The sequence below is a fragment of the Bradyrhizobium sp. Y36 genome (genome assembly GCF_002531575.1).
GTDB lineage: Bacteria > Pseudomonadota > Alphaproteobacteria > Rhizobiales > Xanthobacteraceae > Bradyrhizobium.
The window spans coordinates 1-223,068 of record NZ_NWTI01000007.1; the positions used below are offsets into that span (position 1 = coordinate 1).

A 223,068-nucleotide genomic window follows, 5' to 3' on the forward strand; every position below is an offset into this window, starting at 1 on the left:
GTGTCGCAATAGGAATCACACAAAGTGCCGATTCGGGAATCCCCCCGGCAACTTCCTGCCAAACCAGATGTGTGCATGCCCTAGTGCGAACGCAGGGACCCATTACCCCGGTCAGCGCTTGTAGCGCCAGCTGATCACTACGGGTCTTCACCAAGCCACGTCCTGTGGTTATGGGTTTCCTGCGTTCGCAGGGACGACAGCGGAGTGTTTTGAGGCGGATTGCCCTACTGCCGGGGCGCGCGCCGCTTCTTCGTCGACTGCGTTGGTACCTCCGCCGGATCGTCTTTCAGTGCCCCGATCTTGCGCAAGGCGGCGTCCGCGGCGCGCTCGCCGCTTTCCCAGGCGCCATCGACGGTGCCCCACAGCGTCTCGTGGGTGGCCTCGCCGGCGACGAACACATTGCCGATCGGCTCTGTCAGGATCTTTCGTGACAATTGGCCGCCCGGGGAGGCCGCCGACATCGCGCCCATCACGTAAGGTGACGCATTCCACCGCGTCGCGCTGGTCTTCTGCACGGCGGACGCGGCTTCGCTGCCGAACAGCTTTGTGATCCATTCCTGCGCGAAGGCGGCCATCGCCTTCTCGCCCTGCTCGGAAAGATCGCGGCCGAACGCGCCGCCGACGTCGATCGAGCAGAGCGAGGAACCACCGATATTTGCGAACATCATGGCCGTGCGCGTCGAATTGCTCTGCTCTACGAGAATATCGTCGCGCGACAGGCCAAGCGGATTGCCCGGCAATTGCAGCGCGATGCGATCGTAGCTGCCGAGGCCGAGCTTTGATGCCGCGTCTAGCGTGCGTTTGGGAATATCGGGCGTGAACTTGATCATGCCCGATGTCAGCACGTTGGTTGAGACCGTGACGATGACGGCGCGCGCGACGATCTTGCCGGCTTGCGTCTCGACGCTGACGTCGCGGTTGCTCCAGGCGATGCGGCTCGCCGGCGTCGACAACGCCACCGGCGCCTGCTCGCCGAGCTTGGTGATTAGCGTGCCCAGGCCCTGACGACACGCAATCGCCGCGTTGCGATCCTGCGCACGCCCCTTGTCGATCGCGGACAGCTCCTTCAGGTCCTTGCCGGCAAAGCCCGCGCCCAGCATGAACTCGGCGGCGCCCGCCCAATCGCCGAGATCCTTCGGCAGCACGGAGGCGCAGGAGGTGTCGAGCTTGGCCCGCGAGGCCTCGTCGATGGCGCGGTTGGCACGTACCAGCGCCGCCAAGAACTGCTCGGTTTCGCCCGCGCGCGCGTTGCGACGGCCGATGCGCATCTTCTGGCCCGTGGGGGCCGGCAACACATCCAGCCCGACACTGCGCGCAAGCCGGATCATCGGATTGGTGTCGGGATTGTGCATCCAGCGCGCGCCACGCTCGAACGGCACCTCGAAGGTCGTGCTGTCGGTGATACAGCGGCCACCGATCTGGGCGCCCGCTTCCACCACGATGACCTTGCGGCCTGTTGCCATGATGCGCCGCGCTGCGGCGATACCGGCCGCCCCCGCGCCGATCACGACGATGTCAGCCTCGCGCGGCAGGGGCGCGGCGCTTGCGCGCAGGATCGGCATCGCGGCACCAGCCGCCGATGCGACAAGGAAACCGCGGCGCGTGATTGTCATGTCATGGTTTCCGAGGACTTGCGGCTGACGGGAACAGTCAGCGAACCTTGCCGCATCTGATGTTGCACGGCAACCATCATGGTGAATCAATCGTGCTTGACCTCAAGGACTGATGAACCGAATTGCAAGACGTTTCGACCATGATAGAGAAGGGAAAAAGACGGCCGGAAAAGGCCGTGTGGGGAGCTTGAAATGGGGACGGTCCTAGATTCAGTCGGCAAGCTGATTGCCGCGTACCTCTCCAAGGAGGTGCCCGGCTACGAGCCGTTCACGCCGAGCGATCCGGAGCACCTGCGCGGCGTCATCGAACCCGGCGACGTGCTGCTGGTCGAGGGCAACAACCGCATCTCCGGCATCATCAAATATCTGACGCAGTCGACCTGGTCGCATGCCGCGCTCTATGTCGGCCCGGTCGAGGGCGCCGCGGAGCCCGATGGCGAGCCGCATGTGCTGATCGAGGCCAATATCGGCGAAGGCGTCACCTCGGCGCCGCTGTCGAAGTATTTCCCGTATCACACCCGCGTCTGCCGCCCGGTCGGGCTGTCCTATGAGGACCGCACCACGGTCTGCCGCTATGCGATCAATCGCATCGGCTTCGGCTACGACACCAAGAACATCGTCGATCTCATGCGCTTCCTGTTTCCGCTGCCGGTACCGCAGCGCTGGCGACGACGCATGATCGCGATCGGCTCGGGCGATCCGACCAAGATCATCTGCTCGGCGCTGATCGCGCAGGCCTTCGACGCGGTGCGCTATCCGATCCTGCCGAAGATCACCAAGGCCGGGAGCCGCGCCGCCCGCCGCGAGATCCTGCACATCCGCGATTCCTCGCTCTACATGCCCCGCGACTTCGACATCTCGCCCTATTTCGAAGTCGTCAAGCCCACCATCGTGCACGGGTTCGACTACACCGCCCTGCACTGGGCCGACAAGCAGAAGCCGCTCGAGGAGGTAGCGGGCACATTCAGTGTGTTTCCAGAAACGATCAGTGCGCCGCCGCTCGTTCCTGAAGCGATTGACGAAGAGGCGCCGAATGAGATTCCGGCTGAGCAAGTGAGTGCGCAGCCCGCGGAGATGGTCGACCGCGTCCCCGTCTCCGAACACGTCCCGCTGCTGAAGAAGCTCGCAATGTATCGCCCGAGGCGGCGCAGCCCGGCCCGCGAAAGGGCGGCGTAGCCCCGCTGTCGTCGCTGCGAACGCAAGGACGACGGCAGTGAGCATGGCGAGATCTCGCCTCCACAGCCGTCATCGCGAGGGTAGCGAAGCAATCCAGAATTCCTCCGCTGAGACACTCTGGATTGCTTCGCCGCTACGATCCCCTCACTGCGGAATACGGTCCTACCGCTCCGCCCGTCCGATCACCGCCATCAGCTCCGCGATCTTCGAACGTTGGTCGGCCTTGTCGCCGCTGGCGATCGCGTGCTCGACGCAATGGGCGACGTGGTCCTTCAGGATCTCTTCCTCTACCCGGCGCAGGGCGGCACGCACCGCCGAGATCTGCGTCACGATGTCGATGCAGTAGCGGTCTTCCTCTACCATTTTCGAGAGGCCGCGAACCTGACCCTCGATCCGGCCAAGCCGTTTTCCGACAGATGCCTTGATGTCCTTGCGCATGGGGTCTATATACCCCTACCGGGTATGGGTTGCAAGACCCAGCCAAGACCTGGGTAAGGCCGGAGCAAGGCAATGAACGACGCGAAACACGGGCATCATCACGATGCAGACGCTCACGCCGAATGCGGTTGTTCAAGCAAGGCGGCGGCACAGGCCGCCAAGCCGGCGACATCCTCATGCTGTGGCGGGCACGGCAATCATTCCGGCCACGCGCATGACCATGGCGACGGCGCGACCAAGGTCCTCGATCCCGTCTGCGGCATGACGGTAGATCCCGCGACCTCGAAGCACCGCTTCGAGCATCACGGCGAGACCTTCCATTTCTGCTCGGCCGGTTGCCGCACCAAGTTCGCGGCCGATCCCGCCAAATATCTCGCCAAGCAGAAGGCACCCGAGCCCGAAATGCCCGCGGGCACGATCTACACCTGCCCGATGCATCCGGAGATTCGCCAGGTCGGACCCGGCAGCTGCCCGATCTGCGGCATGGCGCTGGAGCCGGAGGTGGCGAGCCTGGAGACCGGGCCCAATCCGGAGCTCGCCGATATGACGCGGCGCTTCTGGATCGGCGGCGCGCTGGCGCTGCCGGCGGTGATATTGGAAATGGGCGGCCACCTCGCCGGCCCGCACAACTGGATCGACCCGACGCTGTCGAACTGGATCCAGCTCGTCTTCGCCACGCCCGTGGTGCTGTGGGCCGGCTGGCCGTTTTTCGTTCGCGGCTGGCAGTCGCTACTGACGCGCAATCTCAACATGTTCACACTGATCGCGATGGGCACCGGGGTTGCCTATGTCTACAGCCTCGCCGGCACGCTCGTGCCGCAGCTCTTCCCCGCCACGTTCCGCGGCCATGAAGGCGCGGTCGCGGTCTATTTCGAGGCCGCCGCCGTCATCACCGTGCTGGTGCTGCTCGGCCAGGTGCTGGAGCTGCGGGCGCGCGACGCGACCTCCGGCGCGATCAAGGCGCTCTTGCAGCTTGCACCGAGGACGGCGCGGCGCGTCGATGCCGATGGCAGCGAGCATGAGGTCGAGATCGACACGCTCCATGCCGGGGATTCCTTGCGGGTACGCCCCGGCGAGAAGGTGCCGGTCGATGGCGTCATCCTGGAGGGGCGCTCTTCGCTCGACGAATCCCTCGTCACGGGCGAATCCATGCCTGTCACCAAGGAAATTGGCGCAAAGGTCATCGCCGGCACGCTGAACCAGTCGGGCAGCTTCATCATGCGCGCCGAAAAAGTTGGACGCGAGACGTTGCTGTCGCAGATCGTGCAGATGGTCGCAGATGCGCAGCGCTCGCGCGCGCCAATCCAGCGTCTGGCCGATCAGGTCGCGGGCTGGTTCGTGCCGACCGTCATCGCCGTCGCCGTGGTTGCTTTTGCCGCCTGGGCCTGGTTCGGACCTGAGCCACGGCTGGCCTTCGGCCTCGTCGCCGCCGTCAGCGTGCTGATCATCGCCTGCCCCTGCGCGCTGGGACTGGCGACCCCGATGTCGATCATGGTCGGCGTCGGCCGCGGCGCGCAGGGCGGCGTGCTGATCAAGAACGCCGAGGCGCTGGAGCGGATGGAGAAGATCGACACGCTGGTGGTCGACAAAACAGGTACGCTGACCGAGGGAAAGCCCAAGGTGGTCGCGATCGTGCCCGCGTCCGGTTTTGCGGAAGATGACATCCTCCGGCTTGCAGCCAGCGTCGAACGCGCCAGCGAGCATCCCCTGGCCGACGCGATCGTGCGGGCCGCCAAGGAGAAGCAGCTCATTCTCGGTCAGGTCGAGCAATTCGATTCGCCGACCGGCAAGGGGGTGATCGGCAAGGCCGAGGGCAAGACGATCGTGCTCGGCAACGCAAAATATCTGACGTCCATCGGCGTCGATACCAATGCGCTCGACACCGAAGCCGAACGGCTGCGCGGCGACGGCGCCACTGTGATCAACATGGCCGTCGATGGCCGGCTGGCCGGCCTGTTCGCGATCGCCGATCCGGTCAAGGCCTCGACCCCGGAGGCGCTGAAGGCGTTGGCTGCCGAGGGCATCAAGGTGATCATGCTGACCGGCGACAACCGCACCACGGCGGAGGCCGTCGCGCGCCGGCTCGGCATCGCCGATGTCGAAGCCGAGGTGCTGCCGGACCAGAAGAGCGCGGTGGTGACCAAGCTGCAGAAGGCCGGCCGGATCGTCGCGATGGCCGGCGACGGCGTCAACGATGCGCCGGCGCTGGCCGCCGCCGAAGTCGGCATCGCCATGGGCACCGGCACCGATGTCGCGATGGAGAGCGCCGGCGTGACCCTGCTCAAGGGCGATCTCATCGGCATCGTCCGCGCGCGAAAACTGTCGCAGGCGACCATGAGCAACATCCGCCAGAATCTGTTCTTCGCCTTCATCTACAACGCCGCCGGCATTCCGATCGCGGCCGGCATCCTCTATCCCACATTCGGCGTTCTGCTCTCGCCGATCATCGCGGCGGCGGCGATGGCGCTGTCGTCGGTGAGCGTGGTCGGGAATGCGTTGCGCCTGCGTGCGACTCAGCTGTGAGAGGGACCAAATCCGTGTAAAACAGCCTTCGGCGGTAGGCGCGGAGAGGACCCGATGCAGCGAATTACGATCACGATCGAGGACGATCTCCTGGCGGAGATCGACGCGGCGGCGGAAGCACGCGGCTACCAGAACCGCTCCGAGATCATTCGCGACCTCGCTCGCGCCGGGCTTCAGCAGTCCGCCGAGGACACCGCGCAGACCGGGCAATGCGTCGCCGGCCTCGTCTATGTCTACGATCACGCCGCGCGCGATCTGTCGAAGCGGCTGGTGCAGGAATTCCACGGCCACCATGATCTCGCGCTGGCGACTCTTCACGTCCATCTCGACGACGACAATTGCATGGAGATGACGGCGCTGCGCGGCTCGGCCGACGAGGTCAAGCATTTCGCCGACCACATCATCGCAGAGCGCGGCGTGCGCTACGGGCGTGTGGTGATGATCCCGACGGGGGACGGCAAGCCGACGAAGGCGCGAAAGCACGGGCACCGGCACGAGTAGGGCATGAGATGACCGCGCAGGCAGCTCATACCCCTCTCCCCTTGCCGAAGCCGCATTGGGTGTCTACCTCTCGCAGGTCGTTTACCTGAGAGGGTCCCCCATGCTGGATGCCGCCATCAAGGCGCTGTCGCAAATGATCTCACCGCCGATGCGCTCGATCCTGTGGCGATCGATCGGGCTCGCGCTCGTGCTGATCACCGTGCTGGCGATCGGCTTGCAGCGGTTGCTGAGCTGGTTTGCGACCTCCGGCGAGGTGTGGCTGGAAGGCCTGCTTGGCCCCGGCTGGCACTCCTCGCTCGACGTCTTGTCCTGGATCGTCTCGATCGCGGCGGGCCTCGGCGTCGTATTCGGCGGCATCTTCCTGATGCCGGCAATCACCTCGCTGGTGGCAAGCCTGTTCGTGGACGACGTCGCCGACATCGTCGAGCGCGAGCACTACCCCGCCGAGCGGCCGGGCGTTGCGCTGCCGTTCAACCGGGCGATCTTCGAGGGCATCAAGACCGCGCTTCTGACGATCCTGGTCTATCTGATCGCGCTGCCGCTGGTGCTTTTTGCCGGCGCCGGCTTCCTGATCTTCTTTCTCGCCGCTGCCTGGCTGCTGGGCCGCGAATATTTCGAGCTCGCCGCGATGCGCTTCCGCCCGCCGGAGGAAGCCAAGGCGATGCGGCGCGACAATGCTGCGACCATCTTCACCGCCGGCCTCTTCATCGCGGCCTTCGTCTCGATCCCGATCGTCAACCTGGCGACGCCGATCTTCGGCATGGCCTTCATGGTTCACATGCACAAGCGGCTGTCAGGCCCGCGACCCGAGCTGATCGAGCCGGCGCGGCAGATGCGGTAACGCGCTCTACGTCACCTGCACGCCGCACTTCCGCAGCACCGTCTTCGCGACGCCGAACGGCGCCGGCGTGAACGGGCCGGGCGGGGCGCGGGTGATCAGTGCGACCACGCCGAGGGCGGCCACCGCGAGCCAGAAGCACAGCCAGAAGCCGTCGATATAGGCGAGCACATTGGCCTCGCGCTGCACGAAGCCAGCGAGCGTGCCGACCGCGCGCGCCTGCGCCGATCCCGTGCCATGCGCAGCGAAATGATCGGCGAGCTGCTTCAGGATGCGGACCACATCGATATCGCCAACGCCGAGGTTCTGGCCGAGATAGAAGGAATGGACCTGCTCGCGGACACGCAGCCACGTGCCCATCAGTGCCACGCCGATCTCGGCGCCGCCGAGCCGCATGATTTGGATATAGGCCGCGAACGACGTCGCGCGGCTCGGATCGGAATTCGACAGCAGCGTGATGATGAGCGGCAGCAAGGTCAGCGACTGTCCGATCGCCTGCAGCAGCACGATGCCGGTGAAATCCTCGCGCGCCCACTCGTGGGTAAGCTGCGTGCCCCAGAGATTGGCCGCGGCAAAGCAGGCAAAGCCCACAACCACCACGGTGCGCGTATCGAAGTGCCTGAGCAGCCAGATCGAGAGCGGCACCAGCACGAACATCGGCAGCGCGCCATAGACGAGCAGCAGCAGACCACTCTGCTCCGGCCTGAGCAGCGCGATGGTCGCGAGGAAGTTCGGCACCAGCGACGCGTTGGACAGGCTGGTCAGCGTGTAGAGCAGGATCAGGACCAGCCCCAGGCCGATGTTGCGCGAGAACAGCACGTTGACATGCGCCCAGGGCTGCGGGACGAGCGACTCGTTGACGAGGAACGCTGCGAACAGCACCGCGCCGGCGACGAGCAGCGCCATCACGGTGCCGGAGCCGAGCCAGTCCAGCCGGTTGCCCTGGTCGAGACCGGCATAGATCATCGAGACGGCGGCGCCGAGCAGCAGCATGCCGCCCCAGTCGGCCTCGCGCAGCAGCGCGCGGTTCACCGGCTCGTTCGGTGTGCCCCAATAGACCATCAGCCCCATCAGCGGCGCGATCACGACGCCCTGCCAGTACAGCCATTGCCAACCGAGATGATCCACATAGAAGCCGACCAGCGAGGTCGAGCTGTCCAGCGCGAAGCCGACGCGGATCGCGTAGATCGAGATCGCCGGCAGCCACCAGCGGATCGGCAGATTGCGAAACACGATCATCAGTGTCGCCGGCACGAAGGTGCCGAGCAGCAGGCCGTGCACGACGCTGAAGACCAGCAAGGTCGGATAATCGTGCACGAACGGAATGATCAGCGAGATCAGCGCGTAGACGAGGCTCGGAATCCCGAGCACGCGCCGCAGCCCGAACACGGTCGCGAGCCATGCCACCGCGGGCGCGATGAAGATCTGCGAGCCAATGCCGGCGGTGGAGAGCCAGGCGCCTTCGTCGAACGAGAGCGAGAACGCGCCGCGCAGATCGGGCAGACCGACCGTGGCCAGCCGGCTGTCGAAATTGGCGAGGAACGAGCCGAGTAGAACGGCGGCCACGGCGAACAGCGGATGCGGCGCGACACCGCCGCGCGAGACCGGTCCGCGATCGCCGTCGTCACTTTCCGCCATTGCCGGCCCTGGTGTCGATGCGGGTGACGACCGACATGCCCGGCACGAGGCGGGCCAGCAGCGGCTGGCCTTCGTCGAGCTGGATCCGGACGGGAATGCGCTGCACCACCTTGGTGAAATTGCCGGTGGCGTTGTCGGGCGGCAGCAACGCGACCTGAGCGCCCGTCGCCGGCGCGATCCGCTCGACCTTGCCGCGCAGCGTCTCGCGCGGAAAACTGTCGACGGTGATCTCGACCGGCTGGCCCGGCGCCACGTGGGTGAGCTGGGTCTCCTTGTAGTTCGCGATCACGTAGACCTTCGGCAGCGGCACCACGTTGATGAGATTGGTGCCGATATTGACGTAGTCGCCGGGCTGCACCTGGCGCTCGCCGACGACGCCATCGAACGGCGCCGTGATCTTCGTGTAACCCAGTTTGAGCTTGGCACCCGCCTGCGTTGCCTTGGCCGCCGCGACGTCGGCGGCGCGCTGCTTCCTGGTGCCTTGCAGGACCTCGAGCTGGTGCTGCTGGGCCGCGATCACGGCGCGGCTGGCGCGCACGTCGGCCTGCGCCTTGGCGTAGGCCGCCACGGCCTGCTCGAATCGCTGCCGCGTGCCGGATTCGGTCTGCGACAGCGATTGCTGGCGCTCCTGCTCCTGCCGCGCCTCGACCTCCAGCGCTTCGGCCGAGAGCCGCGCGGCCTGTGCCTGTGCGATCGTCGCATATTGCAGCTCGATCTGGTTGGCGAGATTGTCGAGTGCAGCCTGCGCGGCGGCGACGTTGGCTTCGGCTTGCGCGACTTGCGCCTCGTAATCGGCAGGATCGATCTGGATCAGGAGATCGCCTGCCTTGACGCGCTGGAAGTCGGTCACGGCGACGGTCAGCACCTCGCCCGCGACACGGCTCGATAGCCGCGTCAGCTCGGCGCGCACATAGGCGTCATTGGTGGTCTGGACCGTCGCGTTGCCGACCCATTCGTCGAAGCGCAGTGTCGCCAGCGCGACGAAGCCGAGCGCGACGATCACGGCGAATAGCGGGATCGCGAACCGGCTCCACAGCGAAGCGGCCGGCCGCTGTGTCGGCCTGGGCGGCGGAGCCGGGGTGGCGGCAGGCGGCGATGACGGAACTTGTTCCTGCTGGCTCACGAGAACACCCCAAACTGCTGCGCGGTCGGCGCGGGACGATCAAGCGCCCGCACCGACCCGGTCGTAGCTCAGACCGTCTTCTCCGGCCACCGGCAGAGATCGTTGATCAGGCATACCTCGCAGCGTGGCTTGCGCGCGAGGCAAGTATAGCGGCCGTGCAGGATCAGCCAATGATGGGCATGCAGCATGAACTCGGCCGGGATCACCTTTTCGAGGCCGAGCTCGACCTCGAGCGGCGTCTTGCCGGGCGCAAGCCCGGTGCGGTTGCCGACGCGGAAGACATGCGTGTCCACCGCCATCGTATGCTCGCCGAAAGCCATGTTGAGCACGACATTGGCGGTCTTGCGCCCTGCTCCCGGCAGCGACTCGATCTCGGCGCGGGTGCGCGGAACCTCGCCGCCGAACTCGCTGAGCACCTTGGCCGACAGCGCAATCACGTTCTTCGCCTTGGTGCGGTAGAGGCCGATGGTCTTGATGTAGTCGCGCAGACGCTCTTCGCCGAGGTCGAGCATCTTTTGCGGGGTGTCGGCGATCTCGAACAGGGCGCGTGTCGCCTTGTTGACGCCGGCATCGGTGGCCTGCGCCGACAGCACCACGGCGACCAGCAGCGTGAACGGATTGACGTGCTCGAGCTCGCCCTTCGGCTCCGGATTGGCCTTGCGGAAACGGCTGAAGACCTCGTGAACCTCGGCTGGCGTCCAGGGCTTTTGGAAATTGGGCTTTGTCGCCTTGAGCGATCTTTTCGCCGGCGCCGGTTTTCGAGCAGGCTTGGGCTTCGCAACAGCCGGCTGTGCCTTGTTCTTCGGCACAGGCGCTTTGCGCGGAGCCGGCTTGCGGGTGATTTTCGCCATGATCGGGATATACTGAGGGACGATGAGCCCAGGCAACGAAATTGAGCACGAGCATTTTGAAGATCTGCGCGAGCAGCAGATCTTCTCCGCGCGGCTGACGCCGCATCGCTCGCTCAACCGCACCGGCTTCCTCGCGGTGATGCTGTTCCTGAGCGTCGTCAGCTTCGCCACCGGCCTCGTCTTCCTGATGAAGGGCGCCTGGCCGGTGCTCGGCTTCTTCGGCCTCGACGTGCTCGTGGTCTGGTGGGCCTTCAGGGCCAATTTCCGCACCGCACGGGCGCGCGAGGAAATCACGGTCACGACGTCCGAGCTGCGGGTGCGGCGCGTCAGCCACCGCGGCCAGGTCGCCGAATGGACCTTCAACCCGCTCTGGGTCCGCCTCGACATGGAGGTCGACGAGGACTTCGGCATCGAGCATCTCTACCTGATCTCGCGTGGCCACCAGATCCGGATCGCGCGATTCCTCGGCCCAGAGGAAAAGGCAAGTTTTTACAAGGGCTTGGTTGAAGCGCTCAACGCCGCCAAGCGCGGCCCGACCTACAATCCGATCAGCTGATCGCCGGGTCGGAAATCGGGTGGTTTCGTATCCGCCTGACGCCTACATTTCCTGGCATGATGACACTCGCCATACATGACCAGCGCTTGACCAAGCCGGGTCCCCAGAACGCCGCGCTCCGTGACTATGATTCGGTGCGCCGGGCAATCGCTTTCATCTCGGAAAACTGGCGCGCGCAACCGACCATCGAGGCGATGGCGGATGCGGCCGGCGTCACGCCGGATGAGCTGCACCATCTGTTCCGCCGTTGGGCCTCGATCACGCCGAAGGCTTTCATGCAGGCGCTCACACTCGACCATGCCAAGGGCCTGCTCAGGGACTCCGCAAGCATCCTCGACGCGGCGCTCGACTCAGGTCTCTCGGGCCCAGGCCGGCTGCACGATCTCTTCGTCACGCATGAAGCAATGTCGCCGGGCGAATGGAAGAACGGCGGCGCCGGCCTCACCTTGCGCTACGGCTTCCACCCCTCGCCGTTCGGCACCGCGATCGTGATCGCGACCGATCGTGGCCTGTCGGGGCTCGCCTTCGCCGACCATGGCGAGGAGAAGGTCGCGCTCGCCGACATGACGCGGCGCTGGCCGAACGCCACCTATGTCGAAGATCACGACGGCACCGCTCCGCTCGCCGCGCGCATCTTCGACACCAGACTGTGGCGACCGGACCAGCCCCTGCGCGTGGTGATGATCGGCACCGATTTCGAGGTGCGGGTGTGGGAGACGCTTCTGAAGATTCCGATGGGGCGCGCGGTGTCGTATTCGGACATTGCCTGCAACATCAACAGCCCGAAGGCATCGCGCGCCGTGGGCGCTGCCGTCGGCAAGAACCCGGTCTCGTTCGTCGTGCCGTGCCATCGCGCCCTCGGCAAGAGCGGCACGCTCACCGGCTATCATTGGGGCATCACGCGCAAGCAGGCGATGCTGGGCTGGGAAGCCGGGCAGCTGGGGATCGAGTGAGCTTTACGCGAAAGACGAAGAACCGAAACTAGCTCACCGTGTCGTTCAAGAAATTCCGTGATCTGCCAAGCGTTTCCTCGCGGCCTCTACAACTTCCGGCGTGAATTCGCTTGAATACTTGATAACCAGTGCCTCCGCGGACAGCTCCTTGGCCATTCCAAACTCTACCAGCTTCAAGAAGCCCGTCGAAGGCGTCGGTTTCATTGCTAAGTCGGCCAACGTTTGCCTTACACCAACTCGGTTCAACTTCTGACGAGTCCTGCTCAGACGCTTTGTTGTACCACTCTCTTCCGACAAAGCCTCTTCCAGGGCGCGCATCACGACCGCAAATTCAGACTCCAGCGGATCATCGATATTGCGCCCTTCAATTCGGCAGAGTTGGCGGAAAGCCGCATGATAAACATCATCACGCTTTTGGCGCTTGGCGTTCGCCATCCAGTTGCGCAGCTTTTCTTTGTCCCATTCATTTGACAGATCAGGAAGCGGCGCGGCCATTTCCTACCCCGCCAGATCCAGCTTCGACGCCACGGTCGAATCCGCATTGAGCCGGTAGATGATCGGCACGCCGGTCGCGAGCTCGCGCTTCAGGATGCCTTCGGGCGACAGCTTTTCCAGCACCATGATCAGCGCGCGCAGCGAATTGCCGTGGGCGGCGACCAGCGTGCGCTTGCCGTTGAGCACGCCGGGCAGGATCTCCTGCACGTAATAGGGCAAAGCGCGCGCGAGCGTGTCCTTCAGGCTTTCGCCGCCGGGCGGCGGCACGTCGTAGGAGCGGCGCCAGATCAGCACCTGGTCCTCGCCCCATTTCTTGCGCGCATCGTCCTTGTTGAGGCCGGAGAGGTCACCATAGTCGCGCTCGTTCAGCGCGAGGTTCTTGGTGGTCGGCAGCCCCTTCTGGCCGAGCTCTCCGAGGATGAGATCGAGCGTGTGCTGCGCGCGCGTGAGCACCGAGGTGTAGGCGACGTCGAACACGAGGCCCTGCGCCTTCAACTTGCGGCCGGCTTCCGTGGCTTCCTTGACGCCGAGCTCGGTGAGGTCGGGGTCCTTCCACCCCGTGAACAGGTTCTTCAGATTCCATTCGCTCTGGCCGTGGCGCACGAGCACGAGAAGACGTTCGCTCATTGACTGCTTTCCGTTTCGTTCAGATGTCAGACAGGCCGAGCACGTCGGCCATGGAGTAGTGTCCCGGCTTCTTGCCATGCGCCCAGAGCGCCGCCTTCAGCGCGCCATGAGCGAACAGCATGCGGTCCTCGGCCTGATGCGACAGCGTCAGGCGCTCGAACGGGCCGAGGAAGGTCACGCTGTGGTCGCCGGCGACGGTGCCGCCGCGCAAGGAGGCGAAACCGATATTGCCCGGCCTGCGCGCGCCGGTGATGCCGTCGCGGCCCCGCTCGGAATGGTCGTCGAGGGTCACGCCGCGACCGCTGGCTGCGGCCTGGCCGAGCATCAGCGCGGTGCCCGAGGGCGCATCAACCTTCATGCGGTGATGGGTTTCGACGACCTCGATATCGAAGCTCTCGTCGAGCGCCTTGGCGACGCGCTTGACCACGGCGGCGAGCAGATTGACGCCGAGGCTCATATTGCCGGATTGCACCACGACCGCGCGGTCGGTAACGCTCTTGATCACGGCGTTGTCGGAGCCGGACAGGCCGGTGGTGCCGACCACATGGACGATGCCCCGCTCGGCGGCGATTGCGACATTGGCGATGGTCGCGGCCGGTACGGTAAAATCGAGGATGCCGTCGGCCTCCTTCGACATCGCCCAGAGATCGGCCGAGAGCTTGATGCCGTTGGCGGGAAGCCCTGCGAGCACCCCGGCATCCTTGCCAAGTAGCTCCGAGCCCGGTGCCTCCAGCGCGCCTGCCAGCACGGCGCCTTTGGTGTCGGCGATCGCCCGCACCAGCGCACGGCCCATCCGGCCGCCGGCTCCTGCAACAATCAAGCGCATGTCGGACATGGTGTGATCCTCTCAGGGGCGTTGTAGCGGGGGGAGGCAGTTCCGGCAACCGAGAGGGATCAAGCGCCACCGTCATTCCGGGGCGCCGAAGGCGAACCCGGAAGCTCGAGATTCCGGGTCTGGTCCTTTGGACCATCCCGGAATGACAACGCGCCTCAGCCGTCTGCCGGCTGCGGGCCGTCATAGCCCTCGATGATGATGAGGTCGGCGATCGAGTGCGGCTGGCGCACCTTGATGTTGGCCTGGTATTCCGGCGAGTTGTAGCAGGCGATCGCGGTCTCGTAGTCCGGGAATTCGATCACGACGTTGCGGGTGCGGCTGGCACCTTCGACGGTGGTGAACTTGCCGCCGCGGACGACGAAGCGGCCGCCCCATTTCTTGAAGATCGGACCGTTGGCAACGGCGTAGGGCTTGTAGCCCTCGTCGTTGCTTACGTCGACGCGACCGATCCAGTAGCCCTTCGCCATTGTTCTTCTCCCTGCTTGTTGTTCTAGAGCCTCTTCCGTTCCGATGGAATCGGAACGGGGCTCTAGACTCTGGTCTTGACGCGTTTCTTGACGCGAACCGGTACCCACTTCGCTCGAAAACGCTCTAGCCGAGCGCTTGCGCGATCTCGGCCTGGATTGCGTCGGCCGCGGCCTTCGGATCAGCGGCTTCAAGGATCGGCCGGCCGACGACGAGATAGTCGGCACCTGCGGCGATCGCACGCCCCGGTGTCATGATGCGCTTCTGGTCGCCGCTCGGTGCGCCCGCGGGACGGATGCCCGGCGTCACCAGGCTCATCTGATGGCCGACGATCTTGCGCAAGGCGCCCACTTCTTCCGGCGAGCAGACGAGACCGTCGACGCCGAGCACCTGCGCCTGCTGCGCGCGCGCCTCGACCAGCTCGGAGACGCCGAGCCGATATCCGGCCGCGTGCAGATCGTCGTCATTGTAGGAGGTCAGCACGGTGACCGCGAGAATCTTCAAGCCCGATCCGCCGCGCCCCTCGACCGCGGCCTTCATGGTCTGCGGATAAGCGTGCACGGTGAGAAAGGTCGCGCCCAGCTTGGCGACGCTTTCGACACCGCGCGCGACGGTGTTGCCGATGTCGTGCATCTTGAGATCGGCGAACACCTTCTTGCCTCTGTCGGCAAGCTTGCCGATCAGCGGCAGGCCGCCGGCATAAGCGAGCTGATAGCCGATCTTGTAGAAGGTGACGCTGTCGCCGAGCCCAGCGATCATCGCCTCCGCAGCTTCAACGCTCGGCAGGTCGAGCGGCACGATCAGGCGATCCTTCGGGGCGATCTCGGCTGGCGTCATGTCACCTCACATCATGCGTTGGGAAATGTCGATCAACTGCGCGACCAGCTCCTTCAACGCGGCGATATCGCCCTCGTTCTTGAGCTTGTCCATATCGTCATAGGCCTGGTCGGCAAAGGCGAGCGTGAGCTGGCTCGCAATCACATTGGCGTGGCAGGAGGTCAGGATCAGCCTGAGCGCCTGCAGCGCACGGGCGGCACCTAACCGGCTCTGCGAGGCGCCAGCGAGCGCGAAGGCACGGTTGCGGAACACCTCGCCGCGCGCCTCGTGCGGATCCTGCACGCGGCTGACCCAGTCGATCGCGTTCTTGAGCAGCGGCGGCACCGAGGCGTTGTATTCGGGCGAGACGAACAGCACGCCGTGATGCGTGCCGATCATGCGCTTGAGATTGACGGCGTGCTTGGGGACGCCGGACTTGGCCTGGAGATCGCCGTCGTAGATCGGCAGCGGAAAATCGGCGAGCGAAATGCGGGTGACGTCGACGCCAGCCTGGGCGAATTCATAGGCGACCGCTGCCGCCAGCTTCGCATTGTGCGAGCCGGTGCGCAGCGAGCCGGGAATGACCAGGATTTTGGGTGCGGGCATCCACGTCCAAGCGTTCGGCGAAACGAGCCCGCCGTGCAGAGGAGGAAGCCGGCGGAATTAGTCCTTGCGATACACCCAGACGCGGGCCGGCGGAAGGTTCATCCAGATCCGTTCCGAGGCCTCTGTGGACACGCCGGGCAGCGATTTCGGGATCGGCGGCACCACCGCATAGGTGAACTGGACAAAGGGCGCGCCGGGCGCGAGCGCCGTGAAGGCATCGCGGATCAGCCGCAGCCGGGTCAGCATCGGTTTCGTCACCAGCGGCAGGCCGGAGACGACCGCGCTCGCCGGCGCGCTCAGCACGTTCCAGAGCGTGTCACGCAGGCGATAGGCATCGCCCTGCACCACCTTGGCCTGCGGATAGCGGTCGCGCAGCAAGGCGCAGAAGCCGGGATTGTATTCGACAAGGACGAGACGCTTCTGATCGACCCCGCGCTCGACCAGCGCGGAGGTGATGGCGCCGGTGCCGGGCCCGAGCTCGACCACCGGTGCGTCCGAATCGACATCGACGTAATGGGCCATGGTCCGCGCGAGCAGCTTGCCCGACGGCATCACCGCGCCCATGTGCAGCGGCTTTTCGATCCACGATCTGAGAAAACGCACCTCGTCATCGAGACGAGGCTTCTTCAACGCACGCGCGGACGATGGCAATGGCATGTCAGGACCGGACGGGACCGCGGGACCGCGGCGTGTCAGAAAATGGTCATAAAGACGTATAGGCCGAAGTCGATACGGTCAAGCCGAGTCAACTCGCCCGATTACCGAAGAAATCCTTGACCTTGGCGAAGAAGCCCTCGGATTCCGGCTGGGTGTTGCCGCTTGACAGCTTTTCGAACTCGGCCAGCAATTCCTGCTGCTTCTTGGTGAGATTTTGCGGGGTCTCGACCACGACCTGGACGTACATGTCGCCCATCTGGCGCGACCGCAGCACCGGCATGCCTTTTGATGCAATGCGGAATCGGCGGTTGGACTGGGTTCCGGGCGGCACCTTCACCTTGGCCTTGCCCTTTTCGATGGTCGGCACCTCGAATTCGCCGCCGAGGGCGGCCGTCACCATCGAGATCGGCACACGGCAATGCAGATCGGCGCCGTCGCGCTGGAAGAACTGGTGCTGGGCCAGCGACAGGAAGATGTAGAGGTCACCGGGCGGGCCGCCGCGGACCCCGGCCTCGCCCTCGCCGGCGAGCCTGATCCTGGTGCCGTCCTCGACGCCCTGGGGAATGTTGACGGACAGCGTGCGCTCGCGGGTGACGCGGCCCTGTCCCGCGCAGGACGGGCAGGCATCCTCGATCATCTGGCCGCGGCCCTGGCAGCCCGGACAGGTACGCTCCAGCGTGAAGAAGCCCTGCGACTGCCGCACGCGGCCAGCGCCGCCACAGGTCGAACAGGTCTTCGGCTTGGTGCCGGCCTTGGCGCCGATGCCCGAGCAGGCCTCGCAGGTAACCGAGACCGGAATCTCGATCTGCGCGGTCTTGCCGCCAAAAGCTTCCTCGAGCGTGATTTCCATGTTGTAGCGCAGGTCGGCACCGCGCTCGCGGCCGCCGCGGCCACGCTGCCCGGCCATGCCGAACAGGTCTTCGAAAATGTCGGAGAAGGAGGACGCGAAGCCCGCGCCGAAGCCGGCACCGCCGCCACCCTGCTCGAAAGCGGCATGGCCATAGCGGTCATAGGCGGCGCGCTTGTCCTTGTCCTTGAGGACCTCGTAGGCCTCGTTGATTTCCTTGAACTTGACTTCGCTGGTGTCGTCCCCGGGATTGCGGTCGGGGTGAAACTTCATCGCAAGCTTGCGGAACGACGATTTCAGCTTGCCTTCGTCGGCATCGCGTTCGACTTCGAGGGTCTCGTAGTAGCAGCGCTTGGTGGACGTGGACATGTTGAGCTCGGTCTATCCAATCGCGATTCAAGTCGGAGTGAAACGACGTCGCCACGCGACGATATCAGCAGCCTTCCGCCTCGCGGCGGAGGACGGCATGGCGGCGTTCAGCATAACGGCTGGAAATTGATCGATCGTAACGGGCGCCTGTCCCGCTCGTCCCGACACGTCGGCCTCCCCCGAAGGGGAGGAGGCCGGTCGCGCGTGTGGGGTCCAAGCCGTCCGCATGTCACCCTCTCGGGGCTCAGGCGGACTTCTTGTTGTTCTTGTCGTCGTCGACCTCGGTGAACTCCGCGTCGACGACGTCGTCCTTGGCCGCGTCCTTCTTGGCGTCGGCCTCGGCCTGCTGCTTGTACATGGCCTCGCCGAGCTTCATCGAAGCCTGGGCCAGCGTCTGGGTCTTGGCCTTGATCGCCTCGGCATCGTCGCCCTTCAGCGCTTCCTTGAGGTCGCTGACGGCATCCTCGATGGCGCGGCGCTCGGTTTCGGCAACTTTCGAGCCGTGCTCGGCCAGGGCCTTCTCGGTCGAATGCACCAGGCCATCCGCCTCGTTCTTGGCGGTGACGGCCTCGCGGCGCTTCTTGTCCGCCTCGGCATTGGCCTCGGCGTCCTTGACCATCTTCTCGATGTCGGCTTCCGACAGGCCGCCGGAGGCCTGGATGCGGATCTGCTGCTCCTTGCCCGTGGCCTTGTCCTTGGCCGAGACGTTGACGATGCCGTTGGCGTCGATGTCGAAGGTCACCTCGATCTGCGGCATGCCGCGCGGGGCCGGCGGAATGCCCATCAGGTCGAACTGGCCGAGCATCTTGTTGTCGGCCGCCATTTCACGCTCGCCCTGGAAGACGCGGATGGTGACGGCATTCTGATTGTCTTCAGCCGTCGAGAACACCTGGCTCTTCTTGGTCGGGATCGTGGTGTTGCGCTCGATGATGCGGGTGAACACGCCACCCAGCGTCTCGATGCCCAGCGACAGCGGGGTCACGTCGAGCAGCAGCACGTCCTTGACGTCGCCCTGGAGCACGCCGGCCTGGATCGCGGCGCCGATCGCCACGACTTCGTCCGGGTTGACGCCCTTGTGCGGCTCCTTGCCGAACAGCTGCTTCACGACTTCCTGGACCTTCGGCATGCGCGACATGCCGCCGACCAGGACGACTTCGCCGATCTCACCGGCGGTGACGCCGGCATCCTTCAGCGCCTTGCGGCAGGGCTCGACGGTCTTCTGCACGAGGTCGTCGACCAGCGCCTCGAACTTGGCGCGGGTGAGCTTCATCGTCAGATGCTTCGGGCCGGTCTGGTCCGCGGTGATGAAGGGCAGGTTGATCTCGGTCTGCGTCGTCGACGACAGCTCGATCTTGGCCTTTTCAGCGGCTTCCTTCAGGCGCTGCAACGCGAGCTTGTCGTTGCGCAGGTTGATGCCCTGCTCCTTCTGGAACTCATCGGCGAGGTAGCCGACGAGCCGCATGTCGAAATCTTCGCCGCCGAGGAAGGTGTCGCCGTTGGTCGACTTCACCTCGAACACGCCGTCACCGATTTCGAGAATGGAGATATCGAAGGTGCCGCCGCCGAGGTCGTACACGGCGATCGTGCCGGTCTTGGTCTTGTCGAGGCCATAGGCAAGCGCAGCCGCGGTCGGCTCGTTGATGATGCGCAGCACTTCGAGGCCGGCGATCTTGCCGGCGTCCTTGGTCGCCTGGCGCTGGGCGTCGTTGAAGTAGGCGGGAACGGTGATGACGGCCTGGTCGACCTTCTGGCCGAGATGGGCTTCCGCGGTCTCCTTCATCTTCTGAAGGATGAAAGCCGAGACCTGCGAGGGCGAATAGGTCTGGCCGTCGGCCTCGACCCAGGCGTCGCCGTTGGAAGCCTTCACGATCTTGTAGGGGACGAGCTTCTTGTCCTTCTCGACCATCGGGTCGTCGTAGCGGCGGCCGATGAGGCGCTTCACTGCGAAGAAGGTGCGCTCGGGATTGGTGACGGCCTGGCGCTTGGCCGGCTGGCCGACGAGGCGTTCACCGTCGTCCGTGACGGCGACGATCGAAGGCGTCGTGCGCATGCCTTCGGAATTCTCGATGACTTTGGCGTTTTTGCCATCCATCACGGCGACGCACGAATTCGTGGTGCCGAGGTCGATCCCAATGACCTTTCCCATGGTCCTGATATCCTTCTTTTTGCGGCAGGTTGGCTGGGCCCAGAAGGCACCCGAACCGAAACCCCCTAAGATCAAACATTCGCGATATTGCGATGGTTGACGCTCATATAGGAGGGGGGGAGGGGCCCGCAAGGACCGCAGCTAGGTTTCTGCCGCGAAAACATCGGGTTTTGGAAGACGATATCCGGGCTTCACCGCACTTGCGGGTGAGGAATTATTAACAGGTTCAGGCGTCAGCAAGCCCCCGCTACCGCAAGCCGACCCGCCCTGTTGCCGCAAGCCCAAACCCGGTAAAAGGCGGACCGGCCGGGGCAGCCACCAGAGCTGCTACGCGCGACAAAGCGGCCCGGTGGACCACCATCGAACGGCCTCAATGTGAACCAATCAGGGTGCCCATGAAGCTGATCCGTCCCCTCGCCGCGCTCGCCCTTCTCGTTGGCTCCGCGCTTCCGGCCCTCGCCGCCGACGCCGTGTTTCCGCCTGGCCTGCGCCTCGGCATGGTGCCGCTGGTCGGCCTCAACACGGCCAAGACCTTTCCGGGCTTCGAAAGCGAGGACGGCAGCGTCAAGGTGCTGATCACCGAGCTGCCGCCGGCGGCCTATGGCGAGGTCGTCAGCGCGTTCAATTCCAATCCGGGCGGCGCCAATGGCGTCAAGCAGGACAAGATCGAGACCCCCGCGGGCCTTGCCTATTTCACCACCGAGAGCGGCAAGGCCGGCGAAACCGCGGTGAAGCGCTATTCGATGATCGTGCCGGGCGCCGGCTTCTCCGGCTATGTCGCGGTGCAGATCCCGGAGAATGCGACCAAGATCTACACGGACGAGGCCGTGCGGCAGATGTTTGCCAGCGCCGCCACCCGCAAACAGGTCTCGGCCGAAGAGCAGATCGCGCTGATGCCGTTCAAGATCACCGATCTCGCCGACTTCAAGGACATCCGCACGCTGGCGCCGGGCTCCAGCATCATCCTCGCCGACGGTGACGAGAGCACCGGTTATGAATCGAAGCCGTTCATGATCCTCGGCCTGATCGGCGCGACGCCGCAAGCCGCCGACGACCGCGCCCGCTTCGCCCAGGAAGCCGCGCTGCAGATCCCCGGCGTGCGCGAATCCCGCGTCACCATGTCCGAGCCGATCCGCATCAACGGCCAGCAGGGCTTCGAGACCCGGATCGACGGAATCAGCGGCAAGGACAAGACCCCTGTTACCGTGGTGCAGTGGATCCGGTTCTCCAGCGGCGGCGCCTCGCTGCGCATCATCGCCAGCGCCCCGCGGGACCAGTGGCTCGCCGCCTTCACCCGCTTCCGCGCGGTGCGCGACGGGATTCAGCCGAAGGGCTAGGGCCGCGAAGGCGGCGCAACACATTCGGTGTCATCCCTGCGAACGCGGGGATCCATACCGCGTGATCTCGCGGTTGCACGCGGTCGCAGTGCCCATCAAGAGTCTTCGCCAAATTGCTCCCTGGGGGTATAGGTCCCGGATCTGCGCTTCGCTTGTCCGGGACGACAATGATGTCGGGGCTGACAGCCCAACCCATCACCAAGACCGGCCGCATTTTCGGGCTTCTGTTCGTGTACGAACGGAATTAGGCTTCGCTTCCGTTGGATCATCTCAAGAGGAGGCGGACGATGCTGGATCGGCGACAGATATTGACGGCGCTTGGGACGACGGCGCTGGTGGCGCTCGCGCCAACCGCGCTTCTCGCGGCCGCATCGATCAAGCCGGACGAAAGCTCTGCGCTGCTCGTGATCGACGTGCAAAACTGCTTCCTGCCGGGCGGCAGCCTCGCCGTGAAGGAAGGCGAGCAGGTCGTGCCGGTCATCAACAAGATCTCGAAGGCGTTTGCGAACGTGGTGATGACGCAGGACTGGCACACGCCGGGCCACGTCTCGTTCGCGTCGGTCCATTCCGGCAAGAAGCCGTTCGAGACCGTGGACCTTCCCTACGGCAAGCAAGTGCTGTGGCCGGACCATTGCGTGCAGGGCACTGACGGCGCTTCGCTGTCGAAGGACCTGTCGATCCCTCACGCCGAGCTCATCATCCGCAAGGGCTTTCACAAGGACGTCGACAGCTATTCGGCCTTCCTCGAAGCCGACGGCAAGACCTCGACGGGCCTTGCGGGATATTTGAAGGGCCGCAAGATCAAGCGTGTCTTCGTCGCCGGGCTCGCGACGGACTTCTGCGTCGCCTGGACCGCGCTGGACGCGCGCAAGGCCGGTTTCGAGGTCTATGTGGTGGAAGACGCCTGCCGCGGCATCGACACGCAGGGCTCGCTGGCGAAGGCCTGGGCCGACATGGCCAAGGCCGGTGTGAAGCGGATTCAGTCGGGCGATATTGCGGTGAGTGCGTAATCGGCGCCAACAACTGCAAGACCCTCATCCTGAGGAGCGCGCTTCATCGCGCGCGTCTCGAAGGATGAAGGCCCCGCTGCGGCAGCTTGACCTGAATGGTTCGAGACGGCGCTAACGCGCCTCCTCACCATGAGGTCGATCAATTCGGCGCGCCGCTCGACTCGTTGCTGTTCGCGGCCGGCGCGGGCTTTGCCCCGCCCTTGGCGACGCCGACCAGGGCCGGGCGCAGCACGCGCTCGCCGATGGTGTAGCCGGCCTGCATGATCTGCACCACGGTGCCCGACGGCACCGACGCATCGGGCACTTCGTACATCGCCTGGTGAAAGTTCGGGTCGAACCTCTGGCCCTGCGGGTCGAGCTTCTTCACACCGTGCTTCTCCAGCGCGTTGAGCAGCGCGCGCTCGGTGAGCTCGACGCCCTCGATCAGCGAGGTCAGTCCAGGATCGGCGGCGGCGCGCGCCTCGGCCGGAACGGCATCGAGCGCACGCTGGAGATTGTCGGCGATGTCGAGCACGTCACGGGCAAAGCCGGTGATGCCGTAGAGGCGGGCGTCGGCGACTTCCTTGGTGGTGCGCTTGCGCAGATTCTCCATCTCGGCCAGCGTCCGCAGCACACGGTCGCGCGCCTCGGCGACTTCCTTCTGCAGGGTCTCGACCGAGCCGGGCTCGGGATCGTCGGGCATGATGTAAGGCTTCGACACCACGGGCTCGCCAGTCGGCGCAGCCGCGTCTTCGGGTTGCCGGTCTCGATCGGTCATCGGCTGTAATCTCGAACTCGTTTCCAGGGATTGTTGGGCCGGATATCGTGCTTCGGGCGCCGAAAATCAAGCGCCCGTGATCAGATCAAACGCCGGTCAGCCCCCCAGCAGGCGACTGACGATGCGGGCGGCGTAGTCCACGGTCGGGATCACGCGGGCATAATTCAGCCGGGTCGGACCGATCACGCCGAGAACGCCGACGATGTGGCCGGCGGCATCCCGATAGGGTGAGATGATGGTGGAGGAGCCCGACAGGGAAAACAGTTTGTTCTCCGAACCGATAAAGATGCGCACGCCCTCGGCGGTCTCGGCACGGCCGAGCAGGTCGATCACGCCCCGCTTGGTCTCGAGATCGTCGAACAACAGGCGCACCCGCTCCAGATCCTCCAGCGCGTGCAGATCTTCCAGCAGATTGGCATGGCCGCGGACGATGAGCTGGCGGTCCTCGTTCTCGCCGCCCGACCAGCTGGCGATGCCGGCCGAAATCACCTTCTGCGTCAGCTGATCGAACTCGGCGCGGGCCTCGCCAAGCGCTGTCTCGAGTTCGAGCCGCGCCTCGGCCAGGGTCCGGCCGCGAATGCGCGCATTGAGGAAATTGCCGGCTTCGGTGATTGCCGACGAGGGAACCCCAGGGGGCAGCGTCAACACGCGGTTCTCGACCTGGCCGTCCTCGCTGACCAGGATCACCAGGGCCTTTTCAGGTTCCAGGCGTACGAATTCGATGTGCTTCAGCCGTGCATTGGATTTGGGCGTCAACACCACGGCCGCCGCCCGCGTCAGTCCGGACAGCCGCGTCAGCGCCTGGTCCAGCGCGGCCTCGACCGAGTGCGCCTGACCGACGGAGGTGAGCTGGCTCTGGATCGACTCCCGTTCGGCCTCGTTGAGGTCGCCGACCTGCATCAGAGCATCGACGAAGAAGCGCAGACCGAGTTCCGTCGGCAACCGGCCGGCGGACGTGTGGGGTGCGTAGATCAAGCCGAGCTGTTCCAGATCGGCCATGACGTTGCGGACCGAGGCCGGCGACAGCGGCATGGCGATCAGGCGGGAAATGTTGCGGGAGCCCACCGGCTCACCGGTCGCGAGATAACTTTCGACAATTTGACGAAAGATGTCGCGGGAACGCTCGTTGAGCTGGGCAAGGCCTGCGCGCGGCGCGATCAGATGGATCGGATCGTGATGGGCCACAGACGGTAACTCCTCTCAGATCCTTGTAATTTGTCTATCCCCGAGGGTTCTGACAAGCGCCGCGTTCGCAGACCCGAAAACAGGGGTGAAAAGACCTTGCCGCGCAACCCCACCCCACCTACAAGCACCGCCAACAGCCTTTCCCGTGAGTTTTGGAGGATTTCCCATGCGGCCAAGCCGCCGTGCGCCCGACGAATTGCGCCCCGTGACCCTGGAGCGCGGCGTGGTCAAATATGCGGAAGGCTCGTGCCTGGTGAAATTCGGCGACACCCATGTGCTGGTCACCGCCACGCTGGAAGACCGCCTGCCGCCGTGGCTGAAGGGCCAGGGCCGCGGCTGGGTCACCGCCGAATACGGCATGCTGCCGCGCGCGACCTCCGAACGCACCCGCCGCGAGGCCGCCGCCGGCAAGCAAAGCGGCCGCACCGTCGAGATCCAGCGCCTGATCGGCCGCTCGCTTCGCACCATCGTCGACCTCGAAGCGCTCGGCGAGCGCCAGATCACGGTCGATTGCGACGTGCTCCAGGCCGACGGCGGCACCCGCACGGCCTCGATCACCGGCGCCTGGGTCGCGCTTGCCGATTGCATCAACTGGATGAAGGCGCGCAACATGATCAAGGCCAACGTGATGCGCGACAACGTCGCCGCGATCTCGTGCGGCATCTACAACGGCACGCCCGTGCTCGATCTCGACTATGCCGAGGATTCGGAAGCCCAAACCGATGCCAATTTCGTCATGACCGGCGATGGCCGCATCATCGAGGTGCAGGGCACCGCGGAACGCGAGCCGTTCACACAGGACGAGTTCCTGAAGCTGATCGCCCTGGCGCAGAAGGGTATTGCGCGGCTGGTGGACTTGCAGAAGCTGGCCGTGGCGTAGTCAATAAGCCATGCACCGCCGAATCACCGGAAAGCTCGTCATCGCCACTCACAATCCCGGCAAGCTCGCCGAGATGAAGGAGTTGCTCGCGCCGTACGGGATCGAAGCGGTGTCCGCCGGCGAGCTCGGCCTCGCCGAACCCGACGAGACCGGCAACGACTTCCGCAGCAACGCCGCGATCAAGGCGATCGCGGCGGCGCAGGCGACCAGGCTTCCGTCCTTCGCCGACGATTCCGGCATCGTGGTCGATGCGCTCGACGGCGCGCCCGGAATCTACAGCGCGCGCTGGGCCGGTCCGTCCAAGGATTTCAACGCGGCGATGGCGCAGATCGAGCGCCTACTGCAGGAACGCGGTGCCACCACGCCTGCAAAGCGCACCGCGCATTTCGTCTCCGCGCTCTGCGTCGCCTGGCCCGACGATCATCTCGAAGAGGTCGAGGCCCGCGTCGACGGCACGCTGGTGTGGCCGCCGCGCGGCACCGCCGGTTTTGGGTACGATCCGATGTTTTTGCCGAACGGCCATGCGCGCACTTTCGGCGAGATGACCAGCATCGAGAAGCATGGCCTGCCGCCGCTCGGCCTCGGCCTGTCGCACCGCGCGCGCGCTTTCCGGAAACTGGCGGAGATCTGCCTTGAGCCGCGCTAACCAAGCTTTCGGCGTCTACGTGCACTGGCCGTTCTGCCTGTCGAAGTGCCCCTATTGCGACTTCAACAGCCATGTCCGCCACGCCGCGATCGACGAGGCGCGCTTTGCGTCCGCCTTCGCGCGCGAGATCGCGACGACCGCCGAACGCGCGCCCGGCCGCGAGGTCACCTCGATCTTCCTGGGCGGCGGCACACCGTCGCTGATGCAGCCCGCAACGGTCGGCGCGGTGCTTGACGCCATCGGCAAGCACTGGACCGTTGCGAAGGACGCCGAAGTCACGCTGGAAGCAAACCCGACCAGCGTCGAGGCCACGCGCTTTGCCGGCTATCGCGCAGCCGGCGTCAACCGCGTCTCGCTCGGCGTGCAGGCGCTCGACGATGCCTCGCTCAAAGCGCTGGGCCGTCTGCACAGCGCGCGCGAAGCCCTCGATGCCGTCGCGATCGCGCGCCGCTCGTTCGACCGCTATTCGTTCGACCTGATCTACGCCCGCCCCGACCAGACGCCGGCGATGTGGGCCGACGAGCTTCGGCTCGCGGTGAGCGAGGCCGCCGAGCACCTGTCGCTCTATCAATTGACGATCGAGGAAGGCACGCCGTTCTTCGGCCTGCACCAGGCCGGCAAATTGAAGACGCCGGATGAGGCGGTCGCGCGCGCGCTCTACGACGTCACGCAGGAGACCTGCGACAAGCTCGGCCTGCCCGCCTACGAGATCTCCAATCACGCGCGCCGCGGCGCCGAGTGCCGGCACAATCTGGTCTATTGGCGCGGCGAGGAATATGCCGGCATCGGTCCGGGCGCCCACGGCCGTCTCGACATCGACGGTATCAGGCACGCCACCGCCACCGAGAAGCGTCCGGAGGCCTGGCTGATGCGGGTCGAGACCAACGGCCATGGCGTCGTCACCGACGATCTCCTCAACAGCGAAGAACGCGCCGACGAATTTTTGCTGATGGGATTGCGCCTCGCCGAAGGCATCGACCCCGAGCGCTACAAGGCACTCTCGGGCCGCCCGCTCGACCCCAAGCGCATCGCGCTTCTGCGCGAGGAAGGCGCGATCACGGTCGATGCGACCGGACGTCTGCGCGTGACGAGCAGCGGCTTCCCGGTGCTGGACGCGGTGGTTGCGGACCTCGCGGCGTAGCGAGATCTCGTTCTGGGCTACGCCCCAAAACTCTTCGGCGAGCCCGCAACCGCAACGCCGCCGCCCTGCGTCACCTTCATCACCGCAAGTCCGCGTTCGTTGGTGCCATCGGCGCGGAAACGGAACAGGCCGTCGATGCCGGCGAAGCCGGAAGGGTTGGTCAGCACGTCGGGCGAGAAGCGCGTGGTGCCTTGCGTGCGCGCGAGCGCGGCAACGAGCGCGACCGCATCATAGGCGAGCGTCGCGGTGCGGATCGGCTCGGCGCCATATTTGGTGCGATAACGGCCTGAGAACGCGCGGAAGCCGGCCGGGTCGGGCGCGGCGTAGAGGCCGCCCTGAAGCGCCGGGCTCGCATAGACGCGCGGATTATCCCACAGACCGGTGCCGAGCAGCTGGATGTTGCGCAGGTTCGCGCCCGCCGCGGTCATCGCATCGGCCACGGTTACCACGGCATCGCCGTCATCGGCGATGAACAGCGCATCCGCACTGCCGAGCTGCTGCGCCACCGTGCGTGCCGGCGTGGCACGATCGGCGCCGTATTTCTCAAAGGCGACGATGCGCCCGCCACGGCGCGGCACCGCCACCTTCACCGCGGCTTCGACGACATTGCCATAGGCATTGTCGGGCACCAGCACGGCGACCGAGCGCTTTCCGATGCTGGCGGAATATTCGACGATGCGGTTGACGTCGGACTCCGGCAGGAAGGACAGCAGATAGACGCCGCGGCCGGCGATGCTGGAGTCGGTCGAGAACGCGATGACGGAAATGCCGCGCGTGCGCGCGACCTGCGCCACGGCCGGCACCGATTGCGCGAACAACGGTCCCAGAATGATTTCGGCGCCCTCGTCGACGGCCTGCTGCGCGCCGGCCTGTGCGCCTTGCGGGCTGCCATTGTCGTCCTTGATCAGGAGCTGGATGTTCGGATTCTGGAACTCAGCCAACGCCATCTCGGCCGCATTGCGCATGGATTGCGCGGCAAGGCCGGCATTGCCTGCTGCCGAGAGCGGCAGGATCACCGCGACCTTGACTCCGCCGGTGCCGGCGGTCGTCGCCTGTTGCGGGGGACCCGCGGGCTGGGCCGGAGGCGGTGAGCCCGAGAACGGGTTGGAGAACTGGCTGAGACTCTGCTGCACACCGGCGCAGGCCGAGAGCAGGGGTGTGCCAAGCAGCAGGCCGAGTGCGCTCCGCCGGGTCGCCCCTGATATCCGGGAACCCTGAACGGGAGACTTCAAATCGCGCGGGCCCACCATGGCAGCTTCTCTTCTGACCAGCGATCGCCAGCCGGTCACAACACTTGTCCCGCGACACAAGCCGCGGATTCAGGCATAATGTCGGCAAATAGTTAACTAAAACAAAAGGATAATAACCGCTTAACGCGGCCGCACCTCAAATCCTGGCTAGCTGTCCACCGTCCGTCACCCAGCATCAAGGCGGCCTTTCCGCCGTGAATATGACGCAGGTGCTTCATTCCCTCGGGAATGTGAGGCCTGCCGGATCACATTCCAGTCGTTCCCTCGCCCCTTGCCTCGGCACGATCTTTTTCGAACAGTCGGTTCCCAGCCCTCCGGATCGTGCCTAAGTTGACTTCATTATGCGCGCAAAGCCGGCCCCGATAAATACGCCTGAAGGCCCAGACGCCGCCCCGCGCGGCTTCTCCATCGACGCCCATCGGCTGCCGGCCCCGAAGGCGGCGCCGGGCCTCTATCTGGTCGCCACCCCGATCGGCAATCTCGGCGACATCACGCTGCGGGCGCTGCAGACCCTGGCCGGCGTCGACATCATCGCCTGCGAGGACACCCGCATCACGCGGCGCCTGACCGAGCGCTACGCCATTACCGCGCAGCTGAAGCAATATCACGAGCACAACGCCGAAGCCGCGCGCCCGAAGATTCTGGAAGCGCTTGCTGCCGGCGGCTCGTTGGCACTGGTCTCGGATGCCGGCACGCCGCTGATCTCCGACCCGGGCTTCAAGCTGGTGCGCGAGGTCTGCGCCGCCGGCCATGCGGTCTATGCCCTGCCCGGCCCGTCCTCGGTGCTCGCCGCACTGTCGGTCGCGGCACTGCCGACCGACCGGTTCTTCTTCGAAGGCTTCCTGCCGGCGAAATCGGGCGCACGGCGCACGCGCCTCACCGAGCTCGCCCGCATTGACGCGACGCTGGTGATGTTCGAGTCGGGCAACCGCGTGCAGGACACGCTGGCCGAGCTCGCCGAGATCATGGGCCCGCGCGAGGCCGCGATCTGCCGCGAGCTGACCAAGCTGCACGAGGAGATTTCGCGCGCGACGCTGGCGGAGCTGGCGCGCGAGGCCGATGGGCTGGAGACGCGCGGCGAATTCGTGCTGGTGATCGCTCCGCCAGCGGCCGACGCCGAGGTGCTGGCATCGGATGCCCTCGACGATCTCCTGCGCGCGCAGCTTGCCGCGCACAGCGTCAAGGACGCCGTGGCGCATGCCGTCGCGCTCTCGGGCCGGCCCCGCCGCGAGGTCTATGCCCGCGCGCTCGAGCTCGCAAAGGATTTGCGGGGCGGTGATGGCGAAGACTGAGACCCCTGCGGAACCCAAGATCGCCTCGCCCGAGCGCGTCGCCGCGTTCCGCACCGGCATCTCGGCCGAGAGCCGCGCCGCCGCCTATCTCATGGCCAAGGGCTATCGCATCCTCGCCAAGCGCTTTCGTACGCCGCATGGCGAGATCGACCTTGTGGCGCGCCGGCGCAATCTGATCGCCTTCGTCGAGGTCAAGGCCCGCGCCAGCCTCGATGACGCCGCCTATGCCGTGACCCCGCGCCAGCAGCAGCGCATCATCAATGCCGCGCAAGGCTGGCTCGTGGCGCATCCCGAGCATGCCGAATTCGAATTGCGATTCGACGCCATGCTGATTGCGCCGCGCTCGCTTCCGCGCCATGTGTTGGCGGCATTCGACGCCTCGACCTGAAAGGCAGACCATGAAACTGAACGTCGCCGTCCAGATGGACCCCATCGCCCGCATCAACATCAAGGGCGATTCCACCTTCGCGCTGCTGCTGGAGGCGCAGAAGCGCGGCCATGGCCTGTCCTATTACACGCCGGACAAGCTCTCGATGGTCGGCGAGGAGATCGTCGCGCCGGTTCAGCTGCTGACCGTGCGCGACGAGCCGGGCAACCATTTCACGCTTGGCGAGCCGAAGCGCGAGGCGCTGAACGGCTTCGACGTGGTGCTGCTGCGCCAGGATCCGCCGTTCGATCTCGCCTACATCACCTCGACGCACCTCCTGGAGCGCATCCATCCGAAGACGCTGGTCGTCAACGATCCGGCCTCGGTGCGCAACGCGCCGGAAAAGCTGTTCGTGATGAATTTTCCGCAGCTGATGCCGCCGACGCTGATCTCACGCGATCTCGACGAGATCAACGCATTCCGCGACAAGCACGGCGCCGTCGTGATGAAGCCGCTGCACGGCCATGGCGGCGCGGCGGTGTTCCGCGTGATGCCGCAGGACATGAACTTCGGCTCGCTCTACGACATGTTTTCAGTGACGTTCAGGGAGCCCTGGGTGATCCAGCAATTCATCCCTGAGGTGAGGCGCGGCGACAAGCGCATCATCCTCGTCAACGGCGAGTTCGCCGGCGCGGTGAACCGCGTGCCGGCCGCCGACGATCTCCGCTCCAACATGGTGCGCGGCGGCGCGGCGCAGGAGACCGAGCTTACCCCGCGCGAGCGCGAGATCTGCGCCACCGTCGGACCTGCGCTGCGCGAGCGCGGCCTGTTGTTCGTCGGCATCGACGTCATCAACGGCAACCTCACCGAGATCAACGTGACCTCGCCGACCGGCATCCGCGCCATCGCGCGGCTCGGCGGCCCTGACGTCGCGGCGAAGGTGTGGGACGTGATCGAAGAGAAGCGGAAGAAGTAGCGATCGGCGACTGCGTGGGAGAGACCGCAATCTCTCCCCATCGTCGTCCCCGCGCACGCGGGGACCCATACCGCGGAATCCATCAGTGGCGGACGGTCGAAGTACCGACCGACCAGTCTTCGCCAAGATTCTCCCGGGGTTATGGGTCCCTGCGTTCGCAGGGACGACAGCAATGTTGTGCGCGCTGCACGGTCTCACGCGCATCGTCGTGGGACCATCACTAACCACCCGTTCACCATGACGTCCCGCATCTCGTGCGAACGCACGAGCCGCCTTACGTGAATCTACCGGGCCGCTGGCCGACCCAATAACGCCGCGTTCACCATCTGCCGAGAACCCGCAGCGTGACGGGCCGGCGCGTCCGGCCTCGCAACACCCCTTATACTTTTACTCCCTACTCATCGACATGGGGGAACCCGCCACGTGCGGTCCGAGTGCCCCGCGTATGAGTAAGAGCGTATGAACACCGCACGCATTGTCGTCCTCGTCATCGCGCTGGCCGCCGGCGGCGTCGCTGCGTATCTGGCGAGCGGCTATCAGAATGCCCCCGCGCCCATTGCGCCCGTCGCCGAGAAGCTGCCGACGGTCGAAGTGCTCATCGCCAAGAACGACATCCAGCTCGGCCAGGCGCTCAAGCCCGACGATCTGCAATGGCAGACCTGGCCCGCGGCGACGGCGAGCAATGCCTTCATTCGCCGTGACAGCAGGCCCGAGGCCCAGACCCAGATCGCCGGCTCGATCGCACGCGTCCCCCTGATGCAGGGCGAGCCAATCCGCGAGCAGAAGCTGGTCAGGGCCGAAGGCTCCGGCTTCATGGCCGCGATCCTGCCCTCGGGCATGCGCGCCGTTTCCACCGAGATTTCAGCCGAGACCGGCGCGGGCGGCTTCATCCTGCCGAACGACCGCGTCGACATCGTCCTGACCCGCCGCCTGAAGAATCCCGACGCCAATGGCGCCCTGGCCGGCAACGACCTCATTCTATCCGAGGTGATCCTGACCAATATCCGCGTGCTCGCGATCGACCAGGCGCCGAAGGAAAAGGACGGCCAGACCGCCGTCGTCGGCAAGACCGTCACGCTCGAGCTCAAGCCCGACCAGGTCGCGACGCTGTCGGCGGCGCGCCAGGGCGGCACGCTCCAGCTCGCGCTGCGCAGCATCGTCGATGCCAACGCGGTGGAAGGCACGATCGAGGACAAGGCGGCCAAGGTCACCGATGGCGTCAACGTCATCCGCTTCGGCGTACCAGCGCGGCAACTAACGTCACAGAAGTGATGGGGATATCATGAACTACAGGGATGATCGGGCGGGGCTGCGCATTCGGGGGAAGCGCGCAGGCTCGTCCTTTGTGGGGACGCTGCTGATGCTGGGGCTCCTCGCAGCCCCGGACTGCCTCAGTGCTGCGGACGCGCCGGTCGGCGATCAGGCGCCGATGCAGGCGCCGGATCTCGGCGTGTCGCCGGTCGCGACGATCGCGTCGAGGACGCGTTCTCTTTCGCTCGGCGTCGGCAAATCCGTCGTCATCGACCTGCCGCGCGAGGTCAAGGACGTGCTGGTGGCCGATCCCAAGATCGCCAATGCGGTCATCCGCTCGGCCCAGCGCGCCTATATCATCGGCGGCCAGGTCGGCCAGACCAACGTCGTGTTCTTCACCGCCGACGGCCAGCAGGTCGCCTCCTACGACATCGCGGTGAAGCGCGACCTCAACGGCATGCGTACGGCCTTGCGCCAGTCGCTGCCGGGCGTGCAGATCGAAGGCGTCGGCGATAGCGTGATGCTCACCGGCTCGGTATCGAGCCCGGTCGAGGCGCAACAGGCCGGCGACGTCGCAGCAAAGCTGGTCGGCGGCTCCGACAAGGTCGTCAACAACATCGTCGTGCGCGGCCGCGACCAGGTGATGCTCAAGGTCGTCGTCGGCGAAGTCCGCCGCGACATCGTCAAGCAGCTCGGTGTCGATCTCAGCGCCAGCCTGAACGCCGGCACCGCGGTGGTGAATTTCAACAATTCCAACCCGTTCTCGGTCTCGGGCGGCCCGCTCGTCAGCAGCAACGGGCTCGGTGTTACCGGACTTGCAAAAGGCGTGGCCACCGTCAACGCCACGATGCGGGCGATGGAAAGCGCCGGCGTGATGCGGACGCTGGCCGAGCCGAGCCTGACGGCGATCTCCGGCGAGTCCGCCACTTTCATCGCGGGCGGCGAATTCCCGATCCCTGCGGGTTATTCCTGCGATCCGGTCACCCACGTCTGCACCACCCAGATCACCTACAAGAAGTTCGGCATCTCCCTCAACTTCACGCCGGTCGTGCTCAGCGAGGGACGTATCAGCCTGCGCGTGATGACCGAAGTCTCGGAGCTGTCGAATCAGAACGCCATCTCCGTGACGCAGGCGGTGTCCGCCGGCCAGACCAGCTCGATCACCATCCCCTCGATCCAGACCCGCCGCGCCGAGACCACGCTCGAAATTCCCTCGGGCGGCTCGATGGCGATGGCCGGCCTGATCCAGCAGCAGACCAAGCAGGCGATCAACGGCCTGCCCGGTGTCGACCAGGTGCCGATCATCGGTGCGCTGTTCCGCAGCCAGGACTTCGTCAACAACGAGACCGAGCTGATGGTGATCGTGACGCCCTATGTGGTGCGCGCGGTCGCCCAGAAGGAATTGTCTCGGCCCGACGACGGCTTCGCGCCGGCCTCGGACGCACAGACGGCGCTGCTCGGCCGCATGAACCGTCTCTATGGCGTCGCGCGCCGCGTCGATCCGATCAACGGCGCGCCGGGCGATTTCGGCTTCATCATCGACTGATGACGGACGGTTTGGGGACCGGGCAAGACACGGGGCAAGAGGGGACCAGGCGATGACGACAACATCAGCCGATCGACGTCGCAGCTTGAGAATCGCGCTGGCATTGACGGGCCTCTCCGTCATGCTGGGCTCCTGCAACACCACCGGCGAGATCGTCACCCAGACGGTGCCGACCGACTATCGCCAGCGCCACCCGATCGCCGTGCAGGAAGGCAAGAAGTCGATCGTCATCTTCGTCGGCAAGGCGCGCGGCGGCCTCTCGGCCGCGCAGCACTCGGACATCGCGGGCATCGCGCGGGACTGGGTGCGGGAGGGCACCGGCTCCGTCGTCGTCGACGTCCCCGTCGACACCGCGAACTCGCGCGCGGCGGCCGCGACTTATCGGGACATCCGCGCCGTGCTCGCATCCGGCGGCGTGCCGCCCCGCGCCATCGTGCAGCATCCCTATCGCCCCGAGGATCCCGGACTGCTGCCCACCATCCGCTTGAGCTATTCCCGGATCGCCGCGGTGGCCGGCCCCTGCGGGCTGTGGCCGGAAGACATCGGGCCCAACATCCTCGATCCCGGCTACAACGAGAACCGGCCCTATTTCAATCTGGGCTGTGCCAGCCAGCGCAATCTCGCGGCGATGATCGACAACCCCGCCGATCTCGAGCAGCCGCGATCCGAGGCGCCCGCTTATACCGCCCGACGCGACATCGCCTTCGAGCGTTACCGCAAGGGTACGGCGATCTCGACTCCCTCACCCGAGACCGACAAGGCCAAACTCAGCGATATCGGCAAATGACAGCGCTTCACGAAGACGACGCGGACGATCCGCGGCACCCCGAGGAACATATCGCGCCGGTCCCCCGCATCTCGGTGCAGGCCTTTTGCGAGACCGAGAAGACACTCGCCGCGGTGACCGCGGCGGGGCAGGACCGACGGCTTGCCAAGGCGCACCTCACCGCCAAGGACGGCGGCCTTGCAGCGGCGATCGAAGTCTACGAATCGATGCCGACGCCGAACGTGATCGTGATCGAATCCGACGGCACCCGCGACATCCTCGAAGGGCTCGACGACCTCGCCGGCGTCTGCGATCCCGGCACCCGCGTGGTCGTGATCGGCAATCCCAACGACACCGCGCCCTATCGCGAGCTGGTGCGCCGCGGCGTCAACGACTACGTCGTCGGCCCGGTCGAAACCCTCGACGTCGTCCGCTCGATCTGCAGCCTGTTCTCCGCCTCCGAGGCCATCATCACCGGCCGCGTCATCGCGGTGGTCGGCGCCAAGGGCGGCGTCGGCGCGTCTACGGTCGCGCACAATGTGGCCTGGACCATCGCCCGCGACCTTTCGCTCGATTCGGTCGTGATCGATCTCGACCTCGCCTTCGGCACCGCGAGCCTCGACTACAACCAGGACCCGGTGCAGGGCATCGCCAACGCGGTGCTGTCGCAGGACCGCCCGGACACGGCGCTGATGGAACGCCTGCTCGCCAAATGCACCGAGCGCCTCAGCCTGCTCGCGGCGCCTGCCACGCTCGACCGCGTCTACGATTTCGGCGCCGAAGCCTTCGACGCCGTGTTCGACACGCTGCGCATGACCACGCCCTGCATCGTGCTCGACGTCCCCCACCAATGGTCCGGCTGGACGCGGCGCGCGCTGGTGAACGCCGACGACATCGTGATCGTCGCCGAGCCCGACCTCGCGAACTTGCGCAACACCAAGAACATGCTGAGCGTGCTGAAGGCGGCACGGCCGAACGACCGGCCGCCGCTTTACTGCATCAACCAGGTCGGCATGCACAAGCGCGCGGAGATCGAGGTCAAGGCGTTCGCCAAGACCATGGAAAGCCAGCCGATCGCGGTGATCCCGTTCGATTCGAAACTGTTCTCGACCGCGGCCAACAACGGCCAGATGATCGCCGAGGTCTCCAAGAACCACCGCACCACCGAGCTGTTTCAGAACATGGCGAACCGCCTCGCCGGCCGCGGCGAGGTGAAGAAGCCGAAGCGCTCGCTGCTCGAGCCGCTGCTGAGGAAGCTGAAGGGCCGGCCGGGACGTGGATCCGCCCCGCATCGCAAGGCGTCGTAGGCGTCCGCCAAAAGCGGCGGACTACTTGTCCGCCCGCTGCTGCTTCTTCGCCAGCAGCTGCCGCAACGCCGTGACCTTGGCCGCGGCCTGGTCCGGCGGCAAATCGGCCTTCACGAGGATTTCCGCCTCGGCCTCGCGGCCCTGCAATCCCAGCACGAGTGCCAGATTGGCGCGGACCCGCACATCGTTCTGATTGCGCTGATAAGCGCGGCCAAGCACCTGTTCGGCCCTCGGCAGATTGTTTTGCAGCATGTAGGACAGGCCGAGATTGGACAGCACGGTCGGCTCGTCCGGCACGATCTTCAATGCCGCGGCGTAATATTGCTGCGCTTCCTCGTTGCGGCCGAGTTGATCGAGCGCGGCGCCCTGTGCCGACAGGATGCGCCAGTCGGGATCCTCAGGGCTATGCGCACGGCCGAGGACGTCGAAGGCCTGCTGGAAATTGCCGTTGTCGGCGAGGGCGCGGCCGTAGCCGGCGAGAAGCGCCTTGTTGCCGGGATGGGCGAGCACGGCCTGCTCGAGCACCGCGACCGCCTGAGCGCGCTGGCCGCCATCGCGCAGCGCCTTGCCGTATTCGATGGCAATTGCGGGATCGCCGGGCTTGGCCCGGTAACGCTCGCGCAAGGCGTCCATGTCCGGCCTGCCGGTGGCCTTGTCATTGGTCTTATCACTGTTCTTGGCGGCGGATTCCTGCTTGCCGCCGAGCGCGCCGGTGACGTCCTCGATGCCGGTGGTCTGACAGCCGCCGAGGGCAAGGATCAGAACGGCGGAGCACAGATATCTCGCCGGGGGAAAGGCGAGGGACAAACGCTTGGACATACTCTGATCACTCGGCAACTGATCAGAGATGCTTGCCGATTAACGCTAAAGTCCCGTTAAGGACACAGGCCCTCGCGTCTCAATCGACGAATTCGGCACCGAATTCGCAGCCGATGCGCCAGCGCAGGCGGCACTGCCGGGAATAGTCCGGCGCGAAGATGATGGTGAATTGCGGCGGCACTTCCAGAAATTCCGCAACGACCTTCACGCCGCCATCCGAGATATCGGTGATGGTGCAGTCCCGCGGCAGCGAGCCCGCGCCAAAATGGATCTTGGCGAGCCGGCTGCACACCCGACGTTCGCTTCTCCGGCGATTTGCAAGCATTTGAACTGTTCACCCGTTAGACCACGGCCCATCCCGCAGGCCTAGGAGTAGCGGACATTCGTTGGAATGTGCTGAGGACGGAGAGTGGCATTCGAGGCGTAGTGTCCGTGCCTTGTTAACGACGGGTTAGGACTTGCGGCCGCTCCCAGACCGTTCCCGTATTGTTCTTGCGGACTGCGCCCGGCTCTGCTACCCCTAATTGTGCGAGAGGGCAGGCTGGTTTGAGCATGGTTCAGCGGGTTTCCACCGTCGCCTTTGAGGGGATCGAGGCCCGTGCGGTCGACGTGCAGGTGCAGGTTGCCCCGGGCCTGCCTGCCTTCGCCATCGTCGGCCTTCCGGACAAGGCGGTGTCGGAGGCGCGCGAACGGGTGCGCTCGGCGCTGATCGCCTCAGGGCTGGCGCTGCCGGCGCGCCGGATCATCGTCAATCTGGCGCCGGCCGACCTGCCGAAGGAGGGCAGCCATTACGACCTGCCGATCGCGCTCGGGCTGATGGCGGCGATCGGAGCGATCCCGCCGGACGCGCTGACGGGCTTCACCGTGCTCGGCGAGCTCGGCCTCGACGGCTCGATCGCGCCCGTGGCCGGCGTTCTTCCTGCCGCGATCGGCGCCAATATGCGCGAGGAAGGGCTGATCTGTCCGGCCTCCTGCGGCTCCGAAGCCGCCTGGGCGAGCCCGGACATCCAGATCATTGCCGCACACTCGCTGATCCAGATCGCCAACCATTTCAAGGGCACGCAGGTGCTGTCGCGACCCTCGCCGAAGGTCCACGAAGCTGCGGCGTCCACGCTCGACCTGCGCGACATCAAGGGCCAGGAAAGCGCCAAGCGGGCGCTGGAGATCGCGGCTGCCGGCGGGCACCATTTGCTGATGATCGGCGCGCCCGGCGCCGGCAAGTCGATGCTGGCGGCACGCCTGCCCTCGATCCTGCCGCCGCTCTCGCCGGGCGAGCTGCTCGAGGTTTCGATGATCGCCTCCGTCGCCGGCGAGATCGAAGGCGGCGCGCTGACGGCGCGGCGACCGTTCCGCTCGCCGCATCATTCCGCAAGCATGGCAGCCCTCACCGGCGGTGGCATGCGCGCCAAGCCCGGCGAGATCTCGCTGGCGCATCAGGGCGTGCTGTTCCTCGACGAGCTGCCGGAGTTTGATCCACGCGTGCTGGATTCGCTGCGGCAACCGCTGGAGAACGGCGAGGTCGCGGTGTCGCGCGCCAATCACCGTGTCACCTACCCTGCCCGCTTCATGCTGGTCGCGGCGATGAATCCGTGCCGCTGCGGCAATGCGTTCGAGCCCGGCTATGCCTGCAAGCGCGGCCGCATCGACCGCTGCACCGGCGATTACCAGGCGCGCATCTCGGGCCCGCTGATGGACCGCATCGATTTGCGCATCGAGGTGCCGGCGGTGACCGCAGCCGATCTGATCCTGCCGCCGCCGGCGGAAGGATCGGCCGAGGTTGCCGCGCGCGTGGCGGCAGCGCGCGACATCCAGCTCGCGCGTTACGCCGATGCCGGCCTGCCAAAAGTCCGCACCAATGCCGAGGCGCCCGCTTCCGTGCTCGAGGAGATCGCAAAGCCCGATGCGCAGGGACAGAAACTGCTGCGCGAGGCCGCCGAGACGATGCGGCTGTCGGCGCGCGGCTATCACCGCGTGCTGCGGGTGGCGCGCACGCTGGCCGATCTGGATTCCGCCGACAAGATCGGCCGGCTCCATCTGGCTGAAGCGCTGTCCTACCGCGCACTCGCGGAGGATGTGCGGCAGCTGGCTTGATCATCTAGGCGCATCAACCCGGCGGTAACGAGTTTCCTTTACGCTCTGCAAACCATAAGGCCCGCTCATCTGCGTTCAGAGTTCCCGGGGCCTGGCGAGTAGAGTGTCATGTTGCGTTTCAAGATCCTGGCCTCGGTGGTTCCCCTGTTGGCGGCTGCGGTCTTCGCCCGCGCGGAGATCGGATCGGTCTCGCATCCCTGCATCGCCCTCGGCGACACCTCGGTCGAGCTCACGTCGCTGTTCTGGACCGCCGGCGTGCATGTCGCCTTCACCGAAGATCCCTCCCGGGCCACGGTGCGGGTTCAGATCACCGACGATGCGGAAGCTGCGGACTTCACCGTGGTCGATGACGGCCTCGGATCCGAACCCGAATCCTGTCAGGCCAGCCCCTCGACGCGCCTTGTCTCGATTGCCGCTCAGCCCGTCGATGGCGGCCAGGTGATCTATCTTTCCACCGAAGGGCCGGCGGATTACCGCATCTATGTGCGCTCGAAGTCGTTCTCGCAGCGCGAGGCGGCGGCGCTGATCGTCGGCGCTCGTGGCGGTCACCGCCACCTCCAGGCTGCCTCGCTCTGAAGCATTAACACCTCGTCAACCCTGTTTGGAGGCAACCCCAACGCCTCAAACTGTTCGCAAGGTCGACGGGCCATCGTCGCACGCGGCAGTGGTGGGGTTTCGGACAACAGTCGGGGTGGCGATGGGTCGGACGTTCCGGATCAAGGTGCGCATGCGCCGCTTCAGGCGAAAGCACCCCCGCATCGCCTTTGCGATCCGCTCCTTCGTGATCTTCTCGGCGACGTTCGGCGGCGCCTATGGTTTCGTCACGGGCAGCCGGTCCGAGACCTCCGGCTACGATCCTCACGCCTTTGCGATCGGCGCCAGCTTCCTGTTTGCGCTCGCCTGTCTCGGCCTTGCGACGCTGAGCATGCGTCTGCGTTTCGTCAACAAGCGGATGCGTACGCTCGCCGCCCACAATGAGGCGCTGATCGACCGCAATTGGGAGCTGAAGGAGGCCGAAGAACGCGCCCGCAGCCTGTTCGAGCAGCAGGGCGACCTCATCGTGCTGCGCGCTACCGATGGCCGCATCACCTTCGCCAACGAGGCCTATTGCGCGCTGGCAGGACAGGCGCGTAGCGCTTTGGTCGGCACGCGTTTCGACTTCGACGTGCTGGAGCAGGGCGACAGCGCGCGCGAGAGCAACGGCACGCGCGTCCACGACCAGAAGATCGCAACTCCGCTCGGCGCGCGCTGGATCGCCTGGCGCGAAGGCTATGTCCGCCTCGATGCCGGGCAACCCGCCGAATTGCAAAGCGTGGGACGCGACGTCACCGACCGCACCGAGACCGAACGCGCTCTGTCCGATGCACGCGACCAGGCCGACGCCGCCAACCGCGCCAAATCGCGCTTCCTCGCCATGGCCTCGCACGAGATCCGCACGCCACTCAACGGCATCATCGGCATGGGCGGGCTGTTGCTCGACACCAATCTGACGCCGGAGCAGGCGACCTATGCCAAGGCGGTGAAGACCTCGGGCGAAGCCTTGATGGCGCTGATCGAGGAATTGCTCGACTATTCCAAGATCGAGGCCGGCAAGCTCGACCTCGAGCAGCGCCCCTTCGCGCTCTCGACCCTGATCGAGGAGATCACCGAGCTGCTGGCGCCGCGCGCGCAGGCCAAGACGCTCGAGATCGCCGCCTATGTCGACGAGCGTCTGCCGCTCGAGGTCGTCGGCGACGCCGCGCGGCTGCGCCAGGTGCTACTCAATCTCGCCGGCAACGCCATCAAGTTCACCGGCAAGGGCGGCGTGGCGCTGATCGTCGAGCCCGGCATCTGGCCGAACGAGATCAGCTTCCTGGTTCGCGACACCGGCATCGGCATCGCAGCCGAAGCCCAGCAACGCATCTTCCGCGAATTCGAGCAGGCCGACGAGCGCGTCGCCCGCACCTATGGCGGCACCGGGCTCGGCCTCGCCATCAGCGAGCGCATCGTCAAGCGCATGGGCGGCCGGATCACGCTCACGAGCGAGCCGGGGAAGGGCTCGACCTTCGAGATCGCGGTGCCGCTTCCGCCGTCACAAGCGAGCGCAGGACAGACCGCCTTTCCGAGCCCCGATCTCACCGGCAAGTCGATCCTCCTCGTCGCCGACGGCATCGAGGCCTCGCTGATCGCGCGACGCCTGGAGCGCTGGGGCGGCCAGACCTGCCTGGTTGCGGACGCCGCGGTCGCCGAAGCGCTGCTGCCGGAACGCTCATGGCATGCGGTGCTGGTCGATCGTGCGATCGGCCCTGGCATCACCGATCAGCTGGGCGAAATCGCCCGCGCACATGCGCTGCAGCGCCTCGTGCTGCTGACGTCGAGCTCGCGCCACGAGACGCTGTCGCCGGCCTTCACCGGCTTTCTGGTGAAGCCGCTGCGAGCGGCCTCGCTCGCCGCGCGGCTCGCGCTGACGCCGGAGGTCGCCTCGCCCGATCTCGCGCCGGAGCCGACCGCTGAAGCGGCCGGCACGCCAGCCGCAAAGGGCCTGTCGATCCTCGTCGCCGAGGACAACGAGATCAACGCGCTGCTGATGCGCTCGCTGCTGACGAAGCTCGGCCATCGCGTCGTCATCGCCGTCCACGGCGAGGCCGCGCTGGAGTCCTGGCTTGCGGCGTCATCGGCCGGCACACCCTATGATCTCGTGCTGATGGACATCCAGATGCCGCAGCTCGACGGTATCGAGGCGACGAAGCGCATCCGTGCGCATGAGGCGGCCACGGGCGGTCAGCACACACCGATCCTCGCGCTCACTGCCAATACGCTGGTGGAGGATCGCTATGCCTGCTTCGAAGCGGGCATGAACGGATTCCTGATCAAGCCGCTCGATCGCGACAAGCTCGATGAAGCGCTGGCAGGGCTCGCAGCATCGCGGCGGCTGGCCGTCTGATCGGGCTTCTCGCGGAATCCTGTCCCCTCAGGCAATCGATAATTGAATTCGGCCGCGATGCGCGTCACCATCCTCCGGGGCATTTGCCGGAGGATTTCGCACATGACTGTGCTGTGCCGCCTCGTATTCATTGTCCTTCTCGCCGGCTTCTCTCGATCCGCCGCGGCCGATACACCGGAGCTCATCGCCTCGCTCAGGCAAGGCGGCTACGTGCTGATCTTTCGGCACACCGCGACCGACGACAGCCAAAAGGACATCTACCCCTTCAAGTTCGACGACATGAGCGCCCAGCGTCAGCTCAGCGAGAAGGGCAGGGACGCGGCGCGCCGGATCGGGGCGGCGATCAAGGAGCTCGCGATCCCGATCGGCGATGTCTACACCAGCCGGCTGAACCGCGCGATCGAGGCCGGCGAGCTGATCTCCGGCCGCAAGGTCAAGCCGGTCGATGCCTTGACGGACAGCAGCAACGCCAGCGCGTCTGGAATGGCAAACCCGGCCGGCGCCAATGCGAAGGCTGGCCAGGCCGTGCGTCAGCTCGTCGATGCGCCGCCGAAGGCAGGCTTCAACACGTTCCTCGTCACCCACAAGACGAACATCGCCGATGCCTTCGGCAAGGATGCCGGCGACGTCCAGGAGGGCGAGGCCTTCGTCTACAAGACCAGCAGTTCCGGTCCCGCCACCTTTGCGGGGCGCATCAAGATCGCCGACTGGACTGCCAAGACCGGCAAGTGATCGACCGCATGCAATCTTGTCGCCGGCGCGAGGGAGGCAGGGCGTGACTTGCCGCTCCGGCACGGTCCTGTGCTACCAACGTCCCGTAAGGTGCGACTGGAGGACCGGCGGCACGTGAAAACATCGGAAGACCGCTCATTTCTCGTCTGGCTTGGCGTGATTTCCCTCGCCTTCGGCTGGCTGCTTTGGCCATTCTCTGGCGCCCTGTTGTGGGCCGCCCTGCTGGCGATCATCTTCGCGCCTTTCTATCGACGCTGCCTGGAACCGTTTCCGGAATGGCGCAACGTTGCCGCACTTTCCACCGTCATCGTCGTGGTCGTCATGGTCCTGATCCCCGTCGGGGTCGTGATTGCTTCGCTCGTCGACCAGGGAGGCGAGCTCTATCAGCGCGTCCAGACTGGCGAGATCAATCTGGCTCATCCCCTGCAGCGACTGAAGGCGGCACTGCCGGACTGGGCCGCGTCCTTGTCGGACCGGCTGGCCGGCATCGATCTGACGGCCCTGAAAGAACGCTTATCGAGCCTGGTCGTCCCGGCCGGCCAGCAGCTGGCCGGGCACGCGATCAACATCGGTCAGCTGACGCTGGAGTTCGTCGCGAGCCTGCTCGTGATGCTGTACTTGCTGTTCTTCTTCCTGCGCGACGGTGACGAGCTGAGCTTGCGTATCCGCGATGCGCTGCCGCTGCGAGCGAGCCACACCGCCAGGATCCTCGATGCGTTCACGCTTGCGGTTCGCGGCACGATCAAGGGGATCATACTGGTTGCCATGATCCAGGGCGCACTCGGCGGCCTGATCTTCTGGCTGCTCGGCCTGACTGCGCCGCTGCTGGCCGGCGCTGTCATGGCGCTGCTTTCGCTTCTGCCGGTGGTTGGCTCCGCCCTGGTCTGGGTTCCGGCCGGCCTCTATTTGCTGTTGTCGGGCGCCGTCACGAAGGGAATCATCCTTCTCGCTTTCGGGACCTTCGTGATCGGCCTTGCCGATAATTTTCTGCGCCCAATTCTGGTCGGACAGTCGATCCGGATGCCGAGCTATGTCGTGCTGCTCGCCACCCTGGGTGGCCTTGCGACCTTCGGCGCGAACGGCTTCGTCATCGGCCCGCTCGTCGCTGCAATGTTCCTGACGGCGTGGCAGATCTTCGTCGGCTCCAAAGAGCGACAAGAGGTTCGCAAGTGACGGGTCAGGCGGCGTAAGCCATGAAGCGCGGCGCGGACAGCTTGTCAGGCGACCTCTGAGTCCCCTTGAAGAGGGTGTCCGCCTGCGCGGTCCGCTTGCAATGCGGGCAGACGAACAGATGCGCGATGATTGGAACCGGCTCGTCGGCGAGCAGTTCCGAGCGAAACCACCTCATCTCAAGGTGGCAGTCCGGGCAGGTCGGCGCTTCAAGCTGCTCGGCAGCACTTCTGAGACGATCAACCATGGAACCTCCGCATTTTGAAGGTCATAGCCGAATACCTGCTGGTGGTCTGCAACAAAAGGCACCTTGTCCGAACAGACCCGCGCCTTCTCGACCGGCGCGATCACAGACGTCTGAGCGCGACGCTCTCCACCGCGTGATCCGCGCCCTTCTTCAGGATCAGGGTCGCGCGGGGTCGCGTCGGCAGGATGTTGTCCTCGAGATTGGCGAGGTTGGTGCGCTCCCAGATCGCGGTGGCAGTGGCGGTGGCTTCTTCGTCCGACAGCAGCGCATAGCGGTTGAAGTAGGATTTCGGGTTGGTGAACGCGGTGTCGCGCAGCGCCAGAAAGCGCTTGATGTACCACCGCCGCAGCGCCGCCTCGTCGGCGTCGATATAGACCGAGAAATCGAAGAAGTCGGAGACCACGGGCACCGCTTTGCCGTCACGCGGCAGCTTGCCGGTCTGCAGCACATTGACGCCCTCGACGATCAGGATGTCGGGCTGGTCGATCTCGGCCCATTCGTTCGGTACGATGTCGTAGGTCAGATGCGAATAGACCGGCGAGCGCACATGGCGGCGTCCGGACTTGATATCGGAGAGGAAGCTCAGCAGCAGCGGCAGGTCGTAGCTCTCCGGAAAGCCCTTTTTCTGGAGGATGCCCTGCTGTTCGAGCAGGGCCTTCGGGTAGAGAAACCCGTCGGTGGTGATCAGTTCGACCTTCGGGCGCGGCGACCAGCGCGCCAGCAAGGCCTGGAGCACGCGGGCCGTGGTGGATTTCCCGACGGCGACCGAACCGGCGACCCCGATGATGTAGGGCACCTTGCGGTCACGGATGTTCAGAAACTGGCGCTCCGCGTAATACAGGCGCTGCATCGCATCGACATAGATCGAGAGCAAGCGCGACAACGGAAGATAGATATCCTCGACTTCCTTGAGATCGAGGCGGTCGTGCAGCGAGCGCAGCCGGTCGAACTCGCCCGGCTCCAGCGTCATCGGCGTGTCGTCGCGCAGCCGCGCCCACTCTTCGCGCGTGTAAACGCGGTACGGATTATACTGCTGCTCGGGTGCGCGGATATCCATGACGCGACCTTTCCGTTAAGAGCTCGATTAGCTGCCGCTCTTGCGAGACGCTTTCTCTTCCAACCCTGACATATTCGTCCGCTTGTCCAGCGCCGCCTCGACCTCTTCCAGCTTTACGCCGCGGGACTTGAGCAGGACAAGGAAATGATAGAGCAGGTCCGCGCTTTCGGCGATCAGATGCGCGCGGTCGTTTTCGACTGCTGCGATTACGGTTTCGACTGCTTCCTCGCCGAACTTTTTGGCGCAATGCTCGGCGCCCTTGTCCAGAAGCTTGCGGGTATAGGAGGCCTCGCCGCCGGCGGCGGCGCGGGCGTCGATGGTCTCGGCCAAATCGTGGATGGTAAAACGCGGCATCGGACTTACTCGGAAACACGTGAGGCCATGGAGGCCATTCCCCGCCGGCCTGTGTAGCATTTTTGCGATCTGGAGTCGTCAGGCATCGAGGCGCATCGCCAGCCCGCGCCGGGCCATATGCTCCTTGGCTTCACGGATGGTGAATTCCCCGAAATGGAAGATCGAGGCCGCCAGAACGGCGGTGGCGTGTCCGTCGCGGATACCGTCGACGAGATGATCGAGATTGCCGACGCCGCCCGAGGCGATCACGGGAACGGGAACGCTGTCGGCGATGGCCCGGGTCAGCGGGATGTCGAAGCCCTGCCGGGTGCCGTCGCGGTCCATCGAGGTGAGCAGGATTTCGCCGGCCCCGAGCGAGACCACTTCCTGGGCGTATTCGATGGCGTCGATGCCGGTCGAGTTGCGGCCGCCATGGGTGAAGATCTCCCAGCGGTCGCCGCCCGGGCGCTTGACGCGCTTGGCGTCGATCGCAACCACGACGCACTGCTCGCCGAATTTCTCGGCCGCTTCCTTGACGAACTCGCGCCGCGACACGGCCGCGCTGTTGATCGAGACCTTGTCGGCGCCGGCGCGCAGCAGCGTCTTGATGTCGTTGACCTCACGCACGCCGCCGCCGACGGTGACAGGCATGAAGCAGGCTTCCGCGGTACGGCGGACGACATCCAGCATGATGCCGCGGTTCTCATGGGTCGCGGTGATGTCGAGGAAGGTGAGCTCGTCGGCGCCCGCCGCGTCATAGGCGATCGCGGCTTCGACGGGGTCGCCGGCATCCCTGAGATCGACGAAGTTCACACCCTTGACGACTCGGCCGTCCTTGACGTCGAGGCAGGGGATCACGCGCACCTTGAACATCAGATGTCTCCTAGGCGGCGCGCGCGTTGCGGATCAAGGTGAGGGCCGCGGTCGGATCGAGCCGGCCGTCATAGAGCGCACGGCCGGCGATCGCGCCGGCGAGCTTCTTGGCGCGCGGCGTCAGCATCGCCTTGACGTCCTCGATCGAGGCGAGGCCGCCGGAAGCGATCACGGGAATGGAGATCGCATCTGCCAGCGCGATGGTCGCATCGAGGTTCAAGCCCTTGAGCAAGCCGTCGCGCGCGATGTCGGTGAAGATGATGGCGGCGACGCCGGCATCCTCGAACCGCTTTGCGATCTCGAGCACCGTGACCTGCGAGGTCTCGGCCCAGCCTTCGACCGCGACCTTGCCGTCACGCGCATCCAGCCCGACCGCAACGCGGCCGGGGAATTTCTTCGCAGCCGCCTTCACCAGCTCGGGGTCCCGCACCGCGGCGGTGCCGATGATGACACGGGTGATGCCCTTGTCGAGCCAGGCTTCGACGGTCTTGAGATCGCGAATGCCGCCGCCAAGCTGCACCGGGATCTTGATCGTCTTCAGCATGGCCTCGACGGCCTCGGCATTCACCGGCTTGCCGGCAAAGGCACCGTCGAGATCGACGACGTGGAGATACTCAAAACCCTGCTCGACGAAGCTCTGCGCCTGCGCGGCCGGGTTGAGGTTGAACACGGTCGCGCGCGCCATGTCGCCTTGCTCGAGGCGCACGCATTGGCCGTTCTTGAGGTCGATCGCGGGAAAGAGAATCACGGTTTCCATCGCAAGAAGTTCGAGATCAAAGCAAGACCGAAGCGCTGGCTCTTCTCGGGGTGAAACTGCGTGCCGATGGCGGTATCCTTGCCGACGATCGCGGTGACGGGACCGCCGTAATCGGCGCGCGCGAGCACGTCCGCCTCGTTGGCGGCGTTGAGGTGATAGGAGTGCACGAAATAAGCGTGCTGGCCCTTGGGACCGAGCGGCAGCTTGTTCAGCACCGGATGCTCCTGCAGCAGGTCGAGCGTATTCCAGCCCATGTGCGGGATCTTCAGGCTCTCGTCACGCGGCGTGATTTTCTCGACGTCGCCACCGATCCAGTTCAGGCCTTCGGTGATGACGTGCTCCTTGCCGCGGCTGGCCATCAACTGCATGCCGACACAGATTCCGAAGAACGGCCGCGCCTTGACGCGCACCGCTTCGGTGATCGCGTCGACCATGCCGTTGACGGCATCAAGGCCGCGCCGGCAATCGGCGAAGGCGCCGACGCCCGGCAGCACCAGACGGTCAGCCTCGTAGGCCTGATCGGGATCGCTGGTGACGAAGACCTTTTGCGGATGCTCCAGGCTGCGCGCGGCACGCTCGAATGCCTTTGCGGCGGAATGCAGATTGCCGGAACCGTAATCGATGATGGCGACGCTCATCTTGACCCTCCCGGTTCTGGAAACAATCCAATGATGCCGCCGGCCGGAATCGGCGGCGGGTTCGAGAATTGCTGACCCGGCGTATGGCGGGTCGGCGGCGGGCCGCCGCGATCGACGGCCCATTGATCGTTGACGATGCCGTGCTGCTTCTGGCTCCAGCGCTCGAAGAAGCGGCGCTCGGCCGTGTCCTCGTCGTCGGCAATCACCACATCGAGCTGCCGCCACTTGCCGCGCGACAGCGTCCAGCGGCGCAGGCTTGCGGCTTCGAGACCCATCAGCAGGGCAACGACGAGATCGGCGCAGAAGATCGACGAGCGTCCGACACCAAGGCTCGACAGCCCCGTGTTGAACGCGGCCACGAAGATCAGATAGCCGATCAGGGCCAGCCACAGCCGGTTCCAAAGCAGCCAGAGCGGTCCGAAGACCATCGCCCAGAAATGAAAGCCGTCGCGCACGAACACGAACTTGTCGGTCGCGCGCAGATCGGCTCCGGCAGGCGAGGGAGCATGAACTGTGTAGACAGGCATGGTGATGCCCCGTTCCCAAAAATTCAGTGGTACCGCAAGCGGCGCGCCCGCCGCTGGCCGAAGACGTCAGCCGCCGAGCGAGCCCTTGGTGGACGGGATTTCGCCCGCCGCCTTCGGATCGATCGCGACCGCGGTGCGCAGCGCCCGCGCCAGACCCTTGAAGCAGGACTCGGCGATATGATGGCTGTTATCGCCATATAGGGTCTCGACGTGGAGAGTCACGCCGGCGTTCATGGCGAAAGCCTGGAACCACTCGCGCACCAGCTCGGTGTCGAACTCGCCGATCTTGTCGCGTGGGAATTCGGCCTTGAACACCAGGAACGGGCGGCCCGAGATGTCGACGACCACGCGCGACAGCGTCTCGTCCATGGGCATGTGCACGCCGGCATAGCGGGTGATGCCCGCCATGTTGCCGAGCGCCTGCCTGACCGCCTGGCCGAGCGCGATGCCGGTGTCTTCGGTGGTATGGTGATAGTCGATGTGCAGGTCGCCCACCGCCTTCACCGTGAGGTCGATGCGGGAATGGCGGGCGAGGAGATCGAGCATATGGTCGAAAAAGCCGATGCCGGTCGCGATATTGGCCACGCCGGTGCCGTCGAGGTTCACGGAGACCTCGATGTCGGTTTCCTTGGTCTTGCGCTTGATCGTCGCGGTGCGCATTGAAACTAGCTCTCATCCTGGCTCGGGGCCGAAAACGCCGGTCTTTTAACAGCCAAATGACGCCTTCGCTACCGCGGGATCGCCTTGGCTGGGCGGCACTTCCACCTATGGTGACCGAAATTGGGGCCGGAGCGGCCCGTTGTGCCCTTAGCTCCGACCGCCTAAATCAGGCCGGACAACGAGGATCATTCATGCAGGCTTCCCAGAACAGCTCGCCGGGCTGGCACGGCACGACGATTTTGACGGTCCGCAAGGGCGGCAAGGTGGTGGTCGGCGGCGACGGCCAGGTCTCGATCGGCCAGACCGTGATCAAGTCCAACGCCAAGAAGGTCCGGAAACTGGGCAAGGGTGACGTGATCGGCGGCTTTGCCGGCGCCACCGCCGACGCCTTCACCCTGTTCGAGCGGCTGGAGGCCAAGCTCGAGCAATATCCGGGGCAGCTGACCCGGGCCGCGGTCGAGCTCGCCAAGGATTGGCGTACCGACCGCTATCTGCGGCGGCTGGAGGCGATGATGATCGTGGCCGACAAGGACGTCTCCCTGGTGCTGACCGGCACCGGCGACGTATTGGAGCCCGAGGCCGGCGTGATGGCGATCGGCTCCGGCGGCAATTACGCGCTGGCGGCGGCCCGGGCCCTGCTCGACACCGACAAGGACGCCGAGACCATCGTCCGCCGCTCCCTCGACATCGCCGCGGATATTTGCGTCTACACCAACCGGAATTTGACCATCGAGAGCCTGGCAACGGGGTAGGCGATGGCGCCCGCCTACGCCTTCCGGGCGATGACCACGGCCGACCTGCCGCTGATCCGGCGGTGGCTGGGCGAGGCGCATGTGCGGGACTGGTGGGGCGATCCGGACGAGCAGTTTGCGCTGGTCAGTGGCGATCTCGACGAACCCGCCATGGACCAGTTCATCGTGTTGGCCGGCCAGCAGCCGCTGGGCTATCTTCAATGTTATCGGCTGACCGCCTGGAATACCGGGTTCGGGCCGCAACCGGAGGGCACGCGTGGGATCGACCAGTTCATCGGCGAGAGCGGCATGATCGAACGCGGTCACGGCTCGGCCTTCATCCGTCAATTTGCCGATGAGCAGTTTCGCAGCGGCCTGCCCCGCATGGTCACCGATCCTGATCCGCTCAACGCGCGCGCTTTGCGCGCCTATGAGAAAGCGGGTTTCATCCGCGACCGCATGGTCGAGACGCCGGACGGGCCAGCGCTGCTGATGGTGCGCGAGCCGTGACGCTGACGAGCACGCACGAAAGCAAGGTCGCGGTCCCGCCGTTCGCCTGGGCCGGCATCGCGCTGTTGCTGCTGGCGCTGCAGGCCGCGATCCTGTTCGCGATGGGGCGGGTGCCGATCTGCACCTGCGGCTATGTCAAGCTGTGGCACGGCGTGGTGAACAGCTCGGAGAACTCGCAGCACATCGCCGACTGGTACACCTTCTCGCACATCCTGCACGGCTTCCTGTTCTACGGCCTGACCTGGCTTCTGTTCGTGCGCATGCCGTTCCTGTCCTTGTCTTGGCCGGCGCGGTTGATCATCGCCATGCTGATCGAAGGCGCCTGGGAGATCGTCGAGAACTCGCCGTTCATCATCGAGCGCTACCGCGCCGGCACGATCTCGCTGGATTATTTCGGCGACAGCATCGTCAATTCGGTCTCCGACAATCTGGCCATGATGCTCGGGTTCGTCGTCGCGCGCGTGCTGCCGGTATCAGCGACGATCCTGATCGGCCTCGCCTTCGAGCTCATGCTGGCGCTTCACATTCGCGACAATCTGACGCTCAACATCCTGATGCTGATCCATCCGATCGAAGCCGTGAAGCAGTGGCAGTCGGGTCCGCCCATCATCTGACCGAAAAAGCGACTTGTCCTTGGCCGCCTCCCGCCCTAGCTAGACAGACATGACAGACTTCTCTCCCCGCGAAATCGTTTCCGAACTCGACCGTTTCATCGTCGGCCAGGCCGATGCCAAGCGCGCCGTCTCGATCGCGCTGCGCAACCGCTGGCGGCGGCAGCAGCTCACCGGCTCCCTGCGCGAAGAGGTGCTGCCGAAGAACATTTTGATGATCGGCCCGACCGGAGTCGGCAAAACCGAGATCGCGCGGCGGCTCGCCAAGCTGGCGAATGCGCCGTTCCTGAAGGTGGAGGCCACGAAATTCACCGAGGTCGGCTATGTCGGCCGCGACGTCGAGCAGATCGTGCGTGATCTCGTCGAGGTCGCGATCGCCCAGGTGCGCGAGAAGAAGCGCAAGGACGTGCAGGCCCGCGCCCAGCTCGCCGCCGAGGAGCGCGTGCTCGACGCACTGGTCGGCGCCAATGCCTCGTCCACGACGCGTGAGTCTTTCCGCAAGAAACTGCGCGCCGGCGAATTGAACGACAAGGAAATCGAGATCGAGACGCAAGGCGGCGGCAGCGGCATGCCGATGTTCGAGATCCCGGGCATGCCGGGCGCGCAGATGGGCGCGATCTCGATCGGCGACATCTTCGGCAAGCTGGGCGGCCGCAGCAAGACGCGGCGGCTGACAGTCGAGGGCTCGCACGAGATCCTCATCAACGAGGAATCCGACAAATTGCTGGATACCGATCAGCTGACGCTGGAGGCGATCAGCGCGGTCGAGAACAACGGTATCGTGTTCCTCGACGAGATCGACAAGATCTGCGCGCGTGACGGCCGCGTCGGCGGCGACGTCTCGCGCGAAGGCGTGCAGCGCGATCTGCTGCCGCTGATCGAGGGCACCACGGTCTCGACCAAGCACGGCGCGGTGAAGACCGACCACATCCTGTTCATCGCCTCCGGCGCCTTCCACGTCGCAAAGCCGTCAGACCTGTTGCCGGAATTGCAGGGCCGCCTGCCGATCCGCGTCGAATTGCAGGCGCTGACCCGCGACGACATGCGCCGCATCCTGACCGAGCCCGAGGCCTCGCTGATCAAGCAGTATGTCGCCTTGATGCAGACCGAGGGCGTGACGCTCGACATCACCGACAGCGCCATCGACGCGCTCGCCGACGTCGCGGTCGCCGTCAACTCCACCGTCGAGAATATCGGTGCGCGGCGGCTGCAGACGGTGATGGAGCGGGTGCTGGACGAGATCTCCTTCACCGCCCCAGACCGCAACGGCGAGACCGTCCAGGTCGATGCCGATTTCGTGCAAAAGCACGTCGGCGATCTCGCCAAGAACACGGATCTGAGCCGGTTCATTTTGTGAATCGGCCGCATTCGGCTATCTATCCGCTGTCGTCCCCGCGAACGCGGAGACCCATCATCACCAGCGGTCCTTGTTGAAACAGATGGCGGCCCCGATCCCGGCTCAAACAACGTCCCGTGGTTTTGGGTCCCGAATCTGCGCTCGCTTGTCCGGGATGACGGCGGTGATAGATGTCGCCATTCCAGGTGCGGCGTGATCGCTCGGATCCGGCAAAACCCCTGGCGTCTGCTGCTCGCGATCAACGCGGTGGTGGTCGTCGGCGTGTTCGTTCACAAGATCCAGTTGCCGCCTTACGTCCCCTACATTCACCTTCTGGTCGATTACCATTTCGGCTTCATCAAGCGCGCGCTGATCGGCGCGGTCGTCGCTCTGTTCACGGCAAAGGTGCCAGTCTGGCTGGTGTTCGCGATTGGCGGCGCGACCTGGCTGGTGACGCTTGGCCTTTATGCAAGACTGTTTCAAAAAACGTTCGGCTTCACCGTGAAGACGCTGCCGCTGTTCGTGTTCATCGCGGGCTCGCCGTTCTTCCTGAAGAACTTCATGCACACGCTCGGCCATTTCGACATCTATGGCTGCGCGCTGGCGATCGTCCTGCTGCTGATGCCGGCGGGTTCGCTGCTGTTTGTTGCCACGGCCGCGCTGTTCTCGGTCATTCTCGTGCTGATCCACCATATCCATCTGCTGATGTATGTGCCGACGATCGTCACCATCGTCGTGGTCAGGCACTATCTCGCCTTTGACTGCAATCGCAGCAACGTCGCCTTCGGCATCGTTGCCCTCGGCCTTGTCTCCGTGCTGTTCTTCGCCGCGCAATTCTTGGGAACAATGCCGATCCCGGAGGCGGATTTCGTCGCGTATCTAGAGGCGCGGATGGCCGACCCCGCGCGTACCGACCTCCTGCAGTTCGCCTACATCTGGTACCAGCCGCTGGCAAAGGAGATTTCGGACACCTGGGGCCGCCTGCCGCACAACATCCTCGGCGTACCTGTATTCGCGTTGCTGATCTGGCTGCACACGCCGCTGTGGCGTTTCTTCGCGAGCCTGATCGGCGCACTCGCAAGCGAGACGCACCGCCGCCTCGTCATCGCGGCGCTGATCGGCGTCAGCCTCGCCTATCTCGTGATGTTCGCGATGGTGTTCGACTATTCGCGCTGGATCTCGAACTGGGCGGTCTGCATGTTCCTGGTCCTGCATGTGGTGAAGATGCTGCCGGCCGCGCGGGACGCTGCGTTGATTCCGGCGGAGGATCAGAAGACAAATATCTTCGGCCTGATCCTGACCCTGATCCCGCGCGTCGGCATTGTCCGGCCGTTCTAGACCCTCGCCCGTCTGATCCGGACATATAGCGCGCCCTCGCCGCCGTGGCCGATATGCGCGGTCTCGAAGCCGACGACGAAGGCACGGAACTCCGGCAGGCTCAGCCATTCCGGCACCAGACGGCGCAGCACGCCGCTTTCGCCGCCGCTGCGGCCCTTGCCGGTGATGACGAGCACGAAGGTGAGGCCGTCATGATGGGCGCGATGCAGGAAGCCGGAGAGGGCGCGATGGGCGCGCGTCTGGGTCATGCCGTGCAGATCGAGCCGCGCCTCGATCTCGCTGCGGCCGCGCGACAATTTTGCGCGCTCCCGCTTGCCGAGCGGCGCCAAGGGCGGGACTGGTGGTTTCGCGACCCGCGGCGCCGGTGCAGCAGCAACCGGCCTTGCCGGAGGCGACGGCCGGGCGACCTGAGCCAAGTGTGAAGGCGCGGCGGGCGGCGCGGCATGTGCCTTGGTCACGCGATGCTTCCTGAGCGGCTTGACCTGTTTGGCGACCATATCCCACAGCGCGCGCTCCTCCTCGCTCAGCGCGCGGCGGCGCGGCGAGGGGCGAGGCTCCAGCACGGGCGGACGGGACGATCGCTTCATTGCTGCCGATGGGGACGATTCTTCACCGGTCGACGCGGCTCAGGGGCAGGGTCGATCGCGGGGCGCGGCACCGGTAGCGGAACGGGGCCGGCGGTGGCAACCGTTTCGTTCCTGTCTTGCGCCGCGGCGGCAGCAGGTGCGTCGGCCTTTGCCGGGGGGGTCTGCGGAAACAGCTTTGCGATCTTCTCGGACGGCCGCGGGTCCGGAACCGGCAGCCGCGCAGCGCGCGCGCTGGGATCGAGGCCCTTCGGCACCAGCATCACGAAATGCATGGGATGGCGCAGCCGCCCGGAGATGCGGCCGGCCTCATGGCCCGCACCGAAAAACAGATCGGCGCGCGCGGGGCCGATGATGGCCGAGCCGGTGTCCTGCGCGATCATCAACCGGTGGAACGGCGTCTTCGCGCGCTCGGACTCGATGGGCAGCTCGCCCTCGATGAAGAACGGCGTGCCGTAGACATGCAGGGACTTGTCGACCGCGATCGAACGTCCCGCCGTCAGCGGAATGCCCTGCGCGCCCACCGCCTCGTCCTTGTCGGAAAGGTTGACCTCGCGAAAGAAGATGTAGGCGCGGTTCGCGCGGCGCAGCTCCTTGGCGCCGTCAGGGTTCTGCGCCATCCATTCCCGGATCTTCTGCATCGACATCTCTTCCTTCGGAATGATGCCGCGCTCGATCAGGATGCGCCCGACGGCGGTGTAGGGATAGCCGTTATAGGCATCGTAGTTGAGCCGGACCGACGTGCCGTCGTCGAACTTGATCCGCGCCGAACCCTGGATCTGCGCGAACAACAGATCGGTCGGATCCTTCAGCCAGGCGATCTCCAGCCCGCGGCCGGCGATCTTGCCGTCCTCGATCTCGCCACGGTCGTAATAGGGCACCAGCTTGCGGCGGCCGATCTTGCGATAGACCGGCCCCTTGTTGGGCAGGCTCACCGAATCCTGCTTGTAGCCGCGCACGAACAAATTCGAGGGTCGGCGGTAGACCGGAACATTGTAGACGTCGGTCGGCGTGCGCGATCCCTCCAGCACCGGCTCGTAGTAGCCGGTGATGAAACCGTCGGGCTCGCCGAGACGCGAGATGCGCAGCGGCGCGAAATTTTCCTCGAAGAAGGTTTTGGCTTTGGCGTCGTCGATCAGCTCGAGCGATCTTGCCGCCCGGCAAGGTTCGTTCAGCGAACCTGCCAGCGCCTTGGGTTCGGCCGCGCCGGTCTGCGCGTTGATCGTCTTGCAGCTGGCGCGAAACGTCTTGAACGCCGCGAGATGATCGTCATCGCCCCAGCCTTTCACGTCCGCCCAGGCCAGCGGCAGATATTGCGCGCCTGAGATTTCGAAGGGCAGTGGCAGCTGCGGATAGGGCAAGGCCCGCGGCGGAGCAGCAGGCAGCGCCGGAGCATGATGGTGATGGCTGCGATAGTGGCGCCGCGCCGCCTCGGCGCCGAGCGAAAACGATGACAGCACGACGACGCCTGCGCAAAGCGCCGTCGCGCTGTTCTTCAGAAAAACCTTAATTCGCGCTTCCGGTGCCAACCAGCTTCCAGTTCGGATCGCGAGAGGTGATGTCGCGGGCGAAAGTCCAGATGTCGGTGATGTCGGCGACCGTGTCGGCACTGCCGTCGACGATGTTGCCGGCCTTGTCGCGGGTGGCCGAGATCATCTGCGAGACGAAGCGGATCGTGAGCTGGGCGGTACGGTCGCGCAGCTCGGCACCGACGAGCTCGGCCTTGTCGATCGAGACGAAGCGGGTCTCGGTCTTCTGTTCGTTCTTCTCGCGCTCCTTGATCGCGGCGTCGAAGCTATCATAGACGTCTGACGACAGCAGGTCGCGCAGCGCGCGGCGGTCGCCATTGGCAAAAGCCAGCACGATCATCTCGTAGGCACCGCGGGCGCCCGAGATGAAATGGCGCGGATCGAACGTGGAATCCTTGTCGACGATGGCATCCAGGCCCTGCGCCAGCGCGGTGCCGGGTTCGGTGAGGCCTTTCCAGCGGTCGGAGGGCGGGGTCGGCTCGGCGGTCGGCGCCAACGGGGCCTGGTCGATCACCTTGCCCGGCATGGTCACGACGTTGTTGTCCTGGGCACCCCCCAGCGCATTGCGGGCCGCAGTCCGGTCGAACGGCGGCCGTTCGTTGCCGGTCCGCTGACCGAGCACGCTGCGCAGCCGCAGAAAGATGAAGACCGCCAGCGCCAGGAAGATGATGGTGTAGATGTCCACGTCGTATTCGCTTTCTGGTCTTCTCAAGAAGTGGCCGACTAGAAGGGGCTCGTTGCCGGGAAAATCAATCCGGCCAGTAGACCGTTCCATACTGGAACGGCAAGTCTACATCACCATTTTAGGTCCGCGTCAGGTCCGTGGGATGTAGGCACGAAATCTTGCCCGGCCAATGGCGCCTTTTGGCACAGCACCGAGTGTAGCGCGTTTTATCGTTAAGGGGAAATCCGATCCTGCCCGGAAATCGCGCATCTTCAATCGTTTAAGGCGCTATTTGGCGGAAAAGGCAGGATGAGCGTCATAGTTGTGAGCGTGGGCCCGATCCTCCCTCCGGGACCGTTCGTCCTTGTGGAACGAGGCGGGCCTATGTTAGCCAACCGCCGCGAAATTCAGCCCAAATCGGGTAAGGAGAGACTCTCATGACCAACGGTAACGGCACCCCTCCCGAGGCGGCCCAGGCGCCCCAGCTCAACGTGTTGGCGCAATATACCAAGGACCTGTCGTTCGAAAATCCGAACGCGCCCAGCTCGCTCCAGCAGCAGAGCCAGCCGCCCCAGATCAACATCCAGATCAATGTCAGCGCCAACAACCTCAGCGAACAGGAGTTCGAGGTGACGCTGTCGGTCGAGGGCAAGGCCGAGACCGCGGGCAAGATCATGTTCTCGTTCGAGCTGGCCTATGCCGGCGTGTTCCGCATCGCCAACGTGCCGAAGGAGAATCTGCACCCGCTGGTCATGATCGAGTGCCCGCGCCTCTTGTTCCCGTTCGCGCGTGAGATCATCGCCACCGCGGTGCGCGATGGCGGGTTCCCGCCCCTGATGCTGGATCCGGTCGACTTCGTCGGTCTCTATCGCCAGAACATGGAGCGGCAAATGGCCGCTCAGGGCGGTCAAGCCGGTCAGGCCTAACCAGCCGGTGGGGCGACTGGGGCGGCGAGATACTCGTTCCAGATCGCCTTTTCACCCATCGTTGCGATGAAGGCCCGGTGGGCCTCTCGCTCGGCATCTGAGACCCGCGGCGCGAGCGGCACCAAGCGCTGCCGCCGCGGTGCATCGCCGGCCGCATTGACGCGGATCTCCTGAGCTTCCGAAGCCAGGAGCAGTTGCGACTGCCGCGCCCCCACCAGATCGACATAGACCTCGGCCAGCAGCTCGGCGTCGAGCAGCGCGCCGTGCTTGGTGCGGTGTGAATTGTCGATCGAATAACGCGAGCAGAGATCATCGAGCCGGTTCGACACGCCGGGATGCTTGCGGCGCGCCAGCAGCAACGTATCGACCAGCCGCTCGCGCGGGACCGGCGGGCGCTTGATCCGGTCGAGCTCGGCATTGATGAAGCCGATATCGAACGAGGCGTTGTGGATCACCAGCGGCGCATCGCCGATGAACTCCAGAAACCCATCGGCGACTTCGTGAAACAGAGGCTTGGTCGAGAGGAACTCGGCCGAGAGCCCGTGCACCGCAAAGGCTTCCGCCGGCATGTCCCGTTCGGGGTTGATGTAGACGTGATACGTCTGTCCCGTCGGCATGCGGTTGAAGATCTCCACGCAGCCGATTTCGACCAGCCGATCGCCGCGGAGCGGATCGAGGCCGGTGGTTTCGGTATCGAGAACGATTTCGCGCATGATTTGGGGACGCCGTATGAGGGCGGCGAATCAGGCTCGCCGCTGCGGCATCTTAACGACCTCGGCCAGGATGTGCGCGATTTGGGCCCGTACCGGCTCAAGTCCGTGTGACGTATCCACCACGAAATCGGCGCGCTTGCGCTTTTCCGCGTCGGGCATCTGCTTGGCGATGATGGCGTCGAGCTTGGCTTCATCCATCGTGCCGCGCGCCAGCACCCGTTCGCGCTGCAGTTCCGGCGAGGTCGAGACCACGACCACGGCATCCATTCGCGTCTCGCCGCCGGTCTCGAACAGCAAAGGAATGTCCAGAACCACGACGGGTGCACCGGCAGCCTCCGCATCCGCGAAGAATTTTCGCCTGGACTCGCCGAGCATCGGATGGACGATCTGCTCGAGCTGCTTGATGGCGGCGGGGTCGTGCACAACGCGCGCCGACAGTTTGGGACGATCGACCTTGCCTTTCACGGTGGTGCCGGGGAAGGCGGCCTCGATCGCCGGCGCCGCTTCGCCCTCGTAGAGCTGGTGCACGGCGGCATCGGCGTCGTAGACGGGGACGCCCGCCTCCGCGAACAGTTTCGCGGTGGTGGATTTTCCCATCCCGATCGAGCCGGTCAGTCCCAATACCCGCATCAGCGCCCAGCCATCTCTCATCTACAGCGCAACTAGCCGTTCGCGCCGCAGGAACGCAAGCAGCGGCAGCAGCGGCAGGCCGAGGATGGTGAAATGATCGCCCTCGATGCGCTCGAACAGGTGGATGCCGAGGCCTTCGAGCTGATAGGCGCCGACGCTGGTGGTGACGGCATCGCCGGCGGCATCGAGATAGGCCGACAGCTCCGCCTCGGTCATCTCCCGCATCGTCATGCGAGCCACCGAAACATCCTCGAAGACGATCCTGCCGTCATGCGCCACGGCGACCGCGGAATTCAGCTCGTGGCTGCTGCCGGCGAGGTCACGCAATTGCGCCATTGCCTGGTCGCGGCCGGCAGGCTTGTTGAAGAGACGGCTGCCAAGAGCCAGCGTCTGGTCGGCCCCGATCACGTGGCTGCCCGGGTAATGCGCGGAGACGGCTTTGGCCTTTTCGCGCGCAAGCAACAGGCCGATCTCGCGCGGGCTCGATAGATTCGAGGTCGCCTGAATGCCGCGCTCGTCGATGTCAGCGGTCACAGCCTTGAATTCCAGCCCCGCATTGGCCAGCAGCATTTTTCGTGCGCTGCTCTGCGAGGCCAGGATCAACGGAGATTTGCCGAGCCACAGACCCATCGCGAAAAACTATTCCGTGGGCCGGTTACGCTGGCGATCGCTGTAGAGCTTCATGATCGCCGCGGCGGTTTCCTCGATCGAGCGCCGCGTCACATCGAGCAGCGGCCAATCGTGCTTGGCACTCAGCTTGCGCGCGAACGCGACCTCCTCGGTCACCGACTGCTTGTCGGTGTAGGTGTCGCTGCCGGATTCGGCGCCCATGGAGAGCAGGCGATTCTGGCGGATCTGGATCAGGCGCTCCGGCGTCGCGTGCAGGCTGACGACCAATGGCCGCGTCAGCGTCTCCAATTGCGAGGGCACCGGAATGCCCGGAACCAGCGGCACGTTGGCGGTGCGGATGCCGCGATTGGCGAGATAGATCGACGTCGGCGTCTTGGAGGTGCGGGACACGCCGACCAGCACCACGTCGGCATCGTCGAGGCCTTCGACATGCTGACCGTCGTCGTGGATCATCGTGTAGTTCAATGCGTCGATGCGCTTGAAATATTCCGCGTTGAGGACGTGCTGAGCGCCGACGCGCCCTGTGGTCGCGGCGCCGAGATAGGCTTCGAACAGCTGCATCACCGGACCGATGATCGACAGGCTCGGAACGTTGATCCCTTTGCACTTGTCCTCGAGCCTGGAGACCAGATCCTTCTCCAGCAGCGTGAACAGCACGATCCCCGGCGCTTCCTCGATCTCGTCGAGCACGCGATCAAGCTGCTTCTGGCTGCGCACCAGCGGGTAGACGTGCTCGACGGGGGTCACGTTCGCGTATTGCGCGGCAACCGCGCGCGCCACGGTGATCAGCGTCTCGCCGGTGGAGTCGGAGACGAGGTGCAGATGGAAATAATTGTTCGAGGTGGGCACAAAATCTCTTTGTATGGAGTCGGTGTGGTTTGTGGATTTCTGTGGAGCTTAACCCCTCGGAAAGGGTTGCGCGACACCGGGGGCGGGACAAGTGCCAATTTTCTTCACACCGCTGCCCGTCAGAACAAGTCCAGCAGCCTGCCGAGATGGAAACGGGATTGCGTGGACAACCCGCTTGATAAGCTGCTGATCAATACGCGCAAGCCTTTGGGCCCGGCTGACTTATCGGAAATCGTCGCACCAGTCCTGGATATGTGGAAGGATGTGAACAAGCGCGCGCGAACCCGTGCATGGAATTGCATGAGTCCAATCCACCGTCACTAAGACTCAAACCTTTAAGAATCTAAGATTCTAGATTTGAGGAAGGCGCTACGGACGGATATGTGTGCAGGCTAGACCTTAACGAGTTCTTACTATCCCCAGCGTTCCCTTCGCTGGATGGAAATCCGGACCCGAGAAAATGTTCGAAGACGTCTATCTCTGGATCAAGGCGCTGCATGTGATCGCCGTCATCGCCTGGATGGCAGGCATGCTCTATCTGCCGCGGCTGTTCGTCTATCATTCCGAGGCCGAAATCGGCTCGAAGCAGTCGGAAACGTTCAAGGTCATGGAACGCCGGCTGCTCAAGGCCATCATCAACCCCGCCATGATCGTCACCTGGCTCGCCGGGCTCTATCTGGCCTGGTCCGGCCACTGGTTCTCGTTCGGCTGGCTGCACGTAAAATTGGCACTGGTCCTGGCGATGTCCGCGGTCCACGGCTTTTTTTCCCGCTGGCTGAAGGATTTCGCCGCCGACCGGCGCCCGCGGACCCAGAAATTCTATCGGATTATCAATGAGGTGCCGACCGTTCTGATTATTTTCATCGTCATCATGGTGATCGTGAAGCCGTTCTAGGCGAGGCTTGCGACCAATCCGCCTCGCGCTTCGGCTTGCGGAGTGGGAAGCGATTTTCTATATTGCCGACATCCCACCTAACGCAGGCGGATGTGGTTGTGTCTGAGCTTTCCAGAGGCCGGACACCGCATCAGGTTTGAAGCCTCATTCGGCACTTAACCTTGCCAGACCTGCGGACCTTACCTTCTCACGTCCGCATTTCAGAGCCTCCTCGCACCCCCCTCCCAAGGCTACCCCACAGGACCACCCCAATGCGGGAAATTAAACTCGAAGACCTCAAGTCCAAAACGCCGGCCGAGCTCGTCTCGTTCGCGGAGGAGAATGGGGTCGAGAATGCCAGCACCATGCGCAAGCAGGAGCTGTTGTTCGCCATCCTCAAGCAGCTCGCGCTCGCCGAGACCGACATCGTCGGCCAGGGCGTCGTCGAGGTTCTCTCCGACGGCTTCGGCTTTCTCCGTTCACCCGATGCGAACTATCTGCCGGGCCCCGATGACATCTACGTCTCGCCGTCGCAGATCCGCCGTTTCGGTCTGCGCACCGGCGACACCATCGAAGGTCACATCCGCAGCCCGAAAGAGGGCGAGCGCTATTTCGCGCTGCTGAAGGTCAACACGCTCAATTTCGAGGACCCGGAAAAGGCCAAGCACAAGGTCAATTTCGACAACCTCACGCCGCTGTTCCCGAATCAGCGTTTCCGCATGGAGATCGACGATCCGACGCGAAAAGACCTTTCTGCAAGGGTGATCGACATCGTCGCGCCGATCGGCAAGGGCCAGCGCGCGCTGATCGTCGCGCCGCCGCGCACGGGTAAGACCGTGCTGATGCAGAACATCGCGCATTCGATCACGCACAACCATCCCGAATGCTATCTGATCGTGCTGCTGATCGACGAGCGTCCGGAAGAAGTCACGGACATGCAGCGCTCGGTGAAGGGGGAGGTGGTGTCCTCGACCTTCGACGAACCGGCGGTGCGTCACGTTCAGGTCGCCGAGATGGTGATCGAAAAAGCAAAACGCCTGGTCGAGCATGGCCGCGACGTCGTGATCCTGCTCGATTCGATCACCCGCCTCGGCCGCGCCTACAACACCGTGGTGCCGTCATCCGGCAAGGTGCTGACCGGCGGTGTGGACGCCAACGCGCTGCAGCGGCCGAAGCGCTTCTTCGGTGCCGCCCGCAACATCGAGGAGGGCGGCTCGCTGACCATCATCGCGACCGCGCTGGTCGATACCGGCAGCCGCATGGACGAAGTCATCTTCGAAGAGTTCAAGGGCACCGGTAACTCGGAACTGATCTTGGACCGCAAGGTCTCGGACAAGCGCACCTTCCCGGCGATCGACATCTCCCGTTCCGGCACCCGCAAGGAGGAGCTCATCACCGATCCGCAGGTGCTCAAGAAGATGTACGTGCTCCGACGCATCCTCAATCCGATGGGGACGATGGACGCGATCGACTTCCTGCTCGACAAGCTGCGCTCGACCAAGAGCAATTCGGAGTTCTTCGACTCCATGAACACCTGAGTGCAGTGCAGCAAAGAATCAAAGGGCGCCTTCGGGCGCCCTTTTTGTTTTGCGGCCTTGCTGCGGCCGACATGCAGCATGAATCGCGGCCGCGCCTCGGTCACCGATGCCAAGGCAATCCTTTGATATATTAGATAAATACTTGAATTTTGATCGCCCGGAATTCGTGCGCGCTTTGATTTCCTGCGGCAAAACGTCCAAGTATATTGCAGTGCAATATGAGAAATTGCTGCGGAATTTCATGCAGCAAAATCTGGCCGTTGGCTGGTCGTGAAACCGATATTTGCCTTTTCGTTGGCGGCCGCACAAATAGGCCATGCATCCGCGAGACCAGACCATCTTCGCGTTATCGACCGGCCGTGCACCCAGCGCGATTGCCGTGGTGCGGGTATCGGGGCCGCAGGCGAGGCTGGTGCTGACAACCCTGGCCGGCAAGCTGCCGGCGCCGAGGCAGGCCAGTCGCCGGCTGCTTCGGGACAATTCTGACCAGCCGATCGACGATTCGGTCGTTCTCTGGTTTCCGGGGCCGGGAAGCGCGACCGGCGAGGATGTCGCCGAATTTCACGTTCATGGCGGCCGCGCGGTGCTGGCCGCGCTCTTTGCCTCAATTTCCGCAATTCCGAATTCTCGCGTAGCCGAACCGGGTGAGTTCACGCAACGGGCGTTCGAGAATGGCAAGCTCGACCTCACCGAAGCCGAGGGCCTCGACGATCTCATCCATGCCGACACCGACCGTCAACGCCGTCAGGCGCTGCGCCAGTTGCAGGGTCTGCTCGGCGATCGCGCACGCGACTGGCGCGAGCGCATCATCGAAGCCTCGGCGCTGATCGAGGCCGGCATCGATTTTTCAGATGAAGGCGATGTGCCGGCGGAGCTGAGGGCGCCGGCGCTTGAGGCGATCAAAAGGCTTCACGACGAAATTGCAGAAGCCCTTGCGGCACAAGGACATTCTGAACGCCTGCGCGAGGGCCTCGTGGTTGCGATCGCCGGCGAGCCAAACGTTGGCAAGTCGACGTTGATCAATCAACTCTCGCGTCGCGACGTTGCGATCGTCTCGCCGTACGCCGGCACGACGCGCGACGTGATCGAGGTGCAGCTCGATCTCGACGGCTACCCGGTCACCGTCATCGACACCGCCGGTATTCGAGAGACCGACGATCCCGTCGAGCAGGAAGGTGTGCGCCGGGCACGCGCGCGGGCCGAGGACGCCGACCTCGTGCTGTGGCTGGTGGAGGGCGGGCGCGCCGTCGATCCCGATGCAGGGCCGCCGCTGTTGACGTCCGGTGGCGCGGTCTGGATCCTGCGCAACAAGATCGACCTCAACGAGGGCGGCGGCGCACCAGCGGGTGGGTTCGGGATCTCGGGAAGCAGGGGTGACGGCATTCCCGAGCTGGTCGAGGCTCTCGTGAAATTCGCGGCCGATTTCTTCGGGACGACCGAGGGCGCCTTGGTGACCCGGGCTCGCCAACGCGATCTGCTGCGCCAGGCGTCTGATAGCTTGCGCCGAAGTCTGGACCTTGTAGAAGAGGGCGAAGAGCTAGCGGCCGAAGAGCTGCGCGCCGCCGCTTATGCCCTGGGTCGCCTGTTGGGCCGGGTGGACGTTGAAGACGTCCTCGGGGCCATCTTCCAAAAATTCTGTATCGGAAAGTAGCGCTAGTTCTTCATTGTAAAACTAGGGCTTGTTCCACTTCTTGTGTTTCACGTGAAACCCCGGTGTCTCAGACTATCTCCGAAAACGGCGTTGGATTGCCTTGCCGTCCCGCAATGACGGGCTCCGTCGTTTATACCTCTCCCGAGGCCCGAGAGAGCGGAGGTCTAACCGCTGCAATCTCGGCCGTCTTAGACTCCGTCATGTTTCACGTGAAACAAGAAGCCGGAACAATACCCCGTCTACTGTGCATGGGGTTGTTTTCGCGAAAACGATTCCGGTCGTTCGAAGTGGTTCCGTTTCACGTGAAACAGCCGCCTCGCCCAGTTTCCACTTCCTGCTTTCCTGCCTCTGAGCTAGAAGTCCGCTCATGCGAACAGAGCGAGAGAGCTTCGACGTCATCGTGATTGGCGGCGGCCATGCCGGCTGTGAAGCCGCAGCTGCGTCTGCCCGGATGGGGGCGACGACGGCTCTGGTGACCCACCGTTTCTCGACCATTGGAGCAATGTCCTGCAATCCCGCGATCGGCGGTCTCGGCAAGGGGCATTTGGTCCGCGAAGTTGATGCGCTCGATGGTCTGATGGGGCGCGTGGGCGATGCCGGCGGCATCCAGTTTCGCGTGCTCAATCGCCGCAAGGGCCCAGCTGTGCGCGGTCCGCGGGCTCAGGCTGACCGGAAGCTCTATGCCGCGGCGATGCAGGCCGCGATCCGGGAAACCGACGGTCTCTCTGTCATCGAAGGCGAGGCCGATGAGCTGATCGTAGTCGACGGCCGGGTTACGGGACTGCGTCTGGCTGACAGCCGGGAGATCCAGGCAGGGGCCGTTGTCGTCACCACGGGCACCTTCCTACGTGGTCTGATCCATCTCGGCGAGAAGAATTGGCCTGCCGGACGGGTCGGTGAGGCCCCCGCGATGGGTCTTTCCAGCTCCTTCGAGCGTGCTGGTTTCACCCTTGGGCGCCTCAAGACTGGTACGCCACCACGTCTGGATGGCGCCACGATCGACTGGTCCGCCGTCGAGATGCAGCCCGGAGACGAGCCGCCGGAGCCGTTCTCGGTGATGACCGGGCGGATCACGACCCCGCAGATCCAGTGTGGGATCACCAGGACCACCACCGCGACCCACGAGGTGATCCGCGCGAACGTCCATCGCTCGCCAATGTACTCTGGCCAGATCAAAAGCTCTGGCCCGCGCTACTGTCCCTCGATCGAGGACAAGATCGTCCGCTTCGGCGACCGCGATGGCCACCAGATCTTCCTGGAGCCGGAAGGCCTCGACGATACGACTGTTTATCCCAATGGCATCTCGACCTCGCTGCCCGAGGAGGTCCAACTCGCGATCCTCGCCAGCATTCCTGGCCTGGAGCAGGTGAAGATGGTCCGCCCGGGCTATGCCATCGAATACGACCATGTTGACCCGCGCGAACTCGATCCGACCCTGCAGACCAAGCGTCTGCGTGGCCTGTTTCTGGCCGGGCAGATCAACGGCACCACAGGATATGAAGAGGCCGCCGGGCAGGGAATCGTGGCCGGCCTGAACGCTGCGCTTGCCGCCAGCGGCGCCGCACTGACGGTGTTCGACCGCGCCGACGGCTATCTCGGTGTGATGATCGACGACCTCGTCACCCGCGGCATCAGCGAGCCCTATCGGATGTTCACCTCGCGCGCCGAGTACCGGCTGACACTGCGGGCGGACAACGCCGATCAGCGTCTGACCGAGAAGGGGATCGCCTTGGGGTGTGTCGGGAGTTCCCGGACGCAGCATCACCGTACCAAGATGGACGCCCTCAATGCGGCGAGGGCGCTGTCCAAGTCGCTGACCATCACCCCGAACGGGGCGATCAAGCACGGCCTGTCCCTGAACCGGGACGGCCAGCGCCGGTCGGCCTTCGAGCTGATGGCCTATCCTGATATCGGCTGGAGCCAGGTCCGGGCAATCTGGCCGGAGCTGTCCGCCATCGATCCCGTGATCGCCACCCACCTTGAGATCGACGCCAAATACGATGTCTATCTCGAGCGCCAGAGCGCCGACGTCGAAGCCTTTCGGCGCGACGAGGGGATGGTGCTGTCGGAGGTCGATTACCAGCAGGTGCCGGGCCTCTCCAACGAGGTCCGCGCCAAGCTGGAGAAGGCGCGTCCGTTCACTGTCGGTCAGGCCGGCCGGATCGACGGCATGACACCGGCGGCGCTCGGCATCCTTGCGGCCTATCTGCGGCGCGAGGCACGGAAGACCTCCAAGGCAATCGCATAGGCGTTTCACGTGAAACAGCGCGGACCGGGCGGGGATAGACCGTTATCGCGACGACCCGCAGCGGGTGAGGGCCCAGGACGCCAGTCCGAGCCGACGCCGGCCAGGCCAAAGATCGACAAGGCCAGCGCCAACGATCAGACACTCGACTCCGTCATTGCTGCCGACAAGCGCGCCGCGCTGAAGCTCGCGCCCGTTTCACATGAAACGGAGGCGCGGCTCGATCGCTATATCGCGCTGCTCCGGGAGTGGCAGGCCAAGACCAACCTGGTCGCGCCTTCGACGCTGCCGCACCTCTGGACCAGGCACATCGCGGACTCGCTTCAGCTCGTCGATCTCGCGCCGACGGCAAAGCGCTGGGCCGACCTCGGCAGCGGCGGCGGATTTCCCGGCGTCGTCCTCGCCTGCGCCATGGCCGGGACGCCGGATGCCCGCGTCCATCTGGTCGAGCGAATCGCCAAGAAGGCCGCGTTTTTGCGCGAAGCCATCCGCGTCACCACATCTCCGGGAGTCGTACATCTCGCTGAGATCGGGGATAATGTGGATAGAATCACCGGCCCCGTCGATTGCGTCACCGCGCGCGCGCTGGCTCCGCTACATCAACTCATCGGCTTCGCGGAGCCGCTGATGCGCCAGGGCGCAAAGGCATTATTTCCGAAGGGTCAAGATGTAGAGGCTGAATTGACCGAGGCCGCTAAATATTGGAATATTCAGCCGCAGCTCCACCGCAGCCGCACAGGCGATGGCTGGATCGTCGAGCTGACATCAGTTGAACGGCGCGGGTGAGGCGTTCAGGGGTTGAGTGGGGAATTTCGATGACCGTGATTGACGAGCCGCAGCAAGAACAGACCGCAGAGGTCCCGCATGGCCATCCGCGCATCCTGGCGCTGGCGAATCAGAAGGGCGGTGTGGGAAAAACAACCACAGCGATTAACCTCGGCACGGCGCTCGCGGCGATTGGCGAGCGCGTCCTGATCGTCGATCTCGATCCGCAGGGCAACGCCTCGACCGGCCTCGGTATCGATCGCCGCAATCGCTCCTGCTCGACCTACGACGTGCTGATCGGGGAAGCGCCGCTGCGCGAGGCGGTGGTCTCGACCGCGGTGCCGCGGCTGCACATCGCGCCCTCGACCATGGACCTCTCCGGCCTCGAGCTGGAGCTCGGCACCACGCCCGGCCGCGCCTTCAAGCTGCGCGATGCGATCGGTGCGCTCAACAACAACGTCTCGCCGGACGCCGACTACACCTATGTGCTGATCGACTGCCCGCCCTCGCTCAACCTGCTCACGGTGAATGCGATGGCGGCGTCGGACGCGATCCTGGTGCCGTTGCAGTGCGAGTTCTTCGCGCTCGAAGGTCTGTCGCAACTGTTGCAGACGGTGGAGCAGGTGCGCTCGACGCTGAATCCGAACCTGTCGATCCACGGCATCGTTCTGACCATGTTCGACTCGCGCAACAACCTCTCCAACCAGGTCGTCGCCGACGTCCGGCAGTTCATGGGCGAGAAGGTCTACAAGACCATGATCCCGCGCAACGTGCGCATCTCGGAGGCGCCGTCCTACGGCAAGCCGGTGCTGGTCTACGATCTCAAATGCGTCGGCAGCGAAGCTTACTTGCGGCTCGCCACCGAAGTGATCCAGCGCGAGCGCGAGCTGCGCGTCACGCATTGAAGATGCCGTAGGGTGGACAAAGGCGTCTTCGCCGTGCCCACCATCTTCCAAAACCACAATCGGTGGGCACGCTTCGCTTTGCCCACCCTACGAGAATTCAGTTCTGGAGTGCTGTAGCGTGAATCCAAGGGAGCTGGCGATGGCCGACGAAGCGCGTTCGCGACTGGGCCGGGGTCTTGCAAGTCTGATCGGTGACGTCGGCGGCGAGGCCCAGCATGTCGATCGGCCGCGCGCGCAGCGCAAGGTGCCGATCGAGTTCATCAAGGCCAACCCGCGCAATCCGCGTCGCACCTTTCTGGATGCCGAGCTGAAGGAGCTCTCTGAGTCCATCAAGCAGCACGGCGTGATCCAGCCGATCGTGGTGCGCCCGGTGAAGGGCGCGCAGGATCGCTTCGAGATCATCGCCGGCGAGCGGCGCTGGCGCGCCTCGCAGATGGCCGGCCTGCACGAAGTGCCGATCGTCCCCGTCGACATCAGCGACAGCGATGCGCTGGAGTTCGCGATCGTCGAGAACGTACAGCGCGAGGACCTCAACCCGATGGAAGAGGCGCAGGGCTATCACGCGCTCGCCAACGAGTTCAAACGCAGCCAGGAGGACATCGCGAAGGTCGTCGGCAAGAGCCGCAGCCATGTCGCCAACATGATGCGGCTCACCAAGCTGCCGGCCGAGGTGCAGGCCTTCATCGCGACCGGCGAGCTGACCGCCGGCCACGCCCGCGCGCTGATCGGCGTGCCGGATCCGCTCGCTGCCGCCAAGCGCATCGTCGAGGAGGGCCTCAACGTCCGCCAGGCCGAAGCGCTCGCGCATGAAGAAGGCGTGCCGGAGCGCAAGCCACAGAAGGCGCGCAGCACGGGGGCAAAGGAAAAGGACCCCGACACGATCGATCTCGAAAAGCGCGTCAGCGATGCGCTCGGCCTCAAGGTCACCGTGAATCACCGCGATCCCGGCGGCTCAGTCCAGATCAACTACCGCAACCTCGATCAGCTCGACGAAGTGATGAAGCGGCTGGCGAAGGGCGCGCTGTAACCACACCGGCTCTCCAACATCGTCACCCTGACTGCTTCTTCAGCGGCCCTCGAAGGGTGACAGCCCGCCTGCATTGGCGGCCGTCCATCCTTCGATGGTTCTTCGCACGTCGCATTGCGCCGCGCGGCTCGCATCTCAGGACGACGGATTTGGTGCTTGGCTCAGTCATTGCGGGCGCAACCGTCTCCACATCGTCATTGCGAGCGAAGCGAAGCAATCCAGATCTCTCTGCGGAGGGAGTCTGGATTGCTTCGTCGCACATGCTCCTCGCAATGACGGGGAGAGAGCTGAGGCCTAGCCCCGCCGCCTCGCATTCGCTGCGATCGCCATCAGCGTGCGCTGGGCGATGGCGGCGGCGAGGGTCGATTGCTTGCGGGTGTCGAGCGCGGCGGTTGCGAGCTGCTCGATGACAGCGGCAAGCCTTGCCGGGTTGAAATTGCGCAGCGCGGTCTCGACTGCGGGCTTCCGTGAAAAATGCAGCCGCGGATAGCCGCCATCGAGGACGGCGGAGGCAGGCTGGCCGTCGGCGATGGCGAGCGCGGATTTGTGCAGCCACGCGGCCTGGCGCTGCGCGGCGGAGATGATCACCCCGGGATAGGTGCCGGCGATCATGGCCTTCGCGAACTCGGTCTCGACGATGTCGGGCCGGCCGGCAAAGGCGCCGTCGACGATCGGATCGAGCTTCAGCTCCGAGGCATCCGCCACCACCGCCATCACGTCATCCAGCGTAACCTCGCCCTTGCCGTGGGCGTAGAGCGTCAGCTTGCGCAGCTCGTTGCGCGAGGCCTGACGGTCGCCGCCGAGGAACGACATCAGCGCCGCGCGGGCATCCTGTGCGATGCGCAAATTCGCGATGCGCAGTTCGTCATCCATGAGCTTGGCGAGATCGCGCTCGGTGTCGGGATAACAACCGATCGCGACCGCCGTCTTGGCCTTCTCGCAAGCCTTGCGCAGCGGCGATTCCGGGCGCAGCTCTCCGGCCTCGATCACGATGCGGCAATCCTTCACGCTCATCTCGGCCAGCGTGTCGATGCCGCTGGCGAAGCTGCGCGAGCCGGCGCGAATGCGGATGGCGCGGCGGCCGCCGAACAGCGGCACCGTCATGGCCTCGTCGACGAGGCGCGAGGGTTCGGCGGAGAGCTCGTCGCCGTCGAGCTTGACCAGCGAGAAGGGGTCGTTGGGATCATCGACGCTGGAAGCGATCAGCGCATCGGCGCGCTCGCGCACAAGGCCGGCATCGGGTCCGTAGAGCAGGATGATCGGACGGCCCGCATCGGGGCGGGCGAGGAAGGCATCGATCTCTTTTCCACGCAGCGCAACCATTGGCCAGGACGTCATTCCGGGGCGCGTTTAGCGCGAACTACGGTGCGCAACTGCGCACCCGAGAATCCAGAGATTGTTGATCGAGATTCCGGGTTCGCCCTTCGGGCGCTCCGGTATGACAGAATCGAATCAGGTGCCGGCGGTGAAGAACGAGGCGAGCCGGGTCGTGATGTTCTCGGCGATCTCGTTGGCGGCGCGATCCTCGGCATCGCGCACGGCACGGTTGCGGGAGAAGCGCTGATAGGAGCCCGGCATGTCGTAGGACACGCGCGAGAACGTCGAGCCGGACATGACGGACTTGCCGGTCGCAACCTCGACCAGATTGTACTGGGCGTCGATGCCGAGATTTTCGCTGGTCGGCAGTCCCGTCGTGGCGCTGACGATCAGCGACGAACGACTGGTGGTGAAGCGGATGTCCAGCTTGTGGGTCGGCGGCATGCCCGTCGCGCTACCGTAAAGCTTGAAGGCCAGCGCGTTGCGGATTTCGACGCCGACGCGGGCCTCGCGGGAGGCATTGGGCTTGCTGATCGGGGGCAGCTCGATGCCCATCAGCTTCTCGCGCAGGCCGGGGGTACCGTCGCTCCGCTCGGCATACATCGGCTGGAAGCAGCCGGCCGTCAGCGCGGCCAAGGCGGCGACCGCCAGCAAGCGGGCTGCGATGCGGATCCTAGCCGACAACATTTACGATCCTCTTGGGGACGATGATCACCTTGCGGACGGGCTTGCCGTCCAGGGCCAGCTTTACCGCATCGAGGGCCAAAACGGCAGCCTCGATTTCCGGATTCTGGGCCGCTGTTGCAACTATGACCTCACCCCGCTTCTTGCCGTTGACCTGGACCACCAGGGTCACGCTGTCTTCAACCAGCAAATCGCGTTCGATTTGGGGCCAATTGGCCTCGGAAACCAGCCCGCTGTGGCCCAAAGCCTGCCAGCACTCCTCGGCGAGGTGCGGCATCATCGGGGAGAACAGCTGGACCAGGATCTGGCTGGCTTCCCGGATCGCCCAAGCCAAATCTGGCGCGAGATCGGCCGGCGACTGGCTGGGGCGCTGCAGGATCTCCGAGAAAGCGTTGGCGAATTCACGGATGTGGGCGAGGCAGACGTTGAAGTGCAGCCGCTCGATCCCGGTGGTGACCTTGTCCAGTGCACCATGAGCGGCCTTGCGCAGGGCGGTGGCATCCGGGCCGAAGCTGGCAGGCCGGTCCGCCGGCGCGTCCTTGGCGAGCTCGACGGCGTGGTTCACCAGCCGCCACAGCCGCTGCACGAAGCGCGAGGCGCCCTGGACGCGCTCGTCGCTCCAGATCACGTCGCGGTCGGGCGGGGAGTCCGACAGCATGAACCAGCGGGCGACGTCGGCGCCGTAGGTCTCGATGATGTCGTCGGGGTCGACCGTGTTCTTCTTCGACTTCGACATCTTCTCGATCGGGCCGATCTGGATGTCCTCGCCTGACGTCAGCAGCGTGGCGCGGCGCCCGTTGCCGCCGACCTCGACCTTCACCTCGGCCGGCTGCACATAGGTACCGTCGGCCTTCTGGTAGGTCTCGTGCACCACCATGCCTTGCGTGAACATGCCGGCGAACGGCTCGTCCAGCGCGATGTGCCCGGTCGCCTTCATCGCGCGGGTGAAGAAGCGGCTGTAGAGCAGATGCAGGATCGCGTGCTCGACGCCGCCGATATACTGGTCGACCGGCAGCATCCGGTTGGCGACCTCAGGCGTGGTCGGCGCGGTCTCGTTCCAGGGGTCGGTGAAGCGCGCAAAATACCAGGACGAATCCACGAAGGTGTCCATGGTGTCGGTTTCGCGCTGGGCCTTGCCGCCGCATTTCGGGCAAGTCACGTGCTTCCAGGTCGGGTGATGGTCGAGCGCGTTGCCCGGCTTGTCGAAGCTGACATCCTCTGGCAGCACCACGGGCAGGTCGGCATCCGGCACCGGCACGACGTCGCACTTCGGGCAATGGATGACGGGGATCGGGCAGCCCCAATAGCGCTGGCGCGAAATGCCCCAGTCGCGCAGGCGGAAATTGACCTGCCGCTCGCCGACCGGCGCGTTGCCGCGCAGCTCGCTTTCCAGGCGTTTGGCGACCTCGTCCTTGGCCTGCTCGATGGTCATGCCATCGAGGAAGCGGGAATTGATCATGCGGCCATCGCCGTCATAGGCGGTGTCGGTGATGACGAAGGATATTGGATCCTGGCCCTCGGGACAGACGACCGGCGTGTTGCCGAGGTTGTACTTGTTGACGAAGTCGAGGTCGCGCTGGTCATGCGCGGGGCAGCCGAAGATCGCGCCGGTGCCGTATTCCATCAGCACGAAATTGGCGACATAGACCGGCAGCTTCCAGCTCGGATCGAACGGATGCACCGCGCGGATGCCGGTGTCGAAACCCTGCTTCTCCGCGGTGTCGATGATCGACTGCGCCGTGCCGATCTTCTTGATGTCGGCAATGAACTCCGCAAGCTTTGCGTTCTTCGCGGCGGCGGCCTGCGCCAGCGGATGATCCGCCGAGATCGCCATGAACTTCGCGCCGAACAGCGTGTCCGGGCGCGTCGTAAAGATCTTCAGCTCGTTTTCGCCGGCGGGCGTCGTCGCTGCATCCAGCGCGAAGCGGATCAGCAGGCCTTCCGAGCGGCCAATCCAGTTGCGCTGCATCAGCCTGACCTTGTCGGGCCAGCGGTCGAGCCCATCCAGCGCGGACAGCAGCTCCTGCGAGTACTTCGTGATCTTGAAGACCCACTGGCTCATCTCGCGCTGTTCGACGACAGCGCCCGAGCGCCAGCCACGGCCGTCGATCACCTGCTCGTTGGCGAGCACGGTCATGTCGACCGGATCCCAGTTGAGCTTGCGCTTCTCACGCTCGGCGAGGCCCGCGGCGAGCATGTCCAGGAACATCTTCTGCTGATGCTTGTAGTAGCTGGGGTCGCAGGTCGCGAATTCGCGCGACCAGTCCAGCGACAGCCCGATCGAGCGGAGCTGCTTCTTCATCGCGGCGATATTGTCGTAGGTCCAGGCCTTCGGCGCGACCTTGCGCTCGATTGCGGCATTCTCGGCCGGCAGGCCGAAGGCGTCCCAGCCCATCGGGTGCAACACGTTGAACCCCTTGGCGCGCATGAAGCGGGCCAGCACGTCGCCGAGCGTATAATTCCGGACATGGCCGATATGGATGCGCCCCGACGGGTAGGGGAACATCTCGAGCACATAGTATTTGGGCCGCGAATCATCGTTCTTGGAGACGAAGATCGCCTGTTCGTCCCAGAGGCGTTGCCAGCGCGGTTCGGCGTCGCGGGCGTTATAGCGTTCGGAGGTCATGGAATCGTTGGGGTTTTTGTGGGTCCGGCCGTCTCAAGACGGCGGACTAGGCCATAGAAGTCCTCAGGGGGTCAATGGGTTGCCGCGATTTGGAACTTTGACCGCACCTCCGCATAACTACGAGGCTCGGTGTTGGGGTGCGATTAAGGGCTCGATGCCAATTTGCGGCCTGACAGGACCGCATGACCGCGATGGATTCAAGCTTCGACGATCCCGATTACGACTATGCCGCCTCCATCGCCGGACGGGCGATGCGCAGCATGGCCGAACAGCGGATTGCGCCGACTCCGGCCAATTTTGCAGTCTGGTTCCAGTATTTCGCGGGCAGCCATGACGATCTGCGCAACGCCATCGATCTCCTGATCGACCACAATCGTCCCTTCGACGCCCGAACCAATCGGGAGCTGTTCGAGACCTATGTCGCACCCCAGGTGAGCGCCATCGTGGTCGACACGTCCGAGCGGCTGCAGGGCCTCATGGGCGCGGCCAGGGATTTCCTGACGACCGCAATTGCCGACAACCATTCGCAGATGCAGGCCATCAGCGAGGTTGCGGACCAGGGCAAGGCCGGCGTCGATCCGAAGGCGCTGGTCGCCCAGCTGATGAACGAGCTGGCGCGGGCGGCCACCAGGGCGACGCGGCTGGAAGCAGGCTTTGCGGAAAAGACCCGCGAGCTCGACGTGATCCGCGATTCGCTTTCGCAGTCCGAGGAGCGCGCCCGGACCGACACGCTGACCGGTCTTGCGAACCGGCGGGCGCTCGACGAATTCCTGCGCAAGGCGCAGGCGACCGCGGAATGGGGCGAGCCGCTCAGCGTGCTGATGCTCGACATCGACCACTTCAAGACCTTCAACGACAATTTCGGCCACGGTGTCGGCGACCAGGTGCTGCGCCTGATGGCGAAGGTGCTGCGCGAAAAGGTCCGCGCGCAGGATCTGCCGGCCCGCTATGGCGGCGAGGAGCTGATCGCGGTGCTTCCGGACGCCGATCTGGCGGCCTGCACCGAGATCGCCGAGCGCATCAGGCGTGCGCTCGCCGAATGCACCATCACGCGCCGCTCGACCGGCGAGGTCCTTCCCAGCATCAGCGTCTCGATCGGCGTGGCGCAGTACCGGACCGGCGAAGCAATCACCGATCTCATCGAGCGCTGCGATCGCGCGCTCTATCTCGCCAAGGGCAGCGGTCGCAATCGCGTGGTGACCGAGACCGAGCTCGATCGTTCGGGCTAGGTCCGGGCGAGACGATGACGAAGCGCTTCGTCGCCCCGCTTGCGGCGGCGCGATGAAGCAGCAACGTCCTTCAACTCAGGGAATTACCGGCGCGGCCTATGCGCTGGCGGCCATCATCATGCCTGCCGCGCTGGTCTCGATCGCCTGCACGCCGTGCTCGACGACGTTATTGCGGCCACGGTGTTTGGCGGCATAGAGCGCGGCGTCGGCGGCTTCGATGAGATCGCCGGGACGCAAGGCCTCGTTGGGCTTCGCAGCGGCCACGCCGATCGAGACCGTGACGATCATGTGGGCGGAGGTGATGTGGGGCAGGCACAGCTTCAGAACGGCCGCACGCACCAGCTCGCCGATTTCCACGGCGCGGTTCACATCGGTGTTCGGCAGCAGCAGGCAGAATTCCTCGCCGCCATAGCGTGCCGCAAAGCCCATCGTGTCGGCGGCGATGCCGGACAGCGACTCGCCGAGCCGCGTCAGGCAGGAATCGCCTTCGAGATGGCCATAGGTGTCGTTGAACAGCTTGAAATGATCGACGTCGATCATCAGCAACGCGAGGTCGCTGCCATATTGCTGCGCGCGCATCCATTCGAAGTCGAGCCGGCTCTGGAAGCCGCGTCGATTGGCGAGCCCCGACAGCATGTCGATCGAGGCCATCACCGTCAGCCGGTCGTTGCTCGCAATCAGCTCGCGCTCGCGCTGGCTCAGCTGCGCAGCCATGGCGTTGAACGCGCGGGCCAGCGGCACGAACTCGGCCGGCAGGCGATTGCGCGCCGCGCGCGCCGACAGATCACCCTCGCCGAGACGCTTGGCCATGTCGGCGAGCATCTCGATCGGCTTGATGACGAGCTTCTCGGCGGCGATCAGCGCGCCGAGCAGGACGAATACGACGACGAAGGCGAGCTGGAGATAGGCGGTGCGGATGTCGCGGCTCACCGCCGCGGACACTTTGTCTTCGTCGATGCTGGCGATCAGGCGGGCATTGGTGCCGGCGATGCGGATATAGCTGACCGCGCGGCGCGAGCCGTCGGCGGCGAGGAAAGACAGCGAGCCTTCGTCCTGGTCCGAGCGCAGCGCGCGATCGGCGATCGCAGACATCAGCGGCATGTTGTCGAGCGGACGGCCGACCGCGCTGTGCTGATCCGCCGGAGCCGCCAGCACGGTGCCTGCGCTGTCGACCAGCACCGCCGTGATGCCGGCGCGGCCGCCCAGATTGCTCATCACCTTCGACATCCAGTCGAGATTGACGGTGGCGAGCACGACGGCGTCGGATGTGCCGCTGAAGGCCGACACCGGATAAACCGCCATCACGGTCGGCGTCGATACGGGGCGCGACAGGATGAAATCGCTCAGCACGAAACGGCCGGTTTCCTGCGCCTGCTGAAAATAGGGCCGGTCGCTGAGGTCGAGGCCGACATACATGTTGTTGGTGGCGCATTGGATGCGTCCGTCCTGGCCCGCGATCAAGAGCGTACGGATCCAGGGCAGGTTCGACGGCAGGCTCGCGCGCAGCACGTCGCAGCTCTTGCTGACGCCGCCGGCTGAGGCGCGGATGAAAGCTTCCGATTTCAGGATGGTCTCAACCGACGAGATCACCTCACGCTGCGCATCGGCGCTGTGCCTCGCGACGGTGGTGAACTCAACCGTGGCCTGCGCGATCTGCCGGGCGCGGGTGTCTTCGAGCGAGCGGATGCGCTCCAGCATCAAGGGCGCCACCAGAATCACCGCGAGCAACGCAAGCCGCGCCCGGATTCCGAGAACCTGCTTGAGTTTCGCTCGCTTGCGGTTGAGACTGATGCTTGCCATCTTCGCTACCCACCCCATCAGCCAAGGTAAAGCGAAGGGTTCAAAAACTCTTTCTTGAACTCGGTAAAATTGGACTTACCTCGGCTACGACCTTAATCGATCGACGTCATGACAGATGAAAACGCCGCGCCGGTAACCGGCCATTCACCAAACGCGCTCGCCGCAGTCGAAGCCGAAATCGCCCGCGCCTGCAGGGACGCGCGCCGCGATCGCGCCGCCGTGACGCTGATCGCGGTGTCCAAGACTTTCGCCGCAGATGCCATTATCCCGATCATCAAGGCCGGACAGCGCGTATTTGGCGAGAATCGGGTGCAGGAGGCCAAGGGCAAGTGGCCGGCGTTAACGTCCGTTTACCCCGGCATCGCGCTGCATCTGATCGGACCGCTGCAATCCAACAAGGCGAAAGAGGCGGTCGCGCTGTTCGATGCCATCCATTCGGTCGACCGTCCGAGCATTTGCCAAGCATTAGCCAAGGAAATCGAATCCCAGAACAAGCACCCGCAGCTCTTCGTCCAGATCAATACCGGCGAGGAGCCGCAGAAGGCCGGTGTCGCGCCCGGCGAGGCCGATGCCTTCCTCGCCAGCTGCCGCGACACCTATGGGCTGACGATCTCCGGGCTGATGTGCATCCCGCCGGTGGACGAACCGCCGGCGGCGCATTTCGCGCTCACCGCCAAGATCGCCGCGCGCAATGGGTTGACGAATCTCTCGATGGGCATGAGCGCGGATTTCGCGACGGCCATCATGCTGGGCGCCACCCATGTGCGGGTGGGCAGCGCGATCTTCGGGCACAGGTAGGAGCCGTTCGCGAGGATCGTGCCCCGCAACCGCTATTGATTTCGTCATTGCGAGCGTAGCGAAGCAATCCAGAGTGTCTCCGCGGTGGGACTCTGGATTGCTTCGTCGCAAGGGCTCCTCGCAATGACGGCGGAGTGTGAGGTCGTCTAAACGAACCCCACCGACACCTTCCCCAACACGCCAAAATCCACCGCGAAATGATCGCCGGCCGCAATCGGCAGCGGCGGATGGCACGTACCTGTTGTCACCACCTGCCCTGTCCGCAAGGTGATGCCGAGACCGGAGAGCTCATTGGCAAGCCAGGCGAGCGCGGCGCGGGGATCGCCGAGCACGTTCTTGCCGTGGCCGATGTAGCGCTCGCCACGCAGGGTGATTTCCGGCCGCTCCTCGACCAGATCGATCGCGCGCCAGTTCGCAGTCGTCGCCGCGCCCAGCACGAACAGATGCGCGCAGGCGTTGTCGGCGATGAGCTGCGCCTCGCCGGCGGTGACGAAGTCGGCAAAGCGCGAATCGGGAATCTCGATCGCGGGATGAAAGCTCGCCACGACGGCCAGGACCTCGTCGACGGTGTACGACGCGGCGCGCGGCCGCAGGTCGCGCCCCATCCGGAAGGCGAATTCCGGCTCGCCGACGCGCATCTCGTTGCCCTTCATCGAGGCGGTGCCGCCATCGGCGATCAATGTGTCGCTCATGATGCGGCCGGCCAACGGTCCCGTGACGTTGATGTGCTTCTGTCCTGACACGCTCGTGGCTGCGATCTTCCAGCCGAACAATTGTCCGCGCGACAATGTTTCGAGGCCGGCCTGAACGGCATAGCCTTCAGTGCGGCTCTGCGGCCGCAGGCGCCCTTCCAGAGCGTCGAGCTTGGAGCCGTCACGCCAATGTTGAAAGAGGACGCGCGATGCGGCGGCGGTCTGATCCTTGTCGAGCATGTGTCCTCACCCGATGATGATTCTTGTTTTTGGTCCCAGCCGTCGCAGCAATTGCAGCATCGCTGCCTTGGTCATCGAGACGCAGCCCGCTGTCGGGCCGAAATTGTCGCGGGCCAGGTGCAGGAACACCGCGCTACCGCGGCCGGCGACGCGCGGCCGGATGTTGTGGTCGATTTCGATGATGAAGTCATAGAGATGGTCGGCGCGCTTGAGCCGGTCACCGCCCTGCCCCTCGTCGAGCCGGATTCCCCGGTTGTAATGGCGGTCGGTGGGATCCTCGCACCAGGCGTCCTCTCCGGTGATGATCCGGGCCGGCAGGAAGCTCTGCGGGCGGCTGTGCCGGTCGCCCCGCCACCACACTTGCCGGGGATGGAAGCTGCCCCGGGGGGTGCCGCCGTCGCCCTCGCGCTTGTTGGCGAGGATGCCGCCCCTCCCCAATGCGACCGGGATGGTCAGCGATCCCGCCGTCAGCCAGCCTCGGCGCGGATTCCCGGCCGCAGGCTTAACGCGGATCGCGGAGAGCGGTCCGGCGCTTCGGTTCTTGGTGTAACCAACTGAAGCTGCTTTATTTTTCATGTGAACGTGCAATGTCGAATTCATTACAGGACATTCATCAAACCGGCCTGCTATTCTGAGTTAGAGTGCTTCCGGCTTGTGAATCGGTAACAGCCCACTACTTCAACACGAACAACAATAACAACAGCGACCCCTAAACTTCCCTCACGGCTGGGTGCAGCATGGATGCGCGCCGAGTCGGACCCCAAAAGGATGACCCCCTATGGCCAATGCCCGCAAGATCCTGATCGTGGATGACGATACCGATCTGCGCGACACGTTGGTGGAGCAATTATCGCTACACGAAGAATTCGAAGCTTCCGCGGTCGATACCGGCGCCAAGGGCGCGAGCGCGGCCAAGGCCAATGCCCCCGATCTCGTCCTGATGGATGTCGGCCTGCCCGACACCGACGGTCGCGAGGTGGTGCGCTCCTTGCGCAAGGGCGGCTTCAAGGCGCCGATCATCATGCTGACCGGGCACGACACCGATTCCGACACGATTTTGGGGCTGGAATCCGGCGCCAACGACTATGTGGCGAAGCCCTTCCGCTTTGCGGTCCTGCTGGCCCGCATCCGCGCCCAGCTCCGCCAGCACGAGGCCAGCGAGGACGCGGTGTTCTCGGTCGGCCCCTACTCCTTCCGCCCTGGCTCCAAGATGCTCACCGCCGCCAATGCGCGCAAGGTGCGGCTGACGGAGAAGGAAACCGCCATTCTCCGCTTCCTCTACCGCGCCGGCCAGATGCCGGTGTCGCGCGAGACCCTGCTCCAGGAGGTCTGGGGCTATAATTCCGGCGTCACCACCCACACGCTGGAAACCCACATCTACCGTCTGCGCCAGAAGATCGAGAAGGATGCCGCCAACCCGGAAATCCTTGTCACCGAAGCCGGTGGCTACAAGCTGGTGCCGTGATACGCTCGAAGGGCGTGCGAATCGTTTTAGATCGCATGCCATTGAGCCTCGGATCTGAATGTCAATCGACGACGACGTAGCGCTTCTCGAGCGAGTCCCGACACTGCGCCTGTTGGGCGACGCCTCGTTGCGCATGCTGGCAATCGGCTCCGAGCAGCGCGACTTCGTTCGCGGCGACACCCTGTTCAATCTGGGCGACGACGCCGATGCGGGCTTCGTGGTCCAGCGCGGCGCTTTCCGGGTCGAGGACGGCGCCGGTGCCGAAATGATCGCCGGTCCCGGCGCGTTGATCGGCGAGCTGGCGCTGGTGGTGCCGATGAAGCGGCCGTCGAGCGCGATCGCGCTGGAGCATTCCTCTGTCATCCGCGTCGCCCGCAGCCTGTTCCAGCGCGTGCTCGAAAGCGATCCCGCCGCCGCCGTGCGCCTGCGCGACGAATTCGCGGTGCGCTCCAGCCAGATCGCCAGCGATATCCTGATGGCGGGCGCGAAGCTGACGTCGTAGCTTTCTCGTCATTCCGGGGCTCGCGACTTCGTCGCGCCCCGGATGACGACGGAGGCCTAAACCTCCAACGTCACCGTCACAGGCACGTGGTCCGACGGACGCTCCCAGCTCCGCGCGTCGCGCAGGATCTTGAAGTCGCTGACCGCGTCCTTTAGCGCGCGCGAGACCCAGATGTGGTCGAGCCTGCGGCCGCGGTCGCCGACGGTCCAGTCGGCGGAGCGGTAGCTCCACCATGTGTAGACCTTCTCCGACATCGGGATGCGGTCCCGTGCGACGTCGATCCATTCGCCGGCTTCGAGCGCCGCCTTGAGCTTTTCGGTTTCGACAGGCGTATGCGAAACCACCTTCAGAAGCTGCTTGTGCGACCACACGTCGTTCTCGTGCGGGGCGACGTTGAGATCGCCGACCAGGATGTGGCGATCGTCACCGCGCGGATGCAGCGGCTCGCACGCCTTCATCTCGTCGAGGAAGCGAAGCTTGTGGTCGAACTTCTCGTTCAGCGCGGGATCGGGAATGTCGCCGCCGGCGGGCACGTAGAAATTATGCAGCACCAGCGGCTTTGCGATGTTGGCCTTCGCGCCGAACGACACGGAGATATGGCGTGAATCCACCTTGTCGCAGAAGGTGCGGATGTCCGTCGACTCGAACGGAATCTTCGAGACGATGGCGACGCCGTGATAGCCCTTCTGCCCGTTCAGCGCGACGTGCTCGTAGCCGAGCCGCTTGAAGCGCTTCAGCGGAAAGGCGTCGTCGATGCATTTGGTTTCCTGCAAGCACAACACGTCCGGCCGCGCGCTCTTGAGGAATTTCGCGACCAGGTCGATGCGCAGGCGCACCGAATTGATGTTCCAGGTTGTCAGGGAAAAACGCATGAGGGATGCGTCTTAGCATGGATTGGCGCGGGGAAAATGCTTGTCCACAGGCCCGAAATCGTAGGGTGGGTGAGCGCAGCGTAACCCACCTCTTTGGTTTGCGCAGTGGCAGGCGTGGTGGGCTATGCCTGCGCCTAACCCACCCTACGCATCGTCATCCCGGCGCCGGGCCGTAATTGGTGAAGTCGATCTTGAACATGCTGGGATCGAGCTTCTTGCTCGAGTCCAGATTGTAGACCGCGATCGTGGTGTCGTAGCCCTGCGGATCGGTGACGGTCCATTGCTTGAGCTGGCCATCCTTGGCGCCGAACATCAGGAGAAGGCGGCTGGTGCCGACCAGCGCCTGCTTCTCCTCGATGGTGACGCTGACGAAGACGTCGTCGGCCGAGACGCCCACGACATTGGTGTCCTTCATCAGGTCGATGCGGTCGGACAGCAGGAAGCGCAGCGGCGTCTGCGACAGCGGATAAACGTCCTGTGTCGCGAGCTTGCGGTCGCGGACGACAAGCGACGATCCGTCGGCGACGATGTCGATCGGGCTCGGCGCGTCATATTCGAACCGGACCTTGCCGGGCTTCTGGATGTAGAAATCGCCCTGCGTCTTGCTGCCGTCCGGACCGACCTGGACGAAATTCCCGACCAGCGTCGACAGCGACGACAGATAGGCGCTGACCTTGGCCGCCTGTGCCTTCTGGTTGGCATCGAAGGTCTGGAAGATGCTGCTCGGCACGTTGCGGCGCGGATCCGGGATCACCGGATTCGGCGGCGCCTGCGTCGCGCCGGTGACAGCGGGTCCGCCGCCTCCGGATTGAGCACCATCACGGCCCTTCGGCGCGGGCTTCGGCACCGGAACGGTCTGCGCCAGGGACGAAGCGGTCACCATCGCGGCGGTGACGAGCAGCACGCCGACCACGCGCGCGCTTCGCGCAGCAATGGTGGCAGCGAATCGAATGTCCGGATGTCTGATCAACGCGTCGTCCTGTATGGCTAGGCGCCTTTTAGCGTGATTTCGGGCAAAAGCAGATATCGATTTTGCGTGAAATGATGTGTCGAGGCTCCTCGCCTCACATATGGCTGTCTTCTTCCTCGACCAGAATCTCGCGCTTGCCGGCGTGGTTGGCGGGTCCGACGATGCCTTCCAGTTCCATGCGCTCCATCAGCGATGCGGCGCGGTTGTACCCGATCTGCAGGCGGCGCTGGATGTAGCTGGTCGAGGCCTTGCGGTCGCGTTTGACGATCGCAACGGCCTGCTGGAAGAGATCCCCGCCGCCATCCGCGCCCATGCCGCTGGCGTCGAACACGGCGCCGCCGTCCTCGTCCTCGGAGGGCTCTTCGGCCGTGACCGCCTCGAGATATTCCGGCTGGCCCTGCGTCTTGAGGTGGCGCACCACCTTCTCGACTTCTTCGTCGGAGGCAAAGGGACCATGCACGCGGCTGATGCGGCCGCCGCCGGCCATGTAGAGCATGTCGCCTTGGCCGAGCAGCTGCTCGGCGCCCATTTCGCCGAGGATGGTGCGGCTGTCGATCTTGGACGTGACCTGGAAGGCGATGCGGGTCGGGAAGTTCGCCTTGATGGTGCCGGTGATGACGTCCACCGACGGACGCTGCGTCGCCAGGATCACGTGCAAGCCGGCGGCACGCGCCATCTGCGCCAGACGCTGCACCGCGCCTTCGATGTCCTTGCCGGCGACCATCATCAGGTCGGCCATTTCGTCGACGATGATGACGATGTAGGGCAGCGGATCGAGCGAGAGCTTCTCTTCCTCGTAGATCGCCTTGCCGGTTTCCTTGTCGAAGCCGGTGTGCACCGTGCGCGTCGGCTCTTCGCCCTTGGCTTTCAGCTCGAGCAGGCGCGTGTTGTAGCCGTCGATGTTGCGGACACCGAGCTTGGCCATGTTCTTGTAGCGCTCTTCCATCTCGCGCACCGCCCATTTCAGCGCGACCACCGCCTTCTTGGGGTCGGTCACGACGGGCGTCAGCAGATGGGGGATGCCGTCATAGACGGAGAGTTCGAGCATCTTGGGATCGACCATGATCAGGCGGCACTGATCGGGCCGCAGCCGGTAGACCAGGCTGAGGATCATGGTGTTGATCGCGACCGACTTGCCCGAGCCGGTGGTGCCGGCGATTAGCATGTGCGGCGTGCGCGCGAGGTCGATGATGACGGGGTCACCGCCGATGGTCTTGCCGAGGCAGAGCGGAAGTTTCGCGACCGTGTCGGTCGCTTCCTTGGCGACCAGCAGCTCGCGGAGATAAACCTTTTCACGATGCGCGTTCGGCAGCTCGATGCCGATCGCGTTGCGGCCGGGCACGACCGCGACGCGCGCCGACAGCGCGCTCATCGATCGCGCGATGTCGTCGGAAAGCCCGATCACGCGCGACGATTTGATGCCGGGTGCCGGTTCGAGTTCGTAGAGCGTGACCACGGGGCCGGGATTGGCCTTGACGATCTCGCCGCGCACGCCGAAGTCCTGCAGCACGCCTTCGAGCGAACGTGAATTGGTTTCCAGCTCGGCCTTGCTGAGCGGTTGTCGGTCGCCGGCCTTCGGCGCGGCCAGCATGGAGACGGAGGGAAGGTCGAACTTGTCGGAGGATTTCCTGGCAGGAGCCTTCGGCGCCGCCTTCTTGCGCGGGGCACGCGCAGTGGGCTCTTCCTCTTCCTCCTCTTCGTCCTCTTCCTCGTGCTGATCCTCGACGTCCTCGTCTTCGTCCTCAGCATGCGGCGAGATCGAGGGCGCGGTGCGGCCGCCGCCGAGGTTCGGCTCCTGGCGGCTGAAGCTGGCGGCCTTGGTCTTCGGTCCGCTCGAAACCAGCGAGCGATAGGCGGCGCCACACAGCCAGATCAGCCGCGCCTTCGTGCTCATCAGCGCATGGAACAGCCAGCCCAGCGACACCGAGCCGCGATCGCTGTCCTCGTCCTCCTCGAGCGGCTTGTCGTCCTCCTCGATATCGGGGAGTTCGTCATGCTCGCGCGCGCCGAGGCCGCAGGCGATCAGGAAGGTCACCGTCAACGCAGCGAACAGGATCATGCCCAGCACGATGCGATAGATCGTGCCGGGCGGCCCGAAAATCACCGCGGGCGCGCGCACCAGGGCATCGCCGACCACGCCGCCGAGACCGGTCGGCAGCGGCCACGCACCGCCATGCGGCCAGCAACTGACGAAGCCCGCCGCGATCACCGTGCAGAGAATCCAGGAACCCAGCCGCAGGGCTTCGCGGTCGAACGGGCGATGCGTCATCATGCGCCAGCCCCAGACCGCGACGGTCAGGACCAACATGATCGCGCCGAGCCCGAGGATCTGCATCGCAAGATCGGCGCCGATCGCGCCGGCATAACCCAGGATGTTGCGGATCGGCCGCGAGGTTGCATGGCTGAGGCTGGGATCCTGCACCGACCAGGTCATTAGCGCGGCCGAGGCGACGCCCGCCAGCGCGATCAGGCCGAGGCCGCTGAGCTCGCGCATGCGCCGCGCCAGACCTTCGCGGATCGACGGCGGCAGATGGCCGACCAGTGGAATGACACGTTCGATTGCCGACATGCTCACGGGCCCCGCCTAACCCAGAGTCTCGACCAGACGATGCAGCGCCTGCGCCGTAGTCTCGCCATCCTGCACCAGCGCGAGGCGAATATAGCCCGCGCCGGGGTTGAAGCCGTCAGGCTGCTGTCGCGCCAAAAAGCTGCCGGGCACCACGCGCACGCCTGCTTCCTTGAAAAGCTTGAGCGTCACGGAGACGTCGTCGCCGATCTCGGACGTGTTGAGCCAGACGCAGAAGCCGGCATCGGGCCGGCGATAGCCGTAACGGTTGCCGATGATCTGGTCGGCGAGATCGAACTTGATCCGGTAGAGCCTGCGATTCTCCTCGACATGCGCTTCGTCGCCATAGGCAAAGGTCGCGACGTGCTGGAGCGGCACCGGCACCTGCGGCGCGGCGATGTTGCGCAGCTCCAGGAACATGCCGATGAATGTCTTGTCGCCGGCGGCGAAACCGACGCGCAGGCCCGGCAGGTTCGAGCGCTTCGACAGCGACTGGAACGCGGCCACGCGGGTGAAATCCGCACCCGCGCATTCGAGCGCGCTGCCCGGGGCTTCACGGGTGTAGATCTCCGAATAACACTCGTCGCTGAGGATCATGAAGCCGTAGCGGTCGGCAAGGCGCTTCAGGCGCGTGAAGTAATCGCGCGATGCGACCGAACCCTGCGGATTGGCCGGCGAGGCGAGATAGAACGCCACGGTGCGCGCCAAAGTCGCCTCGTCGATGGCATCGAGATCGGGCAGGAAGCCGTTCTCGACGGTGGTCGACAGATAGACCGGCTCGCAGGCGGCAGCTAAGGCGCCGGCGCCGTACACCGGGTAGAACGGGTTTGGCATCAGGATGGCGGGCTTGCCGGGGCGCGGACCGACGTAGCGCGCGGCTGCGATCGCGGCGAGGAACAGCCCCTCGCGGCTGCCATTGAGCACGAGAATCTCGCTTTTGGGGTCGAGCGGTCGCGGCAGCTTGAAGCGGGACGACAGCCAGGCGCTTGCGGCCTGCCGGAACGGGTCGGTGCCCTGGTTCATCGGGTAGCGGCCGAAATCGGCGATGTGCTTGGCCAGCACCGGACCGACGAAATCAGGCACGGGATGCTGCGGTTCGCCGACCGCAAGCGAAATCAATGGCTTGCCCGGTTGATGCGGCGCCAGCAGCTCGTTCAGCCGGACGAAGGGCGAGCGTTCGTTGTTGGAGCTTCCATTGGCCTGCGGCGCACGGGATGAAGCGGTCATGACCATTCTGGGCGCCAGTACTCTTGGAACGGCCGGTCGCAGCACGGCGCCGGCGGGAAAGCGGTTCAGTTCACCATAGATAGGGCGAGGTTAAGACGCGATTAACCATCGGTCGCCGCCTCCGTCCAGGGCAGGAATAATGAGGCCGGATAACAACGGGATGCGAGGCCGCTTGGGGGGCGCACGTCATGGCCGGGGCTTGTCCCGGCCATGACGAGCTTCGCAAATCAGACGCCTCAGTGCCCCGGCAATTTCTCGAACGTCTTCATGCCCGGCGGGATCGCGTGAAACTCCTGCATGTCGCAGGTGTAGATCGCCATCTGCGGCTGGAACTGGGCCGGATCGTCCAGCGTGCCGACTTTCACCACCACAGCGGGCAGGCCCGGAACCTTGGTCACCAGATGGGTGCCGCATTCGGCGCAGAATTCGCGCGTGACGGCGCGTTCGAGGTCCTTGCGGGTGAACTGCTTGGGCTGCCCCTTGGTGTAGCTGAAGCCGGCCACCGGCATCGCGATGAAGGTGTTGGGCGCACCGCCCGAGATGTACTGGCACTCCCGGCAATGACATTGGGCCTGCATCATCGGATCGCCTTCGGCCTTGTAGCGCACTTCGCCGCAATAGCACCCGCCTTCCAAATGCATGACGTCCTCCCGATTGTTGTTCGTTGTGGCCGATATTTCTGCGCCGTAAGCGCGGAATGGCAATCTTTTTCTTCCCGGGCATCGGGCAAAAAGAAAGGGGCTCCAGCTTGCGCTGGAGCCCCTCAACGGTCAGGGCATTGCCGGGTATGTGCCCGAACCGTAGTTCTGGGCGCGATCTCCGAGGAGACCGCGCCCGGGAGGAGTTACATGTTGTAGGCGCGCTCGGTGTGCTCGGTGATGTCGAGCCCTTCACGCTCGCTCTCGACATTGGTGCGCAGACCAACGATCACATCGACGACCTTGTAGAGGATCGCCGAACCGATGCCCGACCACACCAGCGTGGTGCCGACGCCCCAGATCTGGGACATCATCTGCGCTGCGAAGTCGTAGTCGGCGACCTTCGGCGGGATCGCGGTGTAGTCGATGATGCCGGCGCCGCCGAGGGCGGGGTTGACGAGAATGCCGGTGCCGAGAGCGCCGACGATGCCGCCGATGCAGTGCACGCCGAACACATCGAGGCTGTCATCGTAGCCGAGCGCGTTCTTCACGACGGTGCAGAAGAACAGGCAGACCACGCCGACCACGAGGCCGAGGACGATCGCACCCATCACGCCGGAGAAGCCGGCGGCAGGAGTGACGGCCACGAGGCCCGCGACAGCGCCGGAGATGACGCCGAGCACCGAGGGGTGACCCTTGATGATCCACTCCGCGAACATCCACGACAGCGCGGCGGCAGCGGTGGCGACGAAGGAGTTGGTCATGGCGAGCGCAGCGCCGCCATTGGCTTCGAGGTTGGAGCCGGCGTTGAAGCCGAACCAGCCGACCCAGAGCAGCGAGGCGCCGATCATCGACATGGTCAGCGAGTGAGGAGCCATCAGCTCCTTGCCGTAGCCGACGCGCTTGCCGATCAGGAGAGCGCCGACGAGGCCTGCGATGCCGGCGTTGATGTGCACCACGGTGCCGCCAGCGAAGTCGATCGCGCCCTTCTTGAAGATCCAGCCGGCATCGGCGTTGATCTCGTCGAGCTTGGCCTGCGCCGCGGTCTTCGCCGCCGCATCAGTCGCCGCAGCCAGAGCCTTGGCGGCGTCCTGGATCATGTCCGGGCCCGGCCAGTACCAGACCATGTGCGCGATCGGGAAGTAGATCAGCGTGACCCAGAGCGGGATGAACAGGGCGATCGCCGAGAACTTCATGCGCTCGGCGAAGGCGCCGACGATGAGGGCGGGCGTGATCGCCGCGAAGGTCATCTGGAAGCACATGTAGATGAGCTCCGAGATGTTGGCATCGACCGAGAAGGTCGCGGCCTTCGAGTCGGTGGTGACGCCCATCATGAAGGCCTTGGAGAAGCCGCCGATGAAGTCGGAGCCGCCGGTGAAGGCAAGGCTGTAGCCGTACACGGCCCAGATCACGGTGACGACACAGACGGTGTAGAACACCTGCATCAGGACCGAGAGCATGTTCTTGGAGCGGACGAGACCGCCGTAGAACAGCGCGAGACCGGGGATCGTCATCAACAGCACCAGCACTGTCGATGTCAGCATCCAGGCGTTGTCTCCCTTGTTGACCGTTGGCTCGGCGTAGGCTGCGGTCGCAGCGAACAGGCCGGCTGCGAGAGCCGCCAATCCCGCGCCATAGGGACGCTTGAACGTCATATTATTCACTCCTGATTGGATAAAGGTTGAGCGCGAAATCAAAGGGCCGCGGCATCGGCCTCGCCGGTGCGGATGCGCACTGCGTGGTCGAGGTTGATGACGAAGATCTTGCCGTCGCCGATCTGTCCGGTTTTCGCAGCGGACGTGATGGCGTCGATGGTCTTGTCGACCTGGTCGGAGGCGACAGCGACCTCGATCTTGATCTTGGGCAGGAAGCTCACGGCATATTCGGCGCCGCGATAGATTTCCGTATGGCCCTTCTGGCGGCCATATCCCTTGACTTCCGTCACCGTGAGACCGTGAACGCCGATGGCGGTCAGGGCGTCACGGACTTCTTCCAGCTTGAATGGCTTGATAATCGCCATAACAATTTTCATGGGTCCTATCCCCGCTTGGGCCCGGTCCGGACATGGCCGGGCGTTCTCGACTGGTTCGCCACGAGGGAGAAAGTTCACTACGCGGGCACAGCCAGGACCCTTAGAATCAAATGCCGTGCCAGATCGGACCGCTTGCCTAACGGACTATGAAAACGGGGGTTTTCGCGTTCGACGGATATTGCGGTGCGGTGCGCTATTCCGTCGCGCTCAAATCGTGGTCAGGTCTGCTCAAAACGCGAGCACGACAGGCTACCGACACAATGTTGCTCATGTGTCGGGCAGCGTTACGGTATCCAAATACGGATACGGTTGTGGTGGGGCTTGGCCGTGCCGCGAAATATCGAGCGGCTGGCCTCTTTGCCCACCGGATGCGCGCTCATGCTGAGCTGCCTGGACCGGACAAGCTCCTGGTAGAGCAGCCGGTTCAGACCGCCGCCGGATCGTCAGGCGGCCTCGCGCTCCGCAAAGACCCTGTCGACCAGGCCCCACTCGACCCCCTGCTGCGCGGTCATGAAGTGATCGCGGTCCAGGGTCCGCTCCACCTCTTCCTCGGTGCGCCCGCAATGCTGCGCATAGAGCCGGGTGATGCGCCGCTTGGTTTCCTGCATCTCGTTGGCATGGATCAGGATGTCGGACGCCTGGCCCTGGAAGCCGCCGAGCGGCTGATGCACGTGAAGGCTTGCATTGGGCAGCGCGGCGCGGTGACCGGGCTCGCCGGCCATCAGCAGAAACGAACCCATCGAGCGCGCGGTGCCCATGCACAGCGTATGGACCGGCGCCTTGATGAACTGCATGGTGTCGTACATCGCAAGGCCAGAGGTTACCACGCCGCCATAGGAGTTGATGTAGAGATTGATCGGCCTGTTCGGATTCTCCGCCTCCAGGAACAGCAGCTGTGCGCAGACCAGCCCGGACATCGCGTCATTGACCTCACCGTTGAGGAAGATGATGCGTTCGCGCAGCAGCCGCGAGTAGATGTCGAAGGATCGTTCGCCGCGGGCTGATTGTTCGACGACCATAGGGACGAGCTGAAGCATGTCGCGCATCGGCGACCTCCATGTCTGCAGGTGATGAAGTCTCTTGTGCTAGGCCGCCGCGCGCATCAGGCGGCAATTGGTATTGGCCGGCCGCGGCAGCTCTGTCGTGATGTCGCAGGCTTGCTGGATGATGCGTAAGCGGGTGCTGCCGTCCTCATGCGGCTCGATCCGGAAGGTGACGTGGCTCTCGCGGAACGGCGGTTCGGAATCCCGCAGCCGATAGCGCACCTCCTCGCCGGGGATCGATGATTCCGGCTCGGCACGGGCAAGGTCGCAGTCCGGCAGCCAGCGCTCGCGCAGAGCCGGAATGGTCACGGCGCGCCAGACTTTGGCCGGCGGTGCGTCGAAATCAAATTCAAGCACCAGATTTGCATCAGGGCGATCAGGCTTCACGAGGTCGCTCATTGATCCATATCCTTCAAGAGGTCGGCGAGTGCTTCCATGCGCTTCGGCCAATAGGCGCGGTAGCGCGCGAGCCATGTCCCGATGGCGACGATTCCGTCCGGATCGACTTCGTAATTCACAAAGCGGCCTTGCCGCTGCTCGCGCACGAGGCCTGCCGCGCGCAGCACGGCGAGATGCTGCGACATCGCGGGTTGGCTGATCTCCAAACCATCGCGCAGAGCGCTGGCATTCAGGCTTCCGCCAGCGAGCTTCTCAAAGACCTTTCGGCGCGTCGGGTCGGCCAGCGCCTTGAAGATATCGGCTTCGATCATGACAACACATAAGCATACGCTTATGTGTTGTGCAAGCTTCGATTACTGAAGCGCTTCGCCATGCTGCGAAATATCGAGACCTTCAAGCTCGTGCTCCCGGGATACGCGCAAGGGCACAAACAGGCCGACCAGCTTGAGCAGGATGAAGCTCACGCCCGCCGACCAAACGAAGGTGATGGCGACGCCATAGAACTGGATCAGCAGCTGCTGCGGGTGGCCCTCGATCAGGCCGGCGGTGCCGCCGATCGCGCTGGTTGCGAACACGCCGGCGAGCAGCGTCCCGGTCAGGCCGCCGATGCCGTGGACGCCGAAGACGTCGAGGGAATCGTCATAGTTGAAGCGGTGCTTCAGCCAGGTGCAGGCCCAGTAGCAGACAGCACCGGCGAGGATTCCGATGACGATGCCGTGCCAGGGCGCCACGAAGCCGGAGGCCGGCGTGATGGTGCCGAGCCCGGCCACCGCGCCGGAGATCATGCCGAGCACAGAGGGCTTGCGCCGCGTCGACCATTCGATCGCGCCCCAGGTCAATGCGCCCGAGCAGGCAGCGAGGTGGGTGGCGATGATCGCCATCACCGCGCGTGAATTGGCCGCGCCCGCAGAGCCGCCGTTGAAGCCGAACCAGCCAACCCACAACAGGCCGGTGCCCATCACCGCAAGCGACAGGTCGAACGGCGAGAGATTTTCGGTGCCGTAGCCGTGGCGCCGCCCCATCACCTTCGCCGCAACGAGACCGCCGGTGCCGGCCGACAGATGCACGACGAGACCGCCCGCGAAATCCAGCACGCCCATGCTGTTGAGGAAGCCGCCGCCCCACACCCAATGCGCCAGCGGAATGTAGACGAAGATGAACCAGGCGACGGAGAACAGGAGATAGGCGGAGAACCGCATCCGATCGGCAACAGAGCCCGCAACCAGCGCCACCGTGATGATGGCAAACGTCATCTGGTACAGCATGAACAGTGCTTCCGGGATGGTCTTCGCGGCCGGATTGACGCTGTCCATGGTCATGCCGGCGAGAAACCAGCGGTCGAGCGTGCCGATCCACGGACCGTCGCCGACGAAGCACAGCGAATAGCCGAACGCGACCCAGAGGATGGAGATCATGGTCACGGCGGCAAGGCTCTGCGCCATGGTAGCGAGCACGTTCTTCTTGCGCACCATGCCGGAATAGAACAGCGCAAGCCCCGGGATCGTCATCATCAGCACCAGCGCGGTGGCGACGATCATCCAGGCCGTGTCGGCCGTGTTGATCTCGGAATTCGCTGCATATGCAGGCGCGGCCGTGAGCAGCGCAAATCCGATCGGCGCAGCCATCGAAGCCGCGCGCCGCAACATTCCCGCCATATCGTTCCCCCCGGCATCAATTGGCGTCGCACAATCCGGCGTCGTTGCCCGGTGCGATCGAAGAAGAGCGAAGCGTTTTCAAGCGAAGCGGTTCGCGGTTCGCGCAAAGAAAACGCGTCGAAACTAGAATCTAGAGCGCGTCGCTGTCAGTTTCGCCGGTGCGGATGCGCAGCGCGTGGTCGATCGGCGTGACGAAGATCTTGCCGTCGCCGATCTGCCCCGTGCGCGCGGTCGAAGTGATCACGGCGACCGCCTTGTCGGCGACGTCCGAGGCAACCGCGATCTCGATGCGCAGCTTCGGCAGGAAATTCACGACATATTCGGCGCCGCGATAGATCTCGGTGTGGCCCTTCTGCCGGCCGTAGCCCTTCACCTCGGTCACGGTCATGCCGTGGACGCCGATCGACGTCAGGGCCTGGCGGACCTCATCGAGCTTGAATGGTTTGATGATCGCGACGACGAGCTTCATGGTCAGGCCTATTCCCCGGGATGCGCCACGCCGTATGTCCCCGGCGCTGCGTCAATCTGGCATCTTTCCGGGCAAATGGCACAAAAAAGTTGCAGATTGAAGCGGAAAAACGTTTGGCCAAGGGCGGCCATGTGAACGGCCGCCTCTGTACAGGGCAGCCGTTCATCCTTCACAATGCATTTTCGGCATGGATGCGGTGAACCCAAGCGTCCCAGCTGGTACATAAGTATGTTTGAGGGGGACGTTTCATGGCGAGTTGGTTCTACGCATCCGAGGGCAAGCAGCAGGGGCCCTTTCCGGAAGGGCAATTCCGCGATCTCGTCGCCCAGGGCGTCGTGCGCCCGGATACGCTGGTGTGGACCGAAGGCATGGCGGGCTGGCAGAAGGCCGCCGAAATCCCCGGTCTGGTCGGCGGTGGCGGCGCGCCGCCGATGATCCCGGCGGGCGGCCCGCCGATGATGGGCTCCGGTGGTTATGCCGGTGGCGGAGGCGGCGGATCGCTCGCGGTCGATTTCGGCATCCTCGAGTTTACCTGGCGTACGCTCGTTCTCGTGATCGGCTCTTGCTTCGTGATCCCGGTGCCATGGCTGTTCGTCTGGTACACCAAATGGATCGTGCCCTGCATCAAGGTTCCCGGACGGCCCAATCTCAGCTTCACCGGCAACGCGATGACGCTGGTGCCCTGGTTCTTCGGCTTCATCGTGCTGGCGATCGCGCTCGGCTTCGTCGGCAGCCAGTTGCTCTCCAATCTGCTGTTCATCGTCCAGATCGTGCTCTACTGGCTGCTGATCAAATGGATGATCGCGAACCTCGCTTCCAACGGGCAGCCGCTCGGCCTCAGCTTCACCGGCTCGGTCTGGGCCTATGTCGGCTGGAATCTGCTGTTCGCGATTTCCATCATCACCATCATCGGCTGGGCCTGGGTCGCTGCAGCCCAGATGCGCTGGTTCTGCCGCAGCATCGAAGGCACGCGGCGCGAGATCGTGTTCAAGGGCTCGGGTCTCGACATCCTCTGGCGCGGCATCGTCGCTGCGATCCTGTGCAGCCTCTTGATCCCGATTCCGTGGGTGTATCGATGGATCATGAACTGGTTCGCCTCGCAGACCGAGCTTGCGCCGCGCGGGTCGCAGGCGGCCATGTAGTGGCTGCTGGCTTTCGGTAGCGAGCAGACGGGATGTCGAATCGACTCTGGTTTCACGCATCCGAGGGTCAGCAAAAGGGGCCGTTTCCGGAGCCCCAGTTCCGCGATCTGATCGCACGGGGCATCGTGCGATCAGACACGCTGGTCTGGACCGAGGGGATGGCGGGCTGGCAAAAGGCCGGCGCGGTCCCCGGTCTGGTGCCTGGCGGATCGCCGGTGGCGGCTTCGAGCGGCGACGGGCGAGGCCGGCTGTCGGTGGATCTGCCGCTGTGGTCGTTCCTGGGATGGTGCATCCTGCTGGTGATCGGCAACGCCGTCGTGGTGCCGGCTCCCTGGACCGCTACCGCCTACTACCGCTGGCTGTTCCCGCGCGTCCACGTCCCGCAACGACCGAACATCGGCTTCACCGGTGAGGTCGGCGATATCTGGTACGTCTTCATCGCGCTGGCGCTGGCGGGCTATGCGGGACTTTTCGGCGACCTGTTCCAGCTGGCGTCGATCCCGATCCAGGCATTCCTGTCCTGGATGGTGATGCGCTGGGTCGTCGCCAATGTCAGTTCGAACGGTCAGCCGATTCCGATGACGTTCAACGGGAGCCCCTGGGTCTTCATCGGCTGGCAGGTCCTGATGTTTCTCGCCGTGTTCACGATCATCGGCTGGGCCTGGGTCATGGCTGCGTGGATGCGCTGGATCTGTCGCAACATCGCGGGAACGCGGCGCGAGATGATCTTCGTCGGCACCGGCCTGCAATTGCTGTGGCGAACCCTGGCATTCTGCTTCGGGTGTCTTCTGGTCATCCCGATTCCGTGGCTGCTGCGCTGGTACTTCACCTGGACCATGACGCAGTTCGAGCTCGTCGATCGCCCGGCGACGATCTAGGGCTTGCGCTCGCGCACGGAGCCTTCCTGCGCGACGGAGGCGACCAGCGTGCCGTCGGGCTTGAAGATCGAGCCACGAGTCAAGCCGCGGCCGCCGCGCGCGCTCGGCGAATCCTGGGCGTAGAGCAGCCATTCGTCGGCGCGGAACGGGCGGTGAAACCACATGGCGTGGTCGAGGCTCGCCGGCATCATGCGCTTGTCGAACAGCGTGCGGCCGTAGCGTGCCATGATCGCATCCAGCAGCGAGAAGTCGGAGGCATAAGCGAGCGCACACATGTGCAGCGCCGGGTCATCCGGCAGCGTAGCTGCGGTCTTGATCCAGACATGGATGCGGCCGTCGTCGATCTTCTGGCCGAAGTAGCGGCCGAGCTCGACGGGACGCAGCTCGATCGGGCGATCGGATTCATAATAGCGGCGGATGAATTCCGGCATCTCCTTGAACATCGGCTGCTTCGCCACCTCCTCCGCCGTGAGCTTCTCCGGCGGCGGCACGTCGGGCATCTTGTCCTGATGGTCGAACGCGCTCTCCTCCTCGGCGTGGAACGAGACCATGATCGAGAAGATCGCGTTGCCATGCTGGATCGCGGTGACGCGGCGGGTCGAATAGCTCTTGCCGTCGCGCAGGCGCTCGACCTGGTAGATGATCGGGATTTGCGGATCGCCCGGCAGGATGAAATAGCAGTGCAGCGAATGCGGCAGGCGGCCCTCGACGGTACGGCAGGCCGCGACCATCGCCTGCCCGATCACCTGGCCGCCGAAGACCCGTTGCCAGCTCGTCTTCGGACTGTTGCCGCGGAACAGGTTCACCTCGAGCTGTTCGAGGTCGAGGATCGCAATCAGGTCGATCAGGCCTTTGGACATGCCACAGCTCCGGGATTTCTCTGGTGGTCATTCGAGGATGCGCCGGAACGGTGCAGGCCCGGAATCCATAACCTCGGCCTGTGGCTATGGATTCCGGGCTCGCGACCTGGTCGCGCCCCGGAATGACACGGTGGGCCAGTTCCGCCCTTGTTTCACCGCACTGTTTCGCCCACCTCAAGTCTGCTAGCAAGACCAAGAGTTAGCCGGGAATTTGGGTATGTCGGTACAGGGTAGCATTGTCATTGGTGGCGGCGCGTTTGCCGGTCTCGCATTGGCCTTGGCGTTGCGCCAGGGGCTGGGGCCCGAAATCCCCGTCATCGTCGCCGATCCCGCGCTCAGCACCCGGCCAAGCCGCGACCCCCGCGCCACCGCGATCGTGGCCGCCTGCCGCCGCCTGTTCGAGGCAATCGGCGCCTGGGACGACGTCAGGGCCGAGGCGCAGCCGATCCTCGACATGGTCGTCACCGATTCCAAGCTGGAAGACGCCACCCGTCCGGTCTTCCTCAATTTCGCCGGCGACGTCGCGCCGGGCGAGCCGTTTGCGCATATGGTCGAGAATCGCCGCCTGATCGACGCGCTCACGGCGCGCGCCGAGGCCGAAGGTATCGATTTGCGTGCGACCACGGTCGCCTCCTATGACGCGCGCCCCGAAGGCATCGACGTGACTCTCGGTGATGGCAGCGTGATCGCCGCAAGTCTCCTGGTCGCCGCCGATGGCGCGCGCTCAAAGCTGCGCGAGCGCGCCGGCATCGCCACCCACGGCTGGGAATATGACCAGTCCGGCATCGTCGTCACCGTCGGCCATGAGCGCGATCACGAGGGCCGTGCCGAGGAGCACTTCCTGCCGGCGGGTCCCTTCGCGATCCTGCCGCTCTCGGGCAAGCGCTCGTCGCTGGTGTGGACCGAGCGCCGGACCGAGGCCGCGCGCATCATCGCGCTCAGCGACGAGGAATTCCACGCCGAGCTCGAGCAGCGCTTCGGGCTGCATCTCGGCGAGGTGAAAGCGCTCGACAAGCCGCGCGCGTTTCCGCTGTCCTATTTCGTCGCGCGCTCCTTCATCGCCACGCGCCTCGCGCTGGTCGGCGATTCCGCCCATGTCATCCACCCCATCGCGGGCCAGGGCCTCAACATGGGGCTGAAGGATGTCGCTGCGCTGGCCGAGGTGGTCGTCGATGCTGCGCGGCTCGGCATGGATCTCGGCGGCGCCGACGTGCTCGAGCGCTACCAGCGCTGGCGCCGCTTCGACACCATGGCGATGGGCGTTGCCACCAACTCGCTGAACTTCCTGTTCTCCAACCAGTCGACCTTGCTGCGCACCGTGCGCGACATCGGCCTCGGCCTCGTCGACCGCGCCCCGCCGCTGAAGAATCTTTTCATCCGGCAGGCCGCCGGACTGACGGGTGAAGTGCCGCGGTTGCTGAAGGGCGAGGCGCTGTAAGCCGGGCGTCTAGAGAACGCTCCCGCCTCACCCTCTTCCGTCGTCCCGGACAAGCGTAGCGAAGATCCGGGACCTATACGCCGCAGCAAGAGTGTTGCGAAGATCCGGAGTTACCAAGTCGTGCGCAACAACCAAATTCGGTGGTGATGGGTCCGGCTTTCGCCGGGACGACACCGAGGGTGCGGCGCGGCCTTCGCATACAACCCTCCCGCAGCCTCAATCGATCTTTCGCGCCTCTTCCGGCAGCATGATCGGGATGCCGTCGCGGATCGGATAGGCGAGCTTGGCGCTGCGCGAGATCAGCTCCTGCTTTGCGGCATCGAACTCCAGCGGCCCCTTGGTCAGCGGGCACACCAGGATCTCCAGCAGCTTGGGATCGACGCTGGTTTCGGGGCGTTCGGTAGGCGTGTTCATTCTCAATTCTCCGGCGGTCGCCGAGACCTTTATGTCAAGGCCTGTAGCACAGATGTTCCGGCGGTGTCGCTACCCCGCGCTTTCTGAAACCATCGACGAGATCTCGTCGAGCAGCACCTCGAGCCGCGTCGCGGGCAGCGCCGGTCCCGACAGCGCGAAGCCGAGAAAGGTCCAGTACAGGATCTGCGCGCGGGCCTGCGCGGTGGCTTGCGCGAGGCCGCGCCGCGCCAGCATGTCCTCGATATAGTCGAGCCTGCGGCGGTCGATGGCGCGAACCGCGGCCTGCGCCGCAGGATCGAACGCCGCCCAGTTGCGCACGGCGCGCTCGAGATCGAGCTTCGCGTTGAAGGTCCGGCGCAGCAGCGCCCGCAGCGGATCGCCGCTCCGGTCGGCCTCGATATCGGCGATGATCTGCTCGGCCGCGATGTCGCGCCAGCTCTTCAGGATGGCGGCGTGAAAGGCGGCGAGATCGGCGAAATGCCAGTAGAAGCTGCCGCGCGAGACGCCCATGGCCTTCGCCAGCGGATCGGCTTTGAGCGCCGTGAAGCCGCGCTTGGCCAGCACCTTCAGTCCTTCTCTGGTCCAGTCGTCGGCGGAAAGCTGCTCGGTCATATCGGTTCCCGGAATCAAGCCATACACTAGTGTATTGACAGGCAGTGGGCCAGCGACTAATTGTCCATACATAACTGTACGGAGGCGTTGATGAGTGATCTGCTGCTCCAATGTGCCGGCGTGCTAACCATCGTCGTGGCGCTCATCCACGGCTATCTCGGCGAGGCCAAGGTGTTCGTGCGCGCGAGCATCGAGCCGGAGCGGCTTCGCACCCTGATCCGCCTGGTCTGGCAGGCCTCGACCATTGCCTGGATCGGCGGCGGCGTGCTGCTGATCGCGGTGCCCTGGATGGGATCGGAGCCGGCCCGTCACTGGATCGTTGCCACCATGGCCTGCGTATTCGGTCTTTCCGCGCTCGCCAACGCCTGGGCTACGCGCGGCCGCCATTTCGGCTGGATGATGCTCAGCGCGGTCGTCGTGCTGGCGGCCGCGGGCTATTGAGGCCTGATACCGGCAGGCGCGCGGCGAAGCGGAGCGGCATCATGAAGGATCGTGTTCGGCTGACCATCGAGGACGGCGTGGCCCATCTTCGGCTCGATCGTCCGGAGAAGATGAATGCGCTCGACCCTGCGATGTTCGAGGCGATCATCGATGCCGGCACCCGGCTCGGCGCGCGCAAGGATGTTCGCGCCGTCGTTCTCTCGGGCGAAGGCCGCGCCTTCTGCGCCGGGCTTGACCTGGACCGCCTTGTGGCAACGACGAACGGCGATCCACTGCTTCCCGACGTCGATCTGACACACCGGACTCACAGTTGTGCGAACTATGCCCAGCATCTCGTCTGGCTCTGGCGCGAGCTGCCGGTGCCGGTGATCGCAGCGGTACACGGGGTTGCCTTTGGCGGCGGTTTCCAGCTCGCGCTGGGCGCCGACTTGCGCTTCTTCGCACCCGGGACGAAGCTCGCGATCATCGAGGCCAAATGGGGGCTCGTGCCCGATATGTGCGGCACGCAGTTGATGCGTGGCCTCGCGCGCGACGACGTCGTGCGTGAACTGACCTACACCGCGCGCGTCTTCTCGGCCGAGGAAGCGCTTGCCTACGGATTCGCGACGCGGCTCGCCGACGATCCGGTCGCCGCCGCGCTGGCGACCGCGCACGACATCGCTGGCCGCAGTCCCGATGCCATTCGTGCGGCCAAACGCCTGCTGAACCTGGCGACGGCGCCCGACGCGGCGACCGGTCTCGCTGCAGAGACCGCTGAACAGGCGGCGCTGCTCGGCACGCCAGATCACGTCGAGGCGGTCAGGAGCAATCTCGAAGGCCGCGCGCCGAGATGGAGCCACGCATGAGCATGCCACACGGATTCGACCTGCAAGCACTCGACGCAGTCAACGCGTCCGCGGCGTTCAACCGTTCCGCAGGTTTCGACATCGTCGCTGCCGGCAAAGGCGAGGCGACGATCCGCATGGCCTGGCGCGACGACCTCACGCAGTATTCCGGGTATCTGCACGCAGGCCTGATCGCGGCCCTGCTCGATACCGCCTGCGGCTTTGCCGCGGCGACGCTCGTCGGCGCGGTCACCGCGTCGCATTTCTCGATGAACTGCCTGAAGCCTGCTGTCGGTCGCTATTTCGTCGCCAGAGGGACGACGCTCCGCGCCGGCCGCCGGCAGGTGTTCGCCCGCGCCGAGCTGCTTGCCGCCGATGCGCAGGATGATCTGACACTCGTCGCGACGGGCGAGACCGTGCTCGTTCCCACCGGCACGCCGCCGCACGAGACCGCCGGAAGCTGAGCCGTGGCTCTGACACTCGTCACTGGAGGCACGGGACATCTGGGCGGGGACATCGTCGATCGCCTGGTCGGCGCCGGGCGGCGTGTCCGGGTGCTTGCACGCTCGCCCGGCGTTCGAGGCGACGTCGAATGGGCTGCGGGAGATCTCGCGACAAGCGCCGGTCTGCAGGACGCATTGCTTGGCGTCGACACCGTGATTCACGCGGCGACCTTCTCGCCCATCGCGCGGCGCGGAGGCGTCCGCCCGATCGACTTCTTCAAGTCACCTTCCGCCGTCGATGTCGAGGGTACGGAGCGACTGCTGTCGCTGAGCGGCGAGGCCGGCGTGCGGCACTTCCTGCACGTCTCGATCGTCGGTCTCGACGAGGCAACGCTGCCTTACGCCCGAAACAAGCTCGCCGGCGAACGTCTGGTCCGAGGCTCTGCCCTGCCCTGGTCGGTCGTTCGCGCGATGCCGTTCTACTATCTGCTCGACAGGCTGCTCGCCGGCCTCGGCTGGCTGCCAGCGTGGCCGATGCCGACGGCACGATTCAATCCCGTCGACACCTCCGACGTCGCCGATCACGTCGTGGCTTGCGCATTCGACGGCCAGCGCGGCGAGCGCGCTGAGATCGGCGGCCCCGAAGATCTCGACCTCGTCACTCTTGCCCGCCACTATCAGGAGGCGAGGAAGATGCACCGAAGGATATGTCCGATCGATGTTTCTGAGGCGAGGGCTCGCGGCATGGGCCTCATCGTCAGCTCCGGCGTGAGGGGGCGCCTGACCTGGGCGGATTGGTTGAAGCGCCGCTATCCGAGAGCGCAGCCCGGTGAGGCCGAGCGGATGCTATCCGGCCTGTGAGGCGTAAGGCCGCAGCGACGCCTCAAATCCGTGCTGCGCACGGAGAGCACTCACGTTTTCGCTCACGTTAGAGCTTATCTAAAGCGATCGGGGCTCGTACCGGATTGACTTCATCATCCCCTTTGCTTCCTTCGGACTCGCTTCGCGGCTCGCGTAGCGCGCACGACAGAGGAGGAGATGTTCGTGAAGGTCATTCGTGTTGTTGCCATTGCACTGACGGTCGGGATCGGCATGGGGTCGGCGGCCATGGCCGACGGTTTCAAGGACTGCACCAAGCTCGACAAGGCGTCGTGGAAGCCGGCGAGTGAAGCCGAAGCCAAGGCCAAGGCACTGGGTTACGAGGTGCGGCGCTCCAAGATCGAAGGTTCGTGCTACGAGGTTTACGGCGTCAAGGAAGGCAAGCTCTACGAGCTGTTCTACAGCCCCGAAGATCTCAGCCTGAAACACACGATCGCCAAGTAAGGCCGGAGCGGACGGCGCGAGCTGATCTGCGCGAGGCAGGGCTTGAGGATGGTCTTTGCTTGACTGAAGACGCAATGCCAGAAGCGCGCGGGGTGTCCGACAGGACCCCCGCGGACCGAACGGCTTCGCGGACGGTCGCAGTCTGGGATCTCCCGCTGCGCCTCTGGCACTGGCTTCTCGCGGCGTGCGTTCTGGCGGCGTGGTTCACGCCGACGGTCTATGACCGGTTTCACCGCATCGTCGGCTATGCGGTGCTCGGGCTTCTCGCCTTCCGTCTCGTCTGGGGCTTTTGGGGAAGCCGTTATTCGCGCTTTCGCATGATCCGGGTCAGGCTTCGCGCGGCCCCTGGCTATCTCTGGAATCTGCGCCGCGGCATCACCGGCCGCTATATCGGACTCAACCCTGCCGGCACGTTGATGCTGGTGGCGCTGCTGGCCTCGCTCACCGTCTCGGCGATAACCGGTGCGATGTCGGTCACCGTCACCTTCTTCGGCCTGTGGTGGGTCGAGGACACCCACCACTATTCATCGGATGCGGTCATCGTCCTGGTCGTGCTGCATGTATTGGGTGTGGTGGTGATGGCCCTTCTCCAACGCGAGAACCTGATCCGCGCGATGATCACCGGCCGCAAGCGCATCCGCGGTCGTTCCTAAAGCATGATCCGGAAAAGTGCGAAGCGGTTTTCCGGAAAGATCATGCGCGAACAAATACGGTTTGACGCGACTCTGTTTCTGCTCGCGATGGCCGGGACAAGCCCGGCCATGACGGAGGTATTGTCCCCTACGTCAGCTACTGTAGCGGCGGATCGCCGCTCGTCCGCTTCTTGGCGAGATCCATCTCGGTGACCGCGATCAAAATCTCGGCGCGAGTCTTCAGGTCGGGCGCTTCCAGCATGGCCTGCTTCTCGGCAGGGCCGTAGGGCGACATCATCGCCAGCGCGTTGACGAGCGCTTCGTTGGGGGCGCTTTCGACGCCTTCCCAGTCGACCTTGAGATTATTGGCCTTCAGGAAGTCCGCCAGCACGGCCAGCAGCGCCTCGCGGTCGACCTCGTCCTCGCCCATGCGCGCGGTGAAATCATTGGCGAAGGCGAAGAAATCCACCTTGCACTGCCGGTAGGCGGTGAGCACCTCGAGCTCCTCGATAACCTTGAAGCGCGCGACGCCGGTGAGCTCGAGGATGTAGCGGCCGTCGCCGGATTCGGCGAGCTGGGTGATGCGGCCGACGCAACCGACGCGAAACAGCGTCGGTTTGTCGGAATCCTTCGGCGAGTGCGCGACGTCGGGCTGGATCATGCCGATTAGGCGATGGCCGTCGCGAAAGGAATCGTCGACCATCGCAAGGTAGCGCGGCTCGAAGATGTTCAGCGGCATCTGGCCGCGGGGCAGCAGCAGCGCGCCCGGCAGCGGAAACACCGGAATGATCTCCGGGAGGTCGGCGGGCCCGCGATATTCGATGTTGATCGGCATCTGCCCCGGTCCCCCTGGCCTTGCCAGTTCGCTCTACGAAAACAGGATCGTCGACAAACGCTTGCGTCCCTCGACGGTTGCATCATCCGCGCCGCCCCAGGCCTCGAAGAACTGCACCAGCTGCTTGCGGGCGCCGTCATCGTTCCATTTGCGGTCACGTTTGACGATCTCGAGCAGTTGCGCGGTGGCAGCAGTGCGGTCGCCTTGCGCGTTGAGCGCGGTCGCCAGGTCGAATCGGGCCTGATGATCGAGTGGGTTTGCGGCGACTTTCTGTTCCAGCTCCGCGACCGGTCCGAGCGATTGGGCCTGCTCGGCGAGATCGATCGCGGTCTGCACCGCCTTCACCGCGGGATCGTTGCGCTTGGATTCCGGCACCATGGCCAGCGTCTGCTTGGCCTGCTCCATCGCGCCGGAGACGGCGTAGCATTTTGCGAGCCCGGCCAGAGCGGCGATGTTGGTCGAATCGTGCTGAAGCACCTCCGCATAAATCTGCGCCGCGGCTGCGGCGTCGCCCTCGGCCAGCACGGCCTCGGCCTCTTGCAGGATTTCAGCGATATTCGGTTCACCCGGCGCGGTCACGCCCTTGGTCAGCTTTTCGATGAAGGCGTTGAGCTGGCTCTCGGGCACCGCGCCCATGAAGCCGTCCGCCGGCTGGCCGTTGACGAAGGCGATCACGGCCGGGATCGACTGGATACCCATCTGGCCCGGGATCGCCGGGTGCTGGTCGATGTTCATCTTGACCAGCTTGACCTTGCCCTTGGCGGCCCTGACCGCCTTTTCCAGCACGGGGGTGAGCTGCTTGCAGGGGCCGCACCACTCCGCCCAGAAGTCGATCAGCACCGGCTGGCGCTTCGATTCCTCGATGACGTCCTTCACGAAGGTCTGGGTGGTGGTGTCCTTGATCAGATCGGCCGCAGCCGGGTTTGCGGCTCCGTTACCCTGGTCGATGATCGTCACGGCATCCCCTCGTCTGATGTCTGGAATGGCGGGTCTTTAGCACGTCGCCGCTCCCTATGCTTCGCTGTCGGCTCCTAGATTGGGCCGAATGGGCCGAATTTCAATCCATCGGGACCGATTCGGGGGGGCCGGGGCGATTCCGGGCGATTTGGTCGCATTCCGGCTCCATATTGGGCCCCGGATTGCGCATCTATGCCGCCGGTAGCTGTTGCATTCCCCCTCCGCTTTTGGCATACGACAGCCGTTGCCGGCGCGTCACGCGACCGACACAGGATGCGGGTGTAGCTCAGTGGTAGAGCACGACCTTGCCAAGGTCGGGGTCGAGGGTTCGAGCCCCTTCGCCCGCTCCAATTTTTCCCAGAGCATCCAGCCTGACCGGACGGAACCGTGGTTCGCCACGCCGCTGGCGGCTGTATTGGGTTCGAAATGACAATATTGGTCACGGGCAGCGCCGGTCACCTCGGAGAAGCCATTCTCCGGACGCTCCAGGCACGCAATGTGCCTGCGCGTGGGCTCGATCTGAAACCCTCGCCCTTCACTCACGCTGTCGGCTCGATCGTCGATCCCGGCTTCGTGCGGCGCCAGATGGACGGAGTGACGGCGGTGATCCACACCGCAACGCTGCACAAGCCGCATGTGGCGACCCATAGCAAGCAGGACTTCGTCGATACCAACGTGTCAGGCACGCTCGATTTGCTCGAGGCGGCTGCGGCGGCCGGTGTCCGCAGCTTCGTTTTCACCAGCACCACCAGCGCGTTCGGCTCGCAGCTCCGTGCCGGAGCCGGTCAGGCGGCCGTGTGGGTCACCGAGGACCTGCCTCCGGTGCCGAAGAACATCTACGGCACCACCAAGCTGATGGCGGAAACTCTCTGCGAGCTGTTCTTCCGCGAGCGTTCCCTGCCGGTCGTGGTGTTGCGGACCTCGCGCTTCTTTCCCGAGGACGACGATGATCCGGCGATGCGGTCGGCTTATCCGCTCGAGAACGCGCAGGCCAACGAGCTGCTCTATCGCCGGCTGGACATCGCGGACGCGGTCAGCGCCCATCTGCTCGCCGTCGAGCGCGCGCCGAAGATCGGCTTCGCTCGCTACATCATCTCGGCCACCAGCCCGTTCGAGCCGCGTCACCTCTCGGCGCTTGCGCGCGATGCGGCCGGTGTCGTGCGCGAGCTCTATCCGGAGTGCGCAGAGCTCTATGCGGCGCGCGGCTGGAAACTCTTCTCCGAGATCGACCGCGTCTACGTCAACGAGCGCGCGCGGCGTGAGCTTGGCTGGCGACCCGAATTCGACTTCGCGCATGTGCTGAACTGCCTTCGCGAGGGTCGCGATCATCGCAGCACGCTGGCGCGCGTGGTTGGCTCGAAAGGCTATCATGATGTGGTATTTGACGACGGGCCTTACCCCGTCGCCCCGTGAGCGCCACGTTCGTCATTTTGCGCGATGCATCAAATGCCTGTCCGGCGTCACCGCGCGCGACCAGGCCTGAACCGTTCTACTGTGCATGGGGTTGTTTTCGCGTTTTTTGTTTTGGCCCGTCTCTCGTCCTGTTGCGAAAGCGAGCCGCCCGCCAGTCCGATTCCGCGTTGCAGCGAGGAGGACGTCGGCGCGGTGTTCGTGCTCATTGACACTCCGTCTCAATTTTTAATGAGCGCAACCGCAGCACACGCCACGCCCTTCTCAGCGCTCGCAGATGTGCTAGCCTTTTGATGTCTGCCCCTCGGCAGATCCCAAACTTCGCCTCTCGACTAGCAAAACAAAATAAATCGCAGCCCGGACGGCTGCCTTAGGGGAGTGACGCGATGACATCGATGTTCCATCGATCCGTGTTGGCGCTTGCGGCCGTGGCCCTTCTTGCGGGAACCAGCATTGGCAATGCGCAGGACAAGAGCAAACCGCTGAAGAAATACGAATCCGGCACCAAGGAGTTCTGGACCCATCCGCCGGATGACTGGTTCCTGGGCGACGAGACCGAGGCGCAGAAGGGTCTCGCGCCGCCGTCGGGTCCGCCAACCGGCGCCTCCGATGCCGAGCTCGCCAACATCATCAAGAAGGTCAAGCTGCCGCCGGGCTTCAAGATGGAGGTCTATGCCTCCGGCGTGCTGGCCGCACGACAGATGGCCTGGGGTGACAAGGGCACGCTGTTCGTCGGCTCGTTCGGCCTCGGCAACGTCTATGCCATCAAGGACAATGGCGGGAAGAAGGAGGTCAAGACCATCCTGAAGGGGCTGAACATGCCCACCGGTCTGGCCTTCAGGGACGGCGCTCTCTACGTCATCGCCGTCGACAAGCTGATCCGCTACGACAATGCGGAGGCCAATCTCGACAAGCTCGGCGACGGCAAGGTCGTCTATGACGACATGCCGTCCTATGCCGCGCATGGCTGGAAATACATCGCTGTCGACAAAGACGGCTGGTTCTACATTCCGTTCGGACCACCCTTCAACATCGGCATCCCTCCGACCAGCGTCTCGCAGATCCGCCGCGTCGATCCCAAGACCGGCAACGCCGAAATCTATGCGCTCGGCGTTCGCAACTCGGTCGGCGGCGACGTCGATCCGCGCACCGGCAAATACTGGTTCACCGAGAATGCGCGCGACTGGATCAGCGATGATCTGCCCAGCGACAAGCTGAACATGATCAACAAGATCGGCGAGCATTTCGGCTATCCCTACTGCCACCAGGGCAATCTGCCCGACGACAAGTTCGCGATGGGCCACAAGTGCTCCGAGTTCACGCCGCCCGTGCTGAATCTCGGTGCTCACGTCGCTCCGCTCGGCATGAAGTTCTATACCGGCGACCAGTTCCCCGCCGAGTACAAGAACAACATCCTGATCGCCGAGCACGGCTCCTGGAATCGCCACAAGTACCAGGGCGGCCGCATCATGCGCGTGATCGTCGGGCCCGACGGCAAGAACGCCAAGCAGGAGGTGTTCGCCTCCGGCTGGATCGAGGGCGACCAGGGCTATCTCGGCCGTCCCGACGACATCATCCTCGCCAAGGATGGTTCGATCCTCGTTGCCGACGACTGGGCCGGCGCGATCTATCGCATCAGCTACAGCAAGAAGTAGCGCGGGCACGCAAAAGGGGGCTGCGACCGGGTAACGGCCGCAGCCTCTTTGTTTGACGCTGCGAGCCCGCCGCGGAACAGGTTCGTCATGCCCGGACTTGATCCGGGCATCCATCATACGAGAACCTTCTGCAACAGGGATGGATTGCCGGGTCAAGCCCGGCAATGACAGCTGGAGAAGTCAGTCATGCGGGCCGTTGGGTTCGGAATTCTATATGCGACGCTACTGTTCATTCCGGCTCAGGCCGCCGACAACGCCGCGATCAAGGAGAAGGCCTCGGTCTGCTCCGGCTGTCACGGCGAGAACGGCATCTCGCAAACCGAGAACATCCCTTCGCTCGCCGGGCAACCTGATCAATTCATCCAGTGGCAGCTCGTGTTCTTCCGCGCCGGCTCGCGCAAGAACGATCAGATGAAGCCGATCGCGGAAGAAATCACCAACGAGGAGATCCGCAGCTTCGGCGCCTATTTCTCGCAAATGACACCGCCGAAGGGAGCGGAAGATACGGATCCGGACCTGTCGAAAAAGGGCGCGCAGGTTGCCGCCGGCCGCCGCTGTGCTGCATGCCACACGGACAGCTTCGCCGGCACCAAGGGCGTCGCGCGGCTCGCGGGCCAGCGCGAGGAATATCTGGTCAAGGCGCTGCACGATTACAAAGCGGGCCAGCGCGTCGGTGGCGGCGTCGCCGCGATGGCCGATGTCGCCTATCACATGAGCGATGAGGAAATCACCTCGGTCTCGCACTATCTGGCGTATTTCAAGTAGTGTGCGGCTATTGCTGCAAACACTGCTGTCGTCCCGGGCTCGCGCTGCGCGCGCCCCGGGACGATAGCGGAGTGTGTGGTTGCGACCTACCCCGCTCGCTGCTTCTCATACGCCTTCAAATGCGTATAGGCGATGCGCAGCTTCGGCACCGGCACCTTCGCAGCGTCTGCGCGCGCGATGAGGTCGCCGATGACATGATCCGCCTCGACCGGCAGGCCGGCCTTGATGTCGCGGAACATCGAGGCCGTCATCGGCGATCCCTCGGTGGTGAGGTTGCCTTTGACGCGCTCGAAGAACGGGCCGCCCGGCGAGTAGCCCGACGCCGTTGCAATCGCACTGGTCTCATCCAGCATGCCGAGCAGGAAATCTCTTCCCCCCGGGGCTGCGAGGATATTGCCGACGGAGGTGCGCATCAGGCTGGTGGATGCCGCGAGCGAAGAGAGGAACACCCACTTCTCCCACATGTCCTGCATGATGTTCTGGCTGGCGGCGGCGCCGGTGATGCCACTCTTGAAAGCTTCGTCGATCGCCTTGACGCGGTCCGACAGCTTGCCGTCCCGCTCGCCATAGTTCAGCGACTGCATCGGCTGGAGCTGCACCACCTCGCGCTTCTCGTTCAAGGTCGCCGCGATGGCGCAGAGACCGCCGAGCACGCGCTCCTTGCCGAACCTGGTGTCGAGGATGTCGAGATGGCGCATGCCGTTGAGCATGGGGATGATCGCGGTATCAGGACCAACCGCCGGCGCAAATGATTTGATGGCGTCGTCGAGGTCGAACGCCTTGCAGCTCAAGAGCACGACGTCGAACTTGTCCTTGAACGCGTCGGCCTGCACGGTCGGCGGATTCTTCAGCGTCACATCGCCATTCGGGCTCTTGATGACGAGGCCGGCGCTCGCGAGCTCGCTGGCGCGTTTCGGGCGGACCAGGAAGGTGACGTCGCGGCCGGCTTGCAACAGCCTGCCACCAAAATAGCCGCCGATGGCGCCGGCGCCGACCACGAGAATACGCATGGGATGCTCCCTTGTTGCTCTTGGCGGCTACTTATAATCGGCATTGCGCGCGAAGCGAAGCAATCCGGAATGTTGCCACGATCACATTCTGTCGCCGGAGAAGGAGCAGCTAGGCCCCGAGCACCATCTCCTCCACCTCGCGGAGCTGCTCCTTGCCAAAGAACATCTCGTTGCCGACGAAGAAGGTCGGCGAGCCGAATGCGCCGCGGACGACAGCGTCCTCGGTGTTCTTGATCAACCTGGCCTTCACCTCGGGCTCCTGGCTGCGGGCAAACAGCTTTTGCGCATCGAGGCCGGAGGACGCCAGTGCCTTGGCCGCGGTCTCAGGGTCGTCCATCTTTTTCGGCTCGCGCCACATGTGGTGGAAGGCCGCTTCGACATATGTCTCGAACACGGCCTCCAATTGCGCCGCAATTGCCATGCGCATCAGGTTCAGCGTGTTGACGGGGAAATGCGGATTCCAGACATAGGGCTGGACATGAAAGCGCTTGAGGAAGCGCTCGGTTTCCACCTGCTGGAATTCGCGCTTGTTCTTGACGCCCGCGAGCGTCTCGGCCGGCGATCTGTTGTTGGTCGATTTGAAGATGCCGCCGAGCAGGATCGGGACGTATTCGAACTTGACGCCGATGCGCTGCTCGATCGCGGGAATCGCGAGATGGCTGAGATAGGCGTTCGGGCTGCCGAAATCGAACAGGAACTGCGGAGCGGTGCGGGTCAAACTCGTTCTCCCTGGAGACGCTTTTCACCTATTGTGACGCAGCGTGCCCCGCAGGTCCACCGTTTAATGATGGTCATAATACTTTGAGCGTCAGACCTGACGCCGGATCGCCCGCTTGCGCCACACCAAGAGGTAATAGCCCATCTGCAAAACGAGCATGGCGCAGAACACGATGGGATAAGCGGCCCATACACCCTCCAGGCCAATCGTGCGGCTCAGGATCACCGCGGCAGGCAGCTCGATCGCAAGGATCGCGAAGATCGACAGCAGCATCGGCGTCAGCGCGACGCCGGCTGCGCGCATGGCGCCCGAAAACACCGTGGCGAGGCCGAACGGCACCGAGCTCCAGAGGGCGATGTCGAGCAGGCCCTTGGCCAGATCGAGCACGGCGCTGTCGGTGATGAAGATGCCGAGCACGGCGCGCGGCACGAGATAGATCAGCGCCACGAGCCCGCCGGTCAGGACGAGGTTGAATGTGAGCCCAATCCGCACGATGCCGTCGAGCCGGGCTCTGTCGCCGCTGCCGACCGCCTGCGCGCCGAGGATCGAGACCGCGATCGAAATCGACATCGCCGTGAACTGCGTGTAGCCCATCACCTGGTTGACGGCGCCGTAGGCAGCCGTGGCATTCGATCCAAAGCCGTTGACGAGGCCGAGCAGGACCAGCTCAGCGATCGCCATCACCACCATGCCGACGGCACTCGGCAATCCGATGCTGAGGATCTTTCCCAGCATCACACCGTTGAGCCGGAGCTGGCGCAGCAGGATCGCGTCCGGTGCGAGCGCGTGCTTTGTCCTCAGCAGATAAAGGGCCAGCGCGATCAGCGTGAGCGCGTTCGCGATCGCTGCCGCCCAGGCCGGACCGGTGATGCCGGCGGCCGGCAATCCGAACGACCCGCGGATCAAGACTGGTGTCAGGATCAGGCCGATCGCCGTCGACAAGGCCAGCGCCAGCAACGGCGTGAGCGCATCGCCGACGCCGCGGATCATCGCGGTCATCAGCAGGAAGACGAAGCCGAGCGGCATGGTGAGCAGCATGATGCGCGCATAGCCGCTGGCCTGATCGAGGATATCCGTCGGCGTGGCGAGTGCCATCATGAGCTGGCGGCTGAAGAGGCCGCCGATCAGCGCAACCGAGACGGACAGCAAAAGGCCGATCGCGAGCGTCGTGCCCACGACTAGCTTGATCTTGTCGTGCTCGCGCGCGCCAAAGGCCTGACCGATCAAGACGGTTGCGCCGGTGCTGAGGCCCATAACGAAGGCGAACAGGAAGAACATCACCGGGAAGAACACCGAGGCGGCCGCCAGCGCGTCGACACCGATCATCTGGCCGAGATAGACGTTGCTGATGGTGCCGAACAGCGATTGCAGTGCATTGCTCAGCATGAGTGGAGCGAGGAAGCGTAAAAATGTCTTCCAGAGCGGCTGGGCGGCGGACATGAGTGGGCCTTTCATCAGGGCGTGCGAGGCCGTTGCCGCGCTGAGCGCGCGGCTTGGGCCGTCGATGGGATCGTGAAGAGCGCCGCGCGGCTTACGCGCGGTCGCTATAGGCGAGCTTGACGATGTGGTCGCGGATGTCGGTCGGCCAGTCCGCGATCAGGCCGGTGAAGCGCCGCCGGTCGTCCGCGAACAAGGCGCGTGAAGCTTCTTCGAACTGAGGCAGGTTGCCCGCCATGGTCGACATGAAGTGGTAGGCCGCATCGCGCGCCTGCCGCTCGCGGTCCTTGTCGCCGCTGGCGCGCCTCGCCTCATCCACGAGCTTGCGCAGCGCGACCGAGGCGCCGCCCGGTTGCGCGCCGAGCCACTCCCAGTGGCGCGGCAACAGCGTCACCTCGCGCGCGACCACGCCGAGCTTCGGTCGGCCGCGGCCGCGCGGCTCGCTCGGCGGTGCGGTCTCCCCGACCGGGGGCGGGACGAGCTTCGCCAGCCGTGCCAGCACCTCGCGGTCCCCGCCGCGCAGGTCGAAGTCGATCGAGCGGCCCGTGGCGTCCTCGAAGATGATGATGGGAGCGTCCGGCTGCGGCGCTACCCTTTTAACGACCAGCGCGACCTCGCCGGCCGGCCCGGATACCAGGCGACGCTGCCCTTGGAAGGCGGTGAAGGTCTTCTGCATTTGAAATCATTGCCATATTGACGACGGTGGGACGATTTAATACCCGGGTAAATTACGAACGTCAATATACCCGGGTGAAAATAACCGCACGACGGCTCGACATTGCGTCCTCGGGCTGGCACGAACGGCGCCGCCGACTGGCCACGCTAGCCCTGGGGACTTCGCCGATGCTGACCGTTCACCACCTCAACAATTCCCGCTCGCAGCGCGTGCTGTGGCTGCTCGAGGAGTTGGGCGTGCCCTACGAGATCGTGCGCTATCAGCGCCAGCCGGACATGCGCGCGCCGAAGGAGCTGCGCGCCATCCATCCGCTCGGCAAGTCCCCCGTCATCACCGACAACGGCAACACCATCGCCGAGTCGGGCGCGATCATCGAATATCTCGTCGCGACCTACGGCAACGGCCGGCTGGTCCCGCCGCCTGATACGCCGGAACGGCTGCGCTACACCTATTGGCTGCATTATGCCGAAGGGTCTGCGATGCAGCCGCTGCTGCTGAAGCTGCTGTTCACGCTGATGCCGAAGCGCGCTCCGGCGTTGCTGCGCCCGCTGGTGCGCAAGGTTTCGAACCAGGCGCTGACCACGCTGGTCAATCCGCAGCTCAAGCAGCACATGGATTATTGGGAAGGCGAGCTTGGCAAGAGCGAGTGGTTCGCCGGCAACGCGTTCACCGCAGCCGACATCCAGATGAGCTTCCCGCTGGAAGCCGCGCAGGCGCGCGGCGGGCTCGAGCAGGGCCATCCCAAGGCGATGGCCTTCCTCGAGCGCATCCACGCCCGGCCGGCCTATGCGCGCGCGCTGGAAAAAGGTGGGCCGTACCAGGTGGGACGGTAACTGTTTGCATCGTCATTCCCCGTTCGGCCCTGCGGGCCGCCCCGGGATGACAGCCGCGGTTAGTTCGGGTGCAGCACGCGCCCGCGCGTCTCCGGCAGCGCAAAGGCGGCGATGAAGAACAGGGTGTAAGCCACCACCGCGAAGATCGCGATCGCGTTCGCAAGCGACGTCGACGCCGATAGCGCGCCGACGAGGAACGGAAACAGTGCGCCGATCCCGCGGCCGAAATTGTAGCAGAAGCCCTGGCCGGAGCCGCGAAGCCGCGTCGGATAGAGCTCGGTCAGGAACGCGCCGATGCCGGAGAAATAGCCGGAGGCGAAAAATCCGAGCGGGAAACCGAGCACCCACAGGATCTCGTTGGTGAGCGGTAGCTGCGTGTAAAGCAGCACCACGGCTATGGCGCCGATCGAGAAGATCAGGAACAGATTGCGCCGCCCGATCCGATCGGCGAGCCAGGCGCCGGTGAGATAGCCGATGAAGGAGCCGATGATCAGGGTCGACAGATAGCCGGTCGAGCCGACGATCGACAGATGCCGCTCCTTGGTCAGGAATTGCGGCACCCAGAACGTGACGGCGTAGTAGCCGCCCTGGCAGCCCGTCGCCATCAGCGAAGCCAGGATCGTGGTCTTCAGGATCGGGCCGGAGAAGATTTCCCAGATCGCCGGGCGATCCCCGCTCGCGGCGTGCCTGGCGCGAGCCTCGGCCGCGATCTCCGGCTCGGTGACGGAGCGGCGGATGTAGAACACCAACAGTGCCGGCAGCGCGCCGATCACGAACATCCAGCGCCACGCCGTCTCCGGCGGCAAGACCGAGAACAGGATCGCCTGCGACAGCACGGCGAGGCCCCAGCCGACCGCCCAGCCCGACTGCACCGAACCGACCGCGCGGCCGCGATATTGCGGCCGGATTGCTTCACCCATGAGCACGGCGCCCGCGGCCCATTCGCCGCCGAAGCCGAGGCCGAGCACGGCGCGTGCGATCAGGAGCTGGTCGAAATTCTGCACGACAGCGCAGACCAGCGAGAAGAACGAGAACCAGATGATGGTGATCTGGAGCGTCCTCACCCGGCCGATATGGTCGGAGAGATAGCCGCCGAGCCAGCCGCCGATCGCGGACGCCAGCAGGGTCACCGTGCCGGCCAGGCCAGCGGAGGCCGCGTCGACCTTCCACAGCGCGATGATGGTGCCGATCACCAGCGGGTAGATCATGAAGTCCATGCCGTCGAGCGCCCAGCCCGCCGCGCAGGCCCAGAACGTCCGCCGCTCGGCGACGTTCATGTCCCGGTAGAAGGCAAGGAGGCTGGTGTCTTCGATCTCGGTGCGTTCGATGCGCTGGTTCGGATCGGTCGCGGTCATCTGCGTTTCCCCGGCAATTTCTTGGCCGCGGTGGTAGCACGCGTCGCGATGCACGCAAGCCTTGATGTACGCAAGCCTTGGAGCTGTCTTGGGGCTATGCAGGGATAGCGCTACTGCCCCGCCGCTTCTGCGCCCCGCGTGCGAAGGTCGGGCGCGCCAAGCGGCCCGTTGGCCGTCACGAGAATTGAATTGGCCGATGTCTGGCCCATCGGTTCGACGATGAGATGGCCCATCGCCTTCAGCTCCTTCAGAACATCGCCAGGAAAGCCGTTCTCGACACGTACCTCGTCCGGCAGCCATTGGTGGTGCAGCCGCGGCGCCGCGACAGCAGCGGCCACATCCATCTTGTAGTCGAGGACGTTCACGATCACCTGGAGCACCGTCGAGATGATGCGGCTGCCGCCGGGCGAGCCCGTCACCAGCACCGGCTTGCCGTCCTTCAGCACGATGGTCGGCGACATCGACGACAGCGGCCGCTTGCCCGGCCCGGGAAGATTGGCCTCGAAGCCGACGAGGCCATAGGCATTGGAGGCGCCGAAGGCGGCGGTGAAATCGTCGAGCTCGTTGTTGAGCAGCACGCCGGTGCCATCGGCAACGAGGCCGACGCCGTAGCTGAAGTTCAGCGTATAAGTGTTGCTGACGGCATTGCCGCGGGAATCGACGACAGAAAAATGCGTGGTGTTGCTGCCTTCGCGTGGCGAGGGAGCGGCGGAAGCCAGTTCATTCGATGGTGTGGCGCGTTCGGCAGAGATGCCGGAGCGCATCTTGGCCGCGTAGTCCTTCGCCGTCAGCGTTTCGATCGGCGCGTTGACGAAGGCGGGATCGCCGAGATAGCGCGCACGATCCGCGTAGGCGCGCTTCATGGCCTCGATCAGGAGATGCAGCGACGCCGGCGACCCCTGCTTCAGATCGGCGAGTTGAAAACCCTCGAGGATGTTGAGCGTCTCCACCAGCACGACGCCGCCGGACGAGGGCAGCGGCATCGACACGATGTCGTAGCCGCGATAGGTGCCGCGCACCGGCGCACGTATCACGGGCTGATAGGCTTTCAGATCGGCCGACGTCATGATGCCACCCGCGTCAGCCACGGCCTTGGCGAGCTTTTCCGCAACCGGCCCTTCATAGAAGCCGCGTGGCCCCTGTGCAGCGACAGCCGACAGCGTCTCGGCAAGATCGGCCTGTACCAGCCGGTCGCCTTCGCTGATCGGCGTGCCATCGGGCCGCGAGAAGATTTTGGCCGAAGAAGGCCAGCGTGCCAGCCGCCGGTGCCAGCCCGGCAGCGTATCGGCCATGTCGTCGCTGACGACGAAGCCATCGCGGGCGAGCGCGATCGCAGGCTCCAGCAACTGCGCCAGCGTGAACTGGCCCGAGCCGTATTTCTCCAGCGCCAGGGAAAGTCCGGCAACGGTGCCGGGCACGCCGACGCCCAGCGCGGAATCCCGCGACTTCGCCGTATCGGGCTTGCCGTCGGCGCCGAGGAAGATCTGTGGCGTGGTCGCTGCCGGCGCCGTCTCGCGAAAGTCGATCGTGATGTCTTCATTGCGATCGGCGGAATGGATCACCATGAAGCCGCCGCCGCCGATATTGCCGGCGCGCGGATAGGTCACGGCCATCGCAAAGCCGGTGGCGACCGCGGCATCGACCGCATTGCCGCCACGCCGCAGGATGTCTGCACCGACCTGTGCTGAGATCCTCTCCTGCGCCACCACCATGCCATGCTCGGCCGCGATGGCGCGCACGGTGTCGCGGGCGGGCGGAACATAGCCCTGCCGCGCATCCTGGGCGGTCGCAGGCGCGAGACCAAACGCGAGAGTGGTTATGACGGCGAAAACCGTCCGCCGAGTCGGATATGACGACATGATCAAATTTCCGCGGCGACTTCGGACCAGTTCACACGCCTCCCGGCAATGCTATACCGTTGCCCCGAGATCGGCAAAACTGTTCGTGATGAGGATTGCGTGATGACGACGATCGCCCCAGATGCGCGCATGGCCGGCGCGCCGCGGACTTATCCGCCGCGCGCCGCCGTCGTCAGCTGGATCTTCTTCGATTGGGCCGCGCAGCCCTATTTCACGCTGATCACGACCTTCGTGTTCGCGCCCTATTTCGCCACCAGCGTTGCGTCCAATCCCGCCACCGGCCAATCGCTGTGGGGATTTGCGATGGCGGCCGCAGGCCTTGCCATCGCACTGATGTCGCCGGTGCTTGGCGCCATCGCGGATGCTTCGGGCCGCAGGAAGCCGTGGATTGCGGGATTCGGCGCGGTGCTGGTGCTGGCTTCGTGCACGCTGTGGATCGGCAAGCCCGGCGATCAGGCCATCATTCCACCGCTGCTCACGGCGGTGGCGCTCGCCAGCGTCGGCGCGGAGTTCGCCACCGTCTTCAACAACGCGATGATGCCGACCCTGGTGCCGCCGGAGCGGATCGGTCGGCTTTCGGGCACCGGCTGGGCCACGGGTTACATTGGCGGCATCGTCAGCCTGATCATCGTGCTCGGCTTCCTCGCTGCAAATCCCGAGACCGGCCGTACGCTGCTCGGCCTCACGCCGCTGTTCGGGCTCGATCCGGCCAGTCATCAGGGCGATCGGATCGTCGGACCGCTGACGGCGGTGTGGTTCGTGATCTTCGTGATGCCGCTGTTCCTGTTCACGCCCGACTATCCGGCGAAGCGCCCGCTGCGCGAAGCGCTGCACGAAGGATTGTCGGAGCTGAAGCAATCGATCAGAAGCCTGCCCAGGCAGAAGTCGCTTGCGGCGTTCCTGCTCGCCAACATGATCTACACCGACGGTCTGGTGTCGCTGTTCGCCTTCGGCGGCATCTATGCCGCGGGTACGTTCGGCTGGCACACAATCCAGATCGGCACCTTCGGCATCATGCTCGCGATCACCGGTACAGTCGGCGCCTGGGTCGGCGGCAAGCTCGATGATCGTCTTGGGCCGAAGCGCGTCATTGCCGGCAGCATGCTTCTGCTGCTGTTATCCGTGGCGGCGATCCTTCTCGTCGACAAGGACAGCGTGTTGTTCGTGAAGGTCACGCCGCCCATGCCGGGCGCGCCCCTGTTCTCGAGCGCGGCTGAGCGCGCCTATCTCGTGCTGGGTTGTCTGATCGGCGCAGCCGGTGGCCCGCTGCAGGCTGCCTCACGCACGCTCTTGATCCGCCTCGCACCGAAAGACCGCATCGCGCAGTATTTCGGCCTGTTCGCACTGACCGGGAAGGTGACGTCCTTCATCGGACCACTCCTGATCGGCGTGATCACCGCGGCAACGGCAAGCCAGAAGGCCGGCATGGCCGTGCTGGTGGTGTTCTTCGTCGCGGGATTGGGGCTGTTGATGCGGGTGAAGGAGTAGCATCTCCGCGGTCATTCCGGGGCATCGCGGAGCGATGAACCCGGAATCTAGAGATTGTCGCGCGAGATTCCGGGTTCGCGCTGCGCGCGCCCCGGAATGACGGCAAAATCAATGCCTGAAGTGCCGCGTGCCCGTGAGCACCATGGCGATGCCGTGATCGTCGGCGGCCTTGATCACCTCGTCGTCGCGCATCGAGCCGCCCGGCTGCACCACGGCGGTCGCGCCGGCCTCGATGCAGGCGAGCATGCCGTCGGCGAACGGGAAGAACGCGTCCGAAGCCACCACCGAGCCCTTGGTGAGCGGCGCGGCGAGCTTCAGCTCGTTCGCAGCATCCTGGGCCTTGCGCGCCGCAATCCGCGCCGAATCCACCCGGCTCATCTGGCCCGCGCCGATGCCGACGGTGGCGAGATCCTTGGCGTAGATGATGGTGTTGGACTTGACGTGCTTGGCGACACGGAAGGCGAATTTGAGGTCGCGCATTTCCGCATCCGTCGGCGCGCGCTTGGTGACGACCTTGAACGTCATGTCGTCGACCACCGCGTTGTCGCGGCTCTGCACCAGCAGGCCGCCGGCGACCGTCTTTGCGGTGAGGCCCGGCGCGCGCGGATCAGGCAGGCTGCCGGCGAGCAACAGGCGGAGGTTCTTCTTGCCGCCGATGATGGCGATCGCCTCCTCGGTCGCGTCGGGGGCGATGATCACCTCGGTGAAGATCTTGGTGATCTCGCGCGCGGTATCGGCATCGAGCGCGCGGTTCATCGCGATGATGCCGCCGAACGCCGAGGTGGAGTCGCAGGCCAGTGCCCTGCGATAGGCTTCGACCAGGTTCGCGCCTTCTGCGACGCCGCAAGGGTTGGCGTGCTTGACGATGACGCAGGCCGCGGTGCGCTTGGCGTCGAATTCGCCGATGCATTCATAGGCCGCATCGGTGTCGTTGATGTTGTTGTAGGACAGCTCCTTGCCCTGGAGCTGCCGTGCCGTCGAGACGCCCGGGCGCTTGTCAGGGGTCGCGTAGAACGAAGCGGTCTGGTGCGGGTTCTCGCCGTAGCGCAGCGACTGGATCAGCTTGCCGCCGAAAGCGCGGAAGTCGGGCGCGTCGATCTCGAGCTGCCGGTTGAACCAGTTCGAGATCGCGGCATCGTAGGCCGCGGTGCGCGCGTAGGCCTTCGCGGCCAGCCGCCGGCGCAGCTTCAGCGTGGTTGCGCCCTTGTTGGCGGTGAGCTCGTCGAGCACGGCCTTGTAGTCATCTGCCTCGACCACGACGGCGACGTCGTCGTGGTTCTTCGCGGCGGCGCGGATCATCGCGGGGCCGCCGATGTCGATGTTCTCGATGCAATCCTCGAAGCCCGCGCCTTTGTCGACGGTCGCCTCGAACGGATAGAGATTGACGACGAGCAGGTCGATCGGCGCGATGCCGTGCGCCTTCATTGCCTCGGCATGCTCCTTGTTGTCGCGGATCGCGAGCAGGCCGCCATGGACTTTCGGATGCAGCGTCTTGACGCGGCCGTCCATCATCTCGGGGAAGCCGGTGAGGTCGGAAACGTCCTTCACCTTCAGACCCGCCGCGGCGATCGCTTTCGCAGTGCCGCCGGTCGAAACCAGCTCGACATCATGCGCGGCCAGCGCCTTGGCGAATTCGATCAGGCCGGTCTTGTCGGAAACGGAAAGCAGGGCGCGGGTCACGCGGCGGGGATGGTCAGTCATGAGCAAGATCCTCTGTCTTAAGGAGTGTCTATGCCCAGGCGCGCGGCAGCTATGTGTCGCGCTTCCCGATGGTGCTCCATCCAAGGTCGCCAGTCGCGCGAACGAGGGCTCGATAGCAGTTTTCGGCGTGCTTCACAACGTTCAGATGGTGCCGAATCCGCGCGTTTAAAGCGGAAGTTCCGGCTCTCGCCGGGCGTTGCGGCGGGCATTGGTGACGGTCGGCGACGCCGTGGAGCGGATGAAGCTCCAGCGGATCGAAGGGGCCTGCCGCGCATCCTGCCGGATCACGATCTGGGCGGTGCGGCGCGGGCCGTCATTGCCGGCCAGGAACACGCTGTCCTCAAGGTCCACCTTGTCGTCGAGCGCCTCGAAGGTCCAGACGTCGCGGTTCGGCAGCACCAGCATGACGCCGCGGGCGTCCGACAGCCGGCTCGCCTTCACCGCCGGATGCAGATGGAAGCGCAGCGCGAAATCGGCATCCGCGCCCTTGAAACGCCCGCCCTGCGGCGGCGACAGCGTGTCCTCGCCGTCGATGCGCGCGCCGTCATTGGCGATCATCAGAACGCGGCGGTGGATCGCGCCGAATTTGGCGAGATAGCCGTCATGCGAGGTCGTGAGCAGCGTGCCGTTCTGTACGACCTCGCGATAGCTCTCGACCTCGACCGGGCCGCTGGTGACGGGCGAGCCATGCAGCAGCCGCTTCATCGCCGACATCTCCACAAACTGGCATGAGGACGTCTCGTGATAGGTCAGCGTCGAATGCGCCGCCGTACTGCGCGCGAACGGACGCCAATTGTCGCGGCCCGTGGTCGGCATGCCGCAATTGGTGACGATGCGGCTGATGCCGGACGACAATTCGAACGACAGACAGCCGGCATGGGCGTCATGACTGACGCCGGCCGGCGGCGGCGGGCCGGTGTCGATGATCACGGTGGTCTGACCGGCATCGAGGCGCTGAAAACCGGTGTGCGGCATGTTCGCCATCGGCGCGCCGTGGGTGTCGTCATAGGCGAGCAGCGTAGCGAGCAGATCTGAAGACGTCGCACTCATGCCGTTGAACAGCGCGAAATTGCCGTCGCCGTGCCGGAAGAAGCGCAGCATCGGCATCATGCGGTCGATCGCGTTGAGCAGCGCCGGCGGCGGCGCGATGTTGCGCGCGGCAAAAGTCTGGCGCAGCGGCAAGAGGTCGATCAGGAGCTCGATCAGCGCGCCCGGATTGCGCGAGATGTGCCCGCCGTCGGGCAGGATCTGCCGCTGCAATTCGTCCGACAGTTTTTTCGAGGCGCTGCGGATGTGCCGTGCCTGATTGGCAAGGCAGAGCGTCGTGTAGCACAGTGCGATCAGCACCTGGAGCTTCGGCACCCCGTCCGGAATGTCGACCATGGTGTAGCGCAGGAAGCGGATCTCGCGTGCGAGCGCGCGCAAGTAACGGCGGTAGAATTTGTTGTCGGTCTCGCCCAGCACCAGCGGCGCCTGCGACAGCAGCGAGATCACGCGCCGGGCCAGCACGTCGGCGCGGCGCGCGACCGGACGACGCTTGTTGGCGGGATTGGCGATCCAATCCTCGATCAGCGCGCGCGCATTCGCCCGGGTCAGCGCAGTGTCGGCGGCGCGCAAATGGCGCAGCCAGCCGAAGCCGAGCAGCGCAACCTCCCAATCCTCCGACGGTGGCTCGAGATCGAAGATCGAGCGGCCGTGGCAATTGACGATCTTGCCGGCGAAGACGAAGCGGCCGGCATAGATCTCGGCGGCGCGGGTCGCATCCGCGGTGCGCAGGTCGTGCGGTGCGATGATCAGCCTGTCCGTGCGTCCCGGCCAGACCCGCGACAACGCAACAGAACCGCCGCTCGCGCGCGCGAGCATGTTCCGCGCGAAGCGGTTCATGACCAGCGTCGAGATACGTCTGCGTTGAGCGACCGACACGCCTTGCCTTGAAGGGGGAGAGGATTAGCGACGAATCCCTATTAATCCCAAAATCGACCGCCTGACACCACCCTGAACGGGACGAATCAGTGTCGGGGTTGCAAAAACCGGTGCAAAATCAGGATTTAACGAGCCGGCTTGCGAAGAACCCGTCGAGCCCGCCGAGCTTGGGATCGGCGTTCGGCAGATGGCAGGGCAGGGTACGCAGATCTCCGTCGGCGGTGATGATTTCGTCGAGATCCGCGACCTCCGAGGCCGTGATCGGGACGCGGCGAAGCGCGGGCTCGGCGGCCAGCAGCGTCGCCACGGCCTGCTCGCCTTCCTCGGGTTCCAGCGAGCAGGTGCAATAGATCAGCGTGCCGCCGGGCTTGAGCAGCGATACCGATTTTCGCAGCAGTTTTTGCTGGAGCGCGGACAGGGCGGTGATGTCCGATTCCTGCCGCAGCCAGGCCACATCGGGATGACGGCGTATCGTACCGGTCGAGGTGCAGGGGGCGTCGATCAAAATACCGTCGAAGCCCTCGGCGGGACCGGCCCATTCCACGGCGTCAGCGACGACGGTCTCGGCCTGGAGCGACAGCCGCGCCAGATTTTCGCGTAAGCGCGCCACTCGGGCGGGCGAGCGGTCGATCGCCGTGACATGCGCGCCGGCGTGCGCCAGTTGCGCGGTCTTGCCGCCGGGGGCCGCGCAGAGATCGGCGATGGACTTGCCCTTGACGTCGCCGAACAGCCGGGCCGGCAGCGCGGCGGCGGCGTCCTGCACCCACCATTGTCCCTCGGCGAAACCGGGCAGCATGGTCACCGAGCCGTGCAGCAGCATCCGCACCGTCCCGGTCGGCAGCGTCTCGCCATGCAGGCGGCTCGCCCATTGTGCGGCATCCGACTTCACGGTGAGATCCAGCGAAGGTTCGTGGCCGAGCGCCAGTGCCATCTCGCGCGCGGTCGCCTCGCCATAATACGCGCTCCAGCGCGCCAGCAGCCATGGCGGCAGGTCCAGCGACTGCGTGGCGACCTCCTCGACGAGCGCCTTGCCCTCGCGCGCGCAGCGGCGCAGCACGGCATTGACGAGGCCGGCATAGCGCGCCGCGCGCCGGTCGGATTGCACGAGGCGAACGGAGAGATCGACGGCCGCATGATCCGGCACGTCCATCCAGAGGATCTGCGCGGCGCCGATCAGGAGCGCGCTCTGCGCGCGGGGCGCATCGGAGGGAATGCCCTTGTCCAGCAGGCGGGACAGCACATGGCCGAGCGTGCCGAGCCGGCGCAGTACGGTGGCGACCAGGCGGCGCATCAGCGCGCGGTCGCGGTCCGCCAGCGTCTTCAGTGCGGGATGGGCGCCGCTGCCGTCGAGCTGATCGTCGAGCGTGCGGTGCTTGTGCAGCACGCCGTCGACGATGTCGGCGGCAATCCGTCGTGCCGCAAGGCCTGGCACTTCGGACGGAGGGGCGAAACGTTGAGATGGCATGCAAAAGCAAGGTTCTGAGCGAGCGGCAGTTCCGCCGCAATGGGCGCATGCCTTGAGAAAGCAATCTCTGGCACGCGAATATGCCAAATGTAAGAATAGCTTCCGTCTTTTTCAGCCCTTCGGGCCCGATTTCAGGAATGCGTTATTGGACGTCGCGCCGCAAGCCGTCCTGCGCTAGAAGACCGGACCATGAGTGACCAGCCTCCCGTTCCCGATCGCAAGCCGCTCTCGCCGGCCGCCCAGCGCGCGCTGGCCGAAGCCGAGGCGCGCCGGCAGGCTGCAGAGGCCGGGAGCGAGGCCAAGGCGAAGGAGCTGCAGGGCCCGAAGGGCCCCGAGCCCACCCGCTACGGCGACTGGGAGCGCAAGGGCATCGCCTCCGACTTCTGACCTGTCCGCCTCCGAACGCTATAGATAGTGATTGTCGCGGAGGTAACCGATGATGCGTTCGCAAGCCGCGTCGGTCGACAGCTCCGAGGTGTCGATGGTGATCTCCGGAGCTTGCGGTCGCTCATAGGGATCGTCGATGCCGGTGAACGCCGGCAGTTCCCCCGCCCGCGCCTTCCGATAGAGCCCCTTGGGATCGCGACGTTCGCATTCGGCGAGCGGGGTCGCGACGTGGATCTCGATGAACTCGCCCGTCTCGACCCGCTGACGTGCCTGCTCGCGCTCGCTGCGGTACGGCGAGATCAGCGCGACCAGCGCGATCATGCCGGCGTTGACGAACAACGCGGCGATCTCCGCGGCGCGACGGACGTTTTCCGCCCTGTCCGCGTTGGAGAAGCCGAGGTCCCGGTTGATGCCGTGGCGAAGATTGTCGCCGTCGAGCAACGTGGCGTGACGTCCGAGCTCGGCAAGCCTGCGGTCGACGAGATCGGCGATCGTGGATTTGCCGGCGCCGCTCAGCCCCGTGAACCAGAGCACGCAGGGCCGTTGCTGCTTCAGCCGCGCCCGCACGGATTTGTCGACGGCCAGCCGCTGCCAGTGAATGTTGGTGGCGCGCCGGAGCGAAACGTCGATCATTCCCGCCGCGGCGGTGCGGTGGCTGATCGGATCGATGAGAATGAAGCTGCCCATGTCGCGATTGTCGCGATAGGTCTCGAATACCAGCGCCCGGTCGAGGCTGAGATGGGCGTAGCCGATCTGGTTGGCATCGAGCGTCGCGGCGCTTTCCTGCGCCATGGTGTCGATGGCGATGCGGTGCTTGAGCGTCGTGATCACCGCGCCGGTCGAGGCCGTGCCGCATTTGAGCATATAGCGCCGGCCTGCAACCATAGCCTCATCGTCGAACCAGACCAGATGCGCCGCAAGCTGATCCGAGACCTGCGGTGCGGCTCCTGCCGTCAGCACGTCGCCACGGCTGACGTCGATCTCGTCAGTCAATGTGAGCGTGACCGATTCGCCGGCCGCAGCGCGATCGCGCTCGCCGCCGGGCGAGAGAATGCGTGCGACGCGCGTCCGACGGCCCGAGGGCTGCACCGCGATGGTCTCGCCGGTCGCAATTGTCCCGCTGGCGATCCGGCCGCAGAAGCCGCGAAACTCCGCGTTCGGCCGGTTGACCCACTGCACCGGCAGCCGGAACGGCCGCTGCGAGACATCGCCGGAAACGTCGACCGATTCCAGATAGGCGGTGACGGTCGGCCCGGTGTACCAGGGCATCCGCGTGCTCGGAGCGACGATGTTGTCGCCGTCGGGCGCCACGACCGGGATGCACTGGACCTCCGAGATTCCGAGCTGTCCGGCCATCGTGAGATATTCGGCCGTGATGGCCGCGAAGCGATCCCCGTCGAATCCGATCAGATCCATCTTGTTCACGGCGAGCACGACGTGACGGATACCGAGCAACGACAGGATGTGGCTGTGGCGCCGCGTCTGCGTGATCACGCCCTTGCGGGCATCGACCAGCACCACGGCGAGTTCGGCGTTGGACGCACCAGTCGCCATGTTGCGGGTATATTGCGCGTGTCCCGGCGTGTCGGTGACGATGAAGCGGCGCAGCTTGGTGGCAAAAAAACGATAGGCGACGTCGATCGTGATGCCCTGCTCGCGTTCCGCCTGCAAGCCGTCGACCAGCAGCGCGAAATCGAGATCGCCGCCGGTGGTGCCGGCGGTCTTGCTCTCGGACGCGAGCGCGTCGAGCTGGTCGTCGAGCAGCGTCTTGGAATCGTAGAGCAGGCGGCCGACCAGCGTGCTCTTGCCGTCGTCGACGCTGCCGCAGGTGACGAAACGCAGCGTCGGACGATCATCCTGATCCAGCCGCGGCGCATCGGACGCGGCGATCGTGGGGGCCTCGTGATAGGACATCAGAAGTAGCCTTCCGCCTTTTTGCGCTCCATCGATGCGGGACTGTCCCGGTCGATCATGCGTCCCTGCCGTTCGGAGGTGCGTGAGGCCATCATCTCCCGCACGATCTCGGGCAGCGTTGCCGCGGTCGAGACCGTGGCGCCGCTGAGCGGATAGCAGCCCAGGGTGCGAAACCTGACGGAGCGCATATGCGGCTCTTCGCCGGCAAGCAGCGGCATCCGGTCGTCGTCTACCATGATCAGCGCGCCGTCGCGCTCGACCACCGGGCGCGAGGCGGCCAGATAGAGCGGAACGATCGGGATGTTCTCGGCGAGGATGTAGTCCCAGACGTCGAGCTCGGTCCAGTTCGACAGCGGAAACACCCGCATGCCCTCGCCGGGCGCGAGCATCGTGTTGTACAGGCTCCACAGCTCCGGCCGCTGGTTCTTCGGATCCCAGCGATGCGCCGCGCTCCGGTGCGAGAACACGCGCTCCTTGGCGCGCGATTTCTCCTCGTCGCGCCGCGCGCCTCCGATCGCGGCGTCGAAGCCGTGAAGGTCGAGCGCCTGCCGCAAGGCCTGCGTCTTCATGACGTCGGTGTAGCGGGCCGAGCCGTGGGTGAAGGGATCGATGCCCTGGCGCAATCCGTCATCGTTGGTATGGACGATCAGGTCGAGGCCGAGCTCGTGCGCGCGGCGGTCGCGAAATGCGATCATCTCGCGAAATTTCCAGGTCGTGTCGACGTGCAGCAGGGGGAACGGCGGCTTGCCGGGATGAAATGCCTTCATCGCCAGATGCAGCAGCACCGAGGAGTCCTTGCCGATCGAATAGAGCATCACCGGCTTGCGAAACTCGGCCGCGGTTTCGCGCAGGATGTGGATGCTCTCCGCTTCCAGGCGCCGGAGATGGCTGGTGGCGCTGCGGTGCGCCGGGGCCTCGTCCGGCGCGTCGTGTGCCGGCGGGGCCTCCATGACGATCTGTCCGGTCATGCGGCGGTGCCCATGCAGTCGCCGAACAGGTGCGTGGCGGTATCGGTATCGAGCGAGAGATCGCCAACGCAGCCTGCAACCGAAGCGCGATAGACGTCATTGACGCCGCAATACTCGAGAGCGTCCAGCACCGTCTGGCTCAGCGAGGACGTCACGCGGCGTTGGTAGCGGTAGGCTGTATCGGAGGTATGCAGATTGGGGACGTCGTAGATGATCGCCTCACTGGGCCATATAACTCGTGCGTTATCCGCTTGGTCCGGTCCTTTCTCCCGCCAGCACGTCACCGCCTTTTCGGCAAAGCTGTTCGAAAGACCGAGCCGGTCGAAGAGGATGCGCACCGACGATACGGGCTCCTTGCTCACTTCATACACGTAACGGGTGACCGGAATGCCGTGTCGCTTGGCATAAGTCTCCACCCGCGCGGCGTTGAGCGCGGCGGCAACGTAATTGTGGACCAGCGTTTTTTCAGAAACGCGGTCCGACCATTTTTCGATCCACGACGCCAGTGAACTCGCCGGTTCGCGATCGAGCATGATGCAATGGAGCCGGTGTCGCGGATAGCCCGCATCAATCAATATCTGTAGGGGATTGAACAGACATTCCGCGAGCACATAGGGGCCCATCGTCTCCTTGCTGAAGATATTCGGGCTATTGCTTGCTGATGGCACGATCCAAGGTCTCGATGAGTTGCCCACCATTGCATCGCGCAGGATGGCCTTCACCGGCTGGTAGTATGAGGGCATTCCCATCGTGCCAAACAGGTTGGTCAGCGCCGTCGACCCGACTCGGCATTTTCCCCATGCGAAATGCAGCATCGGAAAATCGTGCGCCGGCCGCTGCCGAAAGCTTGCGGAAAGGCACTCAGTGACTTCCCGCATCAAAGTCTCGAGACTGACTGTTCTGGTTTGGAATTCGCCAACTGGCGAGAGCGGCATGACGTCGAGCGAGCTGTGCTGCTGGCGTATCAGATCGGCCATTCGTTGCAGGGAATCGGCGAAGACCTGGTTGTTGTTCATGCTGGGGCTCCCTGGAACAGATACCGCTGGCGACGATGATCGCGCTTTTCGGGGCTCGCCTACCTATAGTTGTTTTCTGATTGTCGTCAAACCCGTGATTTACCGGGGTTGCGACGGGCGAGCATCGACGCGATGCTCGCCACTTCGCCGTAAATCAAATCAGGCCGCGCGCACCGTCTCGAGGAACTTCTCGACCTCGGCTTTCAGGAGCCCGCTCTCGCTGGAGAGCGAGCGCGCCGATGACAGCACCTGTCCGGACGCAGCGCCGGTGGCGCTGGCGCCCTGGCTGACCTGAGCGATCTTGTCCGCAACTTCGACGGTTCCCTTCGCTGCCTCGTTGACATTGCGCGCGATCTCGGCCGTCGCAGCACCCTGCTCTTCAATGGTTGCAGCGATGGTCGTCGAGATGTCCGAGATCCTGGCGATGGTGGCGCTGATCTCCTTGATCGCGCCAACGGAGTCTTGCGTCGCGCTCTGCATGCCGGCGATCTGCGCGCCGATTTCCTCCGTGGCCTTCGCGGTTTGTGCCGCGAGGGCCTTGACCTCGCTGGCGACCACGGCGAAGCCGCGGCCGGACTCGCCGGCGCGAGCCGCCTCGATCGTGGCGTTCAGCGCCAGCAGGTTGGTCTGCTCCGCAATCGCGGTGATCAACTTGACGACGTCGCCGATCCGGCCCGCAGCCTTGAGCAATTCGTTGATCTGCGCGTCGGTGCGCTCGGCCTGCCTCACCGCTTCGCCGGCGATGCGGCTGGAATCGTGCACCTGCCGGCCGATCTCGACCACCGACGTGCTCATCTCTTCTGCGGCGGAAGCCACAGCGCCGACATTGGTGGAGGCCTCTTCGGAAGCTGCGGCCACCATCCCGGAGAGTTGCTGCGTCTCCTCTGCCGTCCCCGACAGCGTGCCGGCGGCGGATTCGAGTTGCTTGGAGGCTGACGATACCGAGTTGATGATGCTGCCGACCGCGGCTTCGAACGAACCGGCGAGTTTAATCATCTCATCCTTGCGCCGGGCGGCGGCTGCGGCCTCCAGATCCTTCTGCTCGGCTTCCATCTGCTCGATGCGGATCAGATTGTCCTTGAAGGTACGGGCCGCACGGGCGTTGTCACCGATTTCGTCGCCACGGGTCGTGAAGGGAATCTCGATGGTCTTGTTGCCGTCGGCGAGCTGCAGCAGCACACCGCCGATATGCCGGATCGGTCGGGCGATGTTCAATACCGCGAAGATTGCGGAACCGATCAGCGCCAATATGACGGCCACGCCGATTATGAGCGCCAAATTGGCGGTAGAATCCAATTCCTCCAGCACCTGGCTCTTACGCTTGGCCGAGTATTCGTTGGCGATGTCCACCCCTTTGTCGATGGCAGCGTTGACTTGCGCAGCCGCCGGGAACGTACGCTCGTTAAGAACGCGGGCCTTCGCCGCTTCCGCCTCGGCCCCTCCATTGGCGCCAATGACGCGCTTTTGCGCCTCCGCAAGCTCTATGGCGCTGGTCAGATAGGCATCCACTGCTTGCCGGGCCGCCTGATAGGCATCCTTTGTAAACTGCTGCTTGGCCCGATCGCGCGCGGCATCAATCTCCGTGTCGGCTTTGGTCACGTTGGCGCGGAGAACCTGAAGGAGCTCATCGATTCTTGCGACTGACTGCGCGGACGCGATCTCAAGAGCGGTTGTCTGCGCCCGCGCTATCGCTGTCTGCGCCGACTGCGCATTGCCCTTGTTGAGATAGTTGAGAATCAACAAGCCGTTGGATGCGACAATCGACCGATTGCCCAGCGTCTGATTGACCAGCATGCCACCGACCAGCAGGATGCTGATCGCTGAGACGATGCCCAGCTTTGTACCGATACGAAATTTGAAGGATGCCATCGTGAACCCCGTCCCAGCAAATACCCTTGCCAGTTGGCAACCAAAAATTGAAATTCGCGTAAACGAATTGCAGCTTTATGCAAAGTAGGCAGGGAAGATTTTTACATCTGGTAGTAGAATTACGGGGTCGCGCTGCTTCAGCCAATCTTGATCACCCGAAACGAGGCTGGTGACGGCGATGATAGCGCGTTCAGTGCGTGGATGCGCCGCAAACAGCAAGCCGCGCGGCATCAATTCCGTCAGCGGTCCACGACCATTTGTGGTGGCGAGCGAAACGTGGCTGCAGAGATCGGAAACGTCTTCGTTCAGCGTGCGAATGCAGTCATACCGGTTTTGCGAACTTTGATCCGCCACGCTAGTGGAGCGGATTTGGCGCCTAACCGCGAGCCATCTGTCGCAATTCCCTGATCCGAATCCGTAGCTTGCTAGGTTCCGCTCCGCGCCCGGCGCCATTCCGACGGCGGGATGAATCTACTTAGGCGGGTATAGGCATCGAATGTCGTTGACACATCTTAAGATAGCAATAGCCTGTGAACAGGTGAAAGAATCTTGAGCGGAGCCGGACGACCAGTTCCATACGCCGCGCCCCCGAGTGCTCACACGATTGGAACTTATGATTTGAATCGCCGGTACGGATCTTACCGCCGGCAACGTTATGAGAATTTCGGCTTAGCGTCGGTCTCCGAGACGATGCCAACACCCGAACGGAAAGTGAAATCAACCATAGCACCCGGACTTCCGCCGATGTCGACAGCCACGAAACCTGCCCATTCCTTTCACAACCCACTGTTCTCCAGTATTACGCATGTCAGACTGCTCGCACGAGTCGATCGCACCATGGCCGTTGCGCGCGCCATCGAACGGCTCATCCGACCCGGAATGCGCGTGCTCGACGCCGGCTGCGGTACCGGGCTCATGTCGTTCCTCGCTGCGAAGGCGGGCGCTTCTGAGGTCGTTGCGATCGATCGCGAGAACGTGGAGCTCGCGCGCGCCCTAGCCGAGGAGAATGGTCTTTCAAACAAGATCCGCTTCGTCGAAGGCGATCTCACAACCCAGTCGCGCGACACGCTCAATGGTGGCTTCGATGCCATTATCGCCTTCGTCTATACGAATCATCTCGTTGTCGACGAGGCTCGCTCGACGCTCGTTTACGCTTTGCGCGAGCAATTCGGTGGGCCGAATTGCATCATCATACCGGACCGGGTTCGCTATTCCGGTGTTGCTTGTGAATGGCCCGGTGCCGACGCCGGTACCGAACTAGATGATCTGCGCCGCACTATTTCCGATATGGAGAAGCGGTATCAGCTTAGCTTGACGACGCTGTTCGAGACGGCACGCATGGAGTTGCAACACACGATGGCGCGCCCGCGCATCAGCGCTGACTACGAATGGTCTCCATCGTGGGGAAGTGGAGGCTATCGTTATCTGCGCGGCGCATTCCGCAAACTGAGCAGAGAAAGCCAGGTTGCCGACATCAACTACGCTGCTGAGACGCAAACGGCACCTTATCCAGGCGAGTTGAGCCTGGACCTTGTCGCTCCGGGCTTATGCAATGCCATCCTTTGGACACAAGAACTCTGGTCCGACAGCCATCTGCTATGGACGGCAGAGCATATGAGCACTCTAGCCACGGCCGTCACCCTCGAAGCTGGCGATCGGCTCGTGGTAAAGCTCGATGCAGCTTGGCGTAAAACCAACTCGATCGGAGATGCAGCGCGCGTTGAGCGGGTGAGTTAATCGACAACGGGAGCGTTGCGGCTGCCTTATCCGCCGCGCTTGGGATAGCGTTCTCTGCATAGGTGGAATTTACGACCGATTACGATCCGGACGGGGCGCGCGTTGGCAGCAGGCCGCGCGTCCGACCGTACCTTGCCGTCATCCCCGACTCAGCCCTAGCATCGGTTGATGCGTTTCCAGGATCGCCCCAATGCTTATCGGCCGCGGTTTGGCGGCTCGCCATTCGGCCGTCGCTTTGCCGGACTGGTGCCGTGGGTGTTCGTGATCGGGCTTGTCGTGTCGGTCGTGCTCACATTCCCGCACGGCACGAACAGGTCGGTTCCGCATCTGGGAGACGAGCACGCGCAGGACGCTGAGATCATCCTCCAGCACTCAGCCAATCCCGACGATCGCCTGCCGATCGATGTCGTCCGCACCATCGACGGCGACACGTTCCTTGCGCGTGTTCGCCAGCGCGACGGGCGAGATCTTGTCGTACGTGTCCGGCTGCGCGGCATCGATGCGCCCGAACTGAAGGCGTCCTGCCAGGAGGAGCTGGACAAGGCGGAAGCCGCGGCCCGCGCCTTGCGCGATCTGCTCGGCCAGGGCGGCGTGACCATCACCAATCTCGGTCCCGAAAAATACGGTCGCGTTCTCGCCGACGTCGCGACGCGGCGGACCGCAAATGTTTCAGCCGCGCTGCTCGCGGGCGGTTATGCGCGAAGCTACAATGGGGGTCATCGCGACGGCTGGTGCGCACGCGGCTGGCGCTTCTGGTAACAAAAAGGCCGCGTCCGAAGACACGGCCCTTTTTGGTCTCGCCTGAGCGCGACGATCAGCGCGTCACGACCACCGTCGTGCCCACGGAGACGCGGCCGTAGAGATCCGTGATGTCGTCGTTGAGCATGCGGATGCAGCCGTAGGAGACGAAGCCGCCGATCGAGCCCGGCACGTTGGTGCCGTGAATGGCATATTCGCCGCCGGCCAGCGTCATCGCCGCAACGCCCATCGGGTTGCGTGGCGAGCCGCCCGGAATCATGTCGGGAATGCTCGGCTTGTCGCGCTTGACCTCGGCCGGCGGTGCCCAGGCCGGGTTGCGATATTTCCCGTCGATGCGCGTGGTGCCGGCCCACTGCTTGCCGGCCTTGCCGACGCCGACCGGATAGCGCACGGCGTGGCCGTTATCGAGGATGAGATAGAGCCGGCGCTCGCTGGTTTTGACCACGATGGTGCCCGGCGAATAGTCGGCCAGGTGCGCGCCCACCATCTCCGGCCGGGCCTCTGCCGCCGTCGACGTCAAGATCCCCACCCCGATGGTGGCAGCCAGCGCCACCGCAACCCTCATCGACATCGATTTTCCCCTTGCCCCAAACGGATCGTCCAAAATTACGCAGAACCCGGCAATCGCTGCCGCCAGGTCCCTTGCAAGTCCTTGTTAGGGGACATTCTTAACCGCGCCCGTTAACCGGATGGTTTCCACGCGCGGCCACCGAGGGCCAGCCAGCAGGGGGAACAAAGGAAATGTTCGAAATAAAGTAAATGACCTGAAAACAACACTCGGAGGGAAAGATGCGGGCGCGGCCCTGCGCCCGCTGACAAGGGCGTGAGGTGTGAACGGCTGTTGGTCTGGGGAACGAGCGCGAAATGCCGTCACGTGTCCCGGACAAGGCGCGGCACGAAGGGACACGGCGCGGAGCCGGGCCCCAGCTGGCGATACGTCATGCCGATCGATGGGCCCCGGCTCTGCAGCGCACCGCTGAAGGAGCGCTGCGCTGCGTCCGGGGCACGAGATCGGAGCCTTCTTACGCCGGCTTCCGGTTTTGCCGGTTCTGGACGAGATCGTCGACCACGGCGGGATCGGCCAGAGTCGAGGTATCGCCCAGGCTGCCCGGCTCGTCCTCCGCGATCTTGCGCAGGATGCGGCGCATGATCTTGCCGGAGCGGGTCTTTGGCAGGCCCGGCGCAAACTGGATCTGGTCGGGGGAAGCGATCGGACCGATCTCCTTGCGCACCCAGGTGACGAGCTCCTTGCGCAGATCCTCGGTGGGCTGCACGCCGGCCATGAGAGTGACATAGGCGTAGATGCCCTGCCCCTTGATGTCGTGCGGGAAACCGACGACCGCGGCTTCCGACACCTTCTCATGTGCAACCAGCGCGCTCTCGACTTCCGCGGTGCCCATGCGGTGGCCGGACACGTTGATGACGTCGTCGACCCGGCCGGTGATCCAGTAATAGCCGTCGGCATCGCGCCGGCAGCCGTCGCCGGTGAAGTACTTGCCCTTGTAGGTCGAGAAGTAGGTCTGCTCGAAGCGGGCGTGGTCGCCATAGACCGTACGCATCTGGCCGGGCCAGGAGCGGGTCAGGCAGAGATTGCCTGATGTCTCACCCTCCAGCACCTTGCCGTCGGCATCGACGATCTCAGGGACGACACCGAAGAACGGCTGCGTCGCCGAGCCCGGCTTGAGCTTGGTCGCGCCCGGCAGCGGCGTGATCAGGATGCCGCCGGTCTCGGTCTGCCACCAGGTGTCGACGATCGGGCAGCGGTCGTCGCCGACGACGCGGTGATACCATTCCCAGGCTTCCGGATTGATGGGCTCGCCGACCGAGCCGAGCAGGCGGAGCGAGGCGCGCGAGGTCTTCTTCACCGGCTCGTCGCCGCCCTGCATCAGAGCACGGATCGCGGTCGGCGCGGTGTAGAAGATGTTGACCTTGTGCTTGTCGATGACGCTCCAGAAGCGCGAATTATCCGGGTAATTCGGCACGCCTTCGAACATCAGCGTGGTCGCGCCGTTGGCCAGCGGCCCGTAGAGAATGTAGCTGTGGCCCGTGACCCAGCCGACGTCGGCGGTGCACCAGTAGATGTCGCCGTCGTGATAGTCGAAGACATAATGATGCGTCATCGAGGCGAACACGAGATAGCCGCCGGAGGTGTGCAGCACGCCCTTGGGCTGGCCTGTCGAGCCCGATGTGTAGAGGATGAACAGCGGATCCTCGGCGTGCATGTGCTCGACCGGGCATTCCGTCGTCACCATCGCCGCCGCGTCATGATACCAGAGGTCGCGCGTCGGGTTCATGTCGACCTTGCCGCCGGTGCGCTTGACCACGACGACCCAGTCGACGCCGTCGGCCTTGGCGAGTGCCGCGTCGACATTGGCCTTCAGCGGCACCTTCTTGCCGCCGCGCAGGCCTTCGTCCGCGGTGATGATGACCTTGGATTTGCAGTCATTGATGCGCTGCGCGAGGCTGTCCGGCGAGAAGCCCGCGAACACCACCGAGTGGATCGCGCCGATCCGCGCGCAGGCCAGCATCGCGTAGGCGGCCTCGGGGATCATCGGCAGGTAGATGGTGACGCGGTCGCCCTTCTTGACGTTGCGGGTGCGCAGGATGTTGGCCATCCGGCAGACCTCGTCGTGCAGCTCCTGATAGGTGATGTGCTTCGACTGCGAGGGATCGTCGCCTTCCCAGATGATCGCGGTCTGGTTGGCGCGCTTGGCGAGGTGCCGGTCGATGCAATTGTAGGCGACGTTGAGGATGCCGTCCTCGAACCATTTGATCGAGATGTTGCCGGGTGCAAAGGAGACGTTCTCGATCTTCGTCGGCGCGTGCATCCAGTCGATGCGCTTGGCCTGCTCCGCCCAGAAACCGTTCGGGTCCGAGATCGAGCGAGCATACATTTCCTGGTACTTGGCCTGGTCGACCCAGGCGCGCTTCGCCCATTCCGCGGGGACATCGTAGATCTTCTCGGACATGCTTTCCCTCCACATACGGCAGGCCGAACGCTAGCGACTGGCGAGCCGACTTGATCATTGACTGATTATGCGTCGGGCTAACCGGACCCGACAAGGAGCACAAGCTGGACCTTCGGCGGGCGCTCCACCATGCGGAGGATCAAGGCCGCCCGCTGCGACTGTCGCAGTTCTGAAACAAGCGCGCGGGCGGCTTCGGGAGGCTCTTCCGGGATCTGCGGAATAGCTGGCGCAAGGCCCTCACGCACCGGAGGAGGTATTTAGAAACCGTCTCACTGATTCGGGACTCGCAATCCGGTTCGGAACACCCTAAATGGCCAACCCGGGTCCGGAGAGACCCCTCGGAACAAAAATCAGAACAGCGGCATTGACCGGTAACAGACAGGGCTAAGGCATAAGACTATGATGGATCAGCAGAATATCGGGACGATACGGCCCGCTTCAGCCGATCCTGCGGCTATTGCCCTGGCCAAGGCCCTCGGACAATGGCCGAAACCGGCCCCTTTCAGGCGTCCCAGCCCGAAAAAAGTCTATGACTCGGCCCCGGCGGCGACCGTTGAGGCGCTCGCCAAGGAGCTCGGCTTGCGGCTTGGCGACCAGAACGAGCTGACCATTCGCCGCATCAAGCGCGGCAAGGGCTATTCCTTCGTCCGCCCCAACGGGGCCCATATCCGCGACGCCCGCACCATCCGCCGGCTCCACGCCATGGCGGTGCCGCCGGCCTATCGCGAGGTGCGCTACTCCGCCGATCCGAGCTTGCATCTCCAGGCGGTGGGCCGCGATGCCGCGGGCCGGCTGCAATATCGCTATCACGCCGATTGGGAGAAGGTCCGCGAGCACCGCAAGGCGCATCGCCTGGAGAAGCTCGTCGGCGCGCTGCCCAAGATCCGGCGCAAGGTCTCGGCGTTCCTGTCGGGCGAGGAGCCGACGCGCGAGTTCGCGCTCTCGGCCGTAATCGAGCTGATCGCGCGCACCGCGATCCGCCCCGGCAACGAGTCCTACGCCCGCCTCAACGGCACCCGTGGCGCGACCACGCTGCTGAAGTCGAACGTGACGCTGGAAGACGATTGCTTCGTGCTGACCTTCAAGGCGAAGGGCGGCAAGGCGGTGCGCAAGGAATGCGACGCGGCCAAGCTGGTGCGCGCCATCGGCATTCTGCAGGGCGTTCCCGGCAAGCGCATGTTCCAGTATCGCGACGCCTACGGCATCGTGCGCGCGGTCAGCACCACGCAGGTGAATGCGTTTCTGCGCGAGATTGCCGGCATCAAGATCTCGCTGAAGGATTTCCGCACGCTGATGGCTTCTGCCGTGGTCGTGGAGTCGCTGTCGCGGATCACGCCGGCGACCAGCCAGCGCGGCCGCAAGAAGCAGGTGCTCGACGCGATCCGTGCCGCCGCCGACAAGCTCTCCAACACACCGGCGATCTGCCGCAAGAGTTATGTCCACGACACCATCGTCACCGCCTTCGAGGAGGGCATCCTCGAGCGCTTTGCCGCGACGATGAAGGGCCAGCGCTCGCAGGCGCGGCGCGAGCAGCTTCTGGCGCAGGTGGTGGCGACCGCGGCGGTCTGACCTTCCCGCCGCTACGTCTTGTTGGAAACGCCCCGGTCGGGACCGGGATCCCCGCCGGCGGCTGCGGTCGTGAGCCGTTCCATATAATGCGCCCATCCCGTTGCATGTGCGGCCGCCTGCTCCGCGGTCGGCAGACCGCTATGGGTCATGCGCAGCAGCGTGCCGCCGTCGCGCTCGATCAGGTCGATTTCGATGAGGCTCGAGCCGGGCGGCACTTCCTGGCCGCCGTCCCATCCGAACGTGTAGGCAAGGCGATGCACCGGCACGACCTCACGAAAGGCGCCGCGGGCGACGCTCCCGCGGGGGCCGATGCCCTTCAGCAGATAGAGCCCGCCGGGATGCGGCTCGGTGGTCGCATCCGAGCCCATCCAGCTCAGGATCTTCTCGGGGTCGGTCAGGTAAGCGAAAACGGTGGCGCGCGGGGCGGCGATCTGGGTCTCGCGTCGCACGACGAACGGTTCGGTCATCGGGAAATATCCCTTCGCTGAACACTGGCAAATGGCGGCGCCAAAGCGGCTCGTCAAGGATTGCCCGTGACAAACCCGGCCCCCCTTCGTCATGATCGAACCATGCAACTGTCCCCGACCCTCGCCTGGCTCGTCGATGCCGCCTCGGACAGTGCCGGAGCGGATCGCCTGCTCGCGGAACTCGGTGCTCATCTCGTCGCCGACGGCTTGCCGCTTGCGGCGGGCGCCCTGACGCTGGCGGTGCCGCATCCGCTGATCGCGAAGCGGACATGGTTGTGGCGCGCCGATAGCGGCCAGGTGATCGAGGCGCTCGGCTTTGCGCCCGGCGGGCTGGCACCGGATCCGCCCGACGACGCGGGCCGCCGCTGGTTGCGCGACATCGCGCGCGGCGAGGTGCACGAAGACATCGTCGGACGGCCCGATGGGGCGCTGCTCAGCTGGATCGGACCGCGTCCGTTCACCGCGGACGAAATCGGGCAATTGCGCCAGGCCGCGCGTTTTGCCGCAACACCCCTCGCCGTGCTCGCCGCGCGCGCTACGTTGCGGGCAACGCTGGATGCCTATCTCGGCAAGCGCAGCGCCGAGCGCGTGCTGGCGGCACCCTTGCGGCGCGATCTCGGCGAGACCATTCTGGCCGCGCTGCTCTATGCGGATCTGCGAAATTTCACGATCCTGTCGGAGTCTTCACCGCCTCGAGAGGTCATCGCAGCGCTCGACGCCTGGTTCGACCGCATCGCCGGTGCGGTTCATGCTTTCGGCGGCGAGGTGTTGAAATTCATCGGCGACGGCCTGCTCGCGATCTTTCCGGTGGTCGAGGCATCGCCGCGAGCCGCCTGCGAGTCTGCCCTGCGTGCGGCGGGCGCAGCCGAGGCCGGCATGGCCTATCTCAACGCGGAGCGCGGTGCCAAGGGCCTGCCGCCGCTGGCATTCGGCGCCGCGCTTCATCTCGGTGAGATGCTCTGGGGCAATATCGGCGCGGCCAATCGGCTCGATTTCACGGCGATCGGACCCGCCGTCAACCTCGCCAGCCGCCTCGAGGGATTGTGCAAGCCGCTCGGCCGAACGGTGCTGGTGTCGGGCGCGCTCGCCGCCGAGACGGAGATGCCGCTGGTTGCGCTCGGATCGCACGCGCTGCGCGGCATTGCCGCGCCATGCGAGGTGTTCGCGCTCGCGGCGACGTTGCGCGACTAAACCCCGCCCATCTTGCAGACGAGCTTCCACTCCTCCGCCGTCACCTTCTGCACCGACAGGCGCGAATATTTCACCAGGTCCATCTCGGCGAGCTTCTTCTCTTCCTTGACAGCGGCCATCGTCACCGGCGTCTTCAAGGGCTTGTCGGCCTTGATGTCGACGCAGACGAATTTGCCCGTCTTGTCGGTCGGATCGGGATAGGCCTCCTTGATGATCTCGACGATGCCGACGATCTCCTTGCCCTCGTTGGAATGATAATAGAACGCCTTGTCGCCTTTCTTCATGGCGACGAGATTCTGGCGCGCGGTGTAATTGCGCACGCCGGTCCACGCTTCGCCCTTGGCGCCCCTGGCCACCTGCTGGTCCCAGGACCACACCGATGGTTCGGATTTCACCAGCCAATACGCCATGTTCATTCCTCAGACTTGAAGGGACGCGTCAGCAGCCCCGAGATCGCCGCGTCGATCGTGCTTCGCCCGCTCAGGATCGCCGCGACCGCTTCTGATACCGGCATCTCGATGTTCTGCGAAGCTGCGAGTTCGATGAGTACGGGCGCAGTGAACTCACCCTCGGCAAGCTTGCCGGCGGGCGGCTGCTCGCCGCGGCCGAGTGCAAGGCCAAGGGCGAAGTTGCGTGATTGCGGGCTCGCGCAGGTGAGGATGAGATCGCCGAGACCGGACAGGCCGGCGAGCGTCTCGCTGCGCGCGCCGAGCGCGCGGCCGAGGCGCGTCAGCTCGGCAAAGCCGCGGGTCGTCAGCGCAGCCTGGGCGGAGGCGCCGAGCTTGCGGCCGACCGCGATGCCGACGGCGATCGCCAGCACGTTCTTGGCGGCGCCACCGATCTCGACGCCGCGGATGTCGGTGGAGTGATAGGGACGGAAGGTCGGCGAGCCCAGCGCTTGCACCAGGCGACTGGCCAGCGCTTCATCCTTCGCCGCCAGCGTCACCGCTGTCGGCAGGCCGCGCGCGACGTCGTCGGCAAAGCTCGGGCCCGACAGGATCGCCGGCTGTGCATGCGGCGCGGCCTCCGCGATCACGTCGGTCATGAATTTGTGGGTGCCGTGCTCGATGCCCTTGGCGGAGGCGACGATCGGCACCGCGCTTGTCAGATGCGAGGCCAGCATGTTGACCACGCCGCGCAAATGCTGCGCCGGCGTCGCGATCAGCAGCATCTCCGCGCGCGACGCCTCGGCGAGATCGCTCGTGACGACGATTTCGGGAGCGATCCGCACGCCGGGCAGCCGCGGATTGTCGCGCGTCGATGCGATCCGCGCGGCATGGTCGGCATTGCGCGCCCACAGCGTCACGGTGCGACCCGCCCGTGCTGCCACAGTCGCCAGCGCCGTGCCCCAGGCGCCGGCGCCGATCACCGCGACGGATTGGAATGCGGACATTCTAATATCCCGCCCGCGTCTTGCCGTAGCCTGCCGGCGCCGTTGCGTTGGCGTCGAGCAGCCAGCGCGCGCGGGGCTGGGCCTCCATCGTGTCGGTCAGGCCGAGCGCGAGGCGCTCGGCACCGGCCCAGGCGATCATCGCGCCGTTATCGGTGCAGAGCGCGGGCGGCGGCATGATCAATTGCGTCCCGGCCTGCTGCGCGACGTCATCGAGGGCGCCGCGGATCGCTTGATTGGCGGCGACGCCGCCGGCGGCCACGAGCGCGCGAGGCGCCCCGAACTGCTCGCGGAAAAGCCTCAAGCCGACTTTCAGCCGGTCGGCCGTCGATTCGAGCACGGCGGCCTGAAAACTCGCGCAGAGATCGCTGATGTCCTGCGGCGTGATCTCGGCCAGCCGGCTCGCCTCGGTACGAACTGCCGTCTTCAATCCCGACAGCGAGAAATTGGCATCGGGGCGCCCCTGCATCGGCCGCGGGAACGCAAAGCGCATGGCATCGCCGCTTGCCGCCGCGCGTTCGACCTGCGGTCCGCCGGGATATGGCAGGCCCAGCATCTTCGCGACCTTGTCGAAGGCCTCGCCGATCGCGTCGTCGACGGTGGTGCCGAGCCGCACATAGTTGCCGACGCCGGTGACGGCGACAATCTGGGTATGGCCGCCGGAGGCGAGAAACAGGCAATAGGGAAACTCGATTCCGTCGGTGAGGCGCGGCGTCAGCGCATGCGCCTCGAGGTGGTTGACCGCAACCAGCGGCGTCTCGTGCACCATCGCGATCGCCTTCGCGGTGGTGAGCCCGACGATGACGCCGCCGATCAGGCCCGGCCCCGCGGCAGCCGCGACACCGCCGAGCTCGCCGAAGCCGATGCCGGCCTCGCGCATGGCGCGATCGACGATGCCGTCGAGCAGGTCGACATGGGCGCGCGCGGCAATCTCAGGCACCACGCCGCCGAAGCGGGCGTGTTCCTCGATTTGCGACCGCACGATGTTGGACAGGATCTTGCCGCGGCCATCGCCCGCGCGCTCGATCACGGCGGCGGCGGTCTCGTCGCAGGTTGTTTCGATGCCCAGCACCAGCATTGGCGAATTGTTATCCAATTTGCGCCCTTGCGCTCATCCGGAAACCAGAGTTCTGGTACGTCCGGTAGCATTCCGGGGCCAGACTGCGCAATCGTCACGCGCAGCCATCCCAGTGATGCGTCGCCGCCAATTGGTTCGGGAACACCTGCGATGTCCATTCTTGTCACACGGCCGCATCCCGACAATGAGGCGACGGCGGAGAATCTGCGCGCGCGGGGGCATGCGGTGATGCTTGCGCCGGCTCTCAAGTTCGAGCCGGTCGCCTTCCGTAACGAAAGTGAAGCGCCCTATGCCGCTGTCATTGTCACGTCGGCCAACGCGATCCGCGCAATCGCACCGCAATTGCGGGACCTTGGTCTGCTGGAGCTGCCGTTGTTTGCAGTCGGCGAGCATACGGCCGCTGCAGCCCGCGACGCCGGCTTTGCCGAGGTGATCGTCGCCGGCGGCGATGCCGCGTCCTTGCGCGCGACGGTGGTGCAGAGCGCACGAGACAAGGTGCTGAAGAAGAAAAGCACGCTGCTGTATCTCGCGGGCGCAGATCTGTCGCGCGACCTCGGTGGCGAGCTCGGTGCGGACGGTTTTTCCGTGGTCACGCGGACGACCTATCGCATGGCACCGGTCAAGCACCTGCCGCGCGAAGTCTGCGAGGGCTTTGCTGCCCACGGGGTCGAGGCGGTGCTGCACTACTCCCGGCGCAGCGCCCGCGCGTTCCTGGATGCGGCGCGGGACGAAGGCGTCGAAATCTCGGCGCTGGCCATCCCGCAATGTTGCCTGTCCGAGGCGGTGGCGAACCCGCTGCGCGAGGCCGGCGCGTCGCGGGTTCTGGTTGCCGCGACACCGGACGAAAATGCCTTATTTGCCACCTTGGAGCGTGCTTTGCGGACCCGTTTGGCGTAAGAGGTCGGGCCGAATCCGTCGCAATTGCGTCCTGGTATGGAAGTGTGAGGAACCGTCACGATGGCCGACGACAAGCCTGAAGACACAGGATTGGCGCCCGACAGTGGTCGTGCCAAGCGCACTCCGCCCACCATCGACCTCGAAGCCACTGAAGTCTCGACCCAGCCGCGGGAGCCGGCGGTCGAGTCCGAGGCCCCGCCTGCGCCGGAGCACGCCGAGCCGGAGCAGGCGAAATCCGACCAGGTTGACGCAGAGCCGGAGCGCATTGAAGCGCAGGCTCCCGCTGCGCCGATTTCGCCCTGGGTCGTCGCGCCGTTCTCCGGCGCCGTCGCCGCGGCAGTCGTGATCGCAATCGGCTGGATACTGGGCTGGCCCGCCGTGCAGGCGCCGCCCGCCGCGCCGGAGGTCACGAGCGCCACGGTCGACGCGCTGGGCGGCCGCGTTGCCGCGGTCGAAGCCAGGGCCGGCAAGCCCGTCGCCGATCCGGCCATGGCGGCACGGATCGACGCGCTGGAGAAGACGGCAAGCAGCTTGCGCAGCGACATCGCCAATCTGCGTGCGCAGTCCGACAAGGCCGCAAGCGCGTTGAACGATACGAAACCGGCGTCCCCTGCGGCCACGTCCGACCTTGCCGCCCTCAACGATCGCATCGCGCAGCTCGAACGCGCCAGCAAGACGGAGCGGGCCGAGCTCGCGCAGCAGGGCGAGAAGATCGCCGATGCAAAAGCGAGTGATGACAAGCCGCTGCGCTTCGTGGTGGCGGCGGCCCTGCTCGACGTCGCCGTGCGACATGGCGACCCCTATCAGTCGCAGCTGACCGCAGCGCGTTCGCTCGCCGCCAAGCCTGACATGCTGAAGCCGCTTGATGTGTTTGCATCGTCGGGCATCCCGACCCCGGTCGCGCTGAGCCGCGAGCTCCTCAACATCGTGCCGAAACTGTCGCCGCCGGCGGAAGCCCCGGCTGCGAACGCCGGCATCGTCGAGCGTCTCCAGGCAGGTGCGTCGAAACTCGTCCGCATTGAGCGCACCGACGGGATCGGCAACGATCGCGGCGCCATCGTCGCGCGGGTGACGGCGGCGGCGCTCCGCAATGATTTCGTGGAAGCGCGGCGCGAGCTCAAGACGCTGCCGGAGGCCGATCGCGTGCCGGCGCAGGCCTGGCTCGACAAGGCCGAGGCCCGCGACGCCGCGCTCGCCGCCTCTCGTAAATTCGCCGACGATGCCATGGCGGATCTCGCCAAATCTGCTCGATAAGATTCGCGCAACGATCGGCGCGTAATAGGGATCGCCATGCTTCGCATCGTCTTCTTCCTCGTCCTGATCGCGCTGGCGGCGGCCGGCGCGGCCTGGGTTGCCGACCAGCCGGGCGATCTCGTCCTGACCGCGGGTGGTTTCCGCGTCTCGACGACGCTTCCCCGATTCGTGTTCTTGCTTGGGCTGTTTGCCGCCGCCGTCGTGCTGCTCTGGAGCATCGTGGCGACGGTCTGGCGCACGCCGGGGCGCTTGCGGCGCCGCCGCCACGACAAGCGCCACGCGCGGGGACGCCACGCCATCACGCACGGCCTGCTTGCGATCGGTCATGGCGACACTGCGCTCGCCCGCCGTCACGCCGAGGCGGCACGGCGGCATGCACCGAATGATCCGCTCGCGCTGCTGCTGCATGCGCAGTCGGCGCAGCTCGAAGGCAATCGCGACGAGGCGCGGCGCGTCTTCCGCGCCATGGCCGAGCGCGAGGACACGCGCCTGCTCGGCCTGCGCGGCCTGTTCATCGAGGCGCAGCGCGCCGACGATGCGGTCGGCGCCGTGATGATCGCGGAGGAAGCGATCAAGCTGTCGCCGTCCTCGACCTGGGCCTCGCACGCCGTGCTCGGCTTCCGCTGCGCGCGCGGCGACTGGAGCGGTGCGCTGGCGATCCTGGACTCGAATCTGTCCGCGGGCCTGATCGACAAGCCGGCCTACCGCCGCCAGCGCGGCGTGCTGCTCACGGCGCGGGCGCTGGAATTGGAGACCATGGACCGCGACGTCGCGCGCGAGAGCGTGATGGAAGCAATCAAGCTGGCGCCGTCCCTGGTGCCGGCGGCGGTGCTCGCCGCCAAATTCGAGAGCGAGGCGCACCAGGTGCGCCGTGCCATGAAGCTGGTCGAGGCCGCCTGGCTCGCCAACCCGCATCCCGATCTCGCGGAGGCCTATGCCCATGTGAAGCTCGGCGATTCCGCGCGGCAGCGCCTGCAGCGCGTCGAGACGCTCGCGGCCAAGACATCGGCCGACAAGCCCGGGCACGTGGAGGGCCAGCTCGCGATCGCGCGTGCCGCGATCGATGCCTCCGAATTCGCCCGCGCGCGGGCGGTGCTGGCGCCCTACGTCAACGATCCGACCCAGCGCGTGGCGCTGCTGATGGCGGAGATCGAACGCGCCGAGCATGGTGATAGCGGCCGTGCTCGCGCCTGGACCTTGCGCGCGGTGCGCGCCCGCCACGATCCCGCCTGGACTGCGGATGGCTATGTCAGCGACCGCTGGCGCCCGGTCTCGCCGGTCACCGGCCGCCTCGATGCCTTCCAGTGGCAGACGCCGGTCGCCAGCCTGCCCTCGGACAGGAGCGCCACGATCGAATCCTCCGCCTTCGAGGAAGCCATGCTGGCTGCGCCGCCGCCGAAGCGGGTGACGGTAGCTCCTCCCAGCGAAGTCCAGGTGGAACCGCCCGTGGCAACCCCCGCCGTAGCCCCGGTGTCGGCCGCGCAGGACAATTCGCCCCCCGAGACCAAGGAAGAGCCCGCCGTTGTGACCGCCGAGTCGGTCCAACCGGCTCCCGAGGCCGCCGAATCATCGCCTCCGGCGGCAACGCCGGTGTTTCGGACCCGGACCGACATCGGCAAACCCGCACCAGCGCCGATTCCCGCGGTTATCCCGATCGTCCGCGCTCCGGACGATCCCGGGATCGATGACGAGGGTCCGAGCGATGAATTTACGGAACAAATCGGCACCCCCAAGGCCCAGGCCGGGGGCTGGCGCGGGTTCTGGTCCCGCTGGGGCGCGTGAGCCCCAATTCGAAGCCGGCTTGTCCTTGCCAATTCGGGCCATGCCCGATATCAGGAGCGCGCGTATCGGGGTCGGCATCAGGCTCCGGCAGGGTCCGCCGCAATAGCTCAGTCGGTAGAGCACGTCATTCGTAATGACGGGGTCGGGGGTTCGAATCCCTCTTGCGGCACCAGCGCCTCGATTTTCCCGGCCCTCACACGCCTGCGGTCTTCTCACTGAGGCCGGCTCGCGCGTTGCGCTCCGCCCTTGTGTCACTACGATGCGCTGCCGATGAAATGCGCGCGACGGGGCAAGTGCTGGGTACGGAGACGAGGGCCAGAACGGATTGGGGCGCATGGCTGCGGATCGCCGGCCTCGTGATTCTCGCCTCAGGCATCACCGCCGTCGTCGCCTCCAGATCGCTCGACGCCTCGCGGCTGCACGGGCGGCTATCCGTTCCTCCGCTTTATGACGACGTCTCCTATTTCGGCGACGCGGTCAGGTGGGTGAATGCCTTTGGAAGTCGCGGCGTCGCCGGCAGCATCTCGGACTTGCTGCATCACCATGCGCCGTTTTCGACTCTGGTGGCGGCCACCGGTTTTTGGTTGTTTCCCGAAACTTATGTCGGTCCTTATCTCGTTCATGCCGCGATCGTCTTCGGCTTCCTGATCGGGATCGTCCGGCTCGTTCGACGACGGCCGGTTCTCGAGATCGCATCGTGTCTGGTCGCGGCGGCTTGCGTGCCTGTGCTGTGGCACACGGTCACCGAGGCACGTCCCGATTTGCCTTCGGGGCTTGCCGTCGGTCTTGCTGCGGGAGCCATCGTCTACCGCGGTGTGCTCCGGCGCAGCACTTGGTCGCGGGCTGGCCTCGGCGTTGCCTGCGCACTCGCCGCCAGCATCAAGCCGACATCGTTCCCGGCTGCGCTCGCTCTGCTCGGCAGCGCATTCGCGATCCGGCTGGTCGTCGATTGTATCCAGGCCGGCGGATTGCGCCCGTCGCTCCGGACTGCACTCAGCGTGCTCGTGTGGTTCGTGCTGCCGTTGATCGCGACCGCGGCCGTACTGATCGGACCCGCAATGGTCGAGACCGTCACCTACATCCTCCTGGTGTTTGTCAGCCAGCGCGATCTCTGGACGACGGGCGAAGGTTTCTGGGTTGGATTGTTACGCTTCTCGATCGGTGGAGAAGGCCAGTTCGGCCTGCATTACTGGTTCGCCATCGGGACCGGCCTGATGCTGCTACGCCTAGTGCTCGCGTCGATCTGCGGAAGCGCAACGCTGCGCGATGCCCTTGTCCTGCTCGTGTCCGTGCTGATCGCCTATGCCATCCCCTCCGTCGCGGCGATCAAGACCTACTATTTCGGTGCGATGTTCTATGGCCTGTTCGTCGTCGCGATGGTCCTCAATGGGTGCGCCAGTGCGGCGCTCATCGAAGAGCTGCTCGCCCGCCTCGGCTTGAGCAACGAGATCCGCCGCTACCTCCTCACGGCGGGCCGGGTGCTGGCGCTTGCATTTGTTCTCCAACTCTTCCTCAGACATGTCGTCGTCGGTCAGATCAGCACGGCGACGCCGCTGAGCGCGCAGCAGCAGGAGAGCATCCGCCTCGCGACCGAACGGCTCTGGTCCCTGCTGCGCGAGATCAAGCCGCAAACGCCCGGCCCGCTTTATGTCGGCTTCTCCAGCCCTTATCCGGTGACGTCGGCGACCATCCAGCTCTACGCGGCGCGGGCGAAGATGAATCTCGTCATCCGCGACGAGCTGTTTTATCGGAGCGCGCAAGAAACGGGCGATGCGTTGTTGCGGTCGGAGATTCTGGTGCTCTCGAGTTCGATCCAGCACACGCTGGTCGGGCCGCGCGTTGGCGACGAGCTGATCGCCCGCATGGACGCGGAGAAGGGCCTCTGCCTGCTCGACAGCATGAGCTTTCCGGACGTGAGCGTGCGGGTCTATCGACGCGGGTGTTGACCGCGGCATGCCGGTTCGAAAATGTACCGCGCTTATGTGAGGCCAATCACTTAATCTCCAGAACGGCGTCCGTAGTATCCCGGGTACGCAAACACGGGGAGATTTCACATGCGCAAGATCATTCTGGTTGCCGCCATGGTCCTGGCTTCCGGCTCTGCCCAGGCAGACGGCTCCCGCAGCCTGTCGCTGTCGGCGGCGGGCGCTCAGGCTCCCGCGCCATTGACCACACCGACCTCGGCGACCACGTCCACGCCGCAGGCGAGCGAAGCTGCGCCGGCGACGGAGGCGCCGAAATATTCGGACCGTCCGCCGGCAGTGTCGCTCTCTGCGCCGGCCGCTCCGGCGGTAACCGCGCCGCCGCCGACCCCGGCGCCGGTCGCGACAACCAAGCCCGCTACCAGGAAGACGGCAAGGGCGGACAAGCCGAAGTCCAAGCGCTGGACCGAGCGCCGCATCATCAGCGAGCTGCACCGCCACGGCATCTATTGGTAAACGGCTCGCCAAAAGCAAATGGCCGGGACAAGCCCGGCCATGACGCAAGAGTTCGGATTGGACGCGATGGCGTTTACTGCGACACCGTCTGCACGACGCTCGAGATCGGACGCGTGTTCGTGCTCGCGGTCGGCACCTTCATGTCCTTCATCAGCGCTTCGTCATATTCCGGCAGCGTCTGCAGCGTCGTCTTGGCCTTCATCTGTACGACCTTGTAGCCGCCGGCCTTGAGACGCGCGAGCAGCGCCGGCAGGGCGATGCCGGTATTCTTCTGGAAGTCGTGCATCAGGATGATGCCCTTGCCGAGCTTGTCGAGCCGCGTCATCACCGTCTCGATGATCTTTTCCGGCGTGGCGCCCTTGCGGAAGTCAAAGGAGTCGACGTCGGTCGAGAACATCGCGACGTTGCGGGTGCCGAAATAGCTGACGATCGCCGGATTATGCTGGAGCTGAGGGAAGCGGAAGAACGGCGCAGGGTTGGCACCGAGCGCGAATTTCACCGCGCTGACGCCCTTCTCGACCTCGTCCTTGGCCATCTGCTCGGTCATCTTCTTGCCGTTCAGATTGACATGCGACCAGGTGTGCGTGCCCACCGTGTGGCCCTGGGCCAGCACCTGGCGCAGGATTTCCGGGTGATAGGTCGCATGCTTGCCGACCGAGAAGAACAGGCCCTTGGTGCATTCGTCCGCGAGCGCCTTCAGCACGTTCGGCGTGTTCACGGGCCACGGACCGTCGTCAAAGGTCAGCACGACCTCCTTGTCGGTGAGGAAGTCGAACTGCTTGAAATGATCGAAGCCGAAGCCGGGGCCGCCGGTGGTGTCGATCTCGACCACGCGGGAGACACCGAGCGCATTCGGATTGGCGCAGGCCTGCTTCGGCTGCACCGGCATGACGGGAGCAGGCATGGGCGCGGGTGCCTGGGCAAGTGCCGCCGGCCTGGCCGCGACTGCCGCTGTGGTCTCGACGTCATCCCTGGCGGCGAGCTTCGCTGGTGCCGGCAATGGATCGGCGGCACGGGCTGCAACTGTCTTGGGAGCGCCCTGGTCGGCGCGCGAGGAATAAAAAAACCAACCGCCGGCGGCGATCACGACCGCCGCAACTACACTGGCCAGCATCAGGCCCAACGCATTACGCATCGCTACTCTTTCCAATTACGCAACCAAACCTGCGGAATTTCCCGCGCGACGAGCCATTAATGCGAAGTAACAGTTAACGTGACACCAACACGACGGCGGTTGTGGAGGAATTTCAGGCAGGTGCGCCAAAGTGACGGAGGTCACAGAAGGCGTGTCTCCCGTGATCGTCATCACAGTGGAAACGGTTTTGCTGGAGCATCGTAGTTCCCATCAACAACGGGCGCCGTTGCGACGGTGCCAATGGGAGCTTCAAATGACCAAGTCGCTGAACGCCACGTCGCAGAATACCAAGTCCTTCTCTGCCAGGATCCGCGACACCAGCTTGGCCCTCGGCTTTGCCGCCATCGTCTCGCTGGTCTCGACGACTTCGAGCTTCGCCTTCTCGGCCGAGGCTCAGCAGATGTGCACCGGCGATGCCTTCCGCCTGTGCTCGTCGGAAATCCCCAACATCCCGAAGATCACGGCGTGCATGATGAAGCATCGCTCCGATCTCAGCGCCGGCTGCCGCGCGGTGATGGACAAGGATCTCGCCAAGGGCGCCTCGCGCAAGGTCGCTGACGCCCAGGACAGCCAGTAACGCGCGCAACGACATCGTTGCGTTGGTCAGCTCCCCTCGCGATGTGCCCCGGCCAAAGCCGGGGCCACGCGGCGGCACGCCTCCCGCTTGGAAATAAAGCCGTTGCAGGTGCGGGATCGTCGCACTAGCTTCCCCGCACGTCTTTCCGGGTAAGAGGCATTAAGCGATGACCAGATTTCTTTTCGTTATTTCTTTGCTCTTGTGCGCGTCCGCCGCGTCAGCGCAACAGCAGCCCGGCCATGATGCCTGCGCGCGCGACGTCACGCGCTTCTGCCGCGCGGTGATGAACAATGGCGACGGCGCCGTGCTCGCCTGCCTGAAGCAGAACCGCACCAAGCTGAGCAAAGGCTGCGACAAGGTGCTGACCGAGCACGGGCAGTGATCGTCATTCCGGGGCGCGCGAAGCGCGAGCCCGGAATCGATCGAGCCACCAACTCTTGAGATAAATGGATTCCGGGTTCACGCCTGACGGCGCGCCCCGGGATGACCAGAGGTCTACGTGCTGCTTCCCGCCGCCGTCGCGACCACCGGCAACACCTCCGCGCTTGCGCTGTCCGGCGTCTCGTCCTTCCAGCGCACCGAGCCGAACGGGCGCTCGAGCATGCGGCGGATCCGCACTGGGTCCGGGCCGATGTGGAAACCGATCGCCTGTTGATGAAGCGCGCGTTCGGACTGGGTCGAGCGGTTGCGCTGGCGCAAGTAATCGAACCAGGTCGGGCAATGATAGCGCTCGGTCCACAATTCCGGATCGGCGATGTCGCGGGCGATCGACCAGCCATAGGCGCCGTTGCGCTGCCGGGAGAGCTGCACGTCCTGCATGACGTTGTGAAACGCGCGCGCGTTGTCCTGTGCGACGCGATATTCGATCTCGACCACCAGGGGGCCGCTGCGACCCGTCAGGGACAGTTTCACCTCGGGATCGGCCAAGACGTCGGCATCCTCGTTGCGGGCACCGACGCGCGGCATCGTCAGCCAGATCCCGAGCAGCGGCGAGATCAGCATCAGGCCGGCCGCCGTCAGCAGCGCAATTTCGACGCCGGCATAGTCGGTGAGATGGCCCCAGCCCCAGGCGCCGATCGCGATTCCGCCGGAAATCGAGGCCTGGAACGCCGCGAGCGAGCGGCCGGCGACCCAGCGCGGCGCCGAGAGCTGCACGCCGATGTTGAACAGCGCGATCGCGGCCATCCAGACCGCGCCGGCCAGCACCAGCGCCGTCGCCGTCAGCACCGGCTCGGTGCTGAGGGCAAGCGCAGCCATCGCGAACGCCATCGAGATGGTGCAGGCGCGGATCGCGGCCTCGCCGCTCATGCGCTTGCGCAGTTCGTGGATGTTGAGTGCGCCGATCACGGCGCCCATGCCGAAGGCGCCGAGCATGATGCCGTAGGTCTGGGCGCCGCCGTGCAGCAGATCGCGCGCGACCAGCGGCATCAGCGCCATGATGGCGCCGCCGATCAGGCCCATCACCAGCGTGCGCAACAGCACGATCTTGATCGGCGGCGAGTTGGTGATGTAGCGGAAACCCGAGACCATCGCGCGGTTGAGCTTTTCCCGCGGTAGGCGGGAGGGTTCGGTGTTGCGCCGCCACAGCAGCAGCACCACCAGCAATGGCAGATAGAGGATCGCATTGCAGGCGAAGGCGGCGACCGCGCCCAGTGCCGCGACGATGACGCCGCCGACCGCGGGACCGAAGCTGCGTGCGATGTTGTAGCTGATGCCGTTGAGTGCGACCGCCGAAGGCAACGCATCGGGCGGCACCTGTTCGCTGACCGAGGACTGCCACGCCGGGCCGAACAGCGCGTTGCCGCTGCCCACCACGAAGCAGAAGGCCAGCAGCAATTCGGGGCTGATGCGATTGAGCCCGGCCAGCACGGTGAGCGCCGTTGCGCCGGTCAGCGCGATCATCAGCGAGACCAGCGTGACGATGCGCCGGTCATACATGTCGGCAATAGCGCCGGCCGGCATCGAGATCAGCATGATCGGAAGCATCAGGGCGGTCTGCACCAGCGCCACCTGGTCGGCCGAGGCCGCCATCTGCGTCATCGCCCAGGCCGCGCCCACGCCCTGGATCAGGAGGCCGAGATTGGAGAGCAGGCTGGCGAGCCAGATACGCCGGAACACGGTGTAGCGCAGCGGCGCGGTGATGCCGTCGGCGGCCATTTTCTGACGGTTTGGCGGCTCGGTCATATCCCCTTCCATATCGGCTGGCAGAAGTGGTGCAGGCGATTCCGGCGAATTCTTTGATGCCTGCGAAAGTCCTTCGCTGTCCAGTGGTTAGGCCGCTATAAGCGGTGCAAAGAGGCGGTTTGCCGGGGAGGAACAGATGAAGCTGTCGCGACGGACGATCCTGCAGGGGGCGGGCAGCTTGCCTTTCGCAATTGCGAGCTTGCGGACGGGCGCATGGGCTCAATCAGCGCCGGCGGCTGCATTGTCTCCGGACCCGCCGCCGTCGATCCTGTTCGTCCACGGCAATGGCGACTACGACGCGCTCTGGATGACGACGCTGTGGCGGATGGAATCCAACGGCATCGCGCACGATCGCATGATGGCGATCAACTTCACCGATCCCAATGCGCGTACCGACGACAAGGTCGAGCAGGCGAACCGTTCCTCGACCGAGGACCAGCGCCGCGAGCTCACGGCTGCCATCGCCGAGCTGAAGCGCCGGACCGGCGCGTCCCGCGTGGCGCTGGTCGGCAGCTCGCGCGGCGGCTATGCGATCCGCAATGTCATCAAGAACGGTGGCGCCGGCGATGTCAGCCACGCCGTCTTGTGCGGCACGCCCAATCACGGCGTGTTCGCGACCGACGACCAGCCGAACAACGAGTTCAACGGCCGCGGCACATTCCTGCGCAGCCTGAACGAAGGCGAGAGCGAGGTGACGCCGGGCGTTGCCTTCCTCACCTTGCGCAGCGACGGCATGGACAAATACGCGCAGGCCGACGGTCGCTTCATCGGCAAGCCGGGTACGCCGACCGGGGTCACCAATGAAGGCCCGGAGCTGAAGGGCGCCACCAATCTCGTGCTCGGTGCGCTCGACCATCGCGAGGTGGCGTTCCACCCGCGCGCCTTCCGCGAGATCTACAAGTTCATTGCGGGACGCGAGCCCGCCCGCATAGCGATCGTGCCGGAGCCGGCCGTCAGGCTCAGCGGCCTCGTCACCGGCACGCCCGGCGGCGTGTCGACCAACCGCCCGGTGGCAGGTGCAACCGTCGATATCTTCCGCGTCGATCCCGATACTGGTGAGCGCAAGGGCGCCGCCGTGCATAGCGCAAAGACCGGCGCCGATGGGCGCTGGGGCCCGGCGCAGGTCGAGCCTTCCTGGGCGCTCGAATTCGTCCTGACGTCCCCGGACGCGCCGACGACGCACATCTATCGCTCGCCCTTCCCACGCTCGTCCGACGTCGTGCATCTGCGCGCCGCGCGCCCGCTCGGTCCCGCCGACAAAGATGCCGGCGCGGTCGTGATCATGTCGCGTCCGCGCGGCTATTTCGGCCTGCCGCGGGACGTGGTTCTGTTCGACGGCAAGGAGCCGGCCGACGTCAAGCCGGGCGTGCCCACGGATTCGGCAGCGACGTTGCGCCTTCCAATCAGCGAGGTTGGGCGTAACATCGTGGTCCAGTTCGGCGAAGAACGGATTGTGGCACGAGCCTGGCCGGCCCAAGAGAACAGGATTGCGATTGCCGAGCTGACTTACTAGCTATTGACCTGCGTCACACCTTGCGGGAGAGAGCCATGAACATCGCCAGCGTGCGTCGGCCCATCATCCCTCCCGCTCCCCCGCGTGCGCCCGACGACATGTCGTTCTTCGGCCGGCTTGCCGTGATCCGGCACAACATGATCGCGACCTGGGGGCAGCGCGCCTATGAGGAAGACGTCATCAAGGGCCGCTTCTTCCTCCACGACAGTTTCATCCTGAACCAGCCCGACGCCATCCGGCATGTCCTGCTCACCAATTACGAGAACTACACGCGCACGCCGGCGGGAATCCGCATGCTGCGTCCCGTGCTGGGCGACGGCCTTCTGATCGCGGAAGGTCACTCCTGGACGTTTCAGCGCCGCACCCTCGCGCCGGCCTTCACGCCGCGCGCCACCGCCAATCTCGTTCCGCACATGACGGCGGTGCTCGACGAGACCATCGCGAAGCTGGAGGCGCGCTCCGGGGAAGACATCGACCTGCGCGAGGTCATGCAGCGCATGACGCTGGAGATCGCGGGACGCACGATGTTCTCGTTCGGCATGGACCAGCACGGCGCCACCTTGCGCAATTTCATCATGGAATATGCCGCCCGGCTCGGACGGCCGTATTTCCTCGACATGCTGCTGCCGGTGTCGTGGCCGAGCCCGATGGATTTTGCCCGCGCCCGTTTCCGCAAGCGCTGGACCGAATTCGTCGCGATGCTGATCGCCGAGCGGCGCAAGGCCGGCAAGAAGGACGGCGCGCCGCCGCGCGACCTGTTCGATCTCATGGACGCGGCGCGCGATCCCGAGACCGGCAAGGGCTTTTCCGACGAGCAGCTCGTCGACGAGGTCGCGACCATGATCCTTGCTGGTCACGAGACCACGGCGACGGCGCTGTTCTGGGCGCTCTATCTGCTCGCGCTCGATCCGGAGACGCAGGAGGAAGTCGCCTCCGAGGCGCGCGGCGAGCATCTCGACAGCATCGCCGATATCGACCGACAGAAATTCACACGCGCGGTGATCGAGGAGACGATGCGGCTCTATCCGCCGGCGTTCCTGGTCGCGCGGGCCGCGCGCGAGAAGGACAATGCGGCCGGAGTCGAGATCGGCAAGGGCGACATCATCATGATCGCCCCTTGGCTGCTGCACCGGCATGAGAAGCTGTGGGATCAGCCGAACGCGTTCATTCCAAAGCGCTTCATGTCGAAGGAAGCGCCCGATCGCTTCGCCTATCTGCCGTTCGGCGCGGGTCCGCGGGTCTGCATCGGCGCACCGTTCGCACAGGCCGAATCCGTGCTGGCGCTGGCCCGGCTGATCGGCGCGTTCCGCGTCGAGCTTGCCGATACGGCCAATCCCGTAATCCCGCTGGGCGTCGTCACGACCCAGCCGGACCACTCACCCATGTTCCGCATCACGCGTCGGTGACAGGCCCCTCGTCTGGCCGACGGCGTGATGCGCCCTAGATAGAGTTGCGCCATGAGCGATATCCAGGCCCAGTTTTCCGTCCTCAAGCAGACCGCCGATCCGAAGGTGGCCGATGCGATCGCGCGTCTCATCGAGCGTGGTGAGGATCACGAGCTCAACCGCGTCAATGTCCTCGACTTCGCCACGCAGCATGCCGTCGACGAAGAGCACGCGATCTCGGCCTTTCTGCACGCGGCGCGGCTGGGGCTGTTCGACCTCGGCTGGAACGTGCTGTGTCCGGGCTGCGGCGGCGTGCTCGGCGCGCACACGACCCTGAAGGCGCTCAAGCCGGACGATTATCATTGTGCGCTCTGCGCCTGCGGCTACAAGGCCTCCGTCGACGATCAGGTCGAGGTCTCCTTCACCGTGAATCCGCGCGTGCGGCGCATCGCGGCGCACGATCCTGATACGCTTCCGGTGTGGGAGTATTTCAAGCAGGTATTCTGGAGCTCCGGCGTCGACTTCAACAAGGAATCGTTCGCGACACTGGCGAACGAGGTGACGCTGGATACGATGGAGCTGCCGGCCGGCGAGAAGGCGACCATGTCGCTGCAACTGCCTGGTGACTTCGTCATCATCTTCGAGCCGGTGACGCACGCCGCTCATTTCATCGACGTCCAGGGCGAGCCGACCAAGGACCGCCAGCAGCTCGCCATCATGTACAACAAGGTGCAGGCCCCGACGGGGACCACGACCATGCGGCCTGGCCCGCTGCGGCTGTCGCTGGAGAACCAGGCCGGCGTGCGCGTGCTGCCGTCGGTGTTCATCGCGGCCGAGGCGCTCCACCATCTCATCGGCAAGCGCAAGCCGTTCCTCACCGCCAAGCGGATGCTGTCCAACCAGACATTTCGCGACGTGTTCAAGGCGGACAATCTCAGCCTCGACCAGCGGCTCCAGATCACCTCACTGACCTTCCTGTTCACCGACCTGAAGGGCTCGACCGCGCTCTACGAGCGCGTCGGCGATCTTGCTGCCTTCGATCTCGTGCGCGCGCATTTCCATGCGCTGCTCGAGATCATCTCCTCCGAGAAGGGCGCGGTGGTGAAGACCATCGGCGATGCCGTGATGGCAACCTTCGTCCGTCCCGAGCACGCCATCGTCGCGGGCCTGCGGATGCGTGCGGCGATGGACGCGCTCAACGAGCAGCGCGGCACCGACGATCTCATCGTCAAGATCGGCATCCACGAAGGTCCGTGCCTCGCGGTGATGCTCAACGAACGGCAGGACTATTTCGGCCAGACCGTCAACATCGCCGCCCGCGTGCAGAGCCTGTCGACCGCGCAGGAGATCCACATCACCGGCCCCGTGCTGGATGCGCCGGCGGTTGCGGAACTACTCCAGCAGCGCGAGATCAAGCCGATCCAGAAGCAGGCCGCGCTGCGCGGCATCGCCGACAAGATGGTGGTTTACGAGATTCCGTGAGGAATTTCAGCTGTCGTCCCCGCCCAATGCGCAACGGGCAGATTGCCGAAACGTAATCCGGCGCGCGGAACTGACGCACGTTGCGCCGGTTGGGTTTCCTGCTCATATAATGCTGGTAGCAGCCGCCTCCCTCGCGGCTGCATCGATTTCGGTAGGATCTCATGCTCGACGGCCTGCGCCAATTCATCGCCGACATCGTCGCCCCCAACGACCAGAACCGCACCTTCGGTGACAGCGATTATCGGCTGGCGGCAACCGCGCTGCTGGTCCACGTGGTCTCGCTGGACGGCCAGCCGACGGCGGCCGAGCAGCGCAAGCTGCATAGCCTGATCGAAAGCCATTTCGGGCTCGATCACGGCACTGCGGATCGCCTGATCGCGGATGCCACTGAGGTCGAGGGCGAGGCGGTGGACCTCTATCACTTCACCAGCGTCATCATGCGCTCGCTCGACGAAGAGGGCCGCAAGCGCATCGTCCGGATGATGTGGCAGCTGGTCTATGCTGACGGCCAGGTGACCGAATTCGAGGACAACGTCGTCTGGCGCGCCTCCGACCTGCTCGGGATTTCCCAGCGCGACCGGATCGAGCTGAAGCACGCGGTGGCCGAGCGCGTCGGCGGCCAAGTGAAGGATGGTGCCGTCGGCGGCTGACTTATCCCGGCCGGTGGCCTGAGATGCGAGCCACATGACGAAACTTTAATGTAAGCCGCGCCCTCCCCGCGCTTTTGCGGATTCGCCTGCAAATACCGGTCTTTCCTGCACCCCCTGTGGCCCGCTCAAGCGGCCATGCCGCCAGCGCCGCTTGCCTGCCGCGCACGGCTTATGCTCTCGTTCAGCGATTGCCGGGCCAAAGACTTCAATTCAAGAGAACTTGGATCGTGACTGAGCGGGTAACGTTGATCACCGGTGCTTCGGCGGGCATAGGTGTGGAGCTGGCGCGCGTGTTTGCTGCCAATGGACATCGTCTCGCATTGACGGCGCGGCGTGCGGATCGATTGGAGGCGCTTGCGAACGAGCTCGCTGCCAGGGGCGGCAAGAAGCCGATCGTGATCGCCTGCGATCTCGAGGACCCCGCCGCCGGCGAGACCATCGCAGCAGCGCTCGCGGCCGAAGGCGTCGAGCTCGATCACCTCGTCAACAATGCCGGATTCGGCGTGTTCGGTGATGCCATCGAGCGCGACCGGGACGAGCAGATCGGCATCGTCGAGGTCAACGTGCGGGCTCTGACGGATCTGTCGCTGCGCTTTGCCGATCAGCTGATCAGGAACAAGGGCGGTCTTCTCAATGTGGGCTCGGTTGCAGGCTTCCTGCCCGGTCCCGGCATGGCCGTCTATTATGCCTCCAAGGCCTACGTGATTTCCTTCACCGAAGCGCTGCGGGCCGAACTCGCACCGCGCGGCGTTCGCGTCACCGTGCTTTGCCCGGGCCCGGTGCCCACCGAATTCCAGACGCGCGCCGGCGTCGGATCGCAGCACGATACGGCTCTTCTCAACGTTTCGGCCGCCGATGTCGCGCAAGAGGCTTATCGTGGCCTGATGGCCAACAAACGGGCAGTGCTGCCCGGTCTCGGCATCAAGATTGTGCCGTTTGCGCTGCGCTTTTTCCCACGCGGCTTCATCCTGGCCGCCACGAGCCGGTTCCAGAGGCGCCGGCATTAGAAAAGTCCCCAGCTTCCGTAGTGGCCCGGAGCTTGCTTCACTTTCGATGTGTGCGCGAACTCACACGATGTTAACCATCGCTTAGCTATGCTGGCGGTCTGAACCGATAGCACTCGCAAAAGGCCATGTCGTTCCGGACGGACAGGTTTGGTGGCGCAGAATTGGTGCCCTTTCGAAAGAGGGTGCCGAGCCCTGCCATCTCCGAAAGCCGGTTACCGGTCTTGATCGTCCTGCATCAGGAATCTTCGACCCCCGGCCGCGTCGGCAACGCGCTCCGCGCGCTCGGCCATCCCCTCGACATCCGTCGTCCCCGTTTCGGCGATCCGCTGCCCGAGACGCTTGATGCGCATGCCGGCGCCGTGGTCTTCGGCGGCCCGATGAGCGCCAACGATCCCGACGACTACATCCGCCGCGAGATCGACTGGATTGAAATTCCGCTGCGCGAGCAGCGGCCGTTTCTCGGCATCTGCCTAGGGGCCCAAATGCTCGCCATGCAGCTCGGTGCGCGCGTCGCGCCGCATGCGGAGTCCCTGACCCAGATCGGCTATTACCCGATCCGCCCGACCGCCGCGGGCCACGCGCTCTGCCCGGCCTGGCCCGCGCAGGTCTATCATTGGCACCGCGAGGGATTCGATCTGCCTGTCGGCGCGGAGCTGCTGGCAGAAGGCGATGATTTTCCGGTGCAGGCGTTCCGCACCGGCAATGCGTTCGGCGTGCAGTTTCACCCCGACGTGACCTACGCGATGATGCATCGGTGGACCACGCGCGGGTATGACGGCTTCAGCGCGCCCGGTGCGCGGCAACGGCACCATCACTTCGCGGATCGTGCCGTGTACGATGCCGCAGAGCGCGCCTGGCTCGATCACTTCGTCGACGGCTGGCTGGCGCGCCGGCCGGTGCTGGCGCAAGCGGCCGAGTGATCGCGCCTTCACGCAAGTCCTTGCCTTACCATTGGATATGCTAGGCTCATTGCTAACGAGCGCGCGTGAACGCGTGCCGGCAGCACAGGGAGAGCGCCATGGCCTACGAACACATCCTCTACGAGGTGAGCGACAAGGTCGCGACCATCACGCTCAACCGGCCCGATCGCATGAATGCGTGGACGCCGATCATGGAGCGCGACGTGCGCCATGCCATGGAAGCATCGAGCGCCGACGACAATGTCCGCGTCATCGTGCTCACCGGCGCCGGCCGCGCCTTCTGCGCCGGCGCCGACATGGATGCGTTGAAGGGGCTCGACCCCGACGACGTCAGGCGTGCAACGAATCTGCCGCCGTTCGACATGAACCGGCGCCCGGACTGGCAAACGCGCTATGGCTATTATCCGTCGATCGGGAAGCCCGTCATCGCCATGCTCAACGGCGCGACCGCGGGCATCGGCCTCGTGCATGCGCTCTATTGCGACCTGCGCTTTGCCGCCGACAACACCGTGTTCACCACGGCTTTCTCGCGCCGCGGACTGATCGCCGAGCACGGCATCTCCTGGATGCTGCCGCGCATCGTCGGCCACCCCAATGCGATGGATCTGCTGCTCTCCGCCCGTCGCGTCTCGAGCGAGGAGGCGCTGCGGATCGGGCTGGTCAACCGGCTCTGCTCGCCGGAGAAGCTGCGCGAGGAGACCTACGCCTATGCGCGCGATCTCGCCGATTTCGTCTCGCCGAGCGCGATGGCCGTCATCAAGCGCCAGCTCTACGAGGTGCCGTTCCAGACCCTGGCCGAGGCCACGATCGAGGCGAATCGCGAGATGATGGTGGCGCTGGCCGGCAGCGATTTCCGCGAGGGCGTGGCGAGCTTCATGGAAAAGCGGGCACCGCGGTTTACGGGGAGGTAGGGGGGAAAGTCCGGAGAGAGCCCGGCTCCGCCCCTTCGGGTTACGCCGCGGCAGCCTTCGCCGCATGAGGGCTCGCCGAGCCGAAGCAGGCGCAGCCTGCGAAGGCTGGTGGAGCCAGGCGGGATCGAACCGCCGACCTCGTCATTGCGAACGACGCGCTCTCCCAGCTGAGCTATGGCCCCTTTGCTGGCCGCTCTGGTAAACGCGGCCGACAACCGGGCGCCATTTAAGTCCCCGCCAAGGTCAAGTCAAGGACGGGTGTAAGGGGGTTTTAGCCATTCCGGCACCGACTTCCCTTGTTTGGGAGGGGGGGAACCGATATCTAGCAAAAGGCGTCAATTCTGATCGCAGCCAAAGTCTTCAAAAGCCAGAGTCCTCAATCGCCATGCGTGCCGTTCTCGACATCGTCATCATCGTGCTCGACCTCTACGTCTGGCTGCTGATCGCGTCCGCGATCCTGTCCTGGCTGATCGCCTTCAACGTGGTGAACACCCGCAACCAGTTCGTGTCGGCGGTGGCAGAGTTCCTGTACCGGATCACCGAGCCGGTGCTGGCGCCGATTCGCAATCTCCTGCCCAGCCTCGGCGGCCTCGACATCTCGCCGATCATCCTGATCCTGCTCATCATGTTCATCGAGCGGGTGATCCTGTACTACATCTACCCGAACGTGATCTGAGCGGGCTGGAGCGCCTTGGTTGCCAAAGACACCTTCGGGGAACCTTGGCGCTATTCGGCCGCAGGAATCAGCATCGCGCTGCGGGTGACGCCGCGCGGTGGCCGCGACGACATCGACGGGATCGAGCAATTGGCCGATGGCCGCAACGTGCTCAAGGTGCGGGTGCGTGCGATCGCCGATGGCGGCGAGGCCAACAAGGCCGTTTTGGTGTTGCTGGCAAAGTCGCTTGGCGTCCCCAAGGCCAGCGTGAGGCTCCTGTCCGGAGCCACCTCGCGACTGAAGCAGATCGCGGTCGATGGCGATCCGGCGCGGCTCGGCGTTGCCCTGCGCCAGCTCGTTGCGGCCAAATCGACAGACTGAGGAACTGACATGACCGCCAAGATCATCGATGGGAAAGTCATTGCCGCCGAGCTCCGTGCGCGCGTGGCCGACGAAGTTGCCCGGGTCAAGCGCGAGCACAATCTGGTGCCGGGCCTTGCGGTGGTTCTGGTCGGCAACGACCCGGCCAGCGAGGTCTATGTCCGCTCCAAGCACACCCAGACCCAGGCCGCCGGCATGGCCTCGTTCGAGCACAAGCTGCCGGCCGACGTGTCGCAGGCGGACCTGCTGGCGCTGGTCGCAAAGCTCAACGGCGATCCGGCCGTGCACGGCATTCTGGTCCAGCTGCCGCTGCCGAAGGGGCTGAACACGGAAGCCGTCATCAACGCCATCGACCCCGCGAAAGATGTCGACGGTCTGCATCCGAACAATGCCGGCCGTCTCGCCGGCGGATTTCAGGCGCTATCACCCTGCACGCCGCTCGGCTCGATCATCCTGACAAAGAGCGTGCACGCCTCGCTCGAGGGCATGAACGCCATCGTGATCGGCCGCTCCAATCTGGTCGGTCGTCCGCTGGTGCAATTGCTGTTGAACGAGAACGCCACGGTGACGATCGCGCATTCGCGCTCGCGCGACCTGCCCGGGCTCGTGAAGCGGGCCGATCTGGTCTACGCCGCGGTCGGCAAGCCCGAGATGGTGCGCGGCGATTGGCTGAAGCCGGGCGCGACTGTGATCGACATCGGGATCAACCGGATTCCGAAGGAGGACGGCAAGACGCGCCTCGTGGGCGACGTCGCCTATCAGGAAGCGCTTGGAGTGGCCGGCGCCATCACGCCGGTGCCGGGCGGCGTCGGCCAGATGACGGTCGCCTGCCTCCTGGTGAACACGCTACGCGCGGCCTGCGCGATCGCGGGGCTGCCGAAGCCGGCGGTGTAGGTATTCTTCGCTTCCCCCGCTTGTGGGGTGAGGAAGAAGGACTCCTCAGCCCTTCTTCTTTTTCGTCTCGCGATCCATGCCTTCGAGGATCAGCTTGTGCGCTTCCTCCGGGCCGCCCCAGCGCAGGATCTTCACCCATTTGCCCTTCTCGAGATCCTTGTAGTGCTCGAAGAAGTGCTGGATCTGCTGCAGCGTGATGTCGGGCAGGTCGGAGTACGACTTCACCTTGTCGTAGCGCTGCGTCAGCTTTGACGACGGCACCGCCAGGATCTTCTCGTCGCCACCGGCCTCGTCCTCCATGAACAGCACGCCGACCGGGCGCACGCTCATGACGGCGCCGGGAATGATGGCGCGGGTGTTGACGATCAGGACGTCGCAGGGGTCGCCGTCATCCGACAGAGTGTGCGGGATGAAGCCGTAGTTACCGGGGTAACGCATCGGCGTGTACAGGAAGCGGTCGACCACCAGCGTGCCGGCCTCCTTGTCCATCTCGTACTTGATCGGTTCGCCGCCCACGGGGACTTCGATGAGGACGTTGACTTCCTGGGGTACGTTCTTCCCGATCGAGATCGCATCGATACGCATTCAAGGCTCCGTTGTTGCCGAGGTAAAATCGCGCCCGGCAGCGATTTTGGCGCTGTCATACGCGGGCTTGGCCCGCCGATCCATCGCGTTTTTGTGAAATAATGAATCCCGAAGTCACCGGCGCAGAGGCAGCGGTATCGACGGAAGGTAAGGGCCGACGAATTCAGCTTTCAGCAGCTCAATTGGTCCAGGCGAAGGCAACCTTGTCGAGCGACTTCGGCCCGAACCGCTCCGAGGAGCGCGCCACCATGCGGCCGCCCAGCGCCCGGTAGAACTCCGTCGCCGGGTCGTTGTCCGAGAGCGCCCACACCACCATGCTCTTCAGCCCGCTCTGCATCAGGTCGCGGCGGGCGGAGGCAAACAGGCGACGACCGAAGCCGAGGCCCTGGAATTCCGGGCGCAGGTAAAGCTCGTAGATCTCGCCGTCGAAATGCAGGCTGCGGGCGCGGTTGCGACCGTAATTGGCATAACCCGCGATCTTGTCGCCGAACACGAGCACGCTGACGCGGCTACCCTTGCGGATCGCACTGTCCCACCATTGCGGGCCGCGGCGGTTGATGAGCTTTTCAAGCTCGGCGCCGGGAATGATGCCCTGATAGGCGGAGCGCCAGGCTTCGTCATGAGTGGACGCCACCGCAGTTGCATCTGCAGCTTTGGCCGGCCGGACCTCGATCAGGGTTGTGCTCATGGACGCAATCAAACCAAGTCGCCGCGCTGGCGGCAAGACCTATCGTTAATTATCGGTTAACGTGTGGACTTTGTGCATCAGTCTCTTAACCATGTTGTACCGAAAGAAGACAACACGCCAACTCCGAGGGCACGGGCGTGCCGAGCGTCGGTGCAAAACTTCCGTCGCGGCAGCGAATGCATGGCAATGGCGACGCAGAAAGTCTGCCGATACTGATTCGTTCCTCTCGTCTGATTGGCGCTGTTCTCGCCTCCTGCAATCCATGCGGCTTCTCAAAACCCTCGCGCTCCTGTCTCTGCTGGCCCTGCTGACCACCGCACAGCCTCTGTGCGCTCAGGTCACGTTCGGTGCATCGGGCGAGGAGGGCGAGCCGTTTCGCCGGCAGGAGTGGCGCGTGCCGTCGCCGGATACCGACATCGCGGCGCATGCCCTGCTGTTTCGCCCCGCCGGCGCAGGTCCGTTCCGGGTGGCGGTGATCGCGCACGCCTCGACGCAGAACGTCCTGCGTCGTGCGCAAATGCCGCAGCCGGAATACCGTCCCCTCGCCGCCTTTCTCGTCGCGCGCGGCTTTGCCGTGCTGGTGCCGGAGCGGCTCGGCCACGGTGCGACCGGCGGCCGCTATGCCGAGGACCAGGGCGGATGTGACGAGGCGGACTATGCCCGTTCGGGCCGTGCGACGGCCGAGCAAATCCGGCTCGCGCTGGAATTCCTGCGAAGGCAGGATTTCATTCGCAAGGAGGGCGCCGTCGTGATCGGCCATTCCGCCGGCGGCTGGGGCGCGCTGGCGCTCGCCAATGCCGATCCAAAGGCGATCTCGGCGATCACGGTGTTTGCCCCCGGGCGCGGCGGCCATGCCAATGACGAGTCGAACCGGATCTGCGCGCCACACACGCTGCTTGCCGCTGCAACGGAGTTCGGCAAGGCCGCGCGCATTCCCGTTACCTGGCTCGTCGCGGCCAATGACAGCTATTTCTCGCCGTCATTTTCGAAGAGTCTGGAAGATGCGTTTCGTGGCGGCGGCGGCCAGGTGGACTTGCGCATCCTGCCGGCCGTCGGCAGCGAGGGTCATTGGATGATCGAGACGGAAGCCGGCGTCAAAGCCGCAAGCGGCGATCTCGTGCGTGCGCTGAACCGGGCAAAGCCGGTGGCGGCCAAGAAGCCATGACGCTGTACTTTTTGGTCAAGTTTCTGCATGTGCTCGGCGCAGTCGTCATCCTCGGCACCGGAACGGGCATCGCCTTCTTCATGCTGATGGCGCATCGCACGAAGGATGTGGCGTTCATCGCACGCACCGCATCGGTCGTGGTGATCGCGGACGCGATCTTCACGCTCTCCGCCGTGCTCCTGCAACCGGTCACGGGCGGCTTTCTGATGACGCTTTCGGCGACGCCGATCACCGAGCGCTGGCTGCTCGCCTCGCTCGCGCTCTATGCTATCGCCGGCCTGTTCTGGATTCCCGTGGTGCTCATGCAGATCGAGATGCGCGATCTCGCGCGCAAGGCTGCCGATCAACACGCGGCCTTGCCGGAGCGATACTTCGTTCTCTTCCGCCGCTGGTTCGCGTTCGGCTTCCCTGGCTTCGGCGCGACAATGCTGATCCTGTGGCTGATGATCGCAAAACCGTTTTGAGAGACGTAATGGCTGAACGAACCATCCTGGTGCTCGGCGCCTCCGGCCTGATCGGCCGCTTCGTCACCGGCGATCTCCGCGCGCGGGGTTTTCGCGTGGTCGGCGTGGCGCGCAGTCGGTCGCCGGCCCACAGGATGAGTGCGCTGGATATCGAGCTGCCGATCCTCTCGCTCGATGCGGCAGCCCTGGCGCGGCTGCTGCGCGAGCATGCGGTGGATGTCGTCGTCAACTGCCTCGGCGTGCTCCAGGATGGCCCTGGCAGCGACACCGGTGCCGTGCACCGCGATTTCGTCGCGCGGCTGCTCGCGGCGATCGGCGGCAGCGGCCGTCCGACCCGCCTCGTGCACATCTCGATTCCGGGAACGGTGGAGGCCGACCGCACCGCCTTCGCGACGACCAAGCGCGAGGCCGAGCGTTTGATCGCGGCCTCCGGCGTTCCCCACGCCATCCTGCGGCCCGGCTTCGTCGTTGCACCGTCCGCCTATGGCGGCAGCGCGATGCTGCGTGCGCTCGCCGCGTTTCCGCTCGACCTTCCGGGCAAGGAGATGGCAACGCGGTTCCAGCCCATCGCGGTCGAGGATATTTCGGCGACCATTGCCTGGCTCGCTGCGTGCGACATTGATGACGCTGCCGTGCAGGCGGTGAACTGGGATCTGATGCAGGCCGAGCCGGTCACCATGGCCGGCGTCATCATGCCGTTTCGGCTTGCCTTCGGCACGTACGGCTGGCCGCGCATCGCGATGCCGTCACTCATGCTGGACTTCGGCGCGAAGATTGGCGATCTCGCCAGCCATCTCGGCTGGATACCGCCGATGCGCTCGACAGCCATCGCCGAGCTGCGCCGCGGCGTGCAAGGTGATCCCTCGGCCTGGATCGCCGCCACAGGCATCACACCGAAGACGCTGGTGGAGACGATCGGCCGGCATCCCGCCACCATCCAGGACAAATGGTTCGCGCGCCTGTTCCTGGTCAAGGCGCTGATCCTCGCCAGCCTGGTCGCGTTCTGGCTCGTCTCCGGTTTCATCGCGCTGTTCGTGTCCTACCGCGCCGCCGCCGGCATCTTGACCGCGCACAACTTTCCGCCCGCGCTGGTTGATCCCATCACCGTCGGCACCAGCCTGATGGACATGAGCATCGGCGCATTGATCGCCTTCAGGCGTACTGCGGCGATCGGGCTCGTCGCGGGGATCATTGCCTCGCTCGGCTACATGTTCGGCGCCGCGATCCTGACGCCCGATCTCTGGGTCGAGCCGCTCGGCGCGCTGGTGAAGACAGGTCCGGCCATCGTGCTGATGCTGGTCGCCTTGTTGATACTGGATAACCGATAGCGTTTTCGCGCGAAGTGGATTCGGTTCGTGTGAAGCAAACGCGTCAAGAAGAGAAGCTGATGTCCAAATGGCCCGACGACGACGTCATCCTGTTCGATGGCGTCTGCATCTTCTGCTCGCGCTGGGTCCGGTTCGTGGCCAAGCGCGACACGGAGCGGCGATTTCGCTTCACACCGATCCAGTCGGATTATGGTGCGAGGCTCGCGCGCACGTTCGGCATCGACCCCGATGATCCCGACACCAACGCGGTGGTTCACGGTGGCAAGGTGCTCATGAAGTCGGACGCCGCGCTGACCGTGCTGTCGCTGCTTCCCGGCTGGGGTTGGGTGCGCGCGTTGTTCGTCGTGCCGAAGCCGCTGCGGGATCCGATCTACAGCCTCATCGCCCGCAACCGCTACCGCATCTTCGGGAAATATGACGCTTGCTTCGTGCCGGATGCGGATTTGCGGGCGCGGGTGATCGAGTAGTTCGTCGTTGCGAGTGCAGCGTCGCTACGCTCGCAATGACGGAGCTACAGTTTGCCCAGAGCCGCCAGCACTTCCTTCGCAGCCCGCTCCCCACTGTCTCTCGCTCCATGGGCGGTCGTGAAGAACTCCGGCGACGTTGCTTCGCCCGCGAAGAACAGCCGCCCGTCCACCGGCGCGGCCAGAACGGCACGATCGCCGGCGTGGCCGGGCAATGCGTGCGAGTAGGAACCGCGCGCGAAGGGATCATGCGCCCAGCGCGATTCATGCAGCGGCTTCAGCTTGCGGCGGATATCGCTACCGAGAAATCCCGCGATCTCGTTGATGGCGTGCGCGGCAATAGCGCCTTCGCCAGAATCTTCCAGCGCGCGAGCGAAGCTGCCGCCGAAAAAGCCTTCGATGCAGGGCTGGCCGAACGGGCGGATGTGGTAGGTGCCCATCTCGGTGCGCATGGTGGCGCCGCGCAGATTGCCTTCCCTCGGAAAGGCCTCGGCACCCTCGAGCGCCAGCGTCACCTTGTCGTCGACGCCGAGTGGAAGGCCGGCGGCCGCATCGACCTTGGACGGCAGCGGCGGCGAAAAGCGGATCGTCTCGTCGGCGATCAGGTTGGTCGGCACGGTGACGATCACCTTGTCGGCGTCCAGCATGCCCTGCGACGACTGGATGCGGATGCGCTTGTCCGAATGATCGATCAGCGTGACGTTGCAGTCCAGCGCCACCCGGCAGGGCGCGCCATAGGCCGCGATCAACGCGCCATAGCCGCGGCGAACTCGCCAGTTGAGGTTCGTGTCCTCATAGGCGTTCCAGTCCAGCGTGGACATGTCCTCGAGTTCGCAGCCGTTGATGTAGGTCGATATCGCGTTGATCATGGGATTCCAGCGATTGCCTGGCTCCAGACTTGAGTTCGCGGGTTCGTCCTTGCCCTTTTGCGCGGCCTGCCAGAGGCGCTCGTAGAACGCGTCCATCGCGCGCATGAAATCGTCGCGCTCGCTTTGCGGAAACGCGTTGCCGTAGGCGCGCTCGCGCCAGGGCGGCAGGTCCCTGTTGAGTTCGAAACCCAGTCTTTGCGCGATTGCGACGAAGGAGTTCTTGTCCGCCGAGTGCAGCCAGCCGCAGCCGACGTCGAAGGTCACCTCGGGCGAGGCCTGCACCGTCCAGGCCCGGCCACCGAGCCTGTTACGCGCCTCCAGCACGATCACGGAGAGGCCGAAGCCATGCAGCGCATGCGCCGCGCCGAGGCCGGCGGCCCCGGCGCCGATGATCGCGACGTCGGCGGAGGAGGGGAGAGAGGTCATGGCCGGGCTCTAGCACGTTCGAAATATGCGCTGAAGCCGGCCAGACAAACGATCTCGTAGGATGGGCAAAGGCGCTCTTGCGCCGTGCCCACCATTGTCGATTGGTGGGCACGCTTGCGCCTGCCCACCCTACGGCACTGTGGCGTGCGGCAGCCTTACGCCACCGCCTCCTTGGCCTTTTCCGCGCGCTTGCGCTCGTTCGGATCGAGGTGCTTCTTGCGCAGGCGGATCGACTTCGGGGTGATCTCCACCAGCTCGTCGTCCTCGATATAGGCCAGCGCCTTTTCCAGCGTCATGCGGATCGGCGGGGTCAGGCGCACGGCCTCGTCCTTCGAGGTGGTGCGGATGTTGGTGAGCTGCTTGCCCTTGAGCACGTTGATCTCGAGATCGTTGTCGCGGGTATGCTCGCCGACGATCATGCCCTTGTAGACCTTCCAGCCGGGCTCGATCATCATCGGGCCGCGGTCTTCCAGCTTGAACATGGCGTAGGCCACCGACTCGCCCTGGTCGTTCGAGATCAGCACGCCGTTGCGACGGCCCTGGATCGGGCCCTTGTAGGGCAGGTAGTCGTGGAACAGGCGGTTCATGATCGCCGTGCCCTTGGTATCGGTCATCAGCTCGCCCTGGTAGCCGATCAGGCCGCGGGTCGGCGCGTAGAACACCAGACGCAGGCGGTTGCCGCCGGACGGCTTCATCTCGATCAGCTCGGACTTGCGCTCGCTCATCTTCTGCACGACGACGCCGGAATGCTCCTCGTCGACGTCGACCACGACCTCCTCGATCGGCTCCAAGGTCTGGCCGGTGGCTTCGTCCTTCTGGAACACGACGCGCGGACGCGACACGGAGAGCTCGAAGCCCTCGCGGCGCATGGTCTCGATCAGGATCGCGAGCTGCAATTCGCCGCGGCCCGATACTTCCATCGCGTCCTTGTCCTGGGACTCGACGACGCGCAGCGCGACATTGCCTTCGGCCTCGCGCAGCAGGCGGTCGCGGATCAGGCGACTGGTGACCTTGTCGCCCTCGGTGCCGGCGAGCGGCGAGTTGTTGACGATGAACGTCATCGACACGGTCGGCGGATCGATCGGCTGCGCCTGCAGCGGTTCCTCGACCGTGGGATCGCAGAAGGTGTCGGCGACGGTGCCCTTGGTGAGGCCCGCGATGGCGACGATGTCGCCGGCTTCGGCGAACTCGACCGGCTGGCGCTCGAGGCCGCGGAACGCGAGGATCTTGGTGATGCGGCCGTTCTCGATCAGCTTGCCTTCACGCGACAGCACCTTGACGGCCTGGTTCGGCTTCACGGAACCCGACGCGATGCGGCCGGTAATGATGCGGCCGAGATAGGGATTGGCCTCGATGATGGTGCCGAGCAGCCTGAACGGACCTTCCTGGACCACGGGGGGCGCCACATGCTTGAGCACGAGCTCGAACAGCGGCTTCATGCCAACATCATGGGAGGCGTCGGGAGAGTTCGCCATCCAGCCGTTCTTGCCCGAGCCGTAGAGAATCGGGAAGTCGAGCTGCTCGTCGGTGGCGTCGAGCGCCGCGAACAGGTCGAACACCTCGTTGACGACTTCGGAGATGCGCGCGTCCGGACGGTCGACCTTGTTGATGGCGACGATCGGCTTCAGGCCGAGCTTGAGCGCCTTGCTGACCACGAATTTGGTCTGCGGCATCGGGCCTTCGGCGGCGTCGACCAGCACGATCACGCCATCGACCATCGACAGGATGCGCTCGACCTCGCCGCCGAAATCAGCGTGGCCGGGGGTGTCGACGATGTTGATCTGGGTGTCGCCCCAATGCACCGAGGTGCACTTGGCCAGAATGGTGATGCCGCGCTCGCGCTCCAGATCGTTGGAGTCCATGGCGCGCTCGGCCACCTTCTGGTTGTCGCGATAGGTGCCGGATTGCTGCAGCAGCTTGTCGACCAGGGTGGTTTTGCCGTGGTCGACGTGGGCGATGATGGCGATGTTGCGAAGGTTCATGAGTGAGCTTCTTTGCGTTCGTACAATGGGTTAAGCGCGATCTCGCCGGTCGGACCGGGACCTCTTCTCGAAACAACGCTGGAAGACTGGAAACGGGCGCTCGCCGCCCAAAAAGGAAGCCCGGCCATATCGACCGGGCACCCTACGCGTTGCGGCGCAATATATGCAAAAACCGCCAAAAAACAATGTGTTCTTTGGGCCTTGGTTGACCGAATTTTGTCCGGGATTCCCCGGGGCTTAGCCGTCGTTTCGAATTGGCGGGGCCTTTCGCCCCTTGATCGCCGCCCAGATCAGGGCGACCCCGCCGATGCCAACGACCAGCCCGAGGAAGATCAGCGGCGCGATGTCGGAGTCGATCTTGCCCCCGTCGGATATGGAGATTCCGCCGAACAGCAGGGCGCACAGGCCGGGCAGCAGGAGGATAATGCCCGAGATCGCCATGAACGCGGTGAGGCAACCGCTGCGCGGCACGGGCGGGGGAGGAGGCGGCAGGGCCGAAGCCGGTTGCTGGTTCTCAGGATTGCTCATGATGGCGGTGGGCTCAATCCCCATTTTCTGATCGCGGCGGACAGGAGCAGGGCAGTGGCGGCGCAGAGCAGGACTAACCCGATCAGCGCCAATCCGGAAGAGTTGCCTCCGACAGCCAGGAAGCACATGCCCGGTAATAGCAGCACCAGGCCGCCGACCACCATGAAAGCGTTCAGGCAGCCGCTGCGCTGTGGCGGCGCTGTCGCAGAAGCGTCCGCGTCAGGAAGCGGTGGTTTCGGTGCGAGCGGCGTCGTGCCGGTATCGCTCATCGCGGCATCTCCTCGCTTTGGCGTGCCTCGCGATAGGTCTGCCCAGCCAGCGCGGCGCGGATGCCGTCGATCTTTCCGTTGCGGTAGAACAGGTTGTAGGTGTCGAACGGGATGATCGCGCCCTGCTCGGTCACGAAATGAATGCAGCTGCGCTTGACGTTGCCGACGCAGAAATTGAAGCGATCGAGGAATTGCACGATGGTGACGCGGAAGACGTTTTCGTAGGAAAGCCCGTCCGGCACCTGAAAGCTCGGCAGGCAACACAGGAGTTCGCAGACGCGCTCGCTCGTGTTCAGCGGTCCCGATGACAGCGAGAACAAGTCGACGAACTTCTCGCGCAGCACCGGATATTTCTCGGGGCTGATGGTGTTGGGCATCACCGCGACGAGTTGCTCCTGCGGGATCAGCGAGGTCAGCGGCAGCACCTTCTCGCCGTTGCGCAGGCCGTAGCCGATCGAGATGCTCTCGGGGTTGCAGGGCAGCGGGATCATGTCCTTGTCGCCGAACACGCCGGTCTCGACGACGTGCTTGCGGATCTCCGACAGCATGACGCGGTTGGTCTTCTCATCGAAATCATCGTTGCGGCCAGCGTCCTGCACCGGCTGCAGCGTGACGCCGCGCACGCATTTCCAGGTCAGCGCGTGGCGGACGATGTCGCCGATCTCGGCATCGTTGACGCCGCGCTTGATGGTCGCGACCAGCGTGGTCGACACGCCAAAATGCTCGAGATTCTCCAGCGCCTGCTGGCGAATCTTGCACAGATCCGCACCGCGCAGGTTGATCAGCGCGTCGCGCTGCAGCGAATCGAACTGGAGATAGACCTCAAGCCCGCGCCTGTTCTCGGCGAGCCGCGCCACGAAATCCTTTTCGAGGGCGATGCGCAGGCCGTTGGTGTTGATCATGACGTGGCGGATCGGGCGGGCGCGCACCGCGTCCAGGATCGCGAAGAAGTCAGGATGCAGCGTAGGCTCGCCGCCGGAGATCTGCACGAGGTCGGGCTCGCCTTCGCTGGCGACCAGCGCGTCCAGCATCTTCTCGATGGTCGCGAGCGGAGTGAATTTCGTCCGCGCGGGCGAGGATTCGGCGAAGCAGACCGGGCAGGTGAGGTTGCAGTGCTCGGTGATCTCGATCAGCGCCAGGCAGGAATGCTGCTCGTGGTCGGGGCAGAGGCCGCAATCATAGGGGCACCCGAACTCGGTGCGATGCTGGAATTGCAGCGGGCGGTCGCCGGGCTTGATGAAGTCCTTGCACAGGCGCCAGTAGGCGGCATCCGTCGACACCAGCGTCGACTGGACGCCATGCTCCGTGCATCGCTTCTCGTACCAGACCTCGTTGTCCTGGATCTGGATCTTGGTTGGCACCAGCTTCAGGCAAATCTCGCAGAGAGATTGGGTCTGGCCCCAGAAAATATAGGGACGCGACTTACGCAACGGCGCGTTCATGCAAGTAACTCATTTTGCAAGGGTCTCGCTTTGGGGGCCGTCGCCAGCAGGACGCCGGCATAGAGCAGGACGGACAGCGACAGCAGGTGAAACAGGGTGAGCGGGCCGATCAGCGCGCCATAGGGCTTGAGGAATTCCCACAGGAAGCGTTGCGCTCCGTAGTAGGCGAGAGCCAGGTAGAAACCATTGGTGATCGTGAACGCGTTCCGGTTCAAGACCGCGAGCACATAGGCAAGCGCGAACAGGGCCATCGCCGCGCTTTCGTAGAGCTGGACGGGATGACGAAGGACGCCGTCACCGAAATCGTGCCCCCACGGCAGCGCCGTCGCCGTGCCATAGGTGAAGTCGTCGAGGCCTGCGAAATAGCAGCCGAGCCGGCCGATCGCGATGCCCACGGCCAGCGGCAGCGCAAACCGCGCGCCGGTGCGCAAGGCGATGCCGGCCGTCCATTTGTAGAGCTCGATCGCCACGATGCCGCCGGCCAGCGCGCCTTCCACCGAGCGCGCAATGCCGCTCTGACCCGACAGCCACAGATTAGCGGAGCCGAACAGATAGGCGCCGAGGCCGGCGCCGAACACGAGCGCGGCGATATAGGGCAGCTCGAAGGATTGCGCCGGAAATTGCAGGCGCTGCCGCGACAGCCACCAGACGGCGGCGGCCGCCGCCAGCCACGCCGCGATGTCGAAAAGGGTGTGGAGGAAAGCCCCGCTCATGCGGGGATATTAGCCCAGGTTCCGGCCGCGAGGGATAGGGCCCGCGCCTTCTTCCGCGGGGCAAGCGAACAGGCTCGCTAGCCGGCCTCCCGCTCCTCGCTCGGGTAGACGCCGCGCAACACCTCCTCGAAATGCATCTTCACCGCGTCGTTGCACAGGCAAGCGCGCAGCTTCAGGCCGTCGCGGTTGAGAACCAGGATCGATCCGCGCCGCGTGTCGAGAATCCGCTCCGCCTTGAACGATTGCAGCACGCGGCTCGCGTAGGATCGGCCAACGCCGAGCAGCGTCGCAAGCTGTTCGTGGGTCAGGGGCACGCTGCTCTCGTCGCCGGTCCGCTCCATCGCCGCCAGGATCCATTTGGCGGTTCGCTGCTCGATCGAGTGGATGGCGTTGCAGGCGGTTGACTGGAAGATCTGCGCCAGCATGCAATCGGCGTAGCGGGCGAAGATGTTGCGCAGCGACGCCGAGCGCAGCTTGGCGGCCTCCAGCTTGGCGACATGAACACGCGCAAACGGTCCGCCGAATTTCACGCAGATCCGGGTGTAGGCCGGCAGGAAGCCCTCGCTGACGATGCCGCCCACCGCGCCTTCGCGGCCGACCAGGATGGTCTCGACGTCGCGGCCGTCCTCATTGGGGACGAGAAAGGTCGCGAGCGCCGGCCCGCAGGGGAAGTGGACGACCTGGACGTCGTCACCGGGACTGTAGAGCAACTGCCCGGCGGCGGCGTCCTCGACGGCGACGTGCGGTGCCAGCAACGCATAATCCGCGTGACTCAGGCGCCGTAACAGATTGTTGGCCGGCCGGCTTTCGACGTCGGTTGTTTTGCCGATACGCGCATCCATCGTGAACTCCCCATCCTCCTTCCCACCTTAGCGAGTTCCGTCCATCCTTTGTGTGCACAAGTGGACAGACTGGAGAACGGCGATGTGGTGGGTTTCGTTCCGGGAACCCTCCGATGCGCTGTGCGCAGGCATCGTGGCGCGGCAGTCCTGATCCCGCAAAACCCCCACATCGAAGATTTGATCATGACATCCGCACCTACCGATGGCTCGGGCCGGCCCGCCAACGTCTTGATCGTCGAGGACGATCCGATCATTGCGATTGATTTCGAGGACCGGCTGCTCGGCTTTGGGGTGACCAGCGTGCGGACCGTCGGGTCGGTGACCCAGGCGCTCGACGCCATCGCACTAACTGCGCCCGACTTCGCCCTGCTCGACGTCGAGCTGATCCGTGAGACCAGCTTTGCGGTGGCCGAGCGGCTGGCCGCGTTGAAGATCCCCTTCGCCTTCGTCACCGGCTATGGCGCCGAGGCGCGCATCCCGGCCGAATTCGCCGGCCAGCCCCGGTTGCAGAAGCCCTGCTCGAGCGATGCACTGGAGGCGGCGTTGGGTACGCGCGGGACCTGACGTCTCACTTGCCGGAGCGGATGCAGAGCGCGGCGAGGTCGTCTTCGACGCCGCGGAAATACGTATGTGGAAGCGGTGGCGGTGACGTGATCTTGCTGATCGCGGCTCGCTGGGCGAACGCAGCTTGCTCCGACAATTCCAGGAATCGCTTCAGCGCGGACGATTTGGACTTCGCGACGAATTGCTCCAGCGCGTCCTCGGTCGCTTCGATCGGATTGCGATCGAGCAATTCCTTGTTGCCGGTCGCAACAGGCGAGACCGCCCCGAGCTTGATCCCGCTGATCAAGACGTAGCGGTCGAAATGCTCGAAGACCAGATCGAGGAGCTTGGCCTGTCGCATCGGCTGCTCGATTGCGAGAAATCGTTTGACGTCTGCATTGCGTTCGAGGCGGTCCCGCTCGGCAGCGCCGGGAAATGGATTGGCGGCGTTTTGCCGATCGATGAGGGCGCCCGTGCTCTCGAACATGCGCGTGCCCCATGAAAGGATGATGTCGCGGCCGCGCGGCTCGAGCTGATCGGCCGCAAGCCCCTTCTCTGCCAGGCATGCGGGATCGGCGCTGGTGCGTAACGCCTTGCCGAGCTCGACGGTCAACGCCTTGCCATAAGGCGATGCGAAGGCATCGCGCACCAGCGCAGCCTTGTCCTGGCTCTGCGCCCATGTTGGGGACGCCGCGCTCAGCAGGAGTGCGGTGACGATGGTTCGACGGCTGAACAGCACGGATCAACTCGAAAATGGCTTGGACGGCATCAATCCCGTGAAAATGCACGGGCCTGCAATGGTCGTCCGGGCCGGCCGGATGGTTCATCGCCATCCGGCTCCAAGTCGGCCTCAGGCGCGCTTCGGATCGAGCGTGGTCGACCACAGCGCGACGTCGGCGCGGTCGCGCAAGGTCACGATCATCTGGCCGGTGGCGCCATCGATCCTGACGTGACCGAAGAACTGCATGCCGGCGGAGGGCGGCAGGTTCTGGTTGTCCTTGCCCGGCGCCTTGACGAAGCGCACCTCGGGTCCAAAGGTGTTGTCGAGCGCGGCTGGACCGAACGTACCCGCATGCAGCGGACCCGCGACGAATTCCCAGAACGGCTCGAACTCCTGGAATTGCGCCTTGTTCGGATCGTAATAATGCGCGGCGGCGTAGTGCACGTCCGCCGTCAGCCACACCGTGTTGCTGATTGGCGCCGTCTTGATGAAGCGCAGGATGTCGGCGATCTCGAACTCACGGCCGCGCACCGGGCCGTCGCCTTGCGCGAAGGCTTCCGAGCCGGCCGTGTCTGACACGATGAGACTAAGTGGCATGTCCGAGGCGATCACCTTCCAGGTCGCGCGCGAATTGAGCAGGCCGCGCTTGAGCCAGGCGATCTGGTCCGGGCCGAGGAAGTGGCTCGCCGGACCGTAGGCGGTTTCGAGGTTGGGGCCGTTCGGGCCGCGATAGCTGCGCTCGTCGAGCATGAACACGTCCAGATGCGGGCCGTAGGAGATCTGGCGATAGACCCGGCCGGGCTCGTTGATGCTCTCGCGCAGCGGATACATCTCGTGGAAGGCGCGGGCGCCGCGCGCGGCGAGCAGCGCGATGTCGCGCTCCTTGTAGGCCGCGGGCAGCTCCTTCGAGCGCGACCAATTGTTGGTCACCTCGTGGTCGTCCCACTGCACGAAGATCGGAACATCGGCATTGAAGGCACGGACATTGTCGTCGGTGAGATTGTATTTGTGCGCGCCGCGATACTCGTCCAGCGTTTCGGCGACCTTGGCCTTCTCGGGGATGGTGACGTTCCTCCAGATCTTGCCGTCGGCGAGCTTCACCTCGGATGTAATGGGGACGTCCGCGTAGATGGTGTCGCCCGAATGCAGGAAGAAATCCGGTCGGTGCTTACGCATGGTAGCGAAGGTGACCATGCCGCCGTCGTCCGGGTTGATGCCCCAGCCCTGGCCGGCGACGTCGCCGCCCCAGACGAAGCTGACGTCGCGGCGGTCGGCCGGAGCGGTGCGGAAACGGCCGGCGACGGCCTCGCCCTCGATCGCGCTGTGCGAGAGGTCGCGGAAGCGGATGCGATAGAAGATGTCCTGGCCGCCCGGCAGGTTCTCCAGCAGCATCTTCGCGGTGAAATCGCTCTCGGGGAGCGCCGTGATCGGCGGCAGCGCACGGGCATCCCTGAACGCATCCGTCGTCGCCACCTCGACCAGCATCTGCGCGGGCCGGTCCGTGCGCGCCCACACCATGCCGCCATCGGCCGTGACGTCACCCGACTGGACGCCATGCGTGACCGCCGGCCGATCAGCCGCGCGCGACAGATAGGGCATCGCGATGGTGCCGAGCACACCGGCGCCGGTGGCAAGGAAGCGGCGGCGGGAGAATGTGAGTTTCATGAAGGTTGGCTCCGACCCTGAGCTTGCAGAAAGGCCCGTCATTCCTGGGCGCGCGTAACGCGGGCCCCGAATCCATGTCTCCTCGCGAATGCGGCGCGATGGATTCCGGGTTCGATGCTTCGCAACGCCCGGGCATGACGGTGGGAGCTATAGTGAGCCAATGTGACGCAGCGATTACGCGCGCCCGCGCCTAGGCGTTGCCCGCGGCCCTGAACTGCGCGGTTGCGCGTTGCAGGTTTTGCGGCAGGCTGAACAGCACCGCCTTGCGGTCGGCGACGGCGGCGTGGAACTGATCCAGCGCGATGTTGAAGGCCGTCAGCGAGCCTTCCTCGATCGCGCCGTGATCGAAGCAGCGCAGCGTATCGCGGAGAATCCCGTCGGCCTCGGCCTGCATCTGATCGAGCTCCTCGGTCGTCTCGCTCTTGCGCGCGGCGGCGATCATGTCGAGCAGCCGTTCGCGCAGATGGCTGTTGTTGTCGCGCTCGTCCTTCTTCAGATAGCCGGCGAACCAGGCGCCGATCGAGCCCATGGCCGAGAGCGCCATCAAGCCCCACCAGATGTAATCGCTGTATTTGTCGAGGAAGGTCTTCTCTTCGCCGTCGACGAAAGCGGCGGCGCCGGGATGAACCGGGATCACCGCATCCTTGTCGGTATCGGGCGTCTCGATCTTCGCCGCGAGCGGGAATTCCGTCACCAATTGCTGGCGCACGGCGAACAGCTGGCGCGTGAACGCCGCGATGGTGGTCTCGGATACGCCTTTGCGCGCCACGACGTGGTGCGAGAAGCTGATGGTCTTGACCTCGTCCTCGGGGCGCGCAGGCGAGCCGCCATAGGTGCCGGCCGGAATTTCGGACGCTTCGTAGATCGGGTGGTTCTGCGCAATCGCATCCGCCGAATCGATCGCGATGAAGCTGGGCGCGCCGAAATCCTTGGTGGAGGCGGCGATCGCGTCCGACGTGATCTTGCTGTTGACGGGGCCGGCCGCGAGATAGACGTCGGCCTTCTGGCCCTTGATCGCCTCGGCAACTTCGTTGGCCGGGAATTGCACGATCTCGACCTTGGCGGGATCGACGCCGTATTGCTGCAAGATCACCTTGAGCAGATTGACGTTGGCCTGGGTGCGGCCGACCACGCCGACGCGATGGCCGGCGAGCTGCGAGATCTTGGTGATCTTGGAGCCCCGCTTCTTGCCCTTGCCCGGGACCGACCACAGCACCACGACGTTCTTGCGCAGGGTCGCAACCGCCTGCGCGTTCTTGGGCACATCGAGGTCGCCGCGCACGATGGCGAGATCGACCTTGCCTTCCGCCAGCGCATTGGCACTGGCCGTAGCGCCGTCTGTCTGGATCGGCCGCAGCCGCACATGGCCCTTGCTCTGCGTGAAGGCCTGCGTCAGCGCCTGCACGACCTTGACGTCGTCGCTGTTGGCGGGACCCACCGCGATCTTCAGCGTCACCGGTCGCATCGCGAAGTAATAGCCGCCGGCGAGCGCGCCGACGACAGCGAGCACGAATGCAAGTGACACCAACGCCGTCTTCCGCGCCGCGGATCGCGGCGAAGGCGGAGGGGGCGCTTCGGCCAGGTCCAATCCCCCGGTCATCGATCTCCCAAACAGGCGCTTCAGGCTCAGTTTCATCTTGGCCGGCGATTTACGCCCGCAATTGTAGCAAATTTCTTGTCCGGCGGGGTTACATCTCCGTCATGGTTAGCGGATGACGGAAATCCCGTATGAACCCGGGCCATATGCACGGTGTTAGGGTAAAGTTCCCCTGAAACACGGAGAGGACCATGGCAGAACGGCTCTCGGCGGAGGCGCGCATTCAGGCGCTGGGCGGACTGGCTGGCTGGAGCGAGGTCCAGGGCCGGGATGCCATCGGGAAAACCTTTATCTTCAAGGATTTCAACGAGGCGTTCGGCTTCATGAGCCGCGTCGCGCTGGCTGCCGAAAAGATGGATCACCATCCCGAATGGCGCAATGTCTACAAGACGGTGGAGGTGGTGCTGTCGACCCACGACGCCGGCGGCGTCACGGCGCTCGACGTGGCGCTGGCCAAGACGATGAACGCGATCGCAGGCTGAGACCGGCCGACGTCTTGCAGGGATCGGTCACATCCCCATCTTGTGATCAGCCGGGGATGCGGCGAGCCGCCGCCTTGGGGCTGAACGGGGAGTTTGTCGAACATGGCTGCCGAACACAGCGTTGGTTTTGAACCGGCCGATCGGCTTGCGGAAGATCGTGAGAGCGTGCGCCGCCGCTTCTGGCGCAAGCTGAAGCGCGTCGCCGGCCATCTGCCGTTCGCCGAAGACCTGCTCGCCGCCTATTACTGCGCGTTCGACCGCCAGACCCCGCGCCACGTCCAGGCCGCGCTGCTCGGCGCGATCGCTTATTTCATCCTGCCGTTCGACTTCGTCGCCGATGTAATGCCGGTTCTCGGCTTCGCCGACGATGCCGCCGTGCTCGCCACCGCCATCCGCATGGTTGCCGGCCACATCACCGATGAGCACCGCGAAGCCGCCCGCGCCGCGCTGAAGCGTGGCGTGGATGAGGGCAACTCCGAGGCGGAAGCAGCGTAGCGGCTGTCGCCGCGCATTCCGCTGTCATTCCCCGCCTTGTGCGCAATTGCGCACTGGAGCGGGGAATCCAGTACGCCGCGGCTTATCGGGGCCAGCCGCGCCGCCTCTGGATACTGGAGCGCCCGGTCAAGCCGGGCGATGACAGTGAGTGTGTGGATGGCATTCGCTCAAGCACCGTCATTGCGAGCGAAGCGAAGCAATCCAGAAATGCAATGACGGCCCTCACTTCCCCGCCTCCGCCCGCGCCTTTTCCGCGTCCCAGGCCTGGAATTGCCTGAACAGCGTCTCCTTGTCGGTGTCGGACACCTTCGCCGCCGCAGGGTTCTGCTTCAGGAAGGCCTCGAAGCGCTGGCGCGTCACCGGCTCCACGCCGTGCTTGTCGAGCCATTGCTGCGCCACCGGCAACCTGTTCCAGCCGGACAGCGGTGCCGCGAGCGAGACCTCTTTCCACTTGGGATGGAAGGGTGGGTTCTGGAGCGTCGGAAATTTGGTGAAGAACGCGTCCACGAACAGCGCGAGCTTGCGATAGCGCTCGGTGTTGGGCGCCCAATTATAGGCCGCGAGCACCGCGGGCACCGCGATGGTGTCCACGCTCTCGCCCTCCTTGATCAGGTTCGGATAGTCCTTCGCCGTTAGCGTCGCGGGCAGATAGTCGCTCTGCAGCGGCTTTGCATAATCGACACGCGCGAGGTGGAAGCGGCCGTCATTGCCGAAGGTCGAGACCGATTTGTACGGCTTGCCGCCGACCACGATGACGGCGTCGACCTCGCCGGCCTTCAGCTTCTCCATCGCGATGCGTTGCTCGACATAGACGAACTTCGCCTTGATGCCGAGGCGTTCGAACACGGTGAGGGCGGTGACGAAGGTGCCGCCATTGGGTAGATCGACGCTCACGGTCTTGCCTTCGAGGTCCTTCAGCGTCGCCACCGATTTCGGCGCGATCACCTGCATCTCCTCGTTGTACAGCTTCGTCACATAGGTGAACTGGCGCTTGATGTCCTTGGCAAAGCCCTTGCGCTCGAGATAGTCGAGCGTGTCGGCGCGCACGATGCCGAGATCGACGCCTTGCAGGAACAGGATATCGGCGACGCTCTGCACCGAGCCGCGGCCGACGATCGGTAGCACGCGGATCTTGTTGCCGTCGTCGAGCACGGAGGCGAGGTCGGCGCCGAACTGCACATAGGTGCCGCCGATCGTGCCTGTGATCAGCGTGACGGTGTTGGCATTCAGTGCCTGCTTGGTCGAGCTCGAGCCGAATTGGAAGATGGCTTTCAAGCTGTCCGAGACCTTGGCTGGATCGTATTCGGTCTGCTCGGCGCGTGCAGTGAAGGCACAGATGGTCATGATGGCGGCAAGCGCCATTCCTAGAGCGTTACGCATGATGTCCCCTGACGAGTTCTAGTTCGAGAGCTGGGCGAGGCGCCGTCGCGCCTCCGCCGATCCGAGGCTTGCGGCGCGCTGGTACCAGTCACGAGCAACCGCCGCGTCGGCGATGACGCTGCGTGCGTCGCTGCTGCCGAGCACTGCGGGATCGTAGGTCTGCGCCAGCAGAAGCGCGGCCGTCGCGTCTTTCGCATGGGCCGCCCGCTCGAGCAGCAGGCGCGCCGCGGCGATGTCGCCGACGCTCATCAGGTTTCTGGCGCGCGTCATCAGTCCTGCCAGTGTGTCGGCGTCGAGGGTCCTGACGGGTTCGGGCGGCACGGGCGCTGTTGCGACCGGCGCTTGCGCTTGAGGTTGGGATTGGGCTTGCAGCGCCACCTGGTAGGCGGTCGCGATCGCTTCGCGGCTTGGCGCGGACGGCACCGGAAGCTCCTGCTTGTCGGCGTTCGCCAGCATCGTGTTGGTGACGCGGGCCGGATCCTTGAGCGGGACCTGCCGTGTCACTTGCAGGTTGCCCGGAGCCACGGCCTGCCCGGCGGGCGCGTCCGACGGGCCGCCGGCGACGAGATTGCGCAGGTCGGATTGAAACAGCGCCGCGAGAATCGCAGCGCCTGAGATCGCCAGCCCGGTCGCGAGGAGGCGCGGGACGATCCCGGATCTGGCACGCAGCTCGCGCGGCACATATTCCCTTGGATCCGGCGCTCCCAGCGGATCGGACAGGAACAGAGGCATTGGATCGTCCGAAAGCTCGGCCCGTGCAGCGCGCGCACGGATGTAGGACGTGGTGGACTGAAGTGATGCTGATCGATCGGAGTCGAACGCCCGCGACTCCCCGGACGGACGGTATGCCGTCGTCTCCATGGTGATGCTCCCCATTACCGACTACGCAGGGGCATTCCCGGGTTCAGTCTTTTTGTTGTTGTCCAGAAGCGCCCCGCAAACTGGAACCGGTAAATCGCCGTCCGATTCAGCCCAAAAAGCGACGGCGGTTTGCGCGAATCTGGAGATATTTGGGTTTGATTGGGGCGACGAAGCGGAATGCACCGCAATTTCGGCGGCGACGGTTGAGGGGGATTTATTGCATGGGTGAAGGCAGCGACGCTGACTTCGCGCTGGGCGTCATTCCCCGCCTTGTGCGCAATTGCGCTCTTGGGCGGGGAATCCAGTACGCCGCGGCGTCTCGGCTAAATCACTGCTTTCTCTGGAATACTGGATCGCCCGGCCGAGCCGGGCGACGACAATTGAGTCTGCTGAAACGGCGTTGCGATGACATCGCAATCACGGGTGCAGGATGACCTTGCCCATGGCCTGGCGTCCTGCCAGCACCTTCAGTGCGTCCGCCGTCTGGGCCAGCGGGAAGGTGCGATCGACATGCGATGAAATCTTTCCTTCCGCCGTCCACTTCACCAGCTTCTCGAGATTGGCGCGGTTCTTCTCCGGATTCTGCCGGGTCCATGCGCCCCAGAACACGCCGCGGATGTCGCAGCCCTTCAAGAGCGCGAGGTTCAGAGGCATCTTCGGAATGTCGCCGGCGGCAAAGCCGATGACGAGGAAGCGGCCCTCCCAGGCGATCGAGCGCAGCGCCTGTTCGGCATAGGCACCGCCCACGGGGTCGAAGATGATGTCGACGCCCTTGCCGCCGGTGAGCTTGCGCAAGCCCTCCTTCAAATCCTCCTTGGCGTAGTTCAGCGTCAGCTCGGCGCCATGCGCCTTGGCGAATTCGAGCTTCTCGTCCGACGAGGCGCAAGCAATCACCTTCAACCCCATCAGCTTGCCAAGCTCGCAGGCAGCTAAGCCGGTGCCGCCGGCCGCACCCAGCACAGCGAGCGTCTCGCCGGGCTTGGGGCTTGCGCGATCCTCCAGCGCATGCAGCGCGGTGCCGTAGATGATGATGATGCCGGCCGCTCGGTCATAGTCCAGATTGTCGGGGATCTTCACGATCGACGCTGCCGGCAGTGCGATCTTCTCGCGCGCGCCGTTGTGACCGCAGGAGGCGACGACGCGGTCGCCGACCTTGAGGTCGGTCACGCCGGGGCCGATGCTCTCGATCACGCCGGCGACTTCCGCGGCTGGCGAGAACGGGAACGGCGGCTTGATCTGGTACTTGCCCTGAATCATCAGGATGTCGAAGAAGTTCAGCGCCGCCGCCTTGATCGCGATCACGGCTTCGCCGGGACCCGCCACGGGATCCGGCACGTCGGCGAGCACGAGATCGTCGGGCTGGCAATATTGCGAGCAGAGGATGGCTTTCATGGCGGCACCTGAAGCGTTTCGAGTGGAATTATAGTTGGCCCGATTTTGCCGGATTTAGGCACGGGCGACAATCCGGATTCTTTGCCCAAAGCGATGCACAGGCCTATCCTTGCGTCATTGCGAGTGCAGCGAAGCAATCCAGAGTCCGCGCCGCGGAAATAGTCTGGATCACTTCCTGCGCTCGCAATGACGCGGCGTGGAGAAACAGCGAGGATTCAAACGATGTTTGAAACAGGCCTGCTCAAGCACAAGCGTATCCTCGTCACCGGCGGCGGCTCGGGCCTTGGCGCCGCGATGGGACGCTGTTTCCTCGCGCTCGGGGCAGAGCTCGTGATTTGCGGTCGCAAGCTCGACCGTCTTGAAGCAACCGCGAGCGACATGCGCAAGGAGACCGGCGGCAAGGTCACGACCATCGTCTGTGATATTCGCGATGGCGTTGCCGTCGAGACCATGATGGATGCGATCTGGCGCGAGGCACCGCTCGACATCCTCGTCAACAACGCGGCCGCGACGTTCATTGCACAGAGCGAGCACCTGTCGTTCCGCGCGGCCGATGCGATCCTGGCGCCGACATTACATGGCGCGATGTACTGCACGCTCGCTGCCGGCAGGCGCTGGATCGAGGATGGGCGCGGCGGCGTCGTGCTCTCGATTCTCTCGACCTCGACCATCACCGGCCGCGCCTTCACCGTGCCGTCGGCGATGGCGAAATCGGCGCTGTTGGCGATGACCAAAAGTCTCGCGGTGGAATGGGGACCGAAGGGCATCCGCACCGTCGCCATCGCGCCGGGTCCGTTCCCGACCGCGGGTGCGTCGGGGCAGCTCCGCCCCGAAGGCCGTGATGAGGGCTGGACCGCGCGCAATCCGCTCGGCCGGACCGGCGAGCATGGCGAGCTTGCCGACCTCGCCAGCTTCCTGGTCTCGGACCGTGCGGCATACATCAATGGCGAGATGGTCGTCATCGACGGTGGCGCGCATTTGCGCAGTTCCGGCGCTGAGGATTTGCTCGGCTGGACCGAGACGCAATGGGCCGATCAGCGCGCCGCGCGATCCAAGACTTAAGCCGGCGCTGATACCGCTAACTGCCTTCCCAAATTGGACTTTCCCGGCTATCCCTGCCACGGGGACAAAGCGCGGCCGAGCCATCTTCCAGTCACAATATTGAGGGAACCACTCCAGCATGTGGCGGGTGCTGATTTTAGCTTTGATGACTGGCGTTGTGGCCGGGGGAATCGCTGTTTCTGCGCAGGCGCAGACGGCACAACCGGCGCCGAAGGCGACGCCAAAGCCGGCGGCAAATACGGCTGCAAAATCGGCTGCAAAGCCGGAGAGCAAACCGACGGCTCCACCCGCGGCAGTTGCGGGCGGGGCGGAGCCGACCCTGATCGGCCAGTTCGGCACCTGGGGCGCCTATTCGGCGATGCCCAACGGCAAGAAAGTTTGCTTCGCGCTGGCCAAGCCCTCCTCGTCGAAGACCAACCCGCCGAACAGGCCGCGCGATCCCGCCTATGCCTTCGTCTCGACCCGGCCGGCCGAGAAGGTGAACAACGAAGTCTCGGTGATGATCGGCTATGCGCTGAAGCCGGGCTCTGAATCCTCGGTCGAGGTCGGCGGCGCTGCCTTTGCGATGTACACGCAGGGTGACGGGCTCTGGATCAAGAACGCGGCCGAGGAAGAGCGGATGGTGGAAGCCATGCGCAAATCCGCCGATCTCGTGGTCAAGGGCGTCTCGGCCAAGGGCACGGAGACGACCGACACCTTCTCGCTGAAGGGGCTCGCCCAGGCGCTCGACAAGATTGCCCAGGATTGCCGGCGGTAAGGCTAAGTAATAGCCACGGTCGCAATCGGTGGATCCGGTTGCTATATAGGGCCGGTTCCAAGTTTTCCGTCATTCCGGGATGGTCCGAAGGACCAGACCCGGAATCTCGAGGTTCCGGGTTCGATGCTGCGCATCGCCCCGGAACGACAAGATAATCAGGTCCATTCAATGCAACCGACGACCGAGCCGCGCGACGCAATCCTGGTGGAGAAGACTCCGCTCGAAACCTATGTGCCGCCGGCCAAGCCGTCGCTGATCGGCCTGTCGCGCACTGAGCTGGCCGACCGCCTCGGTGAGATCGGCGTCGCGCCTGCGCAGCGCAAGATGCGGGTGCAGCAGCTCTGGCACTGGCTCTACTTCCGCGGCGCCCAGAGCTTCGACGACATGACCTCGATCTCGAAGGGTATTCGCGCCGAGCTTGCGCAGCACTTCACCGTTGACCGTCCCGAAGTCGTCGCCGAGCAGATCTCCAACGACGGCACTCGCAAATGGCTATTGCGCCTGCCGAGCGGCGACAACCTTCAGAAGGCGCATGAAGTCGAGTGCGTCTACATCCCCGAGACCGATCGCGGCACGCTCTGCGTCTCCTCGCAAGTCGGCTGCACGCTGAACTGTTCTTTCTGCCACACCGGCACGCAGCGCCTGGTGCGCAACCTCACCGCCGGCGAGATCGTGGGCCAGATCATGGTCGCTCGCGATCGCCTGAACGATTGGGCCGATCGCGAGGACGGCACGCGCCGCGTCACCAACATCGTGATGATGGGCATGGGCGAGCCGCTCTACAATTTCGACGCGGTGCGCGATGCGCTTCTGATCGTCGGCGACAACGAAGGCATCGGCATCTCCCGCCGCCGCATCACGCTGTCGACCTCGGGCGTGGTGCCGAACATCGTCCGCGCCGGCGAAGAGATCGGCGTCATGCTCGCGATCTCGCTGCACGCCGTGCGCGACGAATTGCGCAACGAGCTGGTGCCGCTCAACCGCAAATATCCGATCAAGGAGCTCTTGCAGGCCTGCCGCGACTATCCCGGCGCCTCCAACGCGCGCCGCATCACCTTCGAATATGTGATGCTCAAGGGCGTCAACGATTCGCTCGACGATGCAAAGCTGCTGGTGAAGCTGCTCAAGGGCATTCACGCCAAGATCAACCTGATCCCGTTCAATCCCTGGCCCGGCACGGCCTATGAGTGCTCGGATTGGGACCAGATCGAAAAGTTCTCCGAATACATCTTCAACGCCGGCTATTCCTCGCCGGTGCGCACACCGCGCGGCCGCGACATCCTCGCCGCCTGCGGTCAGTTGAAGTCGGAGACCGAAAAGCTCAGCGCCCGCGAACGCCAGGCGCTGCGCGCCATGGCGATGACGGATTGAGGATGCATGCCCTTGCTCTCGCATCCCCGTCATTGCGAGGAGCGTAGCGACGAAGCAATCCAGACTGCCTCCGCGGGCGCATCTCTGGATTGCTTCGTCGCGGAGCCTGTCATCCGGCCCGCCGGAGGCGGGACCGGGTGGCTCGCAATGACGATGGGGGCGGCGCCATGTCCCTGATCGGCCGCCTCATCGTCATCTTCATCGGCTTCCTCGCCGCCTGCTTCGTCGGCGGCATGATCGTCGTCGCCGCGCTGCTGTTTCCGGAGTTCGCCGATCTTGGCGCAGGTCCCGTCGACCAGGGGACCATCGACATCCTGCTCGGATTCGGCTTCATCTTCGTCTCGGGCTTCGCGTTGGTGCCGGCGGCGGTGATTGTCGCGATCACCGAAGCGCTCTACATCCGCAGCGCGCTCGCTTATGCCGTCGGCGGCGGCCTTGTCGGGCTGGCCTGCTATCTCGGCCTCGTTCCCTTCCATTCCGACACGCTGCAATTCGAGGGCATCGTGCGACGTCACCTGGAGATCATGACCGGTGCGGGGATTGCTGCCGGCGTCGTCTACTGGCTGATCGCCGGTCGCAATGCCGGCGCATGGCGCATCCCGCCGCCGCCACGCGAGCCGCCTCCGCCACTGCCTTCGAATTCAAGGCCGGATGCGCGATAGGTCGCGCCGCTTCCGGGGTTTTCATCCCCGTCCCACTCCGCTAAACCGCGCGCCATGAACCGTACCGGACTCTTCATCGCCCTGGCGCTGTGGCTCGTGATCGGCGTCATTTTCGGCCTCTATCCCGAGCTCGATCTCAAGCTGGCGTCGCTGTTCTTCGACCCGGAGACGAAGACGTTTCCGCTCAAGCTGAACGACTGGGCCGGCTTTGCGCGCGATGCCGCGATGTGGGTCGCCTGGGCCTTCGTGCTGCCGTCGCTCGTGGCGCTCGTGGTCAAGATGATCAGGCCCGACCGTCCCCTGATGGTGTCGGGGCGCGCGATTGTGTTCCTGCTGGCCACGATCATCCTGTCGGCCGGCATCCTGACCAACCTCACCTTCAAGACCTATTGGGGCCGGCCGCGCCCGGTGGTGGTGACGCAGTTTGCCGGCGACCAGCAATTCGTGCCGTGGTGGGATCCGCGCGGCGGCTGCGCACGCAACTGCTCGTTCTTCTCGGGCGAGGGCGCGACCGCGTTCTGGACCCTGGCACCTGCAGCATTGGCGCCGCCGGCGTGGCGGCCGCTCGCCTATGCCGGAGCAGTCATCTTTGGAGCCGTGACCAGCGGGCTGCGCATGGCCTTCGGCGGGCACTTCTTTACCGACGTGTCGATTGCCGGCCTCGTCACCTTCGTGGTGATCTGGTTCGCCTACGCGCTGATTTACCGCTGGCCGCGAACGCGGCTTTCGGACGATGCGGTCGATGCCGCCCTGACCCGGCTGAACATGCCCGCCTACCGGCTCCGCCAGCGCCTGTTCGGCCGCAAGACGGGTGCCGAGTCCTCGGTTTGAGCCATTAAATGCGTGCCGAGGCGCGCGAAATTTGATATTCGCCGCCCTCGAGCCACGAACGACATCAGCCACTTGAGACCGATTGGACGCGCCATGACCACGATCCTGAAGAGCCTGCCCAAGGGTGAGAAAGTCGGCATCGCTTTTTCGGGCGGCCTCGACACCTCTGCGGCGCTGCTCTGGATGAAGCAGAAGGGCGCGCGCTGCTACGCCTACACCGCCAATCTCGGCCAGCCCGATGAGGCCGACTACAACGAGATCCCGCGCAAGGCGATGGAGTTCGGCGCCGAGAAGGCGCGCCTCGTCGATTGCCGCACCCAGCTCGTCCACGAAGGCATCGCCGCGATCCAGTCCGGCGCCTTCCACATCTCGACCGGCGGCATCACCTATTTCAACACCACACCGCTCGGGCGCGCGGTGACCGGCACGATGCTGGTCGCGGCGATGAAGGAAGACGGCGTCAACATCTGGGGCGACGGCTCGACCTTCAAGGGCAACGACATCGAGCGCTTCTATCGCTACGGGCTGCTCACCAATCCCGGCCTGAAGATCTACAAGCCCTGGCTCGACCAGCAGTTCATCGACGAGCTCGGCGGCCGCGCCGAGATGTCGGCGTTCATGACCGCCCAGGGCTTCGCCTACAAGATGAGCGCCGAGAAGGCGTATTCGACCGACAGCAATCTGCTCGGCGCCACGCACGAGGCCAAGGATCTCGAAAGCCTCGACAGCGGCATCAAGATCGTCAACCCGATCATGGGCGTGCCGTTCTGGCGCGACGACTGCGCCGTCAAGGCCGAGAAGGTCGTGGTGCGCTTCGAGGAAGGCCAGCCGACCGCGCTCAACGGTCAGACCTTCTCCGATCCCGTCGCGTTGTTCCTCGAAGCCAACGCCATCGGCGGCCGTCACGGCCTCGGCATGAGCGACCAGATCGAGAACCGCATCATCGAGGCCAAGAGCCGCGGCATCTACGAAGCGCCGGGCATGGCGCTGCTGCACATCGCCTATGAGCGCCTCGTCACCGGCATCCACAACGAGGACACCATCGAGCAATACCGCATCAGCGGCATGCGCCTCGGCCGCCTGCTCTATCAGGGCCGCTGGTTCGACTCGCAGGCGTTGATGCTGCGCGAGACCGCGCAGCGCTGGGTCGCCCGCGCCGTCACCGGTGAGGTCGCGCTCGAGCTGCGCCGCGGCAACGATTATTCGATCTTGAACACGGAAAGCCCCAACCTCACCTATGCGCCGGAAAGGCTCAGCATGGAGAAGGTCGAGGACGCCGCCTTCACGCCGGCCGATCGCATCGGCCAGCTCACCATGCGCAATCTCGACATCGCCGACACGCGGACGAAGCTCGGTCTCTATTCCAAGACCGGCCTGCTCTCGGGCAGCGAAGGCTCGCAGATTTTCCGGCTTGAGAGCGACAAGGGCTGATGCCGTAACTCTCGTAGCGCTCGGTCGCGTAGGGTGGGCAAAGCGACTTGTGTAGCTCGAAGAGCGAAGGCGGAAGCGTGCCCGCGATCTTTGCATGACGGAGGGCGATGGTGGCACGGCGCTACGCGCTTTTGCCCACCCTACGGGGCCGGGACATGTCGCAACATCGCAAGTCACAACCGAAAACGAAAATGGCCGGGATCGCTCCCGGCCATTTGCATTTGTGGCTATCGCCTCAGCGCGGCGGCGCGGTGCCGGGCGGGGGCGGCGGCAGCGAGGCCTGACCGCCGTTGAGCAGCGGCGTGATGTTGCGGATGGTGACGCGACGGTTGATCGCGCTCGGTCCTTGCGTCTGCTCCTTCAGGTACTGCTCGCCATAACCTTGCGACGTCAGGTTCTCGGCGGGCACACCGAACTGCTGCGTCAGCAATTCGGCCGCAGCCTGCGCGCGGCGGTCCGACAATGACAGATTGTCGACCTCGTTGCCGACCGCGTCGGTGTGTCCCTCGATCAGGAACACCTCGCGCGGATTGCGCTGGATCGCCTGGTTGAGGCCGTCGGCGATCACCTGCAGCCGGGCCGCCTGGTCCGGCGGGATGGTCCACGATCCCGTCTCGAAGATGATCGTGTTGACGTCGATGCTCGGCATCTGCATGCGAACATTGGGGCTGTAGCGGATTTCGTCGAGCGAGTAACGCCGATCGATCCGCTGCACCGGCGGTGCCACCATGGTCTGGTAGATGACGTCCGGTGACGCTTCCTGGGCGTCGACGATGTAGCGATCGTAGGGAATGTTCACGACCGGCGGCGGCGCGTCGACATAGAAGCCGCCGACCGCGCGCGGATCGCGGTAGGTGTTGTCGATGATGATGACCTCGCGCCCGCCGGGATCCCTGCGGATTCGCCGCCGCAGCGAGCCGTCCGCGCCGACCACGGTGATCACTTCGCTGCCATCGGGACGCACCACGACGGTGCGGGTCTCGCCACCCTCATTGAAGGTACGGATGTCGCGGGCGCCGTAGCGGAAGCGATAGAGATCGTTGCCGCGAACGTAAGCCTGACCGCCGGGATCGCGGATGATGATGCGGTCCGGCTCGGTGTAGACGGTGCGGCCGCCTTCGACGACCTCGCGCCGCTGGCTGTGCATGTCGGCGATGGTGGCGCCGATCACGGCACCGGCCACCACGCCCGCGCCGATCGCGATCGGCGTCAGGTCACGCTGCTGCGGACGCGGCGGCGGCGGCAAGGGAGTTGCGACCGTGGGTGCGGCCCTGAAGGCGGGCGCAACCGTCGGCGTCGCGTATTGCTTTCGGTCCGGCGGCGGCGTTGCGGCCGCCGAACCGGGGACGACGGACGGTGCCACGGCGCCGGCCGGAGGAGCCGGCGGCCGTGGCGGAGCGCCAGCTTGCGGAGACGTCGCCGGAGCTGCGGCTGCCGGCGCGCCGGCGGGCGGCGTGCCGCCCTGCTGACCGGGAGTGGGCGTCGCAGTCGGGGCAGGGGTCGCACCGGGCGCGGGTGCTGCCGAACCCGGGCGTCCGGGCGGCGGCGTGCTGCCGGGAGCCGGAGTCGCCGTCGGAGCGGGCGTAGCACCGGGGGTCGGGGCTCCAGCCTGGGGAGGCGCGCCGGGACGTCCGGGCGGTGTACCGGGGCGGCCGGCCGGCGAGGCGCCAGGCGTGCTGCCCGGAGCCGGGGTCGCGGTCGGCGCAGGCGTCGTGGTCGGGGCGGGTGTTGTCGTCGGAGCCGGAGTGGCAGTCGGCGCAGGTGAGCCGGGACGGGCCGCTGGCGCTGCCGTCGGAGCGGGCGGTGTCGCCGTGGGCGCAGGCGCAGGTGCGGGCCGGGCCGAGGGAGCCGCTGCCGGGGGCGGCGGAGGCGGTGGAGGTGTCGGGCGAGCCGCCGGCGGCGGCGTGGGGGGCGTGTGCTGCTGCGGCGCCGCTGCGGGCGGCGGCGTCGGAGCCGGCCGTGCCGCGGGCGGCGGGGGTGGCGGTGTCGGGGCATGCTGCTGCGGAGCCGCGGCCGGAGGCGGCGACGGCTGCTTCGGTGCGGCAGGCGGCGGGGGTGGCGGCGGCGGAGCCGGACGCGCCGCAGGGGGCGGCGGAGGCGGAGGCGGCGCGGCTGGGCGCGGCGGTGCCGCTGCGGGCGGCGGCGCTGCGGGCGGATGGGGAGGTGCGGCCGCTGGCGGGGGTGCAGCCGGGCGCGCGGGTGCCGCAGGCGGCGCGGCCGCTGGCGGACCCTTCGGCGGCTGCTTCGGTTTTCCGTCAGGGCCCGTGTCTTGCGGCGGAGCCTGCGCGACCACGAGCGGCGCGGCGCCTTGCGCATGCGATGCGGTGCTGGCCAATTGCATCGCGGTGAGAGCCGTGGTCGCGAGCAGCACGAAACGAAGGTTGGTCATGGCGGTGAACTTCCCCGGAAGGTTCTTTGACGAAGTGATGTGATGAACGGATACGCGTTAGGCCGCATTGTGGCAGGCGAAGCAGTCGCGGCCCGATTTATTTCTTCACGCAAATCGACTCACTATGATGACGTTCATTGCGCATTCAGACGTCGGTTGCAATCGCCTCACATGTGATGCTTCGCCTCATACGTGATTGCGCGGCGGCATCGCGTCCGTCGCGGGATTGGGCGTGAGCGGGCCATTCGGCCCGCGCGATGGAATCTCTTCAGGCATGCGGCCCGGCAATTCGTCGGGGCGGGGCGATTCGCCGGGCTCGCGCACCGGCGGCGTGATTTCGGGCTGCGGGCCGCCGGGCGGAATTCCCGGCGGCGGCTCGGTCGGCGTGCCCGGTGTCGACGGCGGAATCTCGGGCGGTTCGATCGGCATCACAGCGAGACCTTGCGGTTCTCGCCGATGTCGGGTCGCGTGTTCGTCACCACTGCCGCGGCCATCTTCACGTAGGAGATCACCGTGCCGGGCGAATCCCAGAACTCGGCATCGTCGGGTGTGATCTTCAGCACGCGGATGTTGGGATCCTCGGCGCTGTCCCACCACGCCTTCGCCGGCGTCGAGAACAGCTCCTTGATCTTCGCGCGGTCGTTGGACACGGCGGCCGTGCCGGTCAGCGAAACGTATTTCTGGCTGCCGGCATCCGCGAACGACAAATTGACGGAGGGATTGCGCGCGATCTCCTCGTCCTTGTGGCGCCGCGCATCGGTCAGGAAGTAGATCGTGTTCGCGTCGCGATCGAGAAAAGCGCTCATCGGCCGCGCGCGCAGCTTGTCGCCGTCGCGCGTCACCAGCATCGCGAACCCGATCTTCTTCATCAGATCCCAGGCCCGGTCCACGTCGCGGGCATTGTCGTTGGCCATGTCGTACTCCTTCTGCAAGGGACGATAACGACCTGCCGCATGCGATGTTCCTGAGGGAACCTGGGCTTACCTTCGGCCTATTCCGGCGTGTGGCAGACCGCCTCGATGTTGTGACCATCGGGGTCGAGCACGAAGGCGCCATAGTAATTCGGGTGGTAGTGCGGGCGGATGCCGGGCGGGCCGTTGTCGCGACCGCCTGCCGCAATGGCCGCCTTGTAGAAGGCGTCGACGGTGGCGCGGTCTTTGGCGGTGATCGCGATGTGCACCGGCTTGTTCATCGCGCCTTCGTCGCCGAACCAGAGATCCGGCTTGCCGTCGGCGCCGAAACCCGCGGCCGCAGCATGACCGGTCTGCTCCGCCGTGACCTCCATGATCAGGCCGTAGCCGAGCGGGGCCAGCGCCTTGGTGTAGAAGGCCTTGGCGCGCTCGTAGTCGGAGACCGAGAATCCTAGGTGATCAATCATCGTCATGTCCCTCGTTCGTCGTCATCCGCGCGACAGGAAGGTATTGCTCCGCGTCCTGCGCACGATCGCAAAGCCGCGTGCGACCATGTCGGCAATACAATCCTGCTGCCACTCGTTTTGTGACAGATGCTCGATCACCACCGCGCGCGGCCACAACGATTGCGGCGCGTCGCGGAAGAAGCCGATCAGAACGCGGTCCTCAAAGCCCTCGACGTCGATCTTGAGCGAATCGACCTGGGTGACGTCGGCCTCGTCCAGAATCCTTGTCAGCCGAAGCGACGGTACCTTGATGGCCTCTGCGCTGGCCGTGCCGGTGACGACATGCGTGGCGCCGAGATTGCCGCCGCCGCTCTCGATCATCAGCTCGCCGTCGCGCTCGCCGGCCGCGGCCTGCACGAGGCGCACCTGCGCCGTCTTCGATGCGCCATGGTTGAAGGACAGCCGTGCAAATGTCAGCGGATGCGGTTCGATCGCGACCACCTTGCCTGTGGCGCCGACCTGCTGCGCCATCACCAGTGCGAACGTGCCGACATTGGCGCCGACGTCGACGAAAGTACCGCCCGAACGGGTGTGCTGGCGCAGGAAGTCGAGCTCGTCGAGATTATAGTCGGGATTGAACAAGGCCCCGCGCTCGGTCGCGCTGCCCTGATGATAGAGGCGGAACGAGGCGCCCTGATACTGCACGTCGACGGGGCCGCTCCGCAGCAGGTTCACCAGCCGCGACATCCACGGACGGAATGCGCCGCGCTTCAGTCCCGATTGTTGCGTGAGGCCGATAATCGCGGACTGCGCCGCGTTCGGCGCAAACGCGCCGAACGGCGCGGACGAAGGGATGTTGTCGGGCGTCAAGCAGGCGATCCTCGTTGCAGGCGGCGCATGCATAGCCGGTTTTGCGGAGGACTCCAACGCTCCATCACCAGTGTCGTCCCGGGGCGCGAAAGCGAGCCCGGGACCCATCACCCCAGGGAGGAGTGTGGACCGCGAGACGCCCACTCCGAGTCTTCGTCAAGCCGCTCCCTGTGGGTATGAGTCCCGGATCGGCGCGCGCTTAGGGCGCGCTTGTCCGGGACGACGGAGAGACAGTACTACGCCGCCTTCTTCGGCGTCTTGCGCTGTCGCAGAAATCGCCCGAGCAGCCGGCGCTTGCCCTTGCGCGGGATCAGGTCGATGTCGCTGACGAGCTTGGCGCCGCCCTTGCGGCGCTCGAGCACGATCTTGCGGCTGTGAAAGGCTTCGAGCTCGACGCGGTGCGCGACGCTGACGATGGTTGCCTTCGGCAGCTCGTCGGTGACCATCTGCATCATCTTGTCCTGGCTCTTCTCGTCGAGCGCCGAGGTGGCCTCGTCCAGCACGACGATGTCGGGGTTGTGAAGCAGCAGCCGCGCGAAGGCGAGGCGCTGCTTCTCGCCGCCGGATAACGTCTGGTCCCAGGGACCTTCCTCCTCGATCTTCTCCTTGAGATGATCGAGGCCGACCTTGTGCAGGGCCTCGCCGATCTCCTCGACGGTCCAGTCCTCCTCGGCGCCGGGATAAGCGACGGCGCGGCGCAACGAGCCCGATGGCACGTAGGGCCGCTGCGGCAGCATGAACAGCCGCCGGTCCGGATGGAAATTGACGCTGCCGCCGCCCCATGGCCACAGCCCTGCGATGGCGCGCACCAGCGTGCTCTTGCCGGTGCCGGATTCGCCGGCAACGAGCAGTCGCTCGCCAGGCTCGATCGCGACTTCGGTCTCACCGACCACGGCGGTGCCGTCGTCGAGCGAGACGGAGAGATCGTTGAGCTCCAGCATCGTCTCGTTGCGGGTCTCGCCGCGCTTGATGCGCCCGAAGCCGTCGCCCTGCTCGGCGCGCTCGAGGCCGTCGAGCGACATCATCAACGAGGCGATGCGGCGCGCGCAGGCATTCCAGTCGGCGAGCCGCGGATAATTGTCGACCAGCCAGCCGAATGCGCTTTGCACGATGGTGAAGGCGGAGGCCGCCTGCATCACCTGCCCCAGCGTCATGGAGCCGTCGAGAAATTTCGGCGCGCACAGCAGCAGCGGCACGACGGGGGCAACGAGGCTCGACCCTTGCGACACCAGCGTGGTGCGCATGTGCTGGCCGGCGAGCCGCGCCCACTGCCTGAGCACGTTGGTGAAGTTGCGATCGATGCCCTCGCGCTCTTCCTCCTCGCCGCCGAGCAGCGCGATGCTCTCGCCGTTTTCGCGCACACGCGTCAGCGTGTAGCGGAAATCGGCCTCGGCCTGGTTCTTGTCCTCGGAGACCTGCACGAATTGCCGGCCGATCACCAGGATCGAGCCCGAGGCGATCGCGGCGTAGAGCATCGCGGCGATCACCAGGAATCCCGGAATGGTGACGGTCGAGCCACCGAGCGTGACGGTGAGCGCGCCGCCGATGGTCCAGAGCACGACGATGAAGGTCGCGGCCGACAGCAATGCCGAGGTGACGCCGGCGAGGAAGTCGACCGGCGAGTCGGTCGCGATCCGCAAATCCTCGGCGATCCGGTATTCCGGATTCTTGTGGTCACCGCCGACGAGATTGAGCTGGTAGTAGCGGCCGTTCTTGAGCCAGCGCGTCAGCACGCTCGCCGTCAGCCAAGCCCGCCAGCGCCGCTGGATGCCCATGCGCGCGAACACCTGAGCCACGCCGAGCACGATGCTGCCGATCGCGAGCGGGAAGAACATCGCGGTGAGATGAAACACGCTGGCCGCATCGCGCTTCTCGATTGCGTCGAAGATCGCTCTGTTCCAGACATTGATGCCGTACTGGAAGCCGACGGTGAGGATGATCAGCAGGCCGAGACCGATCGAGAACGGCCAGGCAAGGCGATCGCCGCTACGTCCCCAGAAGCCGCGTGCGCTGATCCAGAACCGCGTCAGCAGATAATCCTTGCGGGCCTGCTCGGCCTCCTCGGGCGACAGTTCCGGGTCGGGCTCGACCAGCTCCGGGGGCGGCGGCTCGACCTCGTCGCCATTCTCGCCCTTGATCCCGACGATCGGTGGCTTGTCCTGTTCGCGCTTTGCGGTCGGCTTGTGCATGGGCGGACAACGCAAGGGAAATCAGTCGGTTCCCTCGGGTTCCCGCAAAGGCCCTATTCGGCGGCGCCGTTCTGAACGCGCCGGATCCGGCCGGCCCGATGCAGAACGCGCGACAATTCCTCGACGGAATAGGGCTTTTGCATCAGGTCGAAGCCCGCCACGCCGTCTTGCGATAGCGCCTGGCTGTAGCCCGTCGTCAGCACGACCGGCACGTCGATGCTGCGGTCGCGGATGGCCCGCGCCAGATCGAGCCCGGTCATCCCGGGCATCACCACGTCGGAGAACACGACGTCGAAGCGATCGGCGTCCATGACGAGCTCGGCGAGGGCATCGGTCGCATTGTCGACCAGCGTGATGCTGTAGCCGAGCTCGGTGAGACCGTCGGCGACGAAATTGGCCAGCTCGATATTGTCCTCGACCACCAGCACCGACATGCCGCTGCCGGCCACTGCCGGTGCCGTGTTCGGCGCCTGCCGCTGCGGCAGCAGGTCCGGCGGCACGCGCGGCAAATAGAGCGAGAAGGTGCTGCCGTGCCCCAGCTCGCTCGTGACCGTCACCTCGCCGCCGGATTGCCGGGCGAAGCCGAACACCTGAGACAGGCCGAGGCCGGTGCCGTGGCCGACCTGCTTGGTGGTGAAGAACGGCTCGAAGATGCGCTCCAACCGGGCGGCGGGAATGCCGATGCCGGTGTCGCTGACGGTCACGCTGACGAAGCCGTGGCTGGCCGAGGTCTGGCTGCCCGAGGCGTCGGCCAGCGTATCGGGAACGATCGTTGCGGGCTCGACCTTGAAACTGATTCTGCCCTTGCCCTGCATGGCATCGCGCGCATTCGTCGCCATGTTGATCAGCGCTGTCTCGAACTGGCCGGCATCGGCACGGACGAGGCACGGCTCCGCGGGCAGGCGCATGGTGATCTCGATGGCCGGCCCCAGCAGCGGCGCAAGCATGTCGTGCAGCGCCTGCATCCGCTCGCCGACGTCGAACACCTCCGGCTTCAGGGTCTGGCGTCGCGCAAAGGCGAGCAGCTGCGAGGTCAGCTTGGCCGCGCGAGCCACGGCGTCCGCGATCGCGGTAATGTAGCGCTGGCGCCGCTCCTCCGTCAGCTGCGGCCGGTTCAAGAGGTCGACGGAGGCGCGGATCACCGTCAGCAGATTGTTGAAATCGTGCGCGACTCCGCCGGTGAGCTGTCCGAGCGCCTCCAGGCGCTGGCTGTGCTTGAGCGCCTCCTCGGCCTCGCGCCGCTTGGCGGCTTCGGCCTGGAGGTGCTGGGTGCGCCGGAACGCCAGCGCCAGCAGCAGAAACAGGAGTGCGGTGGCGGGAAGGCCGAACACCAGATGCTGGCCCATGGTGGCCAGCCAGCGCGCGCGGATCGCGGAGGTCTCGAGTCCGGCGCTGACATAGATCGGGTACTCCGCGACACGTCGGTAGCCGATGCGGCGCTCGATCCCGTCCGACGGCCAGGCGATGGTGATGAGGCCGTGATCGGGGCGCGTCGCGATTTCCCGACCGACCGGTCCGGTCGGATCGAGCCTGAGGTCGTGGTCGAGCCGCGGGAAATGCGTGAGCATCGCGCCGTCGGTGCGGCCCATCGCGAAGAAGCTGCCGGGATCCGATCCGATTTTGGCGTAGAAGCTCTCGAAATACTCCGGCAGGACCGAGGCCTGGATCACGCCGATGAAGCGCCCGTCGTCGGAGTCGCGGCGGCGGCTCACTCCGAAGAAACGCGCGCCCTGATAGGGTGATCGCGGGGCCAGGGCCGTGCCGATGAACGTGCCGATGCTCTGGTCGATATGGACGTAGAAATAGTCGCGGTCGGCAAAGCCGAGGTCCGGCGGCGGCGAGGCAAGGCTGTTGACCAGCGCTTTCCCGTCCGCGTCGAAAATCCAGGCCGATTTGAGCTGCGGAAGCGAATCGCTGAGCCGCTTCAGGCGGCGGTGCAGCGCCGGCTCACGCGCGCGGATGGTGTCGTCGGAAAGGCCGCGGACCACCTCGTTGATCTCGGCAAGGCTGCGATCGATGGTCTCGAACACCTTGAGAGCGTGCTCATGCGCGACGTCGAGCGTGCGCTCGATCTCCCGGTCGGCGATGTCCCTGGTCGAGGTATAGGAGATCGCGGAGGTGATCAGGAACAGCGCAACCGGCAGCGCCAGGGATGCCGCCATCATCCACTGCAACAGCTTCAGCGAGTTGCGTTGCGCCCTCTGCACAGTCGCTCCGTCCCTGACGGGAGCTTAACTGAATCTCGCGTGAGGAAGGAAGCGGCTTGTGCAGGAACCGGTGGTTGCGAATCGAAAGTTTTCGCGCCCAGCGGGACGGAGAAAATTCTGCTCGAATTGACGGCAATTGCAGGCCACCCCGGCCGATATGGCCGGGGCAAAGGGATGGCTTTCGTCGTTAGATCTGGCGCTCGACCATCTTGAGCTTGAGCTCGGCGATGGCTTCCGCGGGGTTCAGTCCCTTCGGGCACGCCTTGGCGCAGTTCATGATGGTGTGGCAGCGATAGAGCCGGAACGGATCCTCGAGATTGTCGAGCCGCTCGCCGGTTGCTTCATCGCGCGAATCGGACACCCAGCGGTTGGCCTGGAGCAGCGCGGCGGGGCCGAGATAGCGCTCGCTGTTCCACCAATAGCTCGGGCACGAGGTCGAGCAGCAGGCGCACAGGATGCATTCGTAGAGGCCGTCGAGCTTCTCGCGGTCCTCGTGGGTCTGGCGCCATTCCTTCTGCGGCGTCGGCGAGGTCGTCTTCAGCCACGGCTCGACGGAGGCGTATTGCGCGTAGAAATTGGTCAGGTCGGGGACCAGGTCTTTCACCACCGGCTGGTGCGGCAGCGGATTGACCTTCACCGCGCCGTCCTTGACGTCGTGCATCGAGCGGGTGCAGGCCAGCGTGTTCTGGCCGTCGATGTTCATGGCGCAGGAGCCGCAGACGCCTTCGCGGCAGGAGCGGCGGAAGGTCAGCGACGGGTCGATGTGGTTCTTGATCCAGATCAGGCCGTCCAGCACCATCGGACCGCAATCATTGGTGTCGACGTAATAGGTGTCGACGCTCGGATTCTTGCCGTCGTCCGGATTCCAACGATAGACCTTGAACTCGCGAACCTCGGTCGCGCCCGTGGGCTTCGGCCAGGTCTTGCCGCCGGTGATCTTGGAATTCTTGGGAAGTGCGAATTCAACCATTTCGATAGGGCCTTCGCTGTTCGCTCAGTACACGCGCGCTTTCGGCGGGATGTACTGCACGTCGTTGGTCATGGTGTAGTCGTGAACCGGGCGGTACTCGATCTTGACCTTGCCGGCATCGTCCAGCCAGGCCAGCGTGTGCTTCATCCAGTTCTCGTCGTCGCGCTCGGAGAAGTCCTCGCGGGCATGGGCGCCGCGGCTCTCGGTGCGGTTGACGGCCGAGTTCATCGTCACCACCGCCTGCGAGATCAGATTGTCGAATTCGAGCGTCTCGACGAGATCCGAATTCCACACCAGCGAGCGGTCGGACACAGCGATGTCGGTGATGCCGCTGTGGACCTTCGCGATCAGGTTCTGGCCTTCGCTGAGGACCTCGCCGGTGCGGAACACCGCGCAATTGGTCTGCATCACGTTCTGCATGCCTTCGCGCAGCTTCGCGGTCGGCGTGCCGCCGGAGGCGTAGCGGTAATGGTCGAGCCGGCCGAGCGCGAGCTCGGCCGAGTTGGCCGGCAGCTCCGGCTGCTTGGCATTGGGCGTCAACTTCTCGGCGAGGCGGAGCGCGGCGGCACGGCCGAACACCACGAGGTCGATCAGCGAGTTGGAGCCGAGGCGGTTGGCGCCGTGCACGGAGACGCAGGCGGCTTCGCCGATCGCCATCAGGCCCGGAATGATGGCGTTGTCGTCGCCGTCCTTCTTGGTCAGCACCTCGCCGTGATAGTTGGTGGGGATGCCGCCCATGTTGTAGTGCACGGTCGGCACGATCGGGATCGGTTCGCGCGTCACGTCGACATTGGCGAAAATCTTGGCGGATTCGGAGATGCCCGGCAGGCGCTCGGCGAGCACCGCGGGATCAAGATGGTCGAGATGCAGGAAGATGTGGTCCTTCTTCTTGCCGACGCCGCGTCCCTCGCGGATCTCGATGGTCATCGCGCGCGAGACGACGTCGCGCGAGGCGAGGTCCTTCGCGGAAGGCGCATAGCGCTCCATGAAGCGTTCGCCCTCGGAGTTGACGAGGTAACCGCCTTCGCCGCGTGCGCCCTCGGTGACGAGACAGCCCGAACCGTAGATGCCGGTCGGGTGGAACTGCACGAACTCCATGTCCTGCATCGGCAGGCCGGCGCGCAGCACCATGCCGCCGCCGTCGCCGGTGCAGGTGTGCGCCGAGGTGCAGGAGGCGTAGGCGCGGCCATAGCCGCCGGTGGCGAGGATCACGGTCTGGGCGCGGAAGCGGTGCAGCGTACCGTCGTCGAGCTTGAGCGCGATGACGCCGCGGCAGGTGCCCTGATCGTCCATGATCAGATCGATGGCGAAGAACTCGATGAAGAACTCGGCCGCGTGGCGCAGCGACTGGCCGTACATCGTGTGCAGCATGGCGTGACCGGTGCGGTCGGCGGCGGCGCAGGTGCGCTGCGCCTGGCCTTTGCCGTACTCCATCGTCATGCCGCCGAACGGGCGCTGGTAGATCTTGCCGTCCTCTGTGCGCGAGAACGGCACGCCCCAATGCTCGAGCTCGTAAACCGCGTCGGGTGCGTTGCGCACCATGTATTCGATCGCGTCCTGATCGCCGAGCCAGTCCGACCCCTTCACGGTGTCGTACATGTGCCAGCGCCAGTCGTCCTTGTGCATGTTGCCGAGCGAAGCGGAGATGCCGCCCTGCGCCGCGACCGTATGCGAGCGGGTCGGGAACACTTTCGTGATGCAGGCCGTGCGCAGGCCCGCTTCGCTGCAGCCGACCACGGCGCGCAGGCCCGCGCCGCCGGCGCCGACCACGACGACGTCGTAGGTGTGGTCTTCGATCGGATAGGCTTTGCCGTTGGTGGCGGGAGCGCCGTTGCCCGAGCCATTCGTTGTGTTGGCCATGGGTTACACTCCGGAAGAAAGTTTCAGGATCGCGTAGGTCGAGGCGAGCGCCACGGCGACCGAGAAGAAGTTGTTGAGCATGATCGAGACGAGCTTCAGCTTCTCGTTATGGACGTAGTCCTCGATCACCACCTGCATGCCGATCTTCATGTGCCAGGCGCTGGCGAAGATGAACAGCAGCAGGATCACCGCCACGGGAATCGAGCTGAGGATCTGCGCCGCGCCGACCTGGTTGCGGCCGAGCAGCATCATGATGATCACCAGCACGGGGATCATCAGCAGCGTCATGGCGACGCCGGTGACGCGCTGGCGCCAGAAATCGGACGTGCCCGAATGCGCGGCGCCGAGATTGCGGACGCGGCCGAGCGGGGTGCGCATGCTGCGCTTGGGCGTATCGGTCGCGCTCATCGTCCGCCTCCGATCGCATAGGCGATGATCCAGATCAGCACCGTCAGTGCGATGCCGCCGATCAGCGCGCCCCAGGTCAGCGCTTCGCGCTCATTGGCCTTGAAGCCGTAGCCGAGATCCCAGACGAAATGCCGGATGCCGCTCAGCATATGGTGCATCAGCGCCCAGGTGTAGCCGAACACGATCAGGCGGCCGATGATGCTGCCGGCAAAGGCCTGGACGTGGGCATAGGCGGCCGGGCCGGAGGCCGCCGCAACCAGCCACCAGACCAGCAGCAGCGTTCCGACGTAGAGGGCGATGCCGGTGGCGCGATGAACGATGGACAGCGCCATCGTCAGCGTCCAGCGGTAGACTTGCATGTGTGGTGAAAGCGGTCGTTCGATCCGTGCGGTCATGGGCTTTGATGTTGTGTGGCGGCCCAGCAGAGGGCGCGCGGGGATCGCGAAAGGTCGGCTCTATTTACGGAGTCGATTTGCCCTGCGCAATCACCAAATCGCCATAAATCGAACCTGCGTTCAGCTCTAGAGCCTTGATGAAACAAGGCCAATCAGGGTCTTGGTATACCAGAGCGGCTGTATGCCGACTAAGAAAAGAACCAATATTCACCCCTTGTGCCGACAGCGCGGGCGCGTTGAAATTACTATTGGAACGGCTCTAACCCGCTCCGAGCCGTCGGGCGTTCGAACCAGTCAGTTCACGCCGCCAAGGGCCGATCGGCGCGCCGACACAACACGAACGATTTCCGTGACGCGCACTCATTTTTCGCTTCACGGGCGGATATGCGCAGCCTGCATTCCACCCAAGACCGGCGACCCAATGGTCGACCGTGGAAATCAGATCGCCTACAGCTTGGCATGCAGCCAATTCCGAGCGCTCGTTTCGGAAACGCTGCGGCCAGTCGCTAGGCAGGTCAGGGGTGATTGCAGGTCTTGATATCAAGGACATTGTCGAGCTCGCGCTGCTGCTGATCGCAACCGGCGCGCTCTCGGGATTTCTGGCCGGCGTGTTCGGCATCGGCGGCGGCGCGATTCTCGTGCCGGTGTTCTACGAATGCTTCCGCATCGCCGGCGTGCCGCTCGAGGTGCGGATGCCGCTCTGCGTCGGCACCTCGCTCGCGGTGATCATCCCGACCTCGATCCGTTCGTTCCAGGCGCATTACAAGCGCGGCGCGGTGGACATGACCATCCTGCGCGTGTGGTGGCTGCCGATCGTGATCGGCGTCGTCGCCGGCAGCGTGATTGCGCGCTATGCGCCGGAGCGGCTGTTCAAGATCGTGTTCGTCGCCGTCGCCTATTCGGCGGCGGCGCGCCTCATCCTTGCGCGCGAGGGCTGGAAATTCGGCGATGACCTGCCGAAGGGGCCCTTGATGCGCGCCTACGGCTTCTGCGTCGGCATCCTGTCGACGCTGATGGGCATCGGCGGCGGCCTGTTCTCGAACCTCTTGATGACGTTCTACGGCCGTCCCATTCATCAGGCGGTCGCGACCTCGTCGGCGCTCGCCGTGCTGATCTCGATCCCCGGCGCGCTCGGTTACATCTATGCCGGCTGGCCCGCGGCGGCGACCTATCCCGGCGTCGCAGCGCTGCAGATCCCGTTCGCGCTCGGCTACGTCTCGCTGATCGGTGCCGTGCTGGTGATGCCGATGAGCCTCGTCACCGCGCCGCTGGGCGTGAGGGCCGCGCATGCGATGTCGAAGCGTACGCTGGAGGTCGCGTTCGGGTGCTATCTGCTGATCGTCGGCAGCCGGTTTGCGATGAGCCTCGTTGGCGGGCAGTAAGCCGGTTGGGCGAGCGCGTGCCACACCCTCGGTGTCATCGCCCGACTTGATCGGGCGATCCAGTATTCCAGAGACCCAGCGATTGAGCCGAGAGGCCGCGGCGTACTGGATGCCCCGGTCAAGCCGGGGCATCACTGCGCGTTAGGTGGATACTCCCCATCGCAAGAAGCGGCGACGAACCCGTCCCCTCATTTCTTCGCGTAAATATCCTTGTAGGTGTCGCGCAAAATATTCTTCTGCACCTTGCCCATGGTGTTGCGCGGCAGCTCGTCGACGACGAAGACGCGCTTGGGCATCTTGAACTTCGCAACGCGTCCGTCGAGGCCCTTCAGCACGGCTGCCTCATCGATGCTCGCGCCGGGCTGGCGCACCAGCACCGCCGTCACGCCCTCGCCGAAATCGGCATGCGGCACGCCGATCACGGCGGATTCGACCACGCCCGGCATGGCGTCGATCTCGCTCTCGATCTCCTTGGGGTAGACGTTGAAGCCGCCGGAGATGACGAGATCCTTGCCGCGGCCGAGGATGTGCACATAGCCCTTGGCGTCGATCTTGCCGAGGTCGCCGGTGATGAAGAAGCCGTCAGGCCGGAACTCGGACTTGGTCTTCTCCGGCATGCGCCAATAGCCCTTGAAGACGTTCGGCCCCTTCACCTCGATCATGCCGATCTCCTCGCGCGGCAGTTCCTTGCCCGTCTCGGGCTCGGTCACGCGCACGGAGACGCCGGGAAGCGGAAAGCCGACCGCGCCGGGCACGCGCTCGCCGTCATAGGGGTTCGACGTGTTCATGTTGGTCTCGGTCATGCCGTAGCGCTCGAGCACCGCGTGCCCCGTGCGCGCCGACCATTCGCGATGGGTCTCGGCCAGCAGCGGCGCCGAGCCCGAGATGAACAGCCGCATGTGCTTCGTCGTCTCGTGCGACAGCGCGGAATTCTGCAGCAGCCGCGTGTAGAAGGTCGGCACGCCCATCAGCACCGTCGCACGCGCCATCAGCTTGATGATCAGGTCCGGATCGAGTTTCGGCAGGAAGATCATCGACGCCCGGGCGAACAGCGTCACGTTGGTTGCCACGAACAGGCCGTGGGTGTGATAGATCGGCAGCGCGTGGATGAGGACGTCCTTGTCGGTGAAGCGCCAATAGCCGACGAGGCTGAGCGAGTTCGAGGCGAGATTGTCGTGGCTGAGCATCGCGCCCTTGGAGCGGCCGGTGGTGCCCGAGGTGTAGAGGATCGCGGCGAGGTCGTCGTTCGCGCGCGAGACGGTCGCGAATTCGGGGCTGGCCTTGTCGGCCGCGTCCGTCAGCGAGCCCTTGCCGTCGGGCCCGAGCGTCTCGACCTTGGCCTTCACCTTGGATGCGATGGCGCTGAGGCCTTCGGCCTTGGAGGGATCGCACACCACCAGCGACGGCTCGGCGTCGCCGATGAAATAGTCGAGCTCGTTGAGCGTATAGGCGGTGTTGAGCGGCAGATAGACCGCACCGGCCCTGACCGTGCCGAGATAGAGCACGATATTGGCGACGGATTTCTCGACCTGCACCGCGACGCGGTCGCCCGGCTTGACGCCGCGGGCGACCAGCACGTTCGCCATCTGCCCGGCCCGCGCGATCAGATCGCCATAGCTGATGCGCTCTCCGTCCTGCATTTCGATCGCAGGGCGCTTGGGATCGTCGAGGCCGTCGAACAGGCGGGAAAACAGGTTGGCGTTGGCTGCTTGGTTCATGCAAGAATTCCTCGACCGCAAGACTGACAAGGCCGGTCAAAACCGAGGGCTGGATTAGCAAAAACCGCCCCGATGAAGCAACGGAGACAGTTTGCATGACCAAGAACGGGAAACGCGTGGCCTGGGTCACGGGCGGTGGCAGCGGGATCGGTGAGGCGGGTGCCGAGGCGCTGGCGGCCGACGGCTGGATGGTGGTGGTGTCGGGCCGGCGCAAGGACGCCCTGGAAGCCGTGGTGGCGAAGATTACCGGGGCTGGCGGGGCGGCCGAGGCCATTGCGCTGGACGTCTCCAACGCGGCCGAGGCCCAGAAGGCCGCCGATCAGATCGTCACCAGGCACGGCCGCATCGACCTCCTCGTCAACAATGCCGGTATCAACGTCCCCAAGCGCAGCTGGAAGGACATGGAGCTGGAGGGCTGGGACAAGCTGGTCCAGGTCAACCTCAACGGCGTGCTCTATTGCATGCGCGCGGTGCTGCCGACGATGCGCAAGCAGCAGGACGGCGCGATCATCAACGTCTCGTCCTGGGCCGGTCGCCACGTCTCGAAGATGCCCGGACCGGCCTACACCACGACCAAGCATGCGGTGCTCGCGCTGACCCATTCCTTCAACATGGACGAATGCGTCAACGGCTTGCGCGCCTGCTGTCTGATGCCAGGCGAGGTCGCGACGCCGATCCTGAAGTTGCGTCCGGTGGTGCCGAGCGAGGCGGAGCAGGCCAGGATGCTGCAATCCGAAGATCTCGGCCGCACCATCGCTTTCATCGCGAGCATGCCGGCCAGGGTCTGCATCAACGAAGTGCTGATCAGCCCGACGCATAATCGCGGTTTTATTCAAACGCCGAACAACAGGGATTGAAGCTGGTTGCGCGATGGCCGCGCCACACACTCGGTGCCGTAGGGTGGGCAAAGGCGCGAAGCGCCGTGCCCACCACCTCTCACCATTTGCAAATGGTGGGCACGCTTCCGCCGTCGCGCTTCGAGCTATGGCGGACGAGTCGCTTTGCCCACCCTGCGGCACCGTCTTTGTGGTGTGCGGGCTCACACACGGACGCGCCCCCGCATAGTTTCACGCATCACGATAAATTATTTCCCGAAACCGCATCGCAGACCGTCCCGTAGTTCGGACCAACGACGCGTCACTGCTTCACGTCAAACTGTCGCAGGCGCCGTTGTTGCCCCAACCCAACACCGGTCATCGCCGGTCACAATCCAATCGGGAGACTTTCCATGTCCAAGCGCATTGCCTATCTCGCTGCCGCCGCCTTCAGCGCCCTCGCCATCACCGCGACCGTCGTCGCGCCTGTGCGCGCCGAGGAAAAGACCGTCATGGTCGGCGGCGCCGCGATGTTCCCGTCCAAGAACATCGTGCAGAACGCGGTCAACTCGAAAGACCACACCACACTGGTGGCGGCGGTGAAGGCGGCTGGCCTGGTGCCGACGCTGGAGAGCAAGGGACCGTTCACGGTGTTCGCGCCGACCAACGCCGCCTTCGGCAAGCTGCCGGCCGGCACCGTCGACAATCTGGTCAAGCCCGAGAACAAGGCGACGCTGACCAAGATCCTCACCTACCATGTCGTGCCCGGCAAGCTCGAGGCCTCCGACCTCACCGACGGCAAGAAGATGAAGACCGCCGAGGGCGAGGAGCTGACGGTCAAGAAGATGGACGGCAAGGTCTGGATCGTCGATGCCAAGGGCGGCACCTCGATGGTGACGATCTCCAACGTCAACCAGTCCAACGGCGTGATCCATGTGGTCGACACCGTCTTGATGCCGGCGTCGTAACACCGGGCGATCCTGTTTCATCCCCGAACAGGAATGGCTTTAGACCGCGAGCCGGGGATACCCGGCTCGCTTTTTTGTGACCACAATAGCCTGACGGCATCGATTCCTTGGCCGGCAGGGCGTAACGGAAACCGGCGGGCTAGCGTATAATTCCCGACACACGATCTCAGGACGGAACCATCATGGCGAGCCTCACAGTCACCGACGAGCAGGTCAGGGCCACCCCGGCCAAAGTGATCCAGCCGGCCTGGGTGCGGGTCATGCACTGGGTCAACGCGCTTGCCATGATCCTGATGATCCTGTCGGGCTGGCAGATCTACAACGCCTCGCCGCTGTTCGGCTTCACCTTCCCGCGCGAATACACGCTGGGCGGCTGGCTCGGTGGCGGCCTGCTCTGGCATTTTGCGGCGATGTGGCTGCTGATGATCAACGGCCTCGCCTATCTCGTCACCGGCTTTGCCACCGGCCGCTTCCGCAAAAAGTTGTTTCCAATCACCCCGTCAGGCGTGCTTCGCGACGTCAGGGCTGCCCTGACCTTCAAGCTCGGACATGACGATCTCACCGTCTACAATTACGTGCAGCGCCTGCTCTATGCCGGCATCATCGTGGTCGGCGTGCTGATCGTGCTCACGGGCCTTGGCATGTGGAAGCCGGTGCAGCTGCATTGGCTGGTCACACTGTTCGGCGACTACCCGACCGCGCGCTACATCCACTTCTTCTGCATGGCTGCGATCTGCGCGTTTCTGGTCGTTCACGTCGTTCTCGCGCTGCTGGTGCCGAAGAGCCTGCGCGCCATGATCATCGGTCGCTAGAGCATGATCCGGAAAAGTGTGAAGCGGTTTTCCGACAAGATCATGCTCAAAATAGATATGTGAGAAGCAACATGGCCAAGCGCTCATTCCTGATCCCCGGCGTCGACAAGCGGCTCCTGATCAAGGATTCCATCAAGACCATGCCCGACGTCACCCGCCGCCGCTTCATCGCGGGCGGTGCCAGTCTCGGCGCCCTGACGCTGCTGACCGGCTGCGACGTCGTCGATTCCTCCTCGGCCGAGGAGATGCTGAAAAGCGTCTCGAAGTTCAACGACGCGGTGCAGGCCTTCATCTTCAATCCCGATGCACTGGCGCCGACTTTCCCCGAGAGCGCGATCACGAAGCCGTTTCCGTTCAACGCCTATTACGATCTCGACGACGCGCCCGATGTCTCGGCTGCGGACTGGAGGCTGGAGGTCCGCGGCCTCGTCGACAACAAGAAGTCCTGGACGCTGGACGAGCTCCATAAGCTGCCGCAGGTCACGCAGGTCACCCGTCACATCTGCGTCGAAGGCTGGAGCGCGATCGGCAGCTGGACCGGCACGCCGCTCCGCGATTTCCTGAAACTGATCGGTGCCGACACGCGCGCGAAATATGTCTGGTTCCAGTGCGCCGACAAGGAAGGCTACAATTCGCCCCTGGATATGCGCAGCGCGCTGCATCCTCAAACGCAGATGACGTTCAAATACGCTGGCGAGATCCTGCCGCGCGCCTACGGCTTCCCGATGAAGATCCGCGTGCCGACAAAGCTCGGCTTCAAGAACCCGAAATACGTGGTCTCGATGGAAGTCACCAACGACTACAAGGGCGGCTATTGGGAAGACCAGGGATACAATTCGTTCAGCGGGAGCTGATCGCCGTTCCGGCGAAGCTGTCGTAGGGTGGGCAAAGCGAAGCGTGCCCACGCATTTGTTGCGATTCGAGAGAGATGGTGGGCACGGCGCAAATGCGCCTTTGCCCACCCTACGGCACCGCCTCTTTGGCTGGCCCAACCTTCCGCTGGCACAACGCTGCCACCGCCCCCAGCGCCAATAACGCCGCCGACACGTTCAGCGCATACGACAGGCTCCCCAGCGCATCGGTGATCGCGCCGACCACGATCGGCCCCAGCGTCTGGCCGACGCCGAACGAGATCGTCATCGCGGCGATCGCGGTGGGCCAGACCTGCGGCGGGTAGTTGAAGCGCACGAAGGCGGTGGTCGAGCCGACCACGGCGAAGAAGGCGACGCCGAACACCACGGCCGAGACCGCGAGCCATGCCGGCGAATGGCCGAGCATCGGCAGCGCCGCGCCTAACGCGTTGGTGCCGAGGATGATGGCGGTGGCGAGGCCGCCGCGATCGAGCGCGAGCACGCCGCGCCAGGCCCAGGGCGTTGCGAAGGCGGACAGGCCGATCAGGCTCCAGAACGCCGCCTGCGCCGCGGCCCCGCCGCCGCTGTCGCGCACATAGGCGATCATGAAGGTCATGTAGGCGATGTAACCGGCGCCGAACAGGAAGTAGCCGGCGAGATAAATCAGCACGGGCAGGATGGCGAACGAGGCGTGCCCGCCTTCGGAGAAGCGGACACGGCTCTCGATGCGGATCAGGAACAGCGGGATCGTCATCGCGACTGAGAGCAGCGTCAGCGCCCACCAGACGATCCACCACGAGCCCGGCCCGAAATATTGCAGCGTGAACGGGGCGATCAGCCCCGAGGACAGGATGCCGATGCCGGGCCCGGCATAGAACAGGCTGAGCAGGAAATTGGCCCGCTCGGGACGGGTCTGGGCGATGGTGGCCGCCAGTGCGCCGCCCGCGACGAAGCCGGCCGCGGCGCCAAGTCCGAGCACGAGCCGCGCGAGGCTCAGCGCGACGAAATTCCCCGTCAGCGCGCAGGTCGCGAGCGCAGCGACGCAGGCGAGGGTTCCCAAGCGGATGGCGGCCGCCCAGCCCACGCGCTGGATCAGGCGGGACGCCAACAGCGCGCCGACGAGATAGCCGACGGCATTGATGGTGTTCATGAATCCGGCCGCCGAGTAGGACCAGCCGAGGGTCTCCCGCATGTCCGGCAGCACCAGCGCATAGGCAAAGCGGCCGATGCCGAGTCCGACAGTCGCGGCGAGCGACAGCGTCAGGATCAGCCGCGCGGGATGCGCGTAGGGCGGGTTACGGCCCTGGGCAAGGTCGTCTTGGGCGTGCAAGGGGATTCTCCGGCCCTTGCAGTGTGGCAGGCCCCGTCCGCCTTGCACAGCCGCACCCCGGCAATGGTGTCTTGCCAAGCGCGCAACGCCGCTCTAGCACTCCGGCCGAAATTCATCCCGCTCGTCATGCCCGGGCCTGACCCGGGCATCCATCCTCTTTTCGAGAACGATGGATTGCCGGGTCAAGCCCGGCAATGACGAGGAACACCTGAGGAAACGACCATGGCGACCCACAAACTGCTGCTGCTCCCCGGCGACGGTATCGGCCCCGAGGTGATGGGCGAGGTGAAGCGGCTGATCGACTGGCTCAATTCGGCCGGGATCGCCAAGTTCGAGACCGATACCGGCCTCGTCGGCGGCTCCGCCTATGACGCGCACAAGGTGTCGATCTCCGAGGGCGACATGGCCAAGGCGCTCGCCGCCGACGCCATCATCTTCGGCGCGGTCGGCGGTCCGAAGTGGGATGCCGTGCCCTACGAGGTGCGCCCCGAAGCCGGCCTGCTGCGCCTGCGCAAGGATCTCGCTTTGTTCGCCAACCTGCGCCCCGCCGTGTGCTATCCGGCGCTGGCGGATGCTTCGAGCCTGAAGCGCGAGGCGGTCGAGGGCCTCGACATCGTCATCGTGCGCGAGCTCACCGGCGGCGTCTATTTCGGCGAGCCCAAGACCATCACCGATCTCGGCAATGGCCAGAAGCGCGCCATCGATACCCAGGTCTACGACACCTATGAGATCGAGCGCATCGGCCGCGTCGCCTTCGAGCTTGCCCGGAAGCGCAAGAACAAGGTGACGTCGATGGAGAAGCGCAACGTCATGAAGTCGGGCGTGCTCTGGAACGAGGTCATGACCCAGGTCCACAAGCGCGAATATCCCGATGTCACGCTCGAGCATCAGCTCGCCGATTCCGGCGGCATGATGCTGGTGAAATGGCCGAAGCAGTTCGACGTCATCGTGACAGACAATCTGTTCGGCGACATGCTCTCGGACATCGCGGCGATGCTGACGGGATCGCTCGGTATGCTGCCCTCGGCCTCGCTCGGCGAAGTCGATGTGAAGACCAAGAAGCGCCGCGCGCTGTACGAGCCCGTACACGGCTCGGCCCCCGATATCGCCGGCAAGGGCCTCGCCAATCCCATCGCGATGATCTCGTCGTTCGGCATGGCGCTGCGCTATTCCTTCGACATGGGCGACCTCGCCGACAAGGTCGACGCCGCGATCGCGGCCGTGCTGGCGAGCGGCCTGCGCACCGCCGACATCAAGTCGGAGGGCACCACCGCCGCTTCCACCACGCAGATGGGCGAAGCGATCCTGAAAGAGCTGCAGAAGCTGCACGCGTAAGGCGGGAAAAATCGTAGCCCGGATGGAGCGAAGCGAAATCCGGGTTCTCACCCCGTCGACAGACCTTCCCGGATTGCGCTTCGCTCCATCCGGGCTGCGGCCTCATTGGAAACCGCTTCATGGATTCACCCCGCCCCAAGATCGCGGAAACCTTCGTCCATGACACGGTTCGCCAGCGCGAGGCGCAGGTCGGGCGGCGCTGCGAAATTCTCAGCCATACCCGCATCGAATACGCCTCGCTCGGCGACTATTCCTATCTCGGCGAGAATTGCGACGTCGCCGATGCCGTGATCGGCAAGTTCACGGCGATCGCCAATTCGGTCCGGATCGGCGCGCCCAATCATCCGATGGGCCGCCCGTCCCAGCACCGCTTCACCTATGTCCCCGAATATTACGAGGCTGGCGCGATCCGCGATCGTGACTTCTTTGCGGAGCGCCGCGGCGACCGCGTCATCGTCGGCAACGATGTCTGGATCGGCCACGCCGCCATCCTGCTGCCGGGTGTGAACGTCGGCGACGGCGCGGTGATCGCGGCAGGCGCGGTCGTCAGCCGCGATGTCGCGCCCTATACGATCGTCGGCGGCGTGCCGGCACGCGCCATCCGCCAGCGCTTCGACGATGCGGTCGCCGAAAGCCTGCGCCGCATTGCCTGGTGGGACTGGCCGGACGAGCTCATCTTCGAGCGGCTCGCCGATTTCCGCTCCGAGACGATCGAGGAGTTCTGTCGGCGCTATGATCCGGCGGCGAATGCGTGAAGCGCAGGCACCTCCCAAAACAAAAAGGCCGGGCGCGAAGCCCGGCCTTTTGATTCGGATCGCTACGTCCGCTTAGTACAGCGGGAAGTTCTGCGGATAGCCGCCGATGTCCTGGGGCGGCGAGAGCGGCTGGCGATCGATCGGGCGGTTGAGATTCTCGCGCGCGAAGGACGGATAGCCGACGGCCGGCGGGAAGGCGTAATCGGAGAATTTGCGGTCGCCCGGATTGACCTCGGTGCCGCCGTCGAGCCAGGAGCGCTTGCTCACATAGATGCGGGTGCGGCCCTGCTGGTAGACGGCGTTGGGACCGCTCGGGCCGTAATAGTGGCGGCCGCGTTCGTCGTAGCGCTTGGTCTTGTTGTCGGCCGAAGCCGGCGTTGCGAGGGACATGGCAATCACGGCGCCCGCAGCAAACAAGGTCGCCAATTTGGCAGAGAATTTCGAGCTCATCACGTCCCCTTCAGGCGGCGCACCGCCAGTCGATTTCACCCCCATACTAGCCCGGCCGGGGTGGGCGCAACTAGGTCTATTGGGTCACACCAGCTCGGAATAATCGAGGCCGCCGGCAAAAGTTGCATCAATACCAGCCACTTGAGCTTGATACGCCTCAAAGCGTCCCGCGCAATTGCGCGTTTGCCGCGCCCAGCAGCCAGTCCGGCGAACCCGCCAAGTCACAGCCGCGGCGCTTCAGCTCGGCACGGGCGAACAGATCGGCGAGCTTCGGCTCGTTGCCCGAGGTCAGCAGCGTCAGCCGGTTCAGCGTGCAGGCGACCGCCGCGCGCTGGGCGGGGATTGTGTCGCCCTGGCAGGAGAAGCCGGAGATCTGCAGGCCCGGCTCCTCGCTGCGCTTGAGGTAGCCGAGGCAGGACGCCGTCCCCATGGTGCCGATCGGCCGGAACAGGGCGACGGGACCGAATTTGGTCTCGATCAGGCCGGCCTGCTCGAGCGCGCTCGCCGTGCCCAGGCCCATCCGGACCGCGAGGTCCATCGCGGCAGGACGGGCCACGTCGAATTCGCCGCCCTCCCGGTAAATCTCCAGCTCGGCCAGCGGCTTGTCCGCTTCGCCGATCCAGCGCATGACGTCCCGGCGGCCGCCTTCGGGATGCCGAAAGATGGTGTAAGATGCTGTTTTTTCGGTCGAATCGAGCTTGCTGAGGGCGAAGGCCGGGTGTGAGCGCTCGGCTACGCTCCAGCCCGGCTTTGGCGTCGCCTCATCGTCGCGCAGATCAGGCAGCTGGCCGAGCGCCGCAAGGCCAAGGATGGCAAACAGCGCCAGCGTCCCCACATAGGCGAACAGCCGCGCCAGCGTACCGACGACCTCGTCCGCGAAGGCGGCCAAGGCCAGTTAGAGGCTGGTCCGGGTCGAGAGTGCGGCCGTGCTGGCCTCAGGCGACTGCATCCACGTCCCTAAGGCATGGTCCAACGTTGTCTTGCGGCCGGTTCTCGCATAGAAGCGCTGCTCTTCCTGTTTAAGCGTCAGCTTCAGGAACGGGCTTTTTCATCGGAGAGTGAACGATGGGTTACAAAGTCGCAGTCGTCGGCGCGACCGGCAATGTCGGACGGGAAATGCTCAACATCCTGGATGAGCGCAAATTCCCCGCGGACGAGGTCGTGGCCCTGGCGTCACGCCGCAGCGTCGGCGTCGAGGTGTCCTATGGCGACCGCACCCTGAAGGTCAAAGCGCTCGAGCATTACGACTTCTCCGATGTCGACATCTGCCTGATGTCGGCCGGCGGCTCGGTGTCGAAGGAGTGGTCGCCGAAGATCGGCGCCGCCGGCGCCGTCGTGATCGACAATTCCTCCGCCTGGCGCATGGACCCGGACGTGCCGCTGATCGTGCCGGAGGTGAACGCGGCCGCGACCGAAGGCTTCAAGAAGAAGAACATCATCGCCAACCCGAACTGCTCGACCGCGCAGCTCGTCGTCGCGCTCAAGCCGCTGCACGACAAGGCGACGATCAAGCGCGTCGTGGTCTCGACCTATCAATCGGTGTCGGGCGCCGGCAAGGACGCGATGGACGAGTTGTTCTCGCAGACCAAGGCGGTCTACACCAACAGCGAGATCGTCAATAAGAAGTTTCCCGCGCGCATCGCCTTCAACATCATCCCCCAGATCGACGTCTTCATGGAGGACGGCTACACCAAGGAAGAGTGGAAGATGATGGCGGAGACCAAGAAGATCCTTGATTCCAAGATCAAGCTCACCGCCACCTGCGTGCGCGTGCCTGTCTTCGTCGGCCACTCCGAAGCCGTCAACATCGAGTTCGAAAATCCGATCAGCGCGGACGAAGCGCGCGACATCCTGCGCAAGGCGCCCGGCTGTCTCGTCATCGACAAGCAGGAGCCGGGCGGCTACGCCACGCCCTATGAAGCGGCCGGTGAGGACGCCACTTACATCAGCCGCATCCGCGAGGACGCGACGGTGGAGAACGGTCTCGTGCTGTGGTGCGTGTCCGACAACCTTCGCAAGGGCGCAGCGCTCAACGCGATCCAGATCGCGGAAGTGCTGATCAACCGCAAGCTGATCAGCGCGAAGAAGAAAGCGGCGTAACTCCGCTACTGTAGGGTGGGCAAAGGCGCGAAGCGCCGTGCCCACGATCTTTCTCTATTGAAACAGGTGGTGGGCACGCTTCGCTTTGCCCACCCTACGAGAGCTGTGGCCTACACCACGCCCCGCGCGTTCTTGAATTCCTTCGCAGCCTTGTCCAGCACGAACAGCGACCCCTCCGCAACGCCGAAATAGGCGCCGTGGGTCTGCATCTGGCCGCTCTCCACGGCCTTCTGCACGAACGGGAACGTCATCAGGTTTTCCAGGCTGCGGAACACCGCGGCCTTCTCGATGCGCTCGACGAACTGCGCCATGCTCTCATGGTCGCGCTGCTCGACCACTTCGCCGGGCTTGATGAACATCTGCATCCATTTGCCGATGAAGTCGCCCGGCGTCAGCGGCTCGATCTTGTCGACGAAGGCGCGGATGCCGCCGCACTGGGCGTGGCCGAGCACGACGATGTGCTTCACCTTCAGCACCGTCACCGCATATTCGAGCGCAGCAGAGACGCCGTGCGCGTTGCCGTCGGGCTGATACACCGGCACGAGATTGGCGATGTTGCGCACGACGAACAATTCGCCCGGCCCGACGTCGAAGATCACCTCGGGCGAGACGCGGCTGTCGCAGCAGCCGATCACCATCACTTCCGGGAACTGTCCTTTCACCGACAGCTCGCGATAGCGGCTCTGCTCGGTCGGCAGCCGCTGGGTGGCGAAGGCCTGATAGCCTTCCAGCAAATGCTTCGGGAATGTCATCATGGCTATGCCTAATCATATACCGATAGCGCGAACAAGCCTTTCGAATAGGCAGGCCAGGTGCTATCGGCTCCGGTAACTGATACGCCCAGGAAACCCGGAAGGAACGCTCGCATGACCCGCCCGCGCCGCAGCCATCTGTTCATGCCCGGCTCCAACCCCCGCGCGCTGGAAAAGGCACGCAACCTCGCCGCCGACGGCCTGATCCTCGATCTGGAAGACTCCGTCGCGCCCGAGTCCAAGGCGACGGCACGTGACGGCATTGCCGCCGCGATCGCGGCCAAGGGATTTGGCAAACGCGAGATCCTGATCCGGACCAACGGCCTCGATACGCCCTGGTGGGCCGACGACGTCGCCATGGCGGCGAAGGCGTCGCCCGATGGCATCCTGGTTCCAAAAGTTTCAAGTGTGGAAGATCTCGATACGATCGGCTTCCGTCTCATCGAGCTTGGCGCAGCGCCGACGGTGAAGGTCTGGGCCATGATCGAGACCTCGCGCGCCGTGCTGCACGCGGAGGAACTGGCCGAGGCCGGACGCGATCCGTCGCGGCGTCTCTCCGGCTTCGTGTTCGGTCCCAACGACATCTCGCGCGAGACGCGGATCCGCATGCTGCCGGGCCGCGCCGCGATGATCCCGATGATCACCCACTGTATCCTGGCGACGCGTGCCCATGGCCTCGAGATTCTCGATGGGCCCTACAGCGATATCGCGAACCCCGATGGCTTCGCCACCGAATGCGCGCAAGGCCGCGATCTCGGCTTCGACGGCAAGACGCTGATCCACCCCTCGCAGATCGATGCTTGCAACGCGATCTTCACGCCGCCAGAAGAAGAGGTCGCGCGCGCGCGAAAAATCATCGCGGCGTTCGAGCTGCCGGAAAACGCCTCGCGCGGCGCGATCCGCCTCGACGGCGCCATGGTGGAACGCCTGCATGCCGATATGGCCCGGCGCACGATCGCCATCGCGGACGCGATCGCGGCGATGAGCAAGGGTTGAACGCAACCCGAGCCGCCGGGCCATTCAAGACGAACGCTGCTCGTCGCCGTGTGGCTACTCGCCGCTGCGCACGGGTTCCTTATTGTCGTCGTCTCGCATTCTTCAGCGTCTCGGATGGCAGCTCGCCGATCGCCTGACGATATTCCGATGCGAAGCGCCCGAGATTTCGGAAGCCGCATTTGAACGCCACGGCCAGCACGCTGGTCTGTCCATCGGGCCGTCGCAGCAGCTCAGCGGCGTGTTGAAGCCGAACGCGCCGCGCGAACTGGCCCGGTGATCCCCGCCCGGAATCCGAGAACTCACGGAACACCGTCCGTACGCTCACATTGGCGACCTCGGCGATCTCCTGGAAATCGAGAGGTTCGTCCCAATGGGCCTCGATGTAGGATTCCACGATGTCGACCACGGTGCGATTGGCGCTCGGCGCGGAGCTCTGCAGGCGATCGGAGAAATTGTGCCGATGCGCCAGAAGAATCCGGAACATCAGCGCCCGCTCGAGTTCGGCGATGGCGATCGGCGAGTAATCCTGCCCGAACCTCTCCAGCTCCTCGGCAAACCTGAAGACGTCGTGGCGCACCTGCGTCATCGCCACCGGGTCGGCTTCGCGCGAGACGAAACGCAAGTTCGTGCCGCTGGCGTCGCCGAGCAGGCTCTTTAGCAAGCCCTCGAGTGCATGGGCGTCTATTCTCAGCACCAATTGGCGATAGCCCGGCGCAAAGTCGAGATCCAGCCTGGCGTCTCCCGAGATGACGGGAGTCCAGGCATCGATCGGTCGGCTATTGCCGCCGGTCGTGAATCCCGCAGTCCCCTGGATGGAGAAGAACTGGCGGAGGATTTGCGACTCAGGAAACGACAGCGATGCCGCGCCATCATAGGCGCAGAACGCCAGGCCGATCGAATTCAGTCGGGCGAGATTGGCCTGGATCGCAAAATCGCTGTCGTGTTTCTCAAACCGGTCGGCGCCATAGGCCGTAAACAGCCGCTCGCGCGCGAACTCACTGTCCCGCGACTGCAGCAACGGATAACGATCGAGGTACGAGACGGCGGCCAAATCAAAATCCTCAAGCGCTCAAGCTACTAAATCGGAATCCGTACGCTACCAATTGGAAATTGCAGGAAGAGTCCCTCCGCGACTATCGGCTGCCAGCGACAACTTGTTTGCCACTGCGGCAAGTTGTCCGGACGGCCGTGTGCGAACAGGCGAACTGCGCATTCTCTGCCTCGCGGTCGGCGTTTTGCCGAATACCGATAGCGAATTCAGCATGCCCTTCGCAACTCGGGACCAATAGGGCCGCCGAAGTCGTCGTGTGTCGCTGTCAGGTTAATGGTCCTGGCAAAATGCGGCCATTGTGTCTGCGATCGGACAAATACTCTGATAATTCGATTCAGATATCACTTCATTCGCACGGACGGCCCGCCGAGTGAACTCGAACCGCGCGCGGTCTGCAGCAAGACAATGATTGTCAAAGGTCGGTCGCCCCCGCGCTTCGGCCTGAACATCAACTTTCGGAGCGAGAGAATGTTTGGTCGCAAGTCCCTGGGCGATGCCCAGGCCCAGATTGATGCCGTCGGTCGCTCGCAGGCCATGATCGAATTCAGCATGGACGGCACGATCCTCAAGGCCAATAAGAACTTCCTGGACGCGCTCGGCTACGGTCTCGACCAGATTCAAGGCAAGCACCACTCCATGTTCGTGGCGGCCGATCTGCGCGACGGCGCCGATTATCAGGCGTTCTGGGCGGCGCTGCGCCGCGGTGAGTCTCAGGCGGGTGAGTTCAAGCGCATCGCGGCCGGCGGCCGCGAGATCTGGATCGAAGCCTCCTACAATCCGGTTCTCGGCAACGATGGCAAGCCGGTCAAGGTCGTCAAGATCGCGACCGAGATCACGGCAAAGAAGCTGCGCAGCATGGCCGATGCATCCAAGCTCGTCGCGATCAACCGGGCTCAGGCCGTGATCGAGTTCAGGCTCGATGGCACGGTCATCGCGGCCAACGAGAATTTCTGCAAGACGCTCGGCTATTCGCTGGCGGAGATCCAGGGCAAGCACCACCGCCTGTTCATGCCGCAGGCAGACCTTGACGGTGCAGCCTATCGTGAGTTCTGGGAAAAGCTCAACCGGGGTGAATACCAGGCCGGCGAGTTCAAGCGCATCGCCAAGGGCGGTCGCGAGGTGTGGATTCTGGCGAGCTACAACCCCGTGATGGACGACAACGGTCGGCCGATCGGCGTGGTCAAGTTCGCAACCGACGTCACGGCGGCGAAGCTGAAGAACGCCGATCTCGCCGGCCAGATCGCCGCAATCGACAAGGCACAGGCGGTGATCGAGTTCAACATGGACGGCACGATCGTCACGGCCAACGCCAACTTCCTCGGCGCTGTCGGCTACGCGCTCGACGAGATCAAGGGCCGGCATCACAGCATTTTCGTCGAGGCCAATGAGCGCGACGATGCGTCCTATCGTGAATTCTGGGCGGCGCTCAATCGCGGCGAGTACCAGGCCGCCGAATACAAGCGCATCGGCAAGGGCGGAAAGGAGATCTACATCCAGGCCTCCTACAATCCGATCCTCGACCTCAACGGCAAGCCGTTCAAGGTCGTGAAATACGCCACCGACACCACCGCGCAGGTGCTGGTTCGCATGGGCAACGAACGTGTCCGCGCCATGATGGAATCGGTTGCCGCCGGCTCTGAGGAGCTCAACGCCTCGGTGCGGGAGATTTCCGAGGCCATGACCAAATCACGTGAAACCGCGGTCGGCGCCGTGGAGCAGGTCTCCTCTGCCGATGCCCAGGCCCAGCGCCTGACCGACGCCGCGCAGTCGATGAGCGGCATCGTCGAGATGATCAACAACATCACCGGTCAGATCAATCTGCTCGCGCTCAACGCGACGATCGAATCGGCCCGTGCCGGCGAAGCCGGCCGCGGCTTTGCCGTGGTCGCCTCCGAGGTGAAGGGCCTTGCCAACCAGGCCAAGCAAGCCACCGACAAGATCGCTCAGGAGATCGGCAGTCTCAACCAGATCTCCGGCGACGTCGTCGGCGCCCTCGTTACGATCAAGCAGGCGATCAACAACGTCAGCGAGTACGTGACATCGACCGCCGCGGCGATCGAGGAGCAGAGCACGGTGACGAACGAGATGTCGACCAGCATGCAGCGCGCCGCGGCGGAAGCCGCCGCGATGACCAATCGGGCCTGATCAGGCGGACCCTGTGGCCGCGTTCTGCCACGCGGGGAAGATGGGTGTCCCCGGTCGCTAACCCGCCGGGCCGCTCAGCGCGGCGCGACGTCGGCGCGATCGAGCGACTCCAGGGTTGCGGCATTGGCGCAATAGCCGTGGTAGTTCTCCGCGGCGGTGCCGTCGGCGAGATCGCGGTCGCATTGTCCCTTGTGATTGCACAGCGAGCAGACCCGCTCCATGTCGCGGAGCAGCAGCGGCTGCGCACGGCCGAGGCCTTCGGCGCTGATCCCGAGCTGCTGCAGCATCATCGGCAGCTCGTCGGCGGAATGCTTGCCGTGACGAACCAGCTCCTCCAGGTCATCGGGCGCGATCCGTAGGTCGCTCGCGATCCGGTCGAAATCGGCGCGATCGAGCTGCCGCATCTCGTTCATCTCACGGCGATGCTTCAGCCAGCTCGCAAAGGAATCGATGAGGTCCTGAACGATGGGATAAGGCCTGCTTGCGGTGCTCATGGAAAGCTCCTTCGGACGGCGGAATTGGAGCCAATTAAGCACAATGTTGCAGAGGCGCGTTGCGCTGGATCAAACTTGAAGGTGCCTCGGAAATAGAGCGCGTGTCCCGGACGCGGTGCGGCGCCATAGGCGCGACTGCACGCGTCTTCGACGCGCTATGGTGCCGCTCCGCTGGGCCCCGGCTCAGCAGCGCATCACCAGGGGGTACTGCGCTGCGTCCGGGGTACGAGAGTTCAGCTAAACCGCTCCGTCGCCCAGGCATACAGGCTGCCTGGAATCGGCTTTTCGCCGCCGCGTCCCTTGGGGGAGATGTGCAGGCCGATAATGTCAGGATTGGTGACGAGGCCGAGATAGCTCGAGGGATCGAAGAACAGCTTTGGCTCGGCATGCACGGCGTAGAATGATTGCTTCGGCAGCGCGCATCCCAGCTCGCCGGTGCGGCGCGCCAGTGCGGTGAGCGCCGCGGGGCCGAAGATCGCGACGCGGATATCCGCGAGGCGGTTCGAGCCGCCGCGCAGGCGCCGCATCATGAAGGTGATGCGATGGCGCACCGACAGCCAGTTCGGCGTCAGATCTTCCTGCTCCATCAGCTCTTCGAAGGCGGCGACGATGCCGTGCGCGGGCGGCAGGTAGATCACGGAATTGCCGAGCTGGCGCGGTCGCTCCCAGGCGAAATAGGGCTTTGCCGGGTCGATCTCGACAGGCCTCAGCAGCAGCACGTCGGCGTCGAGCCAGAGGCCGAGGCCCTTCGCCATCAGCTTCATGCGGAAGAAGTCGCTGAACTGCAGCGTTGTCCAGTCGCGCCAGCTTCCGTCGGGCTGCGGCGGCCGCAGCCGTTCGGAGAACGCGTGCGGCAGGATCGCTTCCGCCTCCGCGTTCTGGATGCCGGCAGGCAGACCGGGAATGGGGTCGAAGCTGTAGACCGTGACCTTGTGGCCGGCAGCCAACTGCGAGCGCAGACAGGTCTGGCGCAGTGCGTCCATCGGGCCGTGCCAGAAGGTGACGATCTCGGGCAGCATTCGCGAGCTATAGGGATAAGAAGGACAAAGAAAAAGCCCCGGCGCGGACAGCACCGGGGCTCGAAGCTGAGAGCGATCTCAGGCCCAGGCGCGCTCGCGCTTGAGCTTGTCCTCGTAGCTGTCGATCGAGGACTTCTTTTCCATGGTGAGACCGATGTCGTCGAGGCCGTTGATCAGGCAGTGCTTGCGGAACGGGTCGATCTCGAACTTGACCTTGCCGCCGTCGGGGCCGCGGATCTCCTGGTTCGGCAGGTCGATCGTCAGCGTCGCGTTGGCGCCGCGCTCGGCGTCGTCGAACAGCTTGTCGAGGTCTTCCTGAGAGACGCGGATCGGCAGAATGCCGTTCTTGAAGCAGTTGTTGTAGAAGATGTCGCCGAACGAGGTCGAGATCACGCAGCGGATGCCGAAGTCGAGCAGCGCCCAGGGCGCGTGCTCGCGGCTCGAGCCGCAGCCGAAATTGTCGCCGGCCACCAGCACCTTCGCGCCGCGATAGGCGGGCTGGTTGAGCACGAAGTCCGGGTTCTCGCTGCCGTCGTCCTTGTAGCGCTGCTCGGAGAAGAGCCCCTTGCCAAGGCCGGTGCGCTTGATGGTCTTGAGGTACTGCTTCGGAATGATCATGTCGGTGTCGACATTGATGATCTTCAGCGGCGCCGCGACGCCTTCCAGCGTGGTGAACTTGTCCATCTCAGGCTTCCCGGTTTGTCGTCAGGGGAGGGCTGTTTAGCCCGGTTGGTGCGCGAATCCTAGGCCGGATTCGGCAATATTGACCTGTCAGAGGGGCGGAGCCATGGCGTCGGGGACGAAGCCCGTCGGCAGGCCGTCGATGCTCTTCATGTTCTTCAGGCCCCAGTATTTTCGCAGATTATCGAGGCCCTGCCTGGTCCAGTAGCGGACGAGGCTGCCACGCTCCTGTTTGTAGTCGAACAGCGGCACACCCATGCCGCACGACGTCTGCACGAGGTCGACGGAGAGGCGCACGATCTGGCGGGCGCCGGCGATGTCCTCGAACCCCGGGGCGAGATCGGCATATTCCGGGGTGCCGCGCATCAGTGACCGAGCCTGGCCATAGAGCCGCAGGATCATCGGGGCACCTTCGAAGGCGCAAAACATGATGGTCAACCGCTTGTCGTCGGAGGCGGTCAGATGCGCGCGGGTCTCGCTGCCGCTGCCGGTGCAATCGAGGTAGGCGACATCATTATCGCCGAGCACCTGGAATGAGGACAGGCCCTTGGGCGACACGTTGATGCGCCCCTTCGGCGGGGCGCTCGCGACGAAGAAGATCTTCTGCCGCGCGATGAAAGCCCTGTGCTCGGGTTCGATCCCGGTGAATTGCTTGCCCATGTCCGTGCGTCCTTGCGCAGCGACGAAGTCGGGCAAAGAGCTAGCACGGCCTTGATACCAGTTTAAGTACCTAGGTTATGATGGTATAAAAACCACCATGAAAGCTCAGGACCCGATCGCACCGGCTCTGTCGCTCAGCGCGTTCCTGCGGGCGCTCCGGGAGCGCCAGTCTCCAGCAGAATTCGGCCTCGCCGCCGGCCCGCGACGGCGTACGCCGGGCCTGCGGCGCGAGGAGGTCGCTCAGCTCTGCGGATTGAGCGTCACCTGGTACACGTGGATCGAGCAGGGGCGCGATGTGTCCGTCTCTGCTTCGGCGCTTGCGCGCCTCGCCAGCGGACTGCGGCTGTCACGGGCCGAGCGCAGCTATCTGTTCGAGATTGCCGGCAAACGCGATCCCGAGCGTCCCGGCGCCAGCGATGACCCGCCTGAAGAGATCCTGGCCTGCGTCGATGCGATCGATGGGCCCGCCTACATCCTCGATCGCACATGGCGCGCGCGTCGCTGGAATGCGAAAGCGTCGCTTCTGTTCGCGGGATGGCTCGATGCGGACGGCGAGAAAAATCTGCTGCGCTACATCTTCCTCAGGCCCGAGGCGCGAACCCTGATCCTGGACTGGACCTCGCGCGCACGTCGCGTCGTCGCGGAGTTCCGCGCCGCAGTGACGGCCTACTCCGACGATCCCGAGATTCGCCGGCTGGTCGAGGAGCTGAGACTCCAAAGCCCGGACTTCGAACGGTGCTGGGACACGCAGGGGGTTTTGGCGCGCGAGGGAGGCGAGCGCGCGTTCGATCATCCGGCCATGGGGCTATTGCACTATCAGCAGGTGTCGCTGTCCCTCGCGGGGTGGTCCGACTATCGGCTGACAATGCTTCTCCCCGCGACGCGCTGATGGACGCCGAGTCCTACTCGGCCTGCGCCTCGATCGCCGCCATATCGTCGTCCGAGAGGCCGAAATGGTGGCCGATCTCGTGGATCAGGACGTGGCGGACGATGTGGCCGAGGCTCTCGTCGTGCTCGGCCCAGTAATCCAGGATCGGGCGCCGGTAGAGCCAGACCATGTTGGGCAGCCGCGCCACATCGCCAAGGCTCTGCTGGGGCAGGCCGACGCCCTGGAACAGGCCGAGCAGGTCGAACTCGCTCTCGCATTCCATCTCGTCCAGGACCTCCTCGGTGGGGAAGTCGTCGACGCGGATGATCACGCCCTCGCACAGCCCGCGAAATTCCGCCGGCAGGCCTTCGAATATCTCGTGTGCCGTCGCCTCCATCTCGGCGAGCGAGGGCGCTTTCAATTCCGTCCACATGCGATTTGTCTTAGCGCGGGTTCCTTGGCGATGCATCCGGCTTTATAAGCGCGGCGAGGTTGACGGGCGCCGCCAAAACGGGGAGCGTGGGCCGCGACTGGGACGTTTCAGGTGGGCGAAAAAATGCGAGCAAGAACAGCGCTGACGCTACTGTGCATGGGGTTGTTTTCGCAGTTTTGCGTCGGCGCGGAGGCCCAGACGGCGGCCCCCGGTATCAGGCTGGCGCAGGCGGCCGCGCCGGATGACATCCCGCCGCCCCGCAAGCGTCCGCCAGCGCGCCTGCGCGTCACGCCCTATGACGCACCCGATGGCGTCTATCCGCGCTACAATCCGGGTCCCAATGCGGTCCGCGAATGCAACGCGACCTATGTGCAGGAATATCGGCCAAGCGGCACCGTGATCGTGCCGCGTGTGAGCTGCTATTGGCGCCCCGGCTAATGGCGAGATGGATTGCATGCGCCGTTGCCGTCGCGCTGGTCGCGGGCCTGCCTTGCGCATCCGCCGCACCAGGGGTGACGGTTCCGGAGGCTTCGGCGGGGATCGCAATCTTCGATGCGCGACGACCCGCGCGAGCCTATGTGGTGCGACCTGCGGTGCGCCGCGACCCGCGCTACTACGCGCGGCCCGTCCATTACCGTCCCTATCCTTACCGAGTGCCCGCACCCTTCGTGTTCGGCTACGGCCCGTTCTGGTGACGCCCTAGCCGGTGGGGGTGAATCCCTTCACCAGCAGCACGGTCGCCTGCGCACCGGCCTTGCGGTCGCGCGAAATCTCCTCGTAGTCGGGTGACGTCGAGAAGGCGAGGAAAGCGGCCTCGTCCGGAAACGACATCATCACCAGCTTGTCGTGCGGCCATGCGCCTTCGAGCACACGCGGACGCTCGTCGGCGGCGAGCAGCCGTCCATTGTACTTCCGGAACACGTCGAAGAACCGCGCCTGGTAACGGTCATAGGCGGCGCGGTCCGTCATCTTCAGCTGCGCGATTGCGTAGACGGTCATCGTTCAGAACTCCTCTCGTCGCGGCAACGCGCCGCATCGCAATTGCCAGCCTCGTTCATTCATGGCGCGTTCACATCGCTGTCCGCAATTTAATCCAGGGAGCGACTGCCATTGAACAGGGATGACGCGCGGCCGGCAACGAGCATCGCAACTCCGCTGTCCAGATTCAGGGAGAATTCCATGCTGAGGAGTTTGGGTTTCAGGAAAGGCCCGATGCGCCTGCTCGGGATTGCGGCGGCCGCGACGCTGATGCTGACGGCGGGGACCGCGCGGCGTGCCGAAGCGCTGACCTTGATCAATCCGGCGACGTCACCCGCAGCCAAGGCTGCGACTGAGGCGGCGAGCGATGACCTCGTCACGCAGGTTCGTCACGGTGGCGGCGGACATGGCGGTGGCGGACATTTCCACGGCGGTGGTGGCTTCCGCGGTGGCGGAGGACATGTCGGCGGCTTCCGCGGCGGTGGTTTCCATGGCGCTCATGTCGGCGGTTTCCGCGCCGCGCCGGCCTTCCATGGCGGCGGCTATCGCTATGGCGGCGTTCACCGCTATGGCGGATTTCATCGCTACGGGATCTATCGGCCTCACTACGGCCATCGCCACTTCCACCGGCGCTATTATTACGGCGGCTACTATCCCGCCTATCACTATCCGCGTCGCTGCCGGATCATCTGGACCTATTACGGCCCGCGCCGCGTCTGCCGCTGGCATCGCTGGCACCATCCGTATCGCTACTATTGGTGAGGTGAACAATTCGAGCAGCGTCATGGCCGGGCTCGTCCCGCCTGCGGGGCCGAAGCCCCTTCGGCGCGGCGAAGGCCCGGCCATCAACGTTCTGGGATTGGCACAGCAAGATCGTGGATGCCCGGGACAAGCCCGGGCATGACGGAGAATGTGGCTACAGCCAATCCTTCAGCTTCCACGACGAAGCTTTCCACCGCATCAGATTGTCCAGCTTCCACTGCTTGAACATCGCGGGCGGCCAGCGGCTGAGCTTCGAGGTCTCCTCGACCTCGGGCTTGGCGACGATGCGCAAGGGTGTCGCGCGCCGGCGGTGCTGGCGCGTGGCCTCGCCGATCAGGTCGACATATTCAGGCTTGTTGGCCATGGCGCGCGTCCTCGCGAAAACCTCGCGAGGACGAGAGTGTCAGGCGATCGTTTAACGGCGGTTTGCCGCGATCGCTCAAATTGGAGGGACAGGCTTAGCGCCAGTCCCTGACGTCGACGAAGTGGCCTGCGATCGCCGCGGCTGCCGCCATTGCCGGCGACACCAGATGGGTGCGGCCCTTGAAACCCTGGCGGCCCTCGAAGTTGCGGTTCGAGGTCGAAGCGCAGCGCTCTTCCGGAGCCAGCTTGTCCGGGTTCATCGCAAGGCACATCGAGCAACCGGGCTCGCGCCATTCGAAGCCGGCCTTGATGAAGATCTTGTCGAGACCCTCGGCTTCGGCCTGCTCCTTCACGAGGCCGGAGCCCGGCACGACCATGGCGTTGACATGCGCTGAAACGGTCTTGCCTTCGGCGATCTTCGCGGCGGCGCGCAGATCCTCGATACGGCCATTGGTGCAGGAGCCGATGAAGATGCGGTCGACCTTGATGTCGGTGATCTTCGTGCCCGCGGTCAGGCCCATGTATTTCAGCGCGCGATGCTTGGAGAGACGCTTGGCCTCGTCCGCGATCTTGTCGGGGTCGGGCACGATGCCGGTCACCGAGATGACGTCTTCCGGGCTCGTGCCCCAGGTCACGATCGGCGGCAGCTTGGCCGCATCGAGGCGCAGCTCGTTGTCGAAATGCGCGCCCTCGTCGGAGCGCAGCTTTTCCCAGTAGCGCATCGCCGCGTCCCAGTCCGCGCCCTTCGGCGCCTTGGGGCGGCCACGCAGGAAGTCGAACGCCTTCTGGTCGGGCGCGACGAGGCCGGCGCGTGCGCCGCCTTCGATCGACATGTTGCAGACCGTCATGCGGCCTTCCATGCTGAGCGCGCTGATCGCGTCACCGGCGTATTCCAGCACGTAGCCGGTGCCGCCGGCAGTGCCGATCTCGCCGATGATGGCGAGGATGATGTCCTTGCCCGTCACGCCGTCCGGCAGCTTGCCGTCGACGGTGACGCGCATGTTCTTGGCCTTCTTCTGGATCAACGTCTGCGTTGCCAGAACGTGCTCGACTTCGCTCGTGCCGATGCCGTGCGCGAGCGCGCCGAACGCGCCATGCGTCGAGGTGTGGCTGTCACCGCAGACGATGGTGGTGCCGGGCAGCGTAAAACCCTGCTCGGGGCCGATGACGTGGACGACGCCCTGGCGCTTGTCGAACTCGTTGTAATATTCGATGCCGAATTCCTTGGCGTTCTCGGCCAGCGCCTTGATCTGCTCGATGCTCTCAGGATCGGGGTTCGGCTTGGTGCGGTCGGTGGTCGGCACGTTGTGGTCGACGACCGCCAGC

At 65.0% G+C, this 223,068-nt stretch carries 222 protein-coding genes, 3 tRNA genes and 1 riboswitch (1 of these 226 only partly in view); of the genes, 105 read left to right on the forward strand and 120 right to left on the reverse strand.

Annotation, left to right across the window (positions count from 1 at the left end; genetic code table 11):
• Positions 1-224 precede the first annotated feature (224 nt).
• Positions 225-1,613 (reverse strand): flavin monoamine oxidase family protein, encoded by a 1,389-nt coding sequence (locus CO669_RS14205; RefSeq protein WP_097660434.1) that lies wholly within the window; start codon positions 1,611-1,613, stop codon positions 225-227.
• Positions 1,614-1,805: 192 nt separating this feature from the next.
• Here CO669_RS14205 and CO669_RS14210 point away from each other — a divergent pair, with 192 nt between their 5' ends.
• Positions 1,806-2,789 carry a YiiX/YebB-like N1pC/P60 family cysteine hydrolase gene (locus CO669_RS14210; protein WP_097660435.1) on the forward strand — a complete coding sequence of 328 codons (984 nt, stop codon included), beginning with the start codon at positions 1,806-1,808 and terminating at the stop codon, positions 2,787-2,789.
• Between the two features lie 162 nt (positions 2,790-2,951).
• Here the strand turns inward: CO669_RS14210 and CO669_RS14215 are convergent, their stop codons facing one another.
• Positions 2,952-3,227 (reverse strand): metal-sensitive transcriptional regulator, encoded by a 276-nt coding sequence (locus CO669_RS14215; protein ID WP_097660436.1) that lies wholly within the window; start codon positions 3,225-3,227, stop codon positions 2,952-2,954.
• Between the two features lie 72 nt (positions 3,228-3,299).
• On the opposite strand from CO669_RS14215, the gene CO669_RS14220 reads away from it, so the two are divergent.
• The 3 genes from CO669_RS14220 to CO669_RS14230 all read left to right on the forward strand — a co-directional run bounded on the left by CO669_RS14220 (position 3,300) and on the right by CO669_RS14230 (position 7,092).
• Positions 3,300-5,750, forward strand: coding sequence for a heavy metal translocating P-type ATPase (locus tag CO669_RS14220; RefSeq protein WP_097660437.1), 2,451 nt, complete (start codon positions 3,300-3,302; stop codon positions 5,748-5,750).
• A 54-nt stretch (positions 5,751-5,804) separates the two neighbouring features.
• Complete coding sequence (nikR, locus tag CO669_RS14225) at positions 5,805-6,251, forward strand: nickel-responsive transcriptional regulator NikR (protein ID WP_097660438.1); 447 nt, start codon at positions 5,805-5,807, stop codon at positions 6,249-6,251.
• A gap of 100 nt (positions 6,252-6,351) precedes the next feature.
• Positions 6,352-7,092, forward strand: a complete 741-nt coding sequence (locus tag CO669_RS14230) for a sulfate transporter family protein (protein ID WP_097660439.1) — start codon at positions 6,352-6,354, stop codon at positions 7,090-7,092.
• A gap of 6 nt (positions 7,093-7,098) precedes the next feature.
• Here CO669_RS14230 and CO669_RS14235 read toward each other — a convergent pair whose 3' ends face one another.
• The 3 genes from CO669_RS14235 to nth all read right to left on the reverse strand — a co-directional run bounded on the left by CO669_RS14235 (position 7,099) and on the right by nth (position 10,701).
• Entirely contained in the window at positions 7,099-8,727 is a 1,629-nt protein-coding gene (locus CO669_RS14235) for an MFS transporter (RefSeq protein ID WP_097660440.1), read from the reverse strand.
• Complete coding sequence (locus tag CO669_RS14240) at positions 8,714-9,850, reverse strand: HlyD family secretion protein (RefSeq protein WP_097660441.1); 1,137 nt, start codon at positions 9,848-9,850, stop codon at positions 8,714-8,716. Before CO669_RS14240 ends, CO669_RS14235 begins: the two co-directional genes overlap by 14 nt.
• 68 nt (positions 9,851-9,918) lie before the next feature.
• Positions 9,919-10,701 carry an endonuclease III gene (gene nth / locus CO669_RS14245; RefSeq protein WP_097660442.1) on the reverse strand — a complete coding sequence of 261 codons (783 nt, stop codon included), beginning with the start codon at positions 10,699-10,701 and terminating at the stop codon, positions 9,919-9,921.
• Positions 10,702-10,723: 22 nt separating this feature from the next.
• Here nth and CO669_RS14250 point away from each other — a divergent pair, with 22 nt between their 5' ends.
• The gene (locus tag CO669_RS14250; protein ID WP_097660443.1) at positions 10,724-11,257 is read left to right on the forward strand and encodes a DUF2244 domain-containing protein; all 534 of its coding nucleotides are present in this window, start codon (positions 10,724-10,726) and stop codon (positions 11,255-11,257) included.
• 56 nt (positions 11,258-11,313) lie between these two features.
• Entirely contained in the window at positions 11,314-12,210 is an 897-nt protein-coding gene (locus CO669_RS14255; RefSeq protein WP_097660444.1) for a methylated-DNA--[protein]-cysteine S-methyltransferase, read from the forward strand.
• 45 nt (positions 12,211-12,255) lie between these two features.
• Here the strand turns inward: CO669_RS14255 and CO669_RS14260 are convergent, their stop codons facing one another.
• From CO669_RS14260 to dnaK, 9 genes are all read right to left on the reverse strand, one after another.
• Positions 12,256-12,705, reverse strand: a complete 450-nt coding sequence (locus CO669_RS14260) for a hypothetical protein (protein WP_097660445.1) — start codon at positions 12,703-12,705, stop codon at positions 12,256-12,258.
• A 3-nt stretch (positions 12,706-12,708) separates the two neighbouring features.
• Positions 12,709-13,332, reverse strand: a complete 624-nt coding sequence (locus CO669_RS14265) for a 2,3-bisphosphoglycerate-dependent phosphoglycerate mutase (protein WP_097660446.1) — start codon at positions 13,330-13,332, stop codon at positions 12,709-12,711.
• A 19-nt stretch (positions 13,333-13,351) separates the two neighbouring features.
• Entirely contained in the window at positions 13,352-14,167 is an 816-nt protein-coding gene (dapB, locus tag CO669_RS14270) for a 4-hydroxy-tetrahydrodipicolinate reductase (RefSeq protein WP_097660447.1), read from the reverse strand.
• 155 nt (positions 14,168-14,322) lie between these two features.
• A complete protein-coding gene (locus tag CO669_RS14275) occupies positions 14,323-14,634 on the reverse strand; it encodes a DUF1330 domain-containing protein (protein ID WP_097660448.1) in 312 nt (103 codons plus the stop codon).
• A 124-nt stretch (positions 14,635-14,758) separates the two neighbouring features.
• The gene (pyrF, locus tag CO669_RS14280; protein WP_097660449.1) at positions 14,759-15,469 is read right to left on the reverse strand and encodes an orotidine-5'-phosphate decarboxylase; all 711 of its coding nucleotides are present in this window, start codon (positions 15,467-15,469) and stop codon (positions 14,759-14,761) included.
• 6 nt (positions 15,470-15,475) lie between these two features.
• Positions 15,476-16,054 carry an NADPH-dependent FMN reductase gene (locus CO669_RS14285; RefSeq protein ID WP_097660450.1) on the reverse strand — a complete coding sequence of 193 codons (579 nt, stop codon included), beginning with the start codon at positions 16,052-16,054 and terminating at the stop codon, positions 15,476-15,478.
• Positions 16,055-16,111: 57 nt separating this feature from the next.
• Positions 16,112-16,711 carry a class I SAM-dependent methyltransferase gene (locus CO669_RS14290; RefSeq protein WP_027534962.1) on the reverse strand — a complete coding sequence of 200 codons (600 nt, stop codon included), beginning with the start codon at positions 16,709-16,711 and terminating at the stop codon, positions 16,112-16,114.
• Positions 16,712-16,799: 88 nt separating this feature from the next.
• A complete protein-coding gene (gene dnaJ / locus CO669_RS14295) occupies positions 16,800-17,927 on the reverse strand; it encodes a molecular chaperone DnaJ (protein ID WP_097660451.1) in 1,128 nt (375 codons plus the stop codon).
• Between the two features lie 244 nt (positions 17,928-18,171).
• Positions 18,172-20,073 (reverse strand): molecular chaperone DnaK, encoded by a 1,902-nt coding sequence (dnaK, locus tag CO669_RS14305; RefSeq protein ID WP_097660453.1) that lies wholly within the window; start codon positions 20,071-20,073, stop codon positions 18,172-18,174.
• Between the two features lie 395 nt (positions 20,074-20,468).
• Between dnaK and CO669_RS14310 the strand changes: the two genes are divergently transcribed.
• Both CO669_RS14310 and pncA read left to right on the forward strand, forming a co-directional pair.
• On the forward strand, positions 20,469-21,410 hold the full coding sequence (locus CO669_RS14310; RefSeq protein WP_198964012.1) for a hypothetical protein: 942 nt from the start codon (positions 20,469-20,471) through the stop codon (positions 21,408-21,410).
• Positions 21,411-21,697: 287 nt separating this feature from the next.
• Positions 21,698-22,420, forward strand: coding sequence for a bifunctional nicotinamidase/pyrazinamidase (pncA, locus tag CO669_RS14315; RefSeq protein ID WP_097660455.1), 723 nt, complete (start codon positions 21,698-21,700; stop codon positions 22,418-22,420).
• A gap of 139 nt (positions 22,421-22,559) precedes the next feature.
• On the opposite strand, the gene grpE is transcribed toward pncA, so the two are convergent.
• Both grpE and hrcA read right to left on the reverse strand, forming a co-directional pair.
• On the reverse strand, positions 22,560-23,177 hold the full coding sequence (grpE, locus tag CO669_RS14320; RefSeq protein ID WP_097660456.1) for a nucleotide exchange factor GrpE: 618 nt from the start codon (positions 23,175-23,177) through the stop codon (positions 22,560-22,562).
• A gap of 96 nt (positions 23,178-23,273) precedes the next feature.
• Positions 23,274-24,362, reverse strand: a complete 1,089-nt coding sequence (gene hrcA / locus CO669_RS14325) for a heat-inducible transcriptional repressor HrcA (RefSeq protein ID WP_097660457.1) — start codon at positions 24,360-24,362, stop codon at positions 23,274-23,276.
• 166 nt (positions 24,363-24,528) lie between these two features.
• Between hrcA and rph the strand changes: the two genes are divergently transcribed.
• From rph to hemW, 3 genes are read left to right on the forward strand one after another with little or no spacing between them, the layout of a single operon-like run.
• Positions 24,529-25,242 (forward strand): ribonuclease PH, encoded by a 714-nt coding sequence (gene rph / locus CO669_RS14330; protein WP_097660458.1) that lies wholly within the window; start codon positions 24,529-24,531, stop codon positions 25,240-25,242.
• Between the two features lie 10 nt (positions 25,243-25,252).
• Complete coding sequence (gene rdgB / locus CO669_RS14335) at positions 25,253-25,888, forward strand: RdgB/HAM1 family non-canonical purine NTP pyrophosphatase (RefSeq protein WP_097660459.1); 636 nt, start codon at positions 25,253-25,255, stop codon at positions 25,886-25,888.
• Positions 25,875-27,029 (forward strand): radical SAM family heme chaperone HemW, encoded by a 1,155-nt coding sequence (gene hemW, locus CO669_RS14340; RefSeq protein WP_097660460.1) that lies wholly within the window; start codon positions 25,875-25,877, stop codon positions 27,027-27,029. Before rdgB ends, hemW begins: the two co-directional genes overlap by 14 nt.
• A gap of 17 nt (positions 27,030-27,046) precedes the next feature.
• Here hemW and CO669_RS14345 read toward each other — a convergent pair whose 3' ends face one another.
• On the reverse strand, positions 27,047-28,279 hold the full coding sequence (locus tag CO669_RS14345) for a penicillin-binding protein activator (protein WP_198964013.1): 1,233 nt from the start codon (positions 28,277-28,279) through the stop codon (positions 27,047-27,049).
• Positions 28,280-28,620: 341 nt separating this feature from the next.
• Here CO669_RS14345 and rsmI point away from each other — a divergent pair, with 341 nt between their 5' ends.
• The 7 genes from rsmI to CO669_RS14380 all read left to right on the forward strand — a co-directional run bounded on the left by rsmI (position 28,621) and on the right by CO669_RS14380 (position 35,784).
• On the forward strand, positions 28,621-29,571 hold the full coding sequence (gene rsmI, locus CO669_RS14350) for a 16S rRNA (cytidine(1402)-2'-O)-methyltransferase (RefSeq protein WP_097660461.1): 951 nt from the start codon (positions 28,621-28,623) through the stop codon (positions 29,569-29,571).
• Positions 29,558-29,959, forward strand: coding sequence for a YraN family protein (locus tag CO669_RS14355; protein ID WP_097660462.1), 402 nt, complete (start codon positions 29,558-29,560; stop codon positions 29,957-29,959). The genes rsmI and CO669_RS14355 overlap by 14 nt, the downstream gene beginning before the upstream one ends.
• 10 nt (positions 29,960-29,969) lie before the next feature.
• Complete coding sequence (gshB, locus tag CO669_RS14360; RefSeq protein WP_097660463.1) at positions 29,970-30,914, forward strand: glutathione synthase; 945 nt, start codon at positions 29,970-29,972, stop codon at positions 30,912-30,914.
• 459 nt (positions 30,915-31,373) lie between these two features.
• Positions 31,374-32,186, forward strand: coding sequence for a Flp pilus assembly protein CpaB (gene cpaB, locus CO669_RS14365; protein WP_097660464.1), 813 nt, complete (start codon positions 31,374-31,376; stop codon positions 32,184-32,186).
• 10 nt (positions 32,187-32,196) lie between these two features.
• Entirely contained in the window at positions 32,197-33,711 is a 1,515-nt protein-coding gene (locus CO669_RS14370; protein ID WP_097660465.1) for a type II and III secretion system protein family protein, read from the forward strand.
• A 52-nt stretch (positions 33,712-33,763) separates the two neighbouring features.
• Complete coding sequence (locus CO669_RS14375) at positions 33,764-34,498, forward strand: CpaD family pilus assembly protein (protein ID WP_097660466.1); 735 nt, start codon at positions 33,764-33,766, stop codon at positions 34,496-34,498.
• Complete coding sequence (locus CO669_RS14380; RefSeq protein ID WP_097660467.1) at positions 34,495-35,784, forward strand: CpaE/TadZ family protein; 1,290 nt, start codon at positions 34,495-34,497, stop codon at positions 35,782-35,784. The genes CO669_RS14375 and CO669_RS14380 overlap by 4 nt, the downstream gene beginning before the upstream one ends.
• Positions 35,785-35,805: 21 nt before the next feature.
• On the opposite strand, the gene CO669_RS14385 is transcribed toward CO669_RS14380, so the two are convergent.
• Together CO669_RS14385 and CO669_RS14390 are read right to left on the reverse strand one after the other, a co-directional pair.
• Positions 35,806-36,603 (reverse strand): tetratricopeptide repeat protein, encoded by a 798-nt coding sequence (locus CO669_RS14385; RefSeq protein ID WP_097660468.1) that lies wholly within the window; start codon positions 36,601-36,603, stop codon positions 35,806-35,808.
• Positions 36,604-36,682: 79 nt separating this feature from the next.
• Complete coding sequence (locus CO669_RS14390; protein WP_018644993.1) at positions 36,683-36,928, reverse strand: PilZ domain-containing protein; 246 nt, start codon at positions 36,926-36,928, stop codon at positions 36,683-36,685.
• A 227-nt stretch (positions 36,929-37,155) separates the two neighbouring features.
• On the opposite strand from CO669_RS14390, the gene CO669_RS14395 reads away from it, so the two are divergent.
• The 5 genes from CO669_RS14395 (at position 37,156) to CO669_RS14415 (ending at position 43,522) form a co-directional block, all read left to right on the forward strand.
• The gene (locus CO669_RS14395; RefSeq protein WP_097660469.1) at positions 37,156-38,694 is read left to right on the forward strand and encodes a YifB family Mg chelatase-like AAA ATPase; all 1,539 of its coding nucleotides are present in this window, start codon (positions 37,156-37,158) and stop codon (positions 38,692-38,694) included.
• Positions 38,695-38,802: 108 nt separating this feature from the next.
• A complete protein-coding gene (locus tag CO669_RS14400; protein ID WP_097660470.1) occupies positions 38,803-39,270 on the forward strand; it encodes a hypothetical protein in 468 nt (155 codons plus the stop codon).
• A gap of 121 nt (positions 39,271-39,391) precedes the next feature.
• Positions 39,392-41,617: an ATP-binding protein gene (locus CO669_RS14405; RefSeq protein ID WP_198964014.1), complete on the forward strand. Its 2,226-nt coding sequence runs from the start codon at positions 39,392-39,394 to the stop codon at positions 41,615-41,617.
• 102 nt (positions 41,618-41,719) lie between these two features.
• Positions 41,720-42,349, forward strand: a complete 630-nt coding sequence (locus CO669_RS14410) for a histidine phosphatase family protein (protein ID WP_198964015.1) — start codon at positions 41,720-41,722, stop codon at positions 42,347-42,349.
• Positions 42,350-42,439: 90 nt separating this feature from the next.
• On the forward strand, positions 42,440-43,522 hold the full coding sequence (locus tag CO669_RS14415; RefSeq protein WP_245444313.1) for an AI-2E family transporter: 1,083 nt from the start codon (positions 42,440-42,442) through the stop codon (positions 43,520-43,522).
• Positions 43,523-43,526: 4 nt separating this feature from the next.
• On the opposite strand, the gene CO669_RS14420 is transcribed toward CO669_RS14415, so the two are convergent.
• From CO669_RS14420 to hisB, 8 genes are all read right to left on the reverse strand, one after another.
• Entirely contained in the window at positions 43,527-43,766 is a 240-nt protein-coding gene (locus CO669_RS14420; RefSeq protein ID WP_097660472.1) for a hypothetical protein, read from the reverse strand.
• 100 nt (positions 43,767-43,866) lie between these two features.
• A complete protein-coding gene (coaA, locus tag CO669_RS14425; protein WP_097660473.1) occupies positions 43,867-44,823 on the reverse strand; it encodes a type I pantothenate kinase in 957 nt (318 codons plus the stop codon).
• 27 nt (positions 44,824-44,850) lie between these two features.
• The gene (locus tag CO669_RS14430; RefSeq protein ID WP_097660474.1) at positions 44,851-45,177 is read right to left on the reverse strand and encodes a phosphoribosyl-ATP diphosphatase; all 327 of its coding nucleotides are present in this window, start codon (positions 45,175-45,177) and stop codon (positions 44,851-44,853) included.
• A gap of 78 nt (positions 45,178-45,255) precedes the next feature.
• Positions 45,256-46,029, reverse strand: a complete 774-nt coding sequence (gene hisF / locus CO669_RS14435; RefSeq protein ID WP_027561669.1) for an imidazole glycerol phosphate synthase subunit HisF — start codon at positions 46,027-46,029, stop codon at positions 45,256-45,258.
• Positions 46,030-46,039: 10 nt separating this feature from the next.
• Positions 46,040-46,777, reverse strand: coding sequence for a 1-(5-phosphoribosyl)-5-[(5-phosphoribosylamino)methylideneamino]imidazole-4-carboxamide isomerase (hisA, locus tag CO669_RS14440; protein ID WP_097660712.1), 738 nt, complete (start codon positions 46,775-46,777; stop codon positions 46,040-46,042).
• Positions 46,774-47,424, reverse strand: a complete 651-nt coding sequence (gene hisH / locus CO669_RS14445; RefSeq protein WP_097660475.1) for an imidazole glycerol phosphate synthase subunit HisH — start codon at positions 47,422-47,424, stop codon at positions 46,774-46,776. Before hisH ends, hisA begins: the two co-directional genes overlap by 4 nt.
• Complete coding sequence (locus tag CO669_RS14450; RefSeq protein ID WP_097660476.1) at positions 47,421-47,951, reverse strand: DUF2628 domain-containing protein; 531 nt, start codon at positions 47,949-47,951, stop codon at positions 47,421-47,423. Before CO669_RS14450 ends, hisH begins: the two co-directional genes overlap by 4 nt.
• A gap of 66 nt (positions 47,952-48,017) precedes the next feature.
• Positions 48,018-48,611 carry an imidazoleglycerol-phosphate dehydratase HisB gene (gene hisB / locus CO669_RS14455; protein WP_097660477.1) on the reverse strand — a complete coding sequence of 198 codons (594 nt, stop codon included), beginning with the start codon at positions 48,609-48,611 and terminating at the stop codon, positions 48,018-48,020.
• Between the two features lie 191 nt (positions 48,612-48,802).
• Here hisB and hslV point away from each other — a divergent pair, with 191 nt between their 5' ends.
• The 5 genes from hslV (at position 48,803) to CO669_RS14480 (ending at position 53,137) form a co-directional block, all read left to right on the forward strand.
• Positions 48,803-49,363, forward strand: a complete 561-nt coding sequence (hslV, locus tag CO669_RS14460) for an ATP-dependent protease subunit HslV (RefSeq protein WP_097660478.1) — start codon at positions 48,803-48,805, stop codon at positions 49,361-49,363.
• Between the two features lie 3 nt (positions 49,364-49,366).
• Entirely contained in the window at positions 49,367-49,852 is a 486-nt protein-coding gene (locus CO669_RS14465; protein WP_097660479.1) for a GNAT family N-acetyltransferase, read from the forward strand.
• Positions 49,849-50,466, forward strand: coding sequence for a DUF2585 domain-containing protein (locus tag CO669_RS14470; RefSeq protein ID WP_097660480.1), 618 nt, complete (start codon positions 49,849-49,851; stop codon positions 50,464-50,466). Before CO669_RS14465 ends, CO669_RS14470 begins: the two co-directional genes overlap by 4 nt.
• 49 nt (positions 50,467-50,515) lie before the next feature.
• On the forward strand, positions 50,516-51,820 hold the full coding sequence (gene hslU, locus CO669_RS14475) for an ATP-dependent protease ATPase subunit HslU (RefSeq protein WP_097660481.1): 1,305 nt from the start codon (positions 50,516-50,518) through the stop codon (positions 51,818-51,820).
• Between the two features lie 192 nt (positions 51,821-52,012).
• On the forward strand, positions 52,013-53,137 hold the full coding sequence (locus CO669_RS14480; protein ID WP_097660482.1) for a hypothetical protein: 1,125 nt from the start codon (positions 52,013-52,015) through the stop codon (positions 53,135-53,137).
• Here the strand turns inward: CO669_RS14480 and CO669_RS14485 are convergent.
• From CO669_RS14485 to CO669_RS14495, 3 genes are read right to left on the reverse strand one after another with little or no spacing between them, the layout of a single operon-like run.
• Complete coding sequence (locus tag CO669_RS14485; protein WP_097660483.1) at positions 53,134-53,724, reverse strand: Smr/MutS family protein; 591 nt, start codon at positions 53,722-53,724, stop codon at positions 53,134-53,136. The genes CO669_RS14480 and CO669_RS14485 overlap by 4 nt on opposite strands.
• Positions 53,721-55,250 (reverse strand): murein transglycosylase A, encoded by a 1,530-nt coding sequence (gene mltA, locus CO669_RS14490; RefSeq protein WP_198964016.1) that lies wholly within the window; start codon positions 55,248-55,250, stop codon positions 53,721-53,723. Before mltA ends, CO669_RS14485 begins: the two co-directional genes overlap by 4 nt.
• Positions 55,228-55,935, reverse strand: coding sequence for a Tim44/TimA family putative adaptor protein (locus tag CO669_RS14495; RefSeq protein ID WP_097660484.1), 708 nt, complete (start codon positions 55,933-55,935; stop codon positions 55,228-55,230). Before CO669_RS14495 ends, mltA begins: the two co-directional genes overlap by 23 nt.
• 416 nt (positions 55,936-56,351) lie before the next feature.
• On the opposite strand from CO669_RS14495, the gene secB reads away from it, so the two are divergent.
• Positions 56,352-56,840, forward strand: a complete 489-nt coding sequence (gene secB / locus CO669_RS14500; RefSeq protein ID WP_097660485.1) for a protein-export chaperone SecB — start codon at positions 56,352-56,354, stop codon at positions 56,838-56,840.
• Here the strand turns inward: secB and dnaQ are convergent.
• Genes dnaQ through CO669_RS14520 form a run of 4 tightly spaced genes read right to left on the reverse strand, consistent with a single transcriptional unit; the run spans position 56,837 to position 59,662 of the window.
• A complete protein-coding gene (dnaQ, locus tag CO669_RS14505) occupies positions 56,837-57,553 on the reverse strand; it encodes a DNA polymerase III subunit epsilon (RefSeq protein WP_097660486.1) in 717 nt (238 codons plus the stop codon). The genes secB and dnaQ overlap by 4 nt on opposite strands.
• Before the next feature lie 30 nt (positions 57,554-57,583).
• Positions 57,584-58,183, reverse strand: coding sequence for a dephospho-CoA kinase (coaE, locus tag CO669_RS14510; RefSeq protein WP_097660714.1), 600 nt, complete (start codon positions 58,181-58,183; stop codon positions 57,584-57,586).
• Between the two features lie 21 nt (positions 58,184-58,204).
• Positions 58,205-58,813, reverse strand: a complete 609-nt coding sequence (locus tag CO669_RS14515) for a Maf family nucleotide pyrophosphatase (protein ID WP_097660487.1) — start codon at positions 58,811-58,813, stop codon at positions 58,205-58,207.
• Between the two features lie 9 nt (positions 58,814-58,822).
• Positions 58,823-59,662, reverse strand: coding sequence for a pyruvate, water dikinase regulatory protein (locus CO669_RS14520; protein ID WP_097660488.1), 840 nt, complete (start codon positions 59,660-59,662; stop codon positions 58,823-58,825).
• 460 nt (positions 59,663-60,122) lie between these two features.
• Here CO669_RS14520 and hemJ point away from each other — a divergent pair, with 460 nt between their 5' ends.
• The 7 genes from hemJ to CO669_RS14560 all read left to right on the forward strand — a co-directional run bounded on the left by hemJ (position 60,123) and on the right by CO669_RS14560 (position 68,667).
• Positions 60,123-60,557: a protoporphyrinogen oxidase HemJ gene (gene hemJ / locus CO669_RS14530; protein ID WP_097660490.1), complete on the forward strand. Its 435-nt coding sequence runs from the start codon at positions 60,123-60,125 to the stop codon at positions 60,555-60,557.
• 251 nt (positions 60,558-60,808) lie between these two features.
• On the forward strand, positions 60,809-62,074 hold the full coding sequence (rho, locus tag CO669_RS14535) for a transcription termination factor Rho (RefSeq protein WP_008133567.1): 1,266 nt from the start codon (positions 60,809-60,811) through the stop codon (positions 62,072-62,074).
• A gap of 316 nt (positions 62,075-62,390) precedes the next feature.
• Positions 62,391-63,725 carry a tRNA uridine-5-carboxymethylaminomethyl(34) synthesis GTPase MnmE gene (mnmE, locus tag CO669_RS14540; RefSeq protein ID WP_097660491.1) on the forward strand — a complete coding sequence of 445 codons (1,335 nt, stop codon included), beginning with the start codon at positions 62,391-62,393 and terminating at the stop codon, positions 63,723-63,725.
• Positions 63,726-64,092: 367 nt separating this feature from the next.
• Positions 64,093-65,973 (forward strand): tRNA uridine-5-carboxymethylaminomethyl(34) synthesis enzyme MnmG, encoded by a 1,881-nt coding sequence (mnmG, locus tag CO669_RS14545; protein WP_097660492.1) that lies wholly within the window; start codon positions 64,093-64,095, stop codon positions 65,971-65,973.
• A gap of 9 nt (positions 65,974-65,982) precedes the next feature.
• Positions 65,983-66,756 (forward strand): 16S rRNA (guanine(527)-N(7))-methyltransferase RsmG, encoded by a 774-nt coding sequence (gene rsmG, locus CO669_RS14550; protein WP_097660493.1) that lies wholly within the window; start codon positions 65,983-65,985, stop codon positions 66,754-66,756.
• 29 nt (positions 66,757-66,785) lie between these two features.
• Entirely contained in the window at positions 66,786-67,640 is an 855-nt protein-coding gene (locus CO669_RS14555; RefSeq protein ID WP_097660494.1) for a ParA family protein, read from the forward strand.
• 139 nt (positions 67,641-67,779) lie between these two features.
• Positions 67,780-68,667, forward strand: a complete 888-nt coding sequence (locus CO669_RS14560; protein ID WP_198964017.1) for a ParB/RepB/Spo0J family partition protein — start codon at positions 67,780-67,782, stop codon at positions 68,665-68,667.
• A gap of 294 nt (positions 68,668-68,961) precedes the next feature.
• Here CO669_RS14560 and holA read toward each other — a convergent pair whose 3' ends face one another.
• The 3 genes from holA to leuS all read right to left on the reverse strand — a co-directional run bounded on the left by holA (position 68,962) and on the right by leuS (position 73,294).
• Positions 68,962-69,990 carry a DNA polymerase III subunit delta gene (holA, locus tag CO669_RS14565; RefSeq protein WP_097660496.1) on the reverse strand — a complete coding sequence of 343 codons (1,029 nt, stop codon included), beginning with the start codon at positions 69,988-69,990 and terminating at the stop codon, positions 68,962-68,964.
• 129 nt (positions 69,991-70,119) lie between these two features.
• A complete protein-coding gene (lptE, locus tag CO669_RS14570; RefSeq protein WP_097660497.1) occupies positions 70,120-70,671 on the reverse strand; it encodes an LPS assembly lipoprotein LptE in 552 nt (183 codons plus the stop codon).
• Positions 70,658-73,294 (reverse strand): leucine--tRNA ligase, encoded by a 2,637-nt coding sequence (leuS, locus tag CO669_RS14575; protein ID WP_097660498.1) that lies wholly within the window; start codon positions 73,292-73,294, stop codon positions 70,658-70,660. Before leuS ends, lptE begins: the two co-directional genes overlap by 14 nt.
• Positions 73,295-73,485: 191 nt before the next feature.
• On the opposite strand from leuS, the gene CO669_RS14580 reads away from it, so the two are divergent.
• Positions 73,486-74,523: a GGDEF domain-containing protein gene (locus tag CO669_RS14580; protein WP_198964042.1), complete on the forward strand. Its 1,038-nt coding sequence runs from the start codon at positions 73,486-73,488 to the stop codon at positions 74,521-74,523.
• A gap of 96 nt (positions 74,524-74,619) precedes the next feature.
• Here CO669_RS14580 and CO669_RS14585 read toward each other — a convergent pair whose 3' ends face one another.
• On the reverse strand, positions 74,620-76,323 hold the full coding sequence (locus CO669_RS14585; RefSeq protein WP_198964018.1) for a diguanylate cyclase domain-containing protein: 1,704 nt from the start codon (positions 76,321-76,323) through the stop codon (positions 74,620-74,622).
• Between the two features lie 108 nt (positions 76,324-76,431).
• Here CO669_RS14585 and CO669_RS14590 point away from each other — a divergent pair, with 108 nt between their 5' ends.
• Entirely contained in the window at positions 76,432-77,121 is a 690-nt protein-coding gene (locus CO669_RS14590; RefSeq protein ID WP_097660500.1) for a YggS family pyridoxal phosphate-dependent enzyme, read from the forward strand.
• A 146-nt stretch (positions 77,122-77,267) separates the two neighbouring features.
• On the opposite strand, the gene CO669_RS14595 is transcribed toward CO669_RS14590, so the two are convergent.
• Positions 77,268-78,053 carry a 2-keto-4-pentenoate hydratase gene (locus CO669_RS14595; protein ID WP_097660501.1) on the reverse strand — a complete coding sequence of 262 codons (786 nt, stop codon included), beginning with the start codon at positions 78,051-78,053 and terminating at the stop codon, positions 77,268-77,270.
• A gap of 6 nt (positions 78,054-78,059) precedes the next feature.
• Positions 78,060-78,629 carry a L,D-transpeptidase family protein gene (locus tag CO669_RS14600; protein ID WP_198964043.1) on the reverse strand — a complete coding sequence of 190 codons (570 nt, stop codon included), beginning with the start codon at positions 78,627-78,629 and terminating at the stop codon, positions 78,060-78,062.
• A gap of 202 nt (positions 78,630-78,831) precedes the next feature.
• Here CO669_RS14600 and CO669_RS14605 point away from each other — a divergent pair, with 202 nt between their 5' ends.
• Entirely contained in the window at positions 78,832-79,518 is a 687-nt protein-coding gene (locus tag CO669_RS14605) for a response regulator transcription factor (RefSeq protein WP_007598630.1), read from the forward strand.
• 58 nt (positions 79,519-79,576) lie between these two features.
• Positions 79,577-80,020 (forward strand): cyclic nucleotide-binding domain-containing protein, encoded by a 444-nt coding sequence (locus tag CO669_RS14610; RefSeq protein ID WP_028133428.1) that lies wholly within the window; start codon positions 79,577-79,579, stop codon positions 80,018-80,020.
• A gap of 56 nt (positions 80,021-80,076) precedes the next feature.
• On the opposite strand, the gene xth is transcribed toward CO669_RS14610, so the two are convergent.
• The 12 genes from xth to CO669_RS14670 form a co-directional block, all read right to left on the reverse strand.
• A complete protein-coding gene (xth, locus tag CO669_RS14615; protein ID WP_097660503.1) occupies positions 80,077-80,892 on the reverse strand; it encodes an exodeoxyribonuclease III in 816 nt (271 codons plus the stop codon).
• A 154-nt stretch (positions 80,893-81,046) separates the two neighbouring features.
• On the reverse strand, positions 81,047-81,805 hold the full coding sequence (locus tag CO669_RS14620) for an outer membrane lipoprotein carrier protein LolA (RefSeq protein WP_097660504.1): 759 nt from the start codon (positions 81,803-81,805) through the stop codon (positions 81,047-81,049).
• 151 nt (positions 81,806-81,956) lie between these two features.
• Positions 81,957-84,437, reverse strand: a complete 2,481-nt coding sequence (locus tag CO669_RS14625; protein WP_097660505.1) for a DNA translocase FtsK — start codon at positions 84,435-84,437, stop codon at positions 81,957-81,959.
• Between the two features lie 9 nt (positions 84,438-84,446).
• Positions 84,447-85,661, reverse strand: a complete 1,215-nt coding sequence (locus CO669_RS14630) for an aminotransferase class I/II-fold pyridoxal phosphate-dependent enzyme (protein WP_198964019.1) — start codon at positions 85,659-85,661, stop codon at positions 84,447-84,449.
• A 230-nt stretch (positions 85,662-85,891) separates the two neighbouring features.
• The gene (locus CO669_RS14635; RefSeq protein ID WP_097660506.1) at positions 85,892-86,296 is read right to left on the reverse strand and encodes a GFA family protein; all 405 of its coding nucleotides are present in this window, start codon (positions 86,294-86,296) and stop codon (positions 85,892-85,894) included.
• Positions 86,297-86,499: 203 nt separating this feature from the next.
• Positions 86,500-87,948 (reverse strand): ammonium transporter, encoded by a 1,449-nt coding sequence (locus tag CO669_RS14640; RefSeq protein ID WP_097660507.1) that lies wholly within the window; start codon positions 87,946-87,948, stop codon positions 86,500-86,502.
• 38 nt (positions 87,949-87,986) lie between these two features.
• A complete protein-coding gene (locus CO669_RS14645; protein WP_008142813.1) occupies positions 87,987-88,325 on the reverse strand; it encodes a P-II family nitrogen regulator in 339 nt (112 codons plus the stop codon).
• Between the two features lie 443 nt (positions 88,326-88,768).
• A complete protein-coding gene (locus CO669_RS14650) occupies positions 88,769-89,371 on the reverse strand; it encodes an ATP-dependent Clp protease proteolytic subunit (RefSeq protein ID WP_097660508.1) in 603 nt (200 codons plus the stop codon).
• A gap of 39 nt (positions 89,372-89,410) precedes the next feature.
• Positions 89,411-89,767 carry an SRPBCC family protein gene (locus CO669_RS14655; protein ID WP_097660509.1) on the reverse strand — a complete coding sequence of 119 codons (357 nt, stop codon included), beginning with the start codon at positions 89,765-89,767 and terminating at the stop codon, positions 89,411-89,413.
• Positions 89,764-90,078, reverse strand: coding sequence for an ArsR/SmtB family transcription factor (locus tag CO669_RS14660; protein ID WP_097660510.1), 315 nt, complete (start codon positions 90,076-90,078; stop codon positions 89,764-89,766). The genes CO669_RS14655 and CO669_RS14660 overlap by 4 nt, the downstream gene beginning before the upstream one ends.
• 42 nt (positions 90,079-90,120) lie before the next feature.
• Positions 90,121-91,422 (reverse strand): ammonium transporter, encoded by a 1,302-nt coding sequence (locus CO669_RS14665; RefSeq protein ID WP_097660511.1) that lies wholly within the window; start codon positions 91,420-91,422, stop codon positions 90,121-90,123.
• 130 nt (positions 91,423-91,552) lie between these two features.
• The gene (locus CO669_RS14670) at positions 91,553-91,891 is read right to left on the reverse strand and encodes a P-II family nitrogen regulator (RefSeq protein ID WP_097660512.1); all 339 of its coding nucleotides are present in this window, start codon (positions 91,889-91,891) and stop codon (positions 91,553-91,555) included.
• Positions 91,892-92,139: 248 nt separating this feature from the next.
• Between CO669_RS14670 and CO669_RS14675 the strand changes: the two genes are divergently transcribed.
• On the forward strand, positions 92,140-93,033 hold the full coding sequence (locus tag CO669_RS14675; protein WP_097660513.1) for a DUF4339 domain-containing protein: 894 nt from the start codon (positions 92,140-92,142) through the stop codon (positions 93,031-93,033).
• A 32-nt stretch (positions 93,034-93,065) separates the two neighbouring features.
• Entirely contained in the window at positions 93,066-93,911 is an 846-nt protein-coding gene (locus CO669_RS14680) for a DUF4339 domain-containing protein (RefSeq protein ID WP_097660514.1), read from the forward strand.
• Here the strand turns inward: CO669_RS14680 and tesB are convergent.
• Positions 93,908-94,771, reverse strand: coding sequence for an acyl-CoA thioesterase II (gene tesB, locus CO669_RS14685; RefSeq protein ID WP_097660515.1), 864 nt, complete (start codon positions 94,769-94,771; stop codon positions 93,908-93,910). The two genes, CO669_RS14680 and tesB, sit on opposite strands and share 4 nt — an antisense overlap.
• Positions 94,772-94,988: 217 nt before the next feature.
• On the opposite strand from tesB, the gene CO669_RS14690 reads away from it, so the two are divergent.
• On the forward strand, positions 94,989-96,209 hold the full coding sequence (locus CO669_RS14690) for a ubiquinone biosynthesis hydroxylase (RefSeq protein ID WP_097660516.1): 1,221 nt from the start codon (positions 94,989-94,991) through the stop codon (positions 96,207-96,209).
• Between the two features lie 216 nt (positions 96,210-96,425).
• Here the strand turns inward: CO669_RS14690 and CO669_RS14695 are convergent, their stop codons facing one another.
• Positions 96,426-96,623 carry a Trm112 family protein gene (locus tag CO669_RS14695; protein ID WP_097660517.1) on the reverse strand — a complete coding sequence of 66 codons (198 nt, stop codon included), beginning with the start codon at positions 96,621-96,623 and terminating at the stop codon, positions 96,426-96,428.
• A 69-nt stretch (positions 96,624-96,692) separates the two neighbouring features.
• Entirely contained in the window at positions 96,693-97,235 is a 543-nt protein-coding gene (locus CO669_RS14700; protein WP_097660518.1) for a TetR/AcrR family transcriptional regulator, read from the reverse strand.
• A 90-nt stretch (positions 97,236-97,325) separates the two neighbouring features.
• Between CO669_RS14700 and CO669_RS14705 the strand changes: the two genes are divergently transcribed.
• From CO669_RS14705 to CO669_RS14730, 6 genes are all read left to right on the forward strand, one after another.
• Complete coding sequence (locus tag CO669_RS14705) at positions 97,326-97,676, forward strand: hypothetical protein (RefSeq protein ID WP_097660519.1); 351 nt, start codon at positions 97,326-97,328, stop codon at positions 97,674-97,676.
• A 41-nt stretch (positions 97,677-97,717) separates the two neighbouring features.
• Positions 97,718-98,521 carry a crotonase/enoyl-CoA hydratase family protein gene (locus tag CO669_RS14710; RefSeq protein WP_097660717.1) on the forward strand — a complete coding sequence of 268 codons (804 nt, stop codon included), beginning with the start codon at positions 97,718-97,720 and terminating at the stop codon, positions 98,519-98,521.
• Positions 98,518-98,964: a PaaI family thioesterase gene (locus CO669_RS14715; protein ID WP_097660520.1), complete on the forward strand. Its 447-nt coding sequence runs from the start codon at positions 98,518-98,520 to the stop codon at positions 98,962-98,964. Before CO669_RS14710 ends, CO669_RS14715 begins: the two co-directional genes overlap by 4 nt.
• A gap of 3 nt (positions 98,965-98,967) precedes the next feature.
• Positions 98,968-99,804, forward strand: a complete 837-nt coding sequence (locus CO669_RS14720; protein WP_097660521.1) for an SDR family oxidoreductase — start codon at positions 98,968-98,970, stop codon at positions 99,802-99,804.
• Between the two features lie 183 nt (positions 99,805-99,987).
• Positions 99,988-100,266, forward strand: a complete 279-nt coding sequence (locus CO669_RS14725) for a PepSY domain-containing protein (RefSeq protein ID WP_063198686.1) — start codon at positions 99,988-99,990, stop codon at positions 100,264-100,266.
• Between the two features lie 74 nt (positions 100,267-100,340).
• On the forward strand, positions 100,341-100,919 hold the full coding sequence (locus CO669_RS14730; RefSeq protein WP_097660523.1) for a cytochrome b/b6 domain-containing protein: 579 nt from the start codon (positions 100,341-100,343) through the stop codon (positions 100,917-100,919).
• 136 nt (positions 100,920-101,055) lie between these two features.
• Here the strand turns inward: CO669_RS14730 and CO669_RS14735 are convergent, their stop codons facing one another.
• Entirely contained in the window at positions 101,056-101,733 is a 678-nt protein-coding gene (locus CO669_RS14735; protein ID WP_097660524.1) for an LON peptidase substrate-binding domain-containing protein, read from the reverse strand.
• A 33-nt stretch (positions 101,734-101,766) separates the two neighbouring features.
• Positions 101,767-102,690 (reverse strand): thioredoxin, encoded by a 924-nt coding sequence (gene trxA / locus CO669_RS14740; protein ID WP_198964021.1) that lies wholly within the window; start codon positions 102,688-102,690, stop codon positions 101,767-101,769.
• 275 nt (positions 102,691-102,965) lie between these two features.
• On the opposite strand from trxA, the gene CO669_RS14745 reads away from it, so the two are divergent.
• The 4 genes from CO669_RS14745 to CO669_RS14765 all read left to right on the forward strand — a co-directional run bounded on the left by CO669_RS14745 (position 102,966) and on the right by CO669_RS14765 (position 106,520).
• Positions 102,966-103,040, forward strand: a tRNA-Gly gene (locus tag CO669_RS14745).
• A 76-nt stretch (positions 103,041-103,116) separates the two neighbouring features.
• A complete protein-coding gene (locus CO669_RS14750; RefSeq protein WP_198964022.1) occupies positions 103,117-104,103 on the forward strand; it encodes an NAD-dependent epimerase/dehydratase family protein in 987 nt (328 codons plus the stop codon).
• A 383-nt stretch (positions 104,104-104,486) separates the two neighbouring features.
• Positions 104,487-105,755, forward strand: a complete 1,269-nt coding sequence (locus CO669_RS14760) for a PQQ-dependent sugar dehydrogenase (RefSeq protein ID WP_097660527.1) — start codon at positions 104,487-104,489, stop codon at positions 105,753-105,755.
• Between the two features lie 186 nt (positions 105,756-105,941).
• Positions 105,942-106,520 carry a c-type cytochrome gene (locus CO669_RS14765; RefSeq protein WP_097660528.1) on the forward strand — a complete coding sequence of 193 codons (579 nt, stop codon included), beginning with the start codon at positions 105,942-105,944 and terminating at the stop codon, positions 106,518-106,520.
• Positions 106,521-106,606: 86 nt separating this feature from the next.
• Here CO669_RS14765 and panE read toward each other — a convergent pair whose 3' ends face one another.
• The 4 genes from panE to CO669_RS14785 form a co-directional block, all read right to left on the reverse strand.
• Positions 106,607-107,530 carry a 2-dehydropantoate 2-reductase gene (panE, locus tag CO669_RS14770; RefSeq protein ID WP_097660529.1) on the reverse strand — a complete coding sequence of 308 codons (924 nt, stop codon included), beginning with the start codon at positions 107,528-107,530 and terminating at the stop codon, positions 106,607-106,609.
• 109 nt (positions 107,531-107,639) lie between these two features.
• Entirely contained in the window at positions 107,640-108,248 is a 609-nt protein-coding gene (locus CO669_RS14775; protein ID WP_097660530.1) for a 2-hydroxychromene-2-carboxylate isomerase, read from the reverse strand.
• A 90-nt stretch (positions 108,249-108,338) separates the two neighbouring features.
• A complete protein-coding gene (locus CO669_RS14780; RefSeq protein WP_198964023.1) occupies positions 108,339-109,688 on the reverse strand; it encodes an MATE family efflux transporter in 1,350 nt (449 codons plus the stop codon).
• Between the two features lie 91 nt (positions 109,689-109,779).
• Positions 109,780-110,361 carry a DUF2239 family protein gene (locus CO669_RS14785; RefSeq protein ID WP_097660532.1) on the reverse strand — a complete coding sequence of 194 codons (582 nt, stop codon included), beginning with the start codon at positions 110,359-110,361 and terminating at the stop codon, positions 109,780-109,782.
• A gap of 167 nt (positions 110,362-110,528) precedes the next feature.
• Between CO669_RS14785 and CO669_RS14790 the strand changes: the two genes are divergently transcribed.
• The gene (locus CO669_RS14790; protein WP_097660533.1) at positions 110,529-111,194 is read left to right on the forward strand and encodes a glutathione S-transferase family protein; all 666 of its coding nucleotides are present in this window, start codon (positions 110,529-110,531) and stop codon (positions 111,192-111,194) included.
• Positions 111,195-111,253: 59 nt separating this feature from the next.
• Here CO669_RS14790 and CO669_RS14795 read toward each other — a convergent pair whose 3' ends face one another.
• Both CO669_RS14795 and ggt read right to left on the reverse strand, forming a co-directional pair.
• Entirely contained in the window at positions 111,254-112,549 is a 1,296-nt protein-coding gene (locus CO669_RS14795; RefSeq protein ID WP_097660534.1) for an MFS transporter, read from the reverse strand.
• 110 nt (positions 112,550-112,659) lie between these two features.
• Positions 112,660-114,408, reverse strand: a complete 1,749-nt coding sequence (ggt, locus tag CO669_RS14800) for a gamma-glutamyltransferase (protein ID WP_198964024.1) — start codon at positions 114,406-114,408, stop codon at positions 112,660-112,662.
• Between the two features lie 102 nt (positions 114,409-114,510).
• Here ggt and CO669_RS14805 point away from each other — a divergent pair, with 102 nt between their 5' ends.
• Positions 114,511-115,896, forward strand: a complete 1,386-nt coding sequence (locus tag CO669_RS14805; RefSeq protein WP_097660535.1) for an MFS transporter — start codon at positions 114,511-114,513, stop codon at positions 115,894-115,896.
• Positions 115,897-116,004: 108 nt separating this feature from the next.
• Here CO669_RS14805 and purH read toward each other — a convergent pair whose 3' ends face one another.
• From purH to CO669_RS14820, 3 genes are all read right to left on the reverse strand, one after another.
• A complete protein-coding gene (gene purH, locus CO669_RS14810) occupies positions 116,005-117,597 on the reverse strand; it encodes a bifunctional phosphoribosylaminoimidazolecarboxamide formyltransferase/IMP cyclohydrolase (RefSeq protein ID WP_097660536.1) in 1,593 nt (530 codons plus the stop codon).
• A gap of 25 nt (positions 117,598-117,622) precedes the next feature.
• A riboswitch (ZMP/ZTP riboswitch) is annotated at positions 117,623-117,704 on the reverse strand.
• 58 nt (positions 117,705-117,762) lie between these two features.
• Positions 117,763-119,481 carry a heparinase II/III family protein gene (locus CO669_RS14815; protein WP_198964025.1) on the reverse strand — a complete coding sequence of 573 codons (1,719 nt, stop codon included), beginning with the start codon at positions 119,479-119,481 and terminating at the stop codon, positions 117,763-117,765.
• Positions 119,482-119,638: 157 nt separating this feature from the next.
• Positions 119,639-120,985 carry an RsmB/NOP family class I SAM-dependent RNA methyltransferase gene (locus CO669_RS14820; protein WP_097660538.1) on the reverse strand — a complete coding sequence of 449 codons (1,347 nt, stop codon included), beginning with the start codon at positions 120,983-120,985 and terminating at the stop codon, positions 119,639-119,641.
• A 189-nt stretch (positions 120,986-121,174) separates the two neighbouring features.
• Here CO669_RS14820 and CO669_RS14825 point away from each other — a divergent pair, with 189 nt between their 5' ends.
• A complete protein-coding gene (locus CO669_RS14825) occupies positions 121,175-121,372 on the forward strand; it encodes a DUF1674 domain-containing protein (RefSeq protein WP_097660539.1) in 198 nt (65 codons plus the stop codon).
• Between the two features lie 18 nt (positions 121,373-121,390).
• Here CO669_RS14825 and cysN read toward each other — a convergent pair whose 3' ends face one another.
• The 5 genes from cysN to CO669_RS35005 all read right to left on the reverse strand — a co-directional run bounded on the left by cysN (position 121,391) and on the right by CO669_RS35005 (position 127,493).
• Positions 121,391-123,286, reverse strand: coding sequence for a sulfate adenylyltransferase subunit CysN (gene cysN, locus CO669_RS14830; RefSeq protein WP_097660540.1), 1,896 nt, complete (start codon positions 123,284-123,286; stop codon positions 121,391-121,393).
• Complete coding sequence (gene cysD / locus CO669_RS14835; protein WP_097660719.1) at positions 123,286-124,236, reverse strand: sulfate adenylyltransferase subunit CysD; 951 nt, start codon at positions 124,234-124,236, stop codon at positions 123,286-123,288. Before cysD ends, cysN begins: the two co-directional genes overlap by 1 nt.
• A 14-nt stretch (positions 124,237-124,250) precedes the next feature.
• Positions 124,251-125,270: a sulfotransferase family protein gene (locus CO669_RS14840; protein ID WP_097660541.1), complete on the reverse strand. Its 1,020-nt coding sequence runs from the start codon at positions 125,268-125,270 to the stop codon at positions 124,251-124,253.
• Positions 125,271-125,429: 159 nt separating this feature from the next.
• Positions 125,430-127,139, reverse strand: coding sequence for a methyl-accepting chemotaxis protein (locus CO669_RS14845; protein WP_097660542.1), 1,710 nt, complete (start codon positions 127,137-127,139; stop codon positions 125,430-125,432).
• Positions 127,140-127,214: 75 nt separating this feature from the next.
• Entirely contained in the window at positions 127,215-127,493 is a 279-nt protein-coding gene (locus CO669_RS35005; protein ID WP_143278669.1) for a hypothetical protein, read from the reverse strand.
• A gap of 390 nt (positions 127,494-127,883) precedes the next feature.
• Here CO669_RS35005 and CO669_RS14850 point away from each other — a divergent pair, with 390 nt between their 5' ends.
• Positions 127,884-128,876, forward strand: coding sequence for a methyltransferase domain-containing protein (locus CO669_RS14850; RefSeq protein WP_158228769.1), 993 nt, complete (start codon positions 127,884-127,886; stop codon positions 128,874-128,876).
• Between the two features lie 168 nt (positions 128,877-129,044).
• A complete protein-coding gene (locus tag CO669_RS14855; protein ID WP_097660544.1) occupies positions 129,045-129,635 on the forward strand; it encodes a thermonuclease family protein in 591 nt (196 codons plus the stop codon).
• Between the two features lie 55 nt (positions 129,636-129,690).
• Here CO669_RS14855 and CO669_RS14860 read toward each other — a convergent pair whose 3' ends face one another.
• Positions 129,691-130,206 (reverse strand): L,D-transpeptidase, encoded by a 516-nt coding sequence (locus CO669_RS14860; RefSeq protein WP_097660545.1) that lies wholly within the window; start codon positions 130,204-130,206, stop codon positions 129,691-129,693.
• 451 nt (positions 130,207-130,657) lie between these two features.
• The gene (gene acs, locus CO669_RS14865) at positions 130,658-132,604 is read right to left on the reverse strand and encodes an acetate--CoA ligase (protein ID WP_097660546.1); all 1,947 of its coding nucleotides are present in this window, start codon (positions 132,602-132,604) and stop codon (positions 130,658-130,660) included.
• Between the two features lie 399 nt (positions 132,605-133,003).
• Here acs and CO669_RS14870 point away from each other — a divergent pair, with 399 nt between their 5' ends.
• Positions 133,004-134,173 carry a DNA topoisomerase IB gene (locus tag CO669_RS14870; protein WP_097660547.1) on the forward strand — a complete coding sequence of 390 codons (1,170 nt, stop codon included), beginning with the start codon at positions 133,004-133,006 and terminating at the stop codon, positions 134,171-134,173.
• Between the two features lie 11 nt (positions 134,174-134,184).
• On the opposite strand, the gene CO669_RS14875 is transcribed toward CO669_RS14870, so the two are convergent.
• On the reverse strand, positions 134,185-134,640 hold the full coding sequence (locus CO669_RS14875) for an SRPBCC family protein (RefSeq protein ID WP_097660548.1): 456 nt from the start codon (positions 134,638-134,640) through the stop codon (positions 134,185-134,187).
• A 102-nt stretch (positions 134,641-134,742) separates the two neighbouring features.
• Here CO669_RS14875 and CO669_RS14880 point away from each other — a divergent pair, with 102 nt between their 5' ends.
• Positions 134,743-135,831, forward strand: a complete 1,089-nt coding sequence (locus tag CO669_RS14880) for an adenylate/guanylate cyclase domain-containing protein (protein WP_097660549.1) — start codon at positions 134,743-134,745, stop codon at positions 135,829-135,831.
• On the opposite strand, the gene CO669_RS14885 is transcribed toward CO669_RS14880, so the two are convergent.
• The 3 genes from CO669_RS14885 to tsaD are packed head-to-tail and all read right to left on the reverse strand — an operon-like array spanning position 135,828 to position 138,299.
• Positions 135,828-136,241, reverse strand: a complete 414-nt coding sequence (locus tag CO669_RS14885; RefSeq protein WP_097660720.1) for an EVE domain-containing protein — start codon at positions 136,239-136,241, stop codon at positions 135,828-135,830. The genes CO669_RS14880 and CO669_RS14885 overlap by 4 nt on opposite strands.
• Before the next feature lie 2 nt (positions 136,242-136,243).
• Entirely contained in the window at positions 136,244-137,224 is a 981-nt protein-coding gene (locus tag CO669_RS14890; RefSeq protein ID WP_097660550.1) for an NAD(P)H-dependent glycerol-3-phosphate dehydrogenase, read from the reverse strand.
• Position 137,225: 1 nt separating this feature from the next.
• On the reverse strand, positions 137,226-138,299 hold the full coding sequence (gene tsaD / locus CO669_RS14895; RefSeq protein ID WP_097660551.1) for a tRNA (adenosine(37)-N6)-threonylcarbamoyltransferase complex transferase subunit TsaD: 1,074 nt from the start codon (positions 138,297-138,299) through the stop codon (positions 137,226-137,228).
• A 150-nt stretch (positions 138,300-138,449) separates the two neighbouring features.
• On the opposite strand from tsaD, the gene CO669_RS14900 reads away from it, so the two are divergent.
• The 6 genes from CO669_RS14900 (at position 138,450) to CO669_RS14925 (ending at position 144,670) form a co-directional block, all read left to right on the forward strand.
• Entirely contained in the window at positions 138,450-139,196 is a 747-nt protein-coding gene (locus CO669_RS14900; RefSeq protein WP_097660552.1) for a uroporphyrinogen-III synthase, read from the forward strand.
• A 60-nt stretch (positions 139,197-139,256) separates the two neighbouring features.
• Positions 139,257-140,450, forward strand: a complete 1,194-nt coding sequence (locus CO669_RS14905) for a COG4223 family protein (protein WP_097660553.1) — start codon at positions 139,257-139,259, stop codon at positions 140,448-140,450.
• Between the two features lie 36 nt (positions 140,451-140,486).
• A complete protein-coding gene (locus CO669_RS14910) occupies positions 140,487-142,232 on the forward strand; it encodes a heme biosynthesis HemY N-terminal domain-containing protein (RefSeq protein WP_097660554.1) in 1,746 nt (581 codons plus the stop codon).
• Positions 142,233-142,328: 96 nt separating this feature from the next.
• A tRNA-Thr gene (locus CO669_RS14915) sits at positions 142,329-142,404 on the forward strand.
• Positions 142,405-142,588: 184 nt separating this feature from the next.
• A complete protein-coding gene (locus CO669_RS14920) occupies positions 142,589-144,178 on the forward strand; it encodes a F0F1 ATP synthase subunit delta (protein WP_245444315.1) in 1,590 nt (529 codons plus the stop codon).
• 108 nt (positions 144,179-144,286) lie between these two features.
• Positions 144,287-144,670, forward strand: coding sequence for a hypothetical protein (locus tag CO669_RS14925; RefSeq protein ID WP_097660556.1), 384 nt, complete (start codon positions 144,287-144,289; stop codon positions 144,668-144,670).
• 73 nt (positions 144,671-144,743) lie between these two features.
• On the opposite strand, the gene CO669_RS14930 is transcribed toward CO669_RS14925, so the two are convergent.
• Positions 144,744-145,805 carry a polysaccharide deacetylase family protein gene (locus CO669_RS14930; protein ID WP_097660557.1) on the reverse strand — a complete coding sequence of 354 codons (1,062 nt, stop codon included), beginning with the start codon at positions 145,803-145,805 and terminating at the stop codon, positions 144,744-144,746.
• Positions 145,806-146,058: 253 nt separating this feature from the next.
• Between CO669_RS14930 and CO669_RS14935 the strand changes: the two genes are divergently transcribed.
• Together CO669_RS14935 and CO669_RS14940 are read left to right on the forward strand one after the other, a co-directional pair.
• Positions 146,059-146,382: a hypothetical protein gene (locus CO669_RS14935; RefSeq protein WP_097660558.1), complete on the forward strand. Its 324-nt coding sequence runs from the start codon at positions 146,059-146,061 to the stop codon at positions 146,380-146,382.
• 166 nt (positions 146,383-146,548) lie between these two features.
• Complete coding sequence (locus CO669_RS14940) at positions 146,549-146,764, forward strand: hypothetical protein (protein WP_097660559.1); 216 nt, start codon at positions 146,549-146,551, stop codon at positions 146,762-146,764.
• 113 nt (positions 146,765-146,877) lie between these two features.
• Here the strand turns inward: CO669_RS14940 and CO669_RS14945 are convergent, their stop codons facing one another.
• Positions 146,878-148,566 carry an MFS transporter gene (locus CO669_RS14945; RefSeq protein ID WP_097660721.1) on the reverse strand — a complete coding sequence of 563 codons (1,689 nt, stop codon included), beginning with the start codon at positions 148,564-148,566 and terminating at the stop codon, positions 146,878-146,880.
• A 136-nt stretch (positions 148,567-148,702) separates the two neighbouring features.
• On the opposite strand from CO669_RS14945, the gene CO669_RS14950 reads away from it, so the two are divergent.
• The 7 genes from CO669_RS14950 (at position 148,703) to CO669_RS14980 (ending at position 156,434) form a co-directional block, all read left to right on the forward strand.
• Positions 148,703-150,079, forward strand: coding sequence for a hydrolase (locus CO669_RS14950; protein WP_097660560.1), 1,377 nt, complete (start codon positions 148,703-148,705; stop codon positions 150,077-150,079).
• A gap of 35 nt (positions 150,080-150,114) precedes the next feature.
• Entirely contained in the window at positions 150,115-151,485 is a 1,371-nt protein-coding gene (locus CO669_RS14955; protein ID WP_097660561.1) for a cytochrome P450, read from the forward strand.
• Between the two features lie 51 nt (positions 151,486-151,536).
• Positions 151,537-152,946 (forward strand): adenylate/guanylate cyclase domain-containing protein, encoded by a 1,410-nt coding sequence (locus tag CO669_RS14960; protein ID WP_097660562.1) that lies wholly within the window; start codon positions 151,537-151,539, stop codon positions 152,944-152,946.
• 161 nt (positions 152,947-153,107) lie between these two features.
• Positions 153,108-153,596, forward strand: coding sequence for a tellurite resistance TerB family protein (locus tag CO669_RS14965; RefSeq protein ID WP_097660563.1), 489 nt, complete (start codon positions 153,108-153,110; stop codon positions 153,594-153,596).
• Between the two features lie 227 nt (positions 153,597-153,823).
• The gene (locus CO669_RS14970) at positions 153,824-154,603 is read left to right on the forward strand and encodes an SDR family NAD(P)-dependent oxidoreductase (RefSeq protein WP_097660564.1); all 780 of its coding nucleotides are present in this window, start codon (positions 153,824-153,826) and stop codon (positions 154,601-154,603) included.
• 125 nt (positions 154,604-154,728) lie between these two features.
• Positions 154,729-155,523, forward strand: coding sequence for a glutamine amidotransferase (locus tag CO669_RS14975; RefSeq protein WP_097660565.1), 795 nt, complete (start codon positions 154,729-154,731; stop codon positions 155,521-155,523).
• A gap of 98 nt (positions 155,524-155,621) precedes the next feature.
• Positions 155,622-156,434: an enoyl-CoA hydratase gene (locus CO669_RS14980; protein ID WP_097660566.1), complete on the forward strand. Its 813-nt coding sequence runs from the start codon at positions 155,622-155,624 to the stop codon at positions 156,432-156,434.
• Positions 156,435-156,540: 106 nt separating this feature from the next.
• Here the strand turns inward: CO669_RS14980 and CO669_RS14985 are convergent.
• Positions 156,541-156,616: transfer RNA gene (locus CO669_RS14985), tRNA-Ala, on the reverse strand.
• Between the two features lie 203 nt (positions 156,617-156,819).
• Here CO669_RS14985 and CO669_RS14990 point away from each other — a divergent pair.
• From CO669_RS14990 to folD, 3 genes are read left to right on the forward strand one after another with little or no spacing between them, the layout of a single operon-like run.
• Complete coding sequence (locus CO669_RS14990; protein WP_097660567.1) at positions 156,820-157,110, forward strand: YggT family protein; 291 nt, start codon at positions 156,820-156,822, stop codon at positions 157,108-157,110.
• Positions 157,111-157,125: 15 nt separating this feature from the next.
• Positions 157,126-157,470 (forward strand): DUF167 domain-containing protein, encoded by a 345-nt coding sequence (locus CO669_RS14995; protein WP_097660568.1) that lies wholly within the window; start codon positions 157,126-157,128, stop codon positions 157,468-157,470.
• Between the two features lie 9 nt (positions 157,471-157,479).
• On the forward strand, positions 157,480-158,364 hold the full coding sequence (folD, locus tag CO669_RS15000; RefSeq protein ID WP_097660569.1) for a bifunctional methylenetetrahydrofolate dehydrogenase/methenyltetrahydrofolate cyclohydrolase FolD: 885 nt from the start codon (positions 157,480-157,482) through the stop codon (positions 158,362-158,364).
• Between the two features lie 45 nt (positions 158,365-158,409).
• Here folD and ppa read toward each other — a convergent pair whose 3' ends face one another.
• The gene (gene ppa / locus CO669_RS15005) at positions 158,410-158,949 is read right to left on the reverse strand and encodes an inorganic diphosphatase (RefSeq protein WP_097660570.1); all 540 of its coding nucleotides are present in this window, start codon (positions 158,947-158,949) and stop codon (positions 158,410-158,412) included.
• Positions 158,950-159,127: 178 nt separating this feature from the next.
• Entirely contained in the window at positions 159,128-159,637 is a 510-nt protein-coding gene (locus CO669_RS15010; protein ID WP_018318962.1) for a GNAT family N-acetyltransferase, read from the reverse strand.
• Between the two features lie 262 nt (positions 159,638-159,899).
• Between CO669_RS15010 and CO669_RS15015 the strand changes: the two genes are divergently transcribed.
• Genes CO669_RS15015 through CO669_RS15030 form a run of 4 tightly spaced genes read left to right on the forward strand, consistent with a single transcriptional unit; the run spans position 159,900 to position 163,061 of the window.
• On the forward strand, positions 159,900-160,802 hold the full coding sequence (locus CO669_RS15015; RefSeq protein ID WP_097660571.1) for a dienelactone hydrolase family protein: 903 nt from the start codon (positions 159,900-159,902) through the stop codon (positions 160,800-160,802).
• Positions 160,799-161,266 carry a DUF2269 family protein gene (locus CO669_RS15020; RefSeq protein WP_097660572.1) on the forward strand — a complete coding sequence of 156 codons (468 nt, stop codon included), beginning with the start codon at positions 160,799-160,801 and terminating at the stop codon, positions 161,264-161,266. Before CO669_RS15015 ends, CO669_RS15020 begins: the two co-directional genes overlap by 4 nt.
• Before the next feature lie 8 nt (positions 161,267-161,274).
• On the forward strand, positions 161,275-162,594 hold the full coding sequence (locus CO669_RS15025; protein ID WP_097660573.1) for an SDR family oxidoreductase: 1,320 nt from the start codon (positions 161,275-161,277) through the stop codon (positions 162,592-162,594).
• A gap of 59 nt (positions 162,595-162,653) precedes the next feature.
• Positions 162,654-163,061, forward strand: coding sequence for a thiol-disulfide oxidoreductase DCC family protein (locus tag CO669_RS15030; RefSeq protein ID WP_097660722.1), 408 nt, complete (start codon positions 162,654-162,656; stop codon positions 163,059-163,061).
• A 44-nt stretch (positions 163,062-163,105) separates the two neighbouring features.
• Here the strand turns inward: CO669_RS15030 and CO669_RS15035 are convergent, their stop codons facing one another.
• The 7 genes from CO669_RS15035 to CO669_RS15060 all read right to left on the reverse strand — a co-directional run bounded on the left by CO669_RS15035 (position 163,106) and on the right by CO669_RS15060 (position 170,129).
• Positions 163,106-164,353, reverse strand: coding sequence for a flavin monoamine oxidase family protein (locus CO669_RS15035; RefSeq protein ID WP_097660574.1), 1,248 nt, complete (start codon positions 164,351-164,353; stop codon positions 163,106-163,108).
• A 155-nt stretch (positions 164,354-164,508) separates the two neighbouring features.
• The gene (gene typA / locus CO669_RS15040; protein ID WP_097660575.1) at positions 164,509-166,335 is read right to left on the reverse strand and encodes a translational GTPase TypA; all 1,827 of its coding nucleotides are present in this window, start codon (positions 166,333-166,335) and stop codon (positions 164,509-164,511) included.
• A gap of 237 nt (positions 166,336-166,572) precedes the next feature.
• Positions 166,573-166,863, reverse strand: a complete 291-nt coding sequence (locus tag CO669_RS15045; protein WP_097660723.1) for a hypothetical protein — start codon at positions 166,861-166,863, stop codon at positions 166,573-166,575.
• Entirely contained in the window at positions 166,860-167,132 is a 273-nt protein-coding gene (locus CO669_RS35010) for a hypothetical protein (protein ID WP_143278671.1), read from the reverse strand. The genes CO669_RS15045 and CO669_RS35010 overlap by 4 nt, the downstream gene beginning before the upstream one ends.
• Positions 167,129-168,574, reverse strand: coding sequence for a radical SAM protein (locus CO669_RS15050; protein ID WP_097660576.1), 1,446 nt, complete (start codon positions 168,572-168,574; stop codon positions 167,129-167,131). The genes CO669_RS35010 and CO669_RS15050 overlap by 4 nt, the downstream gene beginning before the upstream one ends.
• Complete coding sequence (locus tag CO669_RS15055; RefSeq protein ID WP_097660577.1) at positions 168,571-169,287, reverse strand: prolipoprotein diacylglyceryl transferase family protein; 717 nt, start codon at positions 169,285-169,287, stop codon at positions 168,571-168,573. Before CO669_RS15055 ends, CO669_RS15050 begins: the two co-directional genes overlap by 4 nt.
• A gap of 77 nt (positions 169,288-169,364) precedes the next feature.
• Positions 169,365-170,129 (reverse strand): Crp/Fnr family transcriptional regulator, encoded by a 765-nt coding sequence (locus CO669_RS15060; protein ID WP_097660578.1) that lies wholly within the window; start codon positions 170,127-170,129, stop codon positions 169,365-169,367.
• A gap of 183 nt (positions 170,130-170,312) precedes the next feature.
• Here CO669_RS15060 and CO669_RS15065 point away from each other — a divergent pair, with 183 nt between their 5' ends.
• The gene (locus CO669_RS15065) at positions 170,313-170,693 is read left to right on the forward strand and encodes a response regulator (RefSeq protein WP_097660579.1); all 381 of its coding nucleotides are present in this window, start codon (positions 170,313-170,315) and stop codon (positions 170,691-170,693) included.
• A gap of 4 nt (positions 170,694-170,697) precedes the next feature.
• On the opposite strand, the gene CO669_RS15070 is transcribed toward CO669_RS15065, so the two are convergent.
• The 3 genes from CO669_RS15070 to CO669_RS15080 form a co-directional block, all read right to left on the reverse strand.
• The gene (locus CO669_RS15070; protein WP_097660580.1) at positions 170,698-171,411 is read right to left on the reverse strand and encodes a hypothetical protein; all 714 of its coding nucleotides are present in this window, start codon (positions 171,409-171,411) and stop codon (positions 170,698-170,700) included.
• 111 nt (positions 171,412-171,522) lie between these two features.
• Complete coding sequence (locus CO669_RS15075) at positions 171,523-173,058, reverse strand: alkaline phosphatase D family protein (RefSeq protein ID WP_198964026.1); 1,536 nt, start codon at positions 173,056-173,058, stop codon at positions 171,523-171,525.
• A 190-nt stretch (positions 173,059-173,248) separates the two neighbouring features.
• Complete coding sequence (locus tag CO669_RS15080; protein WP_097660582.1) at positions 173,249-174,694, reverse strand: TAXI family TRAP transporter solute-binding subunit; 1,446 nt, start codon at positions 174,692-174,694, stop codon at positions 173,249-173,251.
• A 152-nt stretch (positions 174,695-174,846) separates the two neighbouring features.
• On the opposite strand from CO669_RS15080, the gene CO669_RS15085 reads away from it, so the two are divergent.
• Together CO669_RS15085 and CO669_RS15090 are read left to right on the forward strand one after the other, a co-directional pair.
• The gene (locus tag CO669_RS15085; RefSeq protein ID WP_097660583.1) at positions 174,847-175,137 is read left to right on the forward strand and encodes a 4a-hydroxytetrahydrobiopterin dehydratase; all 291 of its coding nucleotides are present in this window, start codon (positions 174,847-174,849) and stop codon (positions 175,135-175,137) included.
• 102 nt (positions 175,138-175,239) lie between these two features.
• Positions 175,240-175,632: a YkvA family protein gene (locus CO669_RS15090; protein WP_097660584.1), complete on the forward strand. Its 393-nt coding sequence runs from the start codon at positions 175,240-175,242 to the stop codon at positions 175,630-175,632.
• A gap of 222 nt (positions 175,633-175,854) precedes the next feature.
• Here CO669_RS15090 and CO669_RS15095 read toward each other — a convergent pair whose 3' ends face one another.
• The 3 genes from CO669_RS15095 to CO669_RS15105 form a co-directional block, all read right to left on the reverse strand.
• Positions 175,855-177,012, reverse strand: coding sequence for a TAXI family TRAP transporter solute-binding subunit (locus CO669_RS15095; protein WP_097660585.1), 1,158 nt, complete (start codon positions 177,010-177,012; stop codon positions 175,855-175,857).
• An 18-nt stretch (positions 177,013-177,030) separates the two neighbouring features.
• On the reverse strand, positions 177,031-177,873 hold the full coding sequence (locus CO669_RS15100) for a hypothetical protein (RefSeq protein ID WP_097660724.1): 843 nt from the start codon (positions 177,871-177,873) through the stop codon (positions 177,031-177,033).
• A 417-nt stretch (positions 177,874-178,290) separates the two neighbouring features.
• A complete protein-coding gene (locus tag CO669_RS15105; protein WP_097660586.1) occupies positions 178,291-179,265 on the reverse strand; it encodes an NADPH:quinone oxidoreductase family protein in 975 nt (324 codons plus the stop codon).
• A gap of 222 nt (positions 179,266-179,487) precedes the next feature.
• Here CO669_RS15105 and CO669_RS15110 point away from each other — a divergent pair, with 222 nt between their 5' ends.
• The 6 genes from CO669_RS15110 (at position 179,488) to argG (ending at position 185,379) form a co-directional block, all read left to right on the forward strand.
• The gene (locus CO669_RS15110) at positions 179,488-180,327 is read left to right on the forward strand and encodes an SDR family oxidoreductase (RefSeq protein ID WP_097660587.1); all 840 of its coding nucleotides are present in this window, start codon (positions 179,488-179,490) and stop codon (positions 180,325-180,327) included.
• 118 nt (positions 180,328-180,445) lie between these two features.
• Positions 180,446-181,084: an invasion associated locus B family protein gene (locus tag CO669_RS15115; protein WP_097660588.1), complete on the forward strand. Its 639-nt coding sequence runs from the start codon at positions 180,446-180,448 to the stop codon at positions 181,082-181,084.
• A 168-nt stretch (positions 181,085-181,252) separates the two neighbouring features.
• Complete coding sequence (rlmN, locus tag CO669_RS15120; RefSeq protein ID WP_097660589.1) at positions 181,253-182,455, forward strand: dual-specificity RNA methyltransferase RlmN; 1,203 nt, start codon at positions 181,253-181,255, stop codon at positions 182,453-182,455.
• A 167-nt stretch (positions 182,456-182,622) separates the two neighbouring features.
• A complete protein-coding gene (locus CO669_RS15125) occupies positions 182,623-183,117 on the forward strand; it encodes a hypothetical protein (protein ID WP_097660590.1) in 495 nt (164 codons plus the stop codon).
• 54 nt (positions 183,118-183,171) lie between these two features.
• On the forward strand, positions 183,172-183,948 hold the full coding sequence (locus tag CO669_RS15130; RefSeq protein ID WP_097660591.1) for a phosphatase PAP2 family protein: 777 nt from the start codon (positions 183,172-183,174) through the stop codon (positions 183,946-183,948).
• A 93-nt stretch (positions 183,949-184,041) separates the two neighbouring features.
• Positions 184,042-185,379, forward strand: a complete 1,338-nt coding sequence (gene argG, locus CO669_RS15135; RefSeq protein WP_097660592.1) for an argininosuccinate synthase — start codon at positions 184,042-184,044, stop codon at positions 185,377-185,379.
• 235 nt (positions 185,380-185,614) lie between these two features.
• Here the strand turns inward: argG and CO669_RS15140 are convergent, their stop codons facing one another.
• From CO669_RS15140 to sdhC, 11 genes are all read right to left on the reverse strand, one after another.
• Positions 185,615-187,768, reverse strand: a complete 2,154-nt coding sequence (locus tag CO669_RS15140) for an OmpA family protein (protein WP_097660593.1) — start codon at positions 187,766-187,768, stop codon at positions 185,615-185,617.
• 186 nt (positions 187,769-187,954) lie between these two features.
• Positions 187,955-188,197, reverse strand: a complete 243-nt coding sequence (locus CO669_RS15145) for a hypothetical protein (RefSeq protein ID WP_097660594.1) — start codon at positions 188,195-188,197, stop codon at positions 187,955-187,957.
• The gene (locus tag CO669_RS15150; RefSeq protein ID WP_097660725.1) at positions 188,197-188,682 is read right to left on the reverse strand and encodes a pyridoxamine 5'-phosphate oxidase family protein; all 486 of its coding nucleotides are present in this window, start codon (positions 188,680-188,682) and stop codon (positions 188,197-188,199) included. The genes CO669_RS15145 and CO669_RS15150 overlap by 1 nt, the downstream gene beginning before the upstream one ends.
• A 77-nt stretch (positions 188,683-188,759) precedes the next feature.
• Complete coding sequence (locus tag CO669_RS15155) at positions 188,760-189,146, reverse strand: VOC family protein (RefSeq protein ID WP_097660726.1); 387 nt, start codon at positions 189,144-189,146, stop codon at positions 188,760-188,762.
• A 21-nt stretch (positions 189,147-189,167) separates the two neighbouring features.
• Positions 189,168-189,995 carry an FkbM family methyltransferase gene (locus tag CO669_RS15160; protein ID WP_198964027.1) on the reverse strand — a complete coding sequence of 276 codons (828 nt, stop codon included), beginning with the start codon at positions 189,993-189,995 and terminating at the stop codon, positions 189,168-189,170.
• A 236-nt stretch (positions 189,996-190,231) separates the two neighbouring features.
• Positions 190,232-192,184: an ABC transporter ATP-binding protein/permease gene (locus CO669_RS15165; protein WP_097660596.1), complete on the reverse strand. Its 1,953-nt coding sequence runs from the start codon at positions 192,182-192,184 to the stop codon at positions 190,232-190,234.
• A 53-nt stretch (positions 192,185-192,237) separates the two neighbouring features.
• Positions 192,238-194,391 carry a hybrid sensor histidine kinase/response regulator family protein gene (locus CO669_RS15170; protein ID WP_097660597.1) on the reverse strand — a complete coding sequence of 718 codons (2,154 nt, stop codon included), beginning with the start codon at positions 194,389-194,391 and terminating at the stop codon, positions 192,238-192,240.
• 187 nt (positions 194,392-194,578) lie between these two features.
• A complete protein-coding gene (locus CO669_RS15175) occupies positions 194,579-195,361 on the reverse strand; it encodes a succinate dehydrogenase iron-sulfur subunit (protein ID WP_097660598.1) in 783 nt (260 codons plus the stop codon).
• Positions 195,362-195,385: 24 nt separating this feature from the next.
• Positions 195,386-197,221, reverse strand: coding sequence for a succinate dehydrogenase flavoprotein subunit (gene sdhA, locus CO669_RS15180; protein ID WP_097660599.1), 1,836 nt, complete (start codon positions 197,219-197,221; stop codon positions 195,386-195,388).
• A gap of 3 nt (positions 197,222-197,224) precedes the next feature.
• Complete coding sequence (gene sdhD, locus CO669_RS15185) at positions 197,225-197,629, reverse strand: succinate dehydrogenase, hydrophobic membrane anchor protein (RefSeq protein WP_097660600.1); 405 nt, start codon at positions 197,627-197,629, stop codon at positions 197,225-197,227.
• Complete coding sequence (gene sdhC / locus CO669_RS15190) at positions 197,626-198,024, reverse strand: succinate dehydrogenase, cytochrome b556 subunit (RefSeq protein WP_097660601.1); 399 nt, start codon at positions 198,022-198,024, stop codon at positions 197,626-197,628. The genes sdhD and sdhC overlap by 4 nt, the downstream gene beginning before the upstream one ends.
• Positions 198,025-198,545: 521 nt before the next feature.
• Between sdhC and CO669_RS15195 the strand changes: the two genes are divergently transcribed.
• Positions 198,546-199,406: a sulfite exporter TauE/SafE family protein gene (locus CO669_RS15195; RefSeq protein ID WP_097660602.1), complete on the forward strand. Its 861-nt coding sequence runs from the start codon at positions 198,546-198,548 to the stop codon at positions 199,404-199,406.
• 188 nt (positions 199,407-199,594) lie between these two features.
• Here the strand turns inward: CO669_RS15195 and CO669_RS15200 are convergent, their stop codons facing one another.
• Positions 199,595-201,124: a malonate--CoA ligase gene (locus tag CO669_RS15200; protein WP_097660603.1), complete on the reverse strand. Its 1,530-nt coding sequence runs from the start codon at positions 201,122-201,124 to the stop codon at positions 199,595-199,597.
• A 95-nt stretch (positions 201,125-201,219) separates the two neighbouring features.
• On the opposite strand from CO669_RS15200, the gene CO669_RS15205 reads away from it, so the two are divergent.
• The 4 genes from CO669_RS15205 (at position 201,220) to CO669_RS15220 (ending at position 204,573) form a co-directional block, all read left to right on the forward strand.
• Positions 201,220-201,981: an SDR family oxidoreductase gene (locus tag CO669_RS15205; protein ID WP_097660604.1), complete on the forward strand. Its 762-nt coding sequence runs from the start codon at positions 201,220-201,222 to the stop codon at positions 201,979-201,981.
• A 371-nt stretch (positions 201,982-202,352) separates the two neighbouring features.
• Positions 202,353-202,907: a fasciclin domain-containing protein gene (locus tag CO669_RS15210; protein ID WP_097660605.1), complete on the forward strand. Its 555-nt coding sequence runs from the start codon at positions 202,353-202,355 to the stop codon at positions 202,905-202,907.
• A 182-nt stretch (positions 202,908-203,089) separates the two neighbouring features.
• The gene (locus tag CO669_RS15215) at positions 203,090-203,719 is read left to right on the forward strand and encodes a cytochrome b/b6 domain-containing protein (RefSeq protein ID WP_097660606.1); all 630 of its coding nucleotides are present in this window, start codon (positions 203,090-203,092) and stop codon (positions 203,717-203,719) included.
• Positions 203,720-203,790: 71 nt separating this feature from the next.
• Positions 203,791-204,573, forward strand: a complete 783-nt coding sequence (locus tag CO669_RS15220; protein ID WP_097660607.1) for a molybdopterin-binding protein — start codon at positions 203,791-203,793, stop codon at positions 204,571-204,573.
• Positions 204,574-204,682: 109 nt separating this feature from the next.
• On the opposite strand, the gene CO669_RS15225 is transcribed toward CO669_RS15220, so the two are convergent.
• Positions 204,683-205,900: a YbfB/YjiJ family MFS transporter gene (locus CO669_RS15225; RefSeq protein ID WP_097660608.1), complete on the reverse strand. Its 1,218-nt coding sequence runs from the start codon at positions 205,898-205,900 to the stop codon at positions 204,683-204,685.
• A gap of 222 nt (positions 205,901-206,122) precedes the next feature.
• Between CO669_RS15225 and leuB the strand changes: the two genes are divergently transcribed.
• Positions 206,123-207,235: a 3-isopropylmalate dehydrogenase gene (leuB, locus tag CO669_RS15230; RefSeq protein WP_097660609.1), complete on the forward strand. Its 1,113-nt coding sequence runs from the start codon at positions 206,123-206,125 to the stop codon at positions 207,233-207,235.
• A gap of 119 nt (positions 207,236-207,354) precedes the next feature.
• On the forward strand, positions 207,355-207,990 hold the full coding sequence (locus CO669_RS15235) for a DapH/DapD/GlmU-related protein (RefSeq protein ID WP_097660610.1): 636 nt from the start codon (positions 207,355-207,357) through the stop codon (positions 207,988-207,990).
• 72 nt (positions 207,991-208,062) lie between these two features.
• On the opposite strand, the gene CO669_RS15240 is transcribed toward CO669_RS15235, so the two are convergent.
• Positions 208,063-208,440: a hypothetical protein gene (locus tag CO669_RS15240; protein ID WP_198964028.1), complete on the reverse strand. Its 378-nt coding sequence runs from the start codon at positions 208,438-208,440 to the stop codon at positions 208,063-208,065.
• Between the two features lie 157 nt (positions 208,441-208,597).
• Complete coding sequence (locus CO669_RS15245; protein ID WP_245444319.1) at positions 208,598-209,335, reverse strand: hypothetical protein; 738 nt, start codon at positions 209,333-209,335, stop codon at positions 208,598-208,600.
• A gap of 170 nt (positions 209,336-209,505) precedes the next feature.
• On the opposite strand from CO669_RS15245, the gene CO669_RS15250 reads away from it, so the two are divergent.
• Complete coding sequence (locus tag CO669_RS15250; RefSeq protein ID WP_097660612.1) at positions 209,506-210,540, forward strand: aspartate-semialdehyde dehydrogenase; 1,035 nt, start codon at positions 209,506-209,508, stop codon at positions 210,538-210,540.
• A gap of 110 nt (positions 210,541-210,650) precedes the next feature.
• On the opposite strand, the gene CO669_RS15255 is transcribed toward CO669_RS15250, so the two are convergent.
• Positions 210,651-211,295, reverse strand: coding sequence for a carbonic anhydrase (locus CO669_RS15255; RefSeq protein ID WP_097660613.1), 645 nt, complete (start codon positions 211,293-211,295; stop codon positions 210,651-210,653).
• Positions 211,296-211,406: 111 nt separating this feature from the next.
• On the opposite strand from CO669_RS15255, the gene CO669_RS15260 reads away from it, so the two are divergent.
• Positions 211,407-212,288: an HpcH/HpaI aldolase/citrate lyase family protein gene (locus tag CO669_RS15260; RefSeq protein ID WP_097660614.1), complete on the forward strand. Its 882-nt coding sequence runs from the start codon at positions 211,407-211,409 to the stop codon at positions 212,286-212,288.
• Between the two features lie 79 nt (positions 212,289-212,367).
• Here the strand turns inward: CO669_RS15260 and CO669_RS15265 are convergent, their stop codons facing one another.
• Positions 212,368-213,339: a helix-turn-helix transcriptional regulator gene (locus tag CO669_RS15265; RefSeq protein WP_097660615.1), complete on the reverse strand. Its 972-nt coding sequence runs from the start codon at positions 213,337-213,339 to the stop codon at positions 212,368-212,370.
• A gap of 468 nt (positions 213,340-213,807) precedes the next feature.
• On the opposite strand from CO669_RS15265, the gene CO669_RS15270 reads away from it, so the two are divergent.
• Positions 213,808-215,484 (forward strand): methyl-accepting chemotaxis protein, encoded by a 1,677-nt coding sequence (locus CO669_RS15270; RefSeq protein WP_097660727.1) that lies wholly within the window; start codon positions 213,808-213,810, stop codon positions 215,482-215,484.
• A gap of 74 nt (positions 215,485-215,558) precedes the next feature.
• Here the strand turns inward: CO669_RS15270 and CO669_RS15275 are convergent, their stop codons facing one another.
• From CO669_RS15275 to CO669_RS15290, 4 genes are all read right to left on the reverse strand, one after another.
• On the reverse strand, positions 215,559-215,978 hold the full coding sequence (locus CO669_RS15275; RefSeq protein WP_097660616.1) for a hypothetical protein: 420 nt from the start codon (positions 215,976-215,978) through the stop codon (positions 215,559-215,561).
• A 233-nt stretch (positions 215,979-216,211) separates the two neighbouring features.
• A complete protein-coding gene (locus tag CO669_RS15280; protein WP_097660617.1) occupies positions 216,212-216,997 on the reverse strand; it encodes a glycosyltransferase family 32 protein in 786 nt (261 codons plus the stop codon).
• Between the two features lie 78 nt (positions 216,998-217,075).
• Positions 217,076-217,681 (reverse strand): 3-isopropylmalate dehydratase small subunit, encoded by a 606-nt coding sequence (gene leuD / locus CO669_RS15285; RefSeq protein WP_097660618.1) that lies wholly within the window; start codon positions 217,679-217,681, stop codon positions 217,076-217,078.
• A gap of 87 nt (positions 217,682-217,768) precedes the next feature.
• Positions 217,769-218,338 carry a pyridoxamine 5'-phosphate oxidase family protein gene (locus CO669_RS15290; RefSeq protein WP_097660619.1) on the reverse strand — a complete coding sequence of 190 codons (570 nt, stop codon included), beginning with the start codon at positions 218,336-218,338 and terminating at the stop codon, positions 217,769-217,771.
• A gap of 97 nt (positions 218,339-218,435) precedes the next feature.
• Between CO669_RS15290 and CO669_RS15295 the strand changes: the two genes are divergently transcribed.
• On the forward strand, positions 218,436-219,227 hold the full coding sequence (locus tag CO669_RS15295; RefSeq protein WP_097660620.1) for a helix-turn-helix transcriptional regulator: 792 nt from the start codon (positions 218,436-218,438) through the stop codon (positions 219,225-219,227).
• A 13-nt stretch (positions 219,228-219,240) separates the two neighbouring features.
• On the opposite strand, the gene CO669_RS15300 is transcribed toward CO669_RS15295, so the two are convergent.
• Positions 219,241-219,639: a metallopeptidase family protein gene (locus tag CO669_RS15300; protein WP_097660621.1), complete on the reverse strand. Its 399-nt coding sequence runs from the start codon at positions 219,637-219,639 to the stop codon at positions 219,241-219,243.
• Positions 219,640-219,795: 156 nt separating this feature from the next.
• Between CO669_RS15300 and CO669_RS15305 the strand changes: the two genes are divergently transcribed.
• Entirely contained in the window at positions 219,796-220,077 is a 282-nt protein-coding gene (locus tag CO669_RS15305) for a hypothetical protein (protein WP_198964029.1), read from the forward strand.
• Complete coding sequence (locus CO669_RS15310) at positions 220,077-220,334, forward strand: hypothetical protein (RefSeq protein ID WP_097660623.1); 258 nt, start codon at positions 220,077-220,079, stop codon at positions 220,332-220,334. The genes CO669_RS15305 and CO669_RS15310 overlap by 1 nt, the downstream gene beginning before the upstream one ends.
• A 4-nt stretch (positions 220,335-220,338) precedes the next feature.
• Here CO669_RS15310 and CO669_RS15315 read toward each other — a convergent pair whose 3' ends face one another.
• Positions 220,339-220,638, reverse strand: a complete 300-nt coding sequence (locus CO669_RS15315) for a DUF1330 domain-containing protein (RefSeq protein WP_097660624.1) — start codon at positions 220,636-220,638, stop codon at positions 220,339-220,341.
• Between the two features lie 180 nt (positions 220,639-220,818).
• Here CO669_RS15315 and CO669_RS15320 point away from each other — a divergent pair, with 180 nt between their 5' ends.
• Positions 220,819-221,379 carry a hypothetical protein gene (locus CO669_RS15320; RefSeq protein WP_097660625.1) on the forward strand — a complete coding sequence of 187 codons (561 nt, stop codon included), beginning with the start codon at positions 220,819-220,821 and terminating at the stop codon, positions 221,377-221,379.
• 154 nt (positions 221,380-221,533) lie between these two features.
• Here CO669_RS15320 and CO669_RS15325 read toward each other — a convergent pair whose 3' ends face one another.
• Together CO669_RS15325 and leuC are read right to left on the reverse strand one after the other, a co-directional pair.
• Positions 221,534-221,743, reverse strand: coding sequence for a hypothetical protein (locus tag CO669_RS15325; RefSeq protein ID WP_097660626.1), 210 nt, complete (start codon positions 221,741-221,743; stop codon positions 221,534-221,536).
• A 94-nt stretch (positions 221,744-221,837) separates the two neighbouring features.
• Positions 221,838-223,068 carry the 3' portion of a 3-isopropylmalate dehydratase large subunit gene (gene leuC, locus CO669_RS15330; RefSeq protein WP_028139250.1) on the reverse strand. The gene runs 176 nt beyond the window's last position, so 1,231 of the gene's 1,407 nt are visible here — the last part of the coding sequence; its start codon lies off the right edge, out of view; its stop codon occupies positions 221,838-221,840.

Excerpts from the sequence above, each read along its gene's own strand:
- CO669_RS14205 (WP_097660434.1), bottom strand. The coding sequence starts at position 1,613 with ATGACAATCACGCGCCGCGGTTTCCTTGTCGCATCGGCGGCTGGTGCC.
- CO669_RS14210 (WP_097660435.1), top strand. The coding sequence starts at position 1,806 with ATGGGGACGGTCCTAGATTCAGTCGGCAAGCTGATTGCCGCGTACCTC.
- CO669_RS14215 (WP_097660436.1), bottom strand. The coding sequence starts at position 3,227 with ATGCGCAAGGACATCAAGGCATCTGTCGGAAAACGGCTTGGCCGGATC.
- CO669_RS14220 (WP_097660437.1), top strand. The coding sequence starts at position 3,300 with ATGAACGACGCGAAACACGGGCATCATCACGATGCAGACGCTCACGCC.
- nikR (WP_097660438.1), top strand. The coding sequence starts at position 5,805 with ATGCAGCGAATTACGATCACGATCGAGGACGATCTCCTGGCGGAGATC.
- CO669_RS14230 (WP_097660439.1), top strand. The coding sequence starts at position 6,352 with ATGCTGGATGCCGCCATCAAGGCGCTGTCGCAAATGATCTCACCGCCG.
- CO669_RS14235 (WP_097660440.1), bottom strand. The coding sequence starts at position 8,727 with ATGGCGGAAAGTGACGACGGCGATCGCGGACCGGTCTCGCGCGGCGGT.
- nth (WP_097660442.1), bottom strand. The coding sequence starts at position 10,701 with ATGGCGAAAATCACCCGCAAGCCGGCTCCGCGCAAAGCGCCTGTGCCG.
- CO669_RS14250 (WP_097660443.1), top strand. The coding sequence starts at position 10,724 with ATGAGCCCAGGCAACGAAATTGAGCACGAGCATTTTGAAGATCTGCGC.
- CO669_RS14255 (WP_097660444.1), top strand. The coding sequence starts at position 11,314 with ATGATGACACTCGCCATACATGACCAGCGCTTGACCAAGCCGGGTCCC.
- CO669_RS14260 (WP_097660445.1), bottom strand. The coding sequence starts at position 12,705 with ATGGCCGCGCCGCTTCCTGATCTGTCAAATGAATGGGACAAAGAAAAG.
- CO669_RS14265 (WP_097660446.1), bottom strand. The coding sequence starts at position 13,332 with ATGAGCGAACGTCTTCTCGTGCTCGTGCGCCACGGCCAGAGCGAATGG.
- dapB (WP_097660447.1), bottom strand. The coding sequence starts at position 14,167 with ATGTCCGACATGCGCTTGATTGTTGCAGGAGCCGGCGGCCGGATGGGC.
- CO669_RS14275 (WP_097660448.1), bottom strand. The coding sequence starts at position 14,634 with ATGGCGAAGGGCTACTGGATCGGTCGCGTCGACGTAAGCAACGACGAG.
- pyrF (WP_097660449.1), bottom strand. The coding sequence starts at position 15,469 with ATGACGCCAGCCGAGATCGCCCCGAAGGATCGCCTGATCGTGCCGCTC.
- CO669_RS14285 (WP_097660450.1), bottom strand. The coding sequence starts at position 16,054 with ATGCCCGCACCCAAAATCCTGGTCATTCCCGGCTCGCTGCGCACCGGC.
- CO669_RS14290 (WP_027534962.1), bottom strand. The coding sequence starts at position 16,711 with ATGCCATTGCCATCGTCCGCGCGTGCGTTGAAGAAGCCTCGTCTCGAT.
- dnaJ (WP_097660451.1), bottom strand. The coding sequence starts at position 17,927 with ATGTCCACGTCCACCAAGCGCTGCTACTACGAGACCCTCGAAGTCGAA.
- dnaK (WP_097660453.1), bottom strand. The coding sequence starts at position 20,073 with ATGGGAAAGGTCATTGGGATCGACCTCGGCACCACGAATTCGTGCGTC.
- CO669_RS14310 (WP_198964012.1), top strand. The coding sequence starts at position 20,469 with ATGAAGCTGATCCGTCCCCTCGCCGCGCTCGCCCTTCTCGTTGGCTCC.
- pncA (WP_097660455.1), top strand. The coding sequence starts at position 21,698 with ATGCTGGATCGGCGACAGATATTGACGGCGCTTGGGACGACGGCGCTG.
- grpE (WP_097660456.1), bottom strand. The coding sequence starts at position 23,177 with ATGACCGATCGAGACCGGCAACCCGAAGACGCGGCTGCGCCGACTGGC.
- rph (WP_097660458.1), top strand. The coding sequence starts at position 24,529 with ATGCGGCCAAGCCGCCGTGCGCCCGACGAATTGCGCCCCGTGACCCTG.
- rdgB (WP_097660459.1), top strand. The coding sequence starts at position 25,253 with ATGCACCGCCGAATCACCGGAAAGCTCGTCATCGCCACTCACAATCCC.
- CO669_RS14345 (WP_198964013.1), bottom strand. The coding sequence starts at position 28,279 with ATGGTGGGCCCGCGCGATTTGAAGTCTCCCGTTCAGGGTTCCCGGATA.
- rsmI (WP_097660461.1), top strand. The coding sequence starts at position 28,621 with ATGCGCGCAAAGCCGGCCCCGATAAATACGCCTGAAGGCCCAGACGCC.
- CO669_RS14355 (WP_097660462.1), top strand. The coding sequence starts at position 29,558 with ATGGCGAAGACTGAGACCCCTGCGGAACCCAAGATCGCCTCGCCCGAG.
- gshB (WP_097660463.1), top strand. The coding sequence starts at position 29,970 with ATGAAACTGAACGTCGCCGTCCAGATGGACCCCATCGCCCGCATCAAC.
- cpaB (WP_097660464.1), top strand. The coding sequence starts at position 31,374 with ATGAACACCGCACGCATTGTCGTCCTCGTCATCGCGCTGGCCGCCGGC.
- CO669_RS14370 (WP_097660465.1), top strand. The coding sequence starts at position 32,197 with ATGAACTACAGGGATGATCGGGCGGGGCTGCGCATTCGGGGGAAGCGC.
- CO669_RS14375 (WP_097660466.1), top strand. The coding sequence starts at position 33,764 with ATGACGACAACATCAGCCGATCGACGTCGCAGCTTGAGAATCGCGCTG.
- CO669_RS14380 (WP_097660467.1), top strand. The coding sequence starts at position 34,495 with ATGACAGCGCTTCACGAAGACGACGCGGACGATCCGCGGCACCCCGAG.
- CO669_RS14385 (WP_097660468.1), bottom strand. The coding sequence starts at position 36,603 with ATGTCCAAGCGTTTGTCCCTCGCCTTTCCCCCGGCGAGATATCTGTGC.
- CO669_RS14390 (WP_018644993.1), bottom strand. The coding sequence starts at position 36,928 with ATGCTTGCAAATCGCCGGAGAAGCGAACGTCGGGTGTGCAGCCGGCTC.
- CO669_RS14395 (WP_097660469.1), top strand. The coding sequence starts at position 37,156 with ATGGTTCAGCGGGTTTCCACCGTCGCCTTTGAGGGGATCGAGGCCCGT.
- CO669_RS14400 (WP_097660470.1), top strand. The coding sequence starts at position 38,803 with ATGTTGCGTTTCAAGATCCTGGCCTCGGTGGTTCCCCTGTTGGCGGCT.
- CO669_RS14405 (WP_198964014.1), top strand. The coding sequence starts at position 39,392 with ATGGGTCGGACGTTCCGGATCAAGGTGCGCATGCGCCGCTTCAGGCGA.
- CO669_RS14410 (WP_198964015.1), top strand. The coding sequence starts at position 41,720 with ATGACTGTGCTGTGCCGCCTCGTATTCATTGTCCTTCTCGCCGGCTTC.
- CO669_RS14420 (WP_097660472.1), bottom strand. The coding sequence starts at position 43,766 with ATGGTTGATCGTCTCAGAAGTGCTGCCGAGCAGCTTGAAGCGCCGACC.
- coaA (WP_097660473.1), bottom strand. The coding sequence starts at position 44,823 with ATGGATATCCGCGCACCCGAGCAGCAGTATAATCCGTACCGCGTTTAC.
- CO669_RS14430 (WP_097660474.1), bottom strand. The coding sequence starts at position 45,177 with ATGCCGCGTTTTACCATCCACGATTTGGCCGAGACCATCGACGCCCGC.
- hisF (WP_027561669.1), bottom strand. The coding sequence starts at position 46,029 with ATGTTCAAGGTGCGCGTGATCCCCTGCCTCGACGTCAAGGACGGCCGA.
- hisH (WP_097660475.1), bottom strand. The coding sequence starts at position 47,424 with ATGAGCGTCGCCATCATCGATTACGGTTCCGGCAATCTGCATTCCGCC.
- CO669_RS14450 (WP_097660476.1), bottom strand. The coding sequence starts at position 47,951 with ATGCCTGTCTACACAGTTCATGCTCCCTCGCCTGCCGGAGCCGATCTG.
- hisB (WP_097660477.1), bottom strand. The coding sequence starts at position 48,611 with ATGCGCACCGCGACGATCAAGCGCAAGACCAAGGAAACCGACATCGAG.
- hslV (WP_097660478.1), top strand. The coding sequence starts at position 48,803 with ATGCAGGCTTCCCAGAACAGCTCGCCGGGCTGGCACGGCACGACGATT.
- CO669_RS14465 (WP_097660479.1), top strand. The coding sequence starts at position 49,367 with ATGGCGCCCGCCTACGCCTTCCGGGCGATGACCACGGCCGACCTGCCG.
- hslU (WP_097660481.1), top strand. The coding sequence starts at position 50,516 with ATGACAGACTTCTCTCCCCGCGAAATCGTTTCCGAACTCGACCGTTTC.
- CO669_RS14485 (WP_097660483.1), bottom strand. The coding sequence starts at position 53,724 with ATGAAGCGATCGTCCCGTCCGCCCGTGCTGGAGCCTCGCCCCTCGCCG.
- secB (WP_097660485.1), top strand. The coding sequence starts at position 56,352 with ATGACCAACGGTAACGGCACCCCTCCCGAGGCGGCCCAGGCGCCCCAG.
- dnaQ (WP_097660486.1), bottom strand. The coding sequence starts at position 57,553 with ATGCGCGAAATCGTTCTCGATACCGAAACCACCGGCCTCGATCCGCTC.
- coaE (WP_097660714.1), bottom strand. The coding sequence starts at position 58,183 with ATGCGGGTATTGGGACTGACCGGCTCGATCGGGATGGGAAAATCCACC.
- CO669_RS14515 (WP_097660487.1), bottom strand. The coding sequence starts at position 58,813 with ATGGGTCTGTGGCTCGGCAAATCTCCGTTGATCCTGGCCTCGCAGAGC.
- hemJ (WP_097660490.1), top strand. The coding sequence starts at position 60,123 with ATGTTCGAAGACGTCTATCTCTGGATCAAGGCGCTGCATGTGATCGCC.
- rho (WP_008133567.1), top strand. The coding sequence starts at position 60,809 with ATGCGGGAAATTAAACTCGAAGACCTCAAGTCCAAAACGCCGGCCGAG.
- mnmE (WP_097660491.1), top strand. The coding sequence starts at position 62,391 with ATGCATCCGCGAGACCAGACCATCTTCGCGTTATCGACCGGCCGTGCA.
- mnmG (WP_097660492.1), top strand. The coding sequence starts at position 64,093 with ATGCGAACAGAGCGAGAGAGCTTCGACGTCATCGTGATTGGCGGCGGC.
- CO669_RS14555 (WP_097660494.1), top strand. The coding sequence starts at position 66,786 with ATGACCGTGATTGACGAGCCGCAGCAAGAACAGACCGCAGAGGTCCCG.
- CO669_RS14560 (WP_198964017.1), top strand. The coding sequence starts at position 67,780 with ATGGCCGACGAAGCGCGTTCGCGACTGGGCCGGGGTCTTGCAAGTCTG.
- holA (WP_097660496.1), bottom strand. The coding sequence starts at position 69,990 with ATGGTTGCGCTGCGTGGAAAAGAGATCGATGCCTTCCTCGCCCGCCCC.
- lptE (WP_097660497.1), bottom strand. The coding sequence starts at position 70,671 with ATGTTGTCGGCTAGGATCCGCATCGCAGCCCGCTTGCTGGCGGTCGCC.
- leuS (WP_097660498.1), bottom strand. The coding sequence starts at position 73,294 with ATGACCTCCGAACGCTATAACGCCCGCGACGCCGAACCGCGCTGGCAA.
- CO669_RS14580 (WP_198964042.1), top strand. The coding sequence starts at position 73,486 with ATGGATTCAAGCTTCGACGATCCCGATTACGACTATGCCGCCTCCATC.
- CO669_RS14585 (WP_198964018.1), bottom strand. The coding sequence starts at position 76,323 with ATGGCAAGCATCAGTCTCAACCGCAAGCGAGCGAAACTCAAGCAGGTT.
- CO669_RS14590 (WP_097660500.1), top strand. The coding sequence starts at position 76,432 with ATGACAGATGAAAACGCCGCGCCGGTAACCGGCCATTCACCAAACGCG.
- CO669_RS14595 (WP_097660501.1), bottom strand. The coding sequence starts at position 78,053 with ATGCTCGACAAGGATCAGACCGCCGCCGCATCGCGCGTCCTCTTTCAA.
- CO669_RS14600 (WP_198964043.1), bottom strand. The coding sequence starts at position 78,629 with ATGAAAAATAAAGCAGCTTCAGTTGGTTACACCAAGAACCGAAGCGCC.
- CO669_RS14605 (WP_007598630.1), top strand. The coding sequence starts at position 78,832 with ATGGCCAATGCCCGCAAGATCCTGATCGTGGATGACGATACCGATCTG.
- CO669_RS14610 (WP_028133428.1), top strand. The coding sequence starts at position 79,577 with ATGTCAATCGACGACGACGTAGCGCTTCTCGAGCGAGTCCCGACACTG.
- xth (WP_097660503.1), bottom strand. The coding sequence starts at position 80,892 with ATGCGTTTTTCCCTGACAACCTGGAACATCAATTCGGTGCGCCTGCGC.
- CO669_RS14630 (WP_198964019.1), bottom strand. The coding sequence starts at position 85,661 with ATGGTCATGACCGCTTCATCCCGTGCGCCGCAGGCCAATGGAAGCTCC.
- CO669_RS14635 (WP_097660506.1), bottom strand. The coding sequence starts at position 86,296 with ATGCATTTGGAAGGCGGGTGCTATTGCGGCGAAGTGCGCTACAAGGCC.
- CO669_RS14640 (WP_097660507.1), bottom strand. The coding sequence starts at position 87,948 with ATGACGTTCAAGCGTCCCTATGGCGCGGGATTGGCGGCTCTCGCAGCC.
- CO669_RS14645 (WP_008142813.1), bottom strand. The coding sequence starts at position 88,325 with ATGAAAATTGTTATGGCGATTATCAAGCCATTCAAGCTGGAAGAAGTC.
- CO669_RS14650 (WP_097660508.1), bottom strand. The coding sequence starts at position 89,371 with ATGCGCGACATGCTTCAGCTCGTCCCTATGGTCGTCGAACAATCAGCC.
- CO669_RS14655 (WP_097660509.1), bottom strand. The coding sequence starts at position 89,767 with ATGAGCGACCTCGTGAAGCCTGATCGCCCTGATGCAAATCTGGTGCTT.
- CO669_RS14660 (WP_097660510.1), bottom strand. The coding sequence starts at position 90,078 with ATGATCGAAGCCGATATCTTCAAGGCGCTGGCCGACCCGACGCGCCGA.
- CO669_RS14665 (WP_097660511.1), bottom strand. The coding sequence starts at position 91,422 with ATGGCGGGAATGTTGCGGCGCGCGGCTTCGATGGCTGCGCCGATCGGA.
- CO669_RS14670 (WP_097660512.1), bottom strand. The coding sequence starts at position 91,891 with ATGAAGCTCGTCGTCGCGATCATCAAACCATTCAAGCTCGATGAGGTC.
- CO669_RS14675 (WP_097660513.1), top strand. The coding sequence starts at position 92,140 with ATGGCGAGTTGGTTCTACGCATCCGAGGGCAAGCAGCAGGGGCCCTTT.
- CO669_RS14680 (WP_097660514.1), top strand. The coding sequence starts at position 93,066 with ATGTCGAATCGACTCTGGTTTCACGCATCCGAGGGTCAGCAAAAGGGG.
- tesB (WP_097660515.1), bottom strand. The coding sequence starts at position 94,771 with ATGTCCAAAGGCCTGATCGACCTGATTGCGATCCTCGACCTCGAACAG.
- CO669_RS14690 (WP_097660516.1), top strand. The coding sequence starts at position 94,989 with ATGTCGGTACAGGGTAGCATTGTCATTGGTGGCGGCGCGTTTGCCGGT.
- CO669_RS14695 (WP_097660517.1), bottom strand. The coding sequence starts at position 96,623 with ATGAACACGCCTACCGAACGCCCCGAAACCAGCGTCGATCCCAAGCTG.
- CO669_RS14700 (WP_097660518.1), bottom strand. The coding sequence starts at position 97,235 with ATGACCGAGCAGCTTTCCGCCGACGACTGGACCAGAGAAGGACTGAAG.
- CO669_RS14705 (WP_097660519.1), top strand. The coding sequence starts at position 97,326 with ATGAGTGATCTGCTGCTCCAATGTGCCGGCGTGCTAACCATCGTCGTG.
- CO669_RS14710 (WP_097660717.1), top strand. The coding sequence starts at position 97,718 with ATGAAGGATCGTGTTCGGCTGACCATCGAGGACGGCGTGGCCCATCTT.
- CO669_RS14715 (WP_097660520.1), top strand. The coding sequence starts at position 98,518 with ATGAGCATGCCACACGGATTCGACCTGCAAGCACTCGACGCAGTCAAC.
- CO669_RS14730 (WP_097660523.1), top strand. The coding sequence starts at position 100,341 with ATGCCAGAAGCGCGCGGGGTGTCCGACAGGACCCCCGCGGACCGAACG.
- CO669_RS14735 (WP_097660524.1), bottom strand. The coding sequence starts at position 101,733 with ATGCCGATCAACATCGAATATCGCGGGCCCGCCGACCTCCCGGAGATC.
- CO669_RS14750 (WP_198964022.1), top strand. The coding sequence starts at position 103,117 with ATGACAATATTGGTCACGGGCAGCGCCGGTCACCTCGGAGAAGCCATT.
- CO669_RS14760 (WP_097660527.1), top strand. The coding sequence starts at position 104,487 with ATGACATCGATGTTCCATCGATCCGTGTTGGCGCTTGCGGCCGTGGCC.
- CO669_RS14765 (WP_097660528.1), top strand. The coding sequence starts at position 105,942 with ATGCGGGCCGTTGGGTTCGGAATTCTATATGCGACGCTACTGTTCATT.
- panE (WP_097660529.1), bottom strand. The coding sequence starts at position 107,530 with ATGCGTATTCTCGTGGTCGGCGCCGGCGCCATCGGCGGCTATTTTGGT.
- CO669_RS14780 (WP_198964023.1), bottom strand. The coding sequence starts at position 109,688 with ATGTCCGCCGCCCAGCCGCTCTGGAAGACATTTTTACGCTTCCTCGCT.
- CO669_RS14785 (WP_097660532.1), bottom strand. The coding sequence starts at position 110,361 with ATGCAGAAGACCTTCACCGCCTTCCAAGGGCAGCGTCGCCTGGTATCC.
- CO669_RS14790 (WP_097660533.1), top strand. The coding sequence starts at position 110,529 with ATGCTGACCGTTCACCACCTCAACAATTCCCGCTCGCAGCGCGTGCTG.
- CO669_RS14795 (WP_097660534.1), bottom strand. The coding sequence starts at position 112,549 with ATGACCGCGACCGATCCGAACCAGCGCATCGAACGCACCGAGATCGAA.
- ggt (WP_198964024.1), bottom strand. The coding sequence starts at position 114,408 with ATGTCGTCATATCCGACTCGGCGGACGGTTTTCGCCGTCATAACCACT.
- CO669_RS14805 (WP_097660535.1), top strand. The coding sequence starts at position 114,511 with ATGACGACGATCGCCCCAGATGCGCGCATGGCCGGCGCGCCGCGGACT.
- purH (WP_097660536.1), bottom strand. The coding sequence starts at position 117,597 with ATGACTGACCATCCCCGCCGCGTGACCCGCGCCCTGCTTTCCGTTTCC.
- CO669_RS14815 (WP_198964025.1), bottom strand. The coding sequence starts at position 119,481 with ATGAACCGCTTCGCGCGGAACATGCTCGCGCGCGCGAGCGGCGGTTCT.
- CO669_RS14820 (WP_097660538.1), bottom strand. The coding sequence starts at position 120,985 with ATGCCATCTCAACGTTTCGCCCCTCCGTCCGAAGTGCCAGGCCTTGCG.
- CO669_RS14825 (WP_097660539.1), top strand. The coding sequence starts at position 121,175 with ATGAGTGACCAGCCTCCCGTTCCCGATCGCAAGCCGCTCTCGCCGGCC.
- cysN (WP_097660540.1), bottom strand. The coding sequence starts at position 123,286 with ATGTCCTATCACGAGGCCCCCACGATCGCCGCGTCCGATGCGCCGCGG.
- cysD (WP_097660719.1), bottom strand. The coding sequence starts at position 124,236 with ATGGAGGCCCCGCCGGCACACGACGCGCCGGACGAGGCCCCGGCGCAC.
- CO669_RS14840 (WP_097660541.1), bottom strand. The coding sequence starts at position 125,270 with ATGAACAACAACCAGGTCTTCGCCGATTCCCTGCAACGAATGGCCGAT.
- CO669_RS14845 (WP_097660542.1), bottom strand. The coding sequence starts at position 127,139 with ATGGCATCCTTCAAATTTCGTATCGGTACAAAGCTGGGCATCGTCTCA.
- CO669_RS14850 (WP_158228769.1), top strand. The coding sequence starts at position 127,884 with ATGTCGACAGCCACGAAACCTGCCCATTCCTTTCACAACCCACTGTTC.
- CO669_RS14855 (WP_097660544.1), top strand. The coding sequence starts at position 129,045 with ATGCGTTTCCAGGATCGCCCCAATGCTTATCGGCCGCGGTTTGGCGGC.
- CO669_RS14860 (WP_097660545.1), bottom strand. The coding sequence starts at position 130,206 with ATGTCGATGAGGGTTGCGGTGGCGCTGGCTGCCACCATCGGGGTGGGG.
- acs (WP_097660546.1), bottom strand. The coding sequence starts at position 132,604 with ATGTCCGAGAAGATCTACGATGTCCCCGCGGAATGGGCGAAGCGCGCC.
- CO669_RS14870 (WP_097660547.1), top strand. The coding sequence starts at position 133,004 with ATGATGGATCAGCAGAATATCGGGACGATACGGCCCGCTTCAGCCGAT.
- CO669_RS14875 (WP_097660548.1), bottom strand. The coding sequence starts at position 134,640 with ATGACCGAACCGTTCGTCGTGCGACGCGAGACCCAGATCGCCGCCCCG.
- CO669_RS14880 (WP_097660549.1), top strand. The coding sequence starts at position 134,743 with ATGCAACTGTCCCCGACCCTCGCCTGGCTCGTCGATGCCGCCTCGGAC.
- CO669_RS14885 (WP_097660720.1), bottom strand. The coding sequence starts at position 136,241 with ATGGCGTATTGGCTGGTGAAATCCGAACCATCGGTGTGGTCCTGGGAC.
- CO669_RS14890 (WP_097660550.1), bottom strand. The coding sequence starts at position 137,224 with ATGTCCGCATTCCAATCCGTCGCGGTGATCGGCGCCGGCGCCTGGGGC.
- tsaD (WP_097660551.1), bottom strand. The coding sequence starts at position 138,299 with ATGCTGGTGCTGGGCATCGAAACAACCTGCGACGAGACCGCCGCCGCC.
- CO669_RS14900 (WP_097660552.1), top strand. The coding sequence starts at position 138,450 with ATGTCCATTCTTGTCACACGGCCGCATCCCGACAATGAGGCGACGGCG.
- CO669_RS14905 (WP_097660553.1), top strand. The coding sequence starts at position 139,257 with ATGGCCGACGACAAGCCTGAAGACACAGGATTGGCGCCCGACAGTGGT.
- CO669_RS14910 (WP_097660554.1), top strand. The coding sequence starts at position 140,487 with ATGCTTCGCATCGTCTTCTTCCTCGTCCTGATCGCGCTGGCGGCGGCC.
- CO669_RS14925 (WP_097660556.1), top strand. The coding sequence starts at position 144,287 with ATGCGCAAGATCATTCTGGTTGCCGCCATGGTCCTGGCTTCCGGCTCT.
- CO669_RS14930 (WP_097660557.1), bottom strand. The coding sequence starts at position 145,805 with ATGCGTAATGCGTTGGGCCTGATGCTGGCCAGTGTAGTTGCGGCGGTC.
- CO669_RS14935 (WP_097660558.1), top strand. The coding sequence starts at position 146,059 with ATGACCAAGTCGCTGAACGCCACGTCGCAGAATACCAAGTCCTTCTCT.
- CO669_RS14940 (WP_097660559.1), top strand. The coding sequence starts at position 146,549 with ATGACCAGATTTCTTTTCGTTATTTCTTTGCTCTTGTGCGCGTCCGCC.
- CO669_RS14945 (WP_097660721.1), bottom strand. The coding sequence starts at position 148,566 with ATGACCGAGCCGCCAAACCGTCAGAAAATGGCCGCCGACGGCATCACC.
- CO669_RS14950 (WP_097660560.1), top strand. The coding sequence starts at position 148,703 with ATGAAGCTGTCGCGACGGACGATCCTGCAGGGGGCGGGCAGCTTGCCT.
- CO669_RS14955 (WP_097660561.1), top strand. The coding sequence starts at position 150,115 with ATGAACATCGCCAGCGTGCGTCGGCCCATCATCCCTCCCGCTCCCCCG.
- CO669_RS14960 (WP_097660562.1), top strand. The coding sequence starts at position 151,537 with ATGAGCGATATCCAGGCCCAGTTTTCCGTCCTCAAGCAGACCGCCGAT.
- CO669_RS14965 (WP_097660563.1), top strand. The coding sequence starts at position 153,108 with ATGCTCGACGGCCTGCGCCAATTCATCGCCGACATCGTCGCCCCCAAC.
- CO669_RS14975 (WP_097660565.1), top strand. The coding sequence starts at position 154,729 with ATGTCGTTCCGGACGGACAGGTTTGGTGGCGCAGAATTGGTGCCCTTT.
- CO669_RS14980 (WP_097660566.1), top strand. The coding sequence starts at position 155,622 with ATGGCCTACGAACACATCCTCTACGAGGTGAGCGACAAGGTCGCGACC.
- CO669_RS14990 (WP_097660567.1), top strand. The coding sequence starts at position 156,820 with ATGCGTGCCGTTCTCGACATCGTCATCATCGTGCTCGACCTCTACGTC.
- folD (WP_097660569.1), top strand. The coding sequence starts at position 157,480 with ATGACCGCCAAGATCATCGATGGGAAAGTCATTGCCGCCGAGCTCCGT.
- ppa (WP_097660570.1), bottom strand. The coding sequence starts at position 158,949 with ATGCGTATCGATGCGATCTCGATCGGGAAGAACGTACCCCAGGAAGTC.
- CO669_RS15010 (WP_018318962.1), bottom strand. The coding sequence starts at position 159,637 with ATGAGCACAACCCTGATCGAGGTCCGGCCGGCCAAAGCTGCAGATGCA.
- CO669_RS15015 (WP_097660571.1), top strand. The coding sequence starts at position 159,900 with ATGCGGCTTCTCAAAACCCTCGCGCTCCTGTCTCTGCTGGCCCTGCTG.
- CO669_RS15020 (WP_097660572.1), top strand. The coding sequence starts at position 160,799 with ATGACGCTGTACTTTTTGGTCAAGTTTCTGCATGTGCTCGGCGCAGTC.
- CO669_RS15025 (WP_097660573.1), top strand. The coding sequence starts at position 161,275 with ATGGCTGAACGAACCATCCTGGTGCTCGGCGCCTCCGGCCTGATCGGC.
- CO669_RS15030 (WP_097660722.1), top strand. The coding sequence starts at position 162,654 with ATGTCCAAATGGCCCGACGACGACGTCATCCTGTTCGATGGCGTCTGC.
- CO669_RS15035 (WP_097660574.1), bottom strand. The coding sequence starts at position 164,353 with ATGACCTCTCTCCCCTCCTCCGCCGACGTCGCGATCATCGGCGCCGGG.
- typA (WP_097660575.1), bottom strand. The coding sequence starts at position 166,335 with ATGAACCTTCGCAACATCGCCATCATCGCCCACGTCGACCACGGCAAA.
- CO669_RS15045 (WP_097660723.1), bottom strand. The coding sequence starts at position 166,863 with ATGAGCAATCCTGAGAACCAGCAACCGGCTTCGGCCCTGCCGCCTCCT.
- CO669_RS35010 (WP_143278671.1), bottom strand. The coding sequence starts at position 167,132 with ATGAGCGATACCGGCACGACGCCGCTCGCACCGAAACCACCGCTTCCT.
- CO669_RS15050 (WP_097660576.1), bottom strand. The coding sequence starts at position 168,574 with ATGAACGCGCCGTTGCGTAAGTCGCGTCCCTATATTTTCTGGGGCCAG.
- CO669_RS15055 (WP_097660577.1), bottom strand. The coding sequence starts at position 169,287 with ATGAGCGGGGCTTTCCTCCACACCCTTTTCGACATCGCGGCGTGGCTG.
- CO669_RS15060 (WP_097660578.1), bottom strand. The coding sequence starts at position 170,129 with ATGGATGCGCGTATCGGCAAAACAACCGACGTCGAAAGCCGGCCGGCC.
- CO669_RS15065 (WP_097660579.1), top strand. The coding sequence starts at position 170,313 with ATGACATCCGCACCTACCGATGGCTCGGGCCGGCCCGCCAACGTCTTG.
- CO669_RS15075 (WP_198964026.1), bottom strand. The coding sequence starts at position 173,058 with ATGAAACTCACATTCTCCCGCCGCCGCTTCCTTGCCACCGGCGCCGGT.
- CO669_RS15080 (WP_097660582.1), bottom strand. The coding sequence starts at position 174,694 with ATGAAACTGAGCCTGAAGCGCCTGTTTGGGAGATCGATGACCGGGGGA.
- CO669_RS15085 (WP_097660583.1), top strand. The coding sequence starts at position 174,847 with ATGGCAGAACGGCTCTCGGCGGAGGCGCGCATTCAGGCGCTGGGCGGA.
- CO669_RS15090 (WP_097660584.1), top strand. The coding sequence starts at position 175,240 with ATGGCTGCCGAACACAGCGTTGGTTTTGAACCGGCCGATCGGCTTGCG.
- CO669_RS15095 (WP_097660585.1), bottom strand. The coding sequence starts at position 177,012 with ATGCGTAACGCTCTAGGAATGGCGCTTGCCGCCATCATGACCATCTGT.
- CO669_RS15100 (WP_097660724.1), bottom strand. The coding sequence starts at position 177,873 with ATGGAGACGACGGCATACCGTCCGTCCGGGGAGTCGCGGGCGTTCGAC.
- CO669_RS15105 (WP_097660586.1), bottom strand. The coding sequence starts at position 179,265 with ATGAAAGCCATCCTCTGCTCGCAATATTGCCAGCCCGACGATCTCGTG.
- CO669_RS15110 (WP_097660587.1), top strand. The coding sequence starts at position 179,488 with ATGTTTGAAACAGGCCTGCTCAAGCACAAGCGTATCCTCGTCACCGGC.
- CO669_RS15115 (WP_097660588.1), top strand. The coding sequence starts at position 180,446 with ATGTGGCGGGTGCTGATTTTAGCTTTGATGACTGGCGTTGTGGCCGGG.
- rlmN (WP_097660589.1), top strand. The coding sequence starts at position 181,253 with ATGCAACCGACGACCGAGCCGCGCGACGCAATCCTGGTGGAGAAGACT.
- CO669_RS15125 (WP_097660590.1), top strand. The coding sequence starts at position 182,623 with ATGTCCCTGATCGGCCGCCTCATCGTCATCTTCATCGGCTTCCTCGCC.
- CO669_RS15130 (WP_097660591.1), top strand. The coding sequence starts at position 183,172 with ATGAACCGTACCGGACTCTTCATCGCCCTGGCGCTGTGGCTCGTGATC.
- argG (WP_097660592.1), top strand. The coding sequence starts at position 184,042 with ATGACCACGATCCTGAAGAGCCTGCCCAAGGGTGAGAAAGTCGGCATC.
- CO669_RS15140 (WP_097660593.1), bottom strand. The coding sequence starts at position 187,768 with ATGACCAACCTTCGTTTCGTGCTGCTCGCGACCACGGCTCTCACCGCG.
- CO669_RS15145 (WP_097660594.1), bottom strand. The coding sequence starts at position 188,197 with ATGCCGATCGAACCGCCCGAGATTCCGCCGTCGACACCGGGCACGCCG.
- CO669_RS15150 (WP_097660725.1), bottom strand. The coding sequence starts at position 188,682 with ATGGCCAACGACAATGCCCGCGACGTGGACCGGGCCTGGGATCTGATG.
- CO669_RS15155 (WP_097660726.1), bottom strand. The coding sequence starts at position 189,146 with ATGATTGATCACCTAGGATTCTCGGTCTCCGACTACGAGCGCGCCAAG.
- CO669_RS15165 (WP_097660596.1), bottom strand. The coding sequence starts at position 192,184 with ATGCACAAGCCGACCGCAAAGCGCGAACAGGACAAGCCACCGATCGTC.
- CO669_RS15175 (WP_097660598.1), bottom strand. The coding sequence starts at position 195,361 with ATGGTTGAATTCGCACTTCCCAAGAATTCCAAGATCACCGGCGGCAAG.
- sdhA (WP_097660599.1), bottom strand. The coding sequence starts at position 197,221 with ATGGCCAACACAACGAATGGCTCGGGCAACGGCGCTCCCGCCACCAAC.
- sdhD (WP_097660600.1), bottom strand. The coding sequence starts at position 197,629 with ATGAGCGCGACCGATACGCCCAAGCGCAGCATGCGCACCCCGCTCGGC.
- sdhC (WP_097660601.1), bottom strand. The coding sequence starts at position 198,024 with ATGACCGCACGGATCGAACGACCGCTTTCACCACACATGCAAGTCTAC.
- CO669_RS15200 (WP_097660603.1), bottom strand. The coding sequence starts at position 201,124 with ATGAACCAAGCAGCCAACGCCAACCTGTTTTCCCGCCTGTTCGACGGC.
- CO669_RS15205 (WP_097660604.1), top strand. The coding sequence starts at position 201,220 with ATGACCAAGAACGGGAAACGCGTGGCCTGGGTCACGGGCGGTGGCAGC.
- CO669_RS15210 (WP_097660605.1), top strand. The coding sequence starts at position 202,353 with ATGTCCAAGCGCATTGCCTATCTCGCTGCCGCCGCCTTCAGCGCCCTC.
- CO669_RS15215 (WP_097660606.1), top strand. The coding sequence starts at position 203,090 with ATGGCGAGCCTCACAGTCACCGACGAGCAGGTCAGGGCCACCCCGGCC.
- CO669_RS15220 (WP_097660607.1), top strand. The coding sequence starts at position 203,791 with ATGGCCAAGCGCTCATTCCTGATCCCCGGCGTCGACAAGCGGCTCCTG.
- leuB (WP_097660609.1), top strand. The coding sequence starts at position 206,123 with ATGGCGACCCACAAACTGCTGCTGCTCCCCGGCGACGGTATCGGCCCC.
- CO669_RS15235 (WP_097660610.1), top strand. The coding sequence starts at position 207,355 with ATGGATTCACCCCGCCCCAAGATCGCGGAAACCTTCGTCCATGACACG.
- CO669_RS15240 (WP_198964028.1), bottom strand. The coding sequence starts at position 208,440 with ATGAGCTCGAAATTCTCTGCCAAATTGGCGACCTTGTTTGCTGCGGGC.
- CO669_RS15250 (WP_097660612.1), top strand. The coding sequence starts at position 209,506 with ATGGGTTACAAAGTCGCAGTCGTCGGCGCGACCGGCAATGTCGGACGG.
- CO669_RS15255 (WP_097660613.1), bottom strand. The coding sequence starts at position 211,295 with ATGATGACATTCCCGAAGCATTTGCTGGAAGGCTATCAGGCCTTCGCC.
- CO669_RS15260 (WP_097660614.1), top strand. The coding sequence starts at position 211,407 with ATGACCCGCCCGCGCCGCAGCCATCTGTTCATGCCCGGCTCCAACCCC.
- CO669_RS15270 (WP_097660727.1), top strand. The coding sequence starts at position 213,808 with ATGTTTGGTCGCAAGTCCCTGGGCGATGCCCAGGCCCAGATTGATGCC.
- CO669_RS15275 (WP_097660616.1), bottom strand. The coding sequence starts at position 215,978 with ATGAGCACCGCAAGCAGGCCTTATCCCATCGTTCAGGACCTCATCGAT.
- CO669_RS15280 (WP_097660617.1), bottom strand. The coding sequence starts at position 216,997 with ATGCTGCCCGAGATCGTCACCTTCTGGCACGGCCCGATGGACGCACTG.
- leuD (WP_097660618.1), bottom strand. The coding sequence starts at position 217,681 with ATGGACAAGTTCACCACGCTGGAAGGCGTCGCGGCGCCGCTGAAGATC.
- CO669_RS15290 (WP_097660619.1), bottom strand. The coding sequence starts at position 218,338 with ATGGGCAAGCAATTCACCGGGATCGAACCCGAGCACAGGGCTTTCATC.
- CO669_RS15295 (WP_097660620.1), top strand. The coding sequence starts at position 218,436 with ATGAAAGCTCAGGACCCGATCGCACCGGCTCTGTCGCTCAGCGCGTTC.
- CO669_RS15300 (WP_097660621.1), bottom strand. The coding sequence starts at position 219,639 with ATGTGGACGGAATTGAAAGCGCCCTCGCTCGCCGAGATGGAGGCGACG.
- CO669_RS15305 (WP_198964029.1), top strand. The coding sequence starts at position 219,796 with ATGGGGTTGTTTTCGCAGTTTTGCGTCGGCGCGGAGGCCCAGACGGCG.
- CO669_RS15310 (WP_097660623.1), top strand. The coding sequence starts at position 220,077 with ATGGCGAGATGGATTGCATGCGCCGTTGCCGTCGCGCTGGTCGCGGGC.
- CO669_RS15315 (WP_097660624.1), bottom strand. The coding sequence starts at position 220,638 with ATGACCGTCTACGCAATCGCGCAGCTGAAGATGACGGACCGCGCCGCC.
- CO669_RS15320 (WP_097660625.1), top strand. The coding sequence starts at position 220,819 with ATGCTGAGGAGTTTGGGTTTCAGGAAAGGCCCGATGCGCCTGCTCGGG.
- CO669_RS15325 (WP_097660626.1), bottom strand. The coding sequence starts at position 221,743 with ATGGCCAACAAGCCTGAATATGTCGACCTGATCGGCGAGGCCACGCGC.